The organism is Arthrobacter sp. C2, assembly GCA_024207135.1.
GTDB lineage: Bacteria > Actinomycetota > Actinomycetes > Actinomycetales > Micrococcaceae > Paeniglutamicibacter.
Genome location: CP042428.1, coordinates 2216011 through 2441902, shown reverse-complemented (window position 1 = coordinate 2441902; position 225892 = coordinate 2216011). Strand labels below are relative to the sequence as shown.

210 protein-coding genes, 2 tRNA genes and 1 riboswitch (2 of these 213 running past the window's edge) are annotated in these 225892 nt (G+C 66.5%); of the genes, 129 read left to right on the top strand and 83 right to left on the bottom strand.

What is annotated here, in order from left to right; genetic code table 11:
• From FPY90_RS11425 to FPY90_RS11385, 9 genes are all read left to right on the top strand, one after another.
• Nucleotides 1-256, top strand: partial view of an ABC transporter ATP-binding protein gene (locus tag FPY90_RS11425; RefSeq protein WP_498681071.1) — the end only. It extends 716 nt beyond the left edge of the window; 256 of the gene's 972 nt are visible here — the last part of the coding sequence; its start codon lies off the left edge, out of view; the stop codon is at nucleotides 254-256.
• A 55-nt stretch (nucleotides 257-311) separates the two neighbouring features.
• Entirely contained in the window at nucleotides 312-1061 is a 750-nt protein-coding gene (locus FPY90_RS11420) for an ABC transporter permease (protein ID WP_498685571.1), read from the top strand.
• A 38-nt stretch (nucleotides 1062-1099) separates the two neighbouring features.
• Entirely contained in the window at nucleotides 1100-2047 is a 948-nt protein-coding gene (locus FPY90_RS11415; protein WP_498681070.1) for a hypothetical protein, read from the top strand.
• A gap of 146 nt (nucleotides 2048-2193) precedes the next feature.
• Nucleotides 2194-3393, top strand: a complete 1200-nt coding sequence (locus FPY90_RS11410; RefSeq protein ID WP_498681068.1) for a hypothetical protein — start codon at nucleotides 2194-2196, stop codon at nucleotides 3391-3393.
• A gap of 228 nt (nucleotides 3394-3621) precedes the next feature.
• On the top strand, nucleotides 3622-4581 hold the full coding sequence (locus FPY90_RS11405; protein WP_498681066.1) for an excalibur calcium-binding domain-containing protein: 960 nt from the start codon (nucleotides 3622-3624) through the stop codon (nucleotides 4579-4581).
• A gap of 88 nt (nucleotides 4582-4669) precedes the next feature.
• Entirely contained in the window at nucleotides 4670-5533 is an 864-nt protein-coding gene (locus tag FPY90_RS11400) for an HNH endonuclease family protein (RefSeq protein ID WP_498681065.1), read from the top strand.
• 125 nt (nucleotides 5534-5658) lie between these two features.
• Nucleotides 5659-6231, top strand: coding sequence for a hypothetical protein (locus tag FPY90_RS11395; RefSeq protein ID WP_498681063.1), 573 nt, complete (start codon nucleotides 5659-5661; stop codon nucleotides 6229-6231).
• Nucleotides 6228-6797 carry an OmpA family protein gene (locus FPY90_RS11390; protein ID WP_498681062.1) on the top strand — a complete coding sequence of 190 codons (570 nt, stop codon included), beginning with the start codon at nucleotides 6228-6230 and terminating at the stop codon, nucleotides 6795-6797. The genes FPY90_RS11395 and FPY90_RS11390 overlap by 4 nt, the downstream gene beginning before the upstream one ends.
• Before the next feature lie 85 nt (nucleotides 6798-6882).
• The gene (locus FPY90_RS11385; protein ID WP_175475420.1) at nucleotides 6883-7050 is read left to right on the top strand and encodes a hypothetical protein; all 168 of its coding nucleotides are present in this window, start codon (nucleotides 6883-6885) and stop codon (nucleotides 7048-7050) included.
• A 166-nt stretch (nucleotides 7051-7216) separates the two neighbouring features.
• On the opposite strand, the gene FPY90_RS11380 is transcribed toward FPY90_RS11385, so the two are convergent.
• The 4 genes from FPY90_RS11380 to FPY90_RS11365 all read right to left on the bottom strand — a co-directional run bounded on the left by FPY90_RS11380 (nucleotide 7217) and on the right by FPY90_RS11365 (nucleotide 14362).
• A complete protein-coding gene (locus FPY90_RS11380) occupies nucleotides 7217-11053 on the bottom strand; it encodes a choice-of-anchor I family protein (protein ID WP_498681061.1) in 3837 nt (1278 codons plus the stop codon).
• Between the two features lie 200 nt (nucleotides 11054-11253).
• Entirely contained in the window at nucleotides 11254-12267 is a 1014-nt protein-coding gene (locus tag FPY90_RS11375; RefSeq protein WP_498681060.1) for a TAXI family TRAP transporter solute-binding subunit, read from the bottom strand.
• Entirely contained in the window at nucleotides 12264-13697 is a 1434-nt protein-coding gene (locus FPY90_RS11370; RefSeq protein ID WP_498681058.1) for a HAMP domain-containing sensor histidine kinase, read from the bottom strand. The genes FPY90_RS11375 and FPY90_RS11370 overlap by 4 nt, the downstream gene beginning before the upstream one ends.
• The gene (locus FPY90_RS11365) at nucleotides 13694-14362 is read right to left on the bottom strand and encodes a response regulator transcription factor (RefSeq protein WP_498681057.1); all 669 of its coding nucleotides are present in this window, start codon (nucleotides 14360-14362) and stop codon (nucleotides 13694-13696) included. Before FPY90_RS11365 ends, FPY90_RS11370 begins: the two co-directional genes overlap by 4 nt.
• 313 nt (nucleotides 14363-14675) lie before the next feature.
• Here FPY90_RS11365 and FPY90_RS11360 point away from each other — a divergent pair, with 313 nt between their 5' ends.
• Entirely contained in the window at nucleotides 14676-16112 is a 1437-nt protein-coding gene (locus FPY90_RS11360; protein WP_498685569.1) for an MFS transporter, read from the top strand.
• A 110-nt stretch (nucleotides 16113-16222) separates the two neighbouring features.
• Here FPY90_RS11360 and FPY90_RS11355 read toward each other — a convergent pair whose 3' ends face one another.
• The 3 genes from FPY90_RS11355 to FPY90_RS11345 all read right to left on the bottom strand — a co-directional run bounded on the left by FPY90_RS11355 (nucleotide 16223) and on the right by FPY90_RS11345 (nucleotide 18744).
• Nucleotides 16223-16546, bottom strand: coding sequence for a hypothetical protein (locus tag FPY90_RS11355; RefSeq protein WP_498681056.1), 324 nt, complete (start codon nucleotides 16544-16546; stop codon nucleotides 16223-16225).
• 113 nt (nucleotides 16547-16659) lie between these two features.
• Complete coding sequence (locus FPY90_RS11350; RefSeq protein ID WP_498681054.1) at nucleotides 16660-17499, bottom strand: aldo/keto reductase; 840 nt, start codon at nucleotides 17497-17499, stop codon at nucleotides 16660-16662.
• A gap of 54 nt (nucleotides 17500-17553) precedes the next feature.
• A complete protein-coding gene (locus tag FPY90_RS11345) occupies nucleotides 17554-18744 on the bottom strand; it encodes an MFS transporter (RefSeq protein WP_498681052.1) in 1191 nt (396 codons plus the stop codon).
• Between the two features lie 157 nt (nucleotides 18745-18901).
• On the opposite strand from FPY90_RS11345, the gene FPY90_RS11340 reads away from it, so the two are divergent.
• Entirely contained in the window at nucleotides 18902-19351 is a 450-nt protein-coding gene (locus FPY90_RS11340; RefSeq protein ID WP_498681051.1) for a MarR family winged helix-turn-helix transcriptional regulator, read from the top strand.
• Between the two features lie 289 nt (nucleotides 19352-19640).
• A complete protein-coding gene (locus FPY90_RS11335) occupies nucleotides 19641-20876 on the top strand; it encodes an acyl-CoA dehydrogenase family protein (protein WP_498681049.1) in 1236 nt (411 codons plus the stop codon).
• A gap of 33 nt (nucleotides 20877-20909) precedes the next feature.
• Here the strand turns inward: FPY90_RS11335 and FPY90_RS11330 are convergent, their stop codons facing one another.
• Entirely contained in the window at nucleotides 20910-22157 is a 1248-nt protein-coding gene (locus FPY90_RS11330; protein ID WP_498681047.1) for a hypothetical protein, read from the bottom strand.
• Nucleotides 22158-22277: 120 nt separating this feature from the next.
• On the opposite strand from FPY90_RS11330, the gene FPY90_RS11325 reads away from it, so the two are divergent.
• From FPY90_RS11325 to FPY90_RS11315, 3 genes are all read left to right on the top strand, one after another.
• Entirely contained in the window at nucleotides 22278-23081 is an 804-nt protein-coding gene (locus FPY90_RS11325) for a hypothetical protein (protein ID WP_498681045.1), read from the top strand.
• A 129-nt stretch (nucleotides 23082-23210) separates the two neighbouring features.
• Complete coding sequence (locus FPY90_RS11320) at nucleotides 23211-24257, top strand: MBL fold metallo-hydrolase (RefSeq protein ID WP_498681044.1); 1047 nt, start codon at nucleotides 23211-23213, stop codon at nucleotides 24255-24257.
• Nucleotides 24254-25594 carry an MFS transporter gene (locus tag FPY90_RS11315; protein ID WP_498681042.1) on the top strand — a complete coding sequence of 447 codons (1341 nt, stop codon included), beginning with the start codon at nucleotides 24254-24256 and terminating at the stop codon, nucleotides 25592-25594. The genes FPY90_RS11320 and FPY90_RS11315 overlap by 4 nt, the downstream gene beginning before the upstream one ends.
• 43 nt (nucleotides 25595-25637) lie before the next feature.
• Here the strand turns inward: FPY90_RS11315 and FPY90_RS11310 are convergent, their stop codons facing one another.
• Nucleotides 25638-26561, bottom strand: coding sequence for a LysR family transcriptional regulator (locus FPY90_RS11310; RefSeq protein WP_498681040.1), 924 nt, complete (start codon nucleotides 26559-26561; stop codon nucleotides 25638-25640).
• A gap of 145 nt (nucleotides 26562-26706) precedes the next feature.
• A complete protein-coding gene (locus FPY90_RS11305) occupies nucleotides 26707-28176 on the bottom strand; it encodes an APC family permease (RefSeq protein ID WP_498681038.1) in 1470 nt (489 codons plus the stop codon).
• Nucleotides 28177-28613: 437 nt separating this feature from the next.
• On the opposite strand from FPY90_RS11305, the gene FPY90_RS11300 reads away from it, so the two are divergent.
• The 5 genes from FPY90_RS11300 to FPY90_RS11280 are packed head-to-tail and all read left to right on the top strand — an operon-like array spanning nucleotide 28614 to nucleotide 32781.
• Entirely contained in the window at nucleotides 28614-29576 is a 963-nt protein-coding gene (locus FPY90_RS11300) for an ABC transporter ATP-binding protein (protein WP_498681036.1), read from the top strand.
• Nucleotides 29573-30328: an ABC transporter permease gene (locus FPY90_RS11295; protein ID WP_071214138.1), complete on the top strand. Its 756-nt coding sequence runs from the start codon at nucleotides 29573-29575 to the stop codon at nucleotides 30326-30328. Before FPY90_RS11300 ends, FPY90_RS11295 begins: the two co-directional genes overlap by 4 nt.
• The gene (locus FPY90_RS11290) at nucleotides 30265-31416 is read left to right on the top strand and encodes a sensor histidine kinase (RefSeq protein WP_498681034.1); all 1152 of its coding nucleotides are present in this window, start codon (nucleotides 30265-30267) and stop codon (nucleotides 31414-31416) included. Before FPY90_RS11295 ends, FPY90_RS11290 begins: the two co-directional genes overlap by 64 nt.
• Nucleotides 31413-32048, top strand: a complete 636-nt coding sequence (locus tag FPY90_RS11285; RefSeq protein ID WP_071214136.1) for a response regulator transcription factor — start codon at nucleotides 31413-31415, stop codon at nucleotides 32046-32048. The genes FPY90_RS11290 and FPY90_RS11285 overlap by 4 nt, the downstream gene beginning before the upstream one ends.
• A gap of 58 nt (nucleotides 32049-32106) precedes the next feature.
• Complete coding sequence (locus FPY90_RS11280) at nucleotides 32107-32781, top strand: metal-dependent transcriptional regulator (protein ID WP_498681032.1); 675 nt, start codon at nucleotides 32107-32109, stop codon at nucleotides 32779-32781.
• On the opposite strand, the gene FPY90_RS11275 is transcribed toward FPY90_RS11280, so the two are convergent.
• From FPY90_RS11275 to FPY90_RS11265, 3 genes are read right to left on the bottom strand one after another with little or no spacing between them, the layout of a single operon-like run.
• A complete protein-coding gene (locus FPY90_RS11275) occupies nucleotides 32778-33686 on the bottom strand; it encodes a metal ABC transporter permease (RefSeq protein ID WP_498681030.1) in 909 nt (302 codons plus the stop codon). The genes FPY90_RS11280 and FPY90_RS11275 overlap by 4 nt on opposite strands.
• The gene (locus FPY90_RS11270) at nucleotides 33683-34426 is read right to left on the bottom strand and encodes a metal ABC transporter ATP-binding protein (RefSeq protein WP_498681029.1); all 744 of its coding nucleotides are present in this window, start codon (nucleotides 34424-34426) and stop codon (nucleotides 33683-33685) included. Before FPY90_RS11270 ends, FPY90_RS11275 begins: the two co-directional genes overlap by 4 nt.
• On the bottom strand, nucleotides 34423-35385 hold the full coding sequence (locus FPY90_RS11265) for a metal ABC transporter substrate-binding protein (RefSeq protein ID WP_498681028.1): 963 nt from the start codon (nucleotides 35383-35385) through the stop codon (nucleotides 34423-34425). The genes FPY90_RS11270 and FPY90_RS11265 overlap by 4 nt, the downstream gene beginning before the upstream one ends.
• A gap of 271 nt (nucleotides 35386-35656) precedes the next feature.
• On the opposite strand from FPY90_RS11265, the gene FPY90_RS11260 reads away from it, so the two are divergent.
• Complete coding sequence (locus FPY90_RS11260) at nucleotides 35657-36439, top strand: VOC family protein (protein ID WP_498681026.1); 783 nt, start codon at nucleotides 35657-35659, stop codon at nucleotides 36437-36439.
• Between the two features lie 226 nt (nucleotides 36440-36665).
• Here the strand turns inward: FPY90_RS11260 and purB are convergent, their stop codons facing one another.
• Nucleotides 36666-38075, bottom strand: coding sequence for an adenylosuccinate lyase (gene purB / locus FPY90_RS11255; protein ID WP_498681023.1), 1410 nt, complete (start codon nucleotides 38073-38075; stop codon nucleotides 36666-36668).
• Between the two features lie 202 nt (nucleotides 38076-38277).
• Between purB and FPY90_RS11250 the strand changes: the two genes are divergently transcribed.
• Nucleotides 38278-38598 carry a hypothetical protein gene (locus tag FPY90_RS11250; protein ID WP_071214129.1) on the top strand — a complete coding sequence of 107 codons (321 nt, stop codon included), beginning with the start codon at nucleotides 38278-38280 and terminating at the stop codon, nucleotides 38596-38598.
• Between the two features lie 27 nt (nucleotides 38599-38625).
• On the top strand, nucleotides 38626-40050 hold the full coding sequence (locus FPY90_RS11245; protein WP_498681021.1) for a hypothetical protein: 1425 nt from the start codon (nucleotides 38626-38628) through the stop codon (nucleotides 40048-40050).
• 43 nt (nucleotides 40051-40093) lie between these two features.
• Here the strand turns inward: FPY90_RS11245 and FPY90_RS11240 are convergent, their stop codons facing one another.
• Complete coding sequence (locus FPY90_RS11240) at nucleotides 40094-40486, bottom strand: phage holin family protein (RefSeq protein ID WP_498681019.1); 393 nt, start codon at nucleotides 40484-40486, stop codon at nucleotides 40094-40096.
• A gap of 121 nt (nucleotides 40487-40607) precedes the next feature.
• Between FPY90_RS11240 and FPY90_RS11235 the strand changes: the two genes are divergently transcribed.
• The 12 genes from FPY90_RS11235 to FPY90_RS11180 all read left to right on the top strand — a co-directional run bounded on the left by FPY90_RS11235 (nucleotide 40608) and on the right by FPY90_RS11180 (nucleotide 51887).
• A complete protein-coding gene (locus tag FPY90_RS11235; RefSeq protein WP_498681017.1) occupies nucleotides 40608-41729 on the top strand; it encodes a histidinol-phosphate transaminase in 1122 nt (373 codons plus the stop codon).
• A 123-nt stretch (nucleotides 41730-41852) separates the two neighbouring features.
• Nucleotides 41853-43001, top strand: coding sequence for a thiamine pyrophosphate-dependent dehydrogenase E1 component subunit alpha (locus FPY90_RS11230; protein WP_071214125.1), 1149 nt, complete (start codon nucleotides 41853-41855; stop codon nucleotides 42999-43001).
• On the top strand, nucleotides 42998-43978 hold the full coding sequence (locus FPY90_RS11225; RefSeq protein WP_498681015.1) for an alpha-ketoacid dehydrogenase subunit beta: 981 nt from the start codon (nucleotides 42998-43000) through the stop codon (nucleotides 43976-43978). Before FPY90_RS11230 ends, FPY90_RS11225 begins: the two co-directional genes overlap by 4 nt.
• Nucleotides 43979-44042: 64 nt before the next feature.
• On the top strand, nucleotides 44043-45470 hold the full coding sequence (locus FPY90_RS11220; RefSeq protein WP_498681013.1) for a dihydrolipoamide acetyltransferase family protein: 1428 nt from the start codon (nucleotides 44043-44045) through the stop codon (nucleotides 45468-45470).
• A 158-nt stretch (nucleotides 45471-45628) separates the two neighbouring features.
• Nucleotides 45629-46441 (top strand): hypothetical protein, encoded by an 813-nt coding sequence (locus FPY90_RS11215; RefSeq protein ID WP_307579355.1) that lies wholly within the window; start codon nucleotides 45629-45631, stop codon nucleotides 46439-46441.
• A gap of 42 nt (nucleotides 46442-46483) precedes the next feature.
• Nucleotides 46484-47122, top strand: coding sequence for a phosphoribosylanthranilate isomerase (locus FPY90_RS11210; RefSeq protein WP_498681012.1), 639 nt, complete (start codon nucleotides 46484-46486; stop codon nucleotides 47120-47122).
• A gap of 124 nt (nucleotides 47123-47246) precedes the next feature.
• Complete coding sequence (locus FPY90_RS11205) at nucleotides 47247-48179, top strand: LysR substrate-binding domain-containing protein (protein ID WP_498681010.1); 933 nt, start codon at nucleotides 47247-47249, stop codon at nucleotides 48177-48179.
• Complete coding sequence (locus FPY90_RS11200; RefSeq protein ID WP_071214121.1) at nucleotides 48176-49276, top strand: enolase C-terminal domain-like protein; 1101 nt, start codon at nucleotides 48176-48178, stop codon at nucleotides 49274-49276. The genes FPY90_RS11205 and FPY90_RS11200 overlap by 4 nt, the downstream gene beginning before the upstream one ends.
• Before the next feature lie 33 nt (nucleotides 49277-49309).
• Nucleotides 49310-49588, top strand: a complete 279-nt coding sequence (gene catC, locus FPY90_RS11195; protein WP_071214120.1) for a muconolactone Delta-isomerase — start codon at nucleotides 49310-49312, stop codon at nucleotides 49586-49588.
• Nucleotides 49589-50046: 458 nt separating this feature from the next.
• Nucleotides 50047-50901 carry a catechol 1,2-dioxygenase gene (gene catA / locus FPY90_RS11190; protein WP_307579362.1) on the top strand — a complete coding sequence of 285 codons (855 nt, stop codon included), beginning with the start codon at nucleotides 50047-50049 and terminating at the stop codon, nucleotides 50899-50901.
• A gap of 169 nt (nucleotides 50902-51070) precedes the next feature.
• Nucleotides 51071-51631 carry a flavin reductase family protein gene (locus tag FPY90_RS11185; protein ID WP_307579364.1) on the top strand — a complete coding sequence of 187 codons (561 nt, stop codon included), beginning with the start codon at nucleotides 51071-51073 and terminating at the stop codon, nucleotides 51629-51631.
• A 67-nt stretch (nucleotides 51632-51698) separates the two neighbouring features.
• Nucleotides 51699-51887, top strand: coding sequence for a hypothetical protein (locus tag FPY90_RS11180; protein WP_071214117.1), 189 nt, complete (start codon nucleotides 51699-51701; stop codon nucleotides 51885-51887).
• Nucleotides 51888-51994: 107 nt separating this feature from the next.
• Here the strand turns inward: FPY90_RS11180 and FPY90_RS11175 are convergent, their stop codons facing one another.
• The 7 genes from FPY90_RS11175 to benA form a co-directional block, all read right to left on the bottom strand.
• Entirely contained in the window at nucleotides 51995-52789 is a 795-nt protein-coding gene (locus FPY90_RS11175; protein WP_307579367.1) for an alpha/beta fold hydrolase, read from the bottom strand.
• Between the two features lie 38 nt (nucleotides 52790-52827).
• Nucleotides 52828-55479, bottom strand: a complete 2652-nt coding sequence (locus tag FPY90_RS11170; protein WP_498681007.1) for a helix-turn-helix transcriptional regulator — start codon at nucleotides 55477-55479, stop codon at nucleotides 52828-52830.
• A 128-nt stretch (nucleotides 55480-55607) separates the two neighbouring features.
• Complete coding sequence (locus FPY90_RS11165; protein WP_286135303.1) at nucleotides 55608-56969, bottom strand: MFS transporter; 1362 nt, start codon at nucleotides 56967-56969, stop codon at nucleotides 55608-55610.
• Nucleotides 56970-57195: 226 nt separating this feature from the next.
• Nucleotides 57196-58035 carry a 1,6-dihydroxycyclohexa-2,4-diene-1-carboxylate dehydrogenase gene (locus FPY90_RS11160; RefSeq protein WP_083411086.1) on the bottom strand — a complete coding sequence of 280 codons (840 nt, stop codon included), beginning with the start codon at nucleotides 58033-58035 and terminating at the stop codon, nucleotides 57196-57198.
• Nucleotides 58032-59585, bottom strand: a complete 1554-nt coding sequence (gene benC, locus FPY90_RS11155; RefSeq protein ID WP_071214114.1) for a benzoate 1,2-dioxygenase electron transfer component BenC — start codon at nucleotides 59583-59585, stop codon at nucleotides 58032-58034. The genes FPY90_RS11160 and benC overlap by 4 nt, the downstream gene beginning before the upstream one ends.
• A 123-nt stretch (nucleotides 59586-59708) precedes the next feature.
• Nucleotides 59709-60254, bottom strand: coding sequence for a benzoate 1,2-dioxygenase small subunit (gene benB, locus FPY90_RS11150; protein ID WP_498681004.1), 546 nt, complete (start codon nucleotides 60252-60254; stop codon nucleotides 59709-59711).
• A complete protein-coding gene (gene benA, locus FPY90_RS11145; RefSeq protein WP_071214498.1) occupies nucleotides 60232-61632 on the bottom strand; it encodes a benzoate 1,2-dioxygenase large subunit in 1401 nt (466 codons plus the stop codon). The genes benB and benA overlap by 23 nt, the downstream gene beginning before the upstream one ends.
• Before the next feature lie 290 nt (nucleotides 61633-61922).
• Between benA and FPY90_RS11140 the strand changes: the two genes are divergently transcribed.
• Complete coding sequence (locus tag FPY90_RS11140) at nucleotides 61923-63224, top strand: benzoate/H(+) symporter BenE family transporter (protein ID WP_083411085.1); 1302 nt, start codon at nucleotides 61923-61925, stop codon at nucleotides 63222-63224.
• A 40-nt stretch (nucleotides 63225-63264) separates the two neighbouring features.
• On the opposite strand, the gene FPY90_RS11135 is transcribed toward FPY90_RS11140, so the two are convergent.
• The 3 genes from FPY90_RS11135 to FPY90_RS11125 are packed head-to-tail and all read right to left on the bottom strand — an operon-like array spanning nucleotide 63265 to nucleotide 64794.
• Nucleotides 63265-63774: a DUF2127 domain-containing protein gene (locus tag FPY90_RS11135; protein ID WP_498681003.1), complete on the bottom strand. Its 510-nt coding sequence runs from the start codon at nucleotides 63772-63774 to the stop codon at nucleotides 63265-63267.
• A gap of 11 nt (nucleotides 63775-63785) precedes the next feature.
• Nucleotides 63786-64214 carry a DUF1232 domain-containing protein gene (locus FPY90_RS11130; RefSeq protein WP_307579376.1) on the bottom strand — a complete coding sequence of 143 codons (429 nt, stop codon included), beginning with the start codon at nucleotides 64212-64214 and terminating at the stop codon, nucleotides 63786-63788.
• The gene (locus FPY90_RS11125) at nucleotides 64201-64794 is read right to left on the bottom strand and encodes a Chromate resistance protein ChrB (RefSeq protein WP_498681000.1); all 594 of its coding nucleotides are present in this window, start codon (nucleotides 64792-64794) and stop codon (nucleotides 64201-64203) included. The genes FPY90_RS11130 and FPY90_RS11125 overlap by 14 nt, the downstream gene beginning before the upstream one ends.
• Before the next feature lie 154 nt (nucleotides 64795-64948).
• Between FPY90_RS11125 and FPY90_RS11120 the strand changes: the two genes are divergently transcribed.
• Nucleotides 64949-65305, top strand: coding sequence for an ArsR/SmtB family transcription factor (locus FPY90_RS11120; protein ID WP_498680998.1), 357 nt, complete (start codon nucleotides 64949-64951; stop codon nucleotides 65303-65305).
• On the top strand, nucleotides 65302-66447 hold the full coding sequence (locus FPY90_RS11115) for a cation diffusion facilitator family transporter (protein WP_498680996.1): 1146 nt from the start codon (nucleotides 65302-65304) through the stop codon (nucleotides 66445-66447). The genes FPY90_RS11120 and FPY90_RS11115 overlap by 4 nt, the downstream gene beginning before the upstream one ends.
• 19 nt (nucleotides 66448-66466) lie before the next feature.
• Here the strand turns inward: FPY90_RS11115 and FPY90_RS11110 are convergent, their stop codons facing one another.
• The 5 genes from FPY90_RS11110 to FPY90_RS11090 all read right to left on the bottom strand — a co-directional run bounded on the left by FPY90_RS11110 (nucleotide 66467) and on the right by FPY90_RS11090 (nucleotide 72514).
• Nucleotides 66467-68107, bottom strand: a complete 1641-nt coding sequence (locus tag FPY90_RS11110; RefSeq protein ID WP_498680994.1) for a dipeptide ABC transporter ATP-binding protein — start codon at nucleotides 68105-68107, stop codon at nucleotides 66467-66469.
• Nucleotides 68104-68997 carry an ABC transporter permease gene (locus tag FPY90_RS11105; RefSeq protein WP_498680992.1) on the bottom strand — a complete coding sequence of 298 codons (894 nt, stop codon included), beginning with the start codon at nucleotides 68995-68997 and terminating at the stop codon, nucleotides 68104-68106. The genes FPY90_RS11110 and FPY90_RS11105 overlap by 4 nt, the downstream gene beginning before the upstream one ends.
• On the bottom strand, nucleotides 68994-69971 hold the full coding sequence (locus tag FPY90_RS11100; protein WP_498680991.1) for an ABC transporter permease: 978 nt from the start codon (nucleotides 69969-69971) through the stop codon (nucleotides 68994-68996). The genes FPY90_RS11105 and FPY90_RS11100 overlap by 4 nt, the downstream gene beginning before the upstream one ends.
• 26 nt (nucleotides 69972-69997) lie before the next feature.
• The gene (locus tag FPY90_RS11095) at nucleotides 69998-71662 is read right to left on the bottom strand and encodes an ABC transporter substrate-binding protein (RefSeq protein WP_498680989.1); all 1665 of its coding nucleotides are present in this window, start codon (nucleotides 71660-71662) and stop codon (nucleotides 69998-70000) included.
• A 243-nt stretch (nucleotides 71663-71905) separates the two neighbouring features.
• On the bottom strand, nucleotides 71906-72514 hold the full coding sequence (locus FPY90_RS11090) for an NAD(P)-dependent oxidoreductase (RefSeq protein WP_071214105.1): 609 nt from the start codon (nucleotides 72512-72514) through the stop codon (nucleotides 71906-71908).
• 105 nt (nucleotides 72515-72619) lie between these two features.
• Between FPY90_RS11090 and FPY90_RS11085 the strand changes: the two genes are divergently transcribed.
• The 3 genes from FPY90_RS11085 to FPY90_RS11075 all read left to right on the top strand — a co-directional run bounded on the left by FPY90_RS11085 (nucleotide 72620) and on the right by FPY90_RS11075 (nucleotide 75238).
• On the top strand, nucleotides 72620-72997 hold the full coding sequence (locus FPY90_RS11085) for a winged helix-turn-helix transcriptional regulator (protein ID WP_498680986.1): 378 nt from the start codon (nucleotides 72620-72622) through the stop codon (nucleotides 72995-72997).
• Nucleotides 72998-73110: 113 nt separating this feature from the next.
• Nucleotides 73111-73563 (top strand): DUF4383 domain-containing protein, encoded by a 453-nt coding sequence (locus tag FPY90_RS11080; protein WP_498680985.1) that lies wholly within the window; start codon nucleotides 73111-73113, stop codon nucleotides 73561-73563.
• 205 nt (nucleotides 73564-73768) lie between these two features.
• A complete protein-coding gene (locus FPY90_RS11075; RefSeq protein ID WP_498680983.1) occupies nucleotides 73769-75238 on the top strand; it encodes an L-lactate permease in 1470 nt (489 codons plus the stop codon).
• 42 nt (nucleotides 75239-75280) lie between these two features.
• On the opposite strand, the gene FPY90_RS11070 is transcribed toward FPY90_RS11075, so the two are convergent.
• The 4 genes from FPY90_RS11070 to FPY90_RS11055 all read right to left on the bottom strand — a co-directional run bounded on the left by FPY90_RS11070 (nucleotide 75281) and on the right by FPY90_RS11055 (nucleotide 78114).
• Nucleotides 75281-75577 carry a DUF503 domain-containing protein gene (locus FPY90_RS11070; protein ID WP_071214101.1) on the bottom strand — a complete coding sequence of 99 codons (297 nt, stop codon included), beginning with the start codon at nucleotides 75575-75577 and terminating at the stop codon, nucleotides 75281-75283.
• Between the two features lie 54 nt (nucleotides 75578-75631).
• A complete protein-coding gene (locus tag FPY90_RS11065) occupies nucleotides 75632-76909 on the bottom strand; it encodes an aminotransferase-like domain-containing protein (RefSeq protein WP_071214100.1) in 1278 nt (425 codons plus the stop codon).
• A gap of 44 nt (nucleotides 76910-76953) precedes the next feature.
• On the bottom strand, nucleotides 76954-77610 hold the full coding sequence (locus tag FPY90_RS11060) for a GerMN domain-containing protein (protein WP_498680979.1): 657 nt from the start codon (nucleotides 77608-77610) through the stop codon (nucleotides 76954-76956).
• 102 nt (nucleotides 77611-77712) lie between these two features.
• Complete coding sequence (locus tag FPY90_RS11055; RefSeq protein ID WP_071214099.1) at nucleotides 77713-78114, bottom strand: helix-turn-helix domain-containing protein; 402 nt, start codon at nucleotides 78112-78114, stop codon at nucleotides 77713-77715.
• A 121-nt stretch (nucleotides 78115-78235) separates the two neighbouring features.
• On the opposite strand from FPY90_RS11055, the gene FPY90_RS11050 reads away from it, so the two are divergent.
• The 4 genes from FPY90_RS11050 (at nucleotide 78236) to FPY90_RS11035 (ending at nucleotide 82646) form a co-directional block, all read left to right on the top strand.
• Entirely contained in the window at nucleotides 78236-78661 is a 426-nt protein-coding gene (locus FPY90_RS11050; protein WP_498680976.1) for a MarR family winged helix-turn-helix transcriptional regulator, read from the top strand.
• On the top strand, nucleotides 78654-80066 hold the full coding sequence (locus FPY90_RS11045) for an MFS transporter (protein ID WP_498680974.1): 1413 nt from the start codon (nucleotides 78654-78656) through the stop codon (nucleotides 80064-80066). Before FPY90_RS11050 ends, FPY90_RS11045 begins: the two co-directional genes overlap by 8 nt.
• A 371-nt stretch (nucleotides 80067-80437) precedes the next feature.
• The gene (locus FPY90_RS11040) at nucleotides 80438-81613 is read left to right on the top strand and encodes an NAD(P)-dependent malic enzyme (RefSeq protein ID WP_498680973.1); all 1176 of its coding nucleotides are present in this window, start codon (nucleotides 80438-80440) and stop codon (nucleotides 81611-81613) included.
• Between the two features lie 223 nt (nucleotides 81614-81836).
• On the top strand, nucleotides 81837-82646 hold the full coding sequence (locus FPY90_RS11035; RefSeq protein WP_498680971.1) for a Gmad2 immunoglobulin-like domain-containing protein: 810 nt from the start codon (nucleotides 81837-81839) through the stop codon (nucleotides 82644-82646).
• Nucleotides 82647-82755: 109 nt separating this feature from the next.
• On the opposite strand, the gene FPY90_RS11030 is transcribed toward FPY90_RS11035, so the two are convergent.
• A complete protein-coding gene (locus tag FPY90_RS11030) occupies nucleotides 82756-84195 on the bottom strand; it encodes an LLM class flavin-dependent oxidoreductase (protein ID WP_498680970.1) in 1440 nt (479 codons plus the stop codon).
• A 346-nt stretch (nucleotides 84196-84541) separates the two neighbouring features.
• On the opposite strand from FPY90_RS11030, the gene FPY90_RS11025 reads away from it, so the two are divergent.
• The 8 genes from FPY90_RS11025 (at nucleotide 84542) to FPY90_RS10990 (ending at nucleotide 93615) form a co-directional block, all read left to right on the top strand.
• Nucleotides 84542-86215 (top strand): ABC transporter substrate-binding protein, encoded by a 1674-nt coding sequence (locus tag FPY90_RS11025; protein WP_498680968.1) that lies wholly within the window; start codon nucleotides 84542-84544, stop codon nucleotides 86213-86215.
• A gap of 6 nt (nucleotides 86216-86221) precedes the next feature.
• A complete protein-coding gene (locus FPY90_RS11020; protein WP_498680966.1) occupies nucleotides 86222-87247 on the top strand; it encodes an ABC transporter permease in 1026 nt (341 codons plus the stop codon).
• Nucleotides 87244-88119 (top strand): ABC transporter permease, encoded by an 876-nt coding sequence (locus tag FPY90_RS11015; protein WP_498680964.1) that lies wholly within the window; start codon nucleotides 87244-87246, stop codon nucleotides 88117-88119. Before FPY90_RS11020 ends, FPY90_RS11015 begins: the two co-directional genes overlap by 4 nt.
• Nucleotides 88116-89846: a dipeptide ABC transporter ATP-binding protein gene (locus FPY90_RS11010; RefSeq protein ID WP_498680963.1), complete on the top strand. Its 1731-nt coding sequence runs from the start codon at nucleotides 88116-88118 to the stop codon at nucleotides 89844-89846. The genes FPY90_RS11015 and FPY90_RS11010 overlap by 4 nt, the downstream gene beginning before the upstream one ends.
• A complete protein-coding gene (locus tag FPY90_RS11005) occupies nucleotides 89843-91240 on the top strand; it encodes an LLM class flavin-dependent oxidoreductase (RefSeq protein WP_498680962.1) in 1398 nt (465 codons plus the stop codon). The genes FPY90_RS11010 and FPY90_RS11005 overlap by 4 nt, the downstream gene beginning before the upstream one ends.
• Nucleotides 91233-92483 (top strand): acyl-CoA dehydrogenase family protein, encoded by a 1251-nt coding sequence (locus tag FPY90_RS11000; protein WP_498680961.1) that lies wholly within the window; start codon nucleotides 91233-91235, stop codon nucleotides 92481-92483. The genes FPY90_RS11005 and FPY90_RS11000 overlap by 8 nt, the downstream gene beginning before the upstream one ends.
• Nucleotides 92484-92680: 197 nt before the next feature.
• Nucleotides 92681-93154, top strand: a complete 474-nt coding sequence (locus tag FPY90_RS10995; RefSeq protein WP_498680959.1) for a DUF4262 domain-containing protein — start codon at nucleotides 92681-92683, stop codon at nucleotides 93152-93154.
• Nucleotides 93155-93204: 50 nt separating this feature from the next.
• Nucleotides 93205-93615 carry a hypothetical protein gene (locus tag FPY90_RS10990; RefSeq protein ID WP_498680958.1) on the top strand — a complete coding sequence of 137 codons (411 nt, stop codon included), beginning with the start codon at nucleotides 93205-93207 and terminating at the stop codon, nucleotides 93613-93615.
• A gap of 113 nt (nucleotides 93616-93728) precedes the next feature.
• Here the strand turns inward: FPY90_RS10990 and cycA are convergent, their stop codons facing one another.
• Nucleotides 93729-95192: a D-serine/D-alanine/glycine transporter gene (cycA, locus tag FPY90_RS10985; protein ID WP_498680957.1), complete on the bottom strand. Its 1464-nt coding sequence runs from the start codon at nucleotides 95190-95192 to the stop codon at nucleotides 93729-93731.
• 210 nt (nucleotides 95193-95402) lie between these two features.
• Here cycA and FPY90_RS10980 point away from each other — a divergent pair, with 210 nt between their 5' ends.
• Both FPY90_RS10980 and FPY90_RS10975 read left to right on the top strand, forming a co-directional pair.
• Nucleotides 95403-96248, top strand: a complete 846-nt coding sequence (locus FPY90_RS10980; RefSeq protein ID WP_071214085.1) for an HpcH/HpaI aldolase/citrate lyase family protein — start codon at nucleotides 95403-95405, stop codon at nucleotides 96246-96248.
• 146 nt (nucleotides 96249-96394) lie between these two features.
• Entirely contained in the window at nucleotides 96395-97015 is a 621-nt protein-coding gene (locus tag FPY90_RS10975; protein ID WP_071214084.1) for a class I SAM-dependent methyltransferase, read from the top strand.
• A gap of 12 nt (nucleotides 97016-97027) precedes the next feature.
• On the opposite strand, the gene FPY90_RS10970 is transcribed toward FPY90_RS10975, so the two are convergent.
• The 6 genes from FPY90_RS10970 to FPY90_RS10945 form a co-directional block, all read right to left on the bottom strand.
• Nucleotides 97028-98581 (bottom strand): AMP-binding protein, encoded by a 1554-nt coding sequence (locus FPY90_RS10970; protein ID WP_498680955.1) that lies wholly within the window; start codon nucleotides 98579-98581, stop codon nucleotides 97028-97030.
• A gap of 90 nt (nucleotides 98582-98671) precedes the next feature.
• Nucleotides 98672-99322, bottom strand: coding sequence for an NAD(P)H-binding protein (locus tag FPY90_RS10965; RefSeq protein WP_498680954.1), 651 nt, complete (start codon nucleotides 99320-99322; stop codon nucleotides 98672-98674).
• 228 nt (nucleotides 99323-99550) lie between these two features.
• Nucleotides 99551-100015 (bottom strand): ribonuclease E activity regulator RraA, encoded by a 465-nt coding sequence (gene rraA / locus FPY90_RS10960; protein WP_071214081.1) that lies wholly within the window; start codon nucleotides 100013-100015, stop codon nucleotides 99551-99553.
• A 93-nt stretch (nucleotides 100016-100108) separates the two neighbouring features.
• The gene (locus FPY90_RS10955; protein WP_498680953.1) at nucleotides 100109-100957 is read right to left on the bottom strand and encodes a fumarylacetoacetate hydrolase family protein; all 849 of its coding nucleotides are present in this window, start codon (nucleotides 100955-100957) and stop codon (nucleotides 100109-100111) included.
• A 75-nt stretch (nucleotides 100958-101032) separates the two neighbouring features.
• Entirely contained in the window at nucleotides 101033-101668 is a 636-nt protein-coding gene (locus tag FPY90_RS10950) for a bifunctional 4-hydroxy-2-oxoglutarate aldolase/2-dehydro-3-deoxy-phosphogluconate aldolase (RefSeq protein ID WP_498680951.1), read from the bottom strand.
• Nucleotides 101665-103275 carry an N-acyl-D-amino-acid deacylase family protein gene (locus FPY90_RS10945; RefSeq protein ID WP_071214078.1) on the bottom strand — a complete coding sequence of 537 codons (1611 nt, stop codon included), beginning with the start codon at nucleotides 103273-103275 and terminating at the stop codon, nucleotides 101665-101667. Before FPY90_RS10945 ends, FPY90_RS10950 begins: the two co-directional genes overlap by 4 nt.
• Nucleotides 103276-104647: 1372 nt before the next feature.
• Here FPY90_RS10945 and FPY90_RS10940 point away from each other — a divergent pair.
• From FPY90_RS10940 to FPY90_RS10925, 4 genes are read left to right on the top strand one after another with little or no spacing between them, the layout of a single operon-like run.
• Nucleotides 104648-105289 (top strand): ABC transporter permease, encoded by a 642-nt coding sequence (locus FPY90_RS10940; protein ID WP_071214077.1) that lies wholly within the window; start codon nucleotides 104648-104650, stop codon nucleotides 105287-105289.
• Nucleotides 105282-106565 (top strand): ABC transporter ATP-binding protein, encoded by a 1284-nt coding sequence (locus FPY90_RS10935; protein WP_498680948.1) that lies wholly within the window; start codon nucleotides 105282-105284, stop codon nucleotides 106563-106565. Before FPY90_RS10940 ends, FPY90_RS10935 begins: the two co-directional genes overlap by 8 nt.
• Nucleotides 106562-107344 carry an ABC transporter permease gene (locus tag FPY90_RS10930; RefSeq protein WP_498680946.1) on the top strand — a complete coding sequence of 261 codons (783 nt, stop codon included), beginning with the start codon at nucleotides 106562-106564 and terminating at the stop codon, nucleotides 107342-107344. The genes FPY90_RS10935 and FPY90_RS10930 overlap by 4 nt, the downstream gene beginning before the upstream one ends.
• 2 nt (nucleotides 107345-107346) lie before the next feature.
• The gene (locus FPY90_RS10925; protein ID WP_498680943.1) at nucleotides 107347-108339 is read left to right on the top strand and encodes a glycine betaine ABC transporter substrate-binding protein; all 993 of its coding nucleotides are present in this window, start codon (nucleotides 107347-107349) and stop codon (nucleotides 108337-108339) included.
• Between the two features lie 662 nt (nucleotides 108340-109001).
• Here the strand turns inward: FPY90_RS10925 and FPY90_RS10920 are convergent.
• Nucleotides 109002-110066 carry an RsiV family protein gene (locus tag FPY90_RS10920; RefSeq protein WP_498680942.1) on the bottom strand — a complete coding sequence of 355 codons (1065 nt, stop codon included), beginning with the start codon at nucleotides 110064-110066 and terminating at the stop codon, nucleotides 109002-109004.
• Between the two features lie 551 nt (nucleotides 110067-110617).
• Between FPY90_RS10920 and FPY90_RS10915 the strand changes: the two genes are divergently transcribed.
• Entirely contained in the window at nucleotides 110618-111241 is a 624-nt protein-coding gene (locus FPY90_RS10915; protein WP_498680940.1) for a hypothetical protein, read from the top strand.
• A gap of 52 nt (nucleotides 111242-111293) precedes the next feature.
• On the top strand, nucleotides 111294-111464 hold the full coding sequence (locus FPY90_RS10910) for a transposase (RefSeq protein WP_498680939.1): 171 nt from the start codon (nucleotides 111294-111296) through the stop codon (nucleotides 111462-111464).
• A 150-nt stretch (nucleotides 111465-111614) separates the two neighbouring features.
• On the opposite strand, the gene FPY90_RS10905 is transcribed toward FPY90_RS10910, so the two are convergent.
• The 3 genes from FPY90_RS10905 to FPY90_RS10895 form a co-directional block, all read right to left on the bottom strand.
• Nucleotides 111615-112106: a nucleoside deaminase gene (locus FPY90_RS10905; RefSeq protein WP_071214071.1), complete on the bottom strand. Its 492-nt coding sequence runs from the start codon at nucleotides 112104-112106 to the stop codon at nucleotides 111615-111617.
• Between the two features lie 127 nt (nucleotides 112107-112233).
• Complete coding sequence (locus FPY90_RS10900; protein ID WP_498680937.1) at nucleotides 112234-113016, bottom strand: DUF4184 family protein; 783 nt, start codon at nucleotides 113014-113016, stop codon at nucleotides 112234-112236.
• A 177-nt stretch (nucleotides 113017-113193) separates the two neighbouring features.
• Entirely contained in the window at nucleotides 113194-114135 is a 942-nt protein-coding gene (locus FPY90_RS10895) for a LysR family transcriptional regulator (RefSeq protein WP_498680935.1), read from the bottom strand.
• A gap of 78 nt (nucleotides 114136-114213) precedes the next feature.
• On the opposite strand from FPY90_RS10895, the gene FPY90_RS10890 reads away from it, so the two are divergent.
• From FPY90_RS10890 to FPY90_RS10835, 12 genes are all read left to right on the top strand, one after another.
• Nucleotides 114214-115953, top strand: coding sequence for an L-aspartate oxidase (locus FPY90_RS10890; RefSeq protein ID WP_498680934.1), 1740 nt, complete (start codon nucleotides 114214-114216; stop codon nucleotides 115951-115953).
• Nucleotides 115954-116294: 341 nt separating this feature from the next.
• On the top strand, nucleotides 116295-116966 hold the full coding sequence (locus tag FPY90_RS10885; protein ID WP_498680932.1) for a TetR/AcrR family transcriptional regulator: 672 nt from the start codon (nucleotides 116295-116297) through the stop codon (nucleotides 116964-116966).
• A gap of 27 nt (nucleotides 116967-116993) precedes the next feature.
• Nucleotides 116994-117803: an enoyl-CoA hydratase-related protein gene (locus tag FPY90_RS10880; protein ID WP_498680930.1), complete on the top strand. Its 810-nt coding sequence runs from the start codon at nucleotides 116994-116996 to the stop codon at nucleotides 117801-117803.
• Between the two features lie 35 nt (nucleotides 117804-117838).
• A complete protein-coding gene (locus tag FPY90_RS10875) occupies nucleotides 117839-118984 on the top strand; it encodes an acyl-CoA dehydrogenase family protein (RefSeq protein WP_498680928.1) in 1146 nt (381 codons plus the stop codon).
• Nucleotides 118985-119034: 50 nt separating this feature from the next.
• Nucleotides 119035-119781, top strand: a complete 747-nt coding sequence (locus tag FPY90_RS10870) for an SDR family NAD(P)-dependent oxidoreductase (RefSeq protein ID WP_498680926.1) — start codon at nucleotides 119035-119037, stop codon at nucleotides 119779-119781.
• 30 nt (nucleotides 119782-119811) lie between these two features.
• Nucleotides 119812-121509, top strand: coding sequence for an AMP-binding protein (locus tag FPY90_RS10865; RefSeq protein ID WP_498680925.1), 1698 nt, complete (start codon nucleotides 119812-119814; stop codon nucleotides 121507-121509).
• A 2-nt stretch (nucleotides 121510-121511) separates the two neighbouring features.
• On the top strand, nucleotides 121512-122732 hold the full coding sequence (locus FPY90_RS10860; RefSeq protein ID WP_498685565.1) for an acyl-CoA dehydrogenase family protein: 1221 nt from the start codon (nucleotides 121512-121514) through the stop codon (nucleotides 122730-122732).
• Nucleotides 122733-122739: 7 nt separating this feature from the next.
• Nucleotides 122740-123546: an enoyl-CoA hydratase/isomerase family protein gene (locus tag FPY90_RS10855; RefSeq protein WP_498680923.1), complete on the top strand. Its 807-nt coding sequence runs from the start codon at nucleotides 122740-122742 to the stop codon at nucleotides 123544-123546.
• Between the two features lie 5 nt (nucleotides 123547-123551).
• Nucleotides 123552-124415, top strand: a complete 864-nt coding sequence (locus FPY90_RS10850) for a 3-hydroxyacyl-CoA dehydrogenase family protein (protein ID WP_498680921.1) — start codon at nucleotides 123552-123554, stop codon at nucleotides 124413-124415.
• Nucleotides 124408-125673: an acyl-CoA dehydrogenase family protein gene (locus tag FPY90_RS10845; protein WP_498680920.1), complete on the top strand. Its 1266-nt coding sequence runs from the start codon at nucleotides 124408-124410 to the stop codon at nucleotides 125671-125673. Before FPY90_RS10850 ends, FPY90_RS10845 begins: the two co-directional genes overlap by 8 nt.
• 34 nt (nucleotides 125674-125707) lie before the next feature.
• Complete coding sequence (locus FPY90_RS10840) at nucleotides 125708-126502, top strand: SDR family NAD(P)-dependent oxidoreductase (protein WP_498680918.1); 795 nt, start codon at nucleotides 125708-125710, stop codon at nucleotides 126500-126502.
• 107 nt (nucleotides 126503-126609) lie between these two features.
• A complete protein-coding gene (locus tag FPY90_RS10835) occupies nucleotides 126610-127068 on the top strand; it encodes a MaoC family dehydratase (RefSeq protein ID WP_498680916.1) in 459 nt (152 codons plus the stop codon).
• Nucleotides 127069-127289: 221 nt separating this feature from the next.
• Here FPY90_RS10835 and FPY90_RS10830 read toward each other — a convergent pair whose 3' ends face one another.
• Nucleotides 127290-128588: an MFS transporter gene (locus FPY90_RS10830; protein ID WP_498680915.1), complete on the bottom strand. Its 1299-nt coding sequence runs from the start codon at nucleotides 128586-128588 to the stop codon at nucleotides 127290-127292.
• Between the two features lie 48 nt (nucleotides 128589-128636).
• On the opposite strand from FPY90_RS10830, the gene FPY90_RS10825 reads away from it, so the two are divergent.
• From FPY90_RS10825 to FPY90_RS10815, 3 genes are all read left to right on the top strand, one after another.
• Entirely contained in the window at nucleotides 128637-129461 is an 825-nt protein-coding gene (locus tag FPY90_RS10825) for an IclR family transcriptional regulator (RefSeq protein WP_498680914.1), read from the top strand.
• A 153-nt stretch (nucleotides 129462-129614) separates the two neighbouring features.
• Nucleotides 129615-130562 (top strand): ABC transporter ATP-binding protein, encoded by a 948-nt coding sequence (locus FPY90_RS10820; protein WP_498680913.1) that lies wholly within the window; start codon nucleotides 129615-129617, stop codon nucleotides 130560-130562.
• Entirely contained in the window at nucleotides 130559-131374 is an 816-nt protein-coding gene (locus FPY90_RS10815; protein ID WP_498680912.1) for an ABC transporter permease subunit, read from the top strand. The genes FPY90_RS10820 and FPY90_RS10815 overlap by 4 nt, the downstream gene beginning before the upstream one ends.
• A 225-nt stretch (nucleotides 131375-131599) precedes the next feature.
• Here the strand turns inward: FPY90_RS10815 and FPY90_RS10810 are convergent, their stop codons facing one another.
• From FPY90_RS10810 to FPY90_RS10800, 3 genes are read right to left on the bottom strand one after another with little or no spacing between them, the layout of a single operon-like run.
• Nucleotides 131600-132238: a LutC/YkgG family protein gene (locus FPY90_RS10810; protein ID WP_498680911.1), complete on the bottom strand. Its 639-nt coding sequence runs from the start codon at nucleotides 132236-132238 to the stop codon at nucleotides 131600-131602.
• A 5-nt stretch (nucleotides 132239-132243) separates the two neighbouring features.
• A complete protein-coding gene (locus FPY90_RS10805; protein WP_498680909.1) occupies nucleotides 132244-133749 on the bottom strand; it encodes a LutB/LldF family L-lactate oxidation iron-sulfur protein in 1506 nt (501 codons plus the stop codon).
• Nucleotides 133750-134547 (bottom strand): (Fe-S)-binding protein, encoded by a 798-nt coding sequence (locus FPY90_RS10800; RefSeq protein WP_498680908.1) that lies wholly within the window; start codon nucleotides 134545-134547, stop codon nucleotides 133750-133752.
• A 240-nt stretch (nucleotides 134548-134787) separates the two neighbouring features.
• On the opposite strand from FPY90_RS10800, the gene FPY90_RS10795 reads away from it, so the two are divergent.
• Together FPY90_RS10795 and FPY90_RS10790 are read left to right on the top strand one after the other, a co-directional pair.
• Nucleotides 134788-136527: an L-lactate permease gene (locus FPY90_RS10795; protein ID WP_498680906.1), complete on the top strand. Its 1740-nt coding sequence runs from the start codon at nucleotides 134788-134790 to the stop codon at nucleotides 136525-136527.
• Nucleotides 136528-136696: 169 nt separating this feature from the next.
• On the top strand, nucleotides 136697-137431 hold the full coding sequence (locus FPY90_RS10790) for a FadR/GntR family transcriptional regulator (protein ID WP_498680905.1): 735 nt from the start codon (nucleotides 136697-136699) through the stop codon (nucleotides 137429-137431).
• A gap of 16 nt (nucleotides 137432-137447) precedes the next feature.
• Here FPY90_RS10790 and FPY90_RS10785 read toward each other — a convergent pair whose 3' ends face one another.
• Together FPY90_RS10785 and FPY90_RS10780 are read right to left on the bottom strand one after the other, a co-directional pair.
• Nucleotides 137448-138458 carry an NADP-dependent oxidoreductase gene (locus tag FPY90_RS10785; RefSeq protein ID WP_498680904.1) on the bottom strand — a complete coding sequence of 337 codons (1011 nt, stop codon included), beginning with the start codon at nucleotides 138456-138458 and terminating at the stop codon, nucleotides 137448-137450.
• 39 nt (nucleotides 138459-138497) lie between these two features.
• Nucleotides 138498-138887, bottom strand: coding sequence for a DUF1304 domain-containing protein (locus FPY90_RS10780; RefSeq protein WP_498680902.1), 390 nt, complete (start codon nucleotides 138885-138887; stop codon nucleotides 138498-138500).
• Nucleotides 138888-138981: 94 nt separating this feature from the next.
• Here FPY90_RS10780 and FPY90_RS10775 point away from each other — a divergent pair, with 94 nt between their 5' ends.
• Nucleotides 138982-139587, top strand: coding sequence for a TetR/AcrR family transcriptional regulator (locus tag FPY90_RS10775; protein ID WP_071214057.1), 606 nt, complete (start codon nucleotides 138982-138984; stop codon nucleotides 139585-139587).
• 200 nt (nucleotides 139588-139787) lie between these two features.
• Nucleotides 139788-140957 carry an MFS transporter gene (locus FPY90_RS10770; protein ID WP_498680901.1) on the top strand — a complete coding sequence of 390 codons (1170 nt, stop codon included), beginning with the start codon at nucleotides 139788-139790 and terminating at the stop codon, nucleotides 140955-140957.
• Between the two features lie 23 nt (nucleotides 140958-140980).
• Here FPY90_RS10770 and FPY90_RS10765 read toward each other — a convergent pair whose 3' ends face one another.
• Nucleotides 140981-142540 (bottom strand): amino acid permease, encoded by a 1560-nt coding sequence (locus FPY90_RS10765; RefSeq protein WP_498680900.1) that lies wholly within the window; start codon nucleotides 142538-142540, stop codon nucleotides 140981-140983.
• A 662-nt stretch (nucleotides 142541-143202) separates the two neighbouring features.
• Nucleotides 143203-144948, bottom strand: coding sequence for a bifunctional metallophosphatase/5'-nucleotidase (locus FPY90_RS10760; RefSeq protein WP_498680898.1), 1746 nt, complete (start codon nucleotides 144946-144948; stop codon nucleotides 143203-143205).
• 536 nt (nucleotides 144949-145484) lie between these two features.
• Here FPY90_RS10760 and FPY90_RS10755 point away from each other — a divergent pair.
• A complete protein-coding gene (locus tag FPY90_RS10755) occupies nucleotides 145485-146798 on the top strand; it encodes a hypothetical protein (protein ID WP_498680897.1) in 1314 nt (437 codons plus the stop codon).
• Between the two features lie 90 nt (nucleotides 146799-146888).
• Here FPY90_RS10755 and FPY90_RS10750 read toward each other — a convergent pair whose 3' ends face one another.
• Nucleotides 146889-147434: an OsmC family protein gene (locus tag FPY90_RS10750; RefSeq protein ID WP_498680895.1), complete on the bottom strand. Its 546-nt coding sequence runs from the start codon at nucleotides 147432-147434 to the stop codon at nucleotides 146889-146891.
• 41 nt (nucleotides 147435-147475) lie between these two features.
• Nucleotides 147476-147594: riboswitch (SAM riboswitch) on the bottom strand.
• A gap of 315 nt (nucleotides 147595-147909) precedes the next feature.
• Nucleotides 147910-148413 carry a MarR family winged helix-turn-helix transcriptional regulator gene (locus FPY90_RS10745; RefSeq protein WP_498680893.1) on the bottom strand — a complete coding sequence of 168 codons (504 nt, stop codon included), beginning with the start codon at nucleotides 148411-148413 and terminating at the stop codon, nucleotides 147910-147912.
• A gap of 242 nt (nucleotides 148414-148655) precedes the next feature.
• Here FPY90_RS10745 and FPY90_RS10740 point away from each other — a divergent pair, with 242 nt between their 5' ends.
• A complete protein-coding gene (locus tag FPY90_RS10740; RefSeq protein WP_498680891.1) occupies nucleotides 148656-149090 on the top strand; it encodes a VOC family protein in 435 nt (144 codons plus the stop codon).
• A 99-nt stretch (nucleotides 149091-149189) separates the two neighbouring features.
• Here FPY90_RS10740 and FPY90_RS10735 read toward each other — a convergent pair whose 3' ends face one another.
• On the bottom strand, nucleotides 149190-149510 hold the full coding sequence (locus FPY90_RS10735; RefSeq protein WP_071214051.1) for a DUF2249 domain-containing protein: 321 nt from the start codon (nucleotides 149508-149510) through the stop codon (nucleotides 149190-149192).
• A gap of 228 nt (nucleotides 149511-149738) precedes the next feature.
• Between FPY90_RS10735 and FPY90_RS10730 the strand changes: the two genes are divergently transcribed.
• From FPY90_RS10730 to FPY90_RS10710, 5 genes are all read left to right on the top strand, one after another.
• Nucleotides 149739-150353, top strand: a complete 615-nt coding sequence (locus FPY90_RS10730) for a helix-turn-helix transcriptional regulator (protein ID WP_498680889.1) — start codon at nucleotides 149739-149741, stop codon at nucleotides 150351-150353.
• Nucleotides 150350-151627: a DUF8744 domain-containing protein gene (locus FPY90_RS10725; RefSeq protein WP_498680887.1), complete on the top strand. Its 1278-nt coding sequence runs from the start codon at nucleotides 150350-150352 to the stop codon at nucleotides 151625-151627. The genes FPY90_RS10730 and FPY90_RS10725 overlap by 4 nt, the downstream gene beginning before the upstream one ends.
• Nucleotides 151627-154335: a multicopper oxidase domain-containing protein gene (locus tag FPY90_RS10720; RefSeq protein WP_498680885.1), complete on the top strand. Its 2709-nt coding sequence runs from the start codon at nucleotides 151627-151629 to the stop codon at nucleotides 154333-154335. The genes FPY90_RS10725 and FPY90_RS10720 overlap by 1 nt, the downstream gene beginning before the upstream one ends.
• 138 nt (nucleotides 154336-154473) lie before the next feature.
• Nucleotides 154474-155844: an FAD-dependent oxidoreductase gene (locus FPY90_RS10715; RefSeq protein WP_498680884.1), complete on the top strand. Its 1371-nt coding sequence runs from the start codon at nucleotides 154474-154476 to the stop codon at nucleotides 155842-155844.
• Between the two features lie 64 nt (nucleotides 155845-155908).
• Complete coding sequence (locus FPY90_RS10710) at nucleotides 155909-156298, top strand: hypothetical protein (RefSeq protein WP_071214046.1); 390 nt, start codon at nucleotides 155909-155911, stop codon at nucleotides 156296-156298.
• On the opposite strand, the gene FPY90_RS10705 is transcribed toward FPY90_RS10710, so the two are convergent.
• From FPY90_RS10705 to FPY90_RS10690, 4 genes are all read right to left on the bottom strand, one after another.
• The gene (locus tag FPY90_RS10705) at nucleotides 156299-157276 is read right to left on the bottom strand and encodes a PQQ-dependent sugar dehydrogenase (RefSeq protein ID WP_498680882.1); all 978 of its coding nucleotides are present in this window, start codon (nucleotides 157274-157276) and stop codon (nucleotides 156299-156301) included.
• A 274-nt stretch (nucleotides 157277-157550) separates the two neighbouring features.
• Nucleotides 157551-158456 carry a glycine betaine ABC transporter substrate-binding protein gene (locus FPY90_RS10700; RefSeq protein WP_071214044.1) on the bottom strand — a complete coding sequence of 302 codons (906 nt, stop codon included), beginning with the start codon at nucleotides 158454-158456 and terminating at the stop codon, nucleotides 157551-157553.
• Nucleotides 158457-158514: 58 nt separating this feature from the next.
• Nucleotides 158515-159360, bottom strand: a complete 846-nt coding sequence (locus FPY90_RS10695) for an ABC transporter permease (protein ID WP_071214043.1) — start codon at nucleotides 159358-159360, stop codon at nucleotides 158515-158517.
• Complete coding sequence (locus FPY90_RS10690) at nucleotides 159360-160676, bottom strand: quaternary amine ABC transporter ATP-binding protein (protein WP_286135300.1); 1317 nt, start codon at nucleotides 160674-160676, stop codon at nucleotides 159360-159362. The genes FPY90_RS10695 and FPY90_RS10690 overlap by 1 nt, the downstream gene beginning before the upstream one ends.
• 528 nt (nucleotides 160677-161204) lie before the next feature.
• Between FPY90_RS10690 and FPY90_RS10685 the strand changes: the two genes are divergently transcribed.
• From FPY90_RS10685 to FPY90_RS10650, 8 genes are all read left to right on the top strand, one after another.
• Nucleotides 161205-161543 carry a bifunctional 3-phenylpropionate/cinnamic acid dioxygenase ferredoxin subunit gene (locus FPY90_RS10685; protein ID WP_071214042.1) on the top strand — a complete coding sequence of 113 codons (339 nt, stop codon included), beginning with the start codon at nucleotides 161205-161207 and terminating at the stop codon, nucleotides 161541-161543.
• A gap of 259 nt (nucleotides 161544-161802) precedes the next feature.
• Nucleotides 161803-163038, top strand: a complete 1236-nt coding sequence (gene bioB / locus FPY90_RS10680) for a biotin synthase BioB (RefSeq protein ID WP_498680880.1) — start codon at nucleotides 161803-161805, stop codon at nucleotides 163036-163038.
• Complete coding sequence (gene bioA / locus FPY90_RS10675) at nucleotides 163035-164411, top strand: adenosylmethionine--8-amino-7-oxononanoate transaminase (protein WP_498685481.1); 1377 nt, start codon at nucleotides 163035-163037, stop codon at nucleotides 164409-164411. The genes bioB and bioA overlap by 4 nt, the downstream gene beginning before the upstream one ends.
• On the top strand, nucleotides 164395-165609 hold the full coding sequence (locus tag FPY90_RS10670; RefSeq protein WP_498685480.1) for an aminotransferase class I/II-fold pyridoxal phosphate-dependent enzyme: 1215 nt from the start codon (nucleotides 164395-164397) through the stop codon (nucleotides 165607-165609). Before bioA ends, FPY90_RS10670 begins: the two co-directional genes overlap by 17 nt.
• The gene (locus FPY90_RS10665; protein ID WP_498685479.1) at nucleotides 165606-166778 is read left to right on the top strand and encodes a cytochrome P450; all 1173 of its coding nucleotides are present in this window, start codon (nucleotides 165606-165608) and stop codon (nucleotides 166776-166778) included. Before FPY90_RS10670 ends, FPY90_RS10665 begins: the two co-directional genes overlap by 4 nt.
• Nucleotides 166775-167560, top strand: a complete 786-nt coding sequence (gene bioD / locus FPY90_RS10660) for a dethiobiotin synthase (protein ID WP_498685477.1) — start codon at nucleotides 166775-166777, stop codon at nucleotides 167558-167560. The genes FPY90_RS10665 and bioD overlap by 4 nt, the downstream gene beginning before the upstream one ends.
• Before the next feature lie 87 nt (nucleotides 167561-167647).
• Nucleotides 167648-168859: an NAD(P)/FAD-dependent oxidoreductase gene (locus FPY90_RS10655; protein ID WP_498685475.1), complete on the top strand. Its 1212-nt coding sequence runs from the start codon at nucleotides 167648-167650 to the stop codon at nucleotides 168857-168859.
• A 114-nt stretch (nucleotides 168860-168973) separates the two neighbouring features.
• Nucleotides 168974-169339, top strand: coding sequence for a non-heme iron oxygenase ferredoxin subunit (locus tag FPY90_RS10650; protein WP_071214036.1), 366 nt, complete (start codon nucleotides 168974-168976; stop codon nucleotides 169337-169339).
• Here FPY90_RS10650 and FPY90_RS10645 read toward each other — a convergent pair.
• Nucleotides 169336-170169: a hypothetical protein gene (locus tag FPY90_RS10645; protein WP_139194768.1), complete on the bottom strand. Its 834-nt coding sequence runs from the start codon at nucleotides 170167-170169 to the stop codon at nucleotides 169336-169338. The genes FPY90_RS10650 and FPY90_RS10645 overlap by 4 nt on opposite strands.
• A gap of 203 nt (nucleotides 170170-170372) precedes the next feature.
• Between FPY90_RS10645 and FPY90_RS10640 the strand changes: the two genes are divergently transcribed.
• From FPY90_RS10640 to FPY90_RS10630, 3 genes are all read left to right on the top strand, one after another.
• Nucleotides 170373-171659: an MFS transporter gene (locus tag FPY90_RS10640; protein ID WP_498685474.1), complete on the top strand. Its 1287-nt coding sequence runs from the start codon at nucleotides 170373-170375 to the stop codon at nucleotides 171657-171659.
• Between the two features lie 139 nt (nucleotides 171660-171798).
• Entirely contained in the window at nucleotides 171799-172191 is a 393-nt protein-coding gene (locus tag FPY90_RS10635; protein WP_498685473.1) for a DedA family protein, read from the top strand.
• 152 nt (nucleotides 172192-172343) lie between these two features.
• Nucleotides 172344-172838, top strand: coding sequence for an Lrp/AsnC family transcriptional regulator (locus FPY90_RS10630; protein WP_071214487.1), 495 nt, complete (start codon nucleotides 172344-172346; stop codon nucleotides 172836-172838).
• A 7-nt stretch (nucleotides 172839-172845) separates the two neighbouring features.
• On the opposite strand, the gene FPY90_RS10625 is transcribed toward FPY90_RS10630, so the two are convergent.
• Nucleotides 172846-174303: a GuaB1 family IMP dehydrogenase-related protein gene (locus tag FPY90_RS10625; protein ID WP_071214032.1), complete on the bottom strand. Its 1458-nt coding sequence runs from the start codon at nucleotides 174301-174303 to the stop codon at nucleotides 172846-172848.
• A 241-nt stretch (nucleotides 174304-174544) separates the two neighbouring features.
• On the opposite strand from FPY90_RS10625, the gene FPY90_RS10620 reads away from it, so the two are divergent.
• The 3 genes from FPY90_RS10620 to FPY90_RS10610 all read left to right on the top strand — a co-directional run bounded on the left by FPY90_RS10620 (nucleotide 174545) and on the right by FPY90_RS10610 (nucleotide 177158).
• Nucleotides 174545-174838: a DUF1540 domain-containing protein gene (locus FPY90_RS10620; protein WP_071214031.1), complete on the top strand. Its 294-nt coding sequence runs from the start codon at nucleotides 174545-174547 to the stop codon at nucleotides 174836-174838.
• 228 nt (nucleotides 174839-175066) lie between these two features.
• The gene (locus tag FPY90_RS10615) at nucleotides 175067-176284 is read left to right on the top strand and encodes an NRAMP family divalent metal transporter (RefSeq protein ID WP_071214030.1); all 1218 of its coding nucleotides are present in this window, start codon (nucleotides 175067-175069) and stop codon (nucleotides 176282-176284) included.
• A 58-nt stretch (nucleotides 176285-176342) separates the two neighbouring features.
• Nucleotides 176343-177158, top strand: a complete 816-nt coding sequence (locus tag FPY90_RS10610; protein ID WP_498685472.1) for a putative hydro-lyase — start codon at nucleotides 176343-176345, stop codon at nucleotides 177156-177158.
• 258 nt (nucleotides 177159-177416) lie between these two features.
• Here the strand turns inward: FPY90_RS10610 and FPY90_RS10605 are convergent, their stop codons facing one another.
• Together FPY90_RS10605 and FPY90_RS10600 are read right to left on the bottom strand one after the other, a co-directional pair.
• Complete coding sequence (locus FPY90_RS10605) at nucleotides 177417-178412, bottom strand: adenosine deaminase (RefSeq protein ID WP_498685471.1); 996 nt, start codon at nucleotides 178410-178412, stop codon at nucleotides 177417-177419.
• Nucleotides 178409-179398 (bottom strand): nucleoside hydrolase, encoded by a 990-nt coding sequence (locus tag FPY90_RS10600; protein ID WP_498685469.1) that lies wholly within the window; start codon nucleotides 179396-179398, stop codon nucleotides 178409-178411. Before FPY90_RS10600 ends, FPY90_RS10605 begins: the two co-directional genes overlap by 4 nt.
• Before the next feature lie 414 nt (nucleotides 179399-179812).
• Here FPY90_RS10600 and FPY90_RS10595 point away from each other — a divergent pair, with 414 nt between their 5' ends.
• A complete protein-coding gene (locus tag FPY90_RS10595; RefSeq protein WP_498685468.1) occupies nucleotides 179813-181063 on the top strand; it encodes an MFS transporter in 1251 nt (416 codons plus the stop codon).
• 27 nt (nucleotides 181064-181090) lie between these two features.
• Here the strand turns inward: FPY90_RS10595 and FPY90_RS10590 are convergent, their stop codons facing one another.
• Both FPY90_RS10590 and FPY90_RS10585 read right to left on the bottom strand, forming a co-directional pair.
• Entirely contained in the window at nucleotides 181091-181456 is a 366-nt protein-coding gene (locus FPY90_RS10590; RefSeq protein WP_498685467.1) for a hypothetical protein, read from the bottom strand.
• 229 nt (nucleotides 181457-181685) lie between these two features.
• Nucleotides 181686-183302: a PucR family transcriptional regulator gene (locus tag FPY90_RS10585; RefSeq protein WP_498685465.1), complete on the bottom strand. Its 1617-nt coding sequence runs from the start codon at nucleotides 183300-183302 to the stop codon at nucleotides 181686-181688.
• 186 nt (nucleotides 183303-183488) lie between these two features.
• Here FPY90_RS10585 and lysA point away from each other — a divergent pair, with 186 nt between their 5' ends.
• The 5 genes from lysA (at nucleotide 183489) to FPY90_RS10560 (ending at nucleotide 188436) form a co-directional block, all read left to right on the top strand.
• Entirely contained in the window at nucleotides 183489-184793 is a 1305-nt protein-coding gene (gene lysA, locus FPY90_RS10580; RefSeq protein ID WP_498685464.1) for a diaminopimelate decarboxylase, read from the top strand.
• 60 nt (nucleotides 184794-184853) lie between these two features.
• Nucleotides 184854-185795, top strand: coding sequence for an ABC transporter substrate-binding protein (locus FPY90_RS10575; RefSeq protein ID WP_498685463.1), 942 nt, complete (start codon nucleotides 184854-184856; stop codon nucleotides 185793-185795).
• Nucleotides 185782-186753 carry an amino acid ABC transporter permease gene (locus tag FPY90_RS10570; RefSeq protein ID WP_498685461.1) on the top strand — a complete coding sequence of 324 codons (972 nt, stop codon included), beginning with the start codon at nucleotides 185782-185784 and terminating at the stop codon, nucleotides 186751-186753. The genes FPY90_RS10575 and FPY90_RS10570 overlap by 14 nt, the downstream gene beginning before the upstream one ends.
• Nucleotides 186750-187559 (top strand): amino acid ABC transporter ATP-binding protein, encoded by an 810-nt coding sequence (locus FPY90_RS10565; protein ID WP_498685460.1) that lies wholly within the window; start codon nucleotides 186750-186752, stop codon nucleotides 187557-187559. The genes FPY90_RS10570 and FPY90_RS10565 overlap by 4 nt, the downstream gene beginning before the upstream one ends.
• 139 nt (nucleotides 187560-187698) lie before the next feature.
• Nucleotides 187699-188436, top strand: a complete 738-nt coding sequence (locus FPY90_RS10560; protein WP_498685459.1) for a SurA N-terminal domain-containing protein — start codon at nucleotides 187699-187701, stop codon at nucleotides 188434-188436.
• Between the two features lie 19 nt (nucleotides 188437-188455).
• Here the strand turns inward: FPY90_RS10560 and FPY90_RS10555 are convergent, their stop codons facing one another.
• The 4 genes from FPY90_RS10555 to FPY90_RS10540 are packed head-to-tail and all read right to left on the bottom strand — an operon-like array spanning nucleotide 188456 to nucleotide 193306.
• The gene (locus FPY90_RS10555) at nucleotides 188456-189142 is read right to left on the bottom strand and encodes a GntR family transcriptional regulator (RefSeq protein WP_071214024.1); all 687 of its coding nucleotides are present in this window, start codon (nucleotides 189140-189142) and stop codon (nucleotides 188456-188458) included.
• Nucleotides 189143-189183: 41 nt separating this feature from the next.
• Nucleotides 189184-190926 (bottom strand): acetyl/propionyl/methylcrotonyl-CoA carboxylase subunit alpha, encoded by a 1743-nt coding sequence (locus tag FPY90_RS10550; protein WP_498685458.1) that lies wholly within the window; start codon nucleotides 190924-190926, stop codon nucleotides 189184-189186.
• Nucleotides 190923-192551 carry a 5-oxoprolinase subunit B/C family protein gene (locus FPY90_RS10545; protein WP_498685457.1) on the bottom strand — a complete coding sequence of 543 codons (1629 nt, stop codon included), beginning with the start codon at nucleotides 192549-192551 and terminating at the stop codon, nucleotides 190923-190925. The genes FPY90_RS10550 and FPY90_RS10545 overlap by 4 nt, the downstream gene beginning before the upstream one ends.
• Nucleotides 192548-193306 (bottom strand): LamB/YcsF family protein, encoded by a 759-nt coding sequence (locus FPY90_RS10540; RefSeq protein ID WP_498685455.1) that lies wholly within the window; start codon nucleotides 193304-193306, stop codon nucleotides 192548-192550. Before FPY90_RS10540 ends, FPY90_RS10545 begins: the two co-directional genes overlap by 4 nt.
• 209 nt (nucleotides 193307-193515) lie before the next feature.
• Between FPY90_RS10540 and FPY90_RS10535 the strand changes: the two genes are divergently transcribed.
• Nucleotides 193516-193704, top strand: a complete 189-nt coding sequence (locus FPY90_RS10535) for a hypothetical protein (protein ID WP_071214020.1) — start codon at nucleotides 193516-193518, stop codon at nucleotides 193702-193704.
• A gap of 68 nt (nucleotides 193705-193772) precedes the next feature.
• On the top strand, nucleotides 193773-194273 hold the full coding sequence (locus tag FPY90_RS10530) for a DUF456 domain-containing protein (RefSeq protein ID WP_498685453.1): 501 nt from the start codon (nucleotides 193773-193775) through the stop codon (nucleotides 194271-194273).
• Between the two features lie 16 nt (nucleotides 194274-194289).
• Here the strand turns inward: FPY90_RS10530 and FPY90_RS10525 are convergent, their stop codons facing one another.
• Nucleotides 194290-194547, bottom strand: a complete 258-nt coding sequence (locus FPY90_RS10525; protein ID WP_071214019.1) for a hypothetical protein — start codon at nucleotides 194545-194547, stop codon at nucleotides 194290-194292.
• A gap of 239 nt (nucleotides 194548-194786) precedes the next feature.
• Here FPY90_RS10525 and FPY90_RS10520 point away from each other — a divergent pair, with 239 nt between their 5' ends.
• A complete protein-coding gene (locus FPY90_RS10520; RefSeq protein ID WP_071214018.1) occupies nucleotides 194787-195170 on the top strand; it encodes a hypothetical protein in 384 nt (127 codons plus the stop codon).
• 103 nt (nucleotides 195171-195273) lie between these two features.
• On the opposite strand, the gene FPY90_RS10515 is transcribed toward FPY90_RS10520, so the two are convergent.
• Entirely contained in the window at nucleotides 195274-195513 is a 240-nt protein-coding gene (locus FPY90_RS10515) for a LapA family protein (protein ID WP_071214017.1), read from the bottom strand.
• A gap of 38 nt (nucleotides 195514-195551) precedes the next feature.
• Nucleotides 195552-196226 (bottom strand): TetR/AcrR family transcriptional regulator, encoded by a 675-nt coding sequence (locus FPY90_RS10510; RefSeq protein ID WP_083411070.1) that lies wholly within the window; start codon nucleotides 196224-196226, stop codon nucleotides 195552-195554.
• A 111-nt stretch (nucleotides 196227-196337) separates the two neighbouring features.
• Here FPY90_RS10510 and FPY90_RS10505 point away from each other — a divergent pair, with 111 nt between their 5' ends.
• The 8 genes from FPY90_RS10505 (at nucleotide 196338) to FPY90_RS10470 (ending at nucleotide 205116) form a co-directional block, all read left to right on the top strand.
• Complete coding sequence (locus FPY90_RS10505) at nucleotides 196338-197762, top strand: flavin monoamine oxidase family protein (RefSeq protein ID WP_498685452.1); 1425 nt, start codon at nucleotides 196338-196340, stop codon at nucleotides 197760-197762.
• 5 nt (nucleotides 197763-197767) lie between these two features.
• Nucleotides 197768-198646, top strand: coding sequence for a universal stress protein (locus FPY90_RS10500; protein ID WP_498685451.1), 879 nt, complete (start codon nucleotides 197768-197770; stop codon nucleotides 198644-198646).
• An 85-nt stretch (nucleotides 198647-198731) separates the two neighbouring features.
• Nucleotides 198732-200258 carry an APC family permease gene (locus FPY90_RS10495; RefSeq protein WP_498685449.1) on the top strand — a complete coding sequence of 509 codons (1527 nt, stop codon included), beginning with the start codon at nucleotides 198732-198734 and terminating at the stop codon, nucleotides 200256-200258.
• Nucleotides 200259-200429: 171 nt separating this feature from the next.
• Nucleotides 200430-200960 (top strand): isopentenyl-diphosphate Delta-isomerase, encoded by a 531-nt coding sequence (gene idi, locus FPY90_RS10490; protein ID WP_498685447.1) that lies wholly within the window; start codon nucleotides 200430-200432, stop codon nucleotides 200958-200960.
• 230 nt (nucleotides 200961-201190) lie between these two features.
• Nucleotides 201191-201955 (top strand): electron transfer flavoprotein subunit beta/FixA family protein, encoded by a 765-nt coding sequence (locus FPY90_RS10485; protein WP_498685445.1) that lies wholly within the window; start codon nucleotides 201191-201193, stop codon nucleotides 201953-201955.
• A gap of 14 nt (nucleotides 201956-201969) precedes the next feature.
• The gene (locus FPY90_RS10480) at nucleotides 201970-202938 is read left to right on the top strand and encodes an electron transfer flavoprotein subunit alpha/FixB family protein (RefSeq protein WP_498685444.1); all 969 of its coding nucleotides are present in this window, start codon (nucleotides 201970-201972) and stop codon (nucleotides 202936-202938) included.
• 52 nt (nucleotides 202939-202990) lie between these two features.
• Entirely contained in the window at nucleotides 202991-203923 is a 933-nt protein-coding gene (locus FPY90_RS10475) for a cytochrome b/b6 domain-containing protein (protein ID WP_498685442.1), read from the top strand.
• A 56-nt stretch (nucleotides 203924-203979) separates the two neighbouring features.
• Complete coding sequence (locus FPY90_RS10470; RefSeq protein ID WP_071213995.1) at nucleotides 203980-205116, top strand: acyl-CoA dehydrogenase family protein; 1137 nt, start codon at nucleotides 203980-203982, stop codon at nucleotides 205114-205116.
• 176 nt (nucleotides 205117-205292) lie between these two features.
• On the opposite strand, the gene FPY90_RS10465 is transcribed toward FPY90_RS10470, so the two are convergent.
• Together FPY90_RS10465 and FPY90_RS10460 are read right to left on the bottom strand one after the other, a co-directional pair.
• The gene (locus FPY90_RS10465) at nucleotides 205293-205688 is read right to left on the bottom strand and encodes a RidA family protein (RefSeq protein WP_498685440.1); all 396 of its coding nucleotides are present in this window, start codon (nucleotides 205686-205688) and stop codon (nucleotides 205293-205295) included.
• A 107-nt stretch (nucleotides 205689-205795) separates the two neighbouring features.
• Nucleotides 205796-206272: an Lrp/AsnC family transcriptional regulator gene (locus FPY90_RS10460; RefSeq protein ID WP_071213993.1), complete on the bottom strand. Its 477-nt coding sequence runs from the start codon at nucleotides 206270-206272 to the stop codon at nucleotides 205796-205798.
• Nucleotides 206273-206672: 400 nt separating this feature from the next.
• On the opposite strand from FPY90_RS10460, the gene FPY90_RS10455 reads away from it, so the two are divergent.
• On the top strand, nucleotides 206673-206882 hold the full coding sequence (locus tag FPY90_RS10455) for a helix-turn-helix domain-containing protein (protein ID WP_175475412.1): 210 nt from the start codon (nucleotides 206673-206675) through the stop codon (nucleotides 206880-206882).
• Between the two features lie 78 nt (nucleotides 206883-206960).
• Nucleotides 206961-207033, top strand: a tRNA-Ala gene (locus FPY90_RS10450).
• A gap of 22 nt (nucleotides 207034-207055) precedes the next feature.
• On the opposite strand, the gene FPY90_RS10445 is transcribed toward FPY90_RS10450, so the two are convergent.
• Together FPY90_RS10445 and FPY90_RS10440 are read right to left on the bottom strand one after the other, a co-directional pair.
• Complete coding sequence (locus FPY90_RS10445) at nucleotides 207056-208234, bottom strand: DUF4232 domain-containing protein (protein WP_498685438.1); 1179 nt, start codon at nucleotides 208232-208234, stop codon at nucleotides 207056-207058.
• Between the two features lie 48 nt (nucleotides 208235-208282).
• Nucleotides 208283-208753 carry a hemerythrin domain-containing protein gene (locus FPY90_RS10440; RefSeq protein ID WP_498685437.1) on the bottom strand — a complete coding sequence of 157 codons (471 nt, stop codon included), beginning with the start codon at nucleotides 208751-208753 and terminating at the stop codon, nucleotides 208283-208285.
• 134 nt (nucleotides 208754-208887) lie between these two features.
• Between FPY90_RS10440 and FPY90_RS10435 the strand changes: the two genes are divergently transcribed.
• The 4 genes from FPY90_RS10435 (at nucleotide 208888) to FPY90_RS10420 (ending at nucleotide 215619) form a co-directional block, all read left to right on the top strand.
• Nucleotides 208888-210126, top strand: coding sequence for a hypothetical protein (locus FPY90_RS10435; protein ID WP_498685435.1), 1239 nt, complete (start codon nucleotides 208888-208890; stop codon nucleotides 210124-210126).
• Between the two features lie 488 nt (nucleotides 210127-210614).
• Entirely contained in the window at nucleotides 210615-213254 is a 2640-nt protein-coding gene (locus FPY90_RS10430; protein ID WP_498685433.1) for a metallophosphoesterase, read from the top strand.
• 468 nt (nucleotides 213255-213722) lie between these two features.
• Nucleotides 213723-214877 carry a N(5)-(carboxyethyl)ornithine synthase gene (locus tag FPY90_RS10425; RefSeq protein ID WP_498685431.1) on the top strand — a complete coding sequence of 385 codons (1155 nt, stop codon included), beginning with the start codon at nucleotides 213723-213725 and terminating at the stop codon, nucleotides 214875-214877.
• 70 nt (nucleotides 214878-214947) lie between these two features.
• Entirely contained in the window at nucleotides 214948-215619 is a 672-nt protein-coding gene (locus FPY90_RS10420; RefSeq protein WP_498685429.1) for an alpha-ketoglutarate-dependent dioxygenase AlkB family protein, read from the top strand.
• Nucleotides 215620-215643: 24 nt separating this feature from the next.
• Here FPY90_RS10420 and FPY90_RS10415 read toward each other — a convergent pair whose 3' ends face one another.
• A complete protein-coding gene (locus FPY90_RS10415) occupies nucleotides 215644-216546 on the bottom strand; it encodes an endonuclease/exonuclease/phosphatase family protein (RefSeq protein ID WP_498685427.1) in 903 nt (300 codons plus the stop codon).
• A gap of 333 nt (nucleotides 216547-216879) precedes the next feature.
• Between FPY90_RS10415 and FPY90_RS10410 the strand changes: the two genes are divergently transcribed.
• On the top strand, nucleotides 216880-218133 hold the full coding sequence (locus FPY90_RS10410; protein WP_498685425.1) for an NAD(P)/FAD-dependent oxidoreductase: 1254 nt from the start codon (nucleotides 216880-216882) through the stop codon (nucleotides 218131-218133).
• A gap of 173 nt (nucleotides 218134-218306) precedes the next feature.
• Nucleotides 218307-219539, top strand: a complete 1233-nt coding sequence (locus FPY90_RS10405; RefSeq protein ID WP_498685423.1) for an MFS transporter — start codon at nucleotides 218307-218309, stop codon at nucleotides 219537-219539.
• A 25-nt stretch (nucleotides 219540-219564) separates the two neighbouring features.
• Here the strand turns inward: FPY90_RS10405 and FPY90_RS10400 are convergent, their stop codons facing one another.
• Nucleotides 219565-220104 (bottom strand): TetR family transcriptional regulator, encoded by a 540-nt coding sequence (locus tag FPY90_RS10400; RefSeq protein ID WP_498685421.1) that lies wholly within the window; start codon nucleotides 220102-220104, stop codon nucleotides 219565-219567.
• 456 nt (nucleotides 220105-220560) lie between these two features.
• On the opposite strand from FPY90_RS10400, the gene FPY90_RS10395 reads away from it, so the two are divergent.
• Nucleotides 220561-220633: transfer RNA gene (locus FPY90_RS10395), tRNA-Ala, on the top strand.
• A 62-nt stretch (nucleotides 220634-220695) separates the two neighbouring features.
• Here FPY90_RS10395 and FPY90_RS10390 read toward each other — a convergent pair.
• Complete coding sequence (locus FPY90_RS10390; protein WP_498685419.1) at nucleotides 220696-221112, bottom strand: hypothetical protein; 417 nt, start codon at nucleotides 221110-221112, stop codon at nucleotides 220696-220698.
• Between the two features lie 293 nt (nucleotides 221113-221405).
• Here FPY90_RS10390 and FPY90_RS10385 point away from each other — a divergent pair, with 293 nt between their 5' ends.
• Nucleotides 221406-222596: an SH3 domain-containing protein gene (locus FPY90_RS10385; protein ID WP_071213980.1), complete on the top strand. Its 1191-nt coding sequence runs from the start codon at nucleotides 221406-221408 to the stop codon at nucleotides 222594-222596.
• Here the strand turns inward: FPY90_RS10385 and galK are convergent, their stop codons facing one another.
• Both galK and galT read right to left on the bottom strand, forming a co-directional pair.
• Nucleotides 222597-223763 (bottom strand): galactokinase, encoded by a 1167-nt coding sequence (gene galK / locus FPY90_RS10380; RefSeq protein WP_498685417.1) that lies wholly within the window; start codon nucleotides 223761-223763, stop codon nucleotides 222597-222599.
• Nucleotides 223764-223774: 11 nt separating this feature from the next.
• Nucleotides 223775-224911 carry a galactose-1-phosphate uridylyltransferase gene (gene galT, locus FPY90_RS10375; protein WP_498685414.1) on the bottom strand — a complete coding sequence of 379 codons (1137 nt, stop codon included), beginning with the start codon at nucleotides 224909-224911 and terminating at the stop codon, nucleotides 223775-223777.
• Nucleotides 224912-225180: 269 nt separating this feature from the next.
• Here galT and FPY90_RS10370 point away from each other — a divergent pair, with 269 nt between their 5' ends.
• On the top strand, nucleotides 225181-225892 hold the 5' portion of the coding sequence (locus FPY90_RS10370) for a DeoR/GlpR family DNA-binding transcription regulator (protein ID WP_217641819.1). It continues 65 nt past the right edge of the window; only the first 712 of its 777 coding nucleotides appear in the window; its start codon is at nucleotides 225181-225183; its stop codon lies beyond the right edge, outside the window.

Below are 225892 nucleotides of genomic sequence, written 5' to 3'. Positions count from 1 at the left end.
GGTGGCAACTCCGGACACGGGCGTGGCCATGGCGGTGCTGTCCCGGCTGGGCCTGGATCCCCAGGTTGAGCCGGTGCCCGGCGGGGAGGACGGGATCGTGGGTGCGGTCCTGGGCCCGGAGGCCCCGGAACCCGAGCACCTGGTCGAGGGGCTCGTGGCGGCCGGGGTGCGCGTGCGCGGATTTACGGTCCAGCCGGCAAGCCTGGAGGAACGCTTCGTGGCGCTGACCGGGGAGGGGTTCGACCTTGTCCAATAGGGGATTGCTGGCCAACGAAGTCGTCCTGCTGTATCGGCGGCGCCGCACCTGGGCGATGCTGCTGGCCCTGGGCGCGGTGCCGGTGCTCATCGCCGTCGCGGTGCGCCTGACCTCGGGACCGCCCACCGGGCGCGGCCCAGCATTCCTGGACCGGGTGGCCGGGAACGGGTTTTTCGTCGCCATCACCGGGCTCCTGGTGTGCATCCCGCTCTTCCTGCCGCTGACCGTGGCCGTGGTTGCCGGGGACACCATTGCCGGGGAAGCCGGGAGCGGCACGCTGCGCTACCTGCTCACCGCGCCGGTTTCGCGCCCGCGCCTGCTGCTGGTCAAGTTCACCGTGGCGGCGCTCTTCTGCCTCTCGGCCACCGTCATGGTCGCGGCGTGCGGGCTGGGCATCGGGTCCTTGCTTTTTCCCGTGGGGCCCGTGACGCTGCTGTCCGGGACCACCGTCTCCGCGCCGGCGGCGCTGCTTCGCGTGGGCTTGATCGCGCTGTATGTGGCGGTGTCGTTGATCGGCCTGGCCGCCGTGGGCCTATTCATCTCCACGCTGACCGACGTGCCCGTCGGCGCCATGGCCGCCATCGCGGTGATCGCCGTGGCCGCGCAGATCCTGGGCCAGCTGCCGCAGCTTGACTGGCTGCATCCGTGGTTGTTCACCCACCACTGGCTCGGCTTCGCCGACCTGCTGCGGGACCCGATCCGCTGGGCCGAATTCGGGCAGAACGCACTGCTGCAGGGCGGGTACCTGCTGGTCTTCGGTGCCCTGGCCTACGGCAGGTTCGCCAGCAAGGACGTGCTCTCCTGACACTGGTGCCCGGCAGTCCGCCACGCAAGAATGGGGGAATGGACATCGCGACCTGGCTGCTCGACTCCGATCCCTCGCTCCGCTGGCAGGTCATGCGCGACCTGTTGGACAGGCCCGAGCCGGAGGTGGCCCGGGAACGGGCCCGTGTCGCGCTGGAGGGGCACGGTGCACAGGTGCTCGCGCTGCAGGACGCGCGCGGCTATTGGAACAACGACGAATACGGCGAGGACCAGGACCGCCGGTCCGTGTTTTGGTCGCTCGCGCTGCTGCGCCGCCTCGGTGCCGACCCCGCAGCTCCCGGCGTGCACACCGCCGTGGATCGGGTCCACAAGTCTGTCACCTGGAAGTACTGGGACAACCTGCCCTACTTCAACGGCGAGGTCGAACCCTGCATCAACGGCGGCGTGCTCTCCCAGGGCGCCTACTTCGGTGTGCTCGGCGAAGGCGCCGAACGGATCACCGCCCGGCTGCTCGCCGAACAACTCCTCGATGGCGGATGGAATTGCGAGGCGCCCGAGTCATCCACGGTCGCCTCCTTCGACACCACGCTCTGCGTGCTCGAGGGACTGCTCGAACACGAACGCGCGGTGGGCCAGGTTCAGGCCGCGCTCGCCGAGGCCCGGAAGCGAGGCGAGGAATACCTGCTGAAGCGCTCGCTCCACCGCAGGCTTTCCACCGGGGAGGTGGCCAACGGGCGCTACCTGAACTTCTCCTTCCCGCCGTACTGGTTCTACGACGTGCTGCGCGCCCTGGACTATTTCCGGGACGCGGGCGGAACCGTCGACGCGCGGCTGGAACCGGCCATCGAGGCGCTGCTGTCCCGCCGCGGTGCGGACGGGCGCTGGGCCTCCGGGGTTGCCTGGCCCGGGGATGTCTACCTGCAGGTCGATGCGCCCGAGGGCGAACCGAGCCGCTGGAACACCCTGCGCGCCCTCCGGGTGCTGCGCTGGGCCGGGGCGGAAACGGATTCCTGGGCCGCGGGCTGAACCACTTCGGGACGGACGGCTGAAGTTTGCCGCCGGTTAACGCAACGCTGGGGAAGCGTTGGGCCTGGTGCGTCAGGGTGGGAAACACATGGGTGTTGGGGCGCCCCGGCCACACTTGCTCCAACGAACCGAAGGACATCCACGACATGCCGCAAAAGCCCATGCCCATCACCGCCGTACTCTGCCTGGCTCTCGGCCTGCTCGCCGGGCTCGTTGCTCCGAGCGCGGCACTGGCCGCCGGCACCCCCGATCCACAAGGACCGCCCGTGCACGCGGCACCGGAAAAGGCCATCGACCGGTACCCGACGAGCATCGACTCCGGCTCCTGGGACGCCGGGCACATCCAGGGCATCGCCATCGATGAAAAGGGCGGCTTCGTCTACCACTCGTTCACCAACATGCTCGTGAAGACCGACCTGGACGGCAACGTCGTGGGAACCGTCGAGGGCTTCACCGGCCACCTCGGCGACCTGGACTTCAACACCCAGGACGGCCGCGTCTACGGTTCGCTCGAGTACAAGGCCGCCGAGTCCTTCTACATGGCAATCTTCGACGTCGAGAAGATCACCGAGATCGGCATGGACGCGGAGAATTCGGGCATCGTCACCGCCGTCTATCTGGAGGAAGTTGTCGACGACTTCACGGCGGACCTGGACGGCAACGGGATCTTTGACGGAGACACCGCCAACACCGCCGACCACCGCTATGGTTCCAGCGGCATCGACGGGGTTTCCTTCGGGCCGGCCTTCGGCGCCGCCAACGGCAAGCAACAACTGATGGTCGCCTACGGGATCTACCGGAACAACCAGCGCGAGGACAACAACCACCAGGTCATTCTGCAGTACGACGTCTCCCGCTGGGGCAAGTTCGAACGACCGCTGACCCAGCAGGACCCGCACTCCTCGGGACCGGCCGAGGTGGACGGAAAGTTCTTCGTACACACCGGAAACACCAACTTCGGTGTCCAGAACCTCGCCTACGATGAAGCCAGCAAGAACTGGTACCTCGGGGTCTACCGCGGGTCCAAGCCCGGCTACCCAAACCGCACCCTGTACGTCGTGGACGGCACCGCAACCCCGAGCGAAGGGACGCTCCACGGGCAGCCGGGCAATGAGAGCGGGCTGCTGCTGTCGTTGGTCCAGGCCGGCATCCCCGATGAGTCCACCGGCATCTTTGGCTGGGAGTTCAAGGCGGATGTCGGCATCGAGCCGGTGGGCCACGGCTACTTCTACGTTGCGCGGGACTTCGATGACTATTCCAGCGGGCACAAGCAGGAAGCCGCAACCCTGGAGCTGTACCGGTGGACCGGTGCCGGCGGCGCCGGATTCGAGCGCGTGGTCCGCTGACGACGCCTGGCAACCCAACCGAAGGCCGGGGAACGCATCTTGCGCGTCCCGGCCTTCGGCGTATCACCGCCAGAGGGTCACAATCGGTGCGCACCGCAGCGCATTCATCGCTGTCACCCGACGTTTGGGTGAATCGGAGGACTGCAACACGAAGTAAGAAATGACCATCCGCGCAATCGTGGCTATGGTTTGGCTATTGGTTGGAATAGTTGAAGGTTTGGGGAAATCGTGAGCTGGAGCAATGAATCGGTGCCGTTGAAACGGCGGAAGAACGTGCGTTGGATTTGGTTGGGGCTTGCCGTTGCGGTCCTGCTCCTGTTGGGTATCGCCGGGGCGCTGCCGGGGTTGATGATTTTTGCCGGAATCATCGCCCTGATCCTCGGCATCGTGGCCTTGCTGGCCAACGGCATCAAATGGGCAAGGATCCCGAATCGCAAGTTCGGGGCCGGGGTCGCTGGCGCGGCGCTGGTCCTGACGATTGCAGGCGGTGCCTTGAGCGGCACCGAGGGGACTGCCAACCCGGAGGCCTTGCTCGAAGAACCAGCGGTGGCCGAGACGCTCCAGGCGGACCTCGCGAGCTTCATCGGCAAGTCCTGCGAATTCGACCACCAGGTCATGACCCAGGGCGATGACAATAATTATTGCGACGAGGATGCAACCGGCGCGCTGATCTGGGTCGACCAGGAGACCCACGATCGTGCCGAGACCGACCTTGCGGTAGCCCGCGAAGCCGAAACCCAGAAGAAGTTGGACGAGGCAGCGGCAGCCGAGGCGAAGGAAGCCGAGCAGGCCAAGACGGCGGAAGCGGCGGCAGCTGCGAAGGCCAAGGAAGCAGCCGAGGCCAAGAAGGTGGAAGCTGCGGAAGCGGCGAAGGCCAAGGAAGCGGCCGACGCCAAGAAGGCGAAAGCGGCGGCAGCGGCGAAGGCCAAGGAAGCGGCCGACGCCAAGAAGGCGAAAGCGGCGGCAGCCGAAAAGGCCAAGAAAGCAGCTGAGGCCAAGGCAGCCCTGGCCGCAGAAAAGGCCCGCAAAAAGAAGATCGCCGAGGCAGAGGTTCGGAAGAGTCCCTCCAGCACCCATTACCAGAACTGCACCGCGGTGAGGAATGCCGGGGCTGCCCCGATCTACAGGGGCGAACCGGGATACAGCCGCAAACTGGACCGCGACGGCGACGGCATCGCCTGTGAGTAGCGACGAAGGGTCGACACCGGCTGGTTCCACAACGCGGAGGAACCCGAAACCCAGCAACAGGACCGGAACTGCCATCCTTCTTTCGGGGATGGCCTTGGCACTCGGCTTGGTGTTGGTATCTTGCACGGGAGCGGGCATCGAAACCCCGGCTGGTGCTGCGCCGGTTATCTGGTCAGAGGCTCCAACCGCGGAACCCTTGGTGGTTTGGTCGGAGGCACCCACGCCGGAGGCACCAGCAGCAGTTGCCGTATCCGAACCCGAACCGTCGGCCGAAAAGGCCCAGGCGCCGGCCGAGCCATCGCAGGCACCTGCAGACGCCTCTGCGGCACCGGCACCACCGTCCGGCAGTGCAAACCCCACCCAAGCCAAGGCCGGCACGACGCTGCGCCAACTTGCGGGCATCCAGATCAAGGGGCGGGCACCGAAGACCGGTTACGAACGCAGCTTGTTCGGCAGCGGCTGGAAGGATCCGGACCGCAACGGCTGCGATGCCCGCAACGACATGCTGCGTCGTGACCTGAAAGGGATCGAGGCGAAGCCGGGGACCAACGGCTGCGTCATCACCAGCGGTGTGCTCGCGGACCCGTTCACCGGAAAACGCATCGATTTCGTACGCGGGCAGGGGACCAGTACCAAGGTCCAGATCGACCACGTCGTGGCGCTGTCCGATGCCTGGCAAAAGGGTGCGCAAATGATGACCGAAGAGCAGCGAGTGGCCTTTGCCAATGACCCACTGAACCTCTTGGCTGTCGATGGTCCGTCAAATGCTTCCAAGGGCGATTCGGATGCGGCCACGTGGTTGCCGCCGAACAAGCCGTTCCGTTGTTCCTACGTCGCACGGCAGACCGCGGTCAAGGCCAAGCACAGGTTATGGATGACCAAGTCCGAGCATGAAGGGATCAAGCGAATCCTCACCTCGCAATGCCCAAAGCAGGCGATCCCCGCGGGTTGAAGATCCAGGGACTGGACCCAAGCTGTCTTAAATGGTCTTTGACATGGGAATCCGGAACAATTGAGGGTTGATCCCCGAGCCCATGGCGGGAACCGACGTCTCGCCGATACACCACCTGGAGAGTCATGAGACCCGTCTTTTCCCTGGTTGCCGCAGGCCTTCTGGCCACCGCTTTGCTGGCCGGATGCAGCGTTCAGAACCAGGCGCCTGTCTCCACGGAAACCAATTCACCGGTTGAAGCCGCCGCCGCGGACGAAGGCGCTCCGGCTCGCGTCGTGTCGGTCGATACCGGGACGGTGATCGCCCAGCAGGAGTACAAGATTCCAGGCTCCAAGGACGACAAGGTGACCTTCGGCGTCCAGTCCCTGGCGGTCGAGGGGAAAACGATGGTCCTGAAGTTGGTGCTCACTCCGGACTTCGCGTCCGTCAGCGATTCCGAGGCCGTTTCCGTCTACGACATGACCGGAAACGTAACGTTCAATCCGCGGCTGGTCGACCGGGAAAACCTCAAGGAATATTCGCTGCTGACCGAATCCGTTTACACCTGGGCGACGGACCGCGTGCACACCGAGACGACCAACCATGAACCGGTCATTTGGTGGGGCGTCTACGCGGCCCCTGAAGACGAAAATGAATCTTTTGACTTGCGCGTGCTTGATGCAATGGCCGAATTCCCCGACGTGCCGGTGCAACGATGAGCGGCACTTGCACGCGGGCAGTGCTCGCCGTGCTCCTTGCGGCGTCCCTCGGACTGCAGGCCCTCCCGGCCCAGGCATCCTACGACAGCCCCCGGGAACTGCCCGAGCCGACCAGGGAACAACTGGACAGGTCGGTGAGCTCCTGGGACACCCGTGGAAGCATCCGCGTCTGGGCCGCCGACCGTTCGGTCAAGCCGGTCGAACAGGTGGATACCACGGCGGGGGAAACAACGATCAGCCTGGCCACCGACATCTTGTTCACGCCCGACAGTTCCAAGATCCCCTCCGCCGCCGGAGCTCGGCTGAGGGCGCTCGCGAACAAGATCCCAAAGGGTGCAACGGTGGAAGTGAACGGCCACACCGACTCGGTCAAGAGCACGGTGGGCAACAAAAAGCTTTCCACCGACCGGGCCAATGCGGTTGCAGCCGTCCTGAAGGCGGAGCGCAAGGACCTGACGCTGAAAGCCAGGGGACTGGCCGCCACCGTGCCGGCCGTGCGCGAGGACCCCAAGGAGCCCTCGACCTTTGCGGCAAACCGGCGAGTGGAAATCATCTACACCCACTGACCCGATAGCCCCGCGAACAACCTGTTGCCAAGAAGCGACGCCGGTGCAACTGTGGAGGTAACCGAACCCTTCCGGGAGGCACACCATGGGCAACAACCACCACGAGGACGAACGCTACAAGAAGTTCTACGACCGCCCGCCGCATGGCGAAGTGCCCAGGGATCCACGGATCAGGGAGGCCAAGGAAGGCGGTTCGGAGCCCGTCGAGAACGGCGCGGACGCGAGCGCAAAGCCGGACCCGTCCCGCACCTAGGAAGTGTTCCAAAGCGCGGCCTGCCCATCGCAGCGGGGCTGCCCCTGGCCTTCATCCTCACGGACACACTCATCGATCGGGCAGGCAGGTCCGCCCGCTTAACGCAATCGTCCCGCGCCCCCACCGATGGCGGGGACGCGGGACGAATGGCGCTGGAGGAGCGTGCCTACTCGGCGCTGTCCACCGTTGCGCGGTGGCGACGCCAGAGCAAGAACCCGCCGGCCGCAGCCAGCAGTGCGCCGGCACCGGCGATCACGCCGACGGTGGCACCGGTGTTGGCCAGGTCGCCGTTCGGCTGGGGTGCAGCAGCTTCCGGCTCGTCGTCGCCGTCGTTGGCCTGCGGTCCGACAGGTGCCTTGGAAGGCTCCTGATCCTCCGCTGCGGGAGTTTCGCTCGGTGCAGGCTCCTCGCCCGGAGCGGTCGCGGCCGCAACCTCGACCTCGACGGCGATGTCCTCGTGGCCCACGGTCGAGACCAGCAGCGTGTGGGCGCCGGTCTCGAAGTCGGCCGGAACCGCGATCTCGAACGCGGTTTCGCCCTCGGCGTTGGCCGCGGGGATCTCGAGCGCTTCGATCGGGTCCGAGTGCAGGACCGCGGAGATCCGCATGCCCTCCGCAAGCCCGGTGACCTCGGCCTTGAGGGTTTCGCCCTGCGTGACGGTGGCTGCTTCGAGGTCGACCGTGGCCCACTCGGTGCCCGCCACCACGGTGCGGCCCAGCGGGGCGGGGTCGACCAGCGGGTGCGCCTTGAAGTACTCCACGGCGGCGACCAGGTCGATCTGGCCGCTGTCGGCGGCGTTGGCGCCCTGGGCGAAGGTGGTGAAGTTGTCCCCGCCCTCGGCCAGGAAGGAGTTGGCCGCCACGCGGAAGACCTGCTCCGCGGTGACTTCCTCGCCCTTGAACGTCATGGACTTGATGTGCTCTCCCCGTGCGGCATCCGGGTCATAGCTGTAGGCCAGGTCCGCGGAGATGCCCAGGTGCAGCTTCGGGCGCGAGGATCCCTCGGGCTGCCACTGCTCCTCGAGGATGTCCTTGAGCTGGGCACCGGTGAGGTCCTGGGTGATCAGGGTGTTGCCGAAGGGCTGGACGCTGGTCGCGTCCTGGTAGCTGACGGTGCCTTCCTTGCCGAAGAGCAGGTCGGCGCGCAGGCCGCCGGGGTTCATGATCCCGATGTCGGCCTTCTCGCCGCCGAAGGACTCGTTGGAGGTCGACCAGAGGTGCATGTCGGCCACCAGGTTCCCGAGGCTTGATTCGACGCCGCGGTCCGAGCCCTCGGTGCCGCCGCGGGTGATGTCGGCGCTGATTTCGCCGACCCGGACGGCTCCGGCGACCTCCGCCTCGGCGGTGGCCTTCTCGACGATCTTGCCCACCGAGGCCAGGGCCTCGTGGTTCGCGGTGGTTTCCCCGGCCTCGTCGGTCGTGGTCAGCGCGAGCAGCTCGGCGTCGAGGGAGAGAACGTCCTTGGTTTCCGGATCGACCTCGAGGGCCAGGGCCCCGAGGGTCGTGCCGTACTGGTGGGACTGGACGACGGGGCGTTCAAGTCCTGCCGCCCAGCCCTCGACGGGGAACGAGCAGTCGTAGGACTGGTGGGTGTGCCCCGAGAAGATCGCATCGATCTTCGGCGAGGCCTTGCGGACCAGCTCGCCGTAGGTGGTCTTTTCCGTGGCGATGGCCTCGCAGGTGTCCACCGCCGACCCGTCGTGGGTCAGCAGCACGATTGCGTCGGCTTCCCCGTTGGCGTCCTGGCCGTCGGTCAGCTGCTCGGCAACGCGGTTGGCTGCCTCGAGCTGGTCGCCGAACTCGATGTCCTTGATGCCGTTGGGGGAGACCATGGCCGCGGTGGATTCGGTGACGGTGCCGATGAATCCGACCTTCACGCCGTCGACCTCGCGGATCGCGTATTCGCCCAGCGCCGGGGTCTTGGTGCCCTTCTGGTACACGTTGGCGCCCAGTGCGAGATCCGCCCCGTTTTCGCCGGTGGCGGTTGCGTAGCGCGGGATCACGCGGTTGAGCAGGTCGTCGAATCCGGCGTCGAATTCGTGGTTGCCCACCACCGAGACATCCAGGCCCGCCGCGCCGAGCGCATCGATGGCCGGGTTGTCCTGCTGGGAGAAGGAGGTGAAGGTCGAGGCGCCGATGTTGTCGCCCGCCGAGACGAAGAGCGTGTTGGGGGTCGCTTCGCTCAGTTCCTTGACGGCCCCGCCCAGGACCGCGGCGCCGGCCTCGGAGCCGTTTGCCTCGATGCGGCCGTGGAAGTCGTTGATGCCCAGCACCTGGATGCTGGTGCTTGCCGGCTTCTGTGGTTCCGGTGCGGGCACGGCATCCCCGGTGATGGAGAACAGCGTGGTGGTCCCCGAGACCTCGTTGCCCACGGCCAGCATCGGGGCGCCGGTGGGCGAGCCCTCGGCCGGGATGAAGGCCAAGCCCTCCGGTCCCAGGTCTCCGGCCGCAGCGAGGTTTCCGCCGTCTTCGACGGATTCGGAGAAGTCGCGGTTGTTGACGTAGGTGACGAACGTGGAATCCGTGGGCTTGGTGATGTCGTAGACCATGACACCGCCCACGCGCTCGAGGCCGATGAAGGCGTAGGTGGATTCGCCGATGGTGCCGATGGCCAGGTTCTCGGGCTCGGGACCCTTGTCCTCGCTGCGGCCCTCGAGGTTCGACTCGGAGTGGTTGGAGTTGAAGAATCCGGGGTTGGCTTCGGCTGTGATCTGCTCGAAGTCGTCTCCCGAGTCGAAGACCTGCTTGCCGTTGGTGTCCCAGATGGAGAAGGATCGCGACCCGAAGGCGACAAGTTCCTCGTAGCAGCTGCCGTCGGCGTTCAGCCCGGAGGCGGTGGTGACGTTCAGCCGGCCAAGGTCGGTGTCCGCCAGGAGGCCCGCGGCGGGGCTGTCCTCGCAGACCGGGGCGAGTCCGTCCTGGCCCAGGTCCTTGACGCGGGTGCCCTCCTCGTAGCCGCCGAATTCACGGGCATCTCCCTCGTTGGCGGTGACCAGGTACGTGATGCCGCCGGCGGTGGTGTAGGCGTTGATGCCGTCGGGCATGTAGGCGCCCTTGAGCCCCTCGAAGGTCCGGATGTCGATCTTGCCGTCCTTGTCGGAGGCATCCAGGCCGTTGCCGGGCAGCGAGTGGTCCTTGAACCCCAGGGCCCGGATGGCCGTGACGGTGGCGGTGGGCAGGTCGATCTCCGCGATCGCGTTGGCTTCCTGCAGGGCCGCGTAGGCGGTGTTGCCGTCGATCGCTATGTATTCGGGTTCCAGGTTTCGCGAAACCGGGTTGTCTTCCCCGTGCGGGGTTTTCCCGAAGATGCGCACCTCGGCCGGCAGCTTCTTGGAGCCGCCCGCCTCGAATTCGTGGAAGGTCGCGGTCCTGGCCGCGGACTGTGCCGGGGACGCGAGCTTGGCCGGCAGGGTGACGACGCTGACCGATCCCTCGGGGTCCGTGGAGAAGTCGTCGGCCGGTTCGCCTTCGTTGGCGACCACTGCGTAGTTGCCGTCCGCCGAAATCGAGACCATGTCAGGCAGGGGGCCGACCTCGACGCTGCCGAGCACCTTGGCTTGGTCCGCGGTGGCATCGAAGAAGAGCAGCGAGCCCTTGGCGGTCTTGGTGGAAGACTCCAGGGCGATCGCGCCCAGTCCGTCGGCGCGCACCGTCACGGAGTTGGCGATGCCGGAACCGGAGATCGAGTAAAGCTTGGTGGGCTTCGTCGGGTCGGCGATATCCAGGACGTCGACGGCGCCTGCCTGCGCGTTGACCACAAAGAGGCGCTTGCTGGCGGCGTGGTAGGTGACGATTTCGGCTGCCGACTTGTCGAAGGTGCCGGTCTCGTAGGAGCCGACGGCGGACAGTTCGAGTCCGGCGCCCTTGGCCGAATGGGTGATTGGATCGGGCACGATTCCCGCGGCTGCGCTCGAGGCGTAGAACGTGGAACCGGCGAGTGCAAGCGCGGCAATGGCTGCCGAGGCTCGGGTCAAGCGACGCGATGGTCGCCCTGTTCTAGACATGGTTTTCCCAACAAATAGCGAGTGTGCAGGAGTGAGTACACCAATGTCTATCGGTTGAAGGTTTCCGATGGGTGAACGGGGAGCAACGCGGAGGAGCCGGGGCCCAGTTCACCTCCGGGCCCCGGCGCTCGCGTCCCTGGGACATGTCGGGCCGGAGCCGCCACATATGGCCGGCCCAAGCCGTTGCCGTCGCAGGGAGGTTAGCCGTGCAGCGCCCGGTAGGCGTCCGCGGCGGCCGGGTGCAGCGGGATGTCCGCGGTGTTGATCAGCGAATCGGCGCTGAGGAACTGCACCCCGACGCTGGAGCGCGGGATCAGTTCGTCGGCGTGCCCCACCAGCAGGTTGACCGTGGCCTTGGCGGTGTCGGCATCGAGGTCCGCGCGGCACAGCAACAGATTCGCGACCCCGACGGTCCACACCGCCTCCATGCCCGCGTAGCTTCCGGCCGGGACCAGCACCTTGTCGTAGAAGGCCCCGTACCTCGCCCGCAGCCCCGGCAGCAGCGCCGAGAGATCCAGCAACGCGAACCCGGTTTCGGCGTGCGCCTTCGCGATGGCCGCGGTCGGTACCCCGCCGGACCAGAACAAGGCGTCGACCGTGCCCGCGGAGAGCGCGGCGATCCCGTCGTTGAGTCCCAGGCTGCGCACCGTGGTGGCACCGGAGGACTTGGCGCTTGCGGCCGGGGCCGAGACGAGCCCGGCGACCTCGAAGAGCCGCGGCGTGATCAGCGAGGTGCCCGAGCCCGGCCGGCCCACGGCCACGGTGCGCCCAGCCAGGTCGGCCAGGGAGGAGATGCCGCTGTCCTTGCGCACCACCGCGTGGACGTAGTTTTCATACACCTTGCCCAGCGCCGCGATCTGCCCGGGGTTCTGGCTTTGCGGCCCGCCCTCCAAGGACGCGGCATCGGCCAGTGCCACCGCGAGCGTCGCCTCGCCGCGCAGCAGCGTGCGCACGTTGTCCAGGCTGCCGCCGGTGGACAGCACCGTGGCGGACTCGGAGACCCGGTGCCGTTGAAGGGAATCGGCCAGCAGCGTGGCGAATTCCAGGTAGAAGCCGCCGGGTTCCCCGCCTGCCACCACGATGGGGCCAACGTGCGAACCGGTCGTGCAGGATGCCAGCGCCGGGGCCAGGACGCCTGCGGCAGCGGTGGCGCACGCGGCGCGCAGCAGCGTGCGGCGTGACAGCGTTGCGGGGGAGCGGGGTTCGTTTCTCATCGGCCATCCTCCCGTCCCGGGCCGGGAGCCACGGCATCGAACACGATCCGGGCACGCAGCCCGTGCGGCTTGTTGCTGCCCAGGACCAGGTGCCCGCCGTTGGCTGTCGCGAGCTTGTCCACGATGGTCATGCCCATTCCGGTGCCGCGGATCGAGGCGTGCTCGGGGGCGCGCCAGAAGCGGGTGGTGGCCGCGGCCAGCTGCGCCGGTGCCAGCCCCGGCCCGGCGTCGGCGATCTCGAGGATGATCCGCGAGCCCACCTGGAGGACCTCTGCGGTGATCTCGGTGCCCGGGGCGTACTTGATGGCGTTGTTCAGCAGTTCGCCGAGCATCTGGGCCAGCTCGATGCGGTTGCAGTCGATCTCGAGGCCCGGGTCCTGCCCGGTGGCCAGGGTGATGGTGTTGCCGGACTTCAACGCGGCGGGACGGGCGCGGTCGACCTCCTCGGCCAAGACCACGAAGGCATTGACCCCGGAGGGGACCAGGGCCTCCAGCTCGCCGGGTGCGGTGCCTGCCGAATCCTCGATCACCCGGTGCTCGGCCACCGCGAGCCGCAGCACCGAATCCAGGATCTCCTCGACGCGTTCGAGCTCGGCCAGCACCCCGGCCCCGGCTTCCCGCTCATCCTTGTTCTTCAGCTTGAGCAGCAGCAGGTCCACGCGCAGGCGCAGCGCGCCGACCGGGTTGCGCAGGTGGTGGGAGGTGTCGGCGATGAGCTGGCGCTGGGACTCGATGACCTCCCCGAGCGTGGCGGCCATGGCGGTAAAGGAACGGGAAAGCTCGCGCAGCTCCGGGGGACCGGCCTCCGGGAGCCGGGAGGTCTTTCCGGTGTCCTTGAGCTCGCGCACCGCCGTTCCCAGTCGCTGCACCGGGCGCAGCACCCAGCCGGTGACCCGTCCGGCAAGCAGCAGCAGCAGCGTGGCCAGCGCGATGGCGGCGACGCCGGTGGCCAGCCAGCGGGCGCGCAGCTTGGCCCGCGCCGCGTCGAGGTTCACCTCCATCACCGCCTCGCCCAGCACCTGGCTCGCGGACCCGAAGGACCGGGAAATCACCTCGGTGCCGGTGCCAAAGGGCGTGACGGGGTCCAGCTCGGTGTCGGAGAGGTTCAGTGAGGCCCGGGCCAGCGCGTCGCGCACATCGGGCCGCTCGGGGTCCAGCCCGCCGGAGACCAGCGTGCCGGATTGCAGGCGCACCGCCAGTCCCTCCTCGTAGAGCCCGGAGTAGGTGTCCATGTCCCGCTGCAGCACCGTGGTGTCGCCATCGGTCGCCGCATCGAAGGCGACCTGGGCGATCCGGTTCAGCGAGGCGGCCCTGTTGATCTGCAGCGCGGAGGTCAGTTCGCGCCCCGCAGAGGAGAGGATCACGTTGGAGACGATCAGCACCAGCAGCAGCGCCAGCACGCTGAGCACGCCCAGGACGCGAAGCTTCACCGCGGGTCGGCTTCGACCCGGTACCCGACGCCGCGGACGTTGACGATGAATCCGGGCAGCGCGAGCTTGGAGCGCAGGCCGGTCAGGTGGACATCCAGCGAGCGCGAGGAGGCCAGGAATGCATCCCCCCACAGCGCGTCCAGGATTTGTTCGCGGGTCACCACCGATCCGGCGTTCTTCGCCAGCAGGGCCAGCAGGTCGAACTCGGTCGGGGTCAGCGCAAGTTCCGTGCCCTTGACCTGGACCACGCGCCGGTCCGTGTCCAGTGCCAGGTCCCCGAGGCGGATCAGGGAGTCCTTGCGCCCGGAGGCGGGCATCGCGCGCCGGGTGACGGCCTCGATGCGGGCGAGCAGTTCCACGAGCTTGACCGGCTTGATCAGGTAGTCGTCGGCGCCCGAGCGCAGCCCGAGGACCACGGAGCGTTCGTCGTCGCGGGCGGTGAGGATCAGGATGGGGACGTCGGTGACCTGGCGCAGCTTGCGCAGCACCTCGAGCCCGTCCATGTCGGGAAGCCCCAGGTCCAGCAGGATCACGTCGAAGTCCCGGTGGCGCAGCAACGCGTCGGTGCCGCGGGCCACCCGCGCGGCGCCGTGCCCGGTGGAGGACACCGCCGCGGTGAGCGCCGCGGCCATGGAGTCGTCATCCTCAACGATGAGTACGTCCATGGACCGGTTCCTTAGCTTTGCGGATTGTGTCGTAAAAAAGTTGCTGTTCACGGCCGTCTTGTGCGTGGCGTGTCCGTCTTGGAGATTACCATTTCCTCGCGGTTCCCGCCGTTCCGTCGTCGGTGCCGCGGGAACCCCGGCCGCACTGGGCCGTCCCCGGGACCCGCGGACGAGTCCTAAGGAAGCGTTAGGAATGGGCTCCCGCGTTGGATGCCGCCGGTGGCGCGACTACCTTGGTTGAGGCCCTCGATGCATTGTGGGGGCCGCCAACGCAAGAGGAGGAACACCCATGGGCCAAGCCGCCCTGGACAACATGAAGAAGGCGCCGCGCCGCGGCGCCCGCGACAAGGACCCGGTTGAGGCGGCCGCTACCCGCAAGGCCGTGAGCAACATCCTCAAGGGCTCGGCCGGAAACCTCGTGGAGTGGTTCGACCTCTACGTCTACACGGTGTTCGCCGCGTACTTCCAGTCGCACTTCTTCAACTCGACCAACGAGCTGCAGGCCGGCCTCGAGGCCATGGCCGTGTTTGCCACCTCGTTTTTGATGCGCCCGGTGGGTGCCTGGTTCTTCGGCCGCTACGCCGACCGCCACGGCCGCAAGGCCGCGCTGACCCTGTCGGTGACGCTGATGAGCGCCGGCTCGTTCGCCATCGCGATCCTGCCGACCCAGGAAGCTATCGGCATGTGGGCCATGATCCTGCTGGTCTTCGTGCGCCTGTTGCAGGGCTTCTCGGTGGGCGGGGAGTACGGCACCAGCGCCACCTACATGTCCGAGGCCGCGACCTCCAAGCGCCGCGGTTTCTTCTCCTCCTTCCAGTACGTGACCCTGATCGGCGGCCAGATGCTGGCCTTGCTGGTGCTCGTGATCCTGCAAAACACCATGAGCCACGAGACGCTCAGCGCGTGGGGCTGGCGCATCCCGTTCGCCATCGGCGGCGTGGCCGCCCTGGTGGTGCTGTGGCTGCGCCGCTCCATGGAGGAAACTCTCTCCGCGGAGCAGGTTGCAGCGGCCAAGAGGCCTGCCGTGGCAGGCGAGGCCCAGCCGGGCACCATGAAGCTGCTCTTCACCCAGTACTGGAAGCCGTTGCTGACGTGCATCGGCATCACCCTGGGTGGCACCGTGGCCTTCTACACCTACACCAACTTCATCCTGAAGTTCATGAACGATACCTCCGGCATCGAAAAGACCCAGACCTCGGTCATCAACTTCTGGGCGCTGTTCATCTTCATGCTGCTGCAGCCGGTCTACGGCATCATCTCCGACAAGGTCGGGCGCAAGCCGCTGCTGCTCTGGTTCGGCATCACCGGCGTCTTGTTCACCTGGCCGCTGCTGTCGCTGTTGGCCAAGACGCAGAACCCGGTATTGGCCTTCGCGCTGATGATGGGCGGTCTGGTCATCGTTGGTGGTTACACCTCGATCAACGCTCTGGTGAAGTCGGAACTGTTCCCGGCCTCCATCCGCGCCCTCGGCGTGGGCCTGGGCTACGCCATTGCGAACTCGCTCTTCGGCGGAACCGTCCCGCTGATTGGCGCCGCACTGCAGAAGGCCGATCGCATTGATCTGTTCTTCACCTATGTCACGATTGCCATCGGCATTTCGCTGCTGGTCTACATCTTCGCGCTGAAGAACAAGAAGACCACGCACCTGGATGACGAACAGGGCCACGCCTGGACCGGCAAGAACCCGGACGCCGAGGTTCCGGATACCAAGGACCAGGGCGACGACAAGAAGGATCTCGTCGACGCCTAGTTTCACCGTTTCGCCGGGATCATTGCCGGAAAAGTAGCCACCCGTCTTCACGCGTCCCAACGTGAATGCGGGTGGCTTCTGTGTGTGGCGCGGGGAACGTCATGGATAGGTTAGGCAGCGGACGCGGGAGGGGACTGCGATGCCCGGATGGCACGGCGCAGGTCCTCCAAGTCCGGCTGGCCGGCGAAGCCCGTCGGCGTGCGGTAGACACGACATGACACCGCCGGTTCCGTCCCGGAATCAAAGAGGTCGGTGCCGTTGAGGCCGAAGCTCGGCGAACCGTGGAAATCGTGGAGGGCCGCTTCTTGTTCCGTGCGGATTTCACGCACGGAGGCCGGAACCCCGATGCCCTCGAGTTCAAGCGCGGCGGCAAAGAGTTCCCTGGCGGATTCGGAATTCGGGCATCCGGGGATCACCTGCAAGATCGGTTCCATGTCTTGAGTATCGCGCATTTGGGTCGCGGCCGTAAGGCGGGCAGCCGGCCCAAGGCCCGGTGGCCATCCCTCGAGAACTGGGATGCGGCCACCGAGCGCCACGGGCTGGGTTCCTAGCCGTTGAAGGAGCCTGGGAACGGCCCGGTGCGCCCGTCGCGCTCGAGTGCGTCCAGGGCCGCGACCTGGCCGACGTCAAGGTCGAATTCGAACACGTCAAGGTTCGAGGTCATGCGCGAGGCGGTGACGGACTTCGGGATCACCACGTTGCCCCGCTGCAGGTGCCAGCGCAGCACCACCTGGGCTGGGGTGACCCCGTGTGCCTGCGCCGCGGCCAGCACGGCCGGATCGCCCAACACGGCTCCCTGGGCCAGCGGACTCCAGGCCTCGGTGGCGATCCCGTGGGCGCGGTTGGCGGCCACGGTTTCACGGTTCTGCAGGAAGGGATGCAGCTCCACCTGGTTTACAGCCGGAACCGTGCCGCCGAGTGCAATGACGCGTTCGAGCTGTCCGGGGAGGAAGTTCGAGACGCCAACGGACCGGGTGAGTCCAGCGGCGCGCAAGTCCTCCAGGGCTTGCCAGGACTCGAGGTAGGCATCGGTGTCGGTGCCCGGCCAGTGGATCAGGTAAAGGTCCACGTGGTCCAGCCCGAGCTTCTCCAGGCTTGCGGACAAGGCGTCACGCGCAGACGCCCGCCCCAGGTCAGCCAACCAGAGCTTGGTGGTCACGAAGAGTTCGTCGCGCTGGATGCCGGATTCGGCCAGCGCACGTCCCACTCCTGACTCATTGCCGTAGATGGTTGCGGTGTCGATGCTGCGGTATCCGGTTTCAAGAGCCGTGGCCACCGCCTCGGTGGTCTGCTCATCCGGGACCTGGAAGACGCCGTAGCCAAGCTGCGGCATGGTGGTGCCGTCGTTGAGGGTGATGGTCGGGATGGTGTTCGTTGAGGTGGTCATGGGAAAACTCCTTGGATTGACGGGAAAGGTGTTGATGGTGGCGTGCCTGTCGCCTTAGACGGTGACTGGCACGGACGCGGAAGTCCGCGACTTGGCGTATTCGCCGCCCCGGACGCGCGTGGCGATGAGCATGACCGCCAGTCCGGCAACGGTGATGGCGGCTCCGGCCCACAATGGCGAGGTGTAGCCCAGCCCTGCGGCGATGGTGAGGCCGCCGATCCATGCGCCCAGTGCGTTGCCCACGTTGAAGGCGGCGATGTTGGCCCCCGAGGCGAGGGTTGGTGCGTGGGCGGCATGGTTCATGATGCGCATTTGCAGGCCAGGGACGGTGGCGAAGCCGATGCCGCCCATGAGCACCAGCGCGATGATGGTGGCGACCTGGTTGCCGGCGGTCAGCGCGAAGGCCGCCAGGACGACGGTGAGAATCGAAAGCACGGTGATCAAGGTGGCGGCCAGATTGCGGTCGGCGGCCTTGCCGCCGAGGATGTTGCCCACGAAGAGGCCCAGGCCGAAGAGGACCAACAGCCACGGGACCGAGCTGGCGGCAAAGCCGCTGATGCCGGTGAGCGTGAAGGCGATGTAGGTGAAGGCGCCGAACATGCCGCCGTAGCCCAGGATGGTCACGATCATGGACAGCCAGACCTGGGGGCTGCGGAAAATGTCGAATTCGCCGAAGATTCCCTTGTTGCCCGACCGGGCAAGGTTTCCGGGAACCAGGAGCATGATGCCAACAAGGGCAACGACGCCGATGGCCGTAATGGCCCAGAACGTGGAACGCCACCCGGTGGCCTGGCCCAGCAGGGTGCCGAAGGGCACGCCCAGGACGTTGGCGATGGTCAGGCCCGCAAACATGAAGGAAATGGCGCCGGCCCGCTTGTTGGCGGCGACCAGGTCTGCGGCAACGACAGAGCCGATTCCGAAGAATGCTCCGTGGCAGAGGGCCGCCACGATCCTGCCGACCATGACGATTTCATAGGTGGGACCCGTGGCGCTGAGCAAGTTTCCGATAATGAACAGGAGCATCAGGAACAGCAATGACTTCTTGCGGTCCAGCCGGCTGAGCACCGCGGTGACGATGATGGCGCCGATGGCCACGGCGAGTGCGTATCCGGATATGAGGTAGCCGGCGACGGTTTCGGTAACGCCGAAATCCGCGGCAACCTCGGGCAGGAGGCCCATGATGACGAATTCCGTCAATCCGATTCCAAAGCCGCCGAGGGCGAGGGCATAGAGAGCTACGGGCATGGTGAACCTTCGGTATGTGAGGGTTGGAAGAAGATGCGAAGGGTTTCTTCGCACCAATCGTTGCGTATGCAACTAACTGCTAACGCAATGATTGCACACGCGTTATATCGGCGCAAGGTGCTATGCTGAGCGGACGAACACACGAGGAGACTCACATATGGGGATCAAGGACGACGCCGTACAGATCCGCGCGCAGGGCTGGCGCACGCTTGCCGCACTGCACAACCTCATCGAGGGGGAGCTGGAGCGCGCGCTGCAGGCCAAGCACGGGCTGTCCGTTGTGGAATTCACCGTGCTCGATGCCCTGAGCCGGCAGGACGGTTGGCATATGCGCATGGCCCAGCTGGCCCGCGCCGCCGCCCTGTCCAGTAGTGCCACCACCCGCCTGGTGACCCGGCTCGAGGATCGCGCCCTGTTGACCCGCATCCTGTGCACGGACGACCGCCGCGGCATTTACACCGAGCTCACGGTTGCGGGGGAGAAGCTCTTGGCCGAGGCGCACCCGACGCACGATGCGGTCCTGCTCTCGGCACTCGAGTCCGCGTCGCGGGTCCCGGAGCTCCAGGAATTAGTCACCGCGGTGGCTCCCGAGGGCCAGGACAACTAGCCGTCCGTTCGATCCGTGGGCGCGCTGCCGGCAACAACTTTCCACCGTCGTTTCCGGTCGGGGACGTTGCGGGGTGAAGCGCGCGGGTGACAGCAGATGACGCACCGCGTCGCCGCATGTCCGCCGGATGACGGCGGATTGACTCAAGTCCGGCGCCGATCGGTCATGCCGCCTCTCCCGGTGAAGCCTCGTGACGATCTGCTTCCCGCGGTGAAGCGACCGATGCGCCGGACCCCTCGATGTTCCTAGTCTCGAGTCATTGATCCAACGAGATTCAGGAGCCGCACACATGAGCGCCACCCAGCTTGAGACCGCCGCACTTCCCCGCACGCCCTGGACCGGGCATGCCGGACCCGACGAACTGGAGCACTGGACGTCCGTGGCCGGCGCGGTTGCAGACGCCCTGGCCGTCGATGCCCTGGCCCGCGACATCGCCAACCAGGATCCCTTCACCGAGGTCGACCTGTTGCGCGAATCCGGATTGCTCAACCTCCTGGTGCCGGTCGAATTCGGCGGGGCCGGCGGGCACTGGGAATCGGCCTTCGCCGCGGTGCGCATCATCGCCGGGGCTGACGGATCGATCGCCCAGCTGCTCGCCTACCACTACGCCAACCAGTCCAGCATTGCGTTCTACGCCGCACCCGCGGACCAGGGCCAGTGGTTTGCCCGCAGCGCATCCGAAGGCTGGCTCTGGGGCGACTCGGTGAACCCGGTCGACCCCGACCTGTCCCTGGTGGCGGTGGACGGGGGCTACCGGCTCAACGGACTCAAGCGCTTCTCCACCGGCTCCAGCGTCGGTGACGTCATCGTCGTCAACGCAGCCGTGACCGGCGGCGAAAACGACGGAAAGGTCCTGGCCTTCGTGCTTGAACGAGGCCGCGAGGGCCTGGAGCTGCTCGGCGACTGGGACCAGCTGGGCCAGCGGCTCTCGGCCTCCGGCTCGGTGAGGTACCGCGACGTGGCGGTGGCACCCGAAGACGTGCTGGGGGAGGTCACGCCCGAGCCCATTGCCACGCTGCTGACCCCTGGGCTGCAGCTGGCCTTCGGGAACTTCTACCTCGGCATCGCCGAGGGTGCCTTGGCAGCGGGTCGCAAGATCCTGCTCGGGCGCAAAAACTCCTGGTTCCTGTCGGCGGCCGACACCTACGCCCAGGACCCGGTGTTCCAGCGGACGGTCGGGGAACTGAAGGCACGCGCCGCCGCGGTGGCGGCGTTGGCCGAAAAACTCAACCGCCGCTTCGACACCGAGGTGGGCCGCGCCGGCGCCTTGGATGCCGGGCAGCGCGGGGACGTTGCCGTGGCCATCGCCGAGCTCAAGGTTGTCGCCACGGAGGTGGCCCTCGAGGTGGCCAACAGGATCTTCGAGGTCACCGGTTCCAGTTCCACCGGAAACCACGTGGGGCTGGATCTGTTCTGGCGCAACGTGCGCACGCACTCGCTGCACGATCCGGTGGATTACAAGAAGATCGAGGTCGGCACGTACTTCCTGCATGGAACCACGGCGCCGCTCTCGCTATATACCTAATACGGCAGGCGGGCGGTGCGCATGGGCCGCGGGTCAGTCCGCTGCGCCCAGGTAGGCCAGGTCCTCGTCCCGGGGGTCCTCGTAGTTGATCTCCAGCCCGGACGGTTCCGCCACGGCGAAGGCGACGAGCTTCTTGAGTACGTCGGGAACCCGGATGTGGGTGTCGCGCTCGAGCAGGCCTTCGGCAACCAGCAGGTCCACCGAGAGTTCGGTCAAGGAGCCTTCGTCCAATTCGGCGCGTTCAAGCGTCGCAAGGGCCTCCGCAAGTTGCCCGGACTCGATCCCCTCCTCGGTTCCCGCATCGAGCAGGATCGTGCTGAGCATGTTGTCGAAGAGGTTCGCATCCCCGTCCTCGGGGTCTTCGTCGCCAAACCCCGTGGCGGCGGCAGTGGCATTGAGCTGCATGTACAGGCTCAGCGCCACGTCCCGAAGAAGGTGCATCAGCATGTCCTCGCGGGCCGTCCCCTCCAGCGATTCCAAGGGATGATTCATGATGGCATGCCGCGAACCCACCTCGACCAGGCCGATGCGGAGCAGGGAGTCCCAGAGCAGGTCCAGCTGGGGGATCTGCTGGGCACTGGTCACCTGCAGGGGTGCGCCCTGGTCGGGGGAGGTGCCTTGTGGCAGGCTGCCCACACCCTGGGCGGCAACACCGAGGGCCGCGGCCGCCCCCTGGATGTCCTTGCGCGTGAGCAGGCCGGTGGAGGTCACATCGCGCTTGTTCCCGAACCACGCGATAAATGCCTGCAGGTGCGTGGCCAGCGGCAGGGCGAGCAGGGAGTCGCGGGTCTGGGACCGGGTCAGCGCCGGAACATCGAAGACGCGGTCGTCGAATTCTTCATCGGAGTCATCGTCCAGGGCTTCGAGCAGGGCTTCCTGCACCTCTTCGAACAATTCGTCGCTGCCGCTCCACAGGTCGGAATCGTCGAGGTAGAGCAGGTATCCGACCACCACATGCAGGACGAAGTCGAAGTCCTCATCCGGGTGGTCGTAGACGTACTTGCCCAGGGCGACCTGCGTTGCAGAGGGCTCCAGCACGGTGGTGACCGAGGTCCGGGCGGAGGCCCCGTGGTTTTCCAGGAAGGCGCGCAGCACCGGCAACGGATCGCCCAGCTGCAGCAGCTCGGTGTTGGCGCGCACCCACTTCATGAACCCCGCGGCCACCTCGTCACCGGTGTTGCGGGCACGGAACTCGTCGATGCTCACGATGTTCGCGGCTGCCGCGGCGCGGCCCGGGTGTCCCTGTTTGGCCTTGGTTGGGGATTTCTTCTTCTTGGGCACGACGGCTCGCATTCTTGACGGGGGGCAACTGCTCACCACAGTACAACGGATCGACGCACGGGAGCGGGCGGTTGCGTGGACGCGGAGGCCTGGGCATGGAACATTGGAAGAGTGGATGACATGACTGCCGAAATTGAATTGAAGACCCGGGAGCGTGCTCGGGAACAACTGCATACCATGTTGATGCTGGTGGAGGGCGGCCAGGTGCGTTGCAGCGCAGCGACCAAGAAGCCGTCGGCCGCAACCATGCGCCTGCTGGCCGAGGCCTTGCCGGGAGGTGACTTCTACGCCGATGAGCACATCGCGTCCTTCGCTTGGCCGCTGCTGCTGCAGGCCGGCGGACTGGCAGCCGGAACCAAGCTCGAACTCACCGCACGCGGCCGAGCCGCACTCAAGAAGGACCCGGACGAGGTGCTGCTGGGACTGTGGGACCGGTGGGTCCGCGGCGGGGTGATCGACGAGCTGTCCCGGATCGAGGCCATCAAGGGGCAGAAACGGACCAACACGCTCTCCGGGTTGAAGAACCGCAGGTTCATGGCGGCGGAGGTCCTGAAAGTGCTCTCCACCAGCGAGTTCACCATGGTGACCCAGGCGTTCAACGCCTCCATCCACGTTGGCTCGCACTTCACCGTGGCGCGCAACGACTTTGCTGCGTTCAAGCTGTATGTCGAAGATCCCCAGTACGGCAGCCTCGGGTATGACCACGTTGATTTCGAGGGATTCGTGGACAGGCGTTACCTGATGGCCTTGCTCCTTGAATACGCGGCGACGCTCGGAATGGTTGATGTGCGCTACGTCGATCCCGCATTCGCGATGGATGACTTTGAGGATTTGTGGGGAACCGAGGCATTGACGCGGATCAGCCGTTATGACGGGTTGCGTGCGGTGCGCCTGACCGAATTGGGGGCCCGCTCCATCGGGTGAAGGAAGGAAACGGCCCAGTATAGGCAAAACCGGGGATTGGAATCGATAAAAACAGTTTTACGTATGTGCCGCGAGGCTACATCCTTGTGTGAAGGACATCTCATTCTTTCCGCATAAGGAGCATCACACGTGCAAGGCACTTCCCTGAAACCCCGCGTCGTAACCCTGGGCACGGCCGGCGGCCCGCGTTGGTGGACCGGCGAAAACGCCGGCAAGCGTGCAGGCATCGCCACCGCAGTGGTCGTCGGTGACGCCGTGTACCTGGTGGACGCCGGGACCGGCGTGGGAAACCAGCTCATGAAGGCCGGGTTCAGCACCGCGAACCTGCGCGGGATCTTCCTGACGCACCTGCACTCCGACCACACCATCGACCTGGCGTCGCTGGCGATCTTCGGGCTCTTCACCATCACCCCCGGCCAGGCACCGGTCCACATCATCGGCCCCGGCGACCGCGGCGCCCTGCCGCCGGCCTCCTCGCGTGCCCAGGTCCCGCCGACCCCGCTGTATCCGGAAAACCCGACCCCGGGCACCGCGGACATGTTCAGCCACCTCATGCAGGCCTATGGAACCGACTTGAACGACCGGGTGATCGACGCGCTGCGTCCTTCCCCGCTGGACCACTTCATCGCCTCGGACATCGCGATCCCCGCCGGAAGCGGCTACCACCCCAATGCGAACCCGACCCCGGAGGGTTTCGAGCCCTTCGAGATCTACCGGGACGAGCTGGTCACCGTGACCGCGACCCTGGTCAAACACCCGCCGATCGCCCCGGCCTTCGCCTTCCGCTTCGACACCGCCGAGGGTTCCGTGACAATCTCCGGGGACACCGCACCGTGCGAGAACCTCGTGCGGCTGGCCCGCGACACCGACCTGCTGCTGCACGAGGCCATCGACTTCGACTGGGTCCAGCGCAGCTACGGGAGCATCGGCACCGAGGCCGCTGCCGCCTCGATGGACCACCACCGCCTCTCGCACACCTCGGCGGCCCAGGCCATCGAGCTGGCCGAACGTGCCGGGGCCCGCACCCTGGCCCTGCACCACCTGGTGCCAGGGACCACACCGGTCTCCACGTGGCTCGCCCACGCCAGGGATTTCTCCGGGACCTTCCTGGTTCCCGATGACCTCGATACCATTTCCTTTAGCCGCGCTCACACAGAATTGATGGTTGCGCCATGACCCACCTCAAGACATCGGCCGGGCAGTCGGCAGAGATCGCCGTTCCGTCGTTGAACGATCCGCACATGCGAAGGATCCTGGCCTCCTCCTTCATCGGCAGCGCCATCGAGTTCTACGACTTCATCCTTTACGCCACCGCCGCGTCGCTGGTGTTCAACAAGGTCTTCTTCGTCAACCAGTCACCCGCAGTGGCGCTCTTCGCCTCCTTCGCCACGCTCGCGGTGGGCTACCTGGCCCGCCCGCTGGGCGGCATCATCTTCGGGCACTACGGAGACAAACTGGGCCGCAAGGGCGTGCTGATCACCTCCATGGTGATGATGGGCGTCGCCTCGACCATCATCGGCCTGCTGCCGCCCACCGCACAGGTCGGTGTCATTGCCCCGATCGCACTTATCACCCTGCGCGTCATCCAGGGCCTGGCCGTGGGCGGGGAATGGGGCGGGGCCATGCTCATGGCACTGGAACACGCACCCAAGGAACGCCGCGGCTTCGCCGCCAGCTTCGCAAACATGGGCGGTCCGGCCGGCGCGGTGCTGGCTACCCTTGCCGTCTCCGCCGTTTCCACGCTGCCCACCGAGCAGTTCCTGGCCTGGGGCTGGCGCATCCCCTTCATCGCCAGCCTGGGCCTGGTTGCCATCGGCCTGGTCATCCGCCTGAAGGTCACCGAATCCCCGCTGTTCCTGGCCCTGGAGGGCAAGGCCGCGGAGAAGAAGATCCCGCTGCTGCAGGTGCTGACCAAGTACCCGAAGTCCGTGCTCATGGGCACGCTGGTGGGCATGAGCTCCTACACCGTGCAGGGAATCATGACGGTCTGGGCCATCTCCTACGTGGTGGAGGAAGCCGGCATGGACCGCACCGCGGTGCTCAACATCAAGGCCGTGGGCGCCACCCTGACCATCGTGGCGGTGTGGTTTGCCGCCCGCTACTCGGACAAGCTGGGCCGCCGCCCGGTGATGATGTTCGGCATCATCGCCGGAGCCGTGCTCGCGCTGCCGATCATGTGGATGCTGCAACTGGGCGAGCTGTGGCTCTTCGCGATCGCGCTTTTCCTGGCCAACGGCGTCATCCAGGGCACCATCTTCGGGCCGTTCGGTGCCTTCACCGCCGAGCTGTTCCCCACGCGCATCCGCTACACCGGGGCCTCGCTGGTCTACCAGCTCTCGTCGACCCTCGGTGCGGGCTTCACCCCGATGATCGTCACCGGCCTGGTGCTGCTCGGTGGCGGCTCGCTGTGGATCGCCGGGGCCGTGTGGGCCGGGGTCTTCATCGTGGCCGCGCTGGCCATGCGCAGCGTCAAGGAAGGCAAGGACGCGGACCTGGGCGCCGAGGAGATGTAGCACCAGCCAGCTGTGCCGCGATGCGGGGGCCGGGAATGTCCGTTCAGGACGTCTCCGGCCCCCGCTCGCGTTCGGCCCCGATCCGTTCGCAGAACTCGATGAAGGCGCGCAGCCGCAGGCTTGGCCGCTCGGCGGCCGTGTAGGCGACGCAGATGTCGCTGTGGCCCACCTGCCCCTCGATCTCCAGCACGGCAAGCGGCAGCCCGTCGTAGCTGACATCCGCCGGCGGGCGCTGCACCAGCACCGTGTAGCCCAGCCCGCGGGCGACCATGCCGCGCACCGCCTCGAAGTTCGAGCTGCTCCAGGCGATCTTCGGGTCCAGCCCGGACATGCGCAGGTTGACCAGCTGGTTGTCGCGCACCGTGGGGATGTCCAGGGACACGAAGTCCTCCTCGGCCAGGTCGGCCAGGCGCACGGAACCGGTGCCCGCGAGCCGGTGCCCGGCCGCCAGCAGCACATAGGGGCGCCCGCTCATCACCGGGGTGTGCTGCACACGGGGCAGCAGGTGCCGGGTGTGGGTGATCACCGCATCGAGGTAGCCCTCGAGCAGGCGCCCCTGCAGCTCGGCACCGTCTCCCTCGGTGATGCGCACCTCCAGGCCCGGGTTCGGCTTGGTGAATTGCTCGCAGACCACCGGCAGCCAGAAGGCCGAAAGCCCCGAATACATCCCGATGTTCAGCGGCCCCACCAAGCCGCTCTGCCGTTCCCCGATGAGCTCCTGGACCTCCTCGGCGTGCCTGACCAGCTCCTTGGCGTCGCGCAGGAAATGTGTCCCCACCGCGGTCAGCACTACGCCGCGGGCCCGGTGCCGCACCAGCAGCTGGGACCCGACGATGCGCTCGAGCTCCCCGATGGCCTGGGACATCGCGGCCTGCGAGATGTGGCAGGCGGCCGCGGCACCGGAGATCGTGCCGGCATCGGCCACGGCGATGAAGTACTGCAATTGCTTGAAGGTGTAGTTGACCACCTCCCCAGCGTAGGTGATGGGCGCTGGGCCGTGGCTGGGCTCCGGGGCAAATGTTCCGGCCTGTCGCGGGGCACTTCATTCGAAAATGCCGTGGGCGGGCATCGGATATCCGGTGCCCGCCCACGGCATGTGCGATGCCCGGGTGTTACTTCTTGGACCTGGACTTGGAATTGGCCTTGCGGGCGTTGACGATCTCCATGACCTGCTCCTCGGCGTCGATGCCGGCCTTGATGCCGCCCGGAACCTTGAAGAGGAACACCGCTCCCATGCCCCACCAGACGAAGAAAATCAGCCACGGCTGCCACGACAGCGAGGCGGGCATGCCCGGCATATACAGGGAGAACAGCGCCAGGGTCAGCACGGTGGCGGCGATGCCGATGGCGATGCCGCCCTTGCCCTTGCCTCCAATGCGCAGCGGGCGATCCATCTGCGGTTCGCGCTTGCGCAGCACCAGGAACGTCACGGCCACCAGGAAGTAGGCAATGATGATGCTCGGTGCGCCGCCGTCAACCAGCCAGCCTAGCATTTCGACGCCGAAGAACGGTGCAAGCATCGAGATGCCGCCGATGAACAGAAGCGCGTTGTGCGGGGTGCGGAACTTCGGGTGCAGGGCGCCGAACCATGCCGGCAGCATGCCGGAACGGGCCAGCGAGAAGACCAGGCGCGAGGCGCCGAGCAGCAACGAGTTCCACGAGGTCAGGATGCCGGCGATGCCGCCGGCGATCAGGATCTTGGCCATGATGTCGGAGTCGAACAGTGCGCCCATGGCATCAGCGGTGGCGATGTCGGTCTTGACCAGCTCGCTGGCCGGCATGGCCGAGGCGGTGGTCAGCACGACCATGATGTACCAAATGGTGGCCAGGACGACCGCGATGACAACGAGCCTGCCGACCTGGCGCGGCGGGATGTTGACCTCCTCGGCCGACTGCGGGATGACGTCGAAGCCGATGAAGAGGAACGGGACCACCATCAGCACCGCGAAGTAGCCGCTGACCCCATTGTTGAACATCGGGAACATGTTCTCGGAGCTGCCGCCGATGACGGAGCCGAAGAGCAGCAGCGCTCCGATCAGCAGCAGGAAGAGCACGGTGAAGGTCTGCACGATGCCAGCCTGCTTCACGCCCAGGATATTGATCAACGTGATCAGTGCTCCGGCGACCACGCCGACCAGTGCCCAGGTGAGGTGGACCTCGTACCCGGCGATGGTCCACAGCGGGATCCGGCTCAGCCCTGGAACGATGTATTCGATGGTGCGCGGTAGCGCCACGGCCTCGAACGCCACGATGGTGACGTAGCCGCCGGTGATGGCCCAGGAACCAATGAACGACGGGCGGGGGCCGAGGGCGCGCAGGATGAAGTTGTGCTCGCCTCCCGCCTTCGGCATTGACGAGGTCAATTCGGCATAGGTCAATCCGACGATGGCCATGATGACGCCGCCGGTAAGCATGGCCAGGACAGCACCCATGGTTCCGGCGCTGGAGAGCCAGCCACCGGTGAGCACCACCCAGCCAAATCCGATCATGGCCCCGAATCCCAGGGCGAGGGCATCGCGGTTGCCCAGCGTCTTGGCCAGCGTGTTCGCCGGTCCCGACGGGGGCTTGAAATCTGTAGTCATAAGGGGTCACTCCTTCGTGCCTTCAACGGTGAAGTATGTCTGAACGGCGTGATCCAGATCTATGTGCAGATCGTCGATCACAGGCCTGTCTGTTGTGTCCATGCCCAATGCGATCGGCCCCGCCGCATGCATCGAGCCGTTCGGCGCTCCGCAGGCGCCGCCCAGCCCACGCTAGAAGAGGTTTTGAGCCCATGGTGAAGCGTCACACATTTGTGGAATGTGACGTGACGCCCATGGGTTTCGAGGTCTGGCACCGGACGGAGCACCATCTGAGAGGCGCTGTGTCGACGAGTCGAGGGCCCAGCTGGACGCGGATATCCACGGACACGGGAGCCTGCCAGTACGGCACGAGGGAAATGTCTGTCATGACATCTGTCATGGCAATTTCATGATCTATAGGACTTCTGCGGGCAGGCCCGAGGCGACAGACTGGAGGCATGAAAACCACGACCGAACAGCAACCGGCATCGCCGCGGGCACCGCAGCCCGGTGCCACGGCACTGGAACTGCGCGACGTGCGCAAGTCCTTCCACACCAACGAAGGCCGGCTCGAGGCCGTCGCGGGGATCGACCTGCGCGTGGGCACCGGGGAGATCGTGGCCTTCCTGGGCCCCAATGGAGCCGGAAAAACCACCACGATCGACATGATGCTCGGCCTCACCCAGCCCACCTCCGGCACGATCTCCGTGTTCTGCAAGCCGCCCCGGGCGGCCGTCGAGGCCGGGGAAATCTCGGCGGTCCTGCAGACCGGCGGGCTGCTGCGCGACCTTACGGTGCGCGAGACCGTCACCGCCATCGCCGCGCTGCACGGTGCCAAGTCGCGAATTGACGAGGTCATGGAACGCACCGACATCACCTCCCTGGCCAGGCGCAAGGTCTCCAAGTGCTCCGGGGGCGAGCAACAGCGGCTCAAGTTCGCCCTGGCCCTGCTGCCCGATCCGCGCCTGCTGATCCTGGACGAACCCACCGCCGGGATGGACGTCTCTGCCCGCCGCGCATTCTGGGACACCATGCGCCAGGACGCGGTCGCCGGGCGCACCGTCCTGTTCGCCACCCACTACCTGGAAGAAGCGCAGGACTTTGCCGAACGCACCGTTCTCATCGGGGCCGGGCGGGTGCTGGCCGACGGGCCCACCGCGCAGCTGCGCGAGATGACCGGGGGACGGGTGGTCGGCGCCACGCTGCCGGCCGGCAGGCCGACCGCCCCCGCCGTGGCGGCGCTCCGGGCCCTGGACCAGGTCACCTCGGTGCGGCTGGAGGGCCGCCGCGTTTCGGTGACCGGCCCCAAGTCCGACGCTGCGGCGCGGATGCTGCTCAACGAACTGGCGGCCACCGACCTGGAAATCACCACGCCGACCCTCGAGGCGGCATTCATGGCACTGACCGGAGAAGACTCATGAACCCGACCTATGTCCGCATCGAGCTCTTCCGCCAATCCCGGGACGTCGGGAACCTGATGTTCACGGTGCTGATGCCGGTGGTGATGTACCTGCTTTTCGGGAACATGTTCGGCGGCGGGGGAGAACCCGCCGGAAACGGGAACGTGAAGTTCTACGTCATGTCCTCGATGGCGGCCTACGGGGCGGCTCTGGCCACCACCTCCATCGCCGGCACGGCAGCCACCGAGGCCATGTTGGGCTGGGGACGCCAGATCGCCCTGACGCGGATGACGCCCGCCGGGTTCGTGTCCTCCAAGCTGGCCGTGGCCCTGATCGTGGCCACCGGTTGCGCCGGGCTGGTCTTCGCGGTCGGGGCGGGAACCGGCGCCCGCGCCGACGCACCGTGGATCTGGACCGCAAGTTTCCTCATCGCGGTGCTCGGCTCCGGGGTCTTCGCCCTGTACGGACTGGGCATCGGAATGGCCTTCAAGTCCGAGACCGCCCTGGGCGTGGCCAGCGGGGGCATGGTGTTCTTCGCGTTCTTCGGAAACGTCTTCATGCCGCTGAGCGGGACCATGCTGGACATCGCCCGGTTCACCCCGATGTACGGCTACGCGGGGCTGGTGCGCTACCCGTTGACCGAGGGCTTCGGCGCGGGCGAGGGGGCCGGAACCGATTCGCTGGGCATGCTTGTCGCTAACCTTGTGGCATGGACTCTTCTCTTCGCGGTGTTCGCCCTCTGGGCAGTGCGCCGCTCCCGGGCGCGGAGGTGAACGACGAGGTGGGCGACCCCGGTTCCTTCTGGTCGAAGTTCGGCTGGCTGCTGGCAGCCGTCTGGGTTGTCTTCCTCATCTTCCCGATCCTGTCCATCACCGAGTCAACGCAGCCCATGCCCGCCAAGATCGCCGGGTACGGGCTGGTGGCGGCCTTCGCCGCCGTCTATCTGTGGGGCTTTTTCACCTACAGCTCGGAACTCGGGGTCAGCGCGAGCGGCCACGGACGCGCCTGGGTCCCTTTCGGCGCCCTGTTGGCGATCACCGCCGCCAGCCTTCCGATCCTCGGTGCCGACGCCATCAGCCTCGGCCCGTTCCTGATCAGCTTCGCTGCCTACCTGCTCTCGGTGCGCAGCATGTGGATCACCAACGCCGGGGTGCTCGCCGCGGCCCTGTCGGTCGCCATCCCCGCGGGGCTGGGCGACTACGTCTTCCTGCTGGGCCTGCTGGTGGTGCTCGTTGTCGTCAACGCGGTGAACACCGCGCTGATCCGGCGCGGCATCGCGGCAGACGACCTGCGCCTCGACTATGCGCTGCTGGCCGAACAGGAACGGATGGCCCGGGACGTGCACGACGTGCTGGGGCACTCGCTCACCGCGATCGGGCTGAAGGCCGAACTCGCCGAACGGCTGCTGGATTCCGACGTCGACGCCGCCCGCGCCGAGCTGCGGCAGATCCGCGCGCTGAATGCTGAGGCGCTGGACTCGATCCGCGCCACCCTGGACGGGCAGCGCAGCACCACCCTGGCCCAGGAACTTGCCTCCGTGCGCGCCGCGCTGGACGATGCGCGGATCAAGACCGTGCTCGTCGGCAACGCGCAGGATCTCGAGCCGGCGCACTCCACGGTGCTGTCCTGGATCCTGCGCGAGGCAGCCACCAACGTGCTGCGCCACGCCCACGCCACCACCTGCTGGATCCGCATCGCCCCCGGCAGGCTGGGCATCGAGGACGACGGCGACTCGCTGGCAGGAAGCCGCGAGGGGCACGGCATGCGCGGGATGCGCGAACGCGCCCGGCTGGCCGGGGCGCGGCTGGAGATCGGGGACTCGGACCACGGCGGCACCAAGGTTGCGGTGAGCTGGGAATGAGCGCAGCAGATGCCGCCGCGGCCGCACCCATCAGGGTGCTGCTGGCCGACGACCAGGCGCTGGTGCGCGGGGCGCTGGCCGCGCTGCTGAACCTGGAACCCGACATCGAGGTCGTCGCCCAGGCCGGTGACGGAGCCGAGGTCGCGAAACTTGCCGTCGAACACCGGGTGGACGTGGCGTTGCTGGATGTCCAGATGCCGGGCACCGACGGGCTGGAAGCGGCACGGATGCTGCGGGCGGCCATGCCCGGTTGCAGGATGCTGATGGTGACGACCTTCGACCGGCCGGGGTACCTGCGGGCCGCGTTCGAGGCCGGGGCCAGCGGGTTCCTGGTCAAGGACACCCCGTCCTCCGAGCTGGCCGCGGCGGTGCGCCGGGTGCATGCCGGGGGCCGGGTGGTTGACCCCGCCCTGGCCGCGACCTCGCTGACGAGCGGGGCCAACCCGCTGACCGAGCGCGAGCGCGAGGTGCTGTCCCGTGCGCAGTCCGGCGCCCCGGTGGCACAGATCGCCGCGTCCCTGCACCTGAGCGCCGGCACGGTGCGCAACCACCTCTCCAGTGCCATCGGCAAGACCGGGGAGGCGAACCGCATCGCCGCGGCCCACCTGGCCCGCGAACAGGGCTGGATCTAGGCGAGCCCACGCCCTTGCGGCACAAGGCCGGGCGGGTGTCCTCTGTAGACTCGTACACATGTCGGTTTCGGAACTTTCCATCAGCACGCAGAACTACCTGAAGGTCATCTGGGGCCTGTCCGAATGGTCCGACGACCCGGTCACCGCAACGGACATCGCCCAGAAATCGGGGCTGCGGGTTTCCTCGGTCTCCGACGCGGTGCGCAAGCTGACCACCCAGGGCCTGGTCAGCCACGCCCGCTACGGCGCCGTGGAGCTGACCGAACTGGGCCGCAAGTACGCCCTGGACATGGTCCGGCGGCACCGGCTGCTGGAGACCTTCCTGGTCGAGCACCTGGGGTACGACTGGGACCAGGTCCACGACGAGGCCGAGAACCTGGAACACGCCATGAGCGACTTCATGGTCGAACGCCTCGACACGTTCCTGGGCCACCCCTCCCGAGACCCGCACGGGGACCCGATCCCGAGCGTCGACGGGGTGCTCACGGTGCCCGACGCGGTGCTGCTGAGCACCGTGGAGCCCGGGGGCCGGGTCGTGGTGGAACGCATCAACGACGAGGACCCGGAGCTGCTGCAATACCTCAGCGCGCAGGGCGTCGTGCCGGGCGTGGGCCTGGTCGTCGCCGAGGCCGCACCCTTCTCCGACGCGGTGCAGCTGCTGGTCGCCGACGGCACGGCCAGCATCACGCTGGGCCGCCAGGCCGCCGACGCGCTGCATGTCTCGCGGGGCTAGCTCCCGGGTCCCGCGCCTTCCGGCGCACTGGTCCCGGCTTCCGGGGCGCGGCGGCGGCGCACCGAGGCGAAGATCCTGCGCCCCAGCAGCCCCTGGGCGGGGGCGAAGAGGTACACGAGCGCGAACACCGCTCCCTGGACCAGCACGATCATGCCGCCCGAGGCGGTGTCCAGGTAGTAGCTGGCGTACAGCCCGATGACCGAGCAGGCGACCGAGATGGCCGGGGCGATCAGCAGCATCCGCCCGAAGCGATCGGTGAGCAGGTGCGCGGTGGCCCCGGGGATGATCAGCATCGCCACCACCAGGATTACGCCCACCGCCTGCAGCGCCACCACACTGGTCAGCGCCAGCAGCCCCAGCAGCGTGGCGCCCAGCAGCCGCGGGTTCAACCCGATGGCGTGCGCATGGGTCGCATCGAAGGCAAAGAGCGTGAAGTCCCGGCGCCACAGCAGCAGCGCCGCCAGGGCCAACGCCCCGAGGACCAGGATCTGGACCAGCTCGGCCTTGGAGACGCCCAAGAGGTTCCCGAAGATGATGTGTCCCAGGTCGGTCTCGGACGGGGTGACCGAGATCAGCACCAGGCCCAGGGCGAAAAGCGTGGAAAAGACGATGCCGATGGCCGCGTCCTCCTTGATCCGGCTGGTGTCGCGCACCGCGCCGATCAAGCCCACGGCCAGGAACCCGAAGAGCAGCGCGCCGATGGCGAATGGCACGCCGAGCACGTAGGCCAGCACGACGCCCGGCAGCACCGCGTGGGAGACCGCGTCTCCCATCAGCGACCAGCCGATGAGCACCAGCCAGCAGGAGAGCACCGCGCAGACGGCCGCGGCGGTCACGGCGGTGGCCAGGGCGTTGACCATGAAGCCGTAGCCCAGGGGTTCGATGACGAGGTCCAGCAGGTTCATGATTCTTCGTTCCGTCCCAGGACGTCCAGGCCGAAGGCCAGGGCAAGGTTTTCGGGGCGCAGCACGGTGTGCGGGTCCCCGTGCATCAGCACCTTCCGCATCAGGAGCACCGCCTCGTCGGCCAGCGCCGGCAGGGCGTGCAGGTCGTGGGTGGAGACCAGGATCGCGGCCCCGGCCGTGGCCTGTTCGCGCAGCAGCCGGGTGATGGTGGCCTCGGATCTTTTGTCGACCCCGGCGAAGGGCTCGTCGAGCAGCAGCACCGACGCGCCCTGGGCGATGCCGCGGGCGACGAAAGCGCGCTTCTTCTGCCCGCCGGAGAGCTGCCCGATCTGCCGGTGCGCATGCCCGGCCAACTCCACGCGTTCCAGGGCCTCGGCGACGGCCAGCTTGTCGGCCTTCGCGGGCCGGCGGGTGAATCCCATGTGCCCGTAGCGTCCCATCATCACCACGTCGTGCACAGAGACCGGGAAGGACCAGTCCACGTCCTCGGACTGCGGCACGTATCCGATGGCCGCGGACTTCCGGGCACGGGCGGGGGTGCCGCCGTTGATGCGCACGGTTCCGGCCTCGGGCTTGAGCAGGCCCATGATGACCTTGAACAGCGTGGACTTGCCCGATCCGTTCATGCCCACCAGCCCGCAGATGCGCGAGGGATAAAGCTGCAAGCTGGCCCCGTCCAGGGCCAGCACCTCGCCGTAGCGCACCGTCAAGCCGGTGGCGTCCACGGCCGGGGTGCTCATTCGGTGTCCCCTCTCAGTGCTTCAAGGATCACGTCGGAGTCGTGGCGGATCATTTCCAGGTAGCTGGGGACCGGGCCGTCGGCCTCGGAGAGCGAGTCGACGAACAGCGTGCCGCCGTAGGCTGCATCGGTTCCCTGCACGACCTGCTGCATCGGGGCGTCGGAGACCGTGGATTCGCAGAAGACCGCCGGGACCCGGTGCTCCTTGACGAATTCGATGACCGAGACGATCTGCCGCGGGGTGGCCTGCTGTTCGGCGTTCACGGCCCAGATGTATTTTTCCTTCAGCCCGGCGTCGCGGGCGAGGTAGGAGAAGGCGCCCTCGCAGGTCACCAGTGCCCGCTCGTTCTCCTTCAACCCGGAAAGCCCGGCGACCAGGTTGTCCTGCAGTGCCTGCAGCTGCGCGGTGTAGGCGCCGGCGTTGGCCGTGTAGTGTTCGCGGTTTTCCGGATCCAGCTCGATGAAGGCGTCGCGGATGTTGGCCACGTAGTGCTGCACGTTCACCGGGCTCATCCAGGCGTGCGGGTTGGGCTTTCCGGCGTTGGCGTCCTCGGTGATGTCCATGACCTCGATCCCGTCGCTGAGCACCACGTGCGGCACGTCGAGCTCGGCGACGAACTTCCCGAACCAGGCCTCCAGGTTCAGCCCGTTGTCCAGGATCAGCTGGGCCTTGGAGGCCCTGGCGATGTCCTGGGGCGTGGGCTCGTAGCCGTGGATCTCGGCCCCGACCTTGGTGATGGATTGGACCTCGAGCTTGTCGCCGGCGACGTTTTGGGCGATGTCGGCCAGCACGGTGAAGGTGGTCAGCACGACCGGGCGATCGGAGGCGCCCCGGGCGGGTCCGGTTCCGGGGGAGCCGCAGCCGGCTAGCGTCGCGGTGAGCGCGATCGCGGCGAGGGCCGCAGTGAGACGGCGGCGCAGGCGGGATGTCGCGGCACGGAGGCGTTGAGGATTCGTCATTGAGGTCCTAAGCGGTGCGGGGGTGTCGAACGGTGGGAAGGGAACGGATATCCCATGTTACGCCATGACGTAGATCTATGTACGCCATGACGTAACTTTGTGGTCGGGTGTCCGCGCTACGGGCAACGGCGGCAGGGCCCGGCGCCCCGCACCGCGAATTCGCGAGCTACCGACCGGTATTCGGAAGAAACCATTGATGTGGCGCGGGCACCGGCATAGAATCGCCCGTGGATCCACATTCATGCACCCCTGTTGATTGGTTGGAGTCGTCATGCCCAAGCCCGCGCTGCCCGTCGGATCGCCCTGCTGGATCGATCTGCTGACATCGAACCCGGAGAAATCCAAGGAGTTCTACAACGCGCTCTTTGGCTGGACCTACGAGACCGGGGACCAGGAGAAATACGGCGGCTACGTCACCGCGTCCAAGGACGAGGCGATGGTCGCCGGGATCATGAAGAACGACGGGACCTCCGGCTCTCCCGACACCTGGACGACCTACCTGCGCGTGGACGACATCGACGCGGCGGCGAAGTCCGCGGCCGAGCACGGCGGACAGGTCTACCTGCAGCCCATGGAAGTTCCCGACCAGGGCAAGATGGCGATGTTCGGGGATGCCTCGGGCGCCGCCGTCGGGATCTGGGAATTCGGCGGGCACACCGGATACCAGCTGGCTGCCGAAAACGGGGCACCGGCCTGGCATGAACTGTTCACCCGGGATTTCGCCTCGGCCGTGAAGTTCTACCAGGACGTCTTCGGCTGGAAAACCGCGGTGGTCGGCGACACCGACGAATTCCGCTACACCACCCTCGGGGAGGGCGACAACGCGAAGGCCGGCATCATGGACGCCAGTTCGTTCCTGCCCGAGGGTGCCCCGCCCAGCTGGCACGTGTACTTCGCGGTCGACAATGCCGATGACGTGGTTGCCAAGACTGTTGCCCTGGGCGGGGCGGTCATCCAGCCCGCGGAGGATACGCCCTTTGGGCGCAACGCCGCGCTGACGGATCCCACCGGTGCGGAGTTCTGGATCACCCAGGACATCGGCCAGGGAAGGTAACCAGGGGGCCGCCGCAACGGTTCCCCGCTCGGGGGATTCATTGACGCCGGCGCCCGTTACTTGGGGTGCGAGGCGCCGGCGTCAATGGACTTTGGTTGTCGTCCTGCCGCCCATCGCCGCGGACGCCGGGACCGAAGAAACGTGTAGACGACCGTGGCCGCGCCCGAAACATCGGACGCGGCCACGGGCCATGGGGTCGGTGCCGGAAAACGCCCGACCGAACCGCTTACTTCTTCAGGTGGTCGACCAGCTTCGAGGCGATGCCGTTGTAGGACCCCGGGGTCAGCGCCAGCAGGCGTGCCTCGGCCCCGGTGGACAGGCCCAGCGAGGAGACGAACTCCTGCATGCGGGCCGCGTCGACGCGCTGGCCGCGGGTCAGGTCCTTGAGGCGCTCGTATGGGTTTTCCATGCCCTCGATGCCGGCGATGGCCTCGGCGCGCATGACCATCTGGATGGCCTCGCCGAGCACCTCCCAGTTGTGGTCCAGGTCGTTGGCAAGCACGTCTTCGGCTACGTCCAGGCGGTCAAGGCCCTTGGCGACGTTGGAGATTGCCAGCAGCGAGTGGCCGAAGGCGGTGCCGATGTTGCGCTGCGAGGAGGAGTCCGTGAGGTCGCGCTGCCAGCGGCTGGTCACCAGGGTGGCACCCAGGGTGTCGAGCAGGCCGTTGGAGATCTCCAGGTTTGCCTCGGCGTTTTCGAAGCGGATCGGGTTGACCTTGTGCGGCATGGTCGAGGAGCCCGTGGCGCCCGCAACCGGGATCTGCGCGAAGTAGCCGATGGAGATGTAGCTCCACACATCGGTGCACAGGTTGTGCAGGATCCTGTTGAAGCGGGCCATGTCCGCGTACAGCTCGGCCTGCCAGTCGTGCGACTCGATCTGGGTGGTCAGCGGGTTCCAGGTCAGCCCCAGGCCCTCGACGAAGGTGCGCGAGACTTCCTGCCAGTCGGCGGCGGGCACCGAGGCGTAGTGGGCGGCGTAGGTGCCGGTGGCGCCGTTGATCTTGCCCAGGAACTCGGTCTTCTCGATGCGGTCCAGCTGGCGGGTCAGGCGCCAGGCCAGCACGGCAAGTTCCTTGCCCAGGGTGGTGGGGGTTGCAGGCTGTCCGTGGGTGCGCGAGAGCATCGGCACGTCGCGGGAATCCTCGGCCATCGTGGTGATCTGGGCTACCAGCGTGCGTGCCGCCGGCAGCCACACGTTCATGACCGCGTCCTTGACGCCCAGGGCGTAGGAGAGGTTGTTGATGTCCTCGGAGGTGCAGCCGAAGTGCACCAGTGCGGTGAGGTTCGCGATGCCGATGCCCTCGAGGCGGCGGCCGATGTAGTACTCCACTGCCTTCACGTCGTGCACCGTGACGGCCTCGATCTCGGCCAGCTCGGCCACGGACGCTGCGTTGAATTCGGTGACGATCTTGCGCAGCGCGGAACGCTGGGCCTCGGTGAGCGGGGAGGTGCCCGGCAGCACGGAGTTGTCGGTCAGGTGGATCAGCCATTCGACTTCCACGTGGACGCGGTCGCGGTTCAATGCCGCTTCGGAGAGGTGGTCGACCAGCGGGGCCACGGCGGCACGGTAACGACCGTCCAGGGCACCAAGGGCGAGGGGTTCGGATGCAAGTGAAATGCGCGCGGAATCAGCCATGGTGCCCATTCTTTCATGATTCATCGACACGGCGCCCGGGACGTGACGCCGCGCACGTCGCATACCTGACGCATTCGGCCTTGCCGGGTTATCCACATGTCGCGGCCATCGGTCCGCCGGCGGAGCATGGTGCTGTCAGCGTTGAACCCAACAAACACGACCGGGCCACCGGCACGAAGACGGAAGGGGTGCGGCAGAACAGATGCTCGAAGCAATTGCCGATGAAATGCTCATGCGGGTGGTCGCCACCCAGGCCGCGGTGTATCGGGCCCGCGAACAACTCGAACAGGTGCTGCGCCTGGAATGGGAGTCCCCGGCCGGCCGCGCGTTCCGGGACCGGGCTGCCGAACTGGCAGCCAAGGTCGCCGACCTGGACACCCGGCTGGAATCGGCCCGCGGTGAAATCTGGTCCGCCCGGTCCGACCTGGCCGAGCTCGAGTCCACGATCTTGTCCACCCTTGGCACCCTGGGGCCCATCGTGACCCCCGGAGGATTGCCGCGCGGATTGCTTGGAGGGTTCTAGGACACGGAAAAAGGAGGCAAAACCACCATGGGATACGAAGTGCGCGGGGGACCGGGATCCATCCGGTTCACCCTGACCGAACTCGAACGAACCACCTCGATGCTCACCGGGACCGGCGCGGAACTGCTCGAAGGCGCTTCCCTCCTGGCCAGGTTCCCGCAATTCCCTGCGGCCATGTTGGCGCTGGGCACGCTGATGCTGCGGGCCCGAGTCATCGGCGCCGTGCAGTCCCTGGCCGAGGCCGCAGGATCATGCACCGCACGGGCCGCGGAGGCCGGGGTCCTGGCGCTGGCGGTTGCCACCGCGCGGAGCACCTACGAACAAACCGAATTCGCGGCGCAGCGCGGGATGAACGAGGCGCGCGGAAGCCTGTTGCCCCTGACCGTGATGTGGGACCTGGCCAGCAACAAGGGCCGGCCGCGTACCCAATCCACCGAGGACCTGATCAACGAGATGCCGAGCATCCTGGGATTCCCCTTGGGGTTCTTGCGCGACACCGAGCACGGAGGCATGTTCAAGGCCCCGCTGGCCGAGCGGCTCTACCCGCAGCTCACCGAGTTCCTGCGTGACCAGAACCTCCTGCACCTGGCGCCCGTCAAGGTCCGCGGACAGGGGCCAGACCGCGTCGTGCAATTCGACGGGACCATCGAAACCCTGGTAGAGCTGCAGAAGATGGCGGAGCGGGAACCTCCGGGCAGCCTGCTGGTCACCCGGTTCGAGGGCGACGACGGGCCTGTCTATGTCATGACGATCCCGGGTACGCAGTCGGATCCGCTCAAGGACATCAACGAGAAGGTACGCCGGATCAGGGGAACGGAGTCGGAACCGGAACTGGGCAATCCCTGGGACGGCACGGGCATTGTTGAGGGGATGGGCAACGACTCGAAGAACCTCATCCCGTCCGTCGAGGAGGCATTGCGGAAATCGGGTGCCAACGACGGGGACCGCGTGGTGGTCACCGGATACAGCCAGGGCGGGATCCACGCGGTGAACATCGTCAACGACGAGCATCTGAATAAACTCTTCGACTTCCAGTACCTGACCACATTCGGTTCCCCGACGGGACAGGTCCCGATACCCGAGGACACCCTCGCGCTGCACCTGGAGGACAGGAACGACTTGGTTCCGGGCACCGACGGGAGCAGGAATCCCGAGGAACGCAACAGGTTGACGGTCGTTTTCGACGGCCCCGACGGATCAATCGAATTGGGCAGCGACGGGTTCGGCGAGGCCCACAAGCTGGAGAACTACGAGTCACATGCCAAGGACCTGCGTGGCTCCAAGGACCCGGGAGTCATCGAGTCCCTGGGTCTGTTGGGAACCCTGTTCGGGCAATCCCGGCGCGGGAAGGTGCATTCCTTCCGCCTCGGGCGCCAACCCAGGCCGGAAATGAAGCTGCCGAAGAAGGACGGGAAGCGCGAGCGCCTGTCCAGGATCACCCCGGGACACTAGGAAGCGAAATTCCCGACGGTTGCAGGAACCGATGCGCGGTGCATCAACGCTTGGCCGGTGCGATCCAGCCCATCAGGGCCGAAACGATGGAAATGATCACCGAGCCGATGATGGCATCCCAAAAGAACCTGTCGACATGCAGCCCCATGGGTAGGTACTGGGTCAACCAGGAGGTCAGCATCAACATTGCGGCGTTGATGACCAAGGTGAACAAGCCAAGGGTCAAGCAGGTGATCGGCAGCGACAGCAGGCTCACGATCGGCTTCACCACCGCATTGACCAGCCCAAAGACCAAGCCCACCACCAGATACGCCAAGACCACGCCCAACGTGGCATCGGTGGACGGTGCGGTGGTGACGGTGATGCCGGGCACGACCCACGCGGCGGCCGCAAGGGCCAGCGCGTTGATCACCACGCGGAAGATAAACGCAATCATGGACCCAATAATCGCACACCGCATCCTGGCCCCGCGGCAGTGAAACAGTCTTCCCAGAAGCTTGGCAGGAACGATGCGACACATGGGGAATGCCGGGGCGGCAACAGATAGGCTGTAAGGCATGACCACCGAAAATCCTGCGCCCCTCGATCCGGTCCAGCCCCGCACCATTATTGGTCGGATGCCCAAGTATGCTGCAGGCAAGCCGCCGCGCGAGGTGCCGGGCCTGAGCGCCTTCAAGCTCTCCTCGAACGAGAATCCGCTGCCGCCGATCCCCGAGGTGATGGACGCGATCCGGGCCCAACTCGACATCAACCGGTATCCCGATCCGCTCTCGACCAAGCTGCGCAATGCCCTGTCGGAATTCCTGTCGGTCCCGGCCGACGACATCGTCACCGGTGCCGGATCCCTCGGCGCGCTGACCCAGATCCTGGCGACCTTTGCCGGCCAGGACGACGACGGCGTGCAGGACGAAGTGGTCTTTGCCTGGCGCTCCTTCGAGGCGTACCCGATCGTGGTGGAAACCGCCGGGGCCCTGCCGGTGCAGGTTCCCCTGCTGGCGGACGGCCGCCACGACCTGGACGCCATGGCCGCGGCCGTCAACGAAAACACCTCGGTGATCCTGCTGTGCACACCGAACAACCCCACCGGCCCGGCGTTGCGCACCGAGGAAGTCGAGGCGTTCATTGCCAAGGTTCCCGCCAACGTGTTGATCGTCATCGACGAGGCCTACCAGGAATTTGTGCGCGATCCTCTGGCAGTCAACGGGATCGACACCTACCGCAGGCACCCCAATGTCATGGTGCTGCGGACCTTCTCCAAGGCCCACAGCCTGGCCAACCTCCGTGTGGGGTATTCGGTCTCGCATCCCGAGATCACCAATCACATCCGGGTCGTCGCCACCCCGTTCGCTGTCTCCTCGCTGGCCGAGGATGCGGCTGTTGCGTCCCTGGCCCACTTCGACAAGGTTGTGGAAAGGGTACAAAAGGTCGTTGACGAACGCACCCGCGTGGTTGCCGGGCTGCAGGAGCTCGGATGGCAGATTCCGGACGCCGACGGCAACTTCGTCTGGCTGCAACTGGGTGCCAATACCGCCGAATTTGCGGAGCTGGCTTCGGAGCAAGCGTTGGCAGTGCGTGCCTTCGGCAACGAGGGGGTCCGGGTGAGCATCGGGGAAGCCGAGGCCAATACCCGGTTCCTCGAGCTTTGTCGGAACTATCCAAAACCCCCGACGCTTTCCTAGGGGCGGATAAGTCGTGGTTTGCGGCAATCCACCGCTAGGCTAGAACAGACAATCCCGCTATATGCCCCATGGGGAATGTATTCCGCATGGGGCATATTTCATGTACGTAAGGACGCCCTCGGTATGACCAACACCGTGCACGAGCCCTCGGAGCAAGCGCTGATACAGCTACTTACCCCCGAAGGGGAACGTCGCTCGCACGCCGAGTACGACAGCTACATCCAGGATGTCGACGCGGAAATGTTGCGTGGGTTCTACCGCGACATGGCACTTACCCGCCGCTTCGACCAGGAAGCCACTGCGCTGCAGCGCCAGGGGCAACTGGCCCTGTGGGTTCCCCTGCGTGGACAGGAAGCGGCACAGATCGGTTCGGGAAGGGCCACCCGCCCGTCCGACTACATCTTCCCCACCTACCGCGAACATGGCGTGGCGCTGACCCGAAATGTCGACTTCCCGCAGATGCTGCGGATCTTCCGCGGCATTTCCAACGGCGGCTGGGACCCGAGGGAAAACAACTTCCACATGTACACCATGGTGCTTGCGGCCCAGATGCCGCACGCCACCGGCTACGCCATGGGCATCCAGCGCGACCAGGCCGGCTGGGACGCCGAACGCCTCGAGAAGGACGGCGAGGCCGTCGTGGCCTACTTTGGCGACGGTTCCTCCACCGAGGGCGAGGTCCATGAATCCATGGTCTTCGCCGCCAGCTTCAATTCCCCGGTCGTCTTCTTCTGCCAGAACAACCAGTGGGCCATCTCGGTCCCGTTCCACGTGCAGTCCAAGGTGCCGCTGGCCGACCGCGCCGCCGGCTACGGCTTCCCCGGAATCCGGGTGGACGGCAACGACGTGCTGGCGGTGCTGGCCGTGACCCGCTGGGCCCTTGAACGCGCCCGCCGCGGCGAAGGCCCGGTGCTGATCGAGGCGGTCACCTACCGGATGAGCGCCCACACCACCGCCGACGACCCCACCAAGTACCGCCTGGACGCCGACGAGGAGGCCTGGGTCGGCCGCGACCCGCTGGCCCGCCTGGAAAAGCACCTGCGGGACAACGACCTGGCCGACGAGCTGTTCTTCAAGCAGGTCGCCGTCGACGGCGACGAGATGGCCACCCGCGTCCGCGTCGAGGCCATGGCGTTCCCTGACCCGGAACTCGCCCAGTCCTTCGCCAACGTCTACGCCGAGGCCCATCCGCTGATCCAGGAAGAGCTCAAGTGGCACCTGGAATACGAAGCAGGGTTCGCCGACACCACCGAGGAAGGGGCCACCCGATGAGCACCACCACGATGACCCTGGCCAAGGCCATCACCGCCGGACTCGACAAGGTCCTGGCCGACAACCCGAAGTCCCTGCTGATCGGCGAGGACATCGGACGCCTGGGCGGGGTCTACCGCGTCACCGACGGGCTGATCGACACCTACGGAGCCGACCGCGTGATCGACTCCCCGCTGGGCGAGGCCGGAATCATCGGCACCTCCATCGGGATGGCCATCCGCGGCTACGCCCCGATCGCCGAGATCCAGTTCGACGGCTTCGTCTTCCCCGCCTTCAACCAGATCACCACGCAGCTGGCCAAGATGCGCGCCCGCTCCGAGGGCCGCTTCGGCGCCCCCGTGGTCATCCGCATCCCCTACGGCGGCGGCATCGGGTCCATCGAGCACCACTCCGAATCCCCGGAGGCGCTCTTCGCGCACACCGCCGGGCTGCGCATCATGGCGCCGTCCAACGCGCACGACGCCTACTGGATGATCCAGCAGGCCGCGGCCTGCCAGGACCCGGTGATCTTCTTCGAACCCAAGCGCCGCTACTGGCTCAAGGGCGAGGTCGACACCGAGAACCCGGCCGCCGACGCCTTCAAGGCCCAGGTGATCCGTCCCGGCGAGGACGCCACCATCGTCACCTACGGCCCGCTGGTGCCCGTCGCCCTGGCCGCGGCCGAGGCCGCGCGCGAGGACGGCCGCAGCGTCGAGGTCATCGACCTGCGCTCGGTCTCGCCGATCGACTTCGACACCATCACCGAGTCGGTGGAAAAGACCGGCCGGCTCATCGTCACGCACGAGGCCCCCACCTTTGGCGGCATCGGCGGGGAAATCGCCGCCCGCATCTCCGAGCGCGCCTTCCTCTCGCTGGAAGCCCCGGTCATCCGCGTCGGCGGCTTCCACATGCCCTACCCGGTGGCCAAGGTCGAGGAGCAGTACCTGCCCGACATCGACAAGGTCCTCGAGGCCCTCGATCGGTCCTTCGCCTACTAAACCGCAGGTGCGCACCTTTGCCACCGCACCGCAGATGCAAAGTTTCTCACAAGGAGTGAAGACGATGAGCACCTTCAATCTTCCCGATGTCGGCGAGGGCCTCACCGAGGCCGAAATCGTCAGTTGGAAAGTCAAGCCCGGCGACACCGTGGCCGTGAACCAGGTCTTCGTGGAGATCGAGACCGCGAAGTCGCTGGTCGAGCTGCCCAGCCCCTACGCCGGGGTGGTCAAGGAACTGCACGGCGCCGAGGGCGAGACCCTGGCCGTGGGTGCCGCGCTGTTCACGGTGGAGGAGGCCGGTTCCCGCCCGGCCCCGCTGGCCAACGTGCCCCAGGTGGCCGACATCGCCGAATCCGACACCCCGGTCGCCAGCGAGGAACCCGGCCCGCTGGTCGGCTCGGGACCCAAGGCCGATGCCGTCAAGCGCCGCGCCCGCACCAACCGCCCGGCCCCGACCAGGCCCGGCAGGGCCGCAGGCGCACCGGGTGCCCCGGCGATCCCCGCCGCGCTGGCCGACACCATCTCCCGCCGCGCCGCCGAGATCGGCCAGGCCTCCACCCGGCTGACCGCAGCGGCCAAGCCCGCCGTGGCCGCCTTCGTGGACCGCGTGCTGGCCAAGCCGCCGGTGCGCAAGGTCGCCAAGGAGCTCGGCGTGGACCTGACCGAGGTCACCGGCACCGGAGGCCAGGGCGAGATCACCCGCGACGACGTGCTCTCCTACAAGTCCCAGCGCGAGGCCGAGCGTGATGCGGCCCCGATGTTCTGGTCTTCCCAGGGCGTGGAGCTCGACGAGCGGATCGTGCGCACCCCGGTGCGCGGGGTGCGCAAGGCCACCGCCAAGGCCATGGTCGAATCGGCCTTCACCGCCCCGCACGTGTCGATCTTCGTGGACGTGGATGCCTCCCGGACCATGGAGTACGTGGCCCGGCTGAAGAAGAGCCGCGACTTCGAGGGCATCCGGGTTTCCCCGCTGCTGGTGCTGGCCAAGGCCGTCATCTGGGCGGCCGCCCGAAACCCCTCGGTCAACGCCTCCTGGGTGGAGACCGAGAACGGCGCCGAGATCCAGGTCAAGCACTTCATGAACCTGGGCATCGCTGCGGCAACGCCGCGCGGGCTGATCGTCCCGAACGTCAAGGAAGCCCAGAACCTGTCCATGCGCGAGCTGGCGATCGCGCTGAACGACCTGGCCGAGACCGCCCGCGCCGGCAAGACCTCCCCGGCCGACATGGCCGGCGGCACCCTGACGGTGACCAACATCGGCGTGCTGGGCATCGACACCGGAACACCGATCATCAACCCCGGCGAGGTCGCGATCGTCGCCTTCGGCACCATCCGGCAGAAGCCGTGGGTCGTCGACGGTGCAGTGGTGCCGCGCTGGATCACCACCCTGGGCGGATCCTTCGACCACCGCGTGGTGGACGGGGACCTGTCGGCCCGCTTCATGGCGGACGTGGCGGCCATCATGCAGGAACCGGCGCTGCTGCTGGACTGACACACAGCGGGACAACCTGTCGGTCCGCGGCCGGTGCGTGGAAGCGATTCCGCGCACCGGCCGCGGCACTTTCCCGCGCTGGCAATTCCACCGGTGCTGGGGCACAGTGGAAAGCGTATCGACGTCCGATTATGCACTCGCGCACAAGGAGACCACCGATGAGCATCAACCGGGCAGCCGCCGCATTCGGTGTTGCATCGCTGCTGGGCATGGTTTTGCTGGCCGGCTGCGCAGATGCCGCACCCCGCAAGACCTTGAACCAGAGCACCATCGATTCGAGCCCCTTCGGCCCGCCGCAGGTGCCCTCCGCCTACCCCGGGGAAGATTCCGGCAGCCCGGGCCCGACCCCCACCCCGGCGGCCTCGAGCCAAGCGTCCGGCGCCCGGGTCCCCGCAGGCGAGATCGACACCACCGGGTGGAAGAGCTTCAGCACCCAGGGAGTGGGCTTCACGTACCCGGCCGACTGGAACATCGAGGAAGACGACTGCAGCGACTGCAACTCCACGGCCAAGGCACTGGCTGACCCGTTCGCCAAGTGGGACCTCGAAAACTCCGACGGCGACGAGATCGCGGAGTTCCGGGCCGACAGTGCGACGGACACCGACGGCGACATCGCAACCTACACCCGCACCGTCCTGGAATCCACGCCCCTGGACGCCGGCTTCCACCAACCGGCCGAGGTGCTCTTCGAACACATGGTGATCCAGGCGCCGGGCAAGAAGACCGAGCAAAAGGTCGTGCTGATGATCAACGACTCCGCCGCCACCAAGGCGCGCGGCGAGCGCCCGGCGCTGGACTTCTTCACCCCGGTCAAGGGCCTGGCCAGCCAAATGGCAAGCACCGACGACCTGGCCGAGGAACTGGGGTTCGACGACGACCAGGTGAGCCTCGACGATGCCAGGAAGATCATGCGAAGCAAGGAATACCGGCAATTGCGGGCCGTCATGCTCAGCGTGCGGATTCAGAAGTAGCATGGAAGTCGACCAACCCACGTACCGACCGGGAAGTGCCGAGTGAATCACCAGCTGTACATCAAGATCTGTGGACTGAGCACTCCCGCGACCGTGGAAGCGGCCGTGGAGGCCGGTGCGAACGCCGTGGGATTCGTCTTTGCCCCCGGCAGCCCCCGGACCGTGGACCCGGAACTCGTCAAGACGCTCGTCGCCCGGGTGCCCGCGGACGTCGAAACCGTCGGGGTCTTCCGCAACCAGCCGCTGGACCAGGTCATCGACCTCGCCAAGCGGGCCGGCGTGGGCACCGTCCAGCTGCATGGCGACGAGCCCTACGCGGATGTGCAGGCACTGCGCGAGCAGGGGTTTGCGACGCTGCGGGCCCTTTCCTTCGACGACTACCGGGCGCTGGCCCCGGCGGAACGGGATCGCTGGGAGGCCGAACGGATCCTGCTGGACGCCGTGGAACCGGGCGCCGGGGTCACCTTTGACGCCTCGGAGCTGCTGGCGGAACCGCCCGCCGGAACCTGGATACTGGCCGGGGGGCTGAACCCCGGCAACGTCGCGCGCCTGGTTCAGACCCTGCAGCCTGCCGGGGTCGATGTCTCTTCCGGGGTCGAATCCAACCGAGGTACCAAGGACATCGGGCTGATCGAGGCATTCGTCGCCGCGGCCCGGTCCGCCGAAGCCACGGCCCAATAGGCGCAGCGTCCTTCGCCCCGGAGGATGCTGGAATGGCGGCCACGCCGACGACTGATACTTTTTGGCTCTGAATCGAGCCGATACATGTATTTCCCATAAGTAATCTTTGCGTCCTAATCTGGCAGTGGAGCACATCAGTGCCCGCGACCGGAGGGTGGACGACGTGGAAGTGCGTCAGATGCGTTACTTCATTGCCGTGGCCGAGGAAAAACACTTCGGCCGCGCGGCGCAACGCCTGCACATGGCCCAGCCCCCGCTGTCCCAACAGATCAAGGCGCTCGAGGAGCAGCTGGGCACCCAGCTGCTGGTGCGCACCACCCGCAAGGTCGACCTCACCGCTGCCGGCGAACTGCTCCTGGCCCGGGCCAGGTTGCTGCTGGCCGAGATCGAGAAGCTCGAACAAGACGTCAAGCTCGTGGGCCAGGGAGCCAGCGGCGTGCTGCGGGTTGGCGTGTCCGGCACCGCCACCTACCGTCTGATGCCCATCATCGTGCAGGCCGCCCGGAAACACATGCCGGGCCTGCGCCTGAGCGTGCAGGGCGAGATGCTCACCCCCGAGATGGAAATCGCGCTGGAAGAGCAGCGCGTGGACGTCGCGGTGCTGCGCCCGCCGATCCGTTCGAACCAGTTGAGCCTGAAATTCCTGGAGAAGGACGAACTGGTGGTGGCCCTGCCCGAGGACCACGAACTGGCCTCGCGCGGGCTGCTTGAGCTCGCGGACCTGGCTGATGAACCATTCATCGCCTACCCGTTGAGCTCCGCGGTGAATGCCATCTCCACCGAGGCCTGCCGCCAGGCCGGGTTCAGCCCCCGGATCGTCCAGGAAACCCAGGAAACCTCCACCCTGCTTTCATTCGTTGCCGCCGGGATGGGCGTTGCCCTGGTCCCCACCGCGCGACGCATGTTTGCCCTGCAAGGCATCGTCTTCCGCCAGTTGCGCAATGCGCCAGCGGTCGACCTTGCCGTTGCCTGGAAGACCGACAACGAAACAGCCCTGCTGAAGAAGTTCTTGGACCTCTTCGAGACTCCAGCCACCACGGAAGGAAACCAAGCGTGAAAATCCTGCGCATTGAAGCGATTCCCTATTCGATTCCCTACAACCACCCGCTCAAGTTTGCCAGCGGGGAGGTCACCGACGCCGAGCACGTGCTGGTGCGCATCCATTCGGACGAGGGACTCATCGGCGAGGCCGACGCCCCGCCGCGCCCCTACACCTACGGCGAGACCCAGGCATCGATCATCACCATCATCGAGAATGTCTTCGCCCCGCAACTGATCGGGCTCGATCCATTCGACCGCGGCAAGGTCCATGAGGTCATGGCCCGGACCATCCACAACCAGGTGGCCAAGGGCGCCGTGGACATCGCGCTGTGGGACCTGATGGGCAAGGCGCTGGGGACCCCGGTGCACAAGCTGCTGGGCGGCTATACCGATTCGATGCGCGTCTCGCACATGCTCGGGTTCAAGCCGGCCCAGGAACTGCTCGACGAGGCGCTGCGTTTCGGCGAGGAATATGGCATCACCACCTTCAAGCTCAAGGTAGGACGCCGCCCGCTGGCCCTGGACATCGAGGCCTGCCACGTGCTGCGCGCCGGGCTCGGCGACGACGTGGAACTCTACCTGGATGCCAACCGCGGCTGGAGCGCCAACGAAGCCATGGAGGTGCTGCGACGCACCGAGGGCCTGGGGCTGACGGCCCTGGAGGAACCCTGCGACGCGAAGGAAGCCATGAGCCGCCGTCGCCTCGTGGAGAAGTCCCCGATCCCCATCGTGGGCGACGAATCGGTGCCGACGGCGGGGGATGTCTCGCGCGAGCTGCTCTCCGGCGGCTCCAACGCGATCTGCATCAAGACCGCCCGCAGCGGCTTCACCGAAGCCACCGAGATCCTGGGCCTGTGCACCGGGCTGGGCGTGGATGTCACCATGGGTAACCAGATCGACACCCAGGTCGGCTCGCTGGCCACCGTGACCTTCGGTGCCGCCCACGAGGCCACCGTCCGCCGGGCAGGGGAGTTGTCCAACTTCCTGGACATGGCCGACGACCTGCTGGCCGAACCCATCCGGATCAACGGCGGCCGCATCTCGGTGCGCAACGTCCCGGGCGTCGGCGCGGCCGTCGACGAGGACAAGCTCACCCGCTACCGCCAGAACTAGCACCTACCCAAAACGCCTACTCCAGGAGAAGACATGTTGTTCCTAGCCCGCATGGACGTAACGTTCCCGCCACACCTGACCGAGGCGCAGATCGCCGATTTCCAGGTCCGCGAGAAGGAATACTCGGGATCGCTGCAAGGCAGCGGAAAGATGGCCGGCATCTGGCGCATCGTCGGCGAGTACGCCAACCACTCGCTGTTCGATGTCGAGTCGAATGACGAGCTGCACCAGATCCTCAGCGGGTTCCCGATGTACCCGTACATGAAGATCAAGGTCACGCCGCTTGCCAAGCACCCGAACTCGATTCGCTGACACCGGTCTTCTTTAGAACGCCACCCGGTCCGTGGCGTCGGGACGCGCTTTAATGCGTGCCCCGGCGCCACGGACCGTTGTCGTTGGAGGACGCGCGCGGGCCCGCCGGCGCACTGTTCTCGCCTGGGCCCGCCTTCCGAACAGGGGTCATGACGGGAAGCCTGGACCGGGCGTCCAGGCCGCGGACATCGATGCTTCACAGCACCCGCGATGCAATGGTTGAATGATCTCCTCCGCATCCTGGATCGGGCGCGATCCGGTCGTCGGGGCCGTTCAACCGTGGAAACCGTCGACTTATATGCAGAACATCTGAATGTAGCGAAAAGAAGTATTTCCCTCTTCCTAATAACCGTCATAGATTGAAGGCATGGAAAGTCGCTGTGACAGCAATCACCGGACCATGTGACCGGCGTCCAGCGCAACAACACCCCTCCAGCAGGAGATAGAAGGAGCAACTCGTGAGCACCGAAACCACCGCCAGCGCAGCATCGTCAGGCAACGCAGCCACCGACCGATTCCGCGAATCGGGCAAGACCTCTTCCCTCACGGTTGATGTCGAGCGCGTCAACCTGCTGGCCAGCAAGCTGATCAAGGCCGCCAACGACATCGTCCTCGAAGAGCGCGTCAGCTACGACGAGTTCAATGCCCTGAAGGCATGGCTGATCAAGGTCGGCGCCGACGGCGAATGGCCGCTGTTCCTCGACGTCTGGCTGGAGCACTCCGTAGAGGAGGTCGCCACCGACCACCGCGAGGGCAACAAGGGCTCCATCGAGGGCCCGTACTACGTGCCAGAGGCTCCTGAGCAGAACTCCCCGGCCACCATCCAGATGCGCGACGACGAAAAGGGCACCTCGCTGCTCTTCCAGGGCCAGGTCCGCAGCACCGACGGCAGCGCGTTGCCGAATGCGAAGATCGAGCTGTGGCACGCCGACGAAGAGGGCTTCTACTCGCAGTTCGCACCGAACATCCCCGAGTGGAACCTGCGCGGCACCTTCATTGCCGATGCGGAAGGCAACTTCCAGATCAACACCATGCAGCCGGCCCCGTATCAGATCCCGACCGACGGCGCCTGCGGCCAGCTGATCGCCGCCGCCGGCTGGCACGCCTGGCGCCCGGCCCACCTGCACCTGAAGGTCTCGGCCCCCGGCTTCGAACTGCTCACCGCCCAGCTGTACTTCCCGGGCGACGAGCACAACGACGACGACATCGCCACCGCGGTAAAGCCGGAGCTGCTGCTGGACATCCAGCCGGCCACCGAAGGCACCGGCGTGCAGACCACCTACGACTTCGTGCTTGATCCCGTAGCCAAGTAGGTCCTCGCCTCCCTCGTCACGGCGGGGCTCCCGGAGACATGTCCCGGGGACCCCGCCGTTGTCGTACCCCCGCACTTCCGCGGCGCCGCGAGCGGTGCCGCAGCCGGGCACCCAGACAACACCAAGACCACCGTCGCAACCCGGCAAGACATGCGAAAGAGAACCAGCAATGACCCAGGAATCCATGTTGAACTCGGTTGATATCAGTGAACTGCGCAGCGCGTTTGGCCAATTCACCACCGGCGTCACCGTGGTCACCACGCAGGGCACGGACGGACATCCCTACGGCGCCATGGTGACCGCGTTCGCCGCGGTGTCGGTGGACCCGCCCCTGGCACAGATCACGCTGACCCGCAGCTCGAGGGCAGCCAAGCACCTCGACGGGTCCTCATTCGCCATCAATATCCTCTCCGCGGACCAGCTTGAGGTTGCCAGGCACTTCGCCGGCCAGCCCTTGGACCGCGAACCGGAATGGGTCCTGAACGGAAACGTCCCGGTGCTGGTGGGCAACGCCGCCACGCTGGAATGCCGGGCCTGGAACCACTACGACGGCGGCGACCACATCATCGTGGTCGGCGAAGTGACGTCGCTGACCATCGGCGATGCCGAGCCGCTGCTCTTCCACGAAGGCACGTTTCACCGCATCGGTGAACGCCTCCTGGGCGGAGATAGCGAAAGCTGGTTCGCCGGCGCCAAGGCCTTCCAGCCATTCGTTCCGCAACACCAGTGAGACCCTGCGCCGCCCGGCGCAGGCCAACCGACAGCCCATGCACCACCTGGCCACAAAGGAGCACACCATGTTTGTCCCAACACGGCGAAAGACCGCAGGAAACCAGCGTCCCTCCGCCAACGTGCGGCCGATATCCGAGACCGCACCGGTGCTGAACCACTGGGCCTGGACCGGGTGGATGCCCGAAGCCGAGCCCGAACCCCGGCACCCTGCACTGCCGGCGGCCGAAAACCACCCGGCGTTGCTTGCCGCATAAACCTTGCGTCCCGAGCGGTACGGACCAGCGAAGGGCCCCAGACAGCAAAGACGCTGGCTGGGGCCTTTCGTGCGTCAGGTGCTCGACCACGAGCGCACCGCGACCCGTCAACCGACCGAGCGGAGAAAATCCGTGGTGTCTGCCGCCACGCGTTCAGGGCATTCCCACAGCACCAGGTGTCCGGTGTCCGGATAGACCTTCAGGACCGAACCGGCAATCCGCGCGGCCAGGGCCTGCTCATCGGCCAGTGACAGCAGGTGGTCGTGCCCGCCCCACAGGACCAACGTGGGTGTCGCGATGGTTCCCGATTCGGTGGGCGGTGCGGCCTCGCACAATCCCTTAAGGATGGCGCGCCACACGTGTGCGGGCATCCTGGTTCCGTCGTCCACGCGGTCGTCAATGAACCAGGCGGGCACCTCGTGCAGCAGCGGAAACCAGGTGAGCGATTCGCGGACCCACGCCGCGCCGATCGGGTCTACCAGTGTCTCGACTTCATCGGCGAAGGCGGGCCAGCCGCGCAGGCTCAGCGGAGCGCCGACCAGCACCAGGGCCGCGACCCGTTCCGGGCGGCCCGCGGCCAGCGCCTGGGCCACATAGCCGCCGCTCGAGGAACCCAGGACGAAGGCCCGGGGGACCTCGAGCGCATCGAGGATCGCGGCCACGTCCGCGGCCTGTTCCGCCAGCGAATATCCGTCCTCCGGCTTGTCCGCATCGCCCTGGCCGCGCAGGTCCGGAGCGTAGATCCTGAAGCCGGCCAACAGGGGTGCGAGGCGGTCGAAGCTCTCGAAGGACTCGCCCCAGGCATGCAGCAACAGCAACGGCCGGGCGTCCGGATCCCCGTCGATGAAGCACGGCACCTCGATGCCGGTGGAGAGCGTGAGTTTGTGCGCCTTGGATCCCATGGTTTCAGGCTACGCCCGGGGTTCCCTCCTGCCCATGCCTACCCGTCGGACTCCCGGTACCGGGCGGCGAGCTCGGTGCGGGAGGTCACCCCGAGCTTGGCGTAGATCCGGGTCAGGTGGTACTGGACGGTCTTGGCGCCGATGAACAGTTCCTCGCCGGCCTTCTTGTTGCTCGCCCCGGCACAGACCAGCGAAGCCACCGCCTTTTCCTGGGAGGTGAGCGTCGACCAATCCGCGGCGTCGCGGCGCGGAACGCTGATGCCGGTGGCCTGCAGCTCCCGGTTGCACCGTTCGATGTAGATCGTGGCACCCAATTGGGTGTAACCGGCCAGCGCCCGGGTGAGCGGTCCGACGGCGTCCCCGCGCTTGCCCGCCCGGCGCAGGGCCTGCCCGTAGGCGTACTCGACCTGGGCCCGCAGCACCGGCAGGGCGGTTCCCTGCAGCTTGGCCAGGGCCTCGTCGAAGGCGGCCCGCGCTCCGTCGATCTCTCCGCGCGCACTGAGGATCTGTCCGCGCACCACCAGGGCGCGCGCTGTGGTCGAGCGGTGGTTGCGTGCCCGGGCCAGGGCCTCGTACGGGTCCAGCAACGCTTCGGCCTCCTCGAGGCGGTCCTTGCGGACCAGGGCATCGAGGTAGAGGTCCTGCCAGGGCCAGAAACCCGGTTCGTCGATTCCGCCGGAACGGTCAAACGCCAACAATGGCTCGAGGGCCAGAATGACCTCGTCGTGGTCGGCGCGGGCCCTGGCGGCCGAGGCACGCGCCATGCGGTACGGCACCTGCATCACTTCGTAGCTTCCGGTGCGTGCCCAGGCCTTGGCCAGGTGGGCCTGGGCCTCGTCCTGTTCGCCGCGCATGGAATGGATCAGCACCGCGGTGTGGTGCAGCAACGGGCGCATCAACTCGATGCCGGAGCGCTCCTGCAGGACGATGGCTGCCCGCACCGTCTCCAGCGCCTCGTCCCAGTCCCCGGAGGCGAACTCGGCCCGGGCCAGCCAGGCCCTGGCCCACAGGGCAATGCGGTGGGAACCTTCGCTGTAGTCGGTCGAGCTGGCGCTGGAAAGTTCGTGGCGGGCCAGCTCAACCTGGTCCCCGGCAACATGCAACCAACCCAGCGACATCTCGGCGCGCTGGCGCTGGGCACCCGAAGGCAGGGTGGACAGCAGCGCTGTCAGCATTTCCTCGCCCCGCATGGTTTCGCCGACCATGCCCAGACCCAGTCCCTGGATGACCGAGGCCTCGACGGCCAACGTGCTTTCCGGGCTGGCCAGCTCCAGGGTCTTTTCCGCCCAATCCACCAAACCTGGCCCGTCAATCCGGCAGAGCGCGTCGAGGACCCGGCGTTGGGCGACGGTGGCCATGATCTCGGTCAGCCCCGAGTGCGCGGCGCCGGTCCAGGCGCTGGCCAGCCACAAACCGGCGGTGTTGGCCAGGCCCCGGAGGATCGCGATGTAGCCCGAAAGCAGGTCGCGTGCGGGACTGGCGGCCAGGGAAGCCAGCTCGTCCGAACAGGCCAGCGCGCCGGGCAGGTCGCCTGCGGCCACCGTGGCGTCCACGGCACGCAGGAAGAGCGGGTCGCGGTGTTCCCGGTCCGTCGCCAGGCCAGCCGCCCGATGCAGGGCCACCGCTGCCGAGGCCCACTGCCCCTTTTTCGCCTGTCTTTGGGCGTAGCGCTCCAAAAGGTGCGCCAGCGCGGGATCCGAGAGCAACGTGGCATCGGCCCGGTGGGCCAGGGCGGTTCCTTCGGACTCGCTTGTGTCGGCAGCAGCCGCATGCAAGGCCAGACGGCGCGAAAGCGGGATCAGGTGGTAGACGGCCATCTGGGCGATCAGTCCCGGGAACACCAAGGAGAGGTTTCCGCCGGTTCCCGCCACGGACGCCAGCCCGGAGGCCACGCATTCCTCCACCAGCGGGAGCGGGTCCGCGGTTCCGGCCAAGCGAACCACGGCGTCCAGCCGTGCGCCGTACTCCATCACCGAGGCGGCCTCGACGAGGGATCTGGCATCCGGCGAGAGCCCGCCCAGCCGCGCGGCCGTGTCGGCGGAGAACGCACGGGGCACCGGGAACCGGCGGCCCGGTTGGTTCCAGGTTTCCTCGGGATTCTCCCTGACCAGGTCCAGGGCCGTGTGCATGTTTCCGCCGGTGTAGGCGGCCAGCTGGTCGGCCGCGGCTGCGGTGAGCTCGATGCCGAGCCGGGCCACGGAGATTTCCCTCAGGGCCGCTCCGCTCGGGGGGTCCAGCTCGATTGTGGTGCTGCCCGGCGCTTCGATGAGTTCGCGGGCTCCGGGCGGGAGGAACGCGGCTTCCTCCTGGCGCAGGGTCAGGATCACCAGCACCCGTTCGTTGCGCAGCCGCCGCCAGGCGAACAGCAGTGCGGCGAGGGATTCGGCGTCCGCCCACTGCAGGTTTTCCACCAGGACGATGCCGGTGCGCTTGCCGACCGCCTGGAGGAAGGCGAGCAGGGCCTCGGGCAGCGGGTCGGGACTCGCGGCGCCGGAGGCACCCAGCATTTCCTGCAGGGCCGATCCTGGCAGTTCCCTCTCCCAGCGGGCCCCGCCGGAGGTCCAGGCGGCAAGATGCTTGTTGTTTTCCATGAAGCGCCTGGCCACGGTGCTCTTTCCGCACCCGGCCGGGCCGCGCAGGATGAGCAGCTGCGCGGCACATCCCTCCGCGGCTTGCAGCAAGCGAGCCATCAAGGCCAATGACCGTTGTTGATCCATGGTTCCGCGTCTACCAATCTTTCAATGTACACAGACGGGGCTGCGTGGACATCCTTGTCCACGCAGCCCCCCAATGGTCGGTTGGTGCACCCGACCAGTGCTTATTTTGCGATGCCGGCCTGTGCCTTGACGGCGCGTACCGGGATGCCGGTTTCCGAGTTCCGCAGCGGAACGCACGCGGTGACCAATGCACCAACGATAGCAACCCCGGCAAAGACGTAGAAGGCGATGTGGTTTTCCACGCCCGCGGCCATGAGCAGCCCGCCGATCAACGGACCGAAGATGCCGCCCAACCGGCCGAACCCGGCGCACCAGGCAACGCCGGCGCCTCGCGCGGCGGAGTTGTAGTAGTTGGAAACGAACCCGTAGATCAGCACCTGGGTGCCGATGGTTCCAACCCCGGCCACCGCTACCAGTGCGAGCAGGATGCCGAAGGGAAGCTGCATGGTCAGCAGCACCATGGCGACCGCGGCGAGGAAGAACGTCGTGGAAACCACGCGCTTGGCACCGATGCGGTCGGCGCCCACGGAGGCAATGAGCCCGCCGAAGACCGCGCCGGCGTTGAGCACCAGCAGGAAGGCCAGCGAGTAGGACTTGCCGTAGCCGAACTGGGACATGATCTGCGGCAGCCAGGTGTTCAGGCCGTAGGTCAGCATCAGGCCGGCGAAGCTCATCAGGCCCAGCAGCAGGGTCGGCAGCGCGTACTTCCTGGAGGCCAGTGCCCGGAAGCCGATCTTGGTGTCAACGGCTTCGGGGAGAAGGGCGTGGGCGCCGGTGGCAACGGGTTCGGTGATCGGGACGCCGGTGCGGATCGAGACGCGCTGTGCGTCCTCGGTGCGGCCGCGGGCCATGAGCCATTCGGGGGATTCCGGGAGCTTGGCCAGTGCCATGGGCAGCAGGAAAAGGATGGGGGTGGCACCGACGAGGAAGAGCCCGCGCCAGCCGATGTGGTCCAGGAGCACGATGGCCAGGAGGGACGCCAGGACGCCGCCGACCGGGACGCCGGAATAGACGATGGCGTTGTAGTAGTTGCGCTTGCCCTTGGGGGCGAACTCGGCAACGACCGCGCCGGCGGTGGCCACCAACGCGCCGACCCCGAGCCCGGTGGCGAAACGCAGGGCACCGAACGCGAAGACGTTCGGGGCCAGGGCGGTCAGGCCCATGAACACGGAGAACCAGATGATGCCGGTGATCATGATTTTCCGCCGGCCCAGGTAGTCCCCGACCGCGCCGGTGGTCAGGGCGCCGACCATGACACCGAACAGGGCCCAGCTGCCCAGCACCCCGGCCGTGGCGGGGCCGATTTCCCCGAGCTGGGAGGGATCGTTCAGCAGGGTGGAGACGATGGTTCCGTAGACGACCAGGTCGTATCCGTCGAAGATCAGGGCGATGGCGGCAATGGCCACCACCCAGCGGACGGTGCTCTTTTGCCTTGCGAGGGTGCTTGGTTCCGGTGATTTCACGTTGTGCTCCGTTTGTCTCATGGGCCCGGCGCGCACGGCATTGTGCGGGTGTCAGGGCACGAACAAGTACCTCGGGGGATTCCCCGGGGTGTGGAAGCCGTGGCCCGGGGGATCCCGGGTGGCGGGCCGTGGAATTGCTGGGGTGGAAACTTGGTGCTGGTGGATACCGGTCGCAGGCGGCGGCAAGACCGCCGCCTGCGACCCGGATGGGGGGCGGGGACGGGGCCTAGCCCAGGTCCCCGCCGGCCACCGCCAGGGTGCTGCCGGTGATGTAGGAAGCCTCGTCGGAGGCCAGGAACGCGATGGGACCGGCCTGCTCCTCAAGGGTTCCGTAGCGCTTCAACAGGGTCGAATCGACGGTCTGGTCAACGATCTGCTGGTACCAGGCCTGCTCCTGCTCGCCCTCGGGTGAGGGGCCTCGCTTGACCAGGCGCTCGGGGGCCTGCGTGCCGCCCGGCGCGGTGGCCACCACACGGATCCCGTGGGCAGCCCCCTCCATGGCCAGGGCCGAGGTGATGGCCTTGACCCCGCCCTTGGCCCCGGCATACGGGACGCGGTTGACGCCTCGGGTGGCCACCGAGGAAACGTTCACGATGGTGCCGGACCCGGCCTTGATCATTTCCGGGAACGCGGCGCGGCACATCCACAGGGTGGGGAAGAGCGAACGCTGGATTTCCTTGCTGATCTCCTCCGGGGTGTAGTGCTCGTACGGCTTGGCCCAGATGGTCCCGCCGACGTTGTTGATGAGCACGTCGATCCGGCCGTATTCGCCGACCGCGGCGGTGACCGCGGACATCGCGCCCTCGAAGACCTCCAGGTCGGCGGTCACGCTCAGGGCGTGCACGCCGTGGGCCCGCAGGCCCTCGGCAACGTCGTGGACCAGCGGGGACCGGTCCACCAGTACCAGCTCCCCGCCCTCGGCGGCGATCCGCCGGGCCACGGCCCAGCCGATGCCCTGGGCCGCCCCGGTGATCAGCACGACCTTGGAGTCAAAGCGTCCGGCGTGGAAGGACTCGGGCAGGGAGGTCGTGGCGGCCTGGTGTGCCGCCGTGTTGTCGGCGCTCATTTGCCCGGGGTGCGCGACGCCGCGGCCATGGTGGCCTTGGCGTGCTCGTTGTGGGCGATGATGGCCGTGCGGGCGGCGGCCAGGTCCTGGTTTTCGAAGGCGGCGACGATTTGCAGGTGGTCGGCGTCGACCGCGCCGTCGATCCAGTGCTCCTTGCGCAGCACCTTGGCCATGGTCGCGGGGACCTCCAGGCGGTTGTACGCCTGCAACAGGTGTTCGTTGCCGACGCAGCTGAACAGGAACTGGTGGAAGGCCTCGTTGGTGATGGTGAATTCCTCGGAGCTGACGAACTTCTCGCCGTCCAGGGTCTTGCCGGCCAGTTCGGCCAGCACCTTGAACTCGACAAGCTGCTCGGGCGTCAGCTTGCCCATGGTCAGTTCAACGATGGCCAGTTCCAGAGCCATGCGCGCGTCGAATTGCGCCTGAAAGGTTGCGTGCTCTTCGCCGATTTCGTAGGCGGGCAGGGCTGCCGGGGCCTCGGAGGCGGGCGCCTCCGCCGGAGCCGCTGCCGCTTCGGGTGCCGGTGCGGCGGCATCGGGGGTGACGGCCAGTGCGAACTTCTCGAAGTAGAAGTTCTGCGGCTTGATGCCCTCGGCCTCCAGGTGGCGGCGCACGCCCTCGACCATCGGCGGTGGACCGCAGAGGTAGATGTCGACGTCGCCCTCGACCAGGTGGTGCGGCTCGAAGTGGTTGGTGACGTAGCCCTTCTTTTCCGAGCTGCTGGCCGGGTCGCCGACGACGGTGTCGAAGGTGAAGCCGTCGATGCGTGCCTTGTAGTCCTCGAGCACGTCAAGCTCGACCAGGTCGGTGTCGGTGTTGACGCCGTAGATCAGGTGGGTCGGGTGGGGGGTGTCCATGCCCGAGAGCTTTTCCAGGATGGCCAGCAGCGGGGCCAGTCCGGTGCCGCCGGCCAGCAGCAGCGAGGTGCGCTTGGGATCGCGCAGGAAGAAGCTGCCCATCGGGCCGGTGAAGTTCAGCTTGTCCCCGACGGCTGCGACGTCGCGCATGTAGGTGGACATCAGTCCGCCGTCGGTGATGCGGATCAGGAAGGAGAGGGTGGAGACCTCCGGGCCGGAGCTGAAGGAGTACGAGCGGGTCTGGCCCCCGGAGCCGGGAACCTCGATGTTCACGTACTGGCCGGGCAGGAACGAGAGCTCGTCGCGGTTCTCGATCTCGAGGCTGAACGCGTAGGTGGTCTCGGAGAGGCGGCGGATCTCGGTCAGCGTCGAGGAGTACGTGGTCGCGGCGGTCTTGGCGACGTCCGAGGTGGTGGGAATCTGCAGCACCAGGTCGGACTCGGGGACCATCTGGCAGGGCAGGCAGAAGCCCTTCTCGGCCTCGTCGTCGGTCAGCGCTTCCTCGATGTAGTCGCCGGCGTCGAAGGTGCCGGATTCGCAGAAGGCCTTGCAGGTGCCGCACGCGCCGTCGCGGCAGTCGAGCGGGATGTTGATCCGTGCCTTGTAGGAGGCATCGGCGACGGTTTCGCGGGGTCCGACCTTGATGAACCGGGTAATTCCGTCCTCGAAGGCGAGGGCAACCTGATAGGTCATGAGGGGAGCTCTTTTCAAAATAGTGCAGGGTGGTGCGGCAAGAGGTGCAAGGTGGTGGTGCGGGGGCGAATCAACGCCCCCGCACGCCGGTCTCGAAGGGCCTGGGAGGGGCCCGGGACGGGACTAGATGTGGTAGATGTCGACCACGTGGTGGATGTAGTCGTTCTTCAGGACGACCTTCTTGGCCATGATCACCGGCTGGGTGCCGGAGTAGTCGATGGTGTAGAAGGAGGTGCCGAAGTAGGTGTCGACGTTCTGGTAGCGGTAGTACAGGGTGAACCAGTTGAACCGGATATCAACCTTGTCGCCGTCGACGGACACGATCTCGACATTGGAGATGTTGTGCCCGGTGCGCGGCTCCGGCAGCGAGGTGGCGCTGGAGCGGTCGGTCTTGATGCGGAAGACGCGGTCTTCCAGGCCGCCGCGGTTTCCGTAGTAGATCAGCGAAATCTCGCGCTGCGGGTCCTCGGTGAGCTTGTCGTCGTCGGCCCAGGCGGGCATCCAGAAGGTGGCCTCGGGGTGGTAGCAGTCGATCCAGCGGTCGAAGTCGCGGTCGTCCAGGAAGCGGGCCTCGCGGTAGAGGAACTGCTTGATGTCCTCCAGCGCGAGGGGCCCGGAGCTGGTCTTTACCTCGGTGACGATGGCGTCAGTGGTTGCAGTCAATGTCATGCCCCTTTTCGGTGGTTCCGTTGGTGGTGTTTGCCGCCTCGGCGGCGACGGCCTCGCGCATGGTGGTCAACCAGTAGCCGTGCTGGATCGGGTACAGGCCCTCGTCCTCGGTGCGGGCGCCGGAGGAAATCGGCTCCAGGCCGATCTTCTTGGCGTTCTCGTCGGGACCGGTGATCTGGTGCGCCTGGCCGCGGGAAAGGTCGTTCCACTTGGCGGCGGTGGCCATGTAGGTCTTCTGGCAGGAACGGAATTCCTCCAGGTCGTCCGGCGTGGCCATGCCCGAGGCATTGAAGAAGTCCTCGTACTGGCGGATGCGGTTGGCGCGGGCCTCGTCGGATTCGCCGACCGGGGCGATGCAGTAGATGGTGACCTCGGTCTTGTCGACGGCCACCGGGCGGAAGACGCGGATCTGCGAGGAGAACTGGTCCATCAGGTACACGTTCGGGTACAGGCAGAGGTTGCGGGAAACACCGATCATCCAGTCGGCCTTGGCCTCGCCGTGGGCGGCGACCAGTTCGTCGCGCTTCTCGGCCAACGGGCGGTTGGCCGGGTCCAGCCATTCGGTCCACAACAGCAGGTGGCCGTTGTCGAAGGAGTAGTAGCCGCCCTCCTGCTTGTCCCAGCCACCGGCATCCATGGTCTTGGTGTCGTTGGAGGATTCGCCGGCCGCGCGGCGGGCCTGGGTGGCGGCGTAGTTCCAGTGAGTGGCCGAGACGTGGTAGCCGTCGGCACCGTTTTCCGCCTGCAGCTTCCAGTTGCCGTCGTAGGTGTAGGTGGAGGAGCCGCGCAGGACCTCAAGTCCCTCGGGGGACTGGTCCACGATCATGTCGATGATCTTGGTGGATTCGCCGAGGTGCTCGGTCAGCGGCTTGACGTCCGCGTTCAGCGAGCCGAAGAGGAAGCCGCGGTAGGACTCGAAGCGGGCGACCTTGGTCAGGTCGTGCGAGCCGTCCTTGTTGAAGCCCTCCGGGTAGCCGGCGCCGCGGGAGTCCTTGACCTTGAGCAGCTTGCCGGAGTTGTTGAAGGTCCAGCCGTGGAAGGGGCAGGTGAACGTGGTGCGGTTGTCGGTCTTGCGGCGGCAGAGCATCGCACCACGGTGGCTGCACGCGTTGATGAGGGCGTTGAGCACGCCTTCCTTGTTGCGCGAGATCACGATCGGCTGGCGGCCGATGTTGGTGGTGAAGTAGTCGCCGATGTTCGGGATCTGGGATTCGTGGGCCAGGTAGATCCAGTTGCCCTCCCAGATGTGCTTCATCTCCAGTTCGAAGACCTCTTCGTCGGTGAAGATGTTCCGGTTGGCGCGGAAGACGCCGGTCTCCGGGCTGTCGACGAGTGCGTCGTCGAGCAAGGTCGAGACTGCATTGAGAGTTTCAGTCATGGTGTGCTCCATCCTTCATAGGGGCGCTGGCGCCCGGGTCCACCGCTGGGGTGGCGAAACCATGATCTACACCATGCCAGTACGTGCGCGAACTCACACTGGGCATATGCCTAGGCTTGACCAAGGGTGGGGTTCATTGAGTGGATTGAGATATCAATCACACTATTCTGGGTATTTGTCTGGTGTTCACCGGCACCGTAGCGTTGGTGGCCAAGCGCCATGGGCCCTTACCGCGGCCATGCCGCCGGCGACGGGCCCGGGCATTCCCCACCCGAAAGGCGGCCCGCCCCGTGCCCGACAGCCATCGCGAGGAAACCGCAGCCACCGGGCGAAAGGCCCGCCGCCCGGGGTTCTGGGGAGATGTCTCGATCAGCGCGATCTGTGCAGGCCTCATCGCCGTGGCGGTCTCCTATGCCGGCCCGATGCTGGTCATCATCCAGGCCGCCGAGCGGGCGGGCCTCGAATCGGCGCAGACCACGTCCTGGGTCTGGGCGGTATCGGTGGGCAGCGGCATCGTGGGCCTGGTGCTGAGCCTGTTTACGCGCCAGCCCGTCGTGGTGGCCTGGTCCGTTCCTGGCGCGGCGCTGCTGCTGACGGTGCTGGGGGACTACGAATTCTCCGAGGCCGTCGGGGCCTACCTGGTGGCCGGGTTGCTGGGCCTGGTGCTCAGTTTGAGCGGGCTGTTCGGGAAATTGCTGGCCGTGGTTCCGCGGCCGATCCTTGCGGCCGTCCTGGCCGGGGTGCTGCTGCCGTTCGTCCTGAACGTGACCCAGGCGGTGCTTGCCTCGCCGCTGGTCGCCGGTGGATTGGTGGTGGCATATTTTGCCGGGCGGCGACTGTTCCCGAAGTACGCGGTGCCAGGTGCCCTGGTTGTTGGCGTGCTGCTGTCGGTGGCGGCCGGCCAGGCCCAGGCCCCGGAGCTGTCGCTGGCGCTGACCAGCCCGCTGTTCACGGTTCCCACCTTTTCCATCCAGGCCATCATGGGCATTTCCATCCCGTTGCTGATCGTGACGATGGCCGGACAGAACGGCCCTGGACTGGTCATGATGCGCACCAGCGGCTATGAGCCCAACGACCGGCTGCTGCTGGCCGGCACCTGCGTGGCCAGCGTGCTCTTTGCGCCGTTCGGGTCGCACGCCATCAACCTCGCGGCCATCACCGCGGGAATCTGCTGCGGGCGCGAGGCCCACGAGGACCCGGCCAAGCGCTATGTCGCAGGGGTTGCCGGTGGACTGTTCTTCATTGGCTTCGGGTTGTTCAGCGCCACGATCCTGGACCTCTTTGACGCGGTGCCGGGCGAGCTGATCACCGCCATGGCCGGGGTGGCATTGCTGGGCGCGTTGCAGGGGTCGATGCTGGACATGCTTGATGCCGGGCGGCATGGGCCGGCGGCCATCGAGGCCGCCGTGGTCACCCTGATCGTCACGGCCTCGGGCATTTCCCCCTTCGGCGTCGTGGCACCGTTCTGGGGCGTGTTGGCAGGTGCGGCCGTGTATCTGGTGCTGACGGCCCTGCGGAATCCGCGCGGCCGGAAAAGCCCCGTGGGCCCAATTCGGGAGCAGCAGGTCCCGGCCACCGAATCCCGGGGCTGAGCCGCCGGGGCACCGGTTCCGGGAGCGTATCCGGGCCGGTTCAGCCGGGCTCCACGCGGTGCGCCGGGTCGGAGACCAGGTCGTGCCGACGCTTGTGGCGGCGGTATTCGTGCCAGGTCAGCACCGTGACCGCGGCGTTGAAGATGGTCAGCGCCCACAGTCCGCCGGTGGGCGCCACAACTAGTTCGTACCCCTGGTAGGCGATGAAGGCCAGCAACATGGCAATCATCCAGGGGTAGGCCCAGAACTGCTTGCGCAGCAGCGCGGTGACCAGCACGATCTTCACCGCGCCGTGGATCAGCAGGTAGACGGCGGCGAAGGCGATCCCCTGGTCGGTCAGCCCGCCGGCCACGTGGAGCAGGTGCGTGGCGATGAAGTCCGTGGGATCCTCGGAGAGCTCCTCGCGCGTCAGCAGCACCACCAGGTGGTTCAACGTCCCGGGGCTGGCGAATAGCAGCAGCAGGCCGCCGATGACTTCCGCCAGTCCGTCAAGGCCCTTGCCAACGACGCCGATCCAAAACAGGCGTCCCCACCAGTCGAGCTTTTTCACGGGCGCTTCTCCTAGTCGGCAGGGGCCGCCGGGGCCAATCCCGCGAGCTTTTCGACCAGCAGCAAGCCAGCCGACGACCCGGTCCAGTTCCTCTCCAGCGACTGCCTCCCGGAGGCCCGAACCACCAGGCGCAGCACCAGGGCCACGACCAGGACGTCGTCGGCGTATCCGATCACCGGGATGAAGTCCGGCACCAGGTCGATCGGGGAAGCGAGGTAGGCGAGCAGGAAAAGCAGGGCCAGGCGCGGACGCAGCGGCAATTCCCGGTCCGACACGAGCCTGCCCAGGAAGCGGAGCAGGTCGGGCAACAATTTCAGGGCGTCGCCCAGGGCGACGGCCCCGGGGTTCTTGCGCGCGTAAAGCCACAAGGACGCCAGTGCCACCGCATAGGCCAGGAGCACGCTGCCGCCGATGACCAACAGGGGCTCAAGCCACGGCATGCGGGACTCGGCCCCGCCCGGAATCCGTGGTTCCCTGTTCGTCCGGGGAACCATCGTTGTGCAGCCGGGCATAGACCATGTCGGCATACTCCTCGAGGCGTGCGACGCAGATCTTCAGGTGTTCTTCGGCCGCGCCGGCCTCGGCCAGTTCCAGCACGTCGCGGCTCTTCAGATCGCGGTGCCACCGCCGCAGGCGTTCCAGGCTCTGCTCTTCTTCCTCCAGCTCGGCCAGGGTGAACTTTTCGATGCGGACCTCCTTGGCGATCTCGGCCTCGAACTTGCCGCAGTCGGCGGAGAACTCCTTCCACTCCTCGAGCCGCAGGGTTCGGAAGGCGGAGGCGACCGCTTCCTGCCCGGGTGCGCCGGCGGTCGCCGTGGAAAGCACGATGACATCGCCCGCGCCCTTGGCCGCCAGGTCCTGGACCTTGGCGAGGGAGCCTTGGAAATGCGGGGTGTCGGGCACGGTCCACACCCCCTGGGAGACGGGGGCTGCGCCGATGCGGCGCAGTTCGCGCCACACGGCGACGCGGTGCCGCGACGAGGCCCCGGTCAAACGAACGATCAATACCAACCATGTCATGGTGCAAGGATAGATGGTTACATCAAAGAATGTAACAAGTTATACAAGAATACTTGGTTCCCGGGGCAGTGCGCAGCTCGGTTGGCCACGCCGGTCCTGACCGTGCAGGGGCCAATGCTTGCCATCCCCAACCAGTATATGCAACTATCTGCGTATGAATGCAGATAGCGAAGCATGCACCCTGGACGCCGACAGCCAGTACGTCGAACTGGCGGTGGAGGTGTTCAGCATGCTCGCGGACGCCACCCGGGTGCGGATCATCCTGGCCTTGAGGTCCGGGGAGATGGCGGTCGGTGCCCTGGCCGAGTTGCTGGGCAAATCCCCGGCTTCGGTGTCCCAGCACCTGGCCAAGATGCGCCTGGCCCGCATGGTCTCGACCCGGCAGGAGGGGACCAAGGTGCTTTACCGCCTGGAAAACGAGCATGCGCGCCAACTGGTTGTCGACGCCATCCACCAGGCCGAACACGCCCTGGGCGGCACACCCGCCCACCATTCCCGGGGGCAACAGTGAGCACGGCACACGGCCCCGGGCCGGGGAACCACGGCCACGATCACGGGCCCGGAGGGCACCACGACCACCCGCATGACCACGAGCACAACCATGCCGGCCATGACCACGGCCATGACCACGGCCATGACCATGGCGCACACGGCCACAAGCACCGATCCGGATTCACCGGATGGCTGTTCGAGCTCTTCGTTCCGCACACCCACGACGCCGCCGATTCCATCGACGACGCCCTGGAATCCAACATCCAAGGGATCCGGGCGCTAAAGGTCAGCCTGGCCATCCTGCTGGCGACCACCGTCCTGCAATTCATCGTGGTGGGTTTCAGCGGATCGGTGGCCCTGCTGGCCGACACCATCCACAACCTCTCCGACGCACTGACGGCCGTGCCCCTGTGGATCGCCTTCATCCTCGGGCGCCGTGCGGCCAACCGGCGCTACACCTTCGGCTACGGGCGGGCCGAGGACCTGGCCGGGTTGTTCATCGTGGTCGTGGTGGCCCTGTCCGCGGTCCTGGCGGCCTGGCAGTCGATCGACCGTCTGCTGCACCCGCAACCCCTGGCGCACCTGGGCTGGGTGCTGGCCGCAGGCGTCGTGGGATTCATCGGCAACGAGGCCGTGGCGATGTACCGGATCAAGATCGGGCGCAGGATCGGCTCCGCCGCGCTGGTTGCCGACGGGGTGCACGCCCGCACCGACGGATTCACCTCCCTGGCAGTCGTGCTGGGCGCCGGCGGCGCGATGCTGGGCTTCCCGCTGGCCGACCCCATCGTGGGCCTGCTCATTTCCGCGGCCATCATCGTCCTGCTGGTGGGCACCATCCGCAGCATCGGGCGCCGGCTCATGGACGGCATCGAGCCGGACCTGCTGGCCCGGGCCGAGGAGGCCTTCGCCTCGGTTCCCGGGATCGTTCAAACGCCGCGGATCCAGTTGCGCTGGGTCGGGCACCGGCTGCACTGCACCGCCGTGGTCGTGGTCCGGGACGCGGCCCTCTCCGAGGTCGAGGCCACGGTGGAGGAGGCCAAGGCGGCCGTTGCCCGGGCGCTGCCCAAGCTCGATGACGTGTTGGTCCAGACCGGAACGCGGCGCCTGGATGCGCTGGGGGAGGACGCCGAGTCCGAGCTGGTGCGGGAACCGGGGAACTGATCCCCGCCCCGGACCCGGCTCAGCGTCCCGAAACCACTCCCGGGGAGGCCGCGAGCAGGGTCCGCGTGTAGGGGTGGGCCGGGGCGGTGAACACCGCTTCGGTGGGCCCGGATTCCACGATCTTCCCGCCCTGCATCACCAGCACCTCATCGCTCATGTGCCGGATCACCGACAGGTCGTGGGAGATGAACAGGTAGGACAGGCCGAGCCGCCGCTGCAGGTCATCGAGCAAATCCAGCACCTGCGCCTGGATGGAGACATCCAGCGCGGAGACCGGCTCGTCGCAGATCAGCACCCGCGGGTTCGGGGCCAGGGCCCGGGCAATGGCCAGGCGCTGGCGCTGCCCGCCGGAAAGCGTTGCCGGGTTCCGGCCGGCCAGGTCCTTGTCCAGGCCCACCAGCGCGAGCAGCTCGGAGATCTTCGCCGCATGCTTGCGCGGGTTGCGGGTGGCCCCGAAGCTGAGGGCGTCGGCCAGCAGGGCGCCGGCGGACAGGCGCGGGTCGAAGGAGGACAGCGGGTCCTGGTAGATGGCGCCGAGCGCGGAGCGGCGCGTGCGCCGGGCGGCCTCGGGCACCTGGCTCCAGGGCTCGCCAAAGAGCTCCACGGTGCCGGCATCGGGGGCCAGCAGGCCCAGGGCCATGCGGGCCGTGGTGGTCTTGCCCGACCCCGATTCGCCCACCACGCCCAGGGTGCGGCCGGCGTGCAGCTCGAAGCCCACGTCCTTCACGGCCGCGAAGTCGGGGCCACCGGGGACCGTGAAGCTCTTGGACAGCGCTTCGGCGCGCAGCACCGGCCGGCCGCCGGCCTGGCTTTCTTGCGGCGTGTCGGGCAGCGGGGTGGAAGCCCTCGTGGAGGCGGGGGAGAGCGGTGCGAAGCGGGGCTTGCCGGCGGGAACAGCGGCCAGCAGCGCGCGCGTGTACGGGTGCTGCGGGTCGCCCAGGATCCGTTCCGCGGGCCCGGACTCGACGATCCGCCCGCCCTGCATCACCGCGATCGAATCGGCGAGATTGGCCACCGCGGCCAGGTCGTGGCTGATCAGCAGCATGCCGGATCCGGCGGCGCGCAGACCGCCGAGCAGGTCCATGACCTGCGCGGCAATCGTCGCATCCAGCGCCGTGGTCGGCTCGTCGGCGATGACCAGGGCGGGGTCCAGCGCGATGGCCGAGGCGATCAAGGCGCGCTGGCGCATGCCGCCGGACAGCTCGCCCGAGCGCTGCGAGGCACGGCGCACCGGGTCATCCAGCCCCACCGCTTCGAGCAGCTCGACGACGCGGGCCGCCCGCGCGGCCCCGGAGCCGGAGCCGTGCAAACGCAGCGCATCGTCGATTTCCTTGCCGATCTTGCGCAGGGGATCGAGCGAGGTGAGCGCATCCTGAAGGATGAACCCCACCCGCTTGCCGCGGATGGAGCGCCAGGCACGCTGGGACAGGCCCCGGGCATCGACGCCCGCCACCTCCAGCGCGTTGGCGCGCACGGTGGATCCCGGCCCGGCCAAACCAATCAGCGAACGTGCCGTCACCGACTTTCCGGAGCCGGATTCACCGACCAGCGCCAGGCATTCACCGGGGTTGACGGTGAAGGAAACGTCCAAGACAACTGGGGTTTCGCCGAAGGCGACGTCGAGGTTTTCGACGCGCAGGAGCGGTGCGGTGGCATTCATCGGGCACCTGCCGTTTTCAGCGCGCGGGAAAGCACGGTGGAGGCCGCAGCCACCAGCACGATGGCCAGGCCGGGGAAGAACGTCATCCACCAGGCCAGGGCCAGGTAGGTGCGCCCGGCCGAGAGCATGGCGCCCCATTCGGGGGCCGGGGGAGGGGAGCCCAGGCCCAGGAAGCTCAGCGACGCGGCCCAGACCACCGCCTGCCCCAGCCCCAGGGTGCCCAGCACCGCGATCGGCGCCAGCGCGTTGGGCAGGATATGCGTGGCCAGGATCTTCGCGCGGGAGCGGCCCAGCACCGTGGCGGCCTCGACCATGGGGGAGGTGCGCAGCGCGATGATCTGCGCTCGGATCATCCGCGCGTACCCCGGCGCGGTGGTCAGCCCGACGGCCACCACCGTGGTCCCGACCCCGGGCCCGGCCAGCGCGATGAACACCAGGGCCAGCAGCAGGCCGGGCAGTGCGAAGAGCACCTCCAGGATGCGGCCCACCCCGAAGTCCAGCCACTTGCCGCCGAAGCCGGCAATCGTGCCCAGCAGCAGGGCCAGGCCCAGGCCGATCGCGGTGGCCGCGGCCCCGATCAGCAGCGAGGGCCGGGCGCCGTGGATGATCCGGGAGTAGATGTCGCGGCCGGACTCGTCGGTGCCCAGCAGGTGGGCCGCCCCGGGAGGCGAAAACGCGTCGACGGGGTTGATGGCCAACGGGTCAAAGGGTGCCAGGACATTCGGGAGAAGCGCCGCGAGCACGAAGAAGGCCAGCACCGCGGCCGAAAGCAGCAGCGGCAGGCGCGCTGCAACCGCCCGCAGCCCCCGGGTGCCGGGTGCCGGTCGCTTCGCGGTGTGTTGGGCCAGCACCGGGTCGCCCGGGGGCAGTTCCTGCCTCTCGATGCTCATGATCCGGCCATCCGCGGGTCGGCCAGGCGCTCGGCAAGATCGGAAAAGGCCATGATCACCACGTAGGCGCCGGCCGAGAGCAGGGCCACGCCGGTGACCATCGGGATGTCGCGGGCGGTCACCGCCGAAAGCAGCGAGCGGCCCAGGCCCGGCCGGGCGAAAATGGATTCCACGACCACCGCTCCGGAGAGCAGCGAGCCGAACGCCCAGCCGGAGAGGGCGATGCCCGGCAGGGCGGCGTGGCGCAGGGAATGGCGCAGCAGCACCCCGGTCTCCGATTCCCCGCGCGCCCGGGCGGAGAGGGCAAAGGGGGAGCGGTGTGCAGCTTCCAGGGTGTCGCGCATGACCTGGCCGAGGAACCCCGCCAGCGGCAGGGCCAGGGTGGCCACCGGCAGCACCAGCCCGGCCGGCGCATTGGTGCTCACCGGCGGCAGCCAGCCCAGCGCCGTGGCAAAAAGCATGATCAGCACACTGGCGAGCCAGAAGTGCGGGACCGCGGCCGAGACGATCTCCAGGCCCGAGGCCAACGCGGACCCCAGGGCACCGCTGCGCGTGGAGAGCACCGCGACGACCAGCGCCAGGGCCCAGGCCACGAGCAGGGCCAGCACGGCCAGGACCAGGGTGGGCGGGACCAGCTCTCCCAGGACCTCGGACACCGGGGTCTTCAGCGAGTAGGAGGTGCCCAAATCCCCGGTGGACAGGCGCCACAACTGGCTGAAATATTGCACGTACAGCGGCGCATCGAGGCCGTAGTCGGCGCGGGCCTGGGCCAGCGCCTCGGCCGAGGCCTGCGACCCCGGCCCGCCCATGATCGCCTCGGCCGGGTCGCCCGGGATCATCCGGATGCCGAAGAAGATCGCCGTGGCCACCGCCCACAACACGAACAGCCCTCCGCCGATCTTGCCCAGCACCCAGCGGGCGGCCGCCCCGGCAACCCGGGTCGACCGCCCGCCGGCAGGCAGGGGCTGGTTCATCTTTGGAGTGTGGTTTTCGGCGTTCGCTACTTGGCCAGCCAGGTGTCAAAGAACGTCGGGGTGGCCACCGCGGTGGTCGCGCCCACGTTCTTCAGCTTCTCCGAGTACAGGAAGTGGTTCTGCTGGTCATAGAGCGGCAGCAGGTAGTGCCCCTCGAGCACCAGCTTCTGCGCCTGTGCGTACTTGTCCTTGCGCTCCGCCTCGTCGGCGGTGGAACCCGCGGCGTCCAGCAGCTGATCGAGCGCCGGGTCCTTGACCTGGGAGAGGTTGGCGAAGTAGCCCGAGGGCGCCGGGATCGTGGAGTCCGAGTGGAAGAGGATGCTCAGCACGCTCGGTCCGACCTTGGTGTAGGGGGCGGAGACCAGGTTGTAGTCGTTCTTGAACAGTTCGCCGTACCAGCTGGAGAGGTCCAGCAGGTTGATCTTGATCTCGATGCCCGATTCCTTGGCCGTTGCCTGCAGCTGCTCAAAGAGCGACTGCTCGGCGGGGATCGACTGGCTGGTGCTCACCGGGAAGACCAGCGACAGGCGCTTGCCGTCCTTGGTCCGATAGCCCTCGGAGTCGCGCTCGGTCCAGCCGGCCGAATCCAGCAGCTCCCCGGCCTTGGCCGGGTCGTAGGCAAAGAGCGGTTCGGCGGAGTAGGCCAGTGGCTCGACGCTGGAGAGCGGCGAATAGGAGCGCGGCGCGGTGCCGAAGAACAGCGAGTCGATGCCGGCATCCACGTTCACCGCGTGGATGAAGGCCTCGCGGACCTTGGAATCGTTGAAGGGCGCCTTGGAGGAGTTCAGCTCAATGCGGTTCGAGGCACCCGGGCGCGGGGCGTCGAGGTGCTTGATGGTCTGGAGCTTGATCGCCGCGGCAATGGTGTCGGGCTGGGCGTTGTCGATGACCTGCACCTCGCCGGCCTGCAGCGCGGCGTAGCGGGTGGCCGCCTCGGGGATGAAACGCCAAGTGATGCCGTCCAGGTAGGCCGCGCCCTCGTGGCCGTCCGTGGCGACCGGCTGCACGTAGTCCTCGTTGCGGACCAGGTTCACCGCGTCCTGCTTCTTCCAGGATTCGACCTTGAACGGGCCGGTGCCCACGGGGGCCGCGCAATTTTCTTCCTGGCTGCGCTTCAGTGCGGTGGGGGATTCGATGGCTACCCATGGCATGGAGAAGGACTCCAGCAGCGAGTTGTCCGGGCTCTTGAGCTTCAGTTCGAGGGTGGCCGCATCCAGGGCCTTCATGGAATCGATCTTGCCCAGGGCCAGGTACCCGGTGGAGGAGGCGGTCTTGGGATCGAGCAGGTGCTCGAAGTTGGCCTTCACGGCGGCGGCGTCCAACGCGGTGCCGTCGGTGAACTTGATGCCTTCACGGATCTTCAGGGTCCGGGTGAGCCCGTCCTGCGAGACCGTGGAGTCCTCGGCCAGCCACGGGATGAGCTTGCCCTCGGCGTCCTTGGTGTACAGGGTTTCCAGGTACTGCGAAGAGACCAGGGCCTGCGGGTAGTTGCCGCCCACATGCGGGTCCAGGCAGCTGGGCTCGGCGTCGCCCGAGGCGTAGACCAGGGTGCCGCCGGCGACCGGGGTTCCGGCGTCATTGCCGGATTCCGGAGCAGTGGTGGCCGGGGCGCAGCCGGCAAGCACGAGTGCTGCGGCAAGGCCGAAGGCGGCCGGGAACAGTCGACGGGCCAGGGGACGAACGTTATTCATGAAGCTGCTTCCTGCGAACCAATGACGATGAAGTGAAGTGGAGTCGTGCGCCCGTCGCCGGACCGCGGGGGATGCTGGCGGTGGGCACCGCCCTCAACCTTAGTCCGTGCCTTGAGCCGGGGCAGGGGGTGTGTGGGTGAACTCATAGCGCGAGCGCCGAGGTCCGCAACAAAGCTTAACTGCGAGCGGGTGCGACGGAGATCGCTATTCCGATCTCCACCGCACCCGATGCGTGGATGGCGGTTAGGCGCTGGCCACCGTGAAGCGGCGGTGCAGGTGCTTCGGGTCCTCGATTTCGTCAAGCGCGGCAACGGCGAAGTCGCCGGTGCTCACGTGGTCCCCGGCCGGGGAATCGTTGCCCAGCACGATGTTGCCGGTGGCCTCGCCCGGGGCAATCACCGGGGCGGGGGCCAGCATGGTCCAGTCCAGGCCCGAAGCCGAGGTGTAGAAATCCAGGACCTCGCCCATGGTGCGGGCCTCGGGCATGTACTCCTCGGGGAACCCGGGGGTGTTGAACAGGCGGACCCCGTCGACTTCGGTGGCGCCGGCTCCGCCGACGACGAAGACGCGGGCGGGGACCAGGGTCTCGGAGATCTCTTCGTGGGCGTCGATGAACGGCTGGTGGGATTCACCGGTGCGCGATGGCGGGATCGAGAAGACGACGACGTCGTTTTCCTTGGCCAGCGCGCGGTAGGCCGCGGTGTCGCCAAGTTCGGCGACGGTTGCGGAGGCGGCTCCGGCGACTTCGCGCCCGCTGCGGGACACCGCGGTGACCTCGTGGCCACGCTTGGCGGCCTCGGCAACGACCTGGCTTCCGACCATTCCGGTGGCTCCGTATACGGCAATCTTCATGGGTGGTTCCTTGATCTCTAGGGTGGCGGGCGGACGGCCCTGCCGTGTCATTGCCTCAATGGTATCCAATTGATATCGAGTACCTCAACGTAATATGGTTACCCCATGGATACCAATGGTGCGGCTTTCGATGTCATGAGCCCCGACTGCCCCTCGCGCCTGATCCTGCAACGCATGGGGGACAAATGGACGCCGCTGGTGTTCCTGGCCCTGGAACCCGGGCCCCGCCGCTTCTCGCAGCTGAGGGCCGACATCGGTGGTGTCACACCCAAGGTTCTCACCCAAACACTTCGCCAGCTAGAACGTGACGGCTTGTTGACCCGCACCAGCTACCCAGAGATCCCGCCCCGCGTGGAATATGCACTCACCAGGCTCGGCGGCACCCTGCTCGGTCCCCTCGAAGTCATGCGGGAATGGTCGCAAGCCCATGCGGCATCCATCCTCCGGGCACGGAACGACTACGACGAACTCCACCAGGCCTAGCCGAGGCCAGAAGATCTTCGCCCCGAGGGCAATCCGTTTGCACTGTGGTTCCGAATACCTGGTGTCAGCAACGCAATCGCGTTGAAGATCGACAGGAACCCAAGGAGCACACCATGGCCTCGACACACACCACCACCCACCGCTCTCTGGTGCAATATGTTGCACTGGCTGTTGGCGCGGTCTTCCTGTTGGTTGGTGTCCTGGGATTCATTCCCGGCATCACCAGCAACACCGAACACCTGGGGATGGCCGGACACCACTCCAGCTCAATGTTGCTCGGCATCTTCCAGGTCTCGGTCCTGCACAACGTAGTCCACCTGCTCTTCGGCGTCCTGGGTGTCATGCTGTGGCGCAGCCCGGCGAAGGCGAAGGCGTTCCTGGTCGTCGGCGGGATTGTCTACTTGGTCCTGGGCTTCTACGGGGTTTTCATCGACCAATCCAGTGCCGCAAACTTCGTCCCGGTCAACACGGCTGACAACGTTCTGCACTTTGCGCTCGGCGTTGGCATGGCCGGACTGGGCCTGGTCCTTGGCCGGAATCTGGCCCCGGCCCGCCGCGCGGCCTAGGCAGGTCCCCGCCGCAAACCGAAGCCGATCCCGGGACCCGCCGTACGTTCACATGGTGAAACGTGCGGCGGGTCTCCTGCTGCCACGGCTGTGTGGTGCAACCGCCAGGAAGTCGTTGTTACTGCCACGGACGGGTATCCTCAATCGCAGCAGAACATGCCGCCTCAATTTCCAGGTGCGGCACCCCGAACAAAGGATGCGCCGCATGCTGGCACTGGCTGCCGCCTCCCCAATCGTGGTGGCCATGGCCCTGTTCTTCGCCAAGACCAAGGCGACCACCATGGCGACCTGGTCGCTGGTCACCGGGGTGCTGGCAGCGATCTTCTTTTTCCCCACCCCGCTGGCTGAACTGCTGGACGCCGGGGCCATGTTCGGCCCCACCATCCTGGAGGTGCTGCTGATCCTTTTCGCCGGGGTGCTGCTCTCGCGCATCACCACCGAAACCGGTGCCATGGACAGGATCTCCGGCTGGCTGCGCCAAAGCGCCTCGAACCAGCAGGCCGGGACGGTGCTGGTGATCTTCGGGCTGGTCCCGTTCGCCGAATCCGTCACCGGGTTCGGCATCGGTGTCACCGTGGGCGTGCCGCTGCTGCTGCAGCTGGGGCACTCGATCAAGCACTCGGCGATCCTGAGCCTGCTGGGGCTGGTGGCGGTCCCGTGGGGAGCGCTCGGCCCCGGCACCCTCGTGGCGGCGGACCTGGCCGGACTCACCCTCTTCGACGTGGGCGTGCGCTCGGCGCTGATGACCCTTCCGGTGGTGCTGGGCGCGGGAATCGTCTCCTGGCTGGTGCTGCGGGCAGGCTCGCCTCACCCGGGGCGGCTGCTGGCGCACCTGCTGGGTGCCGCGGTGCTGCTCAACGCCGGAATCCTCGCCGCCAACCTGCTCATGGGAACCCCGCCGGCCGGCATCGTCGGTTCCCTGCTGGTGCTGGCCGTGCACCTGCTGGCGTTCAAGGCCGGAGGCACCCTGGTGTCCGCCGGACGTGCGGTCTGGGTGGCACTGCTGCCCTACGGGGTGCTTACCGTCGGGCTGCTGCTGGCCAGGGCGCTGACCTCGCCCATGGAACCCTCGTTGCTCAAGCGCGCACTGACCAGCGGCGGGGTGTGGCTGGTTGTCGCCTGCCTGGTCGCGCAATATGCCTCCGCCTCGCTCGGCGGAGGAAACCGGAAGCTGCGCACCCGGGCCCATGTGGCCTACCGAAGCTGGATCCCGATCGGGGTGACCACCGGGGGCTTCACCATCCTCGGAGCCCTGCTTGCCGCCACCGGCATGGGCGGGGAACTGGGCGCGGCGCTCGCCGGGAACGGCACCGGATACCTGGTGCTGGGGCCGGTCATCAATGGGCTGGCCGGTTTCATCTCCGGATCAAACACTGCGGCAAACTCCATGCTCGCGGCAACCCAGGCGCAGGCGGCCACCGCGATGGGTTCCTCGGTGCTGCAGATCGTCGCGGTTTCCAATGTCACCGCCTCGATGGCCACGATGCTCTCGCCCTCGCGGATCCTGCTGGCCTACGGGCTGGCCATCTTGCCGGTGGCCTCGGTTTCCGGTTCCGTCCCGGAGGAAGTGCCGCCGAGCGAGCACGAGGTCACCGCGTGGATCGCCCCGCGGCTCGGAGTGCTGCTGGTGGTGGTGTGCACGCTGCTGGGCGTGGTCACCTGGGTGATCCACTAGCCGGCTTCCGGCAAGTCGGCCAGGGGCAGTACATCGACGTGGCTACTCGTCCTCGGAGGAAAGCAGCCGGCGGCGGGCGCTGAGCAACTCCACTTCCGGCCGTGCGGCGACCAGCCGCTCGATCCCGTCGAGCACCTCGATCACGTGGGCTGCGTCGGCCGCGACGAGTCCCGCCGCCAGCCCGGCGCGCCGGTGGAGTTCCTGGCTTCCGCTCTCCGCGACGGAAACCTCGAACCGGTGCCTGATCTCGGCGAGCATCGGACGCACGACGGTGCGCTTCTGCTTGAGCGATTGCACATCGCCCAGCAGGAGATCGAATTCGATCCATCCAAACCACATGGATACATCATGCGCTGTCCGTCGTCGCGTTGTCCCAGGGGACCGGCGGCTTTTCTAGCGCACGCCGTTCTCGGCGATGGCAGCGGCCAGAACCGGGGCCAGGCGTTTGACGCCCTCGCGGATCTTTTCCTCGGGGACCGCGCTGAAGGCCAGGCGCAGCCGGTGGCTTGGCCCGTCGTGGGGGCTGAAGGCAGCTCCGGGTATGAAGACCACGCCCGCCTCGATGCCCTTGGACAACAGTGAATAGGTGTCGATTCCCTCCGGCAGCGTGACCCAGATGAAGAAGCCGCCCTCGGGCCGGGTGTAGCCGACACCCTCCGGCATGTACTCATCCAGCGCCTCGAGCATCGCGGCGCAACGCCCGGCGTACAGCTCCCGGTAGGTCTGGATCTGCCCGCGCCAGTCGTGCCCGTCGAGGTACTTGCTGACCAGCATCTGGTTGAAGGTTGCCGGGCAGAGCGTGACGGCCTCGGCGGCGAGGTAGAAGCGGCGGAACAGGTGGGGCGGAACCACCGCCCAGCCGATGCGCAGGCCGGGGGCCAGGATCTTGGAGAAGGATCCCATGTAGATGACGTTCTCGGGGTAGTCGGCGCGCAGCGGGCGGATCGGCTCGCCGGAGTAACGCAGCATCCCGTAGGGGTTGTCCTCCAGGATGAGGATGTTTTCCTCGATGCAGATCTCGGCGATCTCCGCGCGGCGCTCGGCGGCCAGGGTAATGCCCGAAGGGTTGTTGAAATTGGGGATCGTGTAGAGGAACTTGATCCGTGCGCCGGCCTCGCGCAGCTGCCCTATGCGTTGGCGCAGTGCGGAGGGAATGAGCCCGTGCTCGTCGGTGCCGATGGGTTCTGCGCGGACCTGGTAGGCCTCGAAGGTGTTCAGCGCGCCCACGTAGGTGGGGTCCTCGCACAATACGGTGTCCCCGGGGTTGCAGAAGACCTTGCAAGCGACATCCTGTGCGGCTTGTGACCCGGTGGTGATGACAATGTTATTCGGGTCGACCCCGGTGATCCCTTCCTCGGCCATGACCTCGCAGATCTGGGCGCGAAGTTCCTCGGTGCCCTGGCCGCTGCCGTACTGCAACGCTGTCATGCCCTGGGTCGCGATCAGCTCCGAGGCCATGGCCCCGAGCTTTTCCAGCGGCAGCGACTGCAGGTACGGGTTGCCGCCGGCCAGCGAAACCAGTGAGGGGTCCAGGGAAAGCTCAAAGACGTCGCGGACCGCGGACTGCTTGATGTGCGAGGCGCGCTCGGAAAAGAGCGACTCGTGCGCGGCGGCGCGTTCGAGGGCGATTTCGGTTTCACTGCCCGCAAGGGGTCCTGTAATTGAGCTCACATCCGAACCTTATCAACAGTTGTTGCCTATACGTCAACACCTGGCTATTTCTGGCTCAAGTACTTGTTGACGTCGATGCCATTGAGCAGGACCTTCGCTTCGCCCGTGCCGGCGGCAACCATCGCGGTATAGGTGACCTGGGCGATGATGCGCGGATCGTCGCACACCCCGCCCGAGCTGAGCTCCCCGGAAAGCTCCACCGTGACCGTGTCGCCGGCGACGGAGGATGAGACGTACGTGAGGTTCGAGCTCGAGAGCGCATTCATCAAGCCCGATTCCCCGTGCTGTGCGTCCTTGTCATCGAGCAGGTCGCTCATCGCCGCCTCCACCTGGCTGGCGTACACCACCGGCCCGGTCTCCGTGGCCACGATGCTGTCGCCGCACCCGATCATCGGGCCGGATTTTCCCTGGTCGTTGAGGGCCACGTAGAAGATCGTCAAGGCCGATGTCGTGGTCGAAGGGCTCGTGGCGGGCGCCGTTTCCGAAGGCGAAGGCGTGGGTGTTGCCGTGGCCGAGGGGGACGGAGTGGCGCTCGCGGGTGTGTCCGTTGCCGGTGCCGTGGACGAGGGGACCCCGGACTGTGGAATCCCGGTCGTGGTCGGGGCTTCGGCGGGACCGCCGAAGCAACCCGACAGCGAAAGGGCCATGCCGGCACCCGCCACCGAGGCCAGCGAAAGCCTGATCATTCGATTCCGGAGCATGGCACCCAACCCCTTCTTGGCAACGACGCCGGCCACTGCGGCCACTTCCAACCTAGGGGGAAGGAGGGCACCGAAACCAGCACGGGGGTGTTGCGGTTGGGTCTATTCCGGGGTGTCGGTCGGGCTTGCCGCCCGTGCGTCCAGCCAGGCCTGGACGGAGGCCGGACGGATCCTGCGGTGGGTGCCCCGGTATTCAACCGGGATGGTTCCCGAGTCGGTGAGCTTGCGCAGGTAGCTGGCCGAGACCCCGGCCATCTTCGCCGCCTGCGAGGTGTTCAGCAGGGACTCGACGGTGCTCACGCTCACCTCGTCGCCGCGCGCCATGCGCTGCAGGACATCAATGAGTGCCGCGTGGGCTACGTCGGGCAATTGCAGGGTGGTGCCGTTGACGAAAACGGTGGTGTCCGCGGACTCGTCCAGGGCTGCCGCGAGCCGTGCCGCGGCCTTCTTCTCCAGTGCGGGGAAGGCCCGGACCTTGCTCAATGAGGGTGTTGGAAGCGACATGCTTCCATCATGCATGATTCGAGGCAAAAGTGCCGGTGTGGCGCGTCCTTGGCCGGCGGCACCTGCCGGAAGCCTGAAACTGCTCAAGCAACTTGATCAAGTTGCTTGTACAATAGTGTCCATGCCTGAAAATTCCCTGTCCCTGTCCCTGGTCGAAGCCATCCGTCCGATTGCGCGCCGCCTCAATTCCGCCAGCACTTTCTCAACCGGAAAACTTGGCATCCTCAGCCACCTGGCACGGAATGGGCGGGCATCCACCACCGAGCTGGCGGCAACCATCAGGGTCACCCCGCAGGCGGTGTCGCTGGCGGCACGCGAACTTGAGGACATGGGCCTCCTCGGCCGGGCACCCGACGCCGAGGACCGCCGCCGGACCTGGATCGAACTGACCGATGCGGGTCACGCGAGGCTCGCGCAGGAGCGGGCGGCCGGTCTGAAATGGCTCGAGGAAATGATCTCGGCACGGCTCACGCAGCCGGAACAACAATCTCTTGAAACGCTGATCCCGCTCTTGCGGAAGCTCGACCCGGAGTCGCGCGATGCCTAGGGCCATTGCAACCTCCCGCCCAAACCTGATGCCGGCGCTGGTCTATGCCGCGCTTTCCACCGCGATCGTGAGCTCGCTGGGCATGCTGTTGGTCCCCTCGATCGCCATCGGCATGCAGGTGCCGGTCAGCACCGCCCAATGGATGCTGACCATCAACCTGCTCGTCGGCGCCATCGCGACGCCCGTCATGGGCAGGCTGAGCGACGGACCCCACAAGAAGCGGCTCCTGGTGTGGTCATTGGGGTTCATCCTTCTCGGTTCGGTCCTGGCGGCACTGGCACCGACCTTCACGGTCTTCCTGATCGGGCGGGCACTGCAGGGGTTGACCTACGGGATCGTTCCGGTGACGATTTCCCTGGCACGCCGCTACATCGAACCGTCCAAGGTGCAGCCCTCGATCTCGAGCCTTTCGGTCACGGTGTCGACGGGAATAGGGATCGGCTACCCCCTGACCGGGATCATTGCCGGTCTCGTGGATTTCCGTTTTGCGTTCTGGTTTGCCGCGCTCTTTGTCGTCAGCGCCATCATCGTGGTCGTCCGTGTGGTGCCCGGCGGACCCGACCCATTGGCCGGCCAGGAGCCATTCGACTATCTGGGCACGGGCCTGCTTGGCCTGGGCCTGGGCACACTGCTGCTGGGTATCAGCGAGGGCCCCAACTGGGGCTGGGGATCGCCGGAAACCGTGGGGATCCTCGCGGTCGCGGCGCTCCTGCTGGCCGTTTGGTCCAGGACCGCGCTGCGGTCAAGCCATCCGCTCATCAACTTGCGGGTGCTGCGCCACGGCGAGGTGCTCCTGGCAAACCTCACCGCGGTGGGCCTTGGCGCAGCGCTCTACATCGGGCTGTCGATTTCAAGCCTCATCGCCCAGACTCCCGCCTCGACGGGGTACGGGATTGCCCTGCCCGTCTTCTGGGCCGGGTTCGTGATGTTCCCGCTCTCGGTGGGCAGCTTCACCGCCAACCGCATCGTGCGCCGCCTGTCGAACCGGATCGGGCTCACGGCGCTGTTGCCCATCGGTGCCGGGGTGGTCGCGGTCTCGGGGACCATGCTGTGGTTTGCCCACACGCAGTTGTGGGAGATCCTGCTCGGGATGCTGCTCTTCGGCCTGGGCATGGGTGCGAGCTACGCGGCCATGCCGGCATTGATCGCCCGCAGCGTTGCCACGGAGGAATTGGGCAGCTCGGTGAGTTTCAACCAGGTCCTGCGCACCGTGGGCAGCTCGTTCGGCACGGCCGTCGCCGGCGCGGTGCTTGCCGCGAACATGGGCCCTCAGATGCATTCGACCGACACCGGGATCACCCTGACGTTGGCCATCGGCGCGGTATTGTGCATGGCGGTGTTCGCAGCACTGCTCATCCACACCCTGAAAAACAAGGTGGCGGCCGTCGTGCGCCGCGCCGGTTGATCCCGTCGAATGGCCCATGCCTCCGGGGCCTGTTCGGGCCGGCCTCCAGGCGGCCGGTGGCCCCGGGCAACCGGGTTGGAAGGCCATGGACGGCACCGATTGGGTGCCGCGGAACAGGCGGATATTTCCCCTTGGTTGCGCCCAGCGGTGGCGCAAATACGCCGAAGTGCCGTATCCTGATGCCTACGGTCTAAAGAAAGTACTGACCAGTGCGCCGTTGCCGCAGCCATCACCCCCGGCCGGCAGACGCACAGCGAGGCAAGGAACCAGGCAGGCACCACATGGATGTGGTTGTGCCGGTTTCTTCGTTGTCCGCGATCGTTGAATCGCCCCTCGCTCCGATACATTTCAGAACTTTCAAGGAGACTTTCATGTCCATCGATACTTCCCTCGACGCCGCCGCAACCATCACCGAAGCCGATATCTTCGACGCCCACCTCGGCGGCAAGCTCAGCGTCCAGTCCAAGATGCCGCTGACCACCAAGCGCGATCTTTCCATTGCCTACACCCCGGGCGTCGCCCAAGTTTCCCGCGCCATTGCCGCGGACCCGGCCTTGGCCGCGACCCACACCTGGGCCTCGCGCCTGGTCGTGGTGGTTTCCGACGGAACCGCCGTGCTCGGCCTGGGCAACATCGGAGCCGCCGCCTCGCTGCCGGTCATGGAAGGCAAGAGCGCGCTCTTCAAGGAATTCGGCGGCCTGGACTCGATCCCGCTGGTCCTGAACACCACCAACGTCGATGAAATCGTCGAGACCCTGGTGCGCCTGCGCCCCAGCTTCGGCGCTGTCAACCTCGAGGACGTCTCGGCCCCGCGCTGCTTCGAGCTCGAGGCCCGCCTCATCGAGGCACTGGACTGCCCGGTCATGCACGATGACCAGCACGGCACCGCCGTGGTGGTCCTGGCCGCGCTGATCAACGCCGCCAAGGTCGCCGGCAAGGAACTGGGCCAGATGCGCGCGGTGATTTCCGGGGCCGGCTCCGCCGGCATCGCGATCTCCGAAATCCTGATCAATGTCGGAGTGGGAGATGTGGTTCTTGTCGATTCCAAGGGCATCATCCACCGCGACCGCGACGACCTGAACGCCGTCAAGGCCAAGTTCGCCGCCATCACCAACAAGGACGGACTGATCGGCGGGATCCGCGAGGCCCTCGACGGCGCCGACGTGGTCGTGGGAGTCTCCTCCTCCAAGTTCCTCGAGGAAGACCTGGCCGGCATGAACGATGACGCGATCATCTTCGCCCTGTCCAACCCGGATCCGGAAGTCATGCCGGATGTGGCGCGCAAGTACGCCGCCGTCGTTGCCACGGGCCGCTCGGACTTCCCGAACCAGATCAACAACGTGCTGGCCTTCCCGGGCATCTTCCGCGGCGCCCTGGATGCCGGTGCACGCCGCATCACCTCCGAAATGAAGCTGGCCGCGGCGCACGCCATCGCCGAGCTGGCCGAGGAAGACCTCTCCAGCGAGTTCATTGTTCCCTCGCCGCTTGACCCGCGCGTGATGCCGGCGGTTTCCGCCGCCGTCGCGGAGGCCTCGAAGGGCCAGTAGCTCCTCGGATTCTGTGAACGGCTCCGGCCCGGCCGCCTACGGGTGGCCGGGCCGGAGCCGTCCGGGGTCAACGGGCCATCCGCTGGCGTGGAGGTAGGGAAACCAGCCCTTGCGCCGACATGGCGCAGGCGCTTGCCGGGGCGGTGGCGTGCATCGAAAACGTCACCGAAATGCGGCCTGCCCGGCCTTGTTTGCGTGGTTCTCGGATAGTTACGGTGCAGCCATGAACGAGAACACAACACCATCCGACCGTGGCCGGAAAACCGTCATCGTACTGCTTGCCGCGGCACTTGTGGCGGCGGCTGTCTGGATCGCGATCATGCTGGTGCAACAGGCCGGCGGCCCCGGCCCGGAGGGCCCGGGAACGACCGCGGCCCCTCAAACCACCGCCTTGCCCAGCTCTCCGGCCGCTTCCGTCCCGACCCCGTCGCCGACGGCGAGTGCATCGGATTTGCCCGGCACCCCGACTCTGCCTGCCGCCGAGGCAGCGACGGTCGTTTGGCCGGATCCGGGAGGCACCCTGCGCTATGGGACCCCGGAAGACGCGGCCGAGGGACTCGCCGAGGATTTCGCCGGGTTCACCGACCCGGTCTATGGCGAATTCATGCAGGGGGACGCACGCTCCGGTGAACTGGAGGTCCGTCCCGTCGCGGACGGGGCCGTGACCACCGTTTTGCTGCGGCAGCTTTCCGACGGTCAGTGGTATGCCATCGGGGCGACCAGCAGCGAGATCCAGCTGGATGCGCCGGCGGCCGGTGAGATGGTCAGCGCCCCCGTGGCGCTTTCCGGATCGTCGCGCGCCTTCGAAGCGACCGTGAACGTCGAGGTCCGTGCCCACGGGACGGCGGAGCCGCTCGGAACAGGGATCGTCATGGGCGGATCCGGGCCCGACCTGGGGCCTTTCAGCGGGAGAATTCAATGGGAAAACCCCGGCACCGGCACCGGCGTGCTGTTGCTGTTCGAACTGAGCGCCAAGGATGGAAGCGTGTGGACGGCCGCTGCGGTGCCGGTCGGGTTCGCCCCGCAACCCTAACCCTCCCCATCTCCCCGGTGCCTTCGGGCAGTGGGAGTTCACGCAGCACGGAAAGGTCCCGGAACCACGTGGTTCCGGGACCTTTGACCGCTATATGGACTGTCGCGCGCTATAGGGCATGGCCGCCGCCGGCTGCGGCCAGCTCCGCTTCGACCGAACGCTTGGCGTCGGCCTCTTCCCAGCTGGTGGGACCGGCGGCGAATGCGCCGCGGTAGCCGGCCGCCGGGTGGCGTTCATTGAGCAGGGGACCTTCGCCAAACAGCTTTTCGCGCAGTGTTCCTTGCGCGTATTCGCTCTGGGCCAGGCCGCGTTCGCGCAGCACCGGAAGGACCTTGTCGGCGAACTCCTCGAAGGAACCCGGGATCACCCAGTTGATGACATTGATGCCGTCGACCCCGGCGGCCTGCCATTTCTCGATCTCGTCGGCGATCTGTTCCGGGGTTCCCACCACACGGGTGTTGCGGGCCTGCAGCCAGGCGATGTCCGCGACGACCGGCTCACGGTCGGTGATGTGCTTGGACACCCATTCGGAGAAGCCCTTGCCGGTGTTGGTGTCCAGGTCGGCGATGCGGGTCTCGGGCGGGTAGACGCGTCCGGTCTTGTCCACGATGGCCGAATGGGCCAGGTAGCCATCGACGCTGACGAACTGGTCGTAGTACGCCTCCTTTTCCCTGGCTTCCTCCTCGGTGTCGCCAATGATGAAGGACAAGCCCTGGAAGAACTTGATGTCTTCAGGGTTGCGGCCGAACTCGACGGCCAGGCGCCTGGTGTCGGCGATCAGCTCGGCGGCGATGGCCGGGGACGGGGCGATGATGAAGGTCGCCTCGGCGTTGCGGGCGGCGAAGGCCCGGCCCGAGACCGAGGATCCGGCCTGGAACAACAACGGGGTGCGCTGCGGCGAGGGGGAGGGCAGATGCGGTCCCTCGACCCGGTAGCGCGGTCCCTCGTGGTAGACCTTGTGGATCTTCGCGGCGTCGGAGTAGACCCCGGTGTCCTTGTCCTTCTTCAGTGCGCCCTCGTCCCAGGAACCTTCCCAGAGCTTGTAGGTGACGTCGACGTACTCGTCGGCCCAGGCGTAGCGCTCGGCGTGGTCGGTCAGCTGCGGCAGCCCGTAGTTGCGTGAGGCGTTGTCGTTGATGCCGGTCACGATGTTCCAGGCGATCCGCCCGTTGGAAATGTGGTCAAGCGTGGAGATCTGCCGGGCGAAGTTGTAGGGATGGTTCTGCACCACGTTCGAGGTGGTGGCCAGGCCGATGTGCTTGGTGCTGACCGCGAGTGCCCCAAGGAGCACCGTGGGATCGTTGGACGGGATCTGCAGGCCTTCGTTTGCGTAGACGTCGAAGTCCGCGTCCGAATCCCCGTACAGCCCCGAGACGTCGGCAAAGAACATGGCGTCGAACTTGGCCGCCTCGAGCGTCTGGGCCAGATCGATCCAGGTGTTGACGTCGTTGAATTCGGTCTGGCCCGCGTCCGGGCGGCGCCACTGGCCATGGTGGATGTGGCTGGTCGTATTCATGACGAATGCGTTGAAGTGAAGTGGCTTGCTCACGGTGTAACTCCTTATTGGTCCACGAGAAATCTTGAACGTTGGTGGCTTGGCGCCCCCGGCAATGCTGGTCTGCATCGATGTTTGCAGTCGCGAACCCGGGCCCGGAAGATTACGAAGTGCCGGGTCGTCACAAGTCCTCTTGTGACGATATGACAGGTTTGTGAAGCGTCCTCGATGTCGCGATGTGACGCAGCGTTGAGGGATGAGAACCCATGCAAAGGAGCCACGTCTAGGTGCTGGCGCCGCGCTCCGCCTCACGGATAGAACTGTCTCAGACATATCGCCAAACAAGTTTCGATCCTTGAGACCTGGGCCAAGCCCCCCATCAACAAGCAGGAGTACCACCGTGAAAAACCGCCAGCCGGCGTACCAGCCGACTTCCCGTTCCAAGACTGTCAAGGTGGGGGCAGCTGCCTCCGCCGCAGCGCTCTCCCTGCTCCTGGCAGCATGCGGAGGCCAGACAACGCCGGCCGCCAACGCAGGTACCGGCGAAAAAGTGGATGGCGGAACCATCCGGTACGCCCACCTGCAGGAACCTGCATGCGTCTACGGCGGCTGGGTCCAGCAGGCTTTCCTTTCCCGCCAGGTGCTCGATTCCCTGGTGTCTCAGACCGAGGACGGATCGATCGTTCCGTGGTTGGCCGAAAAGTGGAAAGTGAGCGAAGACCAGCTCACGTGGACCTTTACGTTGAAGCCCGGATTGGAATTCACTGACGGGACACCGTTGGACGCCCAGGCTGTGAGCGACAACTTCGAATTCTGGCAGGCAGGCGGCAACGGAACGGTCCAAGCCCACATCGGTGACTACTATTCCTCCAGTCGTGCGATCGATGCGAAGACCCTCGAAGTCAAGCTCAGCGATCCATTCACGCCATTTCTCTCCGCGCTCAGCCAGGGCTACTTTGGCATCCAATCCCCGACGGCTCTCGGAACGCGTTCCGAAGCCGAAAATTGCGAGGCTCCCATCGGTTCCGGTCCCTTCACCGTCGGTGAATGGAAGCGCGGCCAATCGATCACGTTCAACCGCAACGACGCGTACAACTCAGCACCGCAAAATGCGAAGCACCAAGGACCGGCCTACGTCGATTCGGTTGTCTGGTCATTCATCCAGGACAACACCTCCCGCTTTGGTTCGTTGGCCAGCGGAGAATCAGACGCCATCGGCGAGGTGCCGACCGTTGACTTCGACACGGCCAAGTCGCAATTCGACGTCCAGCAATACCTGACACCGGGCCGTCCGGTGACCCTTTCGCTGAACACCGTTGAAGGTCCATTCACCGATGTGAAGGTCCGCCAGGCATTTGCCTACAGCGCCGACCGCAAGGCAGTGGTGGACTCGGCGTTCCTCGGCGTTGTACCTTTCGAAGGCAATGGAACGGTGAGCAGCAGCACCCCCGGATACAACCCGGATGTCGCTGTCGATTACCCGTTTGATGCGGCAAAGGCCAACACGCTCCTGGACCAGGCCGGCTGGACCGAACGCTCCGCGGAAGGAACCCGCACCAAGGACGGCAAGGAACTGGAAGTAAAGATCGTCTTTGGCCTGAACTCCATCGTCACGGCCGAAGGTGCCACCGCCCTGCAGAACTTGCAGGAACAAGTGAAGGCCACCGGATTCAAGGTCACGTTGGTACCGGCAACGCAGGCCGAGTTGTTCTCGGGACAGTTCTCCACGCCCGACAGCTACGACGCCCAGCTGGGCTATTGGACGAGCCCACATGCAGGGATCCTTCACATTAATTTCCGCCAGAACACCGAGAAAAAACCAAACCCCGCCAACACGACGTTCTACAACAATGCCGAGATCGAGGACATCATCTTGAAGGCCAACTCGGCGAAGACCACGGCCGAGGCGAACAAACTCTACGGGCAGGCCCAGCAATTGCTCAGTGACCAGGCCGTTGCCGTGGGCCTGTACACACAGACTTCCTCGGTGGCGAGCAACCCCAAGCTCAAGGACATCTGGCTAGAAGCCTCTCAGGGCGAGCCGGTGTTCCACGACGCCTACTTCACCGAATAGACCGTCATGAGCATCCTTGAAACACGAGAGAACGGCCTCGCACCGGGTACAGACCCGGCAAGCAGCCCGCGGCGGCGCGACAGGCACGCCATTGCAGGCCTGCGCAGCCTGGGCACCAGGCTGCTGACAGCGGCGGGAGTCGTATGGGCGGCAGCCACGTTCACCTTCCTCATCCAGTCCTTGCTGCCGGGGGACAGGGCCACCCTTCTGCTAAACCAGCTCAACGGGCAGATCCAGGAACGAACTGCTGCTGAGTTGGCACCCATCAACGAGAAATACGGCTTCACCGATCCGCTCTTCGTGCAGTACTTCCGGTTCCTGGGAGACCTCGCCACAGGAAACCTGGGCATCTCGTACCAGCTGCACAAACCCGTCACCGAGGTGATCGGCGACCAGATCGCCCCGACCATCGTGCTGACGTTTACCTCCCTGCTGATTGCCTGGGTCATCTCCACTTTAGTGATTGTCGGCACCGCGAAACGGAACCGATTCTTTTCCTCCGTGGCGTCAGGGCTTGAAGCCCTGGCCGCCGGCCTGCCCCAATACTGGCTCGGGGTCATCCTGCTGGTTGTCTTCGCCTTGAACCTGGGACTCTTCCCGGTGGTTGGCGGCACCGGGATCGGCGGACTGCTCTTGCCTGCGCTGACACTGGGAATCCCATTGGCGGGCTTCCTCGGCCAAGTGATTCGTACCGAATTCGAGTCGGGCATGGACCAGCCCTTCGCATTGACAGCAAGGATGCGCGGCATGGGGGACACCGGGGTTCGCCTACGTCACGTGCTGCGCCACTCGGTGCTCCCGGGCATCACCCTGAGCGGGTGGGCATTGGGTTCCCTGTTCTCCGGCGCCGTGATTGCCGAAAGCATCTTCACCAGGCCCGGCTTGGGCAAGGTCCTTGTCACCGCGGTGAACTCCCGGGACCTTCCGGTGGTCTGCGGAATCGTGATCCTTGTGGCCGTCATCTACGTGCTGGCAAACCTGTTGGTGGACATTGCATATACCCTGATTGATCCGAGGTTGAAGAAATCATGAGCACCACGACACTTACGCCCGGAAAACCCGGAACCAACACCCGGACTTCCATCGCCTCGCTGCTTGGCGGTATCCCTGTGGCAGCGGTCATCAGCACGGCCGTTCTGGCATTCTTCGTGATTGCCGCACTGGCCCCGAGGCTTTTGACCGGAGCCGACCCGCTGGCCATCGACCTGGGAGCCGCACTGCAGGCACCCAGTTCCGACCATTGGTTCGGCACCGACCAGTCGGGACGCGACCTCTACACCCGGGTGGTGTACGGAACCCGAGAATCCCTGCTGATCGGGCTCGGCGCCACGGGACTGGCCATTGGGATTGCCACGGTCCTCGGCGTCACTGCCGGGCTCGGCGGCCGGTTTGCCGACGGCCTGATCAACCGCGGCCTGGAAGTGCTCTTTGCGTTCCCCGTGCTGCTGCTCGCCATGCTCTTTGTGACGATCTACGGACCAAGCGTCACCACGCAGATCGTCGCCGTGGGGCTGGGAACGGCCCCGGGCTATGCGCGCATGATCCGCGGACAGGTATTGGCCGTACGCAACTCCGGATACGTCGAAGCGGCCCACGCGCTGGGACATAGCCGATGGCGGGTACTTCGCCAACATGTCTTCCCCAACGCCATGCGGCCGCTCATCGCGGTGGTCACCCTGGGCGTGGGACAGTCCATCGTCTGGGCATCCGGACTGGCCTTCCTGGGCTTGGGCGTGGCACCGCCGTCCCCCGAGTGGGGCGCCCTGCTGGATGCCGGACGAATGTTCATCACCAAGGCGTGGTGGCTCGAGGTCATGCCAGGCCTTGCCATCGTCGCCCTCGCCCTGGCGGCAACCTCGTTGGGACGCCACCTCCAGACCAAGCTTGAAGGATCACAGCCGTGACCGTACTTGTCGAAAAACCCGTTTCCGCGCTCGCGCCATCCGCGAACCGGACGCTGCTTGCCGTCCGCGATCTCAATGTGTCCTTTGCCGTCGGCACCGGCCGACACCAGAAGATCAACCACGTTGTGAAGAATGTGTCCCTGGAGTTGTCGGCCGGTCGCTGCCTGGCCATCGTGGGTGAGTCCGGTTCCGGTAAATCGGTGACCGCCCGTACCCTGGTGGGCCTGCCAGGTCGCAACGCCGTCGTCGAAGCCGGCCAACTGGAAGTCGCAAACCAGGACGCACTCACCCTTTCGGAACGGTTATGGCGACAGGTGCGGGGAAAGGACATTGGATTCATTCTCCAAGATGCCCTGGTCTCCCTGGATCCCCTTCGCCCGGTGGGAAAGGAAATCGAGGAGGCCTTGCGCCTACACGGTTGGGGCAACGCGGCGTCCCGCCGACGCAAGGCCATCGAATTGTTGGATAGCGTGGGCGTGCCGCAACCGGACCTGCGTGCCCGACAGCGTCCCGACGAGCTATCCGGCGGCCTACGCCAACGCGCGCTGATCGCCTCGGCGATTGCATTGGATCCGGCGCTCGTGATTGCCGACGAACCCACCACCGCACTGGATGTCACGGTACAGGCGCAGGTGCTTGATCTGCTGGCGGCCATGAAGGCCCGCGGAACCGGGATCATCCTGATCAGCCACGATCTCTCGGTGGTCTCCCGGCTGGCCGACGACGTGGCCGTGATGCGAGGAGGCGCCATCGTTGAACAGGGCCCCGTGCGCGAGGTCTTGGGCAACCCGCAACATGAATACACCCGCGCGCTGCTGGACGCGGTGCCCTCGGCGCACACCAAGGGCACCCCGCTGACCAAGGAGGGGCGTTCGGGCATCATAGCCACCAGTGACCGACCACGTAGGGTCCGTGCGGAGAACTCCGGGCCGGTTCTCGAGGCCCGCGGCCTGGGGAAGTCCTACGACGGTCCCGACGGGATCCGCCGCGAGGTGGTCCACGACGTGTCGTTCAACCTGGCCGCCGGGGAAACCTTGGGCATTGTCGGCGAATCGGGGTCCGGAAAGAGCACCACGGCCAAGCTGGCCTTGGCCATGCTGGCACCGGACACCGGGGAAGTGCTGCTCGATGGCGAGCCATGGTCCTCACTGAGCACCAATCAGCGTCGTCCGCGCCGCCGCAGGGTCACTGTGGTGTACCAGGACCCGCTCAGTTCCTTCGACCCTCGTTGGAACGCGGAACGCATCCTGGTGGACGCACTGGACCCACAAGACTTCACCACCGCCCAAACACGGCGCGAGCGGGTGGCGGAACTCGCCGGCCAGGTCGGACTGCAGGTGGAACACCTGGAGAAGCATCCGCTGCAACTCTCCGGTGGACAGCGCCAACGCCTGGCCATCGCGCGGGCACTGGCGCCGGAACCCGAGGTCATCGTGCTCGACGAGGCAGTCTCGGCCCTGGACGTCTCGGTCCAGGCACAGGTACTTGATCTCCTGACCAACCTCCAGGCGCAACTGGGATTGAGCTACCTGTTCATTTCGCACGACCTGGGCGTCATCCACCATATGAGCGACCGGGTGCTGGTCATGAAGGACGGCAAGGCCGTCGAACAGGGAACCGCAGACCAGATCTTCAACCAACCGGAGCATCCCTACACGCAAGAACTTCTTGCGTCGCTGCCCCGTCTCGAGATCAATGAGAACACGACAAGGACTATCACAGCATGAGCAAGCCCCTGCTTTTCAACGCCTTCCTGATGAACACCGCCAGCCACATCCACCACGGCCAGTGGCGCCACCCCGAGGCCCGGCAGCACGAATTCAACGACGTCAACCTGTGGATCGAGCTGGCCAAGACCCTGGAGGAGGGTCTGTTCGACGCGATGTTCTTCGCGGATGTCACAGGGCTCTACGGCCCGGCCGACGGCCAATACGCGGACAACGTGCACGAGGGCCTGCAGATCCCGTCCAACGACCCCGCGGTGCTGCTTGGTGCCTTGGCCGTGGCCACCAAGGACATCGGGCTGGCCTACACCTCCAACGTCATGCAGAACCATCCGTTCAACTTCGCCCGCCAGGTCTCCACCCTCGACCACATCTCGAAGGGGCGCATCGCGTGGAACATCGTGACCAGCACCCAGGAAAATGCGGCCCGCAACTTCGGCTACGACGCACTGGTGGAGCACGACGCCCGCTACGACTGGGCCGATGAATACCTGGATGTCGCCTACAAGCTCTGGGAGGGATCCTGGGACGAAGGGGCGCTGCTGGTGGACAAAGCCGGCGGACGCTACTCGGATCCGTCCAAGATCCACAAGATCAACCACGTCGGTGCCCGCTACAAGGTGGAGGGACCGCACCTGCCGTCTCCGTCGCCGCAGCGCACCCCGCTGCTCTTCCAGGCCGGCGGCTCCCCGCGCGGCATCAACTTCGCCGCCAAGCATGCCGAGGCGGTGTTCATCGGCCCGCCCGACCCGGCCGGTGCCAAGCTCCACACCGACAACGCCCGGGCCGAAGTGGTCCGTGCCGGGCGCCGGGCAGAGGACCTCAAGTTCTTCCAGGGCATCAGCTTCATTGTCGGCTCGACCCATGCGGAAGTCGCAGCCAAGCGGGAGGAGCTCGAGCGACACACCTCGGTGGTGGGCTACCTGACCCATTCCTCGCTGGGGATCCTGCCCGACGGCTCCCGGCTGCCCCAGGACACCGAGCTGCGCAACATCCCCAACAACGGGGGACAAGGATTCGTCGATTGGCTGCGCGCCGCGATACCCGACCGTGAACCCACACTCGCCGACCTGGCCAAGAACCGCATCGAACGCGGTGTCGTGGCGGGGACCCCCGACGAAATCGCCGACCAGCTCTCGACCTGGCAGCAGGCGGGAATTGACGGCATCAACGTCATCAACTGGCGTCTGCCCGACACCTACCTGGAATTCAACGAACGCATCCTTCCCACGCTCCAGACCCGCGGGCTGGCGAAGACCGCCTACGAACCGGGCACGCTGCGAAACAAGATCTTTGGACGGGACAGGTTGCCCAAGAACCACCCGGGAGCCGCATACCGGGGTGCTTTCGGTCCTAACCGGTTAGGTGGAAAGGAACCGGTGCTCGCACATGGCTGACACCCAGTTGATAGCAAACCCCATTTCTGCCCAGGCGGAAACAGCCGAGTTGGTGGGCATCTTCGGGCCGATATTTGAGCGCATCGCGGCCGGTGCCATCGAACGCGAACGGGAGCGCCGTTTACCCTTTGCGGAGATTCGTGATCTTTTGGCCGCTGGCTTCGGGAGGCTGCGGGTGCCACGAGAGCACGGCGGATTCGGCGCGAGCCACCAACAATTCTTCTCCTTGCTGGTGGACCTCGGTGCTGCCGATTCCAACATAGTGCAGGCCCTGCGCGGCCATATCGGGTTCGTCGAATTCACCAGGAGCCATCGCAATCACGAGTTCCGTCGCACCTGGTTTACGCGGATCACGGAGGGTGAGCTGGTGGGCAACGCGGAGAGCGAGCGCACCGGCGTCTTCGCCCAGCAGGCCACGGAAGTAACCGAGCGTGACGGGCAGCTCCTGCTCAACGGCACGAAGTACTACACCACGGGATCGATATTCGCGGATTGGATCCTGGTGAGTGCGGTGCACCGTGACGGAGACCAAGAAACCCCCGTCACGGTGCAGGTGCCAACGTCGCACTCCGGGGTGAATACCATCGACGACTGGGACGGTTTCGGTCAACGACTGACCGGATCCGGAACCACCGTCTTTACTGATGTCGCCGTGGATCCGGCAAACCTGACCCCGCGGAATGCCGCAGCACCACATGGATCCGTTCTGCACGCCACCTACCAGCTGGTTCATTTGGCAGCACTGGCCGGCATTGCCGCCGCGGCACTGGGCGAAGTGACGGACTTTGTTCGCGGCAGAAGCCGCAACCTGTTCAACCCGGCGGTTCCGGCCCGTCAGGACCCGGTGGCGTTGCAGGTGCTCGGGGAATGCTTTGGGACTGTGGCCTCGGTGCGTTCTACGGTGCTTGGAGCGGCCGCGAGCCTCGACGGCGCCAGCACTGCGATGGATGTAGGGTTCGAGGCCCGGGATCTGCTGGCCGCAGCCGACGCCCACGTCTTCGGTGTCCAAGGCACTGTCATAGACGCGGTGCTCGGCTGCACAGGGAAATTGTTTGAGGTCGGAGGGGCTTCGGCCACGGCATCTGGCCGGGCCCTGGACAGGCATTGGCGCAATGCCCGCACCGTTTCCTCCCACAACCCGGCAAAGTACCGCCAACAAGCCGTGGGCGACTACGTGGCCAATGGAGCGGCGCCGGGTGAACTGATTGAACGCCTGCTCTCGGCTGTTCCGGTAGCTGAATAGCCGCAGACCCGCAATAAAATCCAACCGTGCTTCACACGGGGCGGCTTCAAGGACCCACGGGCGGGGACCTTGGAGCCGCCGTTGTCGTGGGCGCAGGAAGTTATCCACAATTTTCAAAAAGCGCCCCACCGCATCGGGGAACGGCGAACACTGGGTGGTGTCAACGAAAGATCCTAGTGGACCAAGGAGCAGGAACCATGTGCCTCCAGTGCGATGGGTGGTCGGCCGCGGAAGTCGAACGCCACATCAACAACCTGATCGAACAGCACGGCTGGGCCTTCCACTACGTGGAGGACCCGAACCCGCGTCGGTGCTTCGGCTACACCATGGGGCTGACCAAGCTTGGCGAACCGGAGTTCCTGGTCCGCGGGCTGGACATGGCCGACACCAACACCATGTTCACCGGCTTCGTCTCATCGGTGATCGACCGCCACGAACACTTCGACAACGGGCACACCTCAAATTGGGTGGACGGGAGGCTGCTGTATTTCTCCACCATGCACGGGGCCACCAAGTACGCCCTTGGCGCCTACGCCAGGTACGGGCACGCCACCCGGGTGCTGGAAATCCATTTCATGGACCGCGAGGTGCCGCCGGCCACCCCGGCGCTCCTCTTCAAACCCGTTTCCACGCCGGCCGGGTACGGCCCGGTCGCGGCCCGAAAACGCTAGGAACAGGAGGCCTGAAGAAGTTGTTTGGACCAGCGGGGGATCCGGAGGACGTGGCGTTCCTGCAACCGATTCGCGACTTGATTCGCCGGGAAGGCTACGGCAGGGTCATCGACGCGGACTCCGAACTCCGGCAACACGTTTGCTACACGGTCGGACTGACGGAGAAGGGGTTGCCTGAGCTGATTGCCGGGATGGAGGACTTCACCGAGTTTCCCGAAGGGACCCCGGGCTTGATGCACCACTTGGCTGGAATGTTGCTGCAACGGGGCGGGGGCTATGGGGAAGGCGACGTTTTCGAATTCCACGGGCAGTGGGTCCGCTTGATCCCCGAATCCCTCTACAAGGTGCAGTGCGACGTGGCGCTTGACCTCTACGGCCCAAACTTTGCCTTGCTGCAGGTCGCCCCCTGTGACCCCAACCCGACCGAGCGCAAGAGCACCCAGCCGATCTGCCTCAACTGAAGGTCCGGGCCAGGGGAGACCGTCGTCCACGGGCGGCTCGCTCACCAGGCGGCGGAGCGGTTCTCCCGCAACACGGGAAATACCATCCGCCGCCCAAGGCGTGCGCACCGAAGTCAGGCCCGCAGGCGGGCCCGGCGTTCGGCATGCTCGGCCACGACCTTGGCGTTGTGTTCTGCGCGGATGGCCATGTGCTGCGGGTTCCGGCGCACGACCATGTAGCCGATGCCCAGGGCAACGAACCAGACCGGGGTGAACAGCAGGGCCGCAAGGGTGTCGGGCTGGGTGGTCAGTGCCCAGATGATGAAGGCAAAGAAGGCCAGCACCACGTAGGTCATGTACGAGCCTCCAGGCATCTTGAACTTGCTTTCCTCATGCAGATGCGGGCGGCGACGACGGTAGACGATGTAGCTGACCAGGATGATGGTCCACACGAACATGAAGCAGAGTGCCGAGATCGTGGTAACCAGGGTAAAGGCCTCGGCCACGGAACCCTCGGCGTAGAGCAGGGCCACGCCGGCGAGCAGGAACATGCAGGAGAAGATCAGCGCGTTCTTCGGGACCTTGCGGCTCGAGAGCCTGCCGAACGCCTTGGGCGCGTCTCCCTCGCGGGCCAGCCCGTAGACCATGCGAGAGGTGGAATAGATCCCGGAGTTGGCACTGGAAGTGGCGGAGGTCAGCACCACGAAGTTGATCACGCCGGCGGCACCGACCAGACCGGCGAGGGCGAACATGCCCACGAAAGGCGATTCGTCCGCGGAGTAGCTGGTCCAGGGGCGCACCGACATCAGGATGATCAGCGCACCGACGTAGAAGAGCAGCACACGGATCGGGATGGAGTTGATCGCCCGGGGCAGGTTCTTTTCCGGGTCCTTGGTCTCGGCCGCCGCAGTGCCGACCAGCTCGATGCCGACGAAGGCGAACACGGCGATCTGGAAGCCCGCCACGAAGCCCATGAAGCCTGTGGGGAACATGCCTCCGTGGGACCACAGGTTGGTGAAGGACGCGCGTGCGCCGTCGGATTCGAAGCTCACGATGATCATGACCAGACCGACGACGATCAGGGCCAGGATGGCAACGATCTTAATGAGGGCAAACCAGAACTCGGTCTCGCCGAAGGCGCGGACCGTGGGCAGGTTCAGGGCCAGCAATACCAGGATGCAGGTGACGGCCGGGATCCACAGCGCCAGGTTGGGCCACCAGAAGGCGACGTAGTGGGCGATGGCGACGACGTCGGCGATGCCGGTGACGACCCAGCAGAACCAGTAGGTCCAGCCGGTGAAGAAGGCGGCCCAAGGGCCCAGGATGTCCCCGGCGAAGTCGCCGAAGTTCTTGTACTTCAGGTTGCTCAGCAGCAGCTCGCCCATGGCACGCATGACGAAGAACAGCATGAATCCGATGATCATGTAGACGAAAATGACCGAAGGCCCCGCCGCCGAGATGGTCTTTCCCGAGCCCATGAACAGGCCGGTGCCGATGGCGCCGCCGATGGCCATGAGCTGGATGTGGCGATTGGAAAGGGCCCGTTCCAGTGGCGGATTCCCGCCACCTTGGGTCGCATCAAGGGTTTTTTCTGTCATGGGGCGTGCTTCCTTGTGGAGATATGTGCGTAGTTGCACGTGACGGCCGATACAGTGCCGAAAAAACGATACGCCTATTTGACGCTGTTCGTGAAACATTCTCGACGCGTACGGGCATCAATCAGGGGTTTGACGCGCTTTCGCGACATGGAAGGCTCGCGGCGCCGTTCGCGTTGGTACCTTGGCATGCGTTGTCGGTAGGCTGGAGGCATGGCATTCCGTAATCGTCGCGCAGCTAACCTTCCAGCAAAACTTTCCCGCTCTTGGCTGCTAGTCAACGCCTCGAAGCCCGAGGACTTCGGCCCGGCGCTCGCGTCCGAGGCCGATTCGGTGATCTTCGACATGGAAGCAGCCGTTCCGGATGACAAGAAGGATGCCGCACGCGACGCCGTGGTCGAGGCCCTGTCCACGGGCATGACCGCCTGGGTGCGAGTCAACGGAATCGACACCGACTTCTGGGCCCGGGACCTGGCCGAACTGTCCAAGGCTCCGGGCCTGCGCGGGGTCATGCTCGCGATGACCGAGAAGCCGGAGCAGGTCACCTACACGGCCATGCGCCTGCAGGCCGGCACCCCGGTGCTCGCCCTGGTTGAAACGGCGCTCGGCATCGAGAACGCCACCGCCATCGCCTCGGCCCCCGGCACCTTCCGCCTGGCCTTTGGCGTCAACGACTTCCGCAAGGACACCGGCGTCTCCGGCGACCCGCTGGCCCTGGCCTACGCCCGCGGCAAGCTCGTGGTGGCCTCGCGTGTGGGCAAGCTTCCCGGCGCGATCGACGGACCCCCTGCCCCGGGCGCGGATGCCGCCGAGGTCCTGGCCGACTCCGCCGTGACCGCCTCGATGGGCATGACCGGCAAGCTGGCGCTCTCGCGCACGCAGGTCGACGAGATCAACCTTGGCCTCTCGCCGAGCATCGACGAGCTGTCCTGGGCCCACGAAATGCTCGAGGCGCACGCCGCCGGGGCTTCGGTGGGCGACGGTTCCTACCTGCCGCGTCTGGCCCGTGCCCAGAAGATCGCCGATCTGGCCGATTCCTACGGATTGTGGAACGCCTAAACCCCGTTCTTTCCCTCGGCCCCCGTCCCGGAGTTCCTCCGGCACGGGGGCCGAGCTGTTTGCCGCGTCCTTGTGTCCCACGGCGCACGGGCAGAGACTTGAGGCATGAACCCGGAACCAAGGACCCGCCTGCGCGGTGGATCCTGATGGCCAGCCTCTACGAAAAGCACATCCTGCCGCGCCTGGTCGCGTACACCTGCGGCAATGCCTCGCTGGCCCCGCTACGCGCCAGGGCATGCACCGGGCTGCGCGGGAAGGTGCTGGAACTGGGGTTCGGCTCCGGGACCAACGTGCCACATTACCCGCGGTCCGTCACCGAGCTGGTCGCCGTCGAACCCTCCGACACCGCCTGGCGGCTCTCGGCCCCGGCGCGTGCCTCCTCGGCCACGAGGATCCTGCGCGGATCGCTCGACGGCCAATCGCTGACCGAAGAGGACGGCGGTTTTGATGCAGCACTGAGCACGTTCACGCTGTGCACCGTCCCTGACGCGGGCGCGGCGCTGGCGCAGATCCACCGGGTGCTGAAACCCGGGGCAGGGCTGCACTTCCTCGAGCACGGACTGGCGCCCGATGAAAAGGTTGCGCGCTTCCAGCAAAGGTTCGAGCCCGTCCAGAAGGCGCTGGCCGGCGGCTGCCACCTCACTCGTTCCGTGGAGGGGATGCTGCGGGAAGCGGGCTTCGAGATCACCGAGCTGGACTCCTTCTACCTGCCCGGGGCCCCGCGCTTCGAATCCGCGCTGAGCCTGGGCACGGCCATCCGGCGCTGACGGGCGCGCGGCCTAATCCTCGAGGTATCGGGACACCAGCTCGCGCTTGAGGATCTTCCCGCTGGGGCCCAACGGGAATTCGACCACGATTTCGACCAGCCGCGGATACTTGTAGGCGGCCAGCCGCTCCTGCGCGTAATCGATGATGGCCGTGGCATCCAGCAGGCTTCCGGCCACCAGCGTCACCGCCGCCACGATTTCCTGCCCGTGCGCCTCGTCCGGCACCCCGAAGACCGCCACGTTGGTGATCTCCGGGTGGGCGATCAGCACCTCCTCGACCTCCCGCGGGTACACGTTGTAGCCGTTGCGCAGGATCATGTCCTTCTTCCGATCCACGATGGTGATGTAGCCCTCGGCGTCCTTGGTGCCCAGGTCCCCGGTGCGGAACCAGCCATCGACCATGGCCTCGGCGGTGGCCTCGGGCCGGTTCAGGTACCCGGAGAAGAGGTTGTGCCCGCGCACCACCAGCTCGCCCAATTCGCCCTCTCCCAGCAGCTCGATGCAATCGTGGACCTCGGGGCGGGCCACCTCGATTTCCACACCCCAGACAGCCTGGCCCACGGTGCCGGGCCGCGGCTCGATGCCCACGTGGTTGAAGGAGGCCACCGGGGAGGTCTCGGTCAGCCCGTACCCCTCGTGGATGGTGGCGCCGAAGTGCTCGCGGAAGCCATCGAGGATGGCCAGCGGCAGCGCGGCGCCCCCGGAGACCGCATAGCGCAGTGCCGGGGCAGGTTCCGGCCGGGCCTTGGCCGCAGCGAGCAGCCCCACGTACATGGTCGGGACCCCGATGAAGATGTTCACACCCTCATCGAGCAGCATGGACAGGGCGGCCTCGCCGGTGAACTTGGGAAGCAACAGGATCTCGGCCCCGGCGCGCAATCCGGTGTTCAGCGCCACGGTCTGCCCGAAGGTGTGGAACAGCGGCAGCCCACCGAAGATCTTGTCGCCGCGGCGCATGTCGAAGGTGTTCAGCAGCAGCACGTTGACCTGCTCGACCAGGGCGAAGTGGGTGCCCAGGGCGCCCTTGGGCTTGCCCGTGGTCCCCGAGGTGTACAGGATCGTGGCAATGTCCAGCGGGCCGCGCGGCAGGTAGGTGTCGATGGGGGCCGCCTCCCGGGCCAGGTCCTCGAGCCGGTCGAACTCCCCGGCCTCGGGGGACAGGACGGTGATAACCTCGGCGCCGGCGGCAACCGCTCCCGCGGCGCCCTCGACCAGCAGCGGGGCGGCGCACACCATCAGCCTGGCCTCGGCGTCGGTGAGCACGTATTCGATTTCGTGGCGCTTGAGCAGCGCGTGGATGGGCACAGCCACCGCTCCCAGGGACAGCACCGCGTAATAGACGCGCGCGAAGTCGGTGACGTTCGGGATCAGGATGGCGATCCTGTCCCCGTCCTTGACCCCGGCCTCGCGCAGCGCTCCGGCGTAGGCGCGGGTCTGGTCCCAGAGCTCCCGGTAGCTGGTGCTGGCTCCGCCCAGGGTGATGGCCGGCAGCTCGCCGTGGCGCCTGGCGCCCTCGGCCAGGATCGCGGCGACGGACAGGGTGGCGTTTGGAACTGCAGCGTTCACGGCGATACTCCCAGGAGCGGTTCGGGTGGCTTATGCCCCATCCTGCGTGCCGCGCCCGCGCCTGTCAATGAACCGGGCGCGGGCGCGGCACTAGGCTCGGGCGACGACCTCGGCGACCGGGACGGTACCGTCGGTGAAGTTGATGGTTTTGCAGACGCTTGCCGGTTCGTCCAGGGCGGCCACGATGGCCAAGGCCGTGTTGGACCGGGAGGTCGAGGTGTCGGATGCCGGGTCCGGGTCCGGGCGGAGCAGCCCGGTGGGTTCGGCCAGGGTCAGTGCCCCGGGGCCCAGGATCGTGTAGTCCAGCGAGCTCGCGCGCAGGTGCTCGTCGGCGGCGATCTTGGCGGCCATGTACGGGTAGAACGGGTCATCGAGCGGCACCAGGTGTTCGGCGTCGGCGGTGAGGAAGGAGACCATCACGTAGCGCGCGATGCCGGCGAGCTCGGCCGCGATCATGGAGCGGATGGCCGCGTCGCGGTCCACCGCATAGGTGCGGTCGGGGTTTCCGCCGCCGGCCCCCGCGGACCAGACAATCGCGTCGGAGCCCTTGAATGCCTCGGCCATCTCGGCGGCCGAGGCGTTTTCGACATCCAGCACCAGGGCGGTTGCGCCGGTGGCGGCGATGTCGGCAACGTGGTCCGGGTTGCGGATGATCGAGGTGACGGAGTCCCCGCGCCGTGCCAGTTCCGCTGCTGCCAGCAACGCGACCTTGCCGTGGCCGCCAATGATCGTGATCTTCATGTTTGACCTGTTCTTCCGTTCGTGGACAGCGAAGCGCATGTTCCGGCTTTGCCCTTGTGCTTGAGTCTACCGAAGAACCATGGCCACGGCCGGGAACGGGCGTTGGATTGCCCGGAGGGCATAGCCGGGAATAATCGGGGCGGTCGCCACACACCGATCCATCGTCAACGCCCGGTCGCCGCTTCGGCAAGGGAAACCGGCTGCCGGGACGCGAAGCCCCGAACATGGTCAGCCGGTGACGAGGATTCCGTCTTCGTCGGAATACAGGGTGGCTCCCGGGGTGAAGGTGGCTCCGCCGAATTGAACGGGGATGTCCACCGCTCCGACGGAGTCCTTGGCGCTCTTGCGCGGGTTCGAGCCCAGGGCCTTGATGCCAAGCGCGGTGCCCGCCAGGGCCACGCGGTCGCGGATTGCCCCGAAGATCACGACCCCGGCCCAGCCGTTGGTGACAGCGGCGGCGGCAATCATGTCGCCCATCAGGGCGGACTCCAGGGATCCGGCACCGTCAACCACCAGCACCGCTCCGTCGCCGGGGGAGTTGAGCAGCGACTTGACCAGGCCGTTGTCGCGGTAGCAGCGGACCGTGCGGACCGGTCCGCTGAAGCGCGGGTGCGCGCCGAGGTTTTCAAACGGCAGGGACACCGATTGCAGGGATTCGTCGGCGTCAAAGAGGTCGCAAGTCGTAAAGGTCATGGGCCTTAGCCTACGATCCGCGGCCCGGGAATCCATGCGGTGTTACGCGTTCCGGATGGCGCGGCCCAAGATTTGCGGCCGCGCCGTGCGGAACTAGCTGAAGACGTTGCGGCTGGTGCCCAGGGACTCGATGGAGGTTTCCAGCACGTCCCCGGCCTTCAGCCACGGGTGGCGTCCGGCCTCGTTGCGCCGGCCCAGGGCCACGCCGGCCGGGGTCCCGGTGAGGATCACGTCGCCCGGGCGCAGCTCGTTGAACACCGACAGGTATGCCACCAGCGCGGCGGGGGAGAAGACGAGGTCGGCGGTGGAATCCTCCTGGACGACCTCGCCGTTCACGCGCGTGGTGATCTTCGCGCCCTGGGTGAAGTCCTCGGCGCTGACCAGCCAGGGGCCCAGCGGGGAAGCCGCGTCCCAGCACTTGCCCTGCGTCCACTCGGTGGTGCGGCCCTGGTACCCGCGCATGGACACGTCGTTGGAGACCGCGTATCCGGCGATGTGCTGGTGCGCATCGGCCTCGGCGATGCGCCGCCCGGGCTCGCCGATGATGACCGCCAGCTCGCCCTCCCAGTCGATGCGGTGGTCCTCGGCCGGGATCTCGATCCCGTCGTTGGCACCGGTCAGCGAGGACGCGAACTTGGTGAAGATCGTGGGGAACTTCGGTTCCTCCTTGCCGACCTCGGCGATGTGGTTCCGGTAGTTCAACCCGATGCAGTAGACCTTGGCCGGGTTCACGATCAGCGGGGCGTAGTCGGCCTCCGACAGCGGAATCGCGGTGCCGAAATCGACGGCGGAATCCAACGAATCAAGACGGGCTTCCTCCGGTGCGCCTAGGAATGCACCGACGTCGTCGAAGCCCGAAAGCTCGAACGCGGCATCTCCCTCAATGAGCGCGGCAAAGGTCTGGTCGGTGGCGCCGGGCCGGCGCAACGTAGCAAGTTTCATGGGCCTATCCCATCACACCTGCAACCGCCCGCCGCCACCTGTGACGCACCTTGTCATCCGCCGGAAGCAGCGATCCTAGTGCAGTGCCGCGGTGAATTCGGCGGCGAGCCCGGTGATGGCCTCGTACTGGCCGGCCGCCACCAGGGCCCCGGGAAGGACCGCGGAGTCGACGCATACGGCCAGCGCCCCGGCGTCGAGGAACTCGTTGGCGTTGGCCAGGGTGATCCCGCCGGTGGGCAGCAGCCGCACCCCGGGGTAGGGTTCCTGCAGATCCAACAGGTAGCGCGAGCCCATCGTTGCGGCGGGGAAGATCTTGACCATGGCGCTGCCCAGGTCAAGGGCCATCGCGACCTCGGTGGGGGTCATGGCGCCCAGGCAGAAGGGGATCCCGGCCTGCGCGGCGACCTCCGCCACCTCCGGGCGGATGCCGGGGGCGATGATGAACCGCGCCCCCGCGTCGATGGCGGCCCGCGCCTGGTCGGCGTGCAGCACGGTGCCGGCTCCGACGATGGCGCCGTGCATTTCGGTGGTGTCGGCTGCCCGGGCCAGGTGGGTGAGCATGTCGGGGGTCGTGAAGGTGAATTCGACCGCGTTGATGCCCCCGGCGACCAGCGCGCCGCAGAGTGCTGCGGCGTCGGTGATGGCCTCGGTTCGCACCACCGCCAGGGTTTTGTCCCGGTGGAGCAGCTCGATCATTTCCGGAGTGTTCATAAGGATTGCGTGGTTCCTTCCGTGCCGCGGCGCAAGGCGCGGCCGGCCAAGGCCGAAGTGGGTTGGTGCTCGGAAACGGCGGGCACGCCGTTGACGAACACGTGGTTGATTCCTGCCGCCGGTTGCCGTGGATCGGCAAAGGTGGCCATGTCAATAATGGCATCCGGGTCGAAGACGAGCACATCGGCGGCGTTTCCGGCCGCCAGCACCCCGCGGTTGGACAGGCGCAGGCGCTGGGCCGGACGGCCTGTCAGCTGGTGGATGACCGCGGGAAGGTCCATGGCCTTGGCCTCGCGGGCGAGGGCGCCGACAAAGCGTGGAAAACTTCCCCACACACCGGGATGCCCGGCGGTGTCCGAGCCGAAGCCGACGCCGGCACCGGTGTGCGTGCGGTGGACCAAGATGGCCCGAAGGTCTTCCTCGGTGCCCGCGGCGTACAGGACGCCGGTGGCCAGCGAATCCGTGTGCAGGATCCGCGCCAGGGTGGTGACCGGATCCGATGACTGGATCGCTGCGATGCGCGCAATGCTTTGGCCCACGAGCATCGCTAGCTGCCCGGAGCACACGAAGGCAATGGTGAGCGCATCCCAGTCGATGCCCGAGGCTTCCAGATCGGAGCTGATCCGTGCAACAGCCTCGGGGTCATCGAGCCGTGCCAGGACATCTTCGTCTTGCCCGTCCCGGGCCCAGCCGGGCAGCAGCGAGGCCAGCATGCCGGGGTTCTCGAGGTACGGGTGGGAATCGCAGGACAGGTCAACCCCCGCCTTGAGGGCCCGGTCAAGTACGGCCAACAGGTCTGCAGCGCCTGCCCTGTCCGCGGCAAGGTGCGTCAGGTGCACCGGCACACCGGTCTTGGCGGCCAACTCAACGGACCGGGTGGCGGACTCGGCGGCGGGAACGGCCAAGGAATCCAGGTCCGGCGCCCAATACCCGCCGTAGGCGCCAACCGCAGCGCACAGCGCCTCCAGCTCGGCGGTCTCTGCCGGTGTTGCCGAATCACCCGGAGCGGAAGACGACAGGCCCACGGCTCCTTGCTCCAGGGCATCGGCCATGGCCTTGACCTCGGCGACGAGCTGCTGCGCGCCGGGCGCAACCGCTGGGCTTCCCGTGGCCAGGGCGCGCACGGCGTTCTTTGGCACCAGGTAGGCGGTGTTCGTGCCGGTGCCGGAATCGAGATGGTCGAGGTATTGGCCAACGGTGCGCCACTCCACGTCGCGGTCCGCCCAATCTGGGTCTAAGCCGGAAAAATGGTTGCGCAGTACCGATGCCGAAGCATCGGTGAGCGGGGCGCAGTGTGCCCCGTCCTGGCCAAGAACCTCGGTGGTGACGCCCTGGGTGAGTGCCGAGTGACGTGCCGGGTCCGTCAGCGGGGCGGTGTCCGAGGTACCTCGCAGGTTGATGAATCCGGGGCAGGCCACCAGCCCGGCCCCGTCAATGAGGACGGTGGCTCCGTCGTCCTTGAATGATCCTGCCGGGAATATGCCCGCAATGAGCCCTGACTCCAGCACGATGTCGCCCAGGTATTCGGGATTTCCGGTGCCGTCGAGGACCCGGGTGTGGGTGATAGCGGTGCGTACAGCGGTTGGGCGCACCTCGTGGGCCCGCATCAGAGGGAGACGTGGGCGAGGGAAACGGCATTTTGGCCGTTTGCTGCCGGGCAAACCGACTGGCATCGCTTGTTGGTGGTGGCATGTCCCTCGGTGGTGGGACTTGCCGAACGGTGGTTGTGCAACGTGGAGAGCTTCGAATTTGAGGGGGTGAGGTTTTCCACGGCTATTTCCTTATAAAGAGGTCCAGCGGCGAAGTGCCCGATGAACAGCGCAAATGGCGGGCACATAGGTCTCATGTCTAACACGGTCTGGAAAATCCCGTCAATGTGCCCGACGGTGCAGGCAGGACCGAATGCCGCCGGATTCGCCAGGAACGCTGCAAGGTTGGACTGGACGTGATGGCAGGGGAGCCTTCCGGGGGAGAACACTGCGTCGTGCGAAGCCGGGGAGCCGGCTGTGCCAGGGGAAGGGCGTTCCAGGAATCGTCACCTCATGCCAACGACCCACAGGCAACGTCCATCGAAGCCGGGTGGCCCACCCAGCCAGCTTTTCGGGAACATCCGGGGAGTCGAAAAATCGTCGAATGAGTATGAACATTCATGCACCGAAATGAAAGATATTCTCGGTCATTCAGATGCCCTGAATTGAGCAGTGAAAGGCCCATATTGAACCTACAGGAATCGTTGCGGGTTTGCCCGAACATGGCCATCCCGACGTGCCTGGATTGAGCCAAATGGAATCGGAGATGTGTTGCCCGGGATCAATGCATTTGGTGCCCGGGGACCTTGTCCGTCTGGCGCGCTGACACCAATTTCGCGTCAGTGAAGCTGGGTGAATCAGGCTGGTCGGGTGCTCGCCAGGCAGTGCGCGGCAACCGGACACGGAACCGTCCGTGGGTCGGGTCGGGCCGATGCCCGGAACCCCGTTCCTGCACCGGAATGCCGGGATCGCGGCAATAATTCGCGCAACCACAAGCCAGTTTGAGCGATGTGGGTGCAGAAAACAGCGCCACGGCCCAAAATGGCTTCGGTCAGGTGCCGGGAAAGGCGTGGATCGCCCGCGATTTGGTGTGAGGCTCGTTACTGTCTATGCATGGAATCGGGAGCCAAAAAGCGGCTGTCCCGCAGCTGGGGGACGCCGCCCGAAACGGGGAGCGGCGGGAGCAGTGGCCCGAAGGCTCAAATCGATTATCTGCCCAACGTAGGCAAGGATCTCCAGGCACTCATTGTTGCTATCTGGAGTCGATCTAAATGCGGTGATCAACGGAAACATTCAACAAAAATCCGCCAATTTCGGAGTAATCAGAATGCCGCCGAACGGCACCTCTCAGTTAGATACGAGGCCATGATTCACGTATGTTTGCTAGGTATCCAAGGTCGTTCGGGCCGACGAGAGCAGGCTACGTAACCAAAGTGAAGCAGGTTTTGATGTGTTTGAATTTATTGGCGAAAGGTACCGCCAAATATTGTTTGCCTCATGGCAGCATTTCTCGCTCGTTGCGCAGTGTCTGATCCTCGCAACGATTATCGCCGTGGTCATCGCGGCGCTGGTTTACCGCAATAAGTCTCTATCCTCCCTGGCCAATGGTGTCTCTGCCATCGGCCTGACGGTTCCATCCTTCGCCGCGATCGGCTTGTTGATCGCACCCATCGGGTTTGGCGTCACCCCGGCCGTCTTCGTGGTCACCTTTTTTGCCGCGCTGCCCATCGTGCGAAACGCCATCGTCGGCCTGGCCGGGATTTCCCCCTCCGTCGTCGAGTCCGCCCGCGGCATTGGCATGAGCCGCATGCGCACCCTGGCCACCATCGAACTTCCCATGGCGTGGCCCGTTATCCTGTCGGGAATCCGGGTATCGGCCCAGATGGTCATGGGCGTGGCAGCCATTGCCGCATATGCCCTGGGCCCCGGCCTCGGCGGATTCATCTTCTCCGGACTCTCCCGCCTGGGCGGTGCCAAGTCCCTGGAATCCGTGCTCGTCGGTGTCATCGGCGTGGTCATCTTGGCCTTCATTATTGATCTCATTCTGCTCGGCATCGGCCGACTTACCACCCCGCGAGGTATCCGTGTCTGAATCCTCTGACGCCATCACTGGCGCATCCATCTTGCTTGACGAAGTCACCAAGCAATACCCCGGCCAAACCAAGCCGGCTGTCGGCGGACTCACCCTGGAAATTCCCGCCGGAAGCATCGTCATGTTCGTCGGTCCCTCGGGCTGCGGCAAGACGACGACGCTGAAAATGATCAACCGCCTGATCGAACCCACCGGCGGCAAGATCGTGATCAACGGCGAGGACGTCACCAAGATGGACGGCGACACCCTGCGCCGCCGCATCGGCTACGTCATCCAGGCCGGCGGCCTCTTCCCGCACATGACGGTTGCAGCCAACATCGCGATTGTTCCGAAGATGCTGGGCTGGAAGAAGGACAAGATCGCCGCCCGCATCGACGAGCTGCTCGAACTGGTTTCGCTTGACCCGGCCATCTACCGCGACCGCTATCCGAAGGAACTCTCCGGCGGGCAGCAGCAGCGCGTGGGCGTGGCCCGGGCGCTGGCCGCCGATCCGCCGGTGCTGCTCATGGACGAGCCGTTCGGCGCGGTGGACCCGATCACCCGCCAGCGTCTGCAGGACGAACTGCTGAACATCCAGTCCGAGGTGCAGAAGACCATCGTGATGGTCACCCACGACTTCGACGAGGCGGTAAAGCTCGGCGACTGGATCGCCGTCTTCGACGAGGGCGCCCAGCTGGTCCAGTACGATTCCCCCGAACGCATCCTGGCCAACCCCGCCAACGAGTTCGTGGAGAACTTCATCGGCTCCGGCGCGGGCCTCAAGCAGCTCACCCTCACCCGCGTAAACCAGGTCGAGCTCATGGACGCCATCACCGCCACCGCCGGCGAGCTGGCCAGCGACGTGCTCTCCCGCCTCCAGGGTGCCGGTGCCTCCCATGCCGTGATCCTGGATTCGCGCCGCCGACCGGTGCGCCGCCTGACCCGCCGCCAGCTCTCGCGCCTGCAGCTGGTCGACGACACCATCGACGAGTCGATGCCCTCGGTCGGCGACCAGGCCACGTTGAACGACGCGCTGGACACCATGCTGGTGGCCAGCTCGGAAACCGCGGTGGTCACCGGACGCCGCGACGTGTTCCGCGGCGTGATCAACGTGAAGACCATCATGGAGGCGATCTCCCAGGCAAACGCCGATGCGGAGTCCGCCGCCGGCGATGCCCCCGTCGGGCTGAACTCCGGCGCCATCCCGGCACTGGCGGTGGAAAACGCCGTCGCCGCCGAATCCGCGCTTCACGGTGCGGCCCCGGATGAACCTCAGGGCACGGAGGAACCACGATGAGCACGCTCGCCGCTGGATCCAATCTGGCACAAATCACCGAGCCCAGCGCTCCCATAGAGCACCCCTGGCGGGTGCTGGCCCTGCAACTGCTCGGAATCGTGGCGGCGCTGGCCGCCGTGGCCATGTGGCTGGCCAACGCCGACCTGAGCGCCACCGAACGCACCACGCTGGCCCCGTCGGTCCTCTGGGGCTACACCGTCGAGCACCTGAACCTCACGGTCGTCGCCGCCCTGATCGTCCTGGTCATCGCGATCCCGCTGGGCATCGTGCTCACCCGGCCCTCCATGCGCCGCTTCACCAACCCGGTGATGGCCGTGGCCAACATCGGACAAGCGGCCCCGGCCATCGGGCTGGTCGTCCTGCTGGCGTTCTGGCTGGGCTTTGGCTATTGGGCATCCGTGGTGGCACTGGTGCTCTATGCGATCCTGCCGGTGCTGACCAACACCATGGTGGGGCTCAAGCAGGTCGACGAACGGCTCGTCGAGGCCGGGCGCGGCATGGGCATGAGCTCCATGGCCGTCCTCTTCAAGGTCGAGCTCCCGCTGGCCGTCCCGGTGATGCTCTCGGGCATCCGCACCGCCCTGGTGCTGCTGGTCGGCACCGCGACCCTGGCCGCCTTCATCAATGGCGGCGGGCTGGGCATCCTGATCGTCACCGGCGTGAACCTGAACCTCACGGTGGTGCTGATTGCCGGTTCCCTGCTGGTGGCATTGCTGGCGCTGCTCATCGACTGGCTTGGCCGCGTCGTTGAACAGCTGGCCCGGCCGAAAGGACTCTAGGCATGAAGAAAACAAAATGGATTAAATCGACGGCACTCCTGGCCGCGGCCGGCGTGCTGCTGACCGGATGCGGACTTTCCTCCGCTGCCTCGTACGTGCCGCCAGCCGGTCCGGGCAGCATCAGCCCGCTTCCGGACCTGCCGCAGGACGCGACCATGACTGTGACCAGCAAGGCGTTCACCGAACAGCTGATCCTGGGCAAGATCGCCGTGTTGGCCGGACAGGCCGCAGGATTCAAGGTCAACGACCTGACGAACGTTCCCGGCAGCCAACCGGCCCGGGAGCTGATCCATTCGGGCCAGGCGAACATGATGTGGGAATACACCGGCACCGCCTGGATGACCTACCTGGGACACGAGGACGGCATCGCCAACCAGGCCAAGATGTGGCAATCGGTGCACGACCAGGACCTGGGCAACGGGATCATCTGGGGCGATCCCGCGCCGATGAACAACACCTACGCCATGGCCGTGCGCAGCGAAGCGGTCGGGGACCTGGGCGGGATCTCCAAGCTGTCCCAGCTCAAGGACCTGTCGCCCAAGGACCTCACGTTTTGCGTAGACGCGGAGTTCAACTCGCGTTCCGACGGGCTGAACCCGATGCTGGAGCTCTACGGGCTCGAGCGCGGCAATCCGGCTTCCGTTCCCGACACGAACGTCGGGCTCTACGACACCGGTGCCATCTACAGCGCAACAGACGAAGGCGCATGCAACTTCGGCGAGGTCTTCACGACCGATGGCCGCATCAAGGCACTAGACCTAACCGTCCTGGAAGACGACCTGGGATACTTCCCCGCCTACAACGTGGCACCGGTGTTCTACGGGAAGTTCGCCGAGAAGTACCCGGGCATCGAGGAGGTCTTCGCCAAGATCGCCCCGCTGCTCACCGACGAGGCGCTGCAGGCCATGAACCTCGAGGTCGACGTCAAGGGCCGCGAACCCGCGGACGTCGCCTTCGAGTGGATGGTCCAGAACGGATTTATTTCCGAGCCGTAGCCATACGTACATCGGCAAGACAACCGGGCCTAGTTGGTTTCACGTGAAACCAACCAGGCCCGGTTGTGTTCGACAGGCCTGGCACCTGCCAGTTGTTGAGCGGCCCGGCCGGCCCCGGGGTGCCATGACCTGAATTGCGGCGGTTCCAGGGAGAAGGACGTTCCAGGATTCTTCACCTCAAGTCCCTGGGGCGAAGGTGGATCGACAGGCAACTTTCATCGGAGTGTGGCCATCTGCTCAGGGCACAGTTACGTCATGTAAGTAATTCCGGAAAGGTTGCTCCGTTGCCTCGGAAAGGTTCCTTCGCGTAAATCGTTAAACATTGCCAAGCACACCATCGCCGGGCGGGACCGTCTCACGGCAGAGAGAAAACTGGGCGCAGGCGGACAACAAGGCCGCCCATGCTTCGGTTAGGGGACGGAACACCGTGGCACCGAAGGCGGTGGGACCAGCCAAGACCCCTTCCGGAATCCCGGCTTCGGTGTGGGACACGGAGAAGCCCTGGGGCACGTGTCTCACGAATCATTGCCCAGGCGGCCCCGGTACCGGGAAATGACAGGGAGTTGCAGACGCTTCATCCCTGAATCATGTCTTCACAGAAAAGCCGTGGTCCGGGTGGAGTCTGCGCTCAACCACCCGGACCACGGCTCATTTTCTATTCGTTAGGCACCGCATAGGCTGCGGGCCGAGGGAACCTTGCCACCAACCGTATATTTGATTGCCTTAAGGTCTTGGGTGTTGGCTTCGCGCCATCCCTTGCCGAAACCCGCTGTATCGAACTTGGGATTCGTTCCGGTGCTCTTCAACTTGAGGGTTTGCTTCCAGGAACCGCCGAAAGCGGAACCGAGCGTTGCCGTCCTGCCGCTGCGTACTCCATGCATGCACTCGCCACCGCCGTTGAGAACCGATTGGGCAACGGTTAACTTGCTGCCTTGCACCGAGGTGAATGCCAACTGTCCAACATACATCTTTGACTTCTTGTCGTACCGAACGCCCGATACATACGTGCGGTTCGTGATCTTGCCCTTCATCGCCTTCGAGGTGGATACCTCGTTCCATGGCAGCAGGACACTGGGGTTTCCACACGCGCCGGGGCCGATCGCGTACTTCTCGTAGTGGAACCGGATACCCTTGGCCGAAACATCCCATGCCGCGGGGCGAGGAATGTAGTAGCCGTAGTCGGACTTGGAAGCTACGGGTATCAAATCGTTGACGCAGGTGTTCTTCGACTTTGCGAATCCACGTGAGACAGCAACCTTGGTGGTGATGTCGTCCTGCGCCACGAAAGTTCCGATCCCAACCTTCTTGCCGGTTTTTAGATCAAGCGTGAAGGACCTGACGTTGCTCCATGCCGAAGCGCCGCAAACGTACGAGGAGAAGTGCATGGTTACCGAAGCATAGCGATTTTTGTAGATGGCAGTCTTGGACGGGGCCGCAACAAACGAAGCTGTCTGGGTCCTGCCGCAGCCCTGCTGGCGTGCCGAGTTGAAGGACTTCAGTTCGGCCTTGACCATGTCATTCGCGTACTTTGTGAAAACCTTGCGATTCTTGGCCGTCGAATTGCCCAAAACCGGCAGCTTGACCGTTTGAACGGACTTCTTCGGTGATTTGGTATTTGTGGTTTTCTTCTTGCCGGTGGAAATTTTCGGTGACTTGGCCTTTTTGGCCCCGGCGATCATGACATTGGGTGCCGACACCGACAGCGTAGCGCCAACGACTGTTGTCATGCTTGCAGGCGCGGCGGCAGCTGGCCCTCCAAGCGCCAAGGACCCAAATACCAGTGCACCTGACGCTAGTAATGAAACTATTTTTTTCACGAATTTCCCCCATGTTTTTGAATGATTCAGGGACACGCTATCCAGTATTTCCAACTGTTTGAAAAGCATTACGTGACATGCGGTTTCATGACGTCATGAAGCCCTATTGCATGGTGAACCGGAACCGCCGCATGTGCTGTCGAGATGGACGAAACTGTTGCCAAGCGCGACGGAGAAATAGAAGGATTTCTAATGGGTAGTGGCAAGCCTGAGGCTGGCTGTCAGAATGGAAACCTTGGACCGGGCGAGACTCGCTACGTATCTGACCTGCCTGGAGGCAGTGTCCTGCGGCTGACTCGTCCGCCCTGCCCGTGAGGCCAGTTCTGGCTCGCATTATGGCCTGATAGGAGATTGTCTGTCCCGCCGTTTCCCGGGGGAACGTGACTCGTTAGAGATCTGCCTCGGCGCGAACCCACCCGGCCGGCCAACCAGATCCCTGCCTTGGGAAGGAAACCACTGCCATGAACGCAGTCCGGGAGCAATACACGAACATCGTCGGCGTGGACGCCCATGCCCGCACCAACATCTGCCCCATCCTCACGGCCGACACCGGCCAGGTCGTGGATACGGCTACGTTCCCCACCAGCCCTGCGGGTCTCAAACGCGCCGACGCGTGGATCGACCGGCGCAGCGAACCCGGCAAGACCCTTGTGGCCATCGCGGGTGCCAAGTCCTACGGTGCCGGGCTCACCCGCGCCGGAAACGTAAAATCATACATCGACGCGCTGGCGGCGGCCCGCACGGTGCTCGGAGTGGACGTGGAAGCCCTGCTGGAACCCCGAGCCGAGGGCGCCCGTGAAGCCCTGCGGATCCTCCTCAACGCCCGGAGCATCATGGAACGCCAGGGTACCGCCGACCGGCTGATGCTCACCGCGCTGCTGCGGACGATGGATATGGGCGTCGATGCCCGCCGCGTCCTCACCGACGAGCAGATCCTCGGCATCAGCCGCGGGCGGGCCCACGCGAGGACGACCTGCCCGCCCGGATCGCCCGCGCCGAGGCCAAGCGCCTCACCGCTGCCCTCCTTCAGTTCCAGGTGCTGCGGGACCAGAACAAGGCCGAGCTTGAGCAAATCGTCGGCATGATGGCCGCCGGCCCCCGGAATTTCCCGGGATCGGTCAGGTATCCGCGGCCCGGGTGCTCATCTCCTACTCGCACCAGGGGAAGGCCCGTTCGGAAGCCGCATTCGCCGTACTGGCCGGGACGAGCCCCATCCCTGCCTTCTCGGGCAACACCGTCCGGCACCGACTGAACCGCCACGGCGAACGGCAACTGAACCACGCATTGCACGCCATTTTCCGAACCTGAATGAAGTTCGATGCCACCACCATCGCATATGTCAACCGGCGGACCGCCGAAGGCAGGAGCCTTCGAGAGATCCGCCGCTGCATCACACGATTCACCGCCAGGCAACTCTTCAGAAAGCTGCCAGCCCTCTTGACTTAAGCCATGGAAGGGTCAGTACTCGATGCGGGTGTCGAGCCCCGCCCACAGGGTGAATGGTTCGTGGCGGTCGAACCCGCCCTCGGGCATGCGTTCGACCGACATCAGGAGGGAGCGTTCGGTCTCGCTGCCCTCGAAGTATTCGTAGAAGGCCGCGTCGTCGAAGCCGGCCTCCGCCGCCTCGTGCCTGTCGGCGGCAAAGACCACACGCGAGACACGGGCCCAGAGGGCCGAGGCAAGGCACATCGGGCAGGGCTCGCAGCTGGAGTACAACACCGCGCCGGTGAGGTCGAAAGTTCCTAGCGCTGTACATGCGGCGCGGATGGCGGTGACTTCGGCGTGGGCGGTGGGGTCGTTGTTGGCCGTGACGCGGTTGACCCCCTCGAAGCGTGATCCGTCTGCGGTCACGACCAAGGCCCCGAAAGGCCCGCCCGCATTGCGGACGTTGTCGGCGGCAATGGCAACGGCAGACGCGAGGTTTTTTGCGGAAACGGTGGTGTCCGTCATGGTGGCGACTTCCTTACCCATCAGGCGAAGCGCCGGAGAAAGGATGTCTTCCACTCTGCAGGGAAGCCGGCGTCGGTCACCCTCAACATAGCAAGGGAAGATGCACGACGCCACCATCCACGCGCGGCTAGGCGCGGGTCTTGGCGACGGCGCGAAGCCTCCGGAACACTGACACCGCGTGCCACACCACGGCGTAGGCCGCCAAGGCCACAACCAGGGCGGCGCCTCCACGCGTAATGACGATCCACAGGAACGTACCGGCACTGGCTGCGTCCTCCATGACAGGCTTCGAATCCAGGCCGAGGGCCGCGGCAATGGCGGCCGGAACCACCAGGAACAGCGCCAGCAGGAGGGCGCGGACTTTCTTGCCTTTAGCTTCGCCGCTCATCCCCCGATGCCCGGAGGCTTTTTGCCGTTTGAGGTACCAGAGGACGACGAACGCCAAACCGGCCAGGGTGCTGCCATGTTGCAGGAGCCGGTAGACGGCGATTCCGGCGACAGGCTCGCTGGCCAGCAACGGCACTCGTTCCACTACCCAGCCGTAGGAATGCGTGAAGGAATCCCACGCCAGGTGCGTGAGGAGCCCGAGCATCAGTGAATAGAAGGTCCACAACGCAACCCGGGCACTGGTCGGCGGGCGGCCCTTGAGCGCCGGCTTGTCCGGGACCCACGAGTCGGGAAGCGCCCACCGCAGCGGCTTCACCACGAGCCACAGGAAACCGGCCAACACCAGCGCCAGCGGCAACCCGACGCTCAGGATCTGGGAAAAATCGTGCGAGTTCGCGCCGTTGAGCATGGGTGCGTACCAGGCGTCGCTGGTGGAAGACACCATGGCGAAGTAGGGGACGTCCGGGGCCATGGCGCCGGCGACCAGGGCAACGGGGACGAATGGTTGTCGCAGGAAGGGCAAGACTGCAGCCGGGTGAGCCAAGGTGAAAGGCAAGGGATTCCTCGAAAAGTTGCGTCGGAGCCCACGGGGCAACGTGTTGACGTTGCGAATGGGTTCACCTCCAAGCCTAGTTGGCTCCGGGTCCGAACGCGGCCGGTTGGACTGTTGGAACCAACACGTTTGACCAGACCGCGACGACTACGAAACCCGGGTCACCAAGCCGCGGGTTGAGACGCTGCTCGACGCCAGGAGGTTTGCGGTGTCAAAAATCATCTCCTGCATGGCCTGGGCGGCGCGGGTCGGCGAGACATCGTTGCGGTGGGCGAGGCTGACCGTCCGGGACAACCCGGGGTCGGTGAGCCGCACCGAACACAGGCGCGGCCGATCGAGCATGACCATGGCAGGGACTACGGCGACCCCCAGTCCGCGTTCCACGCAACGCAACACGGCATCCATTTCAGACCCCTCAAGGACCAGGTTCGGGGCGAGTCCGGCGGCATGGAACGCCTGCGAGGTGGCCTCCCGCAGGTCGTAGCTCTGGTGGTAAGTGATCTGCGGCAGTTCCGCCAACTCGGCAAGGGTCAGGGAGGCGCGTCCGGCAAGGTGGGTGCTGTTCACCGAGGCGACGACCACCAGCTCCTCGGTGAGCAGCGGAGTGCGCTGCAGGCTGGCGACGGGGGCCGTGCGGTCCTCCGAGGTGACGATGAGCGCCAGGTCGAGGGCACCCCCGGCGAGCTCGTCGAGCAGGCCGCGGGAGCCCTGCTCTGTCAGGTGCAGGTCGATGCCGGGGTAGGCCGCATGGAACGCGGTCAGCACATCCGGAACCAGGCTGACGCACAATGTCGGGGTCGCACCTAGCCTCACCCGCCCCTTTTTGAGGCCCGCGAGTTCCTGCATCTCGTGGCGGACGGATTCCGCGTCGGCGAGCATCCGCCTGGCCAGGGGGAGTAGCGATTCCCCTGCATCGGTGAGTGTGATGTTGCCCCGGGCCCGGTGGAACAGCTCCGCACCGAGATCCGACTCCAGGGTGGAGATCTGCCGGCTCAAGGAAGGCTGCGCGAGGTGCAGAAGCGCGGCGGCACGCGTGAAATGGCCCGTGCGTGCGACTTCCACGAAGCTTTGGAGCTGTTCCAGGTTCATGGTCGATAGCCTATACGCATTGAAACGACTCGAACAATTCATTGGACGGATCGAGGGCAAGTTCCTAGCGTTGAAGACATGAGTGCAAGAGCAACGAAAGAACAACAGATTTCCACCACCGTTCTGGTCATCGGCACCGGAGGATCTGGCCTGCGGGCCGCCATCGAGCTGGCCGAAATGGGGGTCGACGTGCTCGCCGTGGGCAAGCGCCCGCGCAACGACGCCCACACCTCGCTCGCTGCCGGCGGCATCAACGCGGCCCTCGGAACCATGGACAAGGACGACAGCTGGCAGCAGCACGCCGCCGACACCATCAAGGAAAGCTACTACCTGGCCAACCCGCACACGGTCGAAATAGTCGCCCGCGGCGCGGCCCAGGGAATCCACGACCTGGAACGCTACGGCATGGGCTTCGCCAGGGAGGAGGACGGGCGGATCTCCCAGCGATTCTTCGGCGCCCACACCTTCCGCCGCACCGCTTTTGCCGGAGACTACACCGGACTGGAAATCCAGCGCAGCCTGGTAAGCCGGGCCGAACAACTGCAGATCCCGATCCTTGACTCGGTCTACGTCACCCGGCTGCTGGTGAAGAACAACCAGGTCTTTGGCGCCTACGGCTTCGACATCAACACCGGCAAGCGCTACCTCATCCACGCCGACTCGGTCATCCTGGCCGCCGGGGGCCACACCCGCATCTGGCGCCGCACCTCCTCCCGCCGCGACGAGAACACCGGGGACGCCTTTCGCCTGGCCGTGGATGCCGGGGCCCGGTTGCGCGACCCGGAGCTGGTGCAGTTCCACCCCTCTGGCATCATCGAACCCGAGAACGCAGCGGGCACCCTGATCTCCGAGGCGGCCCGCGGCGAGGGCGGCATTCTGCGCAACGCGCTGGGGGAGCGGTTCATGGAACGCTACGACCCGATCCGCAAGGAACTCTCCACCCGGGACCGCGTGGCGCTGGCCGCCTACACCGAGATCAAGGAGGGCCGCGGCACCAAGAACGGCGGCGTCTGGCTGGATGTCTCGCACCTGCCGCGCGAAACCATCATGGAGCGCCTGCCGCGCGTGTACCAGACCATGATGGAGGTGCAGATGCTCGACATCACCGCCGAGCCCATCGAGATCGCACCCACCGCGCACTACTCCATGGGCGGGGTCTGGGTGCGCCCGGAAGACCACAGCACAGACGTCGATGGCCTCTACGCCATCGGCGAGGCTTCCAGCGGACTGCATGGCGCCAACAGGCTGGGAGGCAACTCGTTGATCGAGTTGCTGGTCTTCGGCCGCATCGTGGCACGCGCCGCGGCGAAGTACTCGGCGTCGCTGGATTCCCAGCCCCGCTCACACGAGGCGCTGGCGACCGCGCGGGCCGAGATCGACGACCTGCTGGCGGCCGAGGGCCAGGAGAACGTGCGCGAGCTGCAGCGCGCCATCCGGAACATGATGACCGACCATGCGGGCGTGGTGCGGGACGAGGACGGCCTGTTGGCCGGCCTGGCGAAGCTGGACTCGATCGAAGAGCGGATGGAGGCCGTGGGGATCCACCCCGACATTGCCGGGTACCAGGACCTGGCCCACGCATTCGACCTGAAGGGATCCGCGTTGGCCGCCCGGGCCACCCTCGAGGCCGCACTTGAACGCCGGGAGACCCGTGGCTGCCACAACCGCAGTGACTACCCCCAGATGGACGATTCCCTGCGGGTCAACCTGGTGTGGTCGCCTTCCGCCGGAATCGTCCGCGAGGAAATCCCCGAGATCCCTGGGGAAATTGCCGCGCTGATCAAGGAAGTCTCGAGCGTCGGAAAGCTCGTGGAATAGCCTGCTTCAACTCGAGGGTGGCGATCGATGGATTCTGCCAGGGATCGTCCAGGCCCTCGGGGCCAAGAGCCAGAGGCTCATTTTTTGAACGCGTCGTTGGCGAGCCCCCGCGGAGGGGCTCGCCAACGACGCGTTTGTCGAATGTCGTGGCGACCCAGGCCCGTGGTGGGCCAGTAGACACCGGGTGGTTCGGTTCGTTTCTGGCGCTTGTCCGTCGCGGCCTATGCAAAATCGAACCCTTGACAAAGTGTGTGGCACGTCACTAAGTTGGAGGAAATGAATGATCATTCATTCATGGTGAACCAACATTCATTGTCCGTGGACTGTGCCGGAGGAGCCACATGAAAACGCTGCAGCAGGGAGCCGATGAGGCCACCGCGGCCGCCCGAGATGCCCGGACCAAGTCGCGCCGGAAGCAATTGCTGGCAGCGGCCGCGCGTCTGATGGAGGAGCGCGGATCACAAGAGGTGTCCATGCAGTCCGTGGCCGACGCGGCCGGGGTCAGCGTCGGGTTGATTTACCGCTACTTCGGCAACAAACAGGATCTGGTCCAGGCCGTCATCGTGGGGGTGCTGGAAGAGTTTTCGAACCGCGTAGGCGCTGCGGTGACCGAGGTGGAAGATCCCGTGCGGCAGATTGCCGCGGCATTCAAGGGCTACTGCGAAGTGATCGACGAGAACCGCGATGGCACCATCTTGGCCTATAGGGACACGAAGACCCTGGATGCCGCAGGTCGGAGCGCCGTCAAGGAGCTTGAATTGACCACCGGCAAACTGTTGTCCAAGGCCGTGCTGGACGCCGCCGACGCCGGTCTCATCCGCCCGGTCGACTATCGGATATTCGCCTTTCAGCTGCTAATGACAGCCCACTCATGGGCCCTAAAGCACTGGTACTTCAGCAGGCATTTCAGCCATGAGGACTTCATTGCCCACCACACTGCGCTGGCGCTCTCCGGCGTGCTGCGCCCCGAAACCCGTTCACAGTATTCGGACCTGCTCGGCGACCTGGCCTAAGCACGTCATCCCACGAAAGGAATTGCCATGCCCATCAACGTGAGTTCATTCGAAGACATCAGCTACGAGGTCGAGGACGCGGCCGCAATCATCACCATCAATCGGCCGGAGCGCTACAACTCGTTCCGCAGCCAGACCGTTGAGGAGCTGATCGCCGCGTTCCGAGCAGCATGGGCCGATCGCAAGGTCCAGGCCGTTATCCTCACCGGCGCCGGGGAAAAGGCCTTCTGCACCGGAGGTGACGTGAAACAGCGTGCGGAGACCGGAGACTACGGACCGAGCGAGTCCGGGATGTTCGAGATCGGAAACCTGCACAAGCTGATCCGCGACGTGCCAAAGCCCGTGATTGCCGCGGTCAACGGCATCGCCATCGGAGGCGGACACGTCCTGCACGTGCTCTGCGACCTGACCATCGCCTCCTCAACCGCCAAGTTCGGACAGGCAGGCCCGCGCGTGGGTTCCTTCGACGCCGGCTTCGGCTCTGCCTACCTGGCCCGCGTCGTCGGCGAAAAACGCGCCCGTGAAATCTGGTACCTGTGCCGTCAGTACGATGCGGTCACGGCCGAGCGCTGGGGCCTGGTCAACGCAGTGGTCGAGCCGGCAAAGCTGATGGACGAGGCCAAGGCCTGGGCTGCGGAGATCGCCGAGAAGTCCCCGACCGCGCTGCGCTTCCTGAAGCAGTCCTTCAACGCGGACACCGACCACCAAGCGGGCCTGAGCAACATGGCCATGTCCGCACTGGACCTCTATGCCGTCTCGCCCGAGGGCATGGAAGGCGCCCGCGCCTTCGCGGAGAAGCGCAAACCGGACTTCAACGCCCACGTCACCTCCCACTAGCCGCGCCACCGACATCCTGGATAGGAACCGTCCCGATGGACTTTAAACTCACCGAAACCCAAGAGGGGTTCGTCAAGGAAGCTCGGCTGGTCGCCGAGCAGATCGCGCCGGGCTACAAGCAGCGCGAGATCGACCGAAGGATCGAACCGGAGTTGCGCCGCGAGATCGGCGCCCGAGGCCTGATCGCCCCGGAACTGCCCACCGAACTGGGCGGCCGCGGAGAACGCCGGCTGACCTCCGGGCTCATCACCGAGCAGATCGCCCGCGGCGACTTCAACGTGGCCTACCTGCAGGTGGTTGGATCGCTGGTCGGCCAGATCCTGGCCGGCAACGCCTCCCCGGAGCTGGCGAAGGCCTGGGTTCCGCGCATCACCAGCGGCGAGGGCATCGTGGGTATCGGCCTCTCGGAACCCGGCGCCGGATCGGACGCCGGGAACCCCTCGCTGCAGGCACGCCGCGAACGCGGCGGCTGGGTGCTCAACGGCACCAAGTCGCTCTCCTTCGCGCTGCAGGCCGATGCGGCAGTGGTGTTCGCCAAGACCGACGACGCGCAGCGCCGCGGACGCGGCATCAGCGCTTTCCTCACCGACCTGAATGCCGACGGGGTCGAAGTCGAGGCGGTCGATGACATGGGCACCAAGGCCGTCACCCGCGGTTTCGCGCACTACACCAACGCTTGGATCCCGGACGGGAACCTCATCGGCGACGAGGGAAAGGGCTTCACGCAGGTCATGCAGGGCTTCGACTTCTCCCGCGCGCTGATCGGCTTGCAGTGCATCGGTACCGCCGCGATCACCATCGAGGAGACCTGGGAGTACGTCAAGAGCCGCAACGCCTTCGACAAGCCGCTGAGTTCCTTCCAAGGGGTTGCCTTCCCGCTGGCCGAAAGCGAAACCCTGATCGAAGCGGCCCGGTTGCTCTGCTACCAGACGCTGTGGCTAAAGGACGAGGGCTTGCCGCACACCTCGCAAGCCGCCATGTGCAAATGGTGGGCCCCGAAGACCGCCTACGACGTGATCAATTCCTGCCTGCTGCTGCACGGCCAATTCGGCTACAAGACCGATCGCCCGATCGAGCAGCGCATGCGGGACGTGCTGGGCCTGCAGATCGGCGACGGCACCGCGCAGATCATGAAGCTGATCATCGCCCGCCAGTCCGTGGGCCGCGAGTTCGCCCCGTAAACCAAGCACGGGCATCGGCACCAAGTACATACGACGAAGAGGGAAGAAAAATGGGAAAGCTTGAAAACAAGATCGCAATCGTCACCGGTGCCGGATCGGGCATCGGCCGCGGTATCGCGGTGAAGCTGGCAGCCGAGGGTGCCACCGTCGTGGTCAGCGACATCAACGAAGAAGCCGCCAAGGAAACCGCAAGCCAGCTGGGCAACGGCTCGATCGGCGTCCGCGCGGACGTGACCAGTCGCGAATCCGTGGATGCGATGGTTGCGGGGGTCAAGGAGGAGTTCGGCCGCATCGACGTGCTGGTGAACAACGCCGGCTGGGACAAGGTCGGTCCGTTCATCGACTCCGAGTTCGCCGACTGGGAGCGCGTCATCGCCATCAACCTGTACGGCACGCTGAATTGCAGCCAGTCCGTGGTGCGCGCCATGGAGGGCCAGGAGAGCGGAACCATCGTGAACATCGGCTCCGACGCGGCCCGTGTGGGTTCCTCCGGCGAGGCCGTGTACTCGGCGGCCAAGGGCGGCATCGTTGCCTTCTCCAAGACCCTGGCCCGCGAACTAGCCCGCAACGCCATCCGCGTCAACGCGGTGTGCCCCGGCCCGGCAGACACCCCGCTGTTCGCCGCCATCAGCGAGCAAAACCCGAAGCTGCGCACCGCCCTGGAAAAGTCGATCCCGCTGCGCCGCCTGGCCCAGCCCGAGGACCTGGCCAACGCCGTCGCATTCCTGGCCTCGGACGAGGCCTCCTACATCACCGGACAGACCCTTTCGGTCTCCGGTGGACTGACCATGGTCTAGCTGGGACCACGTAAACGGAAGGAACCACCCATGAGCTCCACGTTTGACATGCTTCAGCTTTCCGAGGCCTCCGAAGGCTTCAAGTCCCAAGGATTCTGGAAGGACCGCCTGCTCATCGACTACTTCGATGATGCGGTGGCCAGCCACCCGCAGGAAACCGCCCATATTGACGCCTCGGGCACCTACACCTACCAGGACATGGCCCGGATGGTGGAGGACGCGGCGGGTGGCTTGGCGGACCTGGGCGTCAACGCCGGGGACGTTGTCTCCGTCCAGTTGCCCAATGGACACCACTGGATCGTTGCGCACCTGGCGGCGCAGCGCGTCGGCGCCGTCACCAACCCGCTGGTTCCGATCTTTCGCGACCGCGAGATCGGTTTCATGGCGGCCAAGGCACGCACGAAGGTGATCTTCGTTCCCGCCGTTTTCCGCAAGTTCGACCATGCTGCCATGGTCGAACGGCTACGCGGGGACCTGCCGGACCTCGAACACTGCGTGGTGGTCGGGCCCAGCGAGGCACGGGCGGGGGTCATCGGGTTCGACGACCTGTTGGCCCGGGGCGCCGAGCACCCCCTTGCCGCGGCAGAGCTCGCCAAACGGCGTCCGGATGCCGACGACCTGGCGCTGATCATGTTCACCTCGGGCACCACGGGCAGCCCCAAGGGCGGCATGCACTCGCACAACACGGTGCTCGCCGGGTCCCTTCCCTGGAGCGGCAAACTGGGAATGGATTCTTCCTCGGTCATTCACATGGCCTCGACCTTTGCGCACCTGACCGGCTATCTCTACGGCGTGGCCCTGCCGATCATGCTCGGTGGAACCTTGGTGGCACAGCAGGTGTGGAACGCCGCCGAATTCCTGGCCCTGGTCGAGAAACACGGCATCCAGCACACCTCGGGAGCCACCCCGTTCCTGCAGGACCTGTTGCATGCCGAGGGGCTGGAGAACCACGACATGAGCTCGCTGGCACGCTTCTGCTGCATGGGCGCACCCATCCCGCGTGCCGTCCTGCTCGAGGCCAAGGCGAAGCTGCCCACGCTGGACGTCTTCGGCGGCTGGGGACAGACCGAATGCTGCCTGGTCACCATGGGCAGCCCGCAGGACCCGCAGGAGAAGATCCTCTCCTCCGACGGCAAGGCACTGCCCGGCATGGAGGTGCGCGTGATGAACCTGCTCGGGGAACAGGCCGCAACCAACGAGGAAGGCAAGATCCAGGTCCGTGGGGCGTTCCTCTTCCGCGGCTACCTCGGACAGCTGGAGAAGACCCTCGAGGAATTCGACGGGGACTGGTTCGACACCGGCGATTTGGGAAGCCTGGACGAGGACGGCTACCTGCGCCTGTCCGGACGCACCAAGGACATCATCATCCGCGGCGGGGAGAACATCCCGGTCGCCTACGTGGAGAACATCCTCTACGAACACCCGCGGATCAACGCGGTGGCGCTGGTCGCGATCCCGCATCCGAGACTGCAGGAAGTCGGCGGAGTGGTCGTCCAGCTCAAGGAACCGGGGGAATTCACCCTCGCGGAAATGCGCGCATTCCTCGAGTCCAAGGGACTGGCCAAACCCTACTGGCCCGAGGTGGTCAAGGTGGTCGAGGACTTCCCGCGCACACCCAGCGGAAAAATCCAGAAATTCAAGATCCGCAAGGAACTGACCGAAGAATTCGGCGCGGAACTCGCCGCGATGCATGCGGCGGCCACTGCAGCCAAGGATGAAAGCAAGTGAGCATGACACAGGTAAAAACAGCATCGGTGTTCGGCACCGTTGACCTCACCGGGCTGGATGGCCAGTTGAGCGAGCCCGAAAGGCAGCTGGTGCGCGAGGTGCGCACGATGGTCGACGAACACATCCGTCCAAACATCGCCGGCTGGTACGAGCGGGCCGTCTTCCCGCGCGAAATAGTGCCGGAGATGGCGAAGCTGGGGCTTCTGGGCATGCACCTGCAGGGTTACGGTTGTGCAGGCCGCTCGGCAGTGGACTATGGCTTGGCCGCCTCCGAGCTGGAAGCCGGAGACTCGGGCCTGCGCACCTTCGTCTCAGTGCAGGGCTCGCTGGCCATGAGCGCCATTCACAAGCACGGCTCCGAGGAACAGAAGCAAACCTGGCTGCCGGGCATGGCCAAAGGTGAGATCATCGGCTGCTTCGGGCTCACCGAACCAACGGCGGGTTCGGACCCGGCATCGATGGCCACCCACGCGGTGCGCGACGCGTCCGGGGACTGGGTGCTCAACGGCGCCAAGCGCTGGATCGGCCTGGCCACGATCGCCGACGTGGCGATCATCTGGGCGCAGACCGGCGAGCCCGGGGACGCCCGCGGGGTGCGTGGCTTCATTGTCCCGACCAACACCCCCGGCTTCACGGCCGTGGCCATCGAGCCGAAGCTGTCCATGCGGGCCTCGGTGCAGTGCGACATCACCCTGGCCGACGTGCGTTTGCCGGCGGAAGCGATCCTTCCCGAAGACTCGGCGATCGGACTCAAGGGGCCCTTCGCCTGCCTGAATGAGGCCCGCTACGGCATCATCTGGGGCGCCATGGGCGCGGCCCGGGATTCCTTCGACGAGGTATTGCGTTATTCCGGCGAACGCCTGCAATTCGGCACCCCGCTCTCGGGATTCCAGCTGACCCAGGCGAAGCTTGCGGACATGGCGTTGGAGATCAACAAGGGCTACCTGCTGGCACTGCAGATCGGCCGGGCCAAGGATGCCGGAACGCTGGATCCGACGATGATCTCGGTGGGCAAGCTGAACAACTGCCGCGAGGCCATCAAGATCGCCCGCGAGGCGCGCGAAATGCTTGGCGGCAATGGCATCACCCTGGACTACTCGCCGCTGCGCCATGCCAACAACCTGGAATCGGTGCGAACCTATGAGGGCACCGACGAGATCCACACGCTGATCCTGGGACGCAAGTTGACCGGCATTGGGGCCTTCACGGCCTCGGGAAAGTAGGGGGACGATGACTCACACGGCGCAAGAGACCCAACCGGCGGGATTCGAAACCATCACCGCCTCGGTGGTCGAGGGCCTGGGCCTGATCACCATCAACCGTCCCGAAGTTCGCAATGCGCTGTCCAAGACGGTGCTCGCCGAAATCCGCAGCGTCCTGGACGTGTGGGAGGAAGACGACCAGGTGCGCGCGGTGGCCTTCACCGGCTCGGGCGAGAAAGCCTTCGTTGCCGGCGCAGACATCAGCCAGCTGGCGAACTATGACGTCGCCTACGGATTGGCCGGAGCGATGCAGCGTCTCTTCGACAAGATTGAGGAGTACCCCAAGCCAACCATCGCCGCGCTGAACGGCATCGCGCTGGGCGGCGGATTGGAAATGGCCATGAGCTGCGATATCCGCATCGCCGCACAAGGGGCACGTTTCGGGCTGCCGGAGCCGAGCCTCGGAGTGCTTCCCGGCGCCGGCGGCACCCAACGGCTTTCCCGGCTGGTCGGCACCGGCCGAGCCGTGGAAATGGTGTTGACCAGCAGGTTGCTGGACGCCGGGGAAGCCGAGCGCTTCGGCCTGGTCACCAGCGTGGTCCCGGGGGAGCGGCTGCTGGCAACCGTCCGCGACACCGCCGCGACGATCGCTAGCAAGGGACCGTTGGCCGTACGCCTGGCCAAGATGGTGATCAAGCAGGGAGCCGAAACTGACCAGAAGACCGGGCAGATGCTCGAACTGCTGGCCCAGACCCTGCTCTACACCACAGCAGACAAGGCCGAGGGTGTTGCCGCGTTCCTGGGCAAGCGTCCGGCAGAATTCCAGGGGCGGTGACGCACATGGAAAGTTCGGTCAAGGAAATTCTTGTGGTCGGTTCCGGAGCCATGGGCAGGCAGATCGGGATGAGCGCTGCCGTCGCAGGATTCACCACCAAGGTCTATGACATCAGCGCCGAGTCGGTGAAAGCCGCCGAGCAGGACATGCGAAAGTGGCTGGACGGCCGCATTTCCAAGGGCAGGCTGACCTCGGCGGAAGCCGAGGACGCGTGGGGACGCCTGGAATTCACCACCGAACTGGAACCTGCGGCAGCCAACGCGGAGCTGGTGATCGAGGCGGCCACCGAAAAGCTGGAGATCAAGAAATCGATTTTCAGCCAGCTCGACGAGCTGACCCCGAAGCACGCGATCCTGGCCACGAATTCCTCAACTCTGGGATCTTCCACCGTCGCAGACGCTACCGGGCGTCCCGAGCAGGTATGCAACATGCACTTCTTCAATCCCGCATTGGTGATGAAGGCCGTGGAAATTGTGCGCCATGAACGGACTAGTGATCGCACGGTGGAAACCGTCAGCAAAGTGGTGCGCGACATGGGCAAATCCCCAATTCTTCTGAACAAGGAAATTCCCGGTTTCGTAGCCAACAGGCTGATGGGTGCGGTGCGCGATGAGGCACTTGCCTTGCTCGCGGGCGAGGTGGCCAGCCTGGAAGATATCGACACAGCGGCCAAAGACGCACTGGGATATCCGATGGGACCTTTCGAGCTGATGGATTTGGTGGGCCTGGACGTGACCTATCTGATTCGCCAGGCGGCCTTCGAACAAACCGGCGACAGCAAAGATCTGCCGCATCCGCTGCTGCAAGAAAAGTATGAAGCCGGCCAGTTCGGCCGCAAATCAGGCAAGGGCTGGTACGACTATGAGTGAGACGCACGGGGGCTTTCCAGACTTTGACGAAAGCGACGAGTATCTGCTGGCGCTTCGCAAAGAACTGAACACCCCGCTGGATACCGACTACTTCCTGCTGGATGCGGATCTGCCGCAGGACGCCAAAGACGCACGTGCGAAGATGCGTCAATACGTCAATGCCGAAGTCCTGCCGAAGATCAACGGCTACTGGGAACGGGCGGAATTCCCCTATGAGATGCTTCCGGGCCTGGCGGCGACAGGACTTGTCGGCGGCGTGATCAAGGACCACGGGGCCGCCGGCCTTTCCCGGCTGGCTGCGGGATTGGCAACCGCCGAGCTGGCGCGCGGCGACGGTTCGGTGAACACCTTCCTTGGGGTGCAGGCCAACCTGAGCATGGGAACCATCAACATGCTCGGCTCCGAAGACCAAAAAGAACGCTGGCTTCCCGGCATGGTGAAGCTTGAGAAGATCGGCGCCTTCGCGCTGACCGAACCACGCCGCGGCTCCGACTCGGCCCAGCTGGAAACCAGCGCCCGCCGCGAAGGTGAGAACTGGGTCATTAACGGTGCCAAGCGCTGGATCGGCAACGGCTCCATGGCGCATCTGGTGATCATCTGGGCCCGCGACGTAGCCGACGGCGAGGTCAAGGGCTTCGTCATGGAACGCGAGGATCCGACCGATCCCAGCACCATGCCTGCCGGGTTCAACGCCCGCACCATTGATGGGAAGATCGGCAAACGCGCAATCCTCCAGGCGGACATGGTCTTCGAAAACCTCGCCATTCCAGAGAGCAACCGGCTGCCCGGGGCCAATAGCTTCCGCGACACCTCGCGGGTGCTGGCAAGCACCCGCGGCGGAGCCACCTGGGAATCGCTGGGCCATGCACTTGCTTGCTTCGAAGCAGCGGTTGCCTACACGCGGGTCCGCGACCAGTTCGGCCAGCCAATCGGCAACACCCAGCTGGTGCAGAACACCCTGGCCGACATGCTCGCGGAATTGAGCGCGATCCAGCTGATCTGCTATCGGATGGCAGAACTGCAGGAAAGCGGGGCGTGGACCGGCACCATGGCCTCGATTGCCAAGATGCACACGGCCAACAAGGCCCGCACCATCGCCAACCAAGCCCGGGACCTGATGGGCGGCAACGGCCTGCTCCTGGACTTCCACGTGGCCCGGCACCTGACGGACATGGAAGTGGTCCATACCTATGAAGGCACCGAGTTCATCCAGTCCTTGCTGATTGGCCGAAAAATCACCGGGCATTCGGCCTTCTAAAGAACAAGGAAATACAACCAAAGGACACAACGCCATGACCCAGAGAGCATCTCAAGAAAACGGTGAGTACGCCGGACGCAAAGTGCTGCTGGTGGGAACCGGCGGAATCGGGGCCGCGATCGCCGAGCGACTGGCCGGCGCGGGAGCCCGAATCTTCGGAACATTCCACGGGAACGGCGAAGGGGCCGCCGCTGTGGGGGACCGGCTGCCTTCTGGAAGCTGGGCCGGCCGTGCCCGTCTGGACGCAGTGGACGCGGCAGCGGTTGAAGCCATCGCCGGAGCAGGAGGGGAAGCCGCCAAGGCGCTGGGCGGAATAGATACGCTCATCGTCACCACCGGCCACCGACACGCACTGAAGGTGCTCAAGGACACCGAGCCGGACATGCTCCACGAAATCCTGGACACCGAGCTCTACGGACCAATGCTGCTGGTCCGGGCCGTGCTGCCCGGCATGCTCGAGGCCGGCTTCGGGCGGATCGTGCTGATTGGCTCGGACAGCGGCAAGGCCGGGACGCTTGGCGATGCCGCATCCTCTGCTGCCCGGGCCGGACTGGCCGGAATGGCCAGATCCGTTGCGCGTGAGACGGCCCGCAAGGACATATCCATCAACGTGGTTTCGCCGGGCCCCACCGATACGCTATTGCTCGCAGGAATGCTGGCGGACGAAGGTTTCACCGGCAAGGTCATGAACGGAACGCTCAAGGCCGTCCCGAAGGGCCGGCCTGCACGAGCCGACGAGGTTGCCGCAGCGGTGGCTCACCTTGCCTCGGCGGAGGCCGGATACACCACCGGGCAGGTGCTCTCCGTTTCCGGCGGACTGACCATGTGATCCGGGGCGACACGGTGTCGCCTCGACTGTTTTCAGCAGCCAAGATCCGTGTCACCACCAGGAACCACCAGAGAAGAATCATCATTCCATGGCAAAGGAGCCACAGCATGGACGAGAACCCAATCGAAGTTGGTGCCGTGACAGTCTTTAGGAAGACCATCACGGAAACCGACATGGTGCTCTTCTCCGGGATCACCGGTGACTTCGCGGCCAATCACACCGACGAGGAGTACATGAACTCTTCGGTGTACGGAACCCGCCACGTCCATGGGGCACTCGTGGTCGGGTTCATGTCCACTGCCGCCGGACGGGCCCTTGAGGATGCCCGGCCTCATGGCCTTGTCCCGGTCTCCTTGGGCTATGACCGCATTCGCTTCATCAAGCCTGTTTTCCCCGGGCAGACGTTGCACGTGCACCACGAGTTCGAGTCCTACGACCCCGTTGGCTGGCGCGCTTCAGCCAAGGTCGAGGCGCGTGTCGACGGGGACCTCGTGGCCCTCGCAACCCACATCGTCAAATGGGTCCCGTCCGGGGAATCGGCCCAACGGCTCCGAACCCGACCGTGACCGGGCCGGCCGGTGTATTGATGTCTGCCTGGGAAGCCCCGTGACCAGGCGGCGGGGCCGCCAATGCCACATGCGTCCGGGCGCAGTCACCCTGGTCAGAGCGACCGAGTCCCGGTGGACTCGCGACCGGACGTATCCCTTGCCCCCGGACATGCCAAAAGGCCCGGGTGGCCGTTCCCCGCGGAGGGGAAGGCCGCCCGGGCCATGGCATTTCGCGGCGGCTAGTGCTGTTCGGCTGGGTCGGCCACGGGCTTGACGCGGAAGGTGATCACGGCGAACAGGACTGCGGCCAGGCCCGCTCCCAAGGCGAAGACGAGGAAGTTCGAGTTGACGCCGAGCCCGGAGGCCAACAACAGTCCGCCAACCTGCGGGGCTGCGACGGCGCCGATTCGGCCCATGCCCATTGCCCAGCCCAGCGCGGTGCCGCGCAGGCGTTCCGGGTAGTGGTTGGCGACGGCGGCGATCAGCAGCGCAGCGGTGCCGTGGGTGCCCACGCCGGCGAGGATCAACATCGCGTAGACGACGCCGACCGGGGGAGTGGTCATGATGACGGCCAGGCCTATCCCAGCCACCAGGGCCGCGGCGGCCGCGGCGGGGGCGGCGCCAAAGCGGTCACCGGCCCAGGCCGTGACGACGGAGCCTGCCACGGCGCCCAGGTTCAGGGCCAGCGCGAAGGTCAGGGCCGAGCCCAGGTCGTACCCGGCCTGTTCCATCAGGCTGGGCAGCCAGGTGCCCAGGCCGTACCAGGCGAAGAGGATGGCCAGCGAGGCCACCGCGAAGAGCACCGAGGCACGGGCATAGGGGGCGCGGAGCAGCTGGCCGAAACCGGAACCGCGGCGCGCGCCCGGCCCGCTGCGGTGCTTGAAGGACAGGGTTTCGGGCAGGTAGCGGAAGCCCATCGGCACCACCACGACCAGCGCGATGACGGCAATCAGGAACATCGCTTCCCAGCCGAAGGCCGGGATGACCCAGATGCCGGTGACGGCGGCGATCGAACCGCCGATGGGCACACCCGACATCATCAACGTGGCCATGGTCGAGCGCCAGCGGTCCGGCACCAGTTCGGCCACCATCGCGTTGGCTGAGGGAACGAGGCCACCCAGGCCGATTCCGGCCAGCAGGCGGAGGGCGCCGAAGACCAGGGGGTTCGGGGCGAAGGCGCACAGGATGGTGAGGGTGGAGAAGAGGATCGAGCAGGCCAGGATGGTCCGGCGCCGACCCAGCACATCGGCCAGCCGTCCGGCCCCGAGCGCACCGATCATCATGCCCACGAAGGCCAGCGAGCCGATGGTGCCCATGGTCGTCGGGGTCAGGCCCCAGTCGTCGATCGCCAGCAGGGATGACTGCACGGTGCCGTACACGATGAGGTCGTACCCGTCGAAAACCACCAACAGCCAACAGGTCACAATGGCCAGCACGGCCTTGCGGTTTGAAATGTTCCTGGGCTGTGACGGCTGTGCCGAATCGCCGGTCTTCTGTCCGGTGGGACCCGCAACGGCGCTCGTTGTGGAAAAAGTCATAGGTACAAGTGTTGCCGGTCTCAGTGTGACGGCGCATATAATTCTGATGTGCAGAAATTACGGGTAAGCCGCGAGATCCCCCGCTACCCCATCGACGCGGTCGACAACGCCCTGAAGCTCATTGAGCTGTTGCGCGACCATGGTTCCGTCCGGCTCAAGGACGCGGCCGCCGAGCTCGGCGTCTCGCCCTCCACCGTCCACCGCCTGCTGGCCATGCTCATTTATCGCGGCTTTGCCGAACGCGCGAGGGGCCGCGGTTACGTTCCCGGTCCCGCGCTCGGGGCCGGACCGGCCGGCCACGGCAGGATCAGCGAGCTGCGTGCACTGGCCCAGCCGCTGCTGGAGGACCTGGCGGCCACGGTGCGGGAAACCGTGAACCTGATGGTGCGCGTGGGCGGGGAAGTCCGCTTCCTGTCCACCGTCGAGGGTTCCCGGCCGGTGCGCGTCGGCGACCGCCAGGGGACGGTGCTGCCCGCCCACCGGGCCTCGGCCGGAAAGGCCATGCTGGCCCGGCTCGACCCGCCCGAGCTTGAGCAGCTTTACCGGGGGGAAACGGCCACCGCGCGCAAACTCAATGAGGCTGACTACGCCGCCCTGGTGCGCGAACTCGGATTCGTCCGGGATCGCGGGTTCGCCGCCAACTTCGAGGGGACCGAAGAGGGGGTCAGCGCGCTGGGAATGGCCATCACCAATGCCGACGGCGAGGTGGTCTGCGGCATCAGCGTGGCCATCCCGCAATCCCGTTTCCGGGAGGTGTTCGACGCGGGCCTGCTCGGGGAAACCGCGCGCACCGCCAAACTGCTGGAAGAGCGGCTGGGCGAGGTGGCCGGCGGCCCCGGGGTGGACCGGGACCAGCCGCCTTCGCCCCGGTAGCGCCCGCGCAGGCGCCGGAACGGACCCTGTACGATGGCGCCGGCCGCGCAACCTCGGCCCATGGCGTGCGGGCCTCTGGCTTTGATCGGGCGCAGGGACGAGAATGAGGCTGGGGGGGAGCCCCGAATCGGGAAACCCGGGAAGGGAAGCTGCATGGAGAACGTCATCGAGGTGCAGGGCCTTGCCAAGCGCTTCGCCCACCGCGAGGCGTTGCGCGGCATTGACTTCGAGATCCCCCGCGGCAGCGTCTTCGGGGTGATCGGGCCCAACGGTGCCGGCAAGACTACCGCCATGCGCTGCCTGCTGGACATCATCAGGCCCACGGCCGGAAAGGTGCGGGTGCTGGGCGCCGATCCGCGCCGCGCGGGCCCGGAGATCCGCCGCCGCATCGGGTACCTGCCGGGCGAACTCGCCCTGGAACGGCGGATCACCGGGCGGAGGATGATGGACCACTTTGCCGCCATCAGCGGACCCGTGGCCCCCGGCCGGGTCGAGGAACTCGCCTCACGGCTGGGACTCGAGCTGGACCGGCAGTCGCGCAAGCTCTCCAAGGGCAACAAGCAGAAACTCGGACTGGTGCAGGCATTCATGCACGATCCGGAGCTGCTCATCCTCGACGAACCCACCTCCGGACTGGACCCGCTGATGCAGCGGGAGTTCCTCGGGATGGTCGAGGATGCCCGCGGGCGCGGGCAGACGCTCTTCCTCTCCTCCCACCTGATCGGGGAGATCGAACAGGCGGCGGACCGCGTGGCGATCCTGCGCGACGGATTGATCGTACGCACCGCCACCGTCGAAGAGCTGCGGGCAGGTGCCCGTCGCCGGCTGCGCATCGTGGCCGCCACGGTCCCCGAGACGCTTGGAGCGGCACTGGAACCGCTCCCCGGCCTTCAGCTGCTGGACACCGAACGGCTCGGCGAAGGAGCCGGCGCACTCGAGGCGCGTTTCTCCGGCGAGGTCGGTGCGCTCCTGCACGCCCTGGCCGGGATCGAGGTGCTCGACCTGGTCCTTGAGGAACCGGACCTGGAGGAAGCGGTGCTCGAGCTCTACGGCTCACCTCCCGGCAACGGACGCCATCGCGCGGGGGAGCCGCGGCCATGACGCCCGCCGCCCGCCGCCCGTTCCTTCCGCTGACGGGCAAGGCGCTGCTGGACACCTGGCGTTCCACGCTCATCTGGGCCCTGGTGCTCCTGTCCGTGCTGGCGCTCTACCTTCCGCTCTACCCGTCCATGGCCGGCCCGGACATGGCGAAACTGCTCGCCTCCCTGCCCGAGGAGCTGATCCGGGCGCTGAACTACGACCAGATCGCGACGGGCGCCGGATACGCCCAGGCGACCTTCTTCGGCCTGCTGGGATTCATGCTCTCCTCGGCCGTGGCCATCGGCACCGGGGCGGCAGCCATCGGCGAGGACGAGGATGCTGGCCTGCTCGAGCTCACGCTCGCCCACGGGGTGACGCGCACCCAGGTGGTCCTGGAACGGTCCCTGGCGCTGCTGCTGCGCATGGCCTTCCTGATGGCGGTGATCTATGCGGGGGTGCTGGCGCTGAACGGGCCCTCGGAGCTGGGACTTGACGCCGGAACGCTCTTCCAGGCGGTGGCGCAATTCCTGCTGCTGGTCCTGCTCGGCGGCACCGCGGCGCTGCTGGGCGGGGCCGCGGGTGGGCACCGGACCCACGGAACAGCGGCCGGCGCCCTGGTGGCGGTCGGGGGTTACATGCTCAACGCGCTGGGCAACCAGGGCGAGGACCTGCAGTGGATGCACGCCTTCTCCCCGTACCACTGGGCGCTCGGCGGGCAGCCCGTGGCCAACGGCGTGGACTGGAGCGCGTTGTGGGGACTGGCGGGCCTGAACATGCTTTTCGTTGCGCTCGCCGTCTTCGCGCTGCGCCGCCGCGATGTCGGGGGAGCCTAGCTGCAGGATCCGAACCCACGATTGACAGGACGTGTGACCGGGTGAAGCCGGCGCTGGATCCGCGATCGCGGACGTGACGCCCACCCGGGCCGGGGCCGACGCGGCCACCAAGGCCATCGGGAAGGGAGTGATCGGCGGGCGCCGGCTCGCGCGACCGTGCGGAAAAGGCCAAGAGGTGGCCCCCGGAACCACCCGGGGGCCACCTCTTGGAGTGTGTGGTGGAGCCTACAGCCCCTTGACGATGATGACGTCCAGCCGGCGCGGGCCGTGCACGCCCTCGACGCGCTCGAGCTCGATGTCGCTGGTCGCGCTGGGCCCGGAGATCCAGGTCAGCGGACGGGTGATGTCCATGCGCGGCAGGGCCTCGGGCAGCAGACGCACGATCGTGGACGCCGGAACCACGCACACGTGGTGGTCCGGGACCAGCGAGATCGCACGGCGGCCCTGGTCGGGTGTGCCGTCAAGCACGATGGTGCCGGACTCGGCAATGGAGACGGCCGATGAAGTCAGCACCGCGTCGGTGGAATCCAGCTCCGGGATGCCCAGCACCGCGCCGGGGGCGTCGGTGCGGCGGCGCGCGTCGCCGTCCGGCGTGGCATCGGCCAGCCAGGTCTCGTCGATGCCGTGCGGCACCACAAAGCTGGTCGCGTCCTTGAGCCGGTCGGCAATCGTTGCCGAAAGCTGCGCCGAATCCACGACGTCGACGTGCGCCTTGTAGTCCTCGAGCCGGTCGACCAGCAGTTCGATGAGCTCGGCCAGCGGCATGTCCGAGGTGGTGCGGTACTCGCGGGGGATCGGCTCCGGCGTCGGGGCATCGCGCAGGGCGGAGGTGATGCGGGAGAGGATTTCTTCCTTGGCGCTCATTGTGGCTATTTCTCCTGCTCGGTCGTGGCTGCTGCGGGCCGGTGGTCTTTCTTCCACCAGTCGCGGAAGGACTGCGTCGGGGGAGCGGGGATGTCGCGGGACCGGGTCCAGCCTGCGGCGATTCCCGGAAGCCGCTTGATCTTCTTGTCGCGTCCGGCGGCGAGCTTGCCCAGGGGCAGGCCCTTTTCCAGCAGGCCCAGGTGCTTTCCGGAGGAGAAGGCCCACTGGGCACCCTTCATCATCAGGTCCATCTGGCTGGGCAGCTTTTTCTCGCCGCGCTTGGAATCCACGTCCTCGCCGCGCAGGTGCACCAGGATTTCGGGGATGTTGATCTTCACCGGGCAGGCGTCGAAGCAGGCACCGCAGAGCGAGGAAGCGTAGGGCAGCGAGCTGTTCTCCTCGGACTTGATGCCGGTGAGCAGCGGGGTGAGGATCGCGCCGATGGGTCCCGGGTACGTCGAGCCGTAGGCGTGGCCGCCCGTGCGCTCGTAGACCGGGCACACGTTCATGCAGGCCGAGCAGCGGATGCAGTTCAGCGCGGTGCGCCCGTACTTGTCGGCCAGTGCGGCGGTGCGGCCGTTGTCCAGCATCACCAGGTGCACGTTCTGTGGTCCGTCGCCCTCGGTGACGCCCGTCCACAGGGAGGTGTACGGGTTCATGCGCTCGCCGGTGGAGGAGCGCGGCAGCAGCTGCATGAAGACCTCGAGGTCCTCCTTGCCCGGCAGCAGCTTCTCGATGCCCATGACGGTGATCAGCGTTTCGGGCAGGGTCAGGCACATGCGCCCGTTGCCCTCGGACTCGACGACCGCCAGCGTGCCGGAGTCGGCCAGGGCGAAGTTGGCCCCGGAGACCGCGACCTTGGCGGAGAGGAACTTGCGGCGCAGGTGCTCGCGCGCGGCCATGGCCAGCAGGCGCGGCTCGTCGGTCAGGTTCGGGTCCACATTCGGCATTTCCGCCAGGAAGATGTCACGCACCTCGCTGCGGTTCTTGTGGATGGCCGGGACCAGGATGTGGCTGGGCTTGTCGTGGCCCAGCTGGACGATCAGCTCGGCCAGGTCGGTCTCGAAGGCGGAGATGCCCTGCTCCTCGAGGTACTCGTTGAGCCCGATCTCCTGGGTGGCCATGGACTTGACCTTGACGACCTCGTCGGTGTCCTGTTCCTTGATCAGGTCCGAGACGATGCGGTTGGCCTCGTCGGCATCGCGGGCCCAGTGGATGATTCCGCCGCGGGCGGTGAAGTTCTTTTCGAACTCCTCAAGCAGGGCCGGCAGGTTCGCCATGACCAGGTTCTTGGTTGCCGCTCCGGCATCGCGCAATTCCTCCCAGTCGGGAAGTTCGCCCACGACCTTGAGGCGCTTGTCGCGGATGGTGTGGGTCGCGTGGCGCAGGTTGGCGCGCATCTGGGTGTTGCCCAGTTCGCGGTGCGCCGCGGCCGGGAACGGCTCGTCGATGTGCAGGTTGCCGTCGCCGAAAACCGGAAGGCTCGGCATTCCCATGAAGACGTTGCTCATTTACTTGCCTCCCTTTCCTACGAATACCTCGCCCGTCACGGAGACAGGTTCGGCCATGGTGCTGGCCAGGATCTCGGCAAAGTGAAGAGTGGTGGTGTTGGACTTGGTGCGCGAGAGCCCGCCGCCGATGTGCATGAGGCAGGAGGCGTCTCCGCCGGAGCACAGCGAGGCGCCGGTTGATTCGATGTTCTTGGCCTTGTCCTCGAGCATCGCCGAGGACACGTCGGCGTTCTTCATGGAGAAGGTTCCGCCGAACCCGCAGCACTGGTCGGCCTCGGGCAGGTCGGCAACCTCGATGCCGCCGACACTCTTGAGCAGGTCCAGCTGGCGGTCGCCCAGGTGCAGCGAGCGCATGCCGTGGCAGGAGGGGTGGTAGGTGACCTTGTGCGCAAAGTGCGAACCGAGCTGTTCGGCGGCATTGGTGACGCCCAGGACGTCGACCAAAAGCTGGGAGAGTTCGTAGGTCTTGGCGCCCACGGCCTCGGCACGTGCCTTCAGCGCGGCGTCGCCGCAGCGTTCGGCAAGGATGGGGTGCTGGTGCTTGACCGAGGCTACGCAGGACCCGGACGGTGCAACCGCAACGTCGTAGGTTTCGGCCTCGAAGGCCGCCACGTGGTTGGCCACCACCGGAAGTGCCTCGTCCATGTAACCGGAGTTGATGTGCATCTGGCCGCAGCATGCCTGGCCGGAGGGGAAGATGACCTCGTGGCCCAGTCGTTCAAGGATCTTGACCGTGGCACGAGCGGTTTGCGGGTACATGGCATCAACGATGCAGGTGGCGAAAAGTGCGATTTTCATTCAATGGCCCTTCCGGCGTGCTGTGCCGAGGATATGATGTGGTCTGACCATACTATGGCGTGATCGGGCCCACGTCCAGCGAGTGCGCATGGCGAAAAATTTCTGTGACACCACTCACCATCGGGCCGGATCCTGGGTTATGCTGTTGTGGTCGGACCATAGTGGTCCGACCACGGATGTCTACAGGCATCCACCGCAAACCCCTTATCCGCGCTCCACTCCCAACGCGAAGGACGCCCAGTGGACACTTTCACACCATCCACAGATCCGCTGGCCGGAAGCATTGCGCTTTCCGCCATCATTTCCCTGTTGCCGTTGTTGACGTTCTTCATCATGCTGGCCGTGGTCAAGGCCAAGGCGCACGTCTCCGGCCTGGCCTCATTGCTCGTTGCCATCTTGGTCGCCATCTTTGTCTTCAAGATGCCGGCGGGCATGGCCCTGATGTCAGGGGTCATGGGTGCGGTCTTTGGCGCCTTCCCCGTAGTCTGGATCGTCATCATGGCGATCTGGCTCTATCAGGTCACCGTCGTCTCCGGGCGGTTCGAGGACCTGCGCCGCGTCTTCGACGTGATCGGCGGCGGGGATGTGCGCATCCAGTCCATCCTGATCGCCTTCTGCTTCGGCGGCCTGCTCGAAGCGCTGGCAGGGTTCGGCGCTCCGGTGGCCATCACCGCCACGATGCTCCTGGCCCTGGGCATGGCCCCGCTGCGTGCCGCTGCCGCGGTCCTGGTAGCCAACACCGCCCCCGTCGCTTTCGGCGCCGTGGCCATTCCCATCACCACCGCCGCCGGCCTGACAGGATTGGACGCCAACCACATCGGTGCCATCGTCGGCCACCAGGCACCGCTGCTGGCCATCTTCGTCCCAACCCTGCTGCTGTTCATCCTCGACGGAAAACGCGGCGTCAAGGAAGTCTGGCCCGCAGCGCTGGTCATCGGCGGCTCCTTCGCCGTCGCGCAGTTTCTCTGCGCCACCTACTTCTCCTATGAACTCACCGACATCGTCGCGTCGCTGGCAGGTCTGGGAGCAGCGGTAATCTTCCTGCGGTTCTGGACCCCGAAGGGCCGCGACGAGGCACGCGCCCGCGTTCTTGTGGGCGAAGCTGCCCAGGGCGCGGATCAAGCAGGCGACGGCGGCAAGGCCGTCTCCGGTTCGGCCACCGCCTACCACGGACACGAACAAAAACTTCACGCGGGCCCGACCTTCCTGGCGCTCTTCCCCTACCTGCTGGTCATCGTCGTCTTCGGCATTGCCAAGCTCTGGAAGCTGGGCGTGAACGTCCCGGGCGCGCTGGCCGCCACCGATGTCAAGATCAAGTGGCCCATGCTCTACGGCCACGTGCTTGACGGCGAAGGAAACCCTGTTTCCTCGACGATCTACAACTTCCAGTGGCTTTCCAATCCCGGAACCCTGTTGCTGTTCACCGGCCTGATTGTCGCGATCGTCTATTCGCTGAACGACGCAGGCGGCAAGTACAAGATCAAGGTGTCGGATGCCGTCCTGGAAATCGGGCGCACGATCTACAACATGCGCTGGGCCGCCACCACAATCCTTTCCGTCCTGGCCCTGGCCTATGTCATGAACCTGTCGGGCCAGACCATCACCATCGGCACCTGGCTCGCGGGAACCGGCGCCTTCTTCGCGTTCCTGTCCCCGATCCTGGGCTGGATCGGCACTGCCGTCACCGGTTCCGACACCTCGGCCAATGCCCTGTTCGCGAAGCTGCAGCAGACTGCCGGCATCAACGCCGGAATCGATCCGAACCTGCTGGTCGCCGCCAACACCTCTGGCGGTGTCGTCGGCAAGCTGATTTCCCCGCAGAACCTGGCCATCGCCGCCACCGCGGTGGGCATGGAAGGCAAGGAATCGGTCATCCTGAAGAAGGTCGCCGGCTGGTCCGTGGGCATGCTTCTGGTGCTGTGCGTGCTGGTGTACCTGCAGTCCACGCCGATCCTGGGCTGGATGTTGCCGACCCCTTAAAGCGGACGCGGCAAGACCGGCCGCGACGGCCGGCAAGCGGTCCCGTGGATCGGCGAGGAGTATCGCCGATCCACGGGGGCGCGTCCGGCTTCGCAACCCATTAGGCTTGGATGATTCGTTGATTGGCCAAGGGGCCAAACATGAGCAATAACCATGGGGACAAGAAGCAGTGAAAAGCACAACCAGGAATTCGCCGCAGCCGGCCCGGGCCTACGAGACGGTCCTAACCACCATCGAGGCCGACCTTCGCTCGGGAAAGCTCAAGATCGGCGACCAGTTGCCCGGCGAACGCTCGTTGGCCGAAACCCACGGCATTTCCCGGGCATCGGTCAGGGATGCCATCCGCATCCTCGATGCCATGGGCATGGTGCGCACTTCCACCGGGTCCGGGCCCAACTCCGGCGCCGTCGTCATTTCCGATCCCGCGGTGGGACTGTCGGCGACACTGCGGCTTCATGTTGCCTCGCGCCAGCTTTCCGTTGCCGACATCGTCGAATCCCGAATCCTGCTGGAAACCTGGGCGGCCGAGTCCGCCGACCTGGCCAGCGACCCCGAACGCAGCGCCGCGGTGTTGCGGCGGACCGCCGAGCTGCTTGAGGCCATGGACGTGCCGGGCCTTGACCGCGAGGAATTCCACGACCTCGACTCCCAATTCCATGTGCTGCTCTCATCGCTTGCCGGCAACGCCGTCATCGAGGCCATGATGGAATCGCTGCGCCTGTCGATCAGCGACTACGTCAGCGAGTCCGTGGCCAGCGACGCCGCCTGGCAGAAGATCGCCAAGGTCCTTCGAGCCCAACACCACGGCATCCACCAGGCGGTTGCGGACGGTGACGGCCCGCTGGCCGCCAGGCTCCTGCGCGAGCACATCGAGTGGTTCTACACGGAGTCCAGGCAGCTCTGAGCGGCGCCGGCGCCGCTCAGAGTTTGATGACCATCTTGCCGGTGTTGGCGCCGCGCATGAGGTCCAGGAACCCCTGCACCGCGTTGTCCAGGCCCTCGACGACGGTCTCGTCGAAGACGATCTTCCCCTGCGCAATCCATTCGGACATGTCGGTCATGAACGCCGGGTAGTGTTCGGCATAGTTCCCCACGGTGAATCCCTTGAGGGTTAGTCCCCGGGTAACCATGTTGCTCATGTTTCGCGGACCCGCGGGGGCCTCTGTCGCGTTGTAGACGGAGATGGCCCCGCACAAGGCGCCCCGGCCGCCGGGGTTGAACGCATCCAGTGCAGCCTCCAGGTGTTCACCACCCACGTTGTCGAAATACACGTCGATGCCTTCGGGCGCCGCTTCGTGCAACTGCCCGCGGACCGGTCCGTCCTTGTAGTTGAAGGCGGCGTCGTAGCCGTACTTTTCGGTCAGCAGATCGACCTTGGCCGCGCTGCCGGCGGAGCCGATGACACGCTTGGCGCCCTTGAGGCGGGCAATCTGGCCTGCCGCGCTGCCGACGGCCCCGGCTGCGCCGGAAATGAAGACCGTGTCGCCGTCCTTGAGGCCAGCGATTTCGGTCAACCCGATATAGGCGGTGAAGGCCGTCATGCCCAGAATGCCGAGGTAGGCCGACAGCGGCAGGCCGGGAATGTCCTGGACCACGCGGAAGTTGCCTGCCCCGGCCTGGGAGCGGTCCCGCCATCCCAGTTGGTGAAGCACCGGATCGCCGATGCTGAATCCCTCGGCGCGGGATTCGACCACGCGGCCTACCGCTCCACCCGTCATGACTTCGTCGAGGGCATACGGCGCAGCGTATGACTTGGTGTCGTTCATGCGCCCGCGCATATAAGGGTCAACGGAAATGAACTCGTTGGCCACCCGGATCTCGCCCTCGGCGAGGTCGGGCAGTTCCACCGTGACGGTGGAGAAGTTCGAGTCCGTAGGCCACCCGGTGGGGCGGCTGGCGAGGTGGATCTGGGTGCTGGTGGAAGTGGACATGTAATCGAGGCTCCTATGCAGAGAGGAATTTGGGGGGACTTAGCGGGCGAAGGCAAACAGGCCAAAAATGATGGCCAGGGTGGGAGCCGTGAGCTGGAGGATCGCCGCGCGGGCAAGCTTGGGCGAGGAAAAGAGCAGGACCATCCCCGCTGCCGCCATCGAGCCGGTGCCTGCAAAGATCAACGTGGCTCCGACGGTCGTGGACGAAGCAATCACCAGAACCATGCCGAGGACCGTGAGAACGGCCAGGAACAAGTTGTAGAACCCCTGGTTGAAGGCCAGCGGCTTGGTCGCGCTTGCCTCGGCGTCCGTTTTGATGCCGAACGCCTTGCGTGTGGAGGGGAGGTCCCAGCGCAGGGACTCCAATACAAAGATGTACACATGGATTGCCGCGGCCAGTCCGGAGAAAATCATGGTTGTCAGCAGCATCTGGTGCGCCCCTAGGTTGAATGAGTGATTGTGTAACGCTCGTTCCAATATATACTGGAATGACCGTTACACAAAGCAGGGGGATCCGGGTCTCATGGCCAGAACGCAAGAATTCGACACCAGCAAGGCGCTTGGCGATGCCCGGCGCGTATTTTGGGACAAGGGATTCGACGCCACATCCATCGCGGATCTTGAGGCCGCCACGGGACTTGGCCGTTCAAGCATCTATCACGGCTTTGGCTCCAAGCGGGGACTCTTTGACGCGGTGATCCAGGACTACATGGATACGATCCTGCGACCTCGCCTGACCCTGTTGCACAACCCGGCACACCCTGCCGAGGGCATCTCGACCTACCTGACCTCGTTGTCCGATGCCTTGGAGAAGACGGCGGACCAGACCACAAACCGAGGATGCCTGTTGCTGAACACTGCGGCGGGCATCGCGGGAAACGACGAGGCGCTGAGGCTGTTGATCGATGGGTACCAGGTCGAATTGCGGGACGGCGTTGCCGGCGCCCTGCGCGCAGCCGACCCGACGCAAACCGACGCGATGGTTCTTGCCCGGGCCCGTATCGTCGCGGGGCTGACCATGGGCGCCCTGCTCATGGCGCGTGTGAATCTGGGCGAGGCACTGTCCACCCTGGAAGCAGCCGGGGAACAGGCGCAGCTGTGGCTTCCGGCGGGATCGCAAGCCAGGTAGGCCTGGTCCGCGGGGTTGCCGCGCGATTTCCCTTCGGGCGGAAACCCAAGGTAAGTAGCGCCGCGTCGATGTGAGCAACCTTGCCCCCGGTTCGCCGTCTCCCGCAAGGGCTTGCCCAGTAATCTGTGAGCATGTCCAAGATGGAAAATCCGGCAGCCGACAGTCCGCTCAAGGTTCTGCGGCCGGCGTCCCGTGGGTTCATGTTGCTGTCGTTACTCGCCGTGATTCTGGTCGGGCTGAACCTGCGTGCGGGCATCACCAGTGCTTCACCGCTTTTCCTGGACCTGCAGGAATTCCTGGGCTATGGCCCGTTCGTCACGGCGCTGCTGCCATCGATCCCCACCCTGGTTTTTGCCGTCGCCGGGATGGCGACGGCGTGGCTGGCCCGGCGCCTTGGCCTCTCCGGAACGATACTGCTCGCGCTGGGCGTGCTTGCCGCCGGGCTGGCATTCAGGGCATTGCCGACCACGTGGGCATTGCTGGCCGGAACGGTGGCGGCCATGTGCGGCATTGCGCTGTGCAATGTTGCCATGCCGTCGTTTATCCGCGAGAACTTTGCCCAGAAGACCTCGATGATGACCGGTCTGTACACGATCACCATGTCGGTGGGTGCTACCGCCGCCTCGGCACTGAGCGTCCCCCTGGCGGTGGCCGCCGGCTCGCCGACCATGGGGCTTGCCACCTGGAGCTTCCTGGCGGTGGCCGCCGTGCTGGCGTTCCTGCCGTTCATGGTCATGGCCCGCGCGGACCGCGCCGCCGCGCCGTCGCCATCGGGGGTCAGCCCGCTCTCGCTCATCCGCACCCGGCGCGGGATGGTCATCACCGGGCTCTTCACCGTCCAGGCACTGATGGCCTACGCCATGATGAGCTGGCTGCCCAGCATCCTGATCTCGCGGTCCATGTCGCCCGCCGATGCCGGGATCATCCTGGGGGCGCTGCAGGCCATGACGATCCCCGCAACCATGCTTTCCCTCTGGCTCGTCAACAAGCACGGCAAGCTGCGCGGTGCCTTCATCATGTGTTCGGTCATGGTCGCCGCAGGACTGGCGGGCCTGGTGTGGCTGCCGCTCTCGTTCGCCTGGCTGTGCGCGGTGGCCATGGGAATCGGGTTCTCCGTGTTCCCGCTGGTGCTGCTGGTGATCTCCTACAGCGGGGACACCTCCGAAGAAACCACCGCAATGAGCACCCTGGCCCAGGCGGTCGGGTACCTGGTGGCCACCAGCGGGCCGTTCGGCATGGGCCTGTTGTACTCTCTCAGCGGCGACTGGACCTTGCCGTTGCTGCTGCTGATTCTCGTTGCCGGAATCCAGCTCTGGCTCGGTGTCGTGGCCAGCGGCTATCGCCGGGGAACCCCGCAGCGCGTGCAGTAGGTTCCCCGGCCGACGAGGCCGGGCTACGCCTTGGAGGCGAGCTCGTCTTCGACGTCCTGCGGCGCGGCCAGGTCCATTTCGAGCAATGGCACCACCTTGGACTTGGTGACAAAGCGGTGGACGAGCCACAGTCCCAGGAAGATCGGCAGGCCGATGTAGGAGGAGAGCACCTCCATGCCCCGCCCGGCAAGGACCGCCTCGTAGTTCTGCCCGGCGATCACCAGGATCAGCACCGCGAACGCCAGCAGCGGCCCGATGGGGAAGAACGAAGCGCGGTACGGCAGGTCGCTGACCTTGTTGCCCTGGGCCAGGAAGCCGCGCCTGAAGCGGTAGTGCGAGATCGCGATCCCGGCCCAGACGATGAAGCCACACAGGCCCGAGACGTTCAACAGCCAGGCGTAGGCGGCGCCCTGGCCGACGATGGCGGAGAGGAACCCGAAGAGTCCCACCGCGGCGGTGGCCAGCAGCGCGGGAATCGGCACGCCGCGCGAGTTGGTCCGACCGAAGATCTTCGGTGCCTTGCCGTCGTGGGCCATGGAATAAAGCATGCGTGTGGAGGCATACAGCCCGGAGTTGCCCGCCGACAGGATGGCGGTGAGGATGACCGCGTTCATCAGCGCCGCGGCAAAGGCAATGCCGGCGCGGGAAAAGACCAGGGTGAACGGGGATGCCGCGACGTCGGCCTCGCCGGAGGCCAGCAGGCTCGGGTCGGTGAAGGGGACCAGGCAGCCGATGATGAAGATGGCGCCGATGTAGAAAATCATGATGCGCCAAAAGACGTTGCGGATGGCCCGGGGGACCTCGCGCCGGGGGTTCTTCGCCTCGCCGGCGGCCACGCCGACCAGCTCGGTGCCCTGGAAGGAGAACCCGGCGATCATGAAGACCGAGATGATCGAGACCCAGCCCCCGTGGAAGACGTCCTCGCGGTTTTGCCAGTTGCTCAGCCCGGGGGAGTTGTCCCCGAGGATGCCGAAGATCATCAGCACCCCGGCGATCAGGAAGAGCACCACGGCCGCGACCTTGATCAGCGAGAGCCAGAACTCGGATTCGCCGAAGGCCTTGGCCGAGAGGGCGTTGAGGCCGGTGAGCACGAGCAGGAATACCCCGGCCCAGACCCACCCGGGCACCGACGGGAACCAGAAGTCCATGATGATCCCAGCGGCGACCAATTCGGCGGCCACCGTGATGGCCCAGTTGAACCAGTAGTTCCAGCCGATCGCGAACCCGAAGGAGGGGGAGACGAAGCGGGTGGCGAAGGTCTGGAAGGAACCGGCGACCGGGATCTTGGCTGCCATCTCGCCCAGGGACTGCATCAACAGGAACACCATCAGGCCGACCAATGCGTAGGCGACCAGTGCGCCGCCGGGGCCGGCCTGGGAGATCGTGCCGCCGGAGGCGACGAACAGCCCGGTGCCGATCGCACCGCCGATGGCGATCATCTGCAGGTGGCGGCTGCTGAGCCCGCGCTTGAGTTCGTTGTCCGGCCTGCCGGGACCGGTGTCGGCCCCGTTGGCCAGGGAAGCTGCCGGTTGCGCCGTTGCAGCCGGCCGGATTTCTGTTGAAGTTCTGCTCATGGATGTCATGCAACACCACCCGGGGGCATCGATGCGACCCGGCTCACATTCGGGCCACGGGGTGCTATCGGCACCGGTCCGGGCAATGCGCCCGGGGTCGCCGTGCGGTCGACGGCGAAAGCCGGAAAGGAAGCCGTTTTGGGAGCCGGGGGACAGTAGCGCACGAGCTGCGGCGGTGCGAATCCGGGGCCGTGAGCCACAGATGATGGAACGAATGACCTTACTCTTGCGTGTCTCAAGACACAGCGTTGCTGATGCACAGACGGCTTCCCGGCGAATGGTCTAACTGGATCAAGACCATGCCACAGTCGTTGACCTGGAGTCTGTCGGACTCTGATGAGCCGTCTTCAAGCGCCGGCCAAGGGCCCCTGGTCATGAAGGCGACGCCGCTTTTGATGATGCGGATTCGTCCTATTATGACGCGTAATTGTCACAAAAGGGGAATCGTGCCAGCCGTTGGGCCCCGTCGGCGGGCGGCGCCCGCGACCTGGCTGGTGGCTCTGGGAAGTTCCGGGATCTGCCACGGAGGATTCCGGGTCCCGATGGCTGCAGGGGAGGTGTCTGGCCTGGGAGTCGCCGGGTCCATGAAGGTGGAATTCCGCCGTGCCGAATGGTCTCGGCAGGCAAAAGCGACCCTCCGCCGGGTGGAGGCTCGCTTTTGCCTGCCCTGTCTACTGGGCGACCTGCGCCCGGCCCAGCGGCGCAGGATCAACCATCGGGTGCGCCTGGAAGTACTCGATGCCGGCCACGAGGTCGATCTGGCCCGAATCGGCCACGTTGGCGCCCTGGGCGAAGGTGAAGAAGTTGTCTCCGCCGGCGGCCAGGAACGAGTTGGTGACAATGCGGAACACCGCGTCGTTGGCGACGGGTTCCCCCTGGTAGCTCATCGAAACGATGTGCTCCCCGCGCGCCGCATTCGGGTTGTAGGTGTAGCTGAAGCCCCCGGAAATGCCCAGGTGCAGCTTGGGTCGGCTCGCGCCGTCGGGCTGCCACTGCTCCTCGAGCACCGACTTGATCTGCGCGCCGGTCAAGTCCATGGTGAACAGCGTGTTGCCGAAGGGCTGCACGGAAGCCGCATCCTTGTACGTCACGGTTCCGTCCGTGCCGTAGAGCAGGTCCGCGCGCAGGCCGCCGGGATTCATGAAGGCGATCTGTGCGGGGACGCCGCCGAAGTTCTCGTTGGACGTCGCCCACAGGTGCATGTCGGCCACGAGGTTGCCCAGGGAGGATTCGACGCCGCGGTCCGAGCCGTTGGTTCCGCCGCGGAGGATGCTGGCGCTGATGTTGCCGATCTTCTGGGCGCCGACGACCTCGGCTTGCCGACTGGCTGCCTCGACGATCTTGGCGACCCCGGGCACGGCTTCGAAGCGCGGCACCGTGGTGCCGTCGGAGGCGATGGTGGTCAGCGAGATCAGCCCGCCCTCAAGGCCGGTGACCTGCTTGTGCTTCTTGGAGACGGTGATCTTCAGGGTATCGAGCGTGGTGCCGTATTGGTGCGCCTGGAGCACCGGGCGCTCAAGCCCCTTGGCCCAGCCCTGGACCGGGTAAGCGCAGGAGTAGCCGATGTGGGTGTGGCCGGAAACGATTCCGTCGATCTCTCCCGAGGCCTCGCGGACCAGGTCCCCGTAGGCGGTGTCCTCGGTGCCGATGCTGGCGCAATTGCTGCTTGACGAGCCTTCGTGGGTGAGCAGCACCAGCACGTCGGCCTCGCCGTTGGATTTGTCCCCGTCGCTCAGCTGCGCGGCGACCCGGTTGGCCGCCTCGACCTGGTCACCGAAGTCCAGTCCGGAGATGCCGGCCGGGGTGACCAGCGAGGCGGTCTGGTCTGTCACGGTGCCGATCAGGCCGACGGTGACGCCGTTGAGCTTCTTGAGCGTGTATTCCTTCAGCGCCGGGGTCTTGGTTCCTTTCAGGTACACGTTTGCGCCCAGTGCGTAGTCGGCCCCGGCTGCAGCGTCCCCGTTGCCATAGCGGGGGATGACCCGGTTGAGCAGGTCGTCGAAGCCGCGGTCGAACTCGTGGTTCCCGACCGCGGAGGCATCAAGCCCCGCGGCCTTCAATGCGTCGATGGTGGGGTTGTCCTGCTGGGAGAAGGACGTGAAGGTGGAGGCACCGATGTTGTCGCCCGCCGAGACGAAGAGCGTGTTGCGGTTCTTGGACTTGTAGTCCTTTACGGCTCCGGCCAGCACTGCGGCTCCGGCCTCGGCGCCGTTGGCCTCGATGCGGCCGTGGAAGTCATTGATGCCCACCAGCTCGATGGAGGTGGACGGCGCGTTCTCCTGCTTGCTGGCCTGTCCCTGTGCGCTTGGGTTCTCCGGGGCGGCCGTGGCCGGCCCGGCTACGGCGGTGGATGCCATGAGCGTGAGTGCTGCGGCCGCGACCAGGGCGCTGCGCCGCATTTGATGTTTCTCGGACACGTGGTTCTCCCTCAAGAATAGTGACGAGTGGCGTGTTCCCGTCCGATGGCGCAGGCCGGGGGCACGTGGGGCTGATACTACCGAGCGGATCCACCAAGTGAAAGAGTTCTTTGATGCTTTTTGGATCCCCGGGCGCGTGCTGGGAGGAGGAGCGGACCAGGGCCTGCGACACGATTCGATCATGACCACGGAAAACGCGGCAAGCAGGCCGGAACCGGAACCCTTTGAAAAGCTCCACAAGGACGGCAGCCCGTGGGCGCGCGGCTTCATGCTGGAGGGGGAAATGCAGGGGATTGGGAATGGTTCAGGGTCGACGGAACACGCATGCGTTCCGGGGCCATGGACCGAGGTCGCCAGGTGGGGATCTGGACCACGTACGACAAGCCGGGCGTTCCCTACAAGGAGACCGACATGGGCAGGTAGCCGCCTCCGGCGCCCGCCGGACATGGTGCCGCCCGCCCTTCTGCGTGGCCGGCGGGTGGGATGCAACAGATTCGCTTTTGCGAATGATTCTCATTTAACTTACTGTTGTCGCCATGTCACATCACAAAACACCCAACAAGCCCCTTGCCCTTGCCCATTCGACTGTCCGTCTCAGGCGCAGGCGGTGGGGAGCGCTGGCGGTCCTGGCCACCGGGACGCTGCTGGCCGGATGTGCCTCCGCGGCCCCCGGCACGGCCGCACCCGGAAGCGAGGCCGCGCCATCGGCCCCGGCTCCGGTGGTGTCCGAGGCAGGCTCGGCCACGCCGCGGCTCGTGCTGACCTACGACGGGGGGCTGCTGGTTGCCGATGCGCGCGACGGCTCGGTCCTCTCGGAGCACAAGCTTGCGGGTTTCAACCGCGTCAATCCCGCGGGCGACGGCCGCCGGGTGCTCGTCTCCACCGCCGGGGGATTCAGGGTCCTGGATGCCGGGGCCTGGTCCGAGAAGCACGGGGAGCACTCGCACCACTACGTCTCCGAACCGTCGCTGACCGAGCTGGTGTTCCCGGCCGGGAAGCCCGGGCACGCGGTGGTCCATGCCGGGCACACAGCCCTCTTTGACGACGCCACCGGCAAGATCAACATCTTCGAATCCGCCAAGCTCGCCAACCATGAACTGCCGCGCACCGACGACGTTGCACTGCCCGAAGCCCACCACGGCGTGGCCGTGCGGCGCGGGGACGGGACGCTGATGGTCACCGACGGCAATGCCGAGGCCGTCAACGCGGTGAAGCTGCTCTCCGCCCCGGACGCCGGACACCGACGCACCACGGTGTCCGAGTCCACGCAGTGCCCGGGTGTCCACGGCGAGGCTGTCGCCAAGGACGAGGCCATGGTGGTGGGTTGCGAGGACGGCATCCTGGTCATCAAGGGCGACAAGATTGCCAAGCTTGACGCCCCGGACGCGTACGGGCGGATCGGCAACCAGGCCGGATCCGCGGCCTCCACCGTGGTGCTCGGGGACTACAAGACGGACAAGGACGCCGAGCTTGAACGCCCGCGCACCTTTTCGCTGACGGACACCGCGTCCAATTCCCTGAAACTCATCGACATCGACTACAGCTACTCGTTCCGCTCCCTGGCCCGCAGCGCCTCGGGTGACGCACTGCTGCTGGGCACCGACGGCAAGCTGCACGTCTACGACGTGAAGACGGGCAAGGAAAAGACGGCCATCGCGGTGGTCGAGGCGTGGGAGGAGCCGGTCGACTGGCAGCAGCCGCGTCCGGCGGTGCACGTTTCCGGCCCAATCGCCTATGTCACCGAGCCGGAAAGCAAGCAGCTACACCTCGTGGACCTGAAGGCCGGCAAGGTGTCCGGCACCGTCGACCTGCCCGAGGTGCCCAACGAGATCACCTCGACCGAGGGATAACCGGCACCCGGGCGCGGGTGGAAACCAAGAGCCGCGGGCCGGTGCCGATCCCCTCGATCGGCACCGGCCCACGGCCGGATCATGGTGGCGCTAGCTTGCGGTGACCAATTCGACGCTCACCGGCGTCGGGTTGGTGAAGATGTCCAGAACCGGGCAGTGCTCGTCCACGGCAGCCTGGAGCTCTTCGTAGCGCTCGCGGGTTTCCGGGCCCTGGATCTTCACGGTGAGGCGGACCTCGCCGAAGCCGGGGCGGACGGTCTTCTCGATGCCGAACAGCCCGCGCACATCCAGGTCCGCATCGGCGTTGATTTCCAGCGAGTCGATCTTCAGGCCCAACTGGTGCGCGTAGAGGCGGTAGACCACAACCTGGCAGGAGATCAGCGCGCCCAAGGCGAACTCGACGGGGCTGGCTGCAACGTCGTCCCCGGCCAGTGCCTCGGGCTCGTCGACGATGAAGCGGTGCTTGCCGGCGGTAATCTCGCTGGAGACCGATCCGGTGGACACGCCGCTGGCCTTGAAGGTCAGGGCAGCGCTGGCGGTGTTCTGCGAGATGCGCTCGCCCCACGCGGTGCCGGCTGCGGTGAGCTTCTCGGCGCGAACGGAGTCCAGGGTGTCTTCGATCAGGGTTTCGGACATGGGAAACGGATCCTTTCGTGGTTGGCGCATGCGCTCGCACGACGCCATACTTACGCCGGCCCGGTTGGGCGGCGTCGAATCTTCACCTGGAGCACCCCGCTATGACGAAGAGGGTTGCCGTCCCGCCGACCAGGGTCGTGAATGGCGGGAACTCGTGATTCTGCTGATGAGTCTTCCCGAAGCCGCACCACGGAGGCAAGGCGGGTGCTTAACAAATCGTCACGACAAAATCGGCTTTCGTCGAACAAGTGCCCGCTGGTGCCGCGACATGAGGCTGTTTGGCGAATGGGAATGGCCGCTTCAATGGAGGTATGCGAATAATCTTCGAACTGCTCGACGGCCTGGTGTGCCGGAGACTCCGGCCTTGATGCACGTGTGGTCCTCGGTACCAAGCGGGCGCCTCTGGCGCTGGGCATGAAAGAGGCCCCGGCCCTTCTGTGCGAAGGGCCGGGGCCGGGAAATCCATGGAGCCAAGTTATTTGCCGTGTTGGGGCTGGTCGTTGGCATTGAGCCGGGCCAGCAGGTCCGAGAAACGCTTGATTTCCTCGGGTTCCCAGGAAATCAGCCGGTTGCGCAGCAGCTGGCGCGAAGCGGCGCTCGAGGCGATCACACCGGCCCGCGCCGCGTCGGTGATGCTGACCAGCATGGCCCGTCCGTCATCCGGATCCGGGACACGGGTCACCAGTTCCTTGGCCTCGAGCCACTTGATCATCCGGCTCATGGTGGCCTTGTCCACCTGGAGTTCCTCGGCCAGGATGATCTGTTGCTGGGCCTGCTCGCGGGCCAGGATGGAGAGCACCTTGTAGCCCAAGGGCTGGAGCTCCGGGTGGACGGAAGCGGCGCGCCTGCGGATGGCCTGACGCGCCTTGACGACCATCATGGAGAACTCTTTTTCCACATCCTCGATCAGCGGATCGAGTGCGGTGGAGTCGGTGGCCGATCCCGGGTCGGGGCGGGAATCGGAAAACGGTGAAGTCATGTCATTCATTTTAGTTGCGATTTTCCGCTTCGACGTCCTTGTTGCCGCGGGATTTCCCGTGGTGCGGCATCGGGGCGACCGTTGCCAAGCCCTGCTTCGAAGCGGGCGGGGCCGCGGCACCATTCGCCTCTGCCCGTTTCCCGGCGGATACCCGGCAAACATCCGCCCGCAAGGGTTCCGGGGAGCGGGTGTGCCGGGCAGAATTGCTAGTTGTTGAACCCCGCCAAACGATGGAGAACACCATGGCCACGATCCTCAACCCCTACATCAGCTTCCGCGACACGGCGCGTCCCGCGCTCGAGTTCTACCAGTCGGTCTTCGGTGGCGAGCTGGACCTTCGTCCCTTCGCGGACTTCGAGTTCGCCAAGACGGACTACCCGGACGACGACAACAACAAGATCATGCACGGGCACCTGCGTGCACCCAACGGCTTGAACCTGATGGCCGCCGACACCCCCGCTTCCATGGAATGGAAGGGAGGAACCGCCATCTCCGTCACCCTCAGCGGCGACGACAAGGAAGAATTGACAAATTACTGGGAGAAGCTCAGCGACGGAGCCAAGATCGGAGAGCAACTCGCTCAGGCCCCGTGGGGCGACTGGTTCGGCATGCTCACCGACAAGTTCGGCGTCGACTGGATGGTCAATATCGCCGGAGCGGACAGCGCCGGGCAATAGCGAACGCATGCTTGGCGCGCCGGCATCGGGCGTGCCAAGGCTCGGAGCTGTGGGGTCAGGCCGTGTCGGCCGGGCCCCATAGGTCTTCCTCCGGGGTTTCTAGGCCTTGCGCACCAGTTGCAGGCGCCAGGCCTCCGGCCCCTCTTCGAGGTAGCTGATCTCGAATGCGCCGGGCGCCCGGCTTTCGAGCTGGTCCAGCAGCGGCAGGGGGTTGTGCGGCGCCACCAGGACCAGGCCGGCACCCGCGGCAAGGGAATCCAGGGCTCCAAAGATCGTGGCGTGGCGGATCGCGTGTGGGATGGACCGGGCGTCAAGCTCCGGAAGTTCGGCATCATGATCGCCGCAGGCGCACTCGTGGGCCGCGGGTTGGGTCTGCTTCTCGGCTTCTTCCTTGCTGGAGGAGATAACAATGTCAGCCATGATGGGGTTCCTTTGATCAAGTGGGGTCTCGGTTTCCAGCGTCGACTGGTAACCTTCGAATCATTTTATTACAGTTAACTACGTGGAAAACAATCGTAGTCGCCGTCGCCTGTCATTTGCTCCCTTGGCCACCCCGTGACCGGTCCCTCGGATCGTTCACCGGCCCGGACCAGACGCACGTCTTTCGGGCGCCCGCTCTCGCCCACGCGCCTGCGGATCCTTGAGCTGTTGGAAGCGCAATCGGCCCCCGCCACGATCGCTGCCATCACGCGCGCCTGTGGGCTGCATGAAAACACCGTCCGGGCTCATCTCGAGGATCTGTTGCGCGACGGCTACCTGAGCCGCGAGCGCGCCGTCTCGGAAGGCCGTGGCCGTCCCGCATGGCTCTGGGAAGCCAAGAAACCCATCGAGCATTCGCCCTATGCCTCCCTGGCCTCCGCCCTGGCCACCGTGTTGCATGAAACAAGTGCGCATCCGGTCCAGGATGCGGTGGGTGCAGGCAAGGTTTGGGGCAGGGAACTGACGCTCAAGCAACAAGGCGAGCACCATGGCGACCGCCCGGCGGAGGCGGCCCGGTCCCACCTGGTCGACATGCTTGAAGAAGTCGGATTCGCCCCTGAACCCGATGCCTCCAACGAACACGTGGTGCTGACCCGCTGTCCGCTCATTGAAGCGGCCAGCAAGCACCCGGACATCGTCTGTGGCGTCCACCTGGGGATCATCCAGGGGGCCTTCGCAGAGATGGGACTCGACGGCTCCTCCAGCACCCTGTTGCCGTTTTCGGCACCCGGCCAGTGCGCCCTGCACCTGCGCGCCGCAGCCAGCGAAACCCCCTCCGGATGAATGCCGCCCGAAAATCCATCCAAGCCAAGCCCCGGCCGATCCCGGCACGCACCCTGTTCATGGTGCCCGCTGCCGCGAGCCTGCTGGCCGGGCTGAACGCAGCCTTGCTTCTCCTGGATTTGCCCGCTCCGCTGAACGCAGCCCACTGGAGCGAGGTCCACGGCATGGTGCTGGCCCTGGGGTTCGTGGGAACCTTGGTCGCTCTTGAACGCGCGGTGGCCCTGGGTCGGCGCGCCGGCTACCTCAGCCCGCTGCTGCTGGGGGTCGGATCTCTCCTGCTGCTTTCCAACGTGCCGCGTTACGCCGGAAAGCTGGGCCTGCTCGCCGGGATGGCGGCCCTGGTGTGGGTCTACCTGCCGATCTGGCGCCGACAGCGCGACCACTCCGTGCTCATCCAGCTGCTGGGTGCTGCACTGGGCACAGGTGCCGCGATCCTGTGGCTCGGCGGGGTGGAAATGGCCCTGTTGCTGCCCTGGCTGGCAGCCTTCCTGGTGCTGAGCATCGCGGGCGAGCGCGTGGAACTGGCACGCATCTCCACGGGTCCGCTGGCCGGAACCCGGGCGCTCCAGCTGTCCTGGCTGCTCACCTTCGCGGTGGCGGCCTCGTTGCTGAACCCGGCGTGGGGATCAGTCGGGTTCGGCCTGGTCCTTGCCGTGCTGGTGTTGTGGCTGGCCGCCCACGACGTTGCCCGCCGCACCATCCGCGCCACCGGAGCCACCCGGTTCATGGCCACTTGCATCCTCGCCGGCTACGGATGGCTGCTGGTTGCCGCTATCACCTGGTGCTTCGGATTCCCTGCCACCCGGGCCGCCTACGACACCGTCATCCACGCAGTGTTCCTGGGATTCACGATCTCGATGGTCATTGCACACTCCTCGAGCATCCTTCCCGCGATCCTGCGCCGCCCCTTGCCCTATCGCCCGATGATGTGGGTCCCGGCGACCTTGCTGTGGGTGGGGTTGGCGTTGCGGCTGTGGATCGGCAACGGACTGGGATACGACTGGGCCTGGCGCGCCGGGGGCGCGGCCAACGTCCTGGCTCTGCTGCTTTTCCTGGTCCTGGCCGTCGCCTCCGTGCTGATGGGCGAGCCCCGGCCGAAGACTGTGGCACCAGCGCCGCCTGCCGCTGAGCCTCCCGGACCCGGCAAATCCTTGCTTGCGCCCAAGTTGCTGGGCATCGGCCCGCCGGAGGTGGCAAGACCATTGCCCGACACCAACCCCGCAGCGCAACCTCCGCGCTCCGGCCTACCGATAACTCTACGGAAGCCAGAATGATGAGCAAGAACCCTTCCAGGGGCTTCTGGCCCATGCGCGATCTGCCGGTGTCCTTCTGGCTGGTTCTCCTCGTGGCTGCCACGCTGGTCCACCGCCAGATCCCCGCGCCCCGCTGGCTCATGATCCACCTGCTGCTGCTCGGCGCGATCTCCCACGCGATCCTGGTCTGGTCCCAGTACTTTGCCATCGCCCTGCTGCGCACCCCGGCCCGGCCCCATGACCGGGCCACCCAGAACTGGCGGCTTCTCATGCTCAACGCCGGCACCGTCGTGGTGGTCACCGGGGTGCTGTCCAGCTTCTGGCCCGTCACCGCGACCGGGGCCGCACTGGTGGCAGGGGCCGTGATCTGGCACGGGGTGGACCTGCTCGCCCGCATGCGGCGCGCCCTGCCTTCCCGCTTTGGCGCAACCGTGAAGTACTACATCGCCGCGGCCGCCTTCCTGCCCGTCGGGGCGGTGCTGGGCACCGTGCTGGCCCATGGCACCGGCTCGCCGACCCATGAGCAGGTCACCCTGGCCCACGCGTTCCTCAACGTCCTGGGATGGGTGGGCCTGACGGTGGCGGGAACCCTGGTCACGCTCTGGCCCACCATGCTGCGCACCAGGATCGCCGACCAGGCCGCGGCCAATTCCCGGCGGGCCCTGCCGGTGCTCATTGCCTCCGCCCTGGCCGCGGCGCTCGGCGCCGGATTCGGTCTCCTGCCCGTGGCCGCGGCGGGCCTGCTCGGCTACATCGCGGGCCTGGGCATGATGGCGTCCTCCTTCATCCAGGTCGCTCGGAACAAGCCGCCGAAGACCTTCTCCACGCTCTCGGTGCTGGGCGCTGTCAGCTGGTGGATCGGGTGCCTGGTGGCCCTGGTCGTTTCCCTGCTGGGCACCGGCGACTGGCAGGTGGTCGGCCGCCAGTTTGCCTCCATCACCCCGTTCCTGGTGGCCGGGTTCGCCGCGCAGGTGCTGCTCGGTGCGCTGTCCTACCTGGTGCCGGTGGTCCTGGGTGGCGGTCCGGCCCCGGTCAGGGCCGCGACCACGGTGCTGGACCGCGGGGCGGTGCTGCGCGTGTCCACCGCGAATGCCGCGCTGCTGGTGTGTGCGCTGCCGGTTCCCTCGCTGGTTCGGGTGCTGTGCTCGGGGCTGTACCTGGTGGCCATGGCAAGCTTCCTCCTGCTGCTCTTTATGGCCCTGCGGGCCCACCGCGGTGCCAAGGCCAAGGCGGCCGCAGGCATCAAGGCCCTGGGCTTGCCCGCCGGAACCCCGGCCCCACGGGTGCGCCTGGAACCGGAAGGGGAGCGCCCCGCGGGCCAGCGTGCTGGCCAGGCCATGGCCGGACTCGTCGCCGTGGTGCTGGCCATCGCGGTGGGAGTGGCCATCGACCCGGCGGCCTCCGGCATCGCCGCACCGCCCGCCCCTCCCGAAGCCGGCACAGCGGCACCGGCAACCACGGCCGAAACCATGACAGTGGAGGTCCAGGCCGCCGACATGCGCTTCACCCCCTCCAGCATCGAGGTTCCCGCCGGCACGCATCTGGTCATCGAGCTGACCAACACCGATGCCACCGAAACGCACGACCTGGTGCTGGCAACCGGGGCAAACAGCGGTCGGCTGGCCCCGGGCCAAAGCGCCACCGTGGACGCCGGAGTCATCACCTCCGATGTCTCGGCCTGGTGTTCGATCGTGGGCCACAGGCAAATGGGCATGGTGCTGGACATCAAGGCCACCGGCACGCCCGCGGCACCCGGCGTCGATCCCGGAGCGGCTGACCCGGGCCACGGGTCCTTGCACCAGCCGGCGTCCCAGGCCCCGTTGGCCCCAGGCGCCCCGCTAGACTTGATGGCAGAACCCGATGCGTCCTTCACCGCGCATGACGCGTCGCTGCCCGTGCTTCCGCCACGGCCGAAGGACGGCAAGCCCGTTGTCCACCAGGCCACGTTCACCGCGCAGGAAGCAATTGCCGAGGTCTCCCCGGGAGTGCGGCAAAAACTCTGGACCTTCAACGGCACCGCGCCGGGCCCGCTGCTGCACGGCCGGGTCGGCGACAGGTTCGAGATCACGCTGGTCAACGACGGAACCATGGGCCACTCCATCGACTTCCATGCCGGTGCGCTGGCACCGGACGAGCCCATGCGCACCATCCAGCCCGGCCAATCGCTGCGCTACGCGTTCACCGCCACCCGGGCGGGGATCTGGATGTACCACTGCTCGACCATGCCCATGAGCGCGCACATCGCCAACGGCATGTTCGGCACCGTGGTGATCGAGCCCGAGGGATTGCCCGAGGTGGACCGCTCCTACGTGCTGGCCCAGTCCGAGTTCTATCTGGGCGCCCAGGGCGCTGAGGTCGACACCGCGAAGCTGGCCGCGGAGAAGCCGGACCTGGTGGTCTTCAACGGCTACGCGAAGCAATACGTGCACCGGCCGCTGCCGGCCAGGGTCGGGGAACGCGTGCGGATCTGGCTGCTGGATGTCGGGCCCAACCGGGCCTCCTCCTTCCACGTGATCGGCGGGCAATTCGACACCACCTGGCTCGAGGGAAACTACCTGCTCGATGACCGCGAGGGTGGGGGCGGCGGAAGCCAGGCGCTGGCGCTCGGCGTGGCGCAGGGCGGATTCGTGGAGCTCCGGTTCCCCGAGGCAGGAACCTATCCCTTCGTTTCCCACATTATGGTCGATGCCGAACGCGGTGCCCAAGGCGTGTTCAAGGTGGCCGAATAGAGGTCAGCATTTCAACGGCTTGGGAGCAGCGTTTCAACGGGTTGCCTGTGAAGAACCCTGGTTTCTTGACCGCCCGCACCGCGGCGGAGCACACTCGAGTCTAGTCAACACGATAATTCCCGAAGCAAGGACGGCTTGATGGAACACGAACTGGATCTGATTGTCATCGGCTGGGGCAAGGGCGGAAAGACCCTGGCCGGGACCATGGCCCGCGCCGGGCAACGCGTGGCCATCGTCGAGGCCTCGGACCGGATGTATGGCGGCACCTGCATCAACATCGGCTGCGTTCCCACCAAGGCCCTGATCCACGACGCGGAGACCCGCACCGGCAACGGGTTCGATCCCGGCTACTTCGACACGGCCGTGCAGCGCCGGGACAAGCTCACCGCCGCCATGCGGGCCAAGAACTTCTCCATGCTCGATGACCTTGATTCGGTCATGACCATCACCGGGCGGGCCGCCTTCATCGGCCCGCGCCGCATCAGGATCCAGGCCGGCGACGAGACCCTGGAGCTGGGCGCCAAACGGATCATCATCAACACCGGAGCCGTGCCGCAGGTCCCGGACCTCGGCGGCGTGCGCATCGGCGGGCGGATCCACGACTCCACGACGCTGCAGCACGCGCCGTTGCCCAAATCCCTGGTGGTGGTCGGCGGCGGATACGTCGGCACGGAGTTCGCATCCATGTTCGCGCACTTCGGATCGAAGGTCACGGTGCTGGATCGCGGGCCCCGGGCGCTGAAAAAGGAAGACGAAGACGTGGCCGCCGAGGTCATCGGCGCGCTTGGGGATGTGGGCGTCGAGGTCCGCACCGGCGCCAGCGTGCAGGGCATCGGACAGGACGCCGGCAGCGCCCGGGTTTCCTACGTGCAAGACGGCCAGACACACGAGATCGAGGCCGACGCCGTACTCATCGCCCTGGGCCGCACCCCGGCCACCGACGGGTTGGACCTGGCCTCCGCGGGAATCGAGCGCACGGATTCCGGGGCCATCAAGGTGGACGAGCACCTCCGCACGACCGCCGAGGGCGTGTACGCGCTGGGCGACGTGAACGGCGGACCCCAGTTCACCTACGTTTCCCTGGATGACAACAGGATCGTCGCCGATGCGATCCTGGGCGCCGGAACACGTTCCACCGCCGACCGCGTGGCGGTTCCCTCCACCATCTTCACCACCCCGCCGTTGGCGCGCGTCGGGCTCAGCGAGGAGGCGGCCCGTGCCCGGGGACTGGACATCAAGGTCGCCGTCAAGAAGGTCGCCGAGATCGCCGCGATGCCGCGGCCCAAGATTGTGGGCGATCCCCGCGGCATCATCAAGTTCGTGGTCGATGCCAACACGGACCTGGTCCTTGGCGCTGCCCTGATGCATGTGGATTCGCAGGAGGTCATCAACCTGGTCGCCCTGGCCATGCGCCAGGGCGTCACCTCGGCCACGCTGCGCGATTCGATCTTCACGCACCCCTCGTCCACCGAGGCGCTGAACGAGGTGCTCGGGACCTTCAGCAGGTAGGTCCGCCGGGTTGCGTCGGCAACCCGATACTGTGCCGGGAAGCTCCAGACCATAAGATGGGAACGTGCAAGACCTGCTGACCAGCCTGGGCCCGGCACTCGACCTCATTGGGTGGGTGGCGCTGATTGCCGCGGCCGGATTCTATGGCTTCGCGTTGGCCGAACGCCGCCGGGATGCAGGATGGAAGACCGCCGACTATGAGATTGCGGTGCTCGAGGGCCAGGAATGCCTGGTCTTCCACACCTCCGACGGCACCGTCCGCAGCGAACTGCTGGTGCTGGAAAGCCCCCGGGCGCCCGACGGCCACGCCCTGGTGTATTACCGGGACGACAAGACCGGCTCCTGGCAGCTGGAAAAGCCCCGTTCACAGGTGCGCTTCCTGTACTGGACCGCCGCGGCACTGGTGGCCGGCTTCATCCTCAGCAAGGTCTTGGGCATCGTTGCCCACCTGTAACTAGGCGACGGGAAGCTCAAGGGCGATGATCCTCGAGTCCTCGCCCTCGTTGGTCGCCACCCACAATTCATCCCCGACCACCAGCACATCGCGCAGCCGGCCTTCCTGGCCGGACAGCAAGGCACGGGCTCCCGGCAGTGTTCCGCCGGCGGGCGGATCACCGTTCGGCAGCGGCAACTCCCACAGCCTCTCTCCGCGCAGGCAGGCCACATAGGCAATGTCCCCGGCAACGGCCAGCGCACTCGGTGAGGCGTCGGCGGGGCTGGGCCACACATGGATCGGGTTGACGAAACGCGCGTCGTGGGCCACCCCTGTGGCCTCCGGCCACCCGTAGTTCTTGCCAGGCTCGATCAGGTTCACCTCGTCGTTCTTCTCCGGGCCCAGCTCACTGGCCCACAGCCTGCCCCTCGAATCCCAGCCGAGCCCCTGGACATTGCGGTGCCCGTAGGAATAGACCGGGGAACCGGCAAAGGGGTTGGCCCCGGGGATGCTTCCGTCGGGATTGATGCGCAGGATCTTGCCGTTGAGCCGGGACGGGTCCTGGGCCGCCTCCTGGTCGGTGGCGTCCCCGGTGCCGATGTAGAGCAGGCCGTCCGGGCCCTTCTTGAGGCGCCCGCCGTTGTGGATGTTGGCCCGGGGGATGCCGGTGAGGATGTCTTCGGCAGGTCCGACGCCGGAGCCGCGCAACTCCAGGCGCACCACACGGTTGTCGGTTTCGGTGCCCAGATAGGCGTAGAGCCATTCAGCCTCGCCGGATGCGGCGATGATCTCGAGCCCCAGCAGCCCCGCTTCGCCACCGGCGACCACCTGGGGCAGATGCACCAGGGGCGCGAGGACGCCGTCGGGGGAGAGCGCCAGGATCCGGGCGGTGTCGCGCTCGGAGACCAGGATGCGCCCGTCCGCGGTGCGGACCAAGGACCAGGGTGTGTCAAGGCCGCTGGCCTTGAGCATTCGCCGGGGATCTGTGCCGGTGGGCACGGGGCCGGGCGTGGCCGTACCGATGGGATTTTGCGGACGGGAACATCCGGCCACGGCGGCCAGGCCGAGGGCTCCGCCAAGGGCCAATACCGTGCGGCGATCCATCCGGGGGCCGGCCACAGGCCAATGAGCCGTCATGGCCCGAGTCTAGTGCCCACCTTAGGCCGCGCGGAAGGACCGGACGGAGACGGCGAAGGGCCCGGGCCTTCCAAGGACACCGCGGTGTTGGGCGGTGTCCCGGACGGCCCGGGCCCCTGGAGCAGGTGCTGCGCGGCTACTTCTTCGCGGTCAGCGAATCGACCCATTCCTGGTTTTCGCCGATCCACTTCTCGACGATCGGACCGTAGTCCTGGGTTTCGTCCTGGTTGAACATGGCGTTTTCCAGGGAGAAGAGCTTCTCGTCATCCATCTTGAAGTCCTTCATCCAGCCCGCAACGGTGGGGAAGTCGTCCTTGAAGGTCAGGCTGCCGTAGGTGCTGATGTGCTCGGCTGCACCCAAGGCGCCCTTGGGGTCTTCGAGGTCCTTGATCGGGAACGCGTCATAGGCCCAGTGCGGACGCCACAGCGTCACCGCGATGTTGTCCCCGTCGGTGGTTGCCTTCTTCAGCTGGGTCAGCATTGCCGTGGTCGAGGATGTCACGAATTCCATCTTGTCCAGGCCGTATTCCGGGATGACACGGTCCTTCATGGCGGCGGTCAACCCCGCACCCGGGTCGATGCCCACGATTCGGTTGTCGAACATGTCGGCCTTGCTGGCGAGCTCGTCCAGGGACGTGATGTCGGCGTCCTTGTTCACGGCCACTGTCAGCTTGGCGTTTTCGTTCCAGGTGCCCAGTTCCTGCATCTTGTCGCCGTACTTTTCCAGGTACGTTTTGTGGGTGTCCGGAAGCCAGACATCCATGGTCATGTCGAAGTCGCCGGTGGTGATGCCCGTGAAGACCGGTGCCGCATCGGCGGTGGTCAATGTGACATCGTAGCCTTCCTTGTCGAGGATGCTCTTCCACAGGTTGGACACGGCAATGCCTTCGTCCCAGCCGGCGAACACGCCAATTGTCAGTTCCTTCTTGTCTCCGCCCGGTGAGCCAGAGGCTTCCGATCCGGCGTCGCCGGATCCGCAGGCGGTCAGGGCCAGTGCCGAGGCGGCAGCCAGGGCCATGAATGATACGAGTTTCTTCTTCATGAAATTTGCCTTTCTTGATGGTCCCCAACTTCGCGGGAGCCGCAAAATGGGGAACTGGTTACGCTGGGACGTGCTTCTTGACGTGGGTCAGCGAAGCGGTGATGCGATCGAGGAAGATCGCCAGGATGACAACGGCGAGGCCGGATTCCACACCGAGCGGCGTGTTCAACCCGGTCAGGGCCGAGTAGACCGCGCCACCGAGGCCGCCGGCACCCACCATGCCGGCAATGACGACCATCGACAGGGAGAGCATGATGATCTGGTTGATGCCCGCCATGATGGTGGGCATCGCCAGCGGGATCTGGATCTGGCGCAGGATGCGCATGGGCGAAGCGCCAAAGGCCTGGCCGGCCTCGACCACTTCACTGTCCACGGAGCGGATGCCCAGTTCCGTGAAACGGGCGCCTGGCGCCAGGGCAAACACGATGGTCGCCACGATGCCGGGAACCGGTCCGATGCCCAGCAACAAAAGCACCGGAATCAGGTAGACGAAGGCCGGCATGGTCTGAAGGAAGTCCATGACAGGCTTGACGACGCTGGAGACGGCCGTGGACTTGGCTGCGGCTATTCCCAAAGGCACGGAGATGATCACTGCCACCAGGGAGGCCACGAGTACCAGGGCCAGCGAATCCATGGCGTTGTCCCATTGGTTCATGCCGTAGATCAGCAGGAACCCGATGATGGTGCCCAAGGACAGTTTCCAGCCCTTGAGCCAGAAGGCCAGAGCCGCGAGAACGACGATGATGGCCCAGAAGGGAGGGGTGGACAGGACCCAGTCCAGTCCGTTGTAGAACTCGGCGAAGAAGGCCTTGACGCCGTCGAAAAAAGCGCCGAGGTTGGCGATGATCCAGTCGAGGGCTGTTTCCGCCCATTTGCCGACGGGAATCCGGAACAAGTCGTCCATTAGAGAGTGCCTCCCTCTTCACCGGATGGCTCCTGGGTGAAAATACCTGGTTTCTGGCTGCCGTCGTCGCTTCCGGCGGTTTGGCCCGGCTCGAGGATCTCCATGGAGCTGGTGGTGGACGGCACGTTGCCCAAGGCCGCCAACAACGTTGCCCGGGCCACGGCACCGACCAGCCGTCCCTGCTCATCGACGACCGGTAGGGGGGTGTTGCTTTCCACTGCGCGGCCAAAGAGGTCGTTGAGCGCGGTGTCGGCGGAAATTGCGTCCTCGGTCCGGGTCAGGATCTCGGTGAGGTCCGATCCGCCGCGGTCGGCAAGGGCCTGGGTCTCACGGTCGGTGACGATGCCGCGGAAGTTGCGGTTGCGGTCGATGACAAACGCGCCGGAGGTCAGCTGCCCACGCATGGTCAACAGGGCAGCGCGTGCTCCGCCGCTGATCGAAACGACTGCGCGCGGATTCTCCATGACAGCGCCGGCCGTGAGCACGCGGGTGCGGTCCACGTCGCGGACGAAGGATGCCACGTAGTCGTTGGCGGGGGAGGTGAGGATCTCGTCGGGGGTGCCGATCTGCACGATTTCCCCGTCGCGCATCACCGCGATGCGGTCCCCGAGGAACATAGCCTCGTTCAGGTCGTGAGTGATGAAGATGATGGTCTTGCCCAGGTCCGCCTGCAGGGAAGCGAGTTGTTCCTGCATGTCGCGGCGGATCAGCGGGTCGAGTGCGGAGAACGCCTCGTCCATCAGCAGGATGTCGGTTTCCGAGCACAAAGCCCGGGCCAAGCCGACGCGCTGCTTCATGCCGCCGGAGAGCTGTCCGGGGTACTTGTCTCCCCAGCCGGTGAGCCCCACCGTATCGAGCATCGCGGTGGCCAGTTCGGTGCGCTTCTTCTTGTCTACGCCTTGGATCTCGAGGGCGTAGGCGGCATTTTCCAGCACGGTGCGGTGCGGGAGCAAGGCGAAGTGCTGGAACACCATCGATATGCTCTTTTGCCGAACCTCACGCAGGCGCTTGCCGGAGATCTTGGAAATGTCTATGTCGCCGATGTGGACCGAGCCGCTGGTCATGGGCCATAGGCCGTTGAGCATCCGGATCAACGTCGACTTGCCCGAGCCGGACAGTCCCATGACGACGAAGATTTCACCCGGCTTGACATCAAACGAGGCGTCAATGACGGCCGCGGTGCCCATCGCGGCCACATCCTTGCGGGTTTTGCCGTCCTTGAGGGCCTTCACCGCTTCTTGGGGTCTACGTCCGAACACCTTGTAGGCATTGGCGACACGTAGGGCCGGTGAAGCCGTCCCTGGTGCTGAGTTCATGCGAGGTTCCATCCACGTGTCGCGCAGAAGAACCGGCAACACGATTTGTGCATTCTTGTTCACGTGGCCGTTGCGCTCGGCTGGTGAGCCTCTCGCAACGGATGAGACTTAGGCCTTCACGCTAACAGCCGTCGCGGGAAAGGAGGAGGGATAAGAGGGTTTTTTCATGATTTGTGACCATGTGGATATCGATTGGCCCGCGTAATCACGGGGCAGGAACGGTGTTACGACATCGTGATACTGGCGGTGGCCGGAAATTGATTTCACATCGGTTATCGTTGCGGATGGCTGCCGTTCTTCGGCCGCCGTTCGTGATGATTGAAAAACATTATCCGTACCTTATGCGGTGTTATCCGAAGATATAAACGTATTTGGGAAATTTGGGTGCAGGATCTTCCCGGCGGACTCACTGAGCCTTGGCGGTTGGGCCGTGGGCCGAAAGGCGGGATGATGGAGCAACATCTTTTCCTATATCCATCGCTTTCGCGCAAGGCGCGGAGGCGACGGGGCACACCAGGAGGCACCCTCATGAGCGAGGCAATAAACATCGGTTCCGTCGACAGCATCGATGAAGGCGAAGCCATCGTGATTCCGTCCGAAGACAACGGCACGAAGGACGACATCGCGGTGTTCCACGCCGAGGACGGGAACTTCTATGCCATCAACGACGAGTGCACCCACGAGACCGCTTCGTTGGCCGACGGTTGGATCGAGGGCACCGAGGTGGAATGCCCGGTCCACGCGGCGAAGTTCTGCCTGAAGTCCGGCACCGCACTCTGCCTGCCGGCTACCGTGGCTGCCCGCACGCACAAGATCGAGGTCCAGGACGGGGAGCTGCTGCTTTACCCCGACACCCCGGCCGTGTAGGCACTGTGGCCCAAGGGGCCCGTCCGGTGGCGCCAGGAATTTGTTCTTGGCTCGATCTGGACGGGCCCTTGCCGTTTGCGGGCGCCGACGGAGGCATGCCGGCCAATCGCGGTGAAGCCGAGATGATTGAACGGTGTTCAATTGGCGTGTAGTGTGATCCGGGAATGATTGAACGGTGTTCAATGGGTTGTTCGGGCTGCCAACGCATGGACCTGTTGCCCTGGCACCGCCGAGAAGCGCCCGACCGGAAGGCCCCGCCATGACCACGACCGATACCATCCCCGCCCCCGCTGTACCTGCCACCACCGCCGGGATCCTGGACGCAGCAGACCTGGCCGCCCGCATCGACGCCGGCCACCGGCTCACCGCCGACGAAGCCCTCGCCGTCCTGCAGACCCAGGACCAGGACACGCTCGGGCTGGTTGCCGCGGCCGGAACCCTGCGCCGCAGGCACTTCGGCAACACCGTGAAGGTCAACTACCTGGTCAACCTCAAATCGGGGCTCTGCCCCGAGGACTGCACCTACTGCTCCCAGCGTCTGGGCTCCAAGGCCGAGATCCTCAAGTACACCTGGCTCAAGCCCGAGGAAGCGGTGCATCAGGCCGGGCTCGGCATCGCCGGCGGAGCCTCGCGCGTGTGCATGGTCGCCTCCGGCAAGGGCCCCAGCGACCGCGACGTGGACCGCGTGGCCACCATGATCGGCCAGATCAAGGACGAGCACCCGCAGGTGGAGGTCTGCGCCTGCCTGGGCATCCTCAAGGCCGGGCAGGCCCAACGGCTTGCCGCCTCCGGGGCCGATGCCTACAACCACAACCTGAACACCGCAGAGTCCCTCTACCCGGAGATCTGCTCGACCCACACCTTCGCCGAGCGCGTGGACACCGTCGGGGCGGCCAAGGACGCCGGGCTCTCCCCGTGCTCGGGGCTCATTGTGGGCATGGGCGAGACCCCCGAGCAGCTCGTCGAGGCCGTCTTCGCGCTGCGCGAGCTGGAGGCCGACTCCATCCCGGTGAACTTCCTGATGCCCTTTGACGGCACCCCGCTTGCCGGGACCTGGCACCTGACGCCGATGGCCTGCCTGCGGATCCTCTCCCTGGTCCGTCTCGCCGCCCCGGCCGCCGAGCTGCGCATGGCCGGCGGCCGCGAAATGCACCTGCGCACCCTGCAGGCCACCGCGCTGGCCGTGGCAAACTCCTTGTTCCTCGGCGACTACCTCACGTCCGAGGGCCAGGATGCGCGCCGCGACCTGGAAATGATCTCTGATGCCGGGTTCGTGATCCTGGGCCAGGAGGACACCGACCCGGCGGAGCTTGCCGCACGCCTGCGCCACCGGGCCGACGAAGCCCCTGCCGCAGCGAGCGAACCCGCCGGCTGCGGCAGTGCCTGCGGTTCCGGCTGCGGTGCGGGCGCTTCCCTGGGTTGCGGCCCGGCCCAAGGCGCCGAACCGGTGCTGCGCCGCCGCGGTGCAGGAACCGGCGAAAGCCCCAACGCATGAGCGCCGCAACGTCCTTGGTGAGCCAGGGACAGGACCTGCTGGCACGGGACGCAGGACTGCTCTGGCACCCCTACGCTTCCCTCGATGCAGGCGCCCGCTACGCGGTCACCGGTGCCAGCGGCGTGCGGCTCACCCTCGAGGACGCCAGCGGCAGCCATGAGGTCATCGACGGCATGGGCTCCTGGTGGTCGATGGTGCACGGCTACCGCAACCCGGTGCTGGATGCCGCTGCCCATGCGCAGATCGACTCGTTCAGCCACGTGATGTTCGGCGGGCTGACCCACGCCCCGGCCGTGGAACTGGCCGAGCGGCTCGTGGCCATGGCCCCGGGCGAGCTGGCCCACGTGTTCCTGGCCGATTCCGGCTCGATCTCCGTGGAGGTCTCGCTCAAGGTCGTGCTGCAATACCAGCACGCCCGCGGGCACAGCGGAAAGCAGCGCTTTGCGGCGCTGCGCGGCGGCTACCACGGGGACACCTTCGCGGCGATGGGTGTCTGCGACCCGGTGGACGGCATGCACGCCGCCTTCTCCCGGCCCGGGGCCGAACAGCTCTTCCTGCCCCGGCCGCCGGCCGCCCGGCTGACCGAGGAGGGCAGCTGGGAATTCGACGTGGTCGAATTTGCCGCCTGGGAAACCGAATCCCGCGCGCTGGCCGCGGCCCATGCCCCGGAACTGGCCGGGATCATTGCCGAGCCCGTCCTGCAGGGCGCCGGGGGCATGTACGCCTACGCCCCGGCGGCGCTGCGCGTGCTGCGCGAGATCGCCGACGCACACGACCTGCTGCTGGTGCTCGATGAGATCGCCACCGGCTTCGGGCGCACCGGGAAGCTGTTCGCCAGTGAATGGGCGGGCGTGGTGCCGGACGTGATGTGCGTGGGCAAGGCGCTGACCGGCGGCTACCTGAGCCTGGCCGCGATGCTCTGCACCCCGAAGGTCGCCGGCGCCCTGGACGGGGCGCACGGCAACGGCTCGGCGCTGCTGCACGGGCCCACGTTCATGGGCAACCCGCTGGCCTGCGCGGTGGCCAATGCCTCCCTCGAACTGCTCACCGGCGGAGGCAACCCGCGCGCCGCCGACGCACCCTGGAGCGGCCAGGTTTCCGCACTGTATGCCGGGCTGCGCGAGGCCCTCGCCCCGGCCGCCGTGTTGCCCTGCGTGAAGGACGTGCGGGTGCTGGGCGGGGTCGGCGTCATCCAGCTGCACGAGCAGGTGCGCGTGGCGGAGGTGACCGCGGCCGCGGTGCGCCACGGGGCATGGGTGCGCCCCTTCCGCGATTTGGTCTACGTGATGCCGCCCTACACCAGCGGCGCGGAGGAGATCCGGCTGCTGGGCGCCGCCCTTGTCGCGGCGGTGGACCATGTCCACGGCCCCTAGCCTTGCCCCGGCCGCCGATGCGCCCGCGGCCGTTCCGGAGGCGTGGGGAACGTGGCTGGGCGGGCGGGCACGGGTGCGCGCGGCCCGCGGGCTGCACCGGGTGGAGAGCGATCGCGGGCACCTGGTGGACCTGGCCTCCAACGACTACCTGGGCCTGGGTACGCACCCGGCGGTGCGTGCCGCCTCCGGGGAGGCCGCGGCCCGCCACGGAGCCGGTGCCGCCGCCAGCCGCGTGGCCACCGGCACCGTGGCGGTGCACAGCGCGCTCGAGGAGGCGCTGTGCGCCTACACCGGCAGGAACACCGCGCTGGTCTTTTCCAGCGGCTACACCGCCAACATCGGTGTCCTGCAGGCCCTGGGCGGACCGGGCAGCCACTTCATCCTCGACGCCCATGCCCACGCCAGCCTGATCGACGGCGCCCGCCTCTCCGGGGCCAGGGTGGCCACAGCCGCGCACAACGACCTCGACGCCGCCAGGGCGCTGCTCGAGGCGAACCGCGACTCGCCGGCACCGGCCCCGCGCGTGGCGCTGGTGCTCGAATCCCTCTATTCGGTGCTGGGGGATGCCGCCGACCTGGCCGCCGCGGATGCGCTGTGCGCCGAGTTCGGCGCGCTGCTTCTCGTCGACGAGGCCCACTCGCTGGCCGCCACGCGCAACGGCTCGGCGCTGCGTGCCGCCGGGCTGGCAGGTTCCGGGCACGTCATCGCCACCGCCACGCTCTCCAAGGCCCTGGGCTCCCAGGGCGGGGTGGTGCTGCTGGGCGGGGAAACGGCGGGGTTGCTGCGCGAGCACCTGGTGAACACCGCCCGCAGCTTCCTCTTTGACACCGCGCTGGCCCCGGCCGCGGCCGGCGCCGCACTGGCCGCCTTGGAACTGGCCGACGCGCAACTGCTGGGACGGCTGGAACGCAACGCCGCCCTTGTGCACGACACACTGTCCGCGGTGCCGCATCTTTCCGGGCGCATCGAGCGGGGCGCCGGCGCGGTGCACTCGATCACCATGGCCAACGCCGCCACCGCGGTGCGCACCGCCGCGGCCCTGCGCGCCCGCGGCATCGCCGTGGCCTGCTTCCGGCCCCCGTCCGTGCCCGACGGGGTGTCCCGGCTGCGGATCACCGCCCACGCCAACCACCACCGGCGCGAGCTGCTCGCCGCGCTGCACACCATTGCCGCCACCATCCTGGAGGAAGAATCATGAGCTGTCCCTTTGCCGGGTCCACGGCCGTTGCCCCAACGTCCGCGCCGCTGGCCACGGCCCTGCCCGGCACCTACCCCGAGGCGGTCAACAACCGCTACCGCAGCATCGAGGACCCCGCCCTGGTGCGCCGGATCCTGCAGCGCCCCGAGGATTTCACCCCGGCCAACGCCCTGGACACCGCCATCGACCTCGAACCCGCGGCCCTGCGCGTCCTGGCCGCCGAACGCTTCTTCCTGCCCCCGGTGCTGGCCAGCGCCGGCGGGGCAGCGCACCTGGCGGTCCGCCGCATCGTGGCACGCTTCTTCAGCCCCGCCAGGGTCGCCGCCCAGGCGGAGCCCATCCGGGCACGCGTGGCCGGGATCTGCGCCGCACTGGCCGCCGACTACCGCAACGGCGCCCGCGTCGACCTGGCCGCGCACCTGGCCGCGGTCATCCCGCCCGAGGTCATGGCCCGGCTCACCGGGATCCCGGTCCCGCCCGCCGCCGACCTCAAGGCCTGGAGCCTCGATTCCCTGGAGCTCTTCTGGGGCTGGCCCGACGCCGCCCGGCAGCGGGAACTTGCCGCCAGCGCCGCCGGATTCCACGCGTGGCTGCGCACCTCGGTCGCGCAGGCCGTGGCCCGCGACGACGGAAACCTCTATGCGGCGCTGCACCAAGGCGGGGTGGACCTGGACCGGATCCGCTCACTGGGCTACTTCCTGACCATTGCCGGACAGGAGACCACCGCGATGCTCATCTCCACGACGCTGGCCGCCGCGCTGCACGGGGGCCGCTGGGATTCCTGCGCGCAGGAATCCGCGGCCGCACAGCTGGTGGCCCGGTCGCTGGCGCGCGCGTCCTCGGTGCCGACCTGGCGCCGGGTGGTGCGGGCCGACATCGAGCTGGATGGTGTGCGCTTTGCCGCCGGGGAGCAGCTGGTGCTCCGGCTCTCGGGCGGTGCCCTGATGGAGGACGGGGACGATGATTCCCTGGCCTTCGGGTTCGGGATCCACCGCTGCCTCGGCGCGGGGCTGGCACGGATGGAAACCGAGGTGGTGCTGCACACCGCGGCCCGCGCGCTGCCGGGGCTCAACCCGGCCGGCGGGGAACCGGACTGGATGCACCTGCTCTCCTTCCAGTGGCCGCGTACCGTGTTCAGCTCGTGGCCGGGTGCGGGGGTGGCGGCATGATCGTCGCCGTCACCGGGACCGACACCGACGTCGGCAAGACCGTCCTCACCGCGGCCCTGGCCGCCGGAGCCCTGGATGCGGGGCATTCGGGGGCCATCTACAAGCCCGCCCAAACCGGCGTGGAACCGGGGCAGGGCGGGGATGTGCACGCGATCGGGTCCTGGCTGGGGAACCCGCCGGAGCTCACCCTGTCCGAGGGAGTGCGGCTGAAAGATCCGATGGCCCCGGTGGATGCCGCGCTGCACGCAGGGGGCCCGGCAGCCGCCGCGGCGCTGCCCACCCTGGCCGACCATCTGCGTCGCGCCCGGGCGCTGGCCAAGTGGCACGATGTGCTGCTCATCGAGGGCGCCGGCGGCCTGCTGGTGCCCTTGACCCTGGCGGGGGAAACCATCGCGGATATTGGCCGCGGGCTGGGTGCCCGGTTGGTGGTGGCCACCCGCCCGGACCTGGGGACGTTGAACCACACGGCGCTGACCCTGGAAGCCGCCGCGGCGCGCGGCTTTGCCCGCGGGGTGCTGGTGCCGGGAAGCTTCCCGGCCGACCCCACCGCACTGCAGCAGCGGAACCGGTCGAATTTGCGCGCGCTGGCCGGGCGCCACGGCTGGGCCTGGGCCGACGGCCCACCAGCCGGAGCCGTGGCCAACCCGGCGCACAGTCAGCTGATCCTGCACGCGGCGGGCCGGAAACTGGCCTCGGTGCTCGTCGAAGCGCCGTTGCACGTTGCCCCGGACACCACGGACGGCCGTCCCCGCTTTGTGGCGGAGCCCGCCCGCGCGGGATGATGGGAGGGCAGCAGTCGGGCACAAACTCGTGCCAGCACGCAGCACTGAACGTCCATGACCACATCCACGGATCGGCACCACACAACCATGAGCATTGAATCCATCCTGATCGTTGGCGGCGGCCTGGCCGGGTTCACCGTCGCGCAGAACCTGCGCACGCGCGGCTTCACCGGGACCATCGACCTCATCGACCCCGCCGGGATTCCCTACGACCGCCCACCGCTGAGCAAGGCCTACCTGCTGGGGGACAAGGACGCCGCGGGCATCGAACTGGCGCCGGCCTCCTGGTTCTCCGAACACCGGGTCGGACTTCTCCGCGCCACGGTGCACGCGCTGGCGATCGAACCGCTGGGCGTGGAACTGCAGGACGGCAGGAAACTGCACGCCGACATCCTGGTGCTGGCCACCGGCGGCTCCGCCCGTCCGTTGCCGGTGGCCGGCGGCGACCTGGACTCGGTGCTGGTGCTGCGCAGCCGCGCCGATGCAGACACGCTGCGCGGCAAGCTCGCCCCGGGCATCCGGCTGGCCATCGTCGGGGCCGGACTCATCGGCGCCGAGGTCGCCTCCTCGGCCCTCGCCCTCGGGGCAGAGGTCACGCTGATCGACCCCGTCGAGACCCCGCTGGTGCCCGCCGTGGGCCCAGAGCTGGCGCGACGCCTGCACGCCATGCACTCCGGTGCGGGCATCACCGTCGTCCACGGCACGCCCGCGGGCATCACGCGAACCGGGGCGGGCCGCCGGATCGAGCTGGCCGACGGCCGGGTCCTCGAATGCGACGAGGTGCTCGTGGGCATCGGCATCATCCCCAACACCGCCCTCGCCCAGGGCGCAGGCCTGGCGACCGACAACGGCGTGCTGGTCGACGAGCACCAGCGCACTTCGCACCCGGGGATCTACGCGGTGGGGGACATGGCCCGCACCCGGTCCGCCGACGGGACGCTGCAACGGCGCGGAGAGCACTGGGAACACGCCATGAACACCGGGGCCACCGCGGCCGCGGCGATCCTGGGCCAGGAACCACCGGTGCACGGTGCCTCGTGGTTCTGGTCCGACCGCCACGGCACCCACGTCGAGGGTGTGGGGGACATGAACGCCGAGGGCACCACCATCCTGCGCCTGAAAGAGGGGGAACCGGTGGCCGCCTTCAACGTTGCCGCGGACGGGCGGATGCTCGGGGCCGCGGCGATCGACGGCGGGCTGATGATCCGGGCGGCCCGGCGCATCATCGACCGCGGCATCATTGTTCCGCCCGAAGCGCTTGCCGACCCCGAAGTCCCGCTGAAGAAACTGGCCCGCTGACTCCCGGCCCTTCCTTCGTGCCCCTTGCCCGCCGGTGCGCGGAAGGGCAAGACTGGGGGCAGTGGCGGCCGGTTCTCCCGGGCTGCCCTCCCGACGGAGAGGTGCGCGAATCACATGGACACCGAAAAAAGCCCCGGTTTGCCGGCCGTCGACCTGGGTGGCGAGGACCTGCTCGAACCGGGCACGGCCCTGCTGGTCCCCGCGGAAACCAGCGGATACCCGGAGGACATAGGGCTCTTTCGCGCCGACTCCGGGGTTTACTACGCGCTGGATGATGAATGCCCGCACGAGGTCGCGTCCCTGTCCGAGGGCTGGATCGAGGACGACGAGGTCGAATGCCCCTTGCATTCCTCGCGCTTTTGCCTGCGCGACGGGAAGGTGCTGTGCCTGCCGGCCGTCCGCGATGCCCGCACCCACAAGGTCCAGGTCCTTGCCGGGCGGGTGCTGCTGCATCCGGGAACGGCCGCCGGCGGGAACTAGGACTGCGAGGTGAATCCCCGCACGCGCTCCAGCGCCGCGGCCGTCCCGAGCTCGGCCCGGTCCGCCGGGTTGACCCAGTAATGCTCCAGGGTGCGCATCAGCTGGTCCGGGTTGGCGGTGAGCTCGTGGACCAGGATCACCAGGGACTTGGCTCCGACGGCCTCCCCGGCCCGGGGACGCACCACGATCCAGGCAGGGCCGCGCCTGCCCAGTGGCCGGTGGCGGGCCGGATCGGTTGGCTCGATGCCCTCGAGGTCGTTCCAGTAGATTTCCCGGGTTCCGCGCGAGGAATAAAGCACGATGCGGCTGCGGGTGAGGTAGACCCCGGGATCCTGGGATGCGGCGGCAATGCGCGCCATGCGGATCCCGCGGTTCAAGACATAGACCCCGATCCCGAGCAGGAAGACCGTCAGCAGGACGATCAGTACCATCGGGTCGTAGCTGTGGATGATCAGCAGCCGTGCGCTCAGCGCCACGGTGGCCACCAGGATCACCACGGCCAGGCCCATCACCGCGGCGGCCCACTGCGGGGAGGTCCGGAACATCGGGAAGCACGTGGCTGCCCGCGGTCCCGTGCTGGTTCCGACCGCCGCGGTCGCGGCCGCCTGGTCCTCGGTCGGGCGGCGATAGGCCGCCACCACGCCCATCAGCACGGCCAGGGCGCTGGCCAGCAGCCCGGTGGAAAGCACCGGCCGCTCGTGCAGCAGCGCGTACACCCCGGTGCCCGCCAGGAAGGCCAGCAACACAAAGGACGGCACCAAATGGTGGGCCAGATTCCAGCCGCTGTGGCGCGGTGCCCACAACATTTGCTCGGATCCGCTTTTGCTCATGCCAGTAGCGTAATCTGCCCCGGTCCGAAAGCATGCGCGGTACGCGCAAGACAGGTGTCGTCAAAGGGGCGTTCGGAGCAAAACTCGCCTACGATAAACGCACTATGGAATCGATTCGCAAACGTGTCAAAGTGATCACCTGGCTGCTCATCGGGGCCCTGCTCGTGGGGACCGGAGCCGGCATGCTCTCGGGCATGATCTAGTTGGCGCGCACACCCAACGATCCCACGGCCCTTGCCGGCGGCGGCGAGGCGGGGCTCCCCGAGGCCCTGCGCACGCCGACCAAGGACGTCGCCCGCAGCTGGGTGGCCTCGGTCGTGGCGATCAACATCGGCATCAACATCGTCTTCTTCGCCCCCATCAATGTGTTGCTGGGGCTGCAGGCCACGGCGATCGATGCCGGGTCCAAGGAAGCGATCCTCTCGCTGGTCACCGCCTGCGGCGCCTCGGTGGCACTGGTGGCCAACCCGCTCTTCGGCGCGCTCTCGGACCGCACGGTCTCCAAGATGGGACGCCGCTCGCCGTGGATCCTGGCCGGGGCCATCCTTGGCGCCGCCTCGCTGCTGATGCTCTCCGGGGCCACCACCGTCGCGCTGATGCTGCTGGGCTGGTGCGGGCTGCAGGCCGGCGCCAACGCCGCCTATTCGGCCGTCACCGCCACCATCCCGGACCGCGTTCCGGAGCGCCGGCGCGGGGGCATCGGCGGGCTGGCCGCCATGGGCCAGACCGTGGGCATCCTGCTGGGCGCGGTGGTGGGCTTCGCCATCACCGGGAACATCGCCGTGGGCTACATGATCTGCGCCGCGGCCCTGCTGGTTTCCGTGATCCCCTACGTGCTGCGGTCCAACGACCCGCAGCTGCCACGCGAGTTCCGCCCCGCCTTCAACCTGCTGGAGTTCGCCAAGGGCTTCTGGATCAACCCGCTGACCCACCGCGACTTCGGGTGGGCCTGGTTGACCCGGTTCATGATGAACACCGGCAACCAAATGACCATCGTCTACCTGCTCTTCTTCCTCACCGACGTCGTCAAGCACCCGGATCCCGCCGGCGGGGTGCTGGTGCTGACCGGCATCTACGCGGTCATGGTGATCATCAGCGCAGTGATCCTGGGGCCGATCAGCGACAGGAGCGGGAAGCGTAAGATCTTCGTGATCGTCTCCTCGATCGTGGTGGCCTGCTCCGCACTGATCATTGCCGTGTCGCAGAACTTCACCGGCGCCATCATCGGTGCCGCGGTGCTGGGGCTCGGTTTCGGCGCGTACCTGGCCGTGGACTTTGCGCTGCTGACCCAGGTGCTGCCCTCGGCCAAGTCCCGGGGCAAGGACATGGGCGTGATCAACGTGGCCAACTCCCTGCCCCAGGTCATTGCCCCCGCGCTGGCGTTCGTTTCGGTGAAGGTGCTCGGTGGCTATACGGCCCTGTTCATCGTGGCAGCCATCATCGGCATCTTCGGTGCCTTGCTGGTGCGCAACATCCGCTCGGTTCCCTAGGAAATACGCACTGGCCGTTCGATGTATGGCGGCTCACGAAAGTCCGGCTCCATGACCCGGCACAGATAGGCTGGAGCTCATGGACTGGTTAAGAGACGCGCCTTTTGGATGGGCCTTTGCGTTTCTCTTTTTGCTTTCCATGGCCCGTGCAAACACCACCTACTGGCTGGGCCGCGGCATCGCCGCCGGGGTGAAGCACACCCGGTTCCAGCATGTGCTCACCGGGCCGATCTACCAGCGGGCCGAACGCTTCATCCAGCGCTGGGGCATCTTCGCGATCCCGCTGTCCTTCATGACCGTGGGCATCCAGACCGCGGTCAACGCCAGCGCGGGTGTCGCCCGGATGCCGGTGCTGCGCTACCTCCCGGCGGTCGTCGTCGGCTGCCTGATCTGGGCCACCATCTATTCCACCGTGGGCATGGCCGTGATCTACGCATGGCTGGCCCTCGGCTGGCAGTGGATCGTGGCGGGAGCCTTGGTGCTGGCGATTACGACCCTGGCGTGGATCCGCTACCGCCGGCAAAACTCCTGACGCGCAGGCTCCCGCAATCGGCCCGGCCATGAAGTCCAGTCAAGGAGCTGGCGCACCGTCGTGTTCTTCCTGCGGCGCGTTGGGCGCTTTGGCAAATATTCGTCGGTACGATTCAGGGAACCAATGTTTTAGTGCGAAAGCTGGGTACCGGCATGGCCATCACTCAAAGGAATATTCGCCAGTCCAACCCCGTGGAGCTGGACGACATCGACCGCGGGCTGCTGCGCATGCTCACGGAGAATGCGCGCCGCACCAACAACTCGCTTGCCGAGGAACTGGGCATCGCCCCCTCTACCTGCCTGGCCCGGCTCAACGCCTTGCGCTCGGCGGGCGTCATCCGCCGCTTCACCCTGGAAATCGACCCCGAGGTGCTCGGCCACGCGCTCGAGGCGCTGATCTTCGTGAAGATCCGCCCCGGCGCCCGCCACCTGATGTCCTCCTTTGCCGAAGAAATGCGCGCCAAGCCCGGGGTCACGCAGCTGTTCTTCCTGGGCGGCGCCGACGATTTCCTGATCCACGTGGCGGTGCGCGACTCGAAGGACGTGCGCCAGTTCGTGCTCGACAACCTGTCGGCAAACCCGGCGGTGGCCACCACCCAGACGTCGCTGGTCTTCGAGCACAGCCAGGGAGCGGTGCCCTGGCTGTAGCCTTGGGCTACCAGGACACCTCGCGCGGGCGTCCCTCCTCGTAGCCGGCGGCCGACTGCACCCCGACGATGACGCGCTCGCGGAACTCCGCAATCGAAGCGGCCCCGGCATAGCTGAAGGACGAGCGGACCCCGGAAACGATCGAATCGATCAGGTCCTCCACGCCCGGACGCTGCGTATCCAGGTACATGCGGGAATGCGAGATCCCCTCCTCGAAGAGCGCGGCGCGGGCACGCTCGAGGGCCGACTGGTGCCGGGTGCGTTGCTGCACCGCGCGCGCCGAGGCCATGCCGAAGCTCTCCTTGTAGAGCCGGCCCTCGCCGTCGGAGGCCAGGTCCCCGGCCGATTCGTAGGTCCCGGCGAACCAGGAACCGATCATCACGGACGCGGCGCCGGCGGCCAGGGCCAGGGCCACGTCGCGCGGGTACTTGACTCCGCCATCGGCCCACACCTCGACGCCGGCCTCCCTCGCGGCGGTGGCGCATTCCAGGACCGCGGAGAATTGCGGACGACCCACCCCGGTCATCATCCGGGTGGTGCACATGGCCCCGGGTCCCACCCCGACCTTCAGGATGTCGGCGCCGGCCGCGGCCAGGTCGCGGGTTCCGGCGGCGGTGACCACGTTTCCGGCAGCAATCTGGATCCGGCGCCCGGTGCGCCGGGCATAGTCGTCGCGGGCGGCGACCGCCAGCGGAAGGGCCTCGATCATCTTTTCCTGGTGCCCGTGGGCGGTGTCCAGCACGATCACATCCACACCGGCCTCGAGAAGTTCCCGGGTCTTGGAGCCGACGTCTCCGTTGATGCCTACGGCCGCACCGACCATGAGCCGGCCGTCCGGGTCCACCGCGGGGGTGTAGAGCCCGGAGCGCAGCACGCCCTTGCGCGTCAGCACGCCGGCCAGGTGCTCGCCGTCGAGCACCGGGACCATGCCCAGGTGCCGGGTGGCCAGGGTGTCGAACACCGAGTCCAGGTCCGCGTCCTTGGCCACCGTGACGATGTCCGGGGTCATGACCTTGTTGATCGGGGTGAAGCGGTCGACCTCGAAACAGTCCTTTTCCGTGACGATGCCCACCGGGCGGTGCCCGTCGAGCACCACCGCCGCGCCATGGGAGCGCTTGCCCAGCAGGGCCAGCGCGGTGGAGACAGAGTCGTTGACGTCCACGGTGATGGGGGTTTCAAAGACGGTGTGTGCTGCCTTGACCTTCGTGACCATGTCGGTGAGGGCGGCCAGCGAAATGTCCTGGGGCAGGATCGTGACCCCGCCGCGGCGGGCGACGGTTTCGGCCATGCGCTTGCCGGCGACGGCCGTCATGTTGGAGACCACCAGCGGAATGGAGGTTCCGACCCCGTCGGGGGTGGCCAGGTCCACCCCGGAGCGGGACACCACCGCCGATCGCGAGGGAACCATGAAGGTGTCGCTGTAGGTCAGGTCATGGGCGGGGCGCACATCGTTGAGAAACTTCACCCTGTCAGGCTACAGCCGCACGCACGTCCCGCGCGTGAGGTGCATCACCGTAGGCGGGGTGCGCGATCGGGATTCGGGCATGTTCCGCGCATGGAATCGCGCCCCGCAATCGTTTACCCGAGGGTAGCGACCCTCCCGATTAGGACCCATAAACAGCACTAATTTCCGGGCACGGTTTGGGGTTACCGTGGTACCTAGAGCGGTTCGAAATCCGCGAGACCGCCGGTTCGAGGAGTGCATCATGACAGTCACCGTGCCCGTTACCGAATGTTCCGTGTCCAATTGCTCGTTCAATGACCACACCCATTGCGGGGCATCCGGCATCACCATCGGCGGAAATGCCGACCACGCGCAATGCGCGACGTTCATCGACACCGGCGTGCACGGCGGCCTGCCCAAGATCCTGGCCTCGGTGGGTGCCTGCCAGCGCATGGAATGCACCCACAATGACCACTTGATGTGTGCGGCGGAATCGGTGCGCGTGGGGCCCGGCGCGGACAATGCGGACTGTCTCACGTACGAGCACGGCGCCTGAGCCGCGGCTGTTTGGGCCCTTCCCTGCGCCGGCGAACCGCGGCGCAGGGAAGGGCCTCGTCGTGTCCGGGTTCGGGTGCAATCCGCGGGTTTCCTTCGGCGTCGGGGGAGGGGATGCCCAGGATAAATTGTTGAACAACCTATTGCCAGGATTGTTCAACAACCTGTAGTGTACTTCTCATCGCTCCCACCTGTGACAGCAGTCACCCGCAACCCGATGGATGGAATCATGGCCACTCCTAGCACGAAACCGAAGCTCAGCACTTCAGCCAGGCGCACCGCAATGCTGGGCGCCATGTTCCTCATGGCCACCAGCGCCATCGGGCCCGGCTTCATCACCCAGACCACCGAATTCACCGTCCAGATCGGCGCCTCCTTCGCCTTCGCGATTGTCGTTTCCATCCTGGTGGACATCGCCGTCCAGCTGAACGTGTGGCGCATCATTGGCGTCTCGGGTCTGCGCGCCCAGGAGCTCGGCAACAAGGTCCTGCCGGGCATCGGCTGGGTCCTGGCCGCCCTGGTCTTCATCGGCGGAATGGTCTTCAACATCGGCAACATCGCCGGCACAGGCCTGGGCATGAACGCCATGATGGGGCTCGATCCCAAGATCGGCGGCATCATCTCCGCCGTCGTGGCGATCCTGATCTTCCTGTCCAAGCGAGCCGGCATGGCACTGGACAAGATCGTGGTGATGCTCGGCGCGATCATGATCCTGTTGATGCTCTACGTGGCCATCGTCGCCGCACCCCCGGTGGGCGAGGCCCTGAAGAACGCCGTCCTTCCGGAAAACATCAGCTTCCTGATCATCACCACGCTGATCGGCGGCACCGTCGGCGGCTACATCACATACGCCGGCGCCCACCGCATGCTCGACTCCGGCGCCGCCGGCATCGAGAACATCAAGGACATCACCAAGACCTCCATCCTGAGCATCATCGTCACCGGCATCATGCGCGTGCTGCTCTTCCTGGCCATCCTTGGAGTCGTCGCCGGCGGAGCCGTGCTGACCACGAACAACAAGGCCGCCGAGGCCTTCGGCATCGCCGCGGGCGATATCGGCATGCGTTCCTTCGGCGTGATCCTCTGGGCCGCGGCCCTGACTTCCGTCATCGGTGCCGCCTACACCTCGGTTTCCTTCATCACGAAGTCCACCACCCCCGAACGCACCCGCAACCTGATCACCGTCGCGTTCATCGCGGTGTGCGCGGTCATCTACCTCTTCCTGGGCCAGGCCCCGCAGACGCTGCTGATCTTCGCCGGCGCTTTCAACGGACTGATCCTGCCCGTCGGCTTCGCGGTCCTGCTCTATGCGGCCTGGCGCCGCCGCGACCTGCTGCAGGGCTACGTGTACCCCAAGTGGCTGCTCGGCATCGGCGTGGCCACCTGGCTTTTGACGCTCTTCCTCGGCTGGAACTCCCTGGCGGGCCTCTCCAAGCTCTGGGCCTAGCCCGAACGCCCCACAGCCCGCCAGCCACATCCACCCCTCCGGAAGGACTCCAGCAACCATGACACCCGCCAATTCGCCAACACCCGGAACCGGGGAACGAGCCGCTCTTTCCCCGGCCCGGGCACGTGAACTGTTCCGCAGCGGGTTGGCCGTGCCGACCGCCGGGTTCTCCCTGGGCTACGCGCAGGCCAACCTGATCATCGTGCCCAGGGACCAGGCCTTCGACGTGTTGCTCTTTGCCCAGCGCAACCCCAAGTCCTGCCCTATCCTGGGCGTGCTGGACGCGGGGGAGACCAGCGGGGAACTGCTGAAAGGCGGGGACATCCGCACCGACGTGCCGAAGTACGTGGTCTACGAAAACGGCGTGAAGGTCGCAGAACCCACCGACCTGTCCGAGTACTGGCGCGATGACCTGGTCACCTTCATCGTGGGCTGCTCGTTCACCTTCGAGACCGCATTGATGGAGGGCGGCATCAAGATCGCCCACATCGACCAGGGCGTGAACGTGCCGATGTACAAGTCGAACATCCGCAGCGCCTCCGCCGGGTCGATGTCCGGACCCATGGTGGTGTCGATGCGCCCGATCCCCGCCTCCCAGGTGTCCGATGCCGTGCGCATCACGTCCCGCTACCCGGCCGTGCACGGGGCCCCGGTGCACATCGGCAACCCCGAGGAACTTGGCATCACCGACCTGTCCAAGCCGGACTTCGGGGATCCGGTGGACATTCCCGCCGGGCACATCCCGGTGTTCTGGGCCTGCGGGGTCACTCCGCAGGCGGCGGTCATGGAATCCAAGCCCGCGCTGGCCATCGGCCACGCGCCCGGGCACATGCTCATCACCGACGCCCGCGACAGCAACTACCTGGTGCCCTAGCAAGGCAGCTCTTCCACGAGCCGGCTCCAGCGGGAGCCGGCCGTGGTCCTCGATCCGCCAGGGAATTTCCTGCTCCCCCATGCAGGGACTTCACTGGTGCCGCAAAGGGCGCCGGAGGCGGCATGCCGCCCCTCCCCATCACCGCCCTTGGGACGCGCGGCCCGGTTCTCCCCCCAGAACCCGACGGCCGCGCATCCCGCGCCCGGGAAGCGACCGTGGTTCCCAGCCGCTCGCTTCCCGGGCGCCCTTAACCGCCCGCTACAGGTGTTCGGCGGCCAGCCAGGCGTCCACCTCGGCGCACAGGCGCGCCTTCGCCGGCTCCTCCAGGAAGGAGGACTCGATCGAGTTCCGGGCCAGCACCGCCTGCTCCTCGCGGCTCAGCTCGAACTGCCCGATGACCGCGGCAAGGTTCGCGTCCAGGTAGCCGCCGAAGTAGGCGGGGTCATCCGAGTGGATCGATACCTTCAGCCCCGCCTCCAGCATCCGCCGCAGCGGATGCTCGGCCATGGTGTCAACCGTTCGCAGCCGCACGTTCGACAGAGGGCACACGGTCAGCGGCATCTGCTCTTTCACCAGCCGTTGAACCAGGGCCGGGTCCTCGAGGCAGCGGATTCCGTGGTCGATGCGCTCGACCTTCAGCAGGTCAAGGGCCTGGACGATGTACTCGGCCGGGCCTTCCTCGCCGGCATGGGCCACGACGTGCAAGCCGTGTTCGCGGGCGTAGGCGAAGACCTCCTGGAACAGGATCGGTGGGTAGCCGAGTTCCGAGGAATCCAGCCCGATGCCGTCGATGGCGTGCCTTTCCTGCACCAGGGTGCGCAGGATCTCCATCGCCGATTCGGCGGGGGCATGGCGCCAGAAGCAGGCGATGAGCCGGTGCGTGATGCCCCAGCGGGCCAGGCCCGCGTCGAGGCCCGCACGGATCCCGGCGATCACCTCGGCAAGTGCCAGGCCGCGCTCGAGGTGGGCCTGGGGATCGAAGAACAGCTCAACGTGCCGCACCCCGGATGCGTGGGCCCGGTGCAGGTAGGCGGTGGTGATCTCCTGGAAGTCCGCAGCGGTGCGCAGCACCGCCATGTTCGCGTAGAACAGGTCCAGGAAGGACTGCAGGTTGCTGAAGTTGTACTGCGCGCGCAGCTCCTGAAGCGAAGGCCAGGGCAGGTCGATGTTGTTCTGCCCGGCCAGGCGCAGGATGGTCTCGGGCTCCAGCGTCCCTTCCAGGTGTATGTGCAGTTCGGCAACGGGCAGTTTCACGGGCGGGCCGCCAATGGTGCGTCGGCCAGCGCCAGGGTGCCGCGCATGATCTCCCCGATGGCGTCCCCGGTGGCAGCCAGCACCACGCGGCAGCGCGCGCCCTCCGGCTTGGGGTGGCCCTTGTAGCGTCCGCGCAGATCGCAGATGGTCTGCCCGCGCCCCGGCCCGTCGGTGGCGTCCACGACCACGCGTGCGTACGGCGCGGAGGCCGGCCGCACCTTCCCGATCGCGATGGCCGCGGCCAGCGGGTCGTGCATGACCGAGCAGCGCCGGCCAAAGACGCTGCGGTAGAAGTCGAAATAGTAGCCGAGCATCGCCGCGACGGCCTGCACGGCCGGTGACGGGCTGGCCGCCAGGGTCTCGAGGTCGTGTTCCTCCAGCACGTGGTCCATGGTCACATCCAGCGGCACCAGCACGATCTCCCACCCGGCGGCAAAGACCTCGGCGGCGGCCTCGGGATCATTGTGGATGTTGGCCTCGGACGCGGGGGTGATGTTGCCCGGGGCCAGGGCCGCACCGCCCATGATGGTCAGTTCCTTCACCAGGGAGGGCAGCTCCGGGTCCAGGCGCAGCGCAGAAGCGATGTTGGTCAGCGGGCCGATGGCGATGACGCGCAATTCCCCGGCGTGCTCCCGGGCCAGCCGCACCAGCATCTCGGGCGCGGACTCGGGCGCAAGCTCCAGGCCCGCGTCGGGAAGCCGGACCTCGCCGATGCCGTTGATCCCGTGCACGTGGGGTGCCCCGCCGCCGTACGGGCGGGCCTGCGCGTCGTGGTGGCCCAGCGCGACAGGGATTCCCGCGTGGCCGGAGAGGGCCAGCAGGTTCTGCGTGTTGACCGCGCCCTGCGCCGCGCTGGTGTTTCCGGCGACCGAGCCGATGCCCACCAGGTTGGCCCCGGCCCCCAGCAGGTAGGCCAGGGCCAGCGCGTCATCGATCCCGGTGTCGCAATCCAGGAAGAACGGTCGCGTGTCGATGCTGCTGTCCATGTATGTTGCCCCTGCTGTTGGTCGGTGGGTTGGCCACGCGCAAGGCTCCCTCGGCCGGGGGCGCGTGGTGCGCCGTTGCCCGGGGGAGCCTTCGCGGAATCAGGTATCAAGCCTACCGGGCACCCGGGCTTCGGCCGACCGCGGGTGCTGGCCGGCGGCGTCCGGGGGCCTTCGGCAACCCGTGGACGAATCCGGGGTCCAGGAGCCCGGTTCGCCCGCGCGGACGGGAACGATCCCGAGCCGGCGGTCCGTGGTTGTCGCGGTGCAACGAGGGGACCGGGCCGAACCGAACACCGCGATGCCCACCGGGGCGGCGATGCACCAGGTCATCAACCCCGTCGGTGGCGTGCAACCATGAAACACTGGCCAGCAAGCACTTGTGCCACCACGCCCTGAAGGATCGCGATCACAGCCATGTCCCGCCCAGCCAAGCCCTGGTTCCCCGCAGCACTGAGCCTGATGATGGTCGGTTGGGGCGCCAACCAGTTCGTCTCCCTGCTGGTCTTCTACCGGCAGGAGCGCGGGTTCTCCGAGGTCATGGTCACCTCGATGCTGGGCATCTACGTCCTGGGCCTGGTGCCGGCGCTGCTGTTGGGCGGCCGCTATTCGGACCGTACCGGCCGCAAGCACATCACCCTCTTTGCCGTGGTCCTGTCGATGGCCGCCAACGTGGCGATGATGGGCTCGGTCTTCGGGACCCTGCCCCTGTTCACCGGCCGTTTCATGGCGGGTGTTGCCACGGGCCTGGCCATGGCCGCGGCCACCAGTTGGGTCAAGGAACTGTCCCAGGCGCCGTGGGACCTGCACTCGGCCGCCGGCTCGGGAGCCCGGCGCGCCTCGTTGTTGACCAGCGCGGGATTCTGGTTCGGCCCGGTGGTCGGCGGGCTGCTGGCCAACAATGCACCGGCCCCGGCGATCCTCCCGTACGCGGTGCACATTGCCCTGTGCGTTCCGGTGCTCTTCGTGGTGGCCAGGCTGCCGGAGACCCGTGCCGCAGGACAAGCCAGCCATCCCGGCGAGGAGGCCCGGGTGGCCCATCCCGAGGCCCGCAAGCGGTTCCGGCTGGTGGTGGCGCCCGCGGCGGTGTGGGTGTTTGCCGCGGGAACCACCGGATTTGCCGTCGTTCCCGCCATCATCCCGGGGCTGGGGGAGGGCCGGCTGGCCTATGCCACGGCAGCGGTGGCCATCACGCTGGGCTGCAGCGTGCTGATCCAGCCGCTGGCCCGCCGGCTGGACACCGTGGTTTCCGCCCGCTCGCTGCTCACCGGCACCGTCGTTGTTTTCGTGGGCCTGTCCGCCTTGCTGGCGGCGATCCTTGTCCCGAGCCCCGCGCTGGGACTGGTGGCATCGGCAGTGCTGGGCTGCGGAAACGGGCTGCTGATGGTCGGCGGGTTGCTGGAGATTCAGCGGCTGGCCGCGGCCCACGAGCTGGGCAAGCTCACCGGGTTCTTCTACACGCTGGCCTACGTGGGATTCCTGGCCCCGACCGCGGTCGCCGTGGCCGCGCAATGGGCCGACGGCGCCTGGATCATGCTCGCCATGATGATCCTGGCCATGGTGTCCCTGGCCTTCATCGGGACGAACTCGCGCAGGTTCCTGCCGCACGCCCTGGAGCGGGTCGAACCGGATCCGGCTGTGAAGGCCCGCGGGCACAGTGCCAGCTAGCCTTGGCGGGCACCTGCGGCCGCGAGGCTAGCCGGTCACGCGGACGGCCACATGGGGCGTGGCACAGGCGGCACGCACCGCGCTCAACCCGCTGTCCCCGAAACCGGGATTCTCCACCCGATTGTTGTGTCCGGTGTCGTCGCACCAGTCCACGGAATCGGGAGCCGCCGAGATGCCGTAGGTGCCTGGTTTCAGGGTAGCCGGGATGTCCAGCACATGGCTGAAGGATCCGTCGTCCGACATTGGGGCGAGCTCGCTGAGCAGGACCTCTTGGCGGGCGTCGACCAGATCGATCCGTACTCTTGCTGCCTCGCCATAGCGCGGATTGCACGTGGCTGCCGGAGCCGAAACGCGCAATGTCCCGCCCGGGGCAACGACGAGGGAATCCAACATGTAGCCGGGTGGCATGCAGGGACCGGAGGAATGCAGCATCAACGAACACCCCGGCAGTCCGAGCAGGGCACCCGCCCCCAGGGTGGCCACCAACAGGCCCCGTCTGCAAGCGGCCAATCCAGGAACCGGTGTCTCCATCCATGTCATGGAACCCAGTCTGCGCCCGCGGGACGCAGCGGGACAGGGGACGTGGAACAACGTTGCCTCATCGTTGTGCAGGGCCCGGGGACTACCGGGGCGCAGGCGCTTTCGCCACGCGCAGCTGCACCCAAAGGGCCAGTTGCTCGTCGCCGGTTGAGAAGTCCAGCCCGAAGAGCTCGGTGGCGCGCTTGAGCCGGTAACGCAGCGTGTTCGGGTGCACGTTCAGCGCCCGGGCAGCGGCCGCCACGTCTCCGGTCGCGGCAAAATAGGCGGATAGGCTCGCACGGTACTCCGTGCCCGAAACGGCGTCGTGTTCCAGCAGCTCCCGCACACCCGGATGCACCAGCCGGGGTCGCGCTTCCATGATGCGCGCGAGCTGGTCCAGCAGCAGTGCCGCATTCACGTCCCTGGAGCCGACCACACGTCCGGCAGCTCCGCGTGAACCGGGGATCTCCAACACCTGCACCACCTCATCGAGCTCCTTCCGCAATTCGGGCAGGCCCGGGGCGCCCGGTTCCACGGAGCTCACGGCGATATCCACCGGGAAACCCAAGCGGGCAGCCAGCGCGGTGGAGGCCCCGCCGGCCAGGCGCATGGCCGCCTGCTCGGTGCCGATGGCCGGAACCAGGACATAGACCATGCGCCCGGATTCCACCGAGGAGACGTTGGGGTGGAAGATCGAGCAGTACTGCTCCGCGGCAACGGCCAGCTGGCGGGTCAGCGGCAGCGCATGGCTGGGACGTTGGGCCGCGGGGTCCGGGGCGAAGGTGAAACCGAGAAGCACCGGGGCCATCCCGTCCATGAGCCCGAAACGTGCCGAGGTCCCTGGATCGGAACCGTGGCCCTCGAGCGCCGAGCGCAACCATTCGGTGCGCACCTGGCGCTCCAGGTCCACCGCGTTCTGCGAGCGCAGGATGTGGATGGCCGCCAGCCGGGCGACTTCCAGGAGTGCCGCCTCGCCGTCCGGTCCCAGCGGCGTCTTGTCCTCGATCACCCAGATCGAACCGAGCATCTGCCGGCCCGCGCGCACCGGCGCCGCGCAACGGGGCAACTCGCCGTCGAGCGGATCGTAGGGGAAATGGACCACCGATTCGGTGAGCATCACGGCACGGTACTGGGCGGCGTTTTTCTCCATTTCGGGCACCTGCCGGGCCAGGATGCCGCTGCGCCGCAAAGGATCGACCACGTGCCGCTCGAGGTTCGAGTAGGCCAGGATGTTTTGGTCCAGGTCCTCGATTGCCACAGCACCGTCGGTGGCCGTGGCCAGGGCGTTGGCCAACACGAACAGGTCCTCGCCATGGGCGCTGGCGGTTCTGCCGCCTGCGGGGCGGCCCCGGGTCACCGCCGTGATGAGGTTGTCCAGGTGCAGCCAGGGGACCTGGTCATCCACGACCAAGACGGGCAGGCCGGCGCCGGCCAGTTGCGCTGCATCGGGTTCCTGCCCATGGCTCTTGAGCACGACCGCGACGAAGCCGTTCTCGGCCGCCCGCCCCAGGAGGGCGGCCAGGTCGGGGTCGCATGGGCCGACTCCCACCAACAGCAGGATGCCCCCGGGAGTCTCGGGCAGTGGATCCAGCTGGTCGTGGATGACCGGGACGGAGATCGAGGCGTCAAGGCCCTGGAGGCCGGTGAGCGGCGTCAGCAGCGGGGCTCCGAGGCTTTCCAGGAGCCCGGCCAACGTCAATGGTGCTCCGGAGCTTTTCAACGAGATCCATTCCTTTCGTCCCGACCGCGTCTTTAGCGGATCGGACAAACATGCAAGCTAAAGCTTGGTTTTCACTACGAACTTTTTCGACGTTGCCAATCCTACAGTTGACGCAGATCACATTCGTTCCCGGATCTTGCCGAGGCAAGGGCCGGCCGGAAACACCAGAAAGCACGGCACACCACCATGACAGTGACCCAGCAGCTGCAGCACCCCGACCTCAACTTGTTGATGGACATCCTTCCGGAAGAATCAACCGTCTCCGACACCGGGGAACTGTCCATTGGCGGGGTATCGGTCAGCGAACTGGCCCGCCAGTACGGGACCCCGGCCTACATCATGGACGAGACCGGGCTGCGCCGGCAGATCCGCCGCTTCGTCCAGGGCCTGGGCTCCCGGCGCCCGAACTCCGAGGTGCTTTTCGCCTCCAAGTCCCTGCCGTGTGTTGCCATGTACGCCATCGCCCAGGCCGAGGGCCTCAGCGTCGACGTGGCCGGCGGCGGGGAGCTCATGATGGCGCTGACCGCCGGGGTCAGCCCCTCGAACATCTACCTGCACGGCAATGCCAAGTCCGACCAGGAAATCCAGATGGCGCTGGCTGCGGGAATCCGGGCAATCATCGTGGACAACTTCGACGACCTGGACCGGCTCGAGGCCATGGCCACCAGGGAACAGCGTGTCCTGCTTCGCATGATCCCGGGCATCACCCCGGCTACCCACGCCTCGCAGGTCACCGGCGGCAGCGACTCGAAGTTCGGGCTTCCCCCCGCGGATATTACCCGCGCCATCGAACGCATCGCCAAGCACCCGCTGCTGCACTTCGAGGGCATCCACGTCCACATCGGCTCCCAGGTGCTGGAAACCGAGCCGTTCGCGCAGGCCGTGAAATCCGTTGCCGAGTTCGGCACCTTCGACACCTACGACCTGGGTGGGGGACTGGGCGTGAAATACACCTATGACGAGATCGCCCCCAGCGTCGAGGCCTACCTGGATGCCCTGACCGAGGCGGCCGACCGGCTGCTCCCCGCCGATGCGAAGCTCATCATCGAACCAGGCCGCTCGCTCGTGGCCCGCGCCGGCATCACGCTGTATTCGGTCAACACGGTCAAGACCACGGGCAAGACCTTTGTCGCCATCGATGGCGGCATGGCCGACAACATGGACATCGCACTGACCGGCCAGCGCTACGAGGCCGTGATGGCCACCAAGATCGGGGCCGAACCCACCGTCATCGCCGACGTGGTGGGGCGCCAGTGCGAATCGGGCGACCTCATGTCCGCGGGCGTGCTGCTGGCCGACCCGCAGGTCGGAGACCTGGTGGCCATGCCGGCCACCGGCGCCTACGCCTACACCCTGGCCAACAACTACAACGGAGCGTGCAAGCCGCCGGTCGTCTTCTGCGCCGACGGCTCCTCCACGCTCGCGGTCGCCAGGGAAACCTACGAGGACCTGCTGCGCACCCAACAGCCGGCCCTGCTGCGCCGCTGGTAACCAATCCGCACCCCCATGCATTCCTGTTTGCCTCCCACGCCCAAAGGAAACCGCACCGCCATGAACACCACATCGCACAAGAACCGTCCCGGCCTGATCACTCTTTCGGCCGCCACCCTGGCCCTGGGGCTGGCCCTCACCGGCTGCTCCGTCGATGACCCGGTAACCGCGGGAACCCCGGCACCGCAGGTGAGCGTCGAGGTCGATGCAGCCGCCGCAGCGGCCCTGCCGGCAAAATACAAGGATGCCGGGGCCATCAACGTGGCCGCCGACATCCCCAACCCGCCCATGGAAATGCTGGACGAGAACAACAACCCCACCGGCCTTGACTACGACCTCTCCCAGGCCATGGGCGGCAAGCTGGGGGTCAAGTTCAACTTCCAGCAGCAGGCCTTCGACTCCTCGATACCGTCCCTGCAGGCAGGGAAGAACGACATCATCTTCGCCGGGATGAACGACACCGCCGAACGCCAGAAGGTGTTGAATTTCGTGGACTATTTCCACGCAGGATTCAAGATCCTGGTCAACGCGGGCAACCCCGACGGGATCGGATCCATCATCGACTTGTGCGGCAAACCGGTTGCCGTCCAGAAGGCGACGGTGCAGGGCGAGTACCTGGCCTCCTTCGCCAAGAAATGCCAGGAAGCCGGCAAGGCCCCGATCGAGCTGGTGCAGCTGCCCAGCGAGCTTGATGCCCAAACCGCCGTGCGCTCGGGCAAGGCCGTCGCCGACGTCGTGGATGCCTCGGTCGCCACCTATGCCGCGGCCACGGCGGGAGACGGAAAGCTCTTCGAACTGGTCAAGGACCCCGAATTCCCCAACGGCTACAACCCGGTCTACACCGGCATCGGCCTGCTGAAGGAAAACAAGGACCTCACCGAGGCGTTGCGCCTGGCACTGCAATCGCTGGTCGAGGACGGCACCTACGCCCAGCTCATGGAAAAGTACGACCTGGTCGACTTCGCCGTGACCGAGGCCGGTGTGAACAATGGCGGGAAATAGCACCGTGCACCGGCGGCCCGCACCCGGGGCCATCGTGGCGGCGGAACCCGGTGCCCACGACATCGTGGCCGTCCCGCTGCGCCACCCCGGTCGCTGGGTCCTGGCATCCCTGATCCTGCTGGCCCTGCTCGGGGTGGGAACCTCGCTGTGGCAGAATCCCAACATCGACCACCCCACGATCGCCAAGTATCTCTTCAGCGACCGGATCGTGGCCGGCGCGGTGCTCACCGTGGCGCTGACAATCATCACCATGGTGTTGTCCACGATCCTGGGGATCGTGCTGGCGCTGATGCGGCTCTCCGCCAATCCGGTGCTGAACTCCGTCGCCTGGCTGTATGTCTGGATTTTTCGCGGCACGCCGCTGCTGGTTCAGATCGTGTTCTGGGGTTACCTGGGACTGCTCTACAAGCAGCTGTCACTGGGGGTTCCCTTCACCGACTTCACGGTCTTCACCGTGGACACCAACGCACTGATCCCGGCCTTCGTGGCCGGCGTGATCGCCCTGACCACCAACCAGGCCGCCTACACCGCGGAGATCGTGCGCGCCGGAATGCTCTCCGTCGACCAAGGACAAAAGGAAGCCTGCTACTCGCTGGGCATGACCCCGCTGTTCACCTTGTTCAAGGTGGAACTGCCGCAGGCCATGCGGGTCATCATCCCGCCCATGGGCAACGAGACGATTTCCATGCTCAAGGACACCGCACTGCTCTCACTGATCGCCGTGGCCGAGCTGTACACGGTGGCCGCGCGCATCTCCTCGCAGAACCTTCACCAGGTGGAACTGCTGATCGTGGTGAGCATCTGGTACCTGGCGCTGACCTCCATCCTGTCGGTGCCGCAGTACTACCTCGAACGCCACTACGGCCGCGGCAGCCGCACCCTGGGACCCACACCCATCGGCCGGGCCGTGGCTCTTGCCCATCGCGTACGCCGCAGCCAGGAAGGAAACAGATCATGAATTCAATCCTTGAATCCCCGTCCCCGGTCCGCACCGACGAGAACCGCTTGCCGCTGGTCCAGGCCCAGGGGGTGCGCAAGAGCTACGGCCAGCTCCAGGTGCTCAAGGGCATCGACCTGCAGGTCGATGCCGGACAAGTCATGTGCCTGCTTGGGCCTTCGGGCTCGGGAAAGTCCACTTTTCTGCGCTGCATCAACCACCTTGAACGCATCGATGGCGGAAGGATCAACTTCGACGGCGAACTCATCGGCTACGCCCAGCGCAATGGCAAGCTCCACGAGATGAAGCCGCGCGAGGTCGCACGGCAACGCCGAGGCATCGGAATGGTGTTCCAGCGCTTCAACCTCTTCCCGCACCTGACCGCACTGGAAAACATCATCGCCGCGCCCATCGGCATCAAGAGGATCCCCAAGGCGCAAGCCATCGCCCAGGCCCACGAGCTGCTGGAACAGGTGGGGCTGGGAGACAAGGCCACCCTGCACCCGGCCAAGCTCTCCGGCGGCCAGCAGCAACGGGTGGCCATTGCCCGGGCGCTGGCCATGGAACCGAAACTGATGCTCTTTGACGAGCCGACCAGCGCACTTGACCCGGAACTGGTGGGAGATGTGCTGGACGTGATGCAGAAGCTGGCCGCCAGCGGCATGACCATGATTGTGGTGACCCACGAGATCGGGTTCGCGCGCAACGTGGCCGACGAGGTGGTGTTCATGGACGGCGGCGTCGTGGTGGAATCCGGTTCACCTGCCGAGGTGCTTGGCAACCCCAGCCACGAACGCACCCGCGCCTTCCTGGAAAACGTGATCTAGCGGCGGTGCCCCGTGGGTGCAGGTCTTCCGGCCGCTTGCACCCGCCGGCGTCCAGCGGCCGCCCTGTTTCGCCTGTTAGTGTTCCAAGCATCGATCCAAATGCTGGGAGTTTATGTTGCAGAAAAAGTGGGTTCTTTCCATGGCCCTTGTTGCCTCGTTGTCGTTCATGACCGGGTGCAGTGCCACGGCCGAACCGGAAGCGGCCCCCGCCTCCAGCAGCGCGGCCGCCGAGGCGGCACCGACAGATGCCGCAAGCCCGACCCCTGACCTCGCCGGGGTCCCCGAAATCGTTGCCACCGTCAACGGCGAGGAAATCACCAAGGCCGACTTCACCCGGATCTATGAAGGTCAATTCGCCCAGGTCTTGCAGCAGGCGCAGCTCTCCGGCGAGGAACTCGACCAAGAGCAATTGCGCAAGCAGACGGCAGAAGGCTTGGTGAACACCGAACTGCTGATCCAGCAGGCGGCCAAGAAGAAGGTCTTTGCCACCTCCAAGGACCTTGACGCGGCATTGGGGGACGTGGCCAAGTCCAACGACATGGATACCAAGGAATTCCTGGCGACCATGGATGCCCAGGGCCTGAACGAGGACGCGGTGCGCGCGCAGTTGAAGACCCAGCTCGAGGTCGAGCGGTTGATCTCCAAGGAAGTGGGAGATTTCCGGCCCTCCGAGAAGGAAACCAAGGCCGCGTACCAGGTGGTGCTCGACCAGTTCAAGAAGCAGGCGACCACCGACAAGGACGCGCCCAAGGCACCGAGCTACAAGACGATGAAACCCGAGCTCGAGCAGCAGCTCAAGCTCCAGAAGGAGGCCGCAGCGGTCAAGGACTACGTCGCGGTGCTGCGCAAGGACGCCAAGGTCACCATGAACATGTAGGCCTGCCCGGCGGGGAAGCTCAGTTTCCTTCGGAGTCGCCCAGATGCGAGAGCAACTCGGCCTCCGCGCGATCCAGGTACCCGCGCATTTCCTCCGCTGCCTGCTCGCGCTTGCCGGATTGCAGCAGTTCCACCAGTGCGGCGTTCAGCTCCACATAGTGCGAGTGGAAGTCGGGGGCGTCCCCCATGGCATGGAAGACCAGGCGCATCTGCGCCAGGACCTTGGTCATGAGTTCCTGCAGGTGCACGCTGCCGGTGGCCCGGACCAGTTCCTCGTGGAAGCACTGGTTGGCATCGGCCATCTTGGCGATGTTTCCCTCCTCCAGCGCGGCACGCGCGTCCACGATGATGGCTGCCAGGGCCGCGACGTCCAGATCCGGCCCCCAGAGCACCGCGGCGGGCTCGATCATCCGGCGCACCGCATAGATCTCCCGCACGCCCTCGGGCCCGGGGGAGGAGACGAAGACGCCGCGGTTGGGGATCCGGGTGATGACCAGCTCGTGGTCAAGCACCGCGAAGGCCTCGCGCAGCGTGTTGCGCGAAACCCCCATGGCGGCCGAAAGCGCCTGCTCGGAAAGCTTGGCGCCGGGCAGCAGCTGGCCCTCGGCGATCCGTGAGCGCAGCACCGCGGCTACCCACGCTCCGGTGTGCGCGTGGGTTGACCCCTCGGCCAGGGGCAGGGACGATAACAAGGCGTTCACTGGCATCCTCTCAATCTAATCGAACCCTTCCGCGGAAACGGCAAGCGTTAAGCGATGCTCCCGAGTGCTTCGCCGCGGGCGATCGCGGTCCCCGGTTCCTGGGTTCCGCGGCCGAACGTGCCGGCTCGGTGGGCGGTGATGTTCGATTCCATCTTCATGGCCTCGAGGACCGCCACGGTGTCGCCCTCGGCCACGGCGGCGCCGTCCTCGGCGACCCACTTGACCAGGTTTCCGTTCATCGGGGCGGCCAAGGTCGATTCGTCGGCCGCCGCCGCGATGTTCTCGGCTGCCGCGTCGACGGCGGCGCCGGTGCCGCCGTGGCGGATCGAGTCCACCAGCGAGGCCGGAAGGCCGATGTTCATGGCCTTGCCGTCCACCTCGATGGTCAGGGTCTCGCGCGCCGAGCCCGGCTCCGCCGCGGCGATCTCGGGGCTGGAAGCCAGCTCGTCGGCGAACTCGGATTCGATCCAGGTGGTGTAGACCCCGTAGCGCTCGTTGTTGGCGAAATCGGCGTTGCGCACCACCGCACGGTGGAACGGCAGCACCGAGGGAACGCCGGCGATGACCATCTCGTCCAGGGCGACCTTGGCACGGCGCAGCGCCTGGGCGCGGGTGGCGCCGGTGACGATCAGCTTGGCCATCAGCGAGTCGTAGTGCGGGGGGATCACCGAGCCGGTGCGCACGCCCGAATCGACGCGGATGCCCGGGCCGGTGGGCGCCTCGAAGGCGGTGATGCGGCCGGGGCCCGGCAGGAAGCCGCGGGCAGGGTCCTCGGCGTTGAGCCGGAACTCGAAGGAGTGGCCCGTGGGGTCCGGATCCTCGGTGATCGACAGGGCATCGCCGGAGGCAATGCGGAACTGCTCGGCCACCAGGTCCACGCCCGTGGTTTCCTCGGTGATCGGGTGCTCGACCTGCAGCCGGGTGTTGACCTCCAGGAAGGAGATCAGCCCGTCCGGGGCCACCAGGTACTCGACGGTTCCGGCGCCGTGGTAGCCGGCCTCGCGGCAGATGGCCTTGGCCGAGGAATGGATGGAGGCGCGCTGCTCATCGGTCAGGAACGGCGCGGGGGCCTCCTCGACGAGCTTCTGGTGGCGGCGCTGCAGCGAGCAGTCGCGGGTGCCGACGACCACGACATTGCCGTGGGTGTCGGCCAGCACCTGGGCCTCGACGTGGCGGGGCTTGTCCAGGAAGCGTTCCACGTAGCACTCGCCGCGGCCGAAGGCCACGATGGCCTCGCGCACGGCGGAGTCGAAGGCATCGTCGATTTCCTCGAAGTTGCGCACGATCTTGATGCCGCGCCCGCCTCCGCCGAAGGCGGCCTTGATGGCCACCGGCAGCCCGAATTCCTCGGCAAAGGCGCGGACCTCGGCGCCCGATGCCACCGGGCCGTCGGTGCCCGGCACCAGCGGGGCGTTGGCGCGCACGGCGATCTCCCGGGCGGTGACCTTGTTGCCCAGTGCGCGGATCGAATCGGGGCTCGGGCCGATCCAGGTCAGCCCGGCGTCCATGACGGCCTGGGCGAAGTCGGCGTTCTCTGCCAGGAAGCCATAGCCCGGGTGCACCGCGTCGGCGCCCGAGCGGGCGGCAATGTCAAGGATCTTGTCGATGTCCAGGTAGGTCTCGGAACTGGCCGCCCCGTTCAGCGCGTAGGCCTCATCGCTGCGGCGCACGTGCAACGCGTCGGCGTCCGGGTCGGAGTAGACGGCCACGGAAACCAGGGATGCGTCGGCACAGGCGCGGGCAATGCGGACGGCGATTTCCCCGCGGTTGGCGATCAGTACTTTTTTCATGCGTGGGTTCCTTCGTCGGTGGAAGTGCCGGACTGGGTGGGAGTGACAAGTTCAAAGCGGATTCTGGCCCCGGGCGGCAGCTGGGCCGCGGCGGGCAGGTCCTCGGCGACGACCCCGGCGATGACCGGGTAGCCGCCGGTGACCGGGTGGTCTGCCAAAAAGAGCACCGGCAGCCCGGAAGGCGGGACCTGCAGGGCGCCGACGGCGACGCCCTCCGAGGCCAGTTCGCCCTCGCGGATGCGCTGGAGCGGTTCGGCGTCCCGGCCCAGGGCCAGGCGGACGCCGACACGGTTGGAATCGGCCGAGACCGTCCAGGCCTGGCCGGTGAGCCGGGCCAGGCCCGCTTCACCGAACCAGTCCCCGCGGGGGCCCTCGCTGATGCGCAGCGTGTAGATGCCCTGGGCGTCGGGAACCGGCAGCGGGGAGGGCTCGGGGTTGCCCACCACATGGGCCCCGTGGATCGCGCCGACCGGCAGCCGGGTGCCCGGCGTGAGCGGGGCCGGGCCGATGCCGGACATCGAGTCGGTGGAGCGCGAGCCGAGCACCGGTGCCACATCGATCCCGCCGCGCACCGCCAGGTAGCTGCGCAGCCCGTTGCCCCCGGGGTCCAGACTCAGCACCTCGCCGTCGAGGAGCGCAAAGGGCGTGTCCATGGGGATTTCGCGCTCTCCATGGAACTCGTCCCCGTCCACCGGGTCCACACGGAGGGTGGCGGTGGCGCCGGAGACCGCAATGACGGCGTCCCCGTGGGCGCGCAGGCTCATGGCACCGAGCAGGTTCTCGATGACGGCCTCGGTGGTGCGGTTGCCCACGAGCCGGTTGGCCTGCGCGGCGGAGGCGGTGTCCGCGGCGCCCGCCGCCGACACGCCCAGCTCGCCGTAGCCGGGGCGGCCCAGGTCCTGGACCAGGGACTGCAGCCCGGGGTCCAGGATCTCGAGCATGTTGCCGGTCGCGGTCGCGGTCCGGGGGACGGCTGCGGGACGCGGCGCGGGGGCCAGCCTCAGGCTGGTGCGGCTCGGGACGAAGCGCACCCGGTCCTGCGGGCGGATCAGCGCGGGATTTTCGCGGTCCAGGTCCCAGAGCACGGCGTCGGTGTGGCCGATCAGCTGCCAGCCGCCGGGGGACCGGCGCGGGTACACCGCCGAGTAGTCCCCGGCCAGCGCGACGGCGCCGGAGGGCACGACCTTGCGCGGGGTGGAACGGCGCGGCACGTTCAGCACCTGGTTCTCGCCCAGCAGGTAGGCGAAGCCCGGGGCGAAGCCGCCAAAGGCAGCCCGCCACAGCTGCTGCGAATGGGCGTTGACGACGCCCTCGACGCTGAGCCCGGTCAGTTCGGCGACCTCGGCGAGGTCTTCCCCGTCGTAGTGCACGGGCACTTGAACCTCGGTGCCGGCGTTGTCCGGGGCGGCACCGAGCTCCAGGGTGCGCACGGTGGCGGCGATCTTCCGCGCATTGGCCCAGGAGTCGGCCTTGATGAACACGGTGCTTGCCGCGGCCAGCACATCGAGTTGCCCGGGCAGCGGGCTGGCCCCCAGCAGTGCGTCAAGGGCCAGCACCGAATCGAGGTCGGAGAGCTCCACGAGCACCGACCGGGTTCCGGCGAAGCGGGTGGCGACCACGCTCATGCGAAGCTCTTGATGGTGACACCGGCGGATTCCAGTCCCGCACGCACCGCGGCGGCCATGGCGACGGCCCCGGCGGTGTCGCCGTGCACGCAGATGCTCTCGGCGTCCATGGGGATGACCGAGCCGTCGATGGTCACGATGGTCTTCTCGGTGGCCAGGCGGATCATGTTGGCGGTGACGGTTGCCGGGTCGTGCAGCACCGCGTTGGCCTCGCGGCGCGAGACCAGGGTGCCGGCGGGGGTGTAGTTCCGGTCGGCGAAGGCCTCGGCGACCGGGCGCAGGCCCGCTGCCTCGGCCTTGGCCAGGGCGACGGATCCGGGCAGCAGCAGCACCGGCAACTCGGAGCCGAAGGCGCGGATGGCGTCGACGACGGCCTGGGCGTGGGTCTCGTGGTGCACGATGGTGTTGTAGAGGGCGCCGTGCGGCTTGACGTACTTGATGGAGGAGCCGGCCGCGCGGGCCAGGGCCTCGAGGGCGCCAAGCTGGTAGAGCACGTCGTCGGCCAGCTCGACGGGGGAGCAGTCCAGGAAGCGGCGGCCGAAGCCGGCCAGGTCCCGGTAGCCCACGTGCGCACCGATGGTCACCCCTGCGGCAACGGCGTCGCGGCAGGTCTGGGCGATGACGCTGGGGTCGCCCGCGTGGAATCCGCAGGCAACGTTTGCCGAGGATACGGAGGTGAAAATGGCGGCGTCGTCGCCCATCACCCAGTTGCCGAAGGATTCCCCGACGTCGGAATTCAGGTCGATGTAAGGCATTTGTGACCCCCGTCTCGTGTTGTGGTTCCCTTAAGGATGCACTATGAACGCGGATTGTTCAACAATCTTCCATTGCTGGTTTTCCCCGCCGCCGCCTTTCGTCCCCGCGTTTCGTCGTGGCACATCCGCCGATATGGCGCCTAGGATGGGAAAACACAGGCAGCGGTGCCACCAAGCGGGCATTGCACCGATCCAAGGGGAGCGGACAGATGAGATTCATTTTCGAAGTCGACATGGGCACCGAGGCGATGAAACTGGACCCCGAGGCGGAAATCTCCCGTGCGCTGCGCTACTGGGCCGGGAACCTCAAGAACTACCCCATGGATCCCGGTGCCGGCGAAGACATCTACGACAGCGAATACAAGCCCGCGGGCAGCTGGGCCATCGTCGACGACTGAGCCGCTTTCCTGCCCCGGGTTCGGCGCGCCCCTCCGTGACGGGCCTGGCGGATGCAAGACTTGCACTTGTGGATATCCAAGTCATCACCACCGTTGTTGCCGGGTTGCTCCTGGCGGTCGCCGTCGTGGGAACCATCGTTCCGGTGCTCCCCGGAAGCTTGTTGGCCATCGGCACGCTGCTGGCCTGGGGCTGGATCCTGGGCAGTCCCGCCGCCTGGTGGTGCGCCGGGATCGGCATGGGCCTGGCGCTCGCCGGCTGGAGCGCCTCGACGGTGCTCACCGGCCGGAACCTCAAGCAGCAGAAGATCCCGCGCGGGTCCATTGCCCTGGCCATCGCGCTGGCCGTGGTGGGCATGTTCGTCATTCCCGTGCTGGGCCTGTTCATCGGCTTCGCACTGGGGCTGGTGCTGGGGGAATACGGGCGGCGCAAGGATTTTCCCGCCGCGTTGCGGGCCTCGGGATCCGCGCTCAAGGCCATGGGGATCGGTGTCCTGGTCGAATTCGGCTGCGCGGCCATGGCCTCGTCGGTGTGGATGATCGGTGTGATCGTGCACTTCACCACGCGCTGAGCCAGGCCTGCCGGGCTCAGGCCGGGTCCGGCCCGGCCAAGCGGACCAGCGCCACCGTTATTTCGCCGCCCCCGACGTAGGTGAATTCGGCGCAAATGGAAGCCGTTCTGCCTGCCGCGTGAACGTGCGCCCACCGGAGCACCTCATGGACGTCGTCGGCGCCGACCAACCGCCACTCGTCGCTTGCGCCGTTTTCGTCCCGGAAATCCACCCGGTAGACCGGCTGCGGGTCCTCTTCCGATACGTAGCGCGGGTCGACATTGGTGGCGATCATCGTCCAAGCCTGGCCGCGCGGCAGCGGAGCCGCCGGGGTCCGGTCCGGGGCGTTTGGACGCATTGTGCCGCCCGCCACGGCTTTTGCGCGGCCCAGGCCACAACACCCTGTGAGCTTGCCAACCGAAAGCGCATAATAGCGCACCCGGGCGCAAAAGCGCACGTAATCTTGATGCTACAACGAACGAGTCTTGGGCGGGTGCTGATTTCTTTCCCCGCGAACTGAAAAAGGGGTAGGGAATGCGGTTGCTGCACAAGGCAATGCCACTGGGCGAAGACATCTTGCTGGCACGTCACGGCTCGAACATCGTCGAGATGACCCAGGACCGCAAGAACAACCTGACCCGCGCCCGCCTTGTCGACGGCAGCATCGACACCGCCTCGAACTTCCTGGTGAGCCTCAACGCCATGGCCGCGGTCACCCCGGCCGAGCGTTTCGGCAAGGTTGCCGGCGACTACTCGGCGGACCGGCTTCCGGTCAGCCGCCAGGAAATCCGGTTCATGGCCAAGCTCACCGGCGTCTGGGCCGTTGCCTCGACCGCCTTCATCGGCGCACTGGGCTGGGTCATTTTCAACTACGGTGATCCGGAGTCCCTCGTGGGCATCATGGGCACCTCGTTCTAGGGGCGACCCGCCCTTCCTGCTTGCAGCCCCGTCGCGACGCACCTTCGAAAAGGTGTCGGACCGACGGGGCTTTTTTGCGCCCGAGCAACACCCGGGCAGCGCCTTAGCGCTTGCGGAACGAGAAGCGCCCGATGGCCCAGCCAATGAGCAGCACCGCGCCCAGGGAAATCCACAGCGGTGCGTTCAGATCAAGGAACAGCAGCTCGATGCGGACCCGCTGGCGGTTCTGCAGGATGAAGACCAGCACCGCGACGGCACCTGCGATCGCGATCCAGTTCTTGGCGGTCATCCGCGAAAGGAACCGCACCACGGGGTTCGTTCGGGTTCCAGGGGTTTCGCTCATGGAGCCAGCTTATCGCTTATTCGCGGTTTGACGGGCGGCTATGTGGTCCGGGAAGCTGCCATCAGGCCGTTGACGATGGCGCGCAGCCCGGCGCGGAACGCGGCGTCGGCACTGTTGCGCCCGGTGGCCCGCTGCGCCTCCAGGGCGCCCTCGAAATTCGGGATGCCTCCGGCGTTTTCCCCGGGGTCGAAGATGTCCAGCGGTGCGGTGGCATCGAGGGCCGAGCCGAAGATGAATGATTCCAGGGCCACGATGGCGGGAATGATGTCTTCCTGCTTCCAGCCGGCGCGGGTGAACCCGGCCGCGACCTTTTCATACATTTCCAGCGTGCGCGGGGACCCCGAGACCGGCAGCACCGCGATCAGCGGGATCAGCGGCGCGTGCCCGGCGAAGATGTCGCGGTAGGTCACCGCCCAGGCCGTGAGCGCCTCATCCAGCGGCAGGGTCTCGAACACGGTCGAATCGACCCCGTCCATCACGATTTCCTGGATCCACTGCATGATCTCCTGCTTGGACTCCACGTGGTTGTACAGCGCCGAAGGGGAGACCGACAGCGACTTCGCCAGTGCCGACATGGTCAAGGTGGAGTATCCGCCCGCCACCACGAGCTTCAGCGCCGCCCGCGCAATGAGCTCCCGGTCCAGGACCCCAGACCTCGGGCGCCCGGCGCGGCGGCGCGGCGCGGCCGTGGAAGATGCTGGTTCTTGCTTCAAGTTCCGCTCCTGACGTGGCCCACTTCACAATACTGCACAACATGGCCTACCATGGAAACCAGTCTAGTAAATGAACGTCATTCATTTAGAACACCGGAAGAAGTGGACATCATGACAACCCTGGATCGCGACGTCGTCATCATCGGAGCCGGCCCCTCGGGCCTGACCGCAGCCTACGAGCTGCGCAAGGCGGGAAAGACCGTCGCAGTGCTCGAGGCCCGCGACCGTGTCGGCGGCCGCACCTGGAGCCAGGACATGGACGGGGCCACCATCGAGATCGGCGGCCAGTGGATTTCCCCCGACCAGACCGGCCTGTACTCGCTGATCGAGGAACTGGGCATCGAGACCTTCGAGCGCTACAAGGCAGGCGCCTCGGTCTACATGGCGGCAGACGGCACCCGCACCGTCTACACCGGCGCGGACTTCCCGGTGGCCGAATCCACCGTCGCCGAAATGAACAAACTCATCGCCGAGATGGACCGCCTTACCGCTCAGGTCGACCCGGACGCTCCGTGGGAGCACCCGCAGGCCGAAGAACTGGACATGGTCTCCTTCCACCACTGGCTGCGCACCCTCTCCGACGACGAGGTGGCCTGCAACAACGTCGGCCTGTTCATCGCCGGCGGCATGCTCACCAAGCCGGCCCACACCTTTTCCGCGCTGCAGGCACTGTTGATGTCATCCTCCGCCGGCTCCTTCACCAACCTGGTCGACGAGGACTTCATCCTCGACCGCCGCATGGTCGGCACCATGCAGGGGGTCTCGATCGCCGTGGCCCAGCGCCTGGGCACCGACGTCTACCTGAACAACCCGGTGCTCAAGCTCGACTGGTCCGAGGAGGGCGTGACCGCCCATGGTGCCGACGTGACCGTCAATGCCAAGAAGGTCATCGTCGCCGTCCCGCCGAACCTGTACTCGCGCATCTCCTACAACCCGCCGCTGCCGCGCCGCCAGCACGTGGCCCACCAGCACCAGTCCATGGGCCTGGTCATCAAGGTCCACGCCGTCTACGAGACCCCGTTCTGGCGCGAAGAGGGCCTCGCGGGCACCTGCTTCGGGCCGACCTCGATCGTGCAGGAAATCTATGACAACACCTACCACGAGGAAAGCACCGGCACCCTGGTCGGCTTCATCTCCGACTTGCAGGCCGACGCGATGTTCGAGCTCTCCGAGGCCGAGCGCAAGGAAACCATCCTCCAGGACATGGCCACGTACCTGGGCCCGAAGGCACTGGAGGCGAAGGTCTTCTACCTCTCCGATTTCGCCGCCGAGGAATGGACCCGCGGCGCCTACGCCACCAGCTACGACCTGGGCGGGCTGTTCCGCTTCGGGCCGGACCAGAACAAGAACGTCGGCCCGATCTACTTCTCCTCCTCGGATCTGGCCGGCGAGGGCTACCAGCACGTGGACGGCGCCGTGCGCATGGGACGGCGCACGGCCGCCCGCATCGTCGCCGCGGTGGACGGCACCGCCGACGACCCGGGGTACGACGGAGTCATCTCCAAGTTCGGCACCCTGACCTCGATGGACGCCTAGGTTCCATGCGCTATCTCGTTGGATACACCGCCGACGCCCGCGGCGCGGAGGCCATCGCGCTCGCCGCGGCGCTGGGCGGGCCCGCGGCCCACCTGGACATCGCCATGGTCCTGCCCGAGGACACCCCGTTCTCGGCCACCTACCCGGGCAGCGACCACGGATACTCCTCCATCCTGGCTGACCAGGTTGACGCCTGGGCCAAGGAAGCGCTCAACCTGGTTCCGGCCGGTCCCACCGCCCGGGTCGTCGCCCGCGCGGTCTCCTCCCCGGCCGCCGGATTGATCGCCATGGCCAAGGAAACCGGCGCCCGGGCCATCGTGCTCGGCGGGCGCAAGCGCCACGTGGCAGGGTTCTTTGTCCCGGGCTCGGTGGCCAGCTCGCTGCTGCACGCCTCGCCGTTCCCGGTGGCCATGAGCACCCCCGGTGCCGTCGCGTCCCTGGAAAGGGCCGGGGGCAAGCTCAGCCGGATCACCGCATTCGTCGGCACCCGCCCCGGTGCCCGCGCCGTGGTGCAGGCCGCAGCAACGGCGGCAAGCAACCAGGAGCTGGCGCTGCGCGTGGTGTCCCTGGTGGCCCAGGACCATGCCACGGCCGGTTCCGCGGAAGCGGCAGGCTCCATAGAGCGCACCCGGGCCGCGGCCGCCGCCATCGTGGAGGAACTCGGCCTCAGCGCCGAGATCACCGTGGCCTCCGGCACGGGCATCGACGACGCCATCGCCGAACTCGACTGGGTGGACGGCGAAATCGCCGTCGTCGGCTCGAGCCGCCTGGCGCGCAAGCGCCGGCTCTTCCTGGGCACCACCGCCCAACGCATGCTGCGGACCCTCCCGGTCCCGCTGGTTGTGGTTCCCAAGAACCACAAGCCCGAAACGGCCCGCTCCTAGCACCAACTCCCCGCATGAGGGTGCCGCGCTTTCCCCTGCCCGCCAGGCGGGAAGCGCGGCACCGCCTGGATGAAGGAATACAACCATGAGTCGTGACACAGCGACCGAATCCCGCGCCACACCGGCGGCCGAATCAGGCCTGGGCGACAAGGGCCTGTCCAAGGGCACCGTCGGCGTGCTTGGTGCCGTGGTCATCGGCGTCTCCTGCATTGCCCCCGCCTACACCCTGACCGCTGCCCTGGGTCCGACGGTCGCCGAGGTCGGCACCCAGTTGCCGGCGATCTTCCTGGCCGGTTTCCTGCCGATGCTGCTGGTGGCCCTGGGCTACCGCGAGCTGAACTCCGCGATGCCGGACTCCGGCACCTCCTTCACCTGGGCCACCCGCGCCTTCGGCCCCTGGATCGGCTGGATGGGTGGCTGGGGCCTGATCGCCGCGACCATCATCGTGCTCTCCAACCTGGCCGCGGTCGCGGTGGACTTCTTCTACCTGCTGATCGCCCAGCTCACCGGCAACGACGCCATCGCGGAGCTGACGCGCAACCTGTGGGTCAACATCCCCACGACGCTGGTGTTCATCGCCGCCGCCTGCTGGATCTCCTACCGCGGCATGCAGACCACCAAGGCCTTCCAATACGCGCTGGTCGCCTTCCAGCTCGTGGTGCTCACCTGGTTCGCCGTGGCCGCGTTCAGCCACGTGAACAACGGCACCGCCTTCGACCCGACCCCGATCGCGCTGGACTGGTTCAACCCGATGGCCGTGCATTCCTTCGGGGCCTTCGCCGCCGGCGTCTCGCTGTCGATCTTCATCTTCTGGGGCTGGGACGTCACCCTGACGATGAACGAGGAAACCACGAACCCCGCCAAGGTCCCGGGCCGCGCCGCCACGCTGACGATCCTGATCATCATGGGCATCTACATGGTGATCTCGCTGGCCGTGATCTCCTACGCGGGCATCGGCGAGACCGGCCTGGGTGCCGGCAACCCGGAGAACCAGGAATCGATCTTCGCGGTGCTGGCCGGACCGATCATGGGCCCGTTTGCGATCCTGATGTCGCTGGCGATCCTGTCCTCCTCGGCGGCTTCGCTGCAGTCCACCCTGGTGTCACCGGCCCGCACCATCCTGGCCATGGGCTACTACAAGGCGCTGCCCGAGCGCTTCGGCAAGGTTTCCCCGCGCTTCATGTCCCCGTCCACGGCCACCATCACCGCCGGCTCGGCGGCCGCGGTGTTCTACGTGGTCACCCGGTTGCTGAGCGAAAACGCCTTGTGGGACACCATCACGGCCCTGGGCCTGATGATCTGCTTCTACTACGGAGTCACCGCACTGGCCTGCGTCTGGTACTTCCGCCGCGAGGCGTTCGACACCGTGCGCGGCTTCTTCTTCAAGTTCCTGGCCCCGCTGGTGGGCGGGGTGATCCTGCTGGTGATGTTCGCGAGCACCGCACGCGATTCCATGGACCCGGACTACGGCTCGGGCTCCAACATCGCGGGGCTGGGCATGGTGTTCATCCTGGGCATGGGCGTGCTGGTCCTGGGCGTGGCCGTGATGTTGTACATGCGCATCCGCCAACCCGGGTTCTTCAAGGGCGAGACGCTCAAGCGCATGCTGTAGGCGTTGGCCCGGCAAGACCCCTGGTGGCTGCCGGTTTGGCGGGAGGCATGTTCCCCGCCAAACCGGCAGCCGCCCCGTTAAGCCCGAAATGCGCCATGATCCGGTCCCGTGCGGGCATGGGATGATTGAGGCTGAGGGGCATGGCCCCGCCACCTTCGAAGAAAGAGAGTCATGAGCGAGGAACTTGTGGTGTTGTTGGCCAACGACGGCACCCGCATCGGAACGGCATCCAAGGCGCTCGTGCACACCGCACACACGCCCTTGCACCTGGCCTTCTCCTGCCACCTCTACGATGGCCAGGGCCGGATCCTGATGACCCGGCGCGCCCTGTCCAAGAAAACCTGGGCAGGGGTGTGGACCAACTCGTTCTGCGGGCACCCGGGGGAGGGGGAATCCTTTCCCGAGGCCATCGCCAGGCGCGCCGAGCAGGAACTGGGCACCACCATCTCCTCGATCGCCCCGCTGCTTCCGGACTTCGCCTACCGGGCCGTGGACGCCTCGGGAATCGTCGAGAACGAGATCTGCCCGGTCTTCTCCGCGCTGATCACCTCCGAGCTGGCCCCCAACCCGGAGGAGGTCGCCGAGTACGCGTGGGTCGAGCCCCAGGCGCTGAAGACCGCCGCGCTGGCCGCGCCCTTCGCCTTCTCCCCGTGGCTGCTGGAGCAGATCGCCCAGGGCTCACTGGATGGCACCCGCCCCTGATCGCTGCCCGGCACCGTCCGCCGACCTTCCCCTGCCTTGGCGCGGGGGAAGGTCTTCGCATTTCCCGGTACCCTACGAGAAACCTCACCGGTGCAGGCCAGGCGCCGAATCAAGGATAAGGGCGGCTAACACCGCGACGGCCAATTTAGTAGGAAGACCTAGTAAATTTTGGCCCTTCCCAGTAGAGTCGCGAATGAGTGAACGACACGGCACCCGGGAAGGGAATACGGATGAAGATCGCGGTTTTGATCAAGCAGGTTCCGGACACCGCCGAGGAACGGATCCTGGATCCGGGCAGCGGACGGGTGGACCGGGAGGCAAGCGACCCGGTGATCGACGAGATCACCGAGCGCGCCCTGGAACTGGCCCTGACGGTCAAGGACCAGGACAAGTCCACCGAGGTGGTGGTCGTGTCCATGGGGCCGGCCGACACCTCCAAGTCCATCCGCAAGGCCCTGTCGATGGGCGCCGACTCCGGGATCCACGTGCTGGACGACGCCCTGGCCGGGGCCGACCTGGTGCTCACCGCCAGGATGCTGGCCGCCGCCCTGCGCGAGACCGGTGCGGACCTGGTCATCGCCGGCAACGAGTCCACCGACGGGCGCGCCGGCATGCTCCCGGCCATGGTCGCCGAGCATCTTTCCCTGCCCATGCTCGGCTCCCTGGTATCCGCGGAGATCGGCAGCGACTCGATCAGCGGCCGTCGGCAGAACGAATCCGGCACCCAGGAGGTCGTTGCGAGCTACCCGGCCATCATCACCGTGACCGAACGCTTCGACGAGGCCCGCTTCCCCAACTTCAAGGGCATCCTGGGCGCCAAGCGCAAGCCCGTGGAAACCCTGTCCGCCACCGATCTCGGCGGGGAGACCAGTGCGGCCAGCACCGTGCTTGATGTCGCCCAGCGCCCGGCCCGAACCGCGGGGGCCAAGATCACCGACGACGGGAACGCCGCCGCCGAACTCGTCGACTTCCTCGCCTCCCGGCGCCTGATCTAGCGAAGGACCATTCCATGGCAAACATCCTGGCACTGGTTGAACTGACCCACACCGGACACCTGGCCGCCTCGGCCCGCGGCCTGCTGGCCGTGGCCGCCCGGCTCGGCACCCCCGTGGCCGTCACCGCCTCCGAGACCGCCTTGGGCCCGGCCGCCGCGGCGCAGCTGGCCGACCTCGGCGCCGCCGTGATCCACGCGGTCCAGGTTCCCGGGGCCAACGGCACACTCATCACCCCGCTGGTCGACGCCCTTGCCGACGCCGTGGCCGCCCACGCACCGGCCGCGGTGCTCGTGGCAGCCTCCGTCGACGGGCGCGAGGCCGCCGCACGCCTGGCCGTGCGCACCGGCGGCGGCCTGCTGGCCGACGTCGTGGACGCAGCACCCACGGATGCCGGCATCGTCACCGAGCACTCGGTCTTCGGCGGCGGCTACACCGTCCACGCCCAGGTCTCCGGCGCCCTGCCCATCATCACGTTGCGCTCCGGGGCCATCGACGAGTCCGCGGCCCCGGCCGCCGGAACGCTCAACGCGGTGGTCCTGGAGCCGCCTGCCACCCGCAGCGCCACCGTGACCGCATTTGCCGATGCCCCGGAAGGCTCCGCGCGGCCCGAACTGCGCGGGGCCGCCACCGTGGTCTCCGGCGGGCGCGGCCTGGGCTCGGCGGAAAACTTCGTGCTGGTCGAACAGCTAGCCGACGCACTTGGCGGCGCCGTGGGCGCCTCCCGGGCAGCGGTCGACGCCGGCTACATCGCCCAGACCTCGCAGGTCGGGCAGACCGGCGTATCCGTCTCCCCGCAGCTCTACGTGGCACTGGGCATCTCCGGGGCCATCCAGCACCGCGCCGGGATGCAGACGGCCAAGACCATCGTGGCGATCAACAAGGACGAGGACGCCCCGATCTTTGACATCGCCGACTTGGGGATCGTCGGAGATGTCTTTACGCTGGTTCCGCAGGTGATTGAGCTGCTCAAGTCCCGGACCTAGCACCCGGGACGCATCCGATGACGACCCCAACCACGAACGCGAGGCACCACAAATGACGGCCCGGTCCACCCCCAAAAAGCAGGCCACCAACAAATGGGCACGCGCCGGCATCATCGCCGGGTCCCTGGTCGTCCTGCTGGTCATCGCCGTCTTCGTGGCCCGCTGGCTGGTAAGCCTCGAATCGGTCAAGACCTGGTTGGACACCTACACCGGGCACTCGGCGCTGCCCGACGGCGCCCCGGTCGGGTTCCCTGCCTGGCTGGGCTGGCAGCACTTCCTTAACGTGTTCTTCCTGGTGCTGATCGTGCGCACCGGCTGGCAGGTGCGCACCAATACCCGACCCGCCGCCCACTGGGTGCGCAACAACAAGGGCCTGATCCGCACCAAGGGCGCCCCGGCGCGGATCAGCCTGGACCTCTGGTTCCACCTGACCCTCGATGCCCTGTGGGTGCTTAACGGCATCATCTTCATCATCGTGCTCTTTATTTCCGGGCAGTGGGTGAGGATCGTGCCCACCAGCTGGGACATCTTCCCCAACGCCTTGTCCGCCGGGCTGCAGTACCTGTCCCTGGACTGGCCGACCGAAACCGGCTGGGTCAACTACAACGCCCTGCAGGTGCTGACCTACTTCGTGACCGTCTTCATCGCCGCCCCGCTGGCGATCGCCACCGGGCTGCGCATGTCCGGTGCCTGGCCCAAGAAGGCCGCCGCACTGAACAAGGCATACCCGATGGAACTGGCCCGCGCCCTGCACTTCCCGGTCATGATCTACTTCGTGGCCTTCACCGTGGTGCACGTGGCCCTGGTGCTGGCCACCGGCGTGCTGCGCAACCTGAACCACATGTATGCAGCCAACGACTCCACTTCCTGGACCGGACTCATCATCTTCGCGGTGTCCATCGTGGTGATCGTGGGCGTCTGGTTCCTGGCCCAACCGGTCTTCCTGCGTCCCCTGGCCTCGCTGACCGGCAAGGTCGGGAAGTAGCCAGGCAACACTTCCGACCATCCGCCCGCCCGCCATCGACGACCCAGGAGCCGAGAATGTTTGAACTCACCGAAGACCAAAAGGCCATTGTCGAGATGGTGGCCGACTTCGCCGCCGAGAACATCGCACCGCATGCCGCGGCCTGGGACCGGGACCACCATTTCCCCGTCGATGTGCTGGCACAGGCCGGGGAACTGGGGATGGGCGGGATCTATGTCCGCGAGGACTTCGGGGGATCGGGCATGAGCCGGCTGGATGCCGCACTGATCTTCGAGGAGCTGTCCAAGTCCGACCCGACGATCGCCGCCTACATCTCCATCCACAACATGGTCGCGTGGATGATCGACCGCTTCGGCAACGACGAGCAGCGTGCGGCCTGGGTTCCGCAGCTGTGCACCATGGAGATGCTGGGCAGCTACTGCCTGACCGAACCCGGGGCGGGCTCCGACGCCGCGGCGCTGAGCACCCGGGCCGTGCTCGACGGCGAACACTACGTGCTCAACGGGACCAAGCAGTTCATCTCCGGAGCGGGGGCCTCGGGCATGTACCTGGTGATGGCCCGCACCGCCGACACCGGCGGTGCCGGGATCACCGCGTTCATCGTCCCGGGCGAATCCGCGGGGCTGTCCTTCGGCGCGTTGGAGGCGAAGATGGGCTGGAACGCGCAGCCCACCCGCCAGGTGGTCATGGAAGACGTCCGGGTTCCCGTGGGCAACCGGCTGGGCGAGGAGGGCACCGGCTTCGGTATCGCCATGAAGGGCCTGAACGGGGGCCGGGTGAACATCGGGGCGTGCTCGGTCGGTGGCGGCCAGGCGGCGCTGGACAAGTCCATCGCCTACCTGAAGGAGCGCGAGGCCTTCGGGGCACCGCTGATCGGGCAGCAGGCGCTGCTCTTTGCGATCGCTGATATGGAAACCGAACTCGAAATCGCCCGGACCATGATCTGGCGCGCCGCGGACGCCTTGGAACGCGGCACCAAGGACACCGTCCGGCTGTGCGCGATGGCCAAGCTGGTGGCCACCGACGCCGGCTTCAACGCCGCAAACACTGCCCTGCAACTGCACGGCGGATATGGTTACTTGTCCGAATACGGGATCGAGAAGATCGTCCGTGACCTGCGAGTGCACCAGATCCTTGAAGGCAGCAACGAGATCATGCGCCTGATCATCGGGCGCCTGGCTGTGGAGAAGTAGGCTCCCCGCGCGGCATGGGCCGAGCCGGGCCGCCGGGGCCGGGATCGGTGGGGTCGTGACGCTTGTGCCCTCGGGTACCGCGTTTCCCCGAGTGCGCCGGGGACACGACGGACCGGTTCCAACCAGTGGTTGGGGTCGGTCCTTCGCTTCCCTGCAGGTTCATGTTCTGCGGGTGCCTAGTTGCCCGCCCAGGCGGTGGCCTGAACCTCGACCAACAGCTCGGGAGCGAGCAGCGGCGCAACGATGGTGGCACGCGAGGGACGGTGGCTGCCGAAGGTGTCGACCCAGGCACGGTTGTATTCCCCGGCCATGGCCGCGTCGTTGATGTAGACCGTGGCGGTGGCGACCGCGTCCAGACCGAGACCATGGGCGGCCAGCACGGTGTGCAGGTTTTTGAGCGTCTGGACCGTTTGCGCGTAGATGTCTCCGGCTCCGACCAAGACCTTGTTTTCGTCCTTGGCGACCATGCCGGAAACGAAAACCAGGTCTCCGGCGCGGGTGGCGCTCGGAAACGGGCTGGCCCCGGTGGTGATGCCTGCAACGTCGATGTTCGTAAGTCCCGAAGTGCCCATGATGCTCCTCAACCAAATATGGTGCGGACGGCAAAACACCGCCCGGAAAAAGACTAGGGCATCAAGGGCAAGGTCAATGGAACCCTTGCCGGGCATGTTTCGGCCGGTCAGCTCAGGTGGTCGAGCAGCGCGGTGGTGCGGTAGGGGATCACGTCGCGCAGGATCATCGAGGTGGAGGTCCGGGTTATCCCCGGGCACAGCCGGATTTCCTCGCTGACCCGATAGAGGTCATCCGGATCGGTGGCAACTGCCCGGATCAGCAGGTCGGTGTCCCCGGCCGGGGCCACGCATTCCAGGACCTCGGGAATGAGGCTCAACGCCGCGATGGCCTCATCCAGGTGCGACTGGTCCAGCTCGGCGCTGACGACGGCCGATACGCCGCGTCCAACCGAGGCGGGCTTCACGCGGCTCGAATTCGGGCGCAAGGCGCCGGAACTGGCCAGGCGCTCCATGCGTGTCTGGACGGTTCCTCGAGCCAGCCCCAGGCGCTGCGCCAGCATCATGGTGGGAACGCGGGGATCCTCGTCCAAGGCCAAGAGAATGCGCCTGTCCGTATCATCCAGTTGGTACGATTCCGGCGTCATTCCGGCTCCTTCGCCTAGGTTCGGTCAGACTGACCAAGTTGTTCGGTAGCTACCACTCCATGTTAGTCAAAATGATCAGTGATACCCAACTGTGTTGCACGGTATGCCCGGTTGTTGCTTTAGTGGTTGTTAGAAGCTCAACCAAGGTCACAAGCTACGGGGAGCAGACCCTTGCAGCGGGACTGGATCCAGGCCGCGCTACAGGCCGGCCCACAAGGCCCCTGGTCGAAACGTCAGAGTGGTCCGCAAAGATTCCAAAACTTGGAGTCACCGCGGACCACTCTAGTTTTTTGCCCCCGGGAGGTCCCGAGCCCAGTGAAACCAGCATCCGTTATCCACAGAAGCGACCTGGACCGCCTCGGTGAACCCGGAAACGGGTAGCCTTCAATACATGAGGTTCATGCGTCTAGAAGATGTCGCCGACGAGTTGAATGTAAACCTGCCGCAGGTGCGATCATTGGTACGCAGCGGGGACCTGCCGGCCATCAAGATCGGCGGTCGCGGAGTCTGGCGGGTGGAGCGCAGCGAACTTGAAGCCTACATCCAGCGCCAGTACACCGTGGCGCGCGAATCCATCGAGGCGGGGGCCGCCGACGGCGACGAGGAATAGGCGCCTGGAGAGAATCGATTTTGCATGCGGGTCGCCACGGGTTTAGGCTGAAAATGTTGCGGCTCCAAGCCATGACACGGGGCATTAGCTCAGTTGGTAGAGCGCTTCGTTCGCATCGAAGAGGTCAGCGGTTCGATTCCGCTATGCTCCACACATCGGCACCCGCCGGAACCCTAGGGGTTTTGGCGGGTGTTGTCCTTAGTGCCGGCTGGATCCGTGACGAGTTCCCAAGCGGTGACCGACACGGCACCGCCGTCGATGATGTCCAGGTCCACCGGCGAACTATGGCGCAAAGTCCCTGCGTAGGGTGCGACCAGCATGGTCCCGGTGCGCACGTCGCCCGCTGCCGCCATGGCGTTCCAGCCCAGGAAGGCCCGCGCGCTTTGACCGGGCAACAGGGTGATGGCCGAGACCCCGGCATCATCGGTCATGAACGAACCGCCATGGACCAATAGCACGTCGATGGCCCACCCTTCGGCGTTGTTGAAGGCGATGTCTGGGTAGGACTCCACGACGCAAGGACCGGTCCCGGTATTCGTCAGGTCGAAGCCCATCCCTCGGTGTCCCGTGGCCCCTTCCGGTTCATGCCATGAGATGGACACGCCTTCGCCCGGACACCAGTTTTCCCCGGCCGGTTGGAAGGCGTCCGACCGATCCGGCCAGCCGTACGGGGTTGGCGAGGGCGCGTCGGGCGGCGGGGGCGCGGCCAGCGGGGTTTGGGTTTCCGCGGTGTCGTTGTGGGCGGCGGGGATCGTGACGACAAGTATCACCGCGAGCAGTCCGGACACCAACAACGGCATGGCATCGGGCTGCCGCCGCGCGGCCTTCGGGCCGGGGAGCCGCTTGGGGGATCTCATGGCCAGGGTTCCCGCCAGCGCGGGCAGCCAACCCCAGATGATTCCCCAGTAGCCGGCTGCAAGCAACGCGGGCTGGACACCGTCCAGCAACCACGCCAACCGTGCCGGCGGCCAGGAGGCAATGACGTAGCCGAGGGAGGCAAAAGCGGCCGCGGCGAAACCGGCAAGCACGATGGACATCCACGCGGCAAGGAATCCGATGGGTTGATCTCCGGCTTGCTTGCCCGCACGCATGCCGGCTCCCCGCAGCAGCAGGAGCGTAAAGGCCATCAATGCCAGGACGGAAAACAGGGAAAGCAGGATCGGCCACGGCTGGGCCGATTGCCAGGTTCGCATGGCGATCGTCTCGGGAAAAAGCATCCGGGTGAACTGGGCAGGCAGGCGGACCTGGTGGGCGAGCATCCATCCGTTCAGCGCGCCGCTGAACAGCCAGAGGATTCCTGCCCCGGCAACGATCCATGCGGTGCCGATGGCTGTTTTTCCGTGTTGTCCCATGCCACCGAGCCTATCCGAGCTGGCTCGGGGTGCGGCTCCACCGGCGGGTCAGCCGCGGGCCGAGCGCGGCGACCAGTCTTCGGGAAAGGCCCCGGAACCTAGGAAATCGCCCAAGGCCGAGGACGCGGTTTCGTCCAACAGCTCATCGGCCTGGGCGTAAATGACCTTTTCCTCCATGGCGTTGTGCTTGTCTAGAAGCCCGAGCAACTCGGCGCAAGCGGTGCGGGTGCCGGGGGCGTCTCCGTGTTCGATCAAGCTGTCGATTTCGGCCATGGTGTTCCACAGCTGGCCGTGTTCGCGTTCCATGGCGAAGATCGGCCCCATCAACCCGCGCCTCTTCATCGGCGGGAAGAGGAACTCTTCCTCCAGGTAGATGTGGCGGCGAAGTCCGGCCAGGGAGCGCATCAGTGTCTCGGACTGATCCTGCGCGGTTCCGGTCGCGGCCAGATACGCCTCGATCCCGCCATCGATTTCGCGGTGCTCCGCCTCGAGCGCTGCACCCAGTGTCTGTTGTTCCACGACGTCTCCTTGCCCGAATCCACGATGGGATCCCCAGCATAGGCACGTTCGTCCTCCCGAGGATCCCTGGGAACATGCGCTTGTGCCGGCAGAAAAACGCGAATCGATGGGTAAACCGCGTGTAGCATGTATCGGTGGACCAGGCACTGCAAGGGCCGCCGCCTCATCCCCAGACCCAGGGAAAGATTCATTACATGCCCCTGCCCCGCAGGTACGACCCCACGATCGAGGATCCCCGGATCCCCGATGCCAACGAATTCCAGCACATGGCACTCGGATTCGTGGAACGGCGCATCCGGATCTTCCACTTCATGCTTTACGGCGCGGGGCTCTTCCTGGCTTCGGCAGCCGCTTTGCTGGTGCGTCGGCTCACCGACGTGGATCCGTGGGGAACAGCCGTGCTGACCGGTCTGGGCATCGTGGTCCTGCTCATTTCCGGGGCTGTCGCCGGATTGGCGGCACTGCGCCCGGCCAAGCCATCGGTGGCCTTTACCGTGGCAGACCAGTCGATCCGGGGAGACAAGGCTGCCGCCATCGGGATTGCGGTGGCCGGTGCGGTCTTCACCGTGATTTCCGCCTTCATGGCCGGTGACCACGACATCGCCCGGGTATCGAGCATCCTGGTGGGGATGTGGGTGGCCATCGCCTTGGCGATCCATGGCCTGCTCCACGCCCGCAAACTGCGCATGGAGCGCGACAAGGTCTACGCCGCGCACCTGGCCAAGAACGGGGCCTCGCCGCAACCCGACCGGCGGGTGGTTCGCGAAGTCGCGCCCGGTCCGCAAGTCTTCGACAGCGAGCCCACCGAATTCGAACGGGAAGCCGCTGCCTATGCCGGGACCCGGGCCCGTGCCTGGGCCTGGATGCTTTTCGGTCCGCTCTTTGTGTACTTTCTTGCCCCGGTGCTGGTGATGAGTTGGGCCATGGGGTTCGACTACGAAATGTGGATCGTGCCGGTGCTTGTCGCCCTGGGCTTCGCGCTGGCGTGCTTTGTCCACGGCTTCTTGAAGCTGAAAAGAGAACGCCCCGGAAAGGTGCGGTACAGGCGGTGGTACGGGCGCAACATGTACCAATCGGTGGGCAGCAATCGCAGGACGGGCATCGCGTACTACAGCATGGCGGTGGGCATTTTCATCACGGGGTCGCTGCTTGCGGGGATTGCCGCCAGTCCCGAATTCGTGCTCTATCCAACGGCATTCGCCATCATGATTGCCGCGATGGCCCCGCTGATGTTCATCGCCAGCAGGATCCTGCACCGGCGCCGCGAACTCTACACCGCATGGCTGCTGCGCAACGGCATGCCAATCGAGGTCACTCCGAGCGGGCAGTCCGATAATCCACGGGGGAGCGCAGGTAACACGGGCCGAACCTGAGTGCCCGGATCGCAGCCCGGTGTTGGAACCAGGCGAACCGCCGGATGCGCGCCCGCATGCCCAGGCCTTCGGGCGGGGGACACCGGGCCGATGGTTGCTGCAGCCCCCTCGCCGGCTTCGGCCGTTGGGTCCTTTGCTGTTGACGCGGGCGCAGGTTGCCGCACGCTTGAACCCGACCATGGGTTGGTTGCGGAAGACCATCGGTTCAGGCCGTGGCGCATCCAAGCAGGGCAGCCGGCGTGGGCCGGGGTGCGCCCATGTTCCAGTGGATCCCGTAGTGGTTTTTGGCGCGGTCCCTGGCTGTTCCGCAGAGGCAAGAATTCATTCCGAGTTTAGTTTCCGGTGGTCAACCGTCCGTTCGACGTTCCTATGGTTGCTGCGGGGCAACCTGCATCTGCCTCAGCCTTCCACCTATCGTTTTGCCGCCCGGCAGGCCCATGACGTGGCGCCGCCAGACGGACATTTCCAGCGGAAAGAATCCTGAACCAATGAACAACAGACGAATCCTCGCCCCGCTCTCGGTGGGTGCACTTGGCCTGTCCTTGCTCCTGGGCGGTACCTCGGCAGCAGCCGCCCCGATTGAGGGAACGGTTACGGCCTCGTATTCCCACATGGTGCTCAACGTGGGTGCCACCGATCTCGACCGCAACTTCGCCTGGTACTCGGATGCCGCCGGCGCCCAGCAGCTTAAACTGGCAGTCAAGGGAGCCGAGGCGGACACCACTCGTATCCTGGAGCCCACAGCGTCCGGCACATCGAATGAGCAGCCCGGCCTGTCCTGGCAGCATGCCGCAGCCACGGGCCTGACGCCGGGGGCCACCTACGTTTGGCAGGTGGGATCCGACGCACTGGGCTGGTCGGATCTGCAGGAGTTCAGCATCCAGTCGGACGAGAAGCTGGACGTGCTTGTCTATGGCGACACGCAGATCGGCTCCGGCGGCGGGGTTCCCAGCGACGTCGGTGCGTGGCAGGAAACTCTCGACGCGTCGCTCCAGTCCGTTCCCGACCCAGACTTTTTGCTCTCGGTCGGCGACCAGGTGGACGACCACGACTCGGATTCCCAGTACGACGACTACCTGTCGCCGAGCCAGCTGCGCCAGCACTCCCTGGCCACCAACATCGGCAACCACGACGACGGCTCCGTTTCATACGCCGAGCACTTCAACATGCCCAACGAACACGATCTCTCCGGCTGGGACGCCGGCCTGGGCAACTACTGGTACATCCAGAATGACGTTCTCTTCGTCTCCCTGAACTCCAACGAGCAGGACCCCGCGGCACACACTGCGTGGGTACGCGACATCGTCGAACAGCACGGTACCGGCGTGGACTGGAAGGTAGCCACCTGGCACCACGGGCTCTACTCCACGGCATCGCACGCCACCGACGGCGATATTGAGAAGCGGCGAGAATGGATGCCCCAGCTGATGTCGGAACTGAACTTCGACTTGGTCCTCTCCGGGCACGACCACGTGTACACCCGCTCGCACCTGCTCAACCAGGGCCACGCCGTCGGCAACCTCGATGCCCCGGCCGAACTGGCCAAGCAGGACGGCGAAGTGCTTTACCTGACGATGAACTCCTCCACGGGATCGAAGTACTACTCGATCCAGGAGGACATCGACTTCACGTTCAACGCGGTGGAGAGCCAGAACCGGAAGACGTCCTACTCGCATCTTCAGGCCGACGGTGATTCGCTCCGCGTCACCACCCGCCAGGTCGACGGCACCGTCCTGGACGACGTCACACTCACCCGCGCCGCGGAAGACGCCGTCCCGAACCCGGTACCGGACCACCCGGCGCAGACCGTGTTCGAGGGCCCCGGATACGTTGACAAGCCCATTGAAAACGTGGTCAACCCCGACACCGGTGAGGTCTCCGTGGAGGCTCGGGTGCTCTCCGCCAACGACGACGTCGAAGAGTACGTCGCCAACGGCAGGATCTACCTTGATTCCTCGGACCTGGAAATCACCCAGGAATCTCCCGGCAGCGAGGATCCCGAGACCCAAAACATCGGCATCCGCTTCGACCAGGTCGCGATCCCCGCGGGTGCCACCGTCACCGGTGCCTACCTGCAGTTCACCACCGACGAGCCGAACAAAAATGCCGATCCCTTCGATGTCGCGATCTCCCAGGAGAACACCGGGCACGCGGCACGATACACGGAGGACGCCTACAACGTCTCCAACCGCGAATTCCTTGACGACACTGTCGCATGGAGTGGCATTCCCAGCTGGACGACAGCGGGCGAGGCCGGCGAGGCCCAGCGCACCCCGGACGTCACCGGTCTGGTGCAGTCCGTCGTTGACCGCGAGGATTGGGCCAGCGGGGCTGCCATGGCCTTCAAATTGACCGGAACCGGAACCCGGACCGCCGAGGCCTATGAAGGCGGCACGGGCGAGGAAGCTCCGAAGCTCATGGTCACCTACACCCTTGACGGCGCCACGGAAATTGCCGCCACTATCGATGACGCACGTGACGACGTCGAACAGTACTCCGCCTCCGGGAAGATGGACCACGGTTCCTCCGACTTGGAAATCGTTGACGAAAAGGAATCGCAGATCATCGGCCTGCGCTACGCCGGACTTCAGATTCCCGCCGGCGCTGAGATCCTGTCCGCCCGCGTGCAGTTCACCACGGATGAAGAAGACAAGAACACCGATCCGTTCAACATCAGCATCGCTGGCGAGGCGGCAGGTTCATCGGCAGCTTTCGGCGACACCGACTTCGAACTGGCCGGCCGTGAACTGACCACGGCGCGCGCGACATGGGCCGATATTGCACCATGGCTCATCGAGCACGAAGCGGGCGCGGACCAGCGCACCGTTGATCTCTCCAACATCGTGCAGGAAATCGTGGACCGCGAGGACTGGGCTGCAGGCAACGCCCTGTCGTTCCTGCTTTCCGGCACGGGCCTGCGCAGCGCGGAATCGGCAGACGGCGAGCCGACCATGGCACCGAAGCTCAACATCGTTTTCCGCGCAGGCGAGACCGTCGAACCCAAGCCGGGCAAGCCGGATCACGCGGGCCAAAAGGGCAAGCCGGCTCACGCGGGTCAAAAGGGCAAGCCGGATCACGCCGCCGATCCGTCCAAGCCCGTCCAGCCGACGACGTCTTCGGAAAACTAGCCGCCACCGTGGACGGCGCCCCGGGCCGCCACCGTGGACGGCGCCCCGGGCCGCAACCGGGACGCCGTCGAAGCGAACGTGGTGACCAAAGGGCACCGATGAACCACCCGAGGACCTCCGGTATCGAATTTCGACCATCCGGGGGTCCTCGTGCATCACGCCGCCAAGCGCGACCGGTCCCGCCGTATCGGCAGCCGGACCGGCCAAGGGCCGAGTGCCACCCGCTCGCGTCCCCGCGCGTCACATGGCGACGCCCTTGACCAGGAATACTTGTCTCCCGGCAGGCCACCCGGGGCCACGTCGGACACGGGATGAACGCCCAATCCCACCCCGACAACGAGCACCGGCCCGGGGACCTCGGGGACCAATGCCAGGACTTTTCGGACGCCGGGGATGCCGACCCGTGTACCGTGAGCCTCATGGGGCAGGTCATTTTGGCATGCTCCACACAGGAAGAGAACACGAAGAATGGGCTTTACGAACGAACTTTCACTGGGTGTCATAGCCACTTCCAGCAAGGTGGACGAGCAACGTTTGCCGATCCACCCGTCTCACTTTGAACGTATTGACGAGCGCTTCCGAGACCGCATCACGGTCGAATCCGGCTACGGCGTGGCCTGCGGAATGGACGATGAAGACCTCGCGCCGTTCGTGGGAAATTTTGCCACTCGCGAAGAAATCATGGCCGGCAGCGACATCGTTCTCTTGCCCAAGCCCCAGGCCTCGGATCTGGTGCAGATGCACGAGGGCCAGACACTGTGGGGCTGGCCGCACTGTGTCCAGGACACTGCGCTGACGCAGCTGGCCATTGACAAGAAACTCAACATCATCGCCTTCGAGGCCATGAACCACTGGGGCACGGACGGCAGCTTCGGGCTGCATGTGTTCCACAAGAACAACGAGTTGGCGGGCTACTCATCGGTCATCCACGCCCTGCAGCTTTGCGGCAACACGGGTGACTACGGGCGCAGGCTCTCGGCCACCGTGATCGGCTTCGGCGCAACCGCCCGTGGAGCTGTCACCGCCCTGCGCGCCCACGGGATCCACGACGTGCGTGTCCTGACCGGACGCTCCGTCGCGGCCGTCGCTTCGCCCATCCACGCCGTCCAAATGGTCCAGTTCGACCACGACGGCGGACCGCACCTGAGCGAGGTCATCACGGACGAGGGACGCTTGCCGCTGGCACCGTTCCTGGCCGAAAGCGACATCGTGGTGAACTGCACCCTGCAGGACCCCAACGCGCCGTTGATGTACCTGAGCTCCCAGGACCTCGACGCATTCGCCCCGGGCAGCCTGATCATCGATGTTTCCTGCGACGAGGGCATGGGATTCGAATGGGCCAAGCCCACCACCTTCGCCGACCCGATGTTCACCGTTGGCCGGAACATCAACTACTACGCGGTCGACCACAGCCCCTCATACCTGTGGAACTCCGCCAGCTGGGAAATCAGCGAGGCACTCCTGCCCTTCCTGGATGTGGTGCTGGACGGGCCCGCCGCCTGGAAGGAAAATGAGACGATAGCCCGCGCCATCGAGATCCGGGACGGCGTGATCGTGAATCCGGCCATTCTCGAATTCCAGAACCGGACCGATGCCTACCCGCACGACATCAACGCCGGCTGACACCGGCGCGGTTCCGTATCCCGGGGGCCAGGGGGCACGGAACCGAACCGACAGGAAGGACCCCCGACCCATGGATGCGCTCTTTTCCGACAGCTTCCTGGGTCGTCCCCGGCGGGAGCTGGCGCCCGGGGCCCACTGGGTTCCGGACTGGCTGGACCTGGCGGAACAGCGCTGGATCGTGGACCGCTTCCACGAGTGGGGGCGGGGCCCGGTGCCGCCGCGCGCGGCCAGGGTCGGTGCACACGAGATGTCGGTGCAGACCGTGTGCCTCGGGTGGCACTGGCGGCCCTATGCCTATTCCCGCGAGGCCGTCGACGTCAACGGCAACCGGGTGCTGGAGTTTCCCGACTGGATGGTGCGACTGGGACGCAAGGCCTTGTTGGCCGCCACCGGGGACCAGCCAGCGGCCAAGGCCTACACCCCCGACACCGCCCTGGTGAACTACTACGGGGCCGACTCCAAAATGGGCATGCACCAGGATCGCGACGAACGGTCGGTGGCCCCGGTAGTCTCGATTTCCATCGGGGACACCTGCACCTTCCGCTTCGGCAACACCCTGAACCGCAGCAAGCCCTATCAAGACATCGCGTTGGCCTCCGGGGACCTGTTCGTCTTCGGCGGCCCGGTGCGACTTGCATACCACGGCGTCACCAAGGTCCTGCCCGGAACCGCTCCCGCCGGTTGCGGGCTGGAAACCGGACGCATCAACATCACCATGAGGGTCACCGGACTGGAGGGATGAACCCCAGCGATCGGCGGTCCCGGATCAATCCCCGGGCAGGTTCACCGTGGCCCGGACGGCCAGGTGGTCGCTGAGCCCGGCTTCGACATTGCTGTTCGAGGTGACCTCCAGCCCGCGCACCAGCACATGGTCAAGGCGCATCATGGCAAAGGGAGCCCGCGGCCAGGTGAACCCGAACAGCCCGTCGTCCTGGTTGGGCTCATCGAGCACCGTGGACATCTGCGTGAACGCCCGGTCGGTGCTGGTGGCATTGAAGTCGCCCACGGCCATGACGTTTTGGCGCGGGTCGGCCCGCACCGCGGCGGCCAGCTGCCCGAGCATCACGTCGCGGTCGACGTGGTCGTTGGGCCGGGCCGAGGCCGCATGGATGACATAGAGCGAAACCTCTCCCTGCCCCGTGGCCACCCGAGTCGACAGGGCCCGCTTCCACCCCAGGCCCAGGTCCAGGGAACGGGACCCCTCAAGCGGATACTTGCTCCAGACCCCGACGGTGCCCACCACGAAATGGTGCGGATAGGCGGCGCCCAGGGCCTCGGTGACTCGTGAGGCGCTGCCGGCGTCGAGCTCCTGCAGGGCAACGACGTCGCTGCCGCCTGCCGCCAGCTCCCGCGCGGACTGCGCAGCCGACCCGGTTCCGGCCTTGGTGTTCTGGCTGGAGACCGTCAATGTGTGGGTCGCGGACGCCGGCGCCGTCCAGGACAGCGGAACTATGGCCGGGCCAAAGGCCAGGATCCAGGTCAATGCGGGCACCAACAGGACCACCAGCGAGGTGCGGCTGCGTGAGGACAGCGCCACCAGCAGCAACAGCGGAACCACGAGCCCCAGCCAGGGGGCGGCGTTGTCCAGCAGCAGGCCCAGGCCCAGGGCATCCGGGATGCGGGTGTGGAAAGCGATCAGCAGCGCGGTTCCCAGCGCGCCGAGAAACACCAGGAACCGCAGGAAACGCTGGGCGCGCGAGGGAGGCCGACGGGTACGTTTCGCAGCGCGTGGCCGGGGCGGGTAAACAGACATCGTTACCAAGAATCGCACATCGGCCTGTTCGATGCATCGACGGCGGCTGTGATTCCGCCCAGAGACCTGTCACGTGATTCCCAGCCGGAATGCTGCTGTTTTTCGGCTCCCATCCATCGGCCATGGCCGAACCCTCGACTCTTGCCACGCCAAGTGACATTCTGAAGAGAGGAATACACACGGTCACCACCACTTTCCCGAAAACCCCGAATCACGGCGGTGGCACCATCCTGGCAGGAGACGAAAACCATGAGTGAAGCGGCGACGACGCAAGCGGAAGCGCAAGGAGAATTTGGGACGGTGGTGATCGGCGGCGGACTTGCCGCGGCCCATTGCATCCACGAATTGCGCGAGGGCGGCTACTCCAGGCCCATCACACTCATCGCCTCCGAAAACGAAGTTCCCTACGAACGCCCCCCGCTGTCCAAGGAATTCCTCCAGGGCAGCAAGCCCGCCCTGGAACTCGAGCCCTTCCCCGGAAGCTGGTACACCGGAGCGGACGTTGCGATGCGCCTGGGCACCACGGCCGAAGCCATCGACACGGCAGCCAAGACCGTCTCCCTGTCGGACTCCTCGACCCTGGGCTACGAAAACCTCGTGATCGCCACCGGATGCCGCTCCCGGCTCGGCGGCCGCAACGCCAACATGACCGGGTGGGACCTGCCCGGCGTTTACACGCTGCGGTCGCTGGACGACTCGAAGGCCATCAAGGAGCAACTCGTGTCCGGCCGGCACCTGGTCATCATCGGCGCCGGGTGGATCGGGATGGAGGTCGGGGCCTCGGCACGCTCGGCCGGCCTCGAGGTCACGGTGCTGACTCCGGACCAGGTTCCCCTCGCGACGGCCATGGGTGCCGAATTCGGGTCGCATGTGGCGCAGCTGCACATCGCCAACGGCGTCCAGTGCCGCTTCGGTACCGGGGTCACCGGAATCGCCGCGGACCCCCAAAAGGGGTTGGTGGTGCAGACCCCGACCGGGGACATTCCCGCGGACATCGTCCTGCTGGCCATCGGGGCGGTGCCCAACAACGAGCTGGCCGTCGCCGCGGGCCTCGAGGTCGGCAGCGGGGTCGTGGTCGATGAGCACCTGCGCAGCAGCGACAAGAACATCCTGGCGATCGGCGACATCGCCGAGGCCTACAACACCGCGCTGGGCCGGAACATGCGGGTCGAGCACTGGGACAACGCGATCCGCCAGGGCAAGCTCGCCGCCGCCACCATCCTGGGACGCGATCAATCCTATGACTGGTTCCCGTACTTCTTCACCGACCAGTTCGACTTGGGCATGGAATACGTCGGGGACCGGCAGGCCGAGGACGAGGCGGTGGTGCGCGGGGACATGGCCTCGGGGGAGTTCATCATCTTCTGGTTGCGCCACGGCGTGGTCACCGCCGCCATGAACGTGAACATCTGGGGCGTCAACGACCACCTGCGCTCGATGATCGGCAAGAGCATCCCGGTGGCGACGCTCCAGGACACGGGCAACGACCTGATGGCCCTCTAGGGCCGGCACCACAGGTCCCGGAACAACGCGAGGCACCCTGATCCGTATCGGTTGTGGGGGTGCTCACCAAGGCTCCCCGCGGTGCTTGTAGCCACGTAGGCTGGAGTCTGCGGCGGCAGGAACGCAAGCGTTTGCCCGCCGTCGACTCCGCACCGAACCTCGAAAAGGGACCCGTGAATTCCGACGCCACCGCCCCGGGCAGCACCAACCTGAAACGCTCCACCCAACTATCGGGGCGCGCACTGATGCTGGCGGTCGTGGCCCTGGCCATGGGCGGGTTCGGCATCGGCACCACAGAATTCGCCATCATGGGCCTGCTCCAGGAAGGCGCCGCGGACCTGGGCGTCAGCAACGCCCGGATGGGCCTGCTGATCTCCGCCTACGCCTTGGGCGTCGTGGTGGGGGCACCGATCCTCACGGCACTGGGCGCCCGGGTCGCCCGCAAGACCATGGTCCTGTGGCTCATGGCGTTCTTCACGCTGGCCAACCTCAGCTCCCTGTTCGCCGCGAACTACGAGTGGATGCTCGTGTCCCGCTTCCTGGCCGGGCTGCCGCACGGCGCGTACTTCGGCATCGCCGCGATCCTGGCAGGCACCCTGGTGCCCGCGTCGATGCGCGGACGCGCCATCGCCTGGGTGATGCTGGGGCTCTCGGTTGCCAACGTGCTTGGCGTGCCCGCGGTGACGTTCCTGGGGCAGAGTTTCGGCTGGCGCTGGATGTTTGCCGTGGTCGGCCTCGTCGGGGCACTGACCTGGGTTGCCATCCGCATTTTCGTGCCATTCTCCCCGGTGCACGAGGGAGCCAGCATCCGCAGGGAACTGTCCGCGCTGCGCAGCGGACAGGTGTGGATGGCGATGCTCACCGGCATCGTCGGCTTCGGCGGGTTCTTCGCCGTGTATTCCTACATCAGCCCGATCCTCACCGATGTCACCGGGCTGCCGATCCGGGCCGTGCCGCTGGTGCTGGGACTCTACGGCATCGGCATGGTGGTCGGCTCGCTGATTGGCGGAAGACTGGCCGACTGGTCCGTTCTTGGCGCCATCTACGTCGCGACCTCCGCCATGGTGCTCTTCATGGCGCTGTTCGGCGTGGTGGCGACCCACATGGTGCCGACCCTGGTGCTGGTCTTCATCCTCGGCGGCACCGGCTCGCTGCTGGTGCCGGCGCTGCAGGCGTTGCTCATGGATTCGGCCCCGCACGCGCAGTCTTTGGCCGCCTCGCTGAACCACTCGGCACTGAATGTCGCCAACGCGCTGGGCGCGGCCCTGGGCGCGGCGGTCATCACCGCCGGGCTCGGGTACCGGGCACCCGCGTTCCTCGGTGCGGGCCTGGCACTCCTCGGGCTGCTGCTGGCGCTGGCCACGGGATTCCGGGCCAAGCGACTGGCGGCAGCCGCGTCGAGGTAGCGGCACCGGCGGGCGCGCTGGCGCGTTACTCGGAAGTCGCCGCCAGGCGCCCCAGCTTCTTGTCCATGGCATCGTGCGTCTGGGACATCAGTTCCTGCATGGTGCCCACGACATCGATGCTGCGGTCCACCAGCCACTGAAGCTGCAGGCCATCGGCCGCAGCCAGGACCAAGCGCGTCATGGTGCGGAAATACTCGAGTTCCTCGGCCGACGGCGTGGCCTTGCCGGCGTAGTAGGAGTCTTCGGAGATCTTCAGCAGCCGGGCATTGCGTTCCTGGAAGTAGGCCGCCGCGGGATGTTCCGGGTTCGCGGCCGCCGCGGCCATCGTCACGTACAGGGCAATCAGGCCGGGCTCGCTGGGTGCCTGCCCCAAGACATCGGCAAACCGGTCTTCTTGCTGTTCCAGGGTGCCGGTGATTTCGTTGCGGGCGTCGCGCCTGCGCAGGATCTGGACGAGAAGGTCTTCCTTGGAGTCGAAGTAATGCATCACCCCGGCCAGGGACAGGTTGCACAGGCTCGCGACCTTGCGCAGGGATGTTCCCCGGTAGCCTTCAAGTGCAAACACCTCCAGCGCCACATCTAGAATCTCGGCACGCTTTGCTATGCCCTTTGCGTATGAACCACGTATTGCCATGTTGCTAGAGTAGCGAGATTTTGGGCCATCTCTTACTAACCTGACACCCCGCGGTATTAGGTGTGTCACCTGACCTGTGAAGACTCGCAGGAAGCGGATTCCGTGCCGCAGGCGCGGACAGCTGGCTGTGTTGGGGTCCGAAGCCCGCGGGCACCGCGGTGCCGCGTCCCGCACGTGGTCCGGAAGGACGCTGTGAGCGACGTCATGTTTGGGTTCGCGGTGCTGGTTTTGCCGCGGGTTTTTGCGCTTTCCTGCGTCCGGCGGTGCGGTTCGGCCGGGCGTGCGGGGCAAGTGGAACCGGGTCGATTGGCGTTTGGGCGCCGGGGTGCTGTAGATTGTTATCTCGGTTCGGCAGCCCTTCGGGAAAGCCTGAAACCAATCCTTTTCGGGGGTATGGCGCAGTTGGTAGCGCGTCTGCATGGCATGCAGAAGGTCAGGGGTTCGAATCCCCTTACCTCCACGAAATACGGAAGGCCTCAAACATCATGTTTGGGGCCTTTCGTGTATGTCGCGTGGTGCGGTTCAGCCGATGGCCCGGTATCCCGAATAGCCGATCATGGCGCGCAACCACGTCACCAGGGGTTCAATCCCGGCATGCGGGAGGTCGCTGCCTCCGGCCGTGAACACGGGCACTTCCCCGCGCATGTGCTTGGGCAGCAGGCGCAGGATGCGGTCGCTGTCGCCGGAACCGGTCAGCAACAGGGCAACGGGCCTGACCCCGAACACGGCCTTGACCAACGCCAGTCCGTGCATGCGTGAAAAGCGCAGCGGGCCCACCAGGACCACGCCGTCGAAATAGATGAGTTCGTGCGCCGATGAACTGGTGACTTCAAGGATTTCGGAGCGCAGCTCATGGGCGTGCAATTGCTCGGCAAGCTCGGTGGAACGCAGCTTGGCAAGTGCATCACGTTGGTAGTAGACGATGGCAACGCGATCCATGCGAATCCCTCATTCCTGCAACGAACGCAGCGCGCGGGCAGGACCCGCGCGTCATTCCCTCCCACAGTATGCGCATTTGCAGGGAAATGGCTAGGAGTGCGGTGCCCGCGGGGCACACCCCAAGACGTTATCCAACGGACGCGAATGCATCGTGTTGCGCACAATAAGGGCACAACATGGAATATCGATTGCGGGTGGCGGCCTGCGGCCCCATACTGGCGGCAACAGTCTTCTGGGGGGAAGCAATCAGGGGGGAATTTTCGATGTTGGGGTCTTGGGGACAATACAGTTCAGTGAAGGGGGCCTGCGGGCTCCTGGTGGCCGCGGCGCTGCTGGTTTCGTCGGTTCCGACGATGGCTGCCGGGGTCTCCGAGGTGCCCGCCGCTGCGGCCTCGGCGTCCGTGACGGTGGCGGCGGCGCTTCCGGCGTCGGTGCGCACCACCGCGAACCTGAACCTGCGCACGGGTCCGAGCACCGGGTACCGGATCCTGCTGACCATTCCGAAGGGCACCACGGTCAAGGTGCTCTCGCGTGCCTCCAACGGCTGGTACAAGGTCAGCTACGCCGGCCGCACCGGATGGGTCAGCAACTACTACGTCACCGCCGTGGCTTCCTCGTCCCCGGGGGCGTTGCCGGCGTCGGTGCGCACCACCGCGAACCTGAACCTGCGCACGGGTCCGAGCACCGGGTACCGGATCCTGCTGACCATTCCGAATGGCACCACGGTGAAGGTCTTCGACCGGGCCTCCAACGGCTGGTACAAGGTCGGCTACGCCGGTCGCACCGGCTGGGTTTCCAATGCGTACGTCACCACCGGCAGCGGAACCTCCACGCCATCGGCACCCGGCACGCCCCGGTCCACCGGACCGAACCGCACCTCGCGCGTGGTGCTGACCTTCGACGACTGCCCGCGCACGCTCAGCGCCTTCACCGCGACCATCGACTACGCGGCAAGCCACAACATGGGCCTGGTCATCGCACCGACCGGCAACTGCCTGTCCTCGTTCAAGTCGCGTTACGGCGTCGACCTGGCGGCGCGGGCCCGGGCCAAGGGGCAATGGGTCATCAACCACTCGGTGAGCCACCCGGACCTGCGCCCGCTGAGTTGTTCGGCCGCCGCCGCCCAGCTCGGCGGCACCGGCGTGCACACCAATTTCGGACGGCCCCCGTACGGTGCGGTCGACGCCAGCGTCGTGTGCGCCTACGACCGGGTGGGCATGGCGATCTGGACCTGGTCGCGCGACACCCTTGACTGGAGCACCAAGTCGAAGGCGACCACGGTGGCCCGGGCTTCGGCCGCCAGGGCCGGGGACACCGTGCTGATGCACATGCAGTGGCAGGGATTCGCCCCCGACTCGCTGCGGCAGATCAAGGCCAACCTGGCCGGCCGCGGGCTGGGCGTGTGCCGCGCCTACCGCGGTGCCGACGGGGCCGGAGCCGTTCTCAGGACGCCCGTGCTGCTTCCTTCGTCGCTGCCCTGCTGACTACAGCTGCCGGGCGCCGGGCCCGGGGACCACGGAGAAGATTTCCGGGGCGATGTATTGGGCGGCGGCAAAGGCCTCCTGCACGGCGGCCGAGACCTGACCGGCGCGCGAGACCTCAACCAAGGCGATCGCCGAGCCGCCGAAGCCGCCGCCGGTCATCCGGGAACCGATGGCGCCCGCGGCGATTGCGGTGTTCACGGCCAGGTCCAGCTCGACGCTGGAGATCCCGAAGTCGTCGCGCATCGAGGCGTGGCTGGCCACCAGCAGCTCGCCGATGGCCGCCGGCCCCTGGCTTTCCAACAGCTCGACGGTCCGAAGCACCCGCTGGTTCTCGGTGACAATGTGCTTGACCCGCCGGTAGATCGCCGGGGCCAGGCTGGCCTCGGCCTCGGCCAGGCGTTCGATCCCCACATCGCGCAGGGACTTGACTCCCAGTTCCTCCGCCCCGCGGGTGCAGGCAGCCACCAGCTCCTTGTAGCCGCCCGAATCGTGGGCGTGGCTGACCCGGGTATCGATCACCAGCATCACCAGGCCTGCGGCCGCCAACGGCAGGGCCACCTGGCGCCCCTGGCGGGTGCGGCAGTCAAGGAACAGGGCGTGGTCGGGGGTGCTTAGCAGCGAGGCCGACTGGTCCAGGATCCCGGTCGGTGCCCCGACGAAGTCGTTTTCGGCCGACTGGCACACCAGCACCAGTTCCTCGCGGGAAAGGCCCAGGCCCAACTGCTCGTTCAGGCCAAAGGCCACGGCGCATTCGAGGGCGGCCGAGGAGGACAGGCCCGCCCCGATCGGCACCGAGGAATCCACCAGGATGTCGGTGCCGGGCAGGGTGAAACCGCGTTGTTCCAGCGCCCAGAAGACCCCGGCGACGTAGCGGGCCCACGGGGCCACCGCCTGGGGGACCAGCGCATCCAGCTCGGCCTCGACGACCGGGCCGCCCCGGGTCGAGGCGACGCGCAGCAACCGCCCGGATCCCTCCGGGCGGATCCGCAGCCCGACTCCCGCGGCCCGGTCGATGGCGAAGGGCAGCACGAAGCCCTCGTTGTAGTCGGTGTGCTCGCCGATGAGGTTCACCCGGCCGGGCGCGGCAAAGCACGCGTCGGGGGAGGAGCCATACAAGGCGGTGAAGGAAGCGGGCAAGGCATCGAAGGCGGTGGGCAGGGCGGTCATGGCATCGTCTTTCACAGGGCGGGAATGGTGTTCGCCAAGCGGGCGGCGGACTCGCGCAGCGCCGCGGCGGCGGCCTCGGGGGTGACATCCCCGATGAACGCGCCCATGGCAGCCTCGGAGCCGGCCAGGTACTTGAGCTTGCTCTCGGCGCGGCGCGGGGAAGTCAGCTGCAGGTGCAGCCAGGCCTCGGACCGGTGCTCGTGCGTCCGCGGAGCCTGGAACCAGCCGGCGATGTACGGGGTGGGGGTGGAGTACAACCCGTCCACGGTGAGCAGCAGCCGGTGGTACATGGCAGCCAGCTCGTCGCGCTCCTCGCCGGTCAGCTCGCCCAGGTCCGCGACCTGGCGGTGGGGCACCAGGTGCACCTCGACGGGCATGCGCGCGGCATAGGGCACGAAGGTGGTGAAGTGGGTGCCGCGTTCCAGCACGCGCCGTCCGTCGGCGACCTCGAAGTCCAGGATGTCGGCCATGAGGTCGTTCCCGGTGCGCGCCTTGTGAGCGGCGGCCCGCGCCAGTTGGTTCTCGGTGCGCGGGGTGGTGTACGGGTAGGCGTAGACCTGCCCGTGCGGGTGGTGCAGCGTCACCCCGATCTCGGCTCCCCGGTTCTCGAACGGGAAGACCTGCCCGATGCCCTCAAGCGCGCCCAGTTCCGTGGTGCGCTGGGCCCACGCCTCGATGACGGTGCGGATGCGGCGCTCGCCGAGCGTGGTGAGCGAATCGGTGTGCCCGGGGCCGAAGGCAATGACTTCGCAGCGCCCGTGGGACGGGCGCACCGCGCCGAGCTCGGCCTCCACGTGCGAGGCATGCTGCCCGGGCCCGAAGGAAGGGAAGCGGTTCTCGAAAACCACGACGTCGTAGGTGTCCGCCGGAATCTCACTGGCCATGTCCGGTCGCGTGGGGCACAGCGGGCATTCGCTGGCCGCCGGCAGGTGCGTGCGGCCCTGGCGGTGGGCGGCGAAGGAGATCCAGTCCCCTGCCAGTGCGTCGTAGCGCAGTTGCGAGGTTGCCGGGCGGGCAGGCAGCTCGCGGGTGTCGGCCGGGGCGGTGAAGCCGGCCGGGACCGCGGCCTCGTCGAAGAAATAGAGCAGTTCCCGTCCGTCGGCCAGGGTGCTGCGTACCGGTTCGCTCGGGCTGGGGTTCTGGTCCACTGCTGCTCCTTGGCGAGATATGTCATCAATCCAAATCAAACAATTCCGATCAAATTCTATCAGAAGGCAACGTAAGGCGGAAGGAGGGGGACGTGCTCCCAAGGGCCCGCTGCCGGACCTCCCCATCATTGGCGGATGTGGGCGCGGGGAAATCCCGGGCAGGGGCTGGCGGATCCGTTCCGCGCAACTTCGAACACCAAACGACGATTTGTGTTCGTTTTTTCGCTACGATGGATTACTGAACCAGATGCCCAACCGAACGGATCGCCATGACCGAGATGCTGGCCAGCGCCCGGCAACAACGCATTCTCGATGCCCTGCGAGAACGCGAGCAGGTGCGCGTGACGTCCCTGGCCGCCGAGCTGGGCGTCTCGGAGATGACGGTGCGGCGCGACCTGAACGCGCTTGCCGAGCGCGGCGCGCTGGTCAAGGTCCACGGAGGGGCCACGCTGGATGCCGCCCCGACCAGCAGCGAACCGGGCTTCACGCACAAGCTCGCACTGGAATCCGGCGAAAAGCAGGCCATTGCCCAGGCCGCCGTGAAGCTGATCAAGCCCGGCATGTCGATCGCGCTGAACTCGGGCACCACCACCTACGCCCTGGCCTCGCAGTGCACCGGGATCAAGGACCTGACAGTGGTGACCAACTCCCCGCGGATCGCCGAGATCTTCTATGCCGCGGCCAACCCGAGCCAGAACATCATCCTTACCGGCGGGATCCGCACCGTCTCCGACGCCTTGGTCGGACCGCTGGCACTCTCGGCGCTGGGCCAGTTGCACGTGGACGTGCTCTTTTTGGGTGTGCACGGCATGACCTCCGAGGACGGGTTCACCACCCCGAACATGCTCGAGGCGCAGACCAACCAGGCCTTCATCAAGGCGGCGGCACGGCAGATCATCGTGGCCGACCACACCAAGTGGGGCGTGACCGGGCTGTGCCAGATCGTCCCGCTGTCCCAGGTCGACGCGCTGATCACCGGAC

What these genes read in the sequence shown, in the direction of transcription:
- FPY90_RS11420 (WP_498685571.1), top strand. Translation starts at nt 312, where the DNA reads ATGCTGCTGGCCCTGGGCGCGGTGCCGGTGCTCATCGCCGTCGCGGTG.
- FPY90_RS11415 (WP_498681070.1), top strand. Translation starts at nt 1,100, where the DNA reads ATGGACATCGCGACCTGGCTGCTCGACTCCGATCCCTCGCTCCGCTGG.
- FPY90_RS11410 (WP_498681068.1), top strand. Translation starts at nt 2,194, where the DNA reads ATGCCGCAAAAGCCCATGCCCATCACCGCCGTACTCTGCCTGGCTCTC.
- FPY90_RS11400 (WP_498681065.1), top strand. Translation starts at nt 4,670, where the DNA reads ATGGCCTTGGCACTCGGCTTGGTGTTGGTATCTTGCACGGGAGCGGGC.
- FPY90_RS11395 (WP_498681063.1), top strand. Translation starts at nt 5,659, where the DNA reads ATGAGACCCGTCTTTTCCCTGGTTGCCGCAGGCCTTCTGGCCACCGCT.
- FPY90_RS11390 (WP_498681062.1), top strand. Translation starts at nt 6,228, where the DNA reads ATGAGCGGCACTTGCACGCGGGCAGTGCTCGCCGTGCTCCTTGCGGCG.
- FPY90_RS11385 (WP_175475420.1), top strand. Translation starts at nt 6,883, where the DNA reads ATGGGCAACAACCACCACGAGGACGAACGCTACAAGAAGTTCTACGAC.
- FPY90_RS11380 (WP_498681061.1), bottom strand. Translation starts at nt 11,053, where the DNA reads ATGTCTAGAACAGGGCGACCATCGCGTCGCTTGACCCGAGCCTCGGCA.
- FPY90_RS11375 (WP_498681060.1), bottom strand. Translation starts at nt 12,267, where the DNA reads ATGAGAAACGAACCCCGCTCCCCCGCAACGCTGTCACGCCGCACGCTG.
- FPY90_RS11365 (WP_498681057.1), bottom strand. Translation starts at nt 14,362, where the DNA reads ATGGACGTACTCATCGTTGAGGATGACGACTCCATGGCCGCGGCGCTC.
- FPY90_RS11360 (WP_498685569.1), top strand. Translation starts at nt 14,676, where the DNA reads ATGAAGAAGGCGCCGCGCCGCGGCGCCCGCGACAAGGACCCGGTTGAG.
- FPY90_RS11355 (WP_498681056.1), bottom strand. Translation starts at nt 16,546, where the DNA reads ATGGAACCGATCTTGCAGGTGATCCCCGGATGCCCGAATTCCGAATCC.
- FPY90_RS11350 (WP_498681054.1), bottom strand. Translation starts at nt 17,499, where the DNA reads ATGACCACCTCAACGAACACCATCCCGACCATCACCCTCAACGACGGC.
- FPY90_RS11345 (WP_498681052.1), bottom strand. Translation starts at nt 18,744, where the DNA reads ATGCCCGTAGCTCTCTATGCCCTCGCCCTCGGCGGCTTTGGAATCGGA.
- FPY90_RS11340 (WP_498681051.1), top strand. Translation starts at nt 18,902, where the DNA reads ATGGGGATCAAGGACGACGCCGTACAGATCCGCGCGCAGGGCTGGCGC.
- FPY90_RS11335 (WP_498681049.1), top strand. Translation starts at nt 19,641, where the DNA reads ATGAGCGCCACCCAGCTTGAGACCGCCGCACTTCCCCGCACGCCCTGG.
- FPY90_RS11325 (WP_498681045.1), top strand. Translation starts at nt 22,278, where the DNA reads ATGACTGCCGAAATTGAATTGAAGACCCGGGAGCGTGCTCGGGAACAA.
- FPY90_RS11315 (WP_498681042.1), top strand. Translation starts at nt 24,254, where the DNA reads ATGACCCACCTCAAGACATCGGCCGGGCAGTCGGCAGAGATCGCCGTT.
- FPY90_RS11305 (WP_498681038.1), bottom strand. Translation starts at nt 28,176, where the DNA reads ATGACTACAGATTTCAAGCCCCCGTCGGGACCGGCGAACACGCTGGCC.
- FPY90_RS11300 (WP_498681036.1), top strand. Translation starts at nt 28,614, where the DNA reads ATGAAAACCACGACCGAACAGCAACCGGCATCGCCGCGGGCACCGCAG.
- FPY90_RS11295 (WP_071214138.1), top strand. Translation starts at nt 29,573, where the DNA reads ATGAACCCGACCTATGTCCGCATCGAGCTCTTCCGCCAATCCCGGGAC.
- FPY90_RS11290 (WP_498681034.1), top strand. Translation starts at nt 30,265, where the DNA reads ATGGACTCTTCTCTTCGCGGTGTTCGCCCTCTGGGCAGTGCGCCGCTC.
- FPY90_RS11285 (WP_071214136.1), top strand. Translation starts at nt 31,413, where the DNA reads ATGAGCGCAGCAGATGCCGCCGCGGCCGCACCCATCAGGGTGCTGCTG.
- FPY90_RS11280 (WP_498681032.1), top strand. Translation starts at nt 32,107, where the DNA reads ATGTCGGTTTCGGAACTTTCCATCAGCACGCAGAACTACCTGAAGGTC.
- FPY90_RS11275 (WP_498681030.1), bottom strand. Translation starts at nt 33,686, where the DNA reads ATGAACCTGCTGGACCTCGTCATCGAACCCCTGGGCTACGGCTTCATG.
- FPY90_RS11270 (WP_498681029.1), bottom strand. Translation starts at nt 34,426, where the DNA reads ATGAGCACCCCGGCCGTGGACGCCACCGGCTTGACGGTGCGCTACGGC.
- FPY90_RS11265 (WP_498681028.1), bottom strand. Translation starts at nt 35,385, where the DNA reads ATGACGAATCCTCAACGCCTCCGTGCCGCGACATCCCGCCTGCGCCGC.
- FPY90_RS11260 (WP_498681026.1), top strand. Translation starts at nt 35,657, where the DNA reads ATGCCCAAGCCCGCGCTGCCCGTCGGATCGCCCTGCTGGATCGATCTG.
- purB (WP_498681023.1), bottom strand. Translation starts at nt 38,075, where the DNA reads ATGGCTGATTCCGCGCGCATTTCACTTGCATCCGAACCCCTCGCCCTT.
- FPY90_RS11250 (WP_071214129.1), top strand. Translation starts at nt 38,278, where the DNA reads ATGCTCGAAGCAATTGCCGATGAAATGCTCATGCGGGTGGTCGCCACC.
- FPY90_RS11245 (WP_498681021.1), top strand. Translation starts at nt 38,626, where the DNA reads ATGGGATACGAAGTGCGCGGGGGACCGGGATCCATCCGGTTCACCCTG.
- FPY90_RS11240 (WP_498681019.1), bottom strand. Translation starts at nt 40,486, where the DNA reads ATGATTGCGTTTATCTTCCGCGTGGTGATCAACGCGCTGGCCCTTGCG.
- FPY90_RS11235 (WP_498681017.1), top strand. Translation starts at nt 40,608, where the DNA reads ATGACCACCGAAAATCCTGCGCCCCTCGATCCGGTCCAGCCCCGCACC.
- FPY90_RS11230 (WP_071214125.1), top strand. Translation starts at nt 41,853, where the DNA reads ATGACCAACACCGTGCACGAGCCCTCGGAGCAAGCGCTGATACAGCTA.
- FPY90_RS11225 (WP_498681015.1), top strand. Translation starts at nt 42,998, where the DNA reads ATGAGCACCACCACGATGACCCTGGCCAAGGCCATCACCGCCGGACTC.
- FPY90_RS11220 (WP_498681013.1), top strand. Translation starts at nt 44,043, where the DNA reads ATGAGCACCTTCAATCTTCCCGATGTCGGCGAGGGCCTCACCGAGGCC.
- FPY90_RS11215 (WP_307579355.1), top strand. Translation starts at nt 45,629, where the DNA reads ATGAGCATCAACCGGGCAGCCGCCGCATTCGGTGTTGCATCGCTGCTG.
- catC (WP_071214120.1), top strand. Translation starts at nt 49,310, where the DNA reads ATGTTGTTCCTAGCCCGCATGGACGTAACGTTCCCGCCACACCTGACC.
- FPY90_RS11185 (WP_307579364.1), top strand. Translation starts at nt 51,071, where the DNA reads ATGACCCAGGAATCCATGTTGAACTCGGTTGATATCAGTGAACTGCGC.
- FPY90_RS11180 (WP_071214117.1), top strand. Translation starts at nt 51,699, where the DNA reads ATGTTTGTCCCAACACGGCGAAAGACCGCAGGAAACCAGCGTCCCTCC.
- FPY90_RS11175 (WP_307579367.1), bottom strand. Translation starts at nt 52,789, where the DNA reads ATGGGATCCAAGGCGCACAAACTCACGCTCTCCACCGGCATCGAGGTG.
- FPY90_RS11170 (WP_498681007.1), bottom strand. Translation starts at nt 55,479, where the DNA reads ATGGCTCGCTTGCTGCAAGCCGCGGAGGGATGTGCCGCGCAGCTGCTC.
- FPY90_RS11160 (WP_083411086.1), bottom strand. Translation starts at nt 58,035, where the DNA reads ATGAGCGCCGACAACACGGCGGCACACCAGGCCGCCACGACCTCCCTG.
- benC (WP_071214114.1), bottom strand. Translation starts at nt 59,585, where the DNA reads ATGACCTATCAGGTTGCCCTCGCCTTCGAGGACGGAATTACCCGGTTC.
- benB (WP_498681004.1), bottom strand. Translation starts at nt 60,254, where the DNA reads ATGACATTGACTGCAACCACTGACGCCATCGTCACCGAGGTAAAGACC.
- benA (WP_071214498.1), bottom strand. Translation starts at nt 61,632, where the DNA reads ATGACTGAAACTCTCAATGCAGTCTCGACCTTGCTCGACGACGCACTC.
- FPY90_RS11130 (WP_307579376.1), bottom strand. Translation starts at nt 64,214, where the DNA reads ATGCCGTGGCTTGAGCCCCTGTTGGTCATCGGCGGCAGCGTGCTCCTG.
- FPY90_RS11125 (WP_498681000.1), bottom strand. Translation starts at nt 64,794, where the DNA reads ATGACATGGTTGGTATTGATCGTTCGTTTGACCGGGGCCTCGTCGCGG.
- FPY90_RS11120 (WP_498680998.1), top strand. Translation starts at nt 64,949, where the DNA reads ATGAATGCAGATAGCGAAGCATGCACCCTGGACGCCGACAGCCAGTAC.
- FPY90_RS11110 (WP_498680994.1), bottom strand. Translation starts at nt 68,107, where the DNA reads ATGAATGCCACCGCACCGCTCCTGCGCGTCGAAAACCTCGACGTCGCC.
- FPY90_RS11105 (WP_498680992.1), bottom strand. Translation starts at nt 68,997, where the DNA reads ATGAGCATCGAGAGGCAGGAACTGCCCCCGGGCGACCCGGTGCTGGCC.
- FPY90_RS11100 (WP_498680991.1), bottom strand. Translation starts at nt 69,971, where the DNA reads ATGAACCAGCCCCTGCCTGCCGGCGGGCGGTCGACCCGGGTTGCCGGG.
- FPY90_RS11095 (WP_498680989.1), bottom strand. Translation starts at nt 71,662, where the DNA reads ATGAATAACGTTCGTCCCCTGGCCCGTCGACTGTTCCCGGCCGCCTTC.
- FPY90_RS11090 (WP_071214105.1), bottom strand. Translation starts at nt 72,514, where the DNA reads ATGAAGATTGCCGTATACGGAGCCACCGGAATGGTCGGAAGCCAGGTC.
- FPY90_RS11085 (WP_498680986.1), top strand. Translation starts at nt 72,620, where the DNA reads ATGGATACCAATGGTGCGGCTTTCGATGTCATGAGCCCCGACTGCCCC.
- FPY90_RS11080 (WP_498680985.1), top strand. Translation starts at nt 73,111, where the DNA reads ATGGCCTCGACACACACCACCACCCACCGCTCTCTGGTGCAATATGTT.
- FPY90_RS11075 (WP_498680983.1), top strand. Translation starts at nt 73,769, where the DNA reads ATGCTGGCACTGGCTGCCGCCTCCCCAATCGTGGTGGCCATGGCCCTG.
- FPY90_RS11070 (WP_071214101.1), bottom strand. Translation starts at nt 75,577, where the DNA reads ATGTGGTTTGGATGGATCGAATTCGATCTCCTGCTGGGCGATGTGCAA.
- FPY90_RS11060 (WP_498680979.1), bottom strand. Translation starts at nt 77,610, where the DNA reads ATGCTCCGGAATCGAATGATCAGGCTTTCGCTGGCCTCGGTGGCGGGT.
- FPY90_RS11055 (WP_071214099.1), bottom strand. Translation starts at nt 78,114, where the DNA reads ATGTCGCTTCCAACACCCTCATTGAGCAAGGTCCGGGCCTTCCCCGCA.
- FPY90_RS11050 (WP_498680976.1), top strand. Translation starts at nt 78,236, where the DNA reads ATGCCTGAAAATTCCCTGTCCCTGTCCCTGGTCGAAGCCATCCGTCCG.
- FPY90_RS11045 (WP_498680974.1), top strand. Translation starts at nt 78,654, where the DNA reads ATGCCTAGGGCCATTGCAACCTCCCGCCCAAACCTGATGCCGGCGCTG.
- FPY90_RS11040 (WP_498680973.1), top strand. Translation starts at nt 80,438, where the DNA reads ATGTCCATCGATACTTCCCTCGACGCCGCCGCAACCATCACCGAAGCC.
- FPY90_RS11035 (WP_498680971.1), top strand. Translation starts at nt 81,837, where the DNA reads ATGAACGAGAACACAACACCATCCGACCGTGGCCGGAAAACCGTCATC.
- FPY90_RS11020 (WP_498680966.1), top strand. Translation starts at nt 86,222, where the DNA reads ATGAGCATCCTTGAAACACGAGAGAACGGCCTCGCACCGGGTACAGAC.
- FPY90_RS11015 (WP_498680964.1), top strand. Translation starts at nt 87,244, where the DNA reads ATGAGCACCACGACACTTACGCCCGGAAAACCCGGAACCAACACCCGG.
- FPY90_RS11005 (WP_498680962.1), top strand. Translation starts at nt 89,843, where the DNA reads ATGAGCAAGCCCCTGCTTTTCAACGCCTTCCTGATGAACACCGCCAGC.
- FPY90_RS11000 (WP_498680961.1), top strand. Translation starts at nt 91,233, where the DNA reads ATGGCTGACACCCAGTTGATAGCAAACCCCATTTCTGCCCAGGCGGAA.
- FPY90_RS10995 (WP_498680959.1), top strand. Translation starts at nt 92,681, where the DNA reads ATGTGCCTCCAGTGCGATGGGTGGTCGGCCGCGGAAGTCGAACGCCAC.
- cycA (WP_498680957.1), bottom strand. Translation starts at nt 95,192, where the DNA reads ATGACAGAAAAAACCCTTGATGCGACCCAAGGTGGCGGGAATCCGCCA.
- FPY90_RS10980 (WP_071214085.1), top strand. Translation starts at nt 95,403, where the DNA reads ATGGCATTCCGTAATCGTCGCGCAGCTAACCTTCCAGCAAAACTTTCC.
- FPY90_RS10975 (WP_071214084.1), top strand. Translation starts at nt 96,395, where the DNA reads ATGGCCAGCCTCTACGAAAAGCACATCCTGCCGCGCCTGGTCGCGTAC.
- FPY90_RS10965 (WP_498680954.1), bottom strand. Translation starts at nt 99,322, where the DNA reads ATGAAGATCACGATCATTGGCGGCCACGGCAAGGTCGCGTTGCTGGCA.
- rraA (WP_071214081.1), bottom strand. Translation starts at nt 100,015, where the DNA reads ATGACCTTTACGACTTGCGACCTCTTTGACGCCGACGAATCCCTGCAA.
- FPY90_RS10955 (WP_498680953.1), bottom strand. Translation starts at nt 100,957, where the DNA reads ATGAAACTTGCTACGTTGCGCCGGCCCGGCGCCACCGACCAGACCTTT.
- FPY90_RS10950 (WP_498680951.1), bottom strand. Translation starts at nt 101,668, where the DNA reads ATGAACACTCCGGAAATGATCGAGCTGCTCCACCGGGACAAAACCCTG.
- FPY90_RS10945 (WP_071214078.1), bottom strand. Translation starts at nt 103,275, where the DNA reads ATGCGGGCCCACGAGGTGCGCCCAACCGCTGTACGCACCGCTATCACC.
- FPY90_RS10930 (WP_498680946.1), top strand. Translation starts at nt 106,562, where the DNA reads ATGAGCACGCTCGCCGCTGGATCCAATCTGGCACAAATCACCGAGCCC.
- FPY90_RS10925 (WP_498680943.1), top strand. Translation starts at nt 107,347, where the DNA reads ATGAAGAAAACAAAATGGATTAAATCGACGGCACTCCTGGCCGCGGCC.
- FPY90_RS10920 (WP_498680942.1), bottom strand. Translation starts at nt 110,066, where the DNA reads ATGACAACAGTCGTTGGCGCTACGCTGTCGGTGTCGGCACCCAATGTC.
- FPY90_RS10915 (WP_498680940.1), top strand. Translation starts at nt 110,618, where the DNA reads ATGAACGCAGTCCGGGAGCAATACACGAACATCGTCGGCGTGGACGCC.
- FPY90_RS10905 (WP_071214071.1), bottom strand. Translation starts at nt 112,106, where the DNA reads ATGACGGACACCACCGTTTCCGCAAAAAACCTCGCGTCTGCCGTTGCC.
- FPY90_RS10895 (WP_498680935.1), bottom strand. Translation starts at nt 114,135, where the DNA reads ATGAACCTGGAACAGCTCCAAAGCTTCGTGGAAGTCGCACGCACGGGC.
- FPY90_RS10890 (WP_498680934.1), top strand. Translation starts at nt 114,214, where the DNA reads ATGAGTGCAAGAGCAACGAAAGAACAACAGATTTCCACCACCGTTCTG.
- FPY90_RS10885 (WP_498680932.1), top strand. Translation starts at nt 116,295, where the DNA reads ATGAAAACGCTGCAGCAGGGAGCCGATGAGGCCACCGCGGCCGCCCGA.
- FPY90_RS10880 (WP_498680930.1), top strand. Translation starts at nt 116,994, where the DNA reads ATGCCCATCAACGTGAGTTCATTCGAAGACATCAGCTACGAGGTCGAG.
- FPY90_RS10875 (WP_498680928.1), top strand. Translation starts at nt 117,839, where the DNA reads ATGGACTTTAAACTCACCGAAACCCAAGAGGGGTTCGTCAAGGAAGCT.
- FPY90_RS10870 (WP_498680926.1), top strand. Translation starts at nt 119,035, where the DNA reads ATGGGAAAGCTTGAAAACAAGATCGCAATCGTCACCGGTGCCGGATCG.
- FPY90_RS10865 (WP_498680925.1), top strand. Translation starts at nt 119,812, where the DNA reads ATGAGCTCCACGTTTGACATGCTTCAGCTTTCCGAGGCCTCCGAAGGC.
- FPY90_RS10860 (WP_498685565.1), top strand. Translation starts at nt 121,512, where the DNA reads ATGACACAGGTAAAAACAGCATCGGTGTTCGGCACCGTTGACCTCACC.
- FPY90_RS10855 (WP_498680923.1), top strand. Translation starts at nt 122,740, where the DNA reads ATGACTCACACGGCGCAAGAGACCCAACCGGCGGGATTCGAAACCATC.
- FPY90_RS10850 (WP_498680921.1), top strand. Translation starts at nt 123,552, where the DNA reads ATGGAAAGTTCGGTCAAGGAAATTCTTGTGGTCGGTTCCGGAGCCATG.
- FPY90_RS10845 (WP_498680920.1), top strand. Translation starts at nt 124,408, where the DNA reads ATGAGTGAGACGCACGGGGGCTTTCCAGACTTTGACGAAAGCGACGAG.
- FPY90_RS10840 (WP_498680918.1), top strand. Translation starts at nt 125,708, where the DNA reads ATGACCCAGAGAGCATCTCAAGAAAACGGTGAGTACGCCGGACGCAAA.
- FPY90_RS10835 (WP_498680916.1), top strand. Translation starts at nt 126,610, where the DNA reads ATGGACGAGAACCCAATCGAAGTTGGTGCCGTGACAGTCTTTAGGAAG.
- FPY90_RS10830 (WP_498680915.1), bottom strand. Translation starts at nt 128,588, where the DNA reads ATGACTTTTTCCACAACGAGCGCCGTTGCGGGTCCCACCGGACAGAAG.
- FPY90_RS10820 (WP_498680913.1), top strand. Translation starts at nt 129,615, where the DNA reads ATGGAGAACGTCATCGAGGTGCAGGGCCTTGCCAAGCGCTTCGCCCAC.
- FPY90_RS10815 (WP_498680912.1), top strand. Translation starts at nt 130,559, where the DNA reads ATGACGCCCGCCGCCCGCCGCCCGTTCCTTCCGCTGACGGGCAAGGCG.
- FPY90_RS10810 (WP_498680911.1), bottom strand. Translation starts at nt 132,238, where the DNA reads ATGAGCGCCAAGGAAGAAATCCTCTCCCGCATCACCTCCGCCCTGCGC.
- FPY90_RS10805 (WP_498680909.1), bottom strand. Translation starts at nt 133,749, where the DNA reads ATGAGCAACGTCTTCATGGGAATGCCGAGCCTTCCGGTTTTCGGCGAC.
- FPY90_RS10800 (WP_498680908.1), bottom strand. Translation starts at nt 134,547, where the DNA reads ATGAAAATCGCACTTTTCGCCACCTGCATCGTTGATGCCATGTACCCG.
- FPY90_RS10785 (WP_498680904.1), bottom strand. Translation starts at nt 138,458, where the DNA reads ATGTCCACTTCCACCAGCACCCAGATCCACCTCGCCAGCCGCCCCACC.
- FPY90_RS10780 (WP_498680902.1), bottom strand. Translation starts at nt 138,887, where the DNA reads ATGCTGCTGACAACCATGATTTTCTCCGGACTGGCCGCGGCAATCCAT.
- FPY90_RS10775 (WP_071214057.1), top strand. Translation starts at nt 138,982, where the DNA reads ATGGCCAGAACGCAAGAATTCGACACCAGCAAGGCGCTTGGCGATGCC.
- FPY90_RS10770 (WP_498680901.1), top strand. Translation starts at nt 139,788, where the DNA reads ATGTTGCTGTCGTTACTCGCCGTGATTCTGGTCGGGCTGAACCTGCGT.
- FPY90_RS10765 (WP_498680900.1), bottom strand. Translation starts at nt 142,540, where the DNA reads ATGACATCCATGAGCAGAACTTCAACAGAAATCCGGCCGGCTGCAACG.
- FPY90_RS10755 (WP_498680897.1), top strand. Translation starts at nt 145,485, where the DNA reads ATGTCACATCACAAAACACCCAACAAGCCCCTTGCCCTTGCCCATTCG.
- FPY90_RS10750 (WP_498680895.1), bottom strand. Translation starts at nt 147,434, where the DNA reads ATGTCCGAAACCCTGATCGAAGACACCCTGGACTCCGTTCGCGCCGAG.
- FPY90_RS10745 (WP_498680893.1), bottom strand. Translation starts at nt 148,413, where the DNA reads ATGACTTCACCGTTTTCCGATTCCCGCCCCGACCCGGGATCGGCCACC.
- FPY90_RS10740 (WP_498680891.1), top strand. Translation starts at nt 148,656, where the DNA reads ATGGCCACGATCCTCAACCCCTACATCAGCTTCCGCGACACGGCGCGT.
- FPY90_RS10735 (WP_071214051.1), bottom strand. Translation starts at nt 149,510, where the DNA reads ATGGCTGACATTGTTATCTCCTCCAGCAAGGAAGAAGCCGAGAAGCAG.
- FPY90_RS10725 (WP_498680887.1), top strand. Translation starts at nt 150,350, where the DNA reads ATGAATGCCGCCCGAAAATCCATCCAAGCCAAGCCCCGGCCGATCCCG.
- FPY90_RS10720 (WP_498680885.1), top strand. Translation starts at nt 151,627, where the DNA reads ATGAGCAAGAACCCTTCCAGGGGCTTCTGGCCCATGCGCGATCTGCCG.
- FPY90_RS10715 (WP_498680884.1), top strand. Translation starts at nt 154,474, where the DNA reads ATGGAACACGAACTGGATCTGATTGTCATCGGCTGGGGCAAGGGCGGA.
- FPY90_RS10700 (WP_071214044.1), bottom strand. Translation starts at nt 158,456, where the DNA reads ATGAAGAAGAAACTCGTATCATTCATGGCCCTGGCTGCCGCCTCGGCA.
- FPY90_RS10695 (WP_071214043.1), bottom strand. Translation starts at nt 159,360, where the DNA reads ATGGACGACTTGTTCCGGATTCCCGTCGGCAAATGGGCGGAAACAGCC.
- FPY90_RS10690 (WP_286135300.1), bottom strand. Translation starts at nt 160,676, where the DNA reads ATGAACTCAGCACCAGGGACGGCTTCACCGGCCCTACGTGTCGCCAAT.
- FPY90_RS10685 (WP_071214042.1), top strand. Translation starts at nt 161,205, where the DNA reads ATGAGCGAGGCAATAAACATCGGTTCCGTCGACAGCATCGATGAAGGC.
- bioB (WP_498680880.1), top strand. Translation starts at nt 161,803, where the DNA reads ATGACCACGACCGATACCATCCCCGCCCCCGCTGTACCTGCCACCACC.
- bioA (WP_498685481.1), top strand. Translation starts at nt 163,035, where the DNA reads ATGAGCGCCGCAACGTCCTTGGTGAGCCAGGGACAGGACCTGCTGGCA.
- FPY90_RS10670 (WP_498685480.1), top strand. Translation starts at nt 164,395, where the DNA reads ATGTCCACGGCCCCTAGCCTTGCCCCGGCCGCCGATGCGCCCGCGGCC.
- FPY90_RS10665 (WP_498685479.1), top strand. Translation starts at nt 165,606, where the DNA reads ATGAGCTGTCCCTTTGCCGGGTCCACGGCCGTTGCCCCAACGTCCGCG.
- bioD (WP_498685477.1), top strand. Translation starts at nt 166,775, where the DNA reads ATGATCGTCGCCGTCACCGGGACCGACACCGACGTCGGCAAGACCGTC.
- FPY90_RS10655 (WP_498685475.1), top strand. Translation starts at nt 167,648, where the DNA reads ATGAGCATTGAATCCATCCTGATCGTTGGCGGCGGCCTGGCCGGGTTC.
- FPY90_RS10650 (WP_071214036.1), top strand. Translation starts at nt 168,974, where the DNA reads ATGGACACCGAAAAAAGCCCCGGTTTGCCGGCCGTCGACCTGGGTGGC.
- FPY90_RS10645 (WP_139194768.1), bottom strand. Translation starts at nt 170,169, where the DNA reads ATGAGCAAAAGCGGATCCGAGCAAATGTTGTGGGCACCGCGCCACAGC.
- FPY90_RS10635 (WP_498685473.1), top strand. Translation starts at nt 171,799, where the DNA reads ATGGCCCGTGCAAACACCACCTACTGGCTGGGCCGCGGCATCGCCGCC.
- FPY90_RS10630 (WP_071214487.1), top strand. Translation starts at nt 172,344, where the DNA reads ATGGCCATCACTCAAAGGAATATTCGCCAGTCCAACCCCGTGGAGCTG.
- FPY90_RS10620 (WP_071214031.1), top strand. Translation starts at nt 174,545, where the DNA reads ATGACAGTCACCGTGCCCGTTACCGAATGTTCCGTGTCCAATTGCTCG.
- FPY90_RS10615 (WP_071214030.1), top strand. Translation starts at nt 175,067, where the DNA reads ATGGCCACTCCTAGCACGAAACCGAAGCTCAGCACTTCAGCCAGGCGC.
- FPY90_RS10610 (WP_498685472.1), top strand. Translation starts at nt 176,343, where the DNA reads ATGACACCCGCCAATTCGCCAACACCCGGAACCGGGGAACGAGCCGCT.
- FPY90_RS10600 (WP_498685469.1), bottom strand. Translation starts at nt 179,398, where the DNA reads ATGGACAGCAGCATCGACACGCGACCGTTCTTCCTGGATTGCGACACC.
- FPY90_RS10595 (WP_498685468.1), top strand. Translation starts at nt 179,813, where the DNA reads ATGTCCCGCCCAGCCAAGCCCTGGTTCCCCGCAGCACTGAGCCTGATG.
- FPY90_RS10590 (WP_498685467.1), bottom strand. Translation starts at nt 181,456, where the DNA reads ATGTTGGATTCCCTCGTCGTTGCCCCGGGCGGGACATTGCGCGTTTCG.
- lysA (WP_498685464.1), top strand. Translation starts at nt 183,489, where the DNA reads ATGACAGTGACCCAGCAGCTGCAGCACCCCGACCTCAACTTGTTGATG.
- FPY90_RS10575 (WP_498685463.1), top strand. Translation starts at nt 184,854, where the DNA reads ATGAACACCACATCGCACAAGAACCGTCCCGGCCTGATCACTCTTTCG.
- FPY90_RS10570 (WP_498685461.1), top strand. Translation starts at nt 185,782, where the DNA reads ATGGCGGGAAATAGCACCGTGCACCGGCGGCCCGCACCCGGGGCCATC.
- FPY90_RS10565 (WP_498685460.1), top strand. Translation starts at nt 186,750, where the DNA reads ATGAATTCAATCCTTGAATCCCCGTCCCCGGTCCGCACCGACGAGAAC.
- FPY90_RS10560 (WP_498685459.1), top strand. Translation starts at nt 187,699, where the DNA reads ATGGCCCTTGTTGCCTCGTTGTCGTTCATGACCGGGTGCAGTGCCACG.
- FPY90_RS10555 (WP_071214024.1), bottom strand. Translation starts at nt 189,142, where the DNA reads ATGCCAGTGAACGCCTTGTTATCGTCCCTGCCCCTGGCCGAGGGGTCA.
- FPY90_RS10550 (WP_498685458.1), bottom strand. Translation starts at nt 190,926, where the DNA reads ATGAAAAAAGTACTGATCGCCAACCGCGGGGAAATCGCCGTCCGCATT.
- FPY90_RS10545 (WP_498685457.1), bottom strand. Translation starts at nt 192,551, where the DNA reads ATGAGCGTGGTCGCCACCCGCTTCGCCGGAACCCGGTCGGTGCTCGTG.
- FPY90_RS10540 (WP_498685455.1), bottom strand. Translation starts at nt 193,306, where the DNA reads ATGCCTTACATCGACCTGAATTCCGACGTCGGGGAATCCTTCGGCAAC.
- FPY90_RS10535 (WP_071214020.1), top strand. Translation starts at nt 193,516, where the DNA reads ATGAGATTCATTTTCGAAGTCGACATGGGCACCGAGGCGATGAAACTG.
- FPY90_RS10525 (WP_071214019.1), bottom strand. Translation starts at nt 194,547, where the DNA reads ATGATCGCCACCAATGTCGACCCGCGCTACGTATCGGAAGAGGACCCG.
- FPY90_RS10520 (WP_071214018.1), top strand. Translation starts at nt 194,787, where the DNA reads ATGCGGTTGCTGCACAAGGCAATGCCACTGGGCGAAGACATCTTGCTG.
- FPY90_RS10515 (WP_071214017.1), bottom strand. Translation starts at nt 195,513, where the DNA reads ATGAGCGAAACCCCTGGAACCCGAACGAACCCCGTGGTGCGGTTCCTT.
- FPY90_RS10505 (WP_498685452.1), top strand. Translation starts at nt 196,338, where the DNA reads ATGACAACCCTGGATCGCGACGTCGTCATCATCGGAGCCGGCCCCTCG.
- FPY90_RS10500 (WP_498685451.1), top strand. Translation starts at nt 197,768, where the DNA reads ATGCGCTATCTCGTTGGATACACCGCCGACGCCCGCGGCGCGGAGGCC.
- FPY90_RS10495 (WP_498685449.1), top strand. Translation starts at nt 198,732, where the DNA reads ATGAGTCGTGACACAGCGACCGAATCCCGCGCCACACCGGCGGCCGAA.
- idi (WP_498685447.1), top strand. Translation starts at nt 200,430, where the DNA reads ATGAGCGAGGAACTTGTGGTGTTGTTGGCCAACGACGGCACCCGCATC.
- FPY90_RS10485 (WP_498685445.1), top strand. Translation starts at nt 201,191, where the DNA reads ATGAAGATCGCGGTTTTGATCAAGCAGGTTCCGGACACCGCCGAGGAA.
- FPY90_RS10480 (WP_498685444.1), top strand. Translation starts at nt 201,970, where the DNA reads ATGGCAAACATCCTGGCACTGGTTGAACTGACCCACACCGGACACCTG.
- FPY90_RS10475 (WP_498685442.1), top strand. Translation starts at nt 202,991, where the DNA reads ATGACGGCCCGGTCCACCCCCAAAAAGCAGGCCACCAACAAATGGGCA.
- FPY90_RS10470 (WP_071213995.1), top strand. Translation starts at nt 203,980, where the DNA reads ATGTTTGAACTCACCGAAGACCAAAAGGCCATTGTCGAGATGGTGGCC.
- FPY90_RS10465 (WP_498685440.1), bottom strand. Translation starts at nt 205,688, where the DNA reads ATGGGCACTTCGGGACTTACGAACATCGACGTTGCAGGCATCACCACC.
- FPY90_RS10460 (WP_071213993.1), bottom strand. Translation starts at nt 206,272, where the DNA reads ATGACGCCGGAATCGTACCAACTGGATGATACGGACAGGCGCATTCTC.
- FPY90_RS10455 (WP_175475412.1), top strand. Translation starts at nt 206,673, where the DNA reads ATGCGTCTAGAAGATGTCGCCGACGAGTTGAATGTAAACCTGCCGCAG.
- FPY90_RS10445 (WP_498685438.1), bottom strand. Translation starts at nt 208,234, where the DNA reads ATGGGACAACACGGAAAAACAGCCATCGGCACCGCATGGATCGTTGCC.
- FPY90_RS10430 (WP_498685433.1), top strand. Translation starts at nt 210,615, where the DNA reads ATGAACAACAGACGAATCCTCGCCCCGCTCTCGGTGGGTGCACTTGGC.
- FPY90_RS10425 (WP_498685431.1), top strand. Translation starts at nt 213,723, where the DNA reads ATGGGCTTTACGAACGAACTTTCACTGGGTGTCATAGCCACTTCCAGC.
- FPY90_RS10420 (WP_498685429.1), top strand. Translation starts at nt 214,948, where the DNA reads ATGGATGCGCTCTTTTCCGACAGCTTCCTGGGTCGTCCCCGGCGGGAG.
- FPY90_RS10410 (WP_498685425.1), top strand. Translation starts at nt 216,880, where the DNA reads ATGAGTGAAGCGGCGACGACGCAAGCGGAAGCGCAAGGAGAATTTGGG.
- FPY90_RS10390 (WP_498685419.1), bottom strand. Translation starts at nt 221,112, where the DNA reads ATGGATCGCGTTGCCATCGTCTACTACCAACGTGATGCACTTGCCAAG.
- galK (WP_498685417.1), bottom strand. Translation starts at nt 223,763, where the DNA reads ATGACCGCCCTGCCCACCGCCTTCGATGCCTTGCCCGCTTCCTTCACC.